The organism is Moraxella sp. K1664, from assembly GCF_039693965.1.
Classification (GTDB): domain Bacteria; phylum Pseudomonadota; class Gammaproteobacteria; order Pseudomonadales; family Moraxellaceae; genus Moraxella.
Map to the genome: position 1 here is coordinate 230206 of NZ_CP155576.1, position 230686 is coordinate 460891.

A 230686-nucleotide genomic window follows, 5' to 3' on the forward strand; every position below is an offset into this window, starting at 1 on the left:
TATGGTAAGATACGATGAGTGCAGTATACATCAACCCCTACACAGACTTTGGCTTTAAAAGATTATTTGGCAGTGAAGCAAGCAAACCTTTTTTGATGGATTTTTTAAACAGCATTTTACCACCCCATCATCAGATTGCTGAGCTGGCATTTAAAAATACCGAACAATTGGGTTTAACACAAAATGACCGCAAAGCAATCTATGATATTTATTGCCACAGCACCACAGGCGAGCAGTTTATTGTGGAATTGCAACGCATCAAACAAGAATTCTTTAAAGATCGTACCTTATACTATGCCACCTTCCCCATTACCGAACAAGCCAAAAAAGGCAAAGACTGGGGATATCAGCTAAGTGCTGTATATTGCATCAGCATTTTGGACTTTTATTTAGACATCATCTCTTCTGATGTGATACACACCATACAACTAAAGAATCAGCACAATCAGGTGTTTTATGATAAATTAACATTCATCTATCTTGAGATGCCAAGTTTTAACAAAACCCAAAATGAACTGACAACCCATCTGGATAAATGGTTATTTTACCTAAAAAACCTCAAGGACTTACAAATGATACCCAATGTTTTTAAAGATGACACTTTATTTCAACAAGCCTTTGAACAAGCCAAAATTGCAAACATGAACCGAGAAGAATGGGCAAGATATGAACACAGCCTAAAAACTTACCGAGACAATACAGCAGCAGATGCTTATTTGGCCAAAGTGTCCTGGCAGGAGGGGCGAGATGTGGGGTTGAAACAAGGCATAGAAAAAGGCATAGAAAAAGGCATAGAAAAAGCCACGCTAAGCACCGCCAAAAACTTAAAAACCCTAGGGCTGTCCACAGATGTCATCATCCAAGCAACAGGGCTAAATGAAGAGATCATCAATCAATTATAAACAAATATTGGTATCCTAGCTGCAATCGCTCTACCTGCTTACCAAGACTACATCTCTAAGTCTCAAACTACTCGTGTAGTAGGCGAGCTAGCTGCTGGTAAAACTGCTGTGGATGCTGCTTTGTTTGAGGGTAAAACTCCCAAACTAGGTAATGTTGCTAACGACACTGAAGAAGACATCGGCCTTACCACTACTGGCGGTACCGCTCGTTCTAACTTGATGTCTGCTGTTAATATCGGTGGTGCCGCATTTGCAACTGGTGCTGGCACTCTAGAAGCTACTTTGGGTAACCGTGCCAATAAAGACATCGCTGGTGCTGTCATTACTCAATCTCGTGATGCACAAGGTGTATGGACCTGCACCATTAACGGTTCTGACGCTCCAGGTTGGAAATCTAAGTTCATCCCAACTGGTTGTACAAGTAACTAATAACAAATCCAACTTTGGGCTACCAAACACCACTCCTTATGGGGTGGTGTTTTTTAACATGAAGATATAATATTTACAATAAATATACAAAAATAAGAAAATACTTGTCTATTTTTTATCTAAAATAATCAATCACAATTATTATCCATTTCTTTTTATTCTTGTTTTAAAAGATACTTAAGTCATGCTAAATAATTTTAATAAATTTGTCGCCTCGTCGGTATCAATGGCGTATTTGGCTGTATTAAGTTGGGCGACAGCTTACGCTTATGGTTGGGGTCAAACAGCATATCATGGCTACCCATGGTGGCATGTGGTGCAAGGCGGTAGCATGATTGCCAGAAGTTTGGCTTATGTCTGTGTGGTATCCATGGTTCTTGTTATCGGCTATTTGATCGGATATCAGGCGTTTAAGTTTATTAAGAGATTTTTTGAGCTACTACATGTCTCTTGGGGTGCATCTCATTTGGGGTTTGTCAAAATTTTTATTTTATTGGCGATCGTATCAACACCCATCATGTTGCTACTGTATTTTTATGTTGGTATTTTGTCGTCATACCGTCTGATGGGAAGTGTACTTTCTATTTTAGCCATTTCTTTAGTTTGCCATAAGTTCGGACGAGCAATCTCTTTTTCTATTCGTCTTAGGGAGTTGATGAGTAACGAAAAATATTATCAGATTTTTATGGCTTTTATTTTTGTGTATGTGGTCGTTTCTGCGTTTTCGATAGGGTATTTGCGTTCAGCCTTTTTTACGGGTTATGATATTATTGAAGTAGAGAATCGCCCTTATTATATCTTGGTGGCAAACGGTGATGAAGGGTTTATCTTGGGTGAGAACATCAAGCATAACAGTCATTTTATCTTTTTTGATCGCAAAACTTTAAATCATTACACCATACACATCACACCATCTCCTTACCTACCCTATAAAAACCAACTATCAGCACAAACATATCACCAAGAATAAGCAATATTTGACAATTTGTATGGTAAATTCTATTCAAAGCACAACAAAGGTTTTCCGTTCGTGGTAAGCTGCCCGCCCATAACGGAGAACCGCTTCACCCGCAGGCAGGCTTAGAGCGAACGGTTTTTGTATGATTTTGATATGAATTGAGTGTGGTTAGACTTGAATATGCAACCTGAGCTGGTACGCCAACGGTTCTTTGAGTGGCGGTTTTTCTTATATTTGATGTTAATCGCTCTTTTAAGAGGTGTTAATAGTGGTTGCTGATGATGTATTTACGTAAAACTAAAACACCACCCCATAAAGGAGTGGTGTTTATTATCTAAACCCAAGCTAGATATTACTTAGTAGTGCAGCCAGCAGGAGTGAACTTAGGTTTGTACTTAGGAGCAGTATTACCGTCTACTTCACAAGTCCATACGCCATCAGTGGTACGCTTTTGAGAGATAACAGTTTTAGCGATGTCTTTGTTAGCATTACCACCCAAAGTTGCAGAAATAGAACCTTCACCATTATTAGCAAAACCTTCTAGGTTAACAGATTCCATTAGGTTAGAACGTGGGGTAGCACTATTTTCAGAAGTCGTTAGACCAATATTTTCTTTTGAAGTGCTAGATGCTTCACTTAGTACAGGAGTTTTACCCTCAAACAAAGCAGCATCCACAGCAGTTTTACCAGCAGCCAGCTCGCCTACCACACGAGTCGTTTGAGACTTAGAGATGTAGTCTTGGTAAGCAGGTAGTGCGATGGCAGCTAGGATACCAATAATGGCGATTACAATCATCAATTCGATAAGGGTGAAACCTTTTTGAGCGTTCATAATGAACTCCTTCGTTCATAGGGGCGATATTGCCCAGTTTATTTAGGTTAACTGATTAGCAACTTTAAACATATTTGCTAACCTTATACTCATACTGTTGCATTGTCTGTGCCAACTTTTTGGCGGATTTGGGCTGTTTTTGGAAAAAATAGGCAAAATTGAGAAAATTTTAGAAATTTTGTCTAAAAAATAGTCAGATTTTTTGCTATTTTTTAAAATTGATTAAAATATGTACAAATTTTTTTCTCTTTTGCCAAAAAAATTTTTAAAAATTTTTAAAAATTTGATGTCTGTCAGGTAATTTTGGGTGACAATTTTTGTCAGTTTTGGATTTTCTGACATTTTTTGGCAGGTTGGACTGACATTTTAGCAGAGATGTCAATTTTTGGCATGGACAAAATTTTTACCTGTCAAAAATTGTTGCCAAAATTTGTCACCTTGGCTGATTTTTGGCACAAATAGACACTGACATGGTATTAATGTGTTGTATGTGACGATTTTTGTCAGTGTTGACAAGGGAGACCGGTGGAGACGATGTGATGTGGTGCGATTATTATCAATCAATAAATTACCATTTTAAGCTCAGATTGGCACATCTATCATGCTTATCAAAAAGCCCCGAACACGTTCGGGGCTTTTGTGGATATAGAGCAGATTAGTACTTTTGGTCTTCGGGGGCTTGCTGTTCGGCAGTGGCAGTGTTGTCTGTTACTGTATCGGTGGCGGTGCTGGCAGCTCCTGTCACAGCATCAGCGGTGGCGGTGGCGGCATCAGAGACCACGCCTGCGGCAGCTTCGGCGGTATTTTTGGCATTTTCTACGCCATTATTTGCCACGTCATGAGCGACATCAGAGACGCCTTCAGCGGTCGCGTTGGCGGCAGCTTCGGCCTCGGCGGCCACAGTGTCAGCAGCGGCTTTGGCGTTATTGGCGGTGTCGGTGGCAGCAGACTGAGCCGTCTCAGCAGCTTTGTCGGTGGTCTCTTTGCTACATGCAGTCAGAGCAAGGGCAGCGACAAGCGTGGTTAGGATTAATTTTTTCATAAAAGCACTCCAAAGGAAGTATGTATTAGTATGGCAGTACATCTTTAAAAGTGATAAAAACACCAAAATTTAAAGATGCCTTAAACTCCAACATAGTTTAGCAGAATGGTGGTATTTGGCAAGGGCAAACATAAAAAATGCAACAAAAATTAACAAAGGTTTTTGTTGCATTTTATCATTTTTATTAACAATCAGACGCCTATCAAGGTGTATCCAGTGCAGTGATGGCGGGCAAAGGCTTGCCTTCGACAAACTCCAAGAACGCCCCACCCCCTGTGGACAGATAATCCACGCCATCTGCCACACCATATTTATCAATGGCGGCTAAGGTATCGCCACCGCCTGCGATACTAAACCCATCGCTGTCTGCCACCGCTTGACAGATGATGGCAGTACCTTGACCGAATGCATCCACTTCAAACACGCCCACAGGCCCATTAAATAGGATGGTCTTGGCGGATTTGATGTGCTCGCCCAGCTTGCTCGCTGACTCTGGAGCGATGTCTAGTATCATGTCATGCTCGCCAATCTCATCCACCGATTTGACGGTGGCAGTCGCATGAGTCAGCGAACCCAAAAAGTCATCAAAATCAATCTCGCCTTTGTCCGCGACCACGACATGAGTGGGTAGTAGGATGTTTGTTTTGGCCATGATGTCACGAGCGGTATCCACAAGGTCGGCTTCATATAGGGAGGCACCGACATTTTTGCCACTCGCCACCAAAAAGGTGTTGGCGATACCACCACCGACTAGGATACTATCGCATAGCTTAGCTAGGCTGTTTAGCACGTCAAGTTTGGTGGACACCTTTGAGCCACCCACGATAGATAAGACGGGCTTGGCAGGGTTGTCTAGGGCTTTGGATAGAGCATCAAGCTCGGCAGAGAGTAAGTTACCTGCACACACAAGCTTACCGTCTGCGATACACGCACGAATCACCCCTTCGGTGGACGCTTGGGCTCGGTGAGCGGTGCCAAAGGCGTCCATGACAAAGATGTCGCATAAGTCGGCGTATTGCTTGGACAGCTCGGGGCTGTTTTTCTTCTCGCCGACATTAAAGCGGACGTTTTCAAGTAATACCACCTCGCCTGCCTGCACCGACACGCCATTATCCAAATAATCGGTGGAGAACGCCACATTCACGCCCAGTTTGTCCGCCAAATAGTCAGCAATCGGAGCCAATGAATATTTGCTCTCGCTCTCGCCTTCAGTGGGTCTGCCTAAGTGTGAACAGACAATCACGCCCGCCCCTTTATCAAGGCAGGCTTTAATGGTGGGTAGGGAGGCTTGCAGGCGGACATCGCTCGTGATGATACCATCTTTGATGGGTACGTTTAAATCTTCACGGATAAGGACGGTCTTGCCCGATACGTCTAAGTCAGAGAGATAAGTAATGCTCATGGGTCTTCCTTTTGGTCATGATATAAATGGTGACATAAAGTAACGCTATTTTAGCATAATTTTTTGGATTTTCTCAATGTTATCATGACAGAAAATGATGGTATTTTTTATAATGATGTCATTTTTTAAAAACCATCAATTCCATGTTTCTAGGTAGCGACGCCATGCTTGGCATTTGGCTGTGACCATCTCGGGGCTGTGGTGCAGGATGTCCGTGGTCACAGCGACATAATCAATGGGTATCTCACCGACCTTTTGACGAAGCTCGTCCATGCTATTTAGACTTATCCCGCCAATCAGACACAGGGGCAGACCCACGCCATTGGCACGCATCAACGTCTCGGCACTGACTGTTTTGGCAAGCGGTCTTGCCATAGAACCAAACATCGCCCCCATCGCCCCGTAGCTCGCCCCTTGTTTTTTGGCTTCTCTAAACAGTGCCACGTCGCCATGACAACTTTGACCAACATACACATCATCGCCAAGCAGTTCACGCACCATGCGAACATTGCCCGAACTGGTCAAGTGTAGCCCTGTATTAAAATGCACCGCCAATTCCAAGTTTTCATTGATGACCGTGGGAATGTCATATTTATCCGCCAAACTAATGAGAATCTCCGTCTCTTGATAGAGTGTAATCAAATCAAAAACATGGGCGGTCTGCTGACGGCGGATTTGTAGTAGGGACACCACGCCTGTATCAAAGATGCGTTCTAACTTATCACTTAGGGTGTGAATGTCATCGTCGTTGGTCAGTAGATAGAGCTTGGGGGCGGTCATGGGTCATCCTTGGGAGTGGGATTGGTTGGTATCGGTACCATATTGGTATCGACACTATATTATAGTCATTTTGTCAAGATAACAAACAAAAAAGACCCAATGGTCGGGTCTTTTTTGTTTACCATCAATAGGGCAATCAATAACGATAAGCCAACTGAGTTAGGATGTCCTCGGCATCGTCCCAACGGCTGTTAGAAGCACTGGCACCGAGTAGCACGACAACAGCAGGACGGTTATTGACATGTGTCTCCATCACATAGCAATAGCCCGCCTCACGGATAAAACCTGTCTTTGACACACCAATCGGATGCCCGCCTGCACGGATGAGACGGCTGGTGTTTTGGGCTTTGTAAGTGCGTGCACCCGAGTTATAGTTATTGACATAAAAGTCATAGTTTGGGGCAGTTGAGAAGTTACGTACGGTCTGATAACGTGGGTCAGAGTTCACCGCACGCATCATCTTCACTAGGTCGTTCGCTGATGAGCGGTTGCGTGGGTCTAGACCTGATGAGTCTGAATAACTGGTGCTGTTCATGCCTAAGCTTTTGGCTTTTTGGTTCATCGCCCAAATAAAGTTGTCATAGCCACCAGGGTAAGTACGGGCGAGAGCTTTGGCGGCGGGGTTTTCTGACTTCATGAGCATCAAAAGCATGAACTCGCTACGACTCATGCGGTCGCCTGAACGTAGGTTGGAACTTGCCTTTTTGGCAGCGATAAAATCTGACGGTTCAATGACAATCTCTTCACGCATGTCAAGCCCTGCATCCATCAGCACCATCGCTGTCATGACCTTGGTTACTGATGCAATAGAACGTACGGCATCGGCATTTTTTTGGTAGATGGGCTGACCAGTCTGTAAATCCACCACGATGGCAGCAGCAGAGCGAGTGCTGACTGGCAACTGCTCAGCATAGCCACTGCCATAAGTTGAAGACTGCCCATACGACTGTATGGGGAATGGCTGAGAGACGGTCGTACCAGCAGGCATGGGCGTTCTGGTGACCTGAGTGTTGGTGTAGCCTTGGTTGTAGGTGTTGGTGGGGGTTGTATTGGTGTTGCCATATGTACGAGTTTGCTGGACAGTGGTCGTTGCAGGTGGGACTGATGGAATCTCTTGGACTTTTACCGCTTGCATATTTTGGGCATCGCCCTTGCCGATATAGATGGTCTTTTGCTGACTGTTATCAACCAAAAAGGCATGGGCAGACACTGTCATCATGGAGATGGCAGACAGGCTTAGCACGCAGGTTAGGTGCTTGGGGCTGACTTTTTTAAAATTAACTTGCTTCATAAGTTCCACTCTCGGCTCATTGATGGGGTTGCAGGATTGATTTTCTTGGGCGACAACCTTGTTTACAAGAAAATGCCTAAGCCACTTGCATTGACATCAACAAACCGTCACATCAATGACATCGGCAACACTGGCTTTTGCGAAACGGACAAATACATTTAGACCGTCTCATCGTTTTTATTCTAACATAACAAGACCACTTTTTTATGTTAAAAATCAAAGTTTTTGGGTAAATTTGTAAGCAAATTTAACACATTTTTGCCCCCGCCTTTGCCCTGCCACACCATCCTTATTGGCGTAATAATCAGGCAAGTATTTTGCAACATTTTTGCAAAAAATCATCTGGCTTGGGCAACATTCATGGCAATTTTTTGTTAAAAAAGTTGCTAAACAAATTGCTAGATGAAGGTTTAATTGTTAAAATTGTTAAACCGTACAGACAATAACCAAACATCAATCTTAACCCAAATCAATGAAACCGTTGCAATTTTTGAGCCATTTTGGATGATTTTTTGGATGATTTTTTGGATTTGAGTGTTTAATTGTACATAAGACAAACAATCCTGATGTGATTTAGACAGATTCCACTCCAATCTCAACTTTATATCAGCGGTTGATTTGTCTGATTTGTCCGATTTATCAAGGGCGAATTGTAATTTACACACAATAAATTTTAACATTACCACAAATATAATGATGTTTGGGTGTAGGGCATGGTAAATATCAAGCTGGTCGGGTGCACCCCATAACCCGAAAAATAATCATTGAAAAATCAATAAGTTGTAACTTTAAGTTAAGATCAAAGTAGTTAAGTTTTATTTAAGATAAGGTGGGCAAAATGACAATAAAAGTACTCATCGTGGATGACCACGAACTTGTCCGCACAGGCATCAGTCGTATGCTTGGGGACGACCCCGAGATTGAAGTTGTGGGCGAAGCAGGCTGTGGCGAGACGGCAGTGGCAATGACTCGTAAGCTCGCTCCTGATGTGGTGCTCCTTGATGTTAATATGCCCAACATCGGTGGCGTGGAAGCAACTCGACGTATCAAACAGCTGGATGAATGCATCAAGGTGGTGGTGGTGTCTAGCTTGGTCGCTGAGCCTTATCCATCCATGCTTTTAAAGGCAGGGGTGGATGGCTACATTACCAAAGGCACGCCCATTGGCGAGATGATAGTCGCCATCAAAAAGGTCAAAGCAGGGGGGAAGTATTTTAGTCATGAGATTGCTGATGTGCTTGCCCAAAATATGCTTGACAAAAAAACCAACCCCTTTGATGGCTTGTCCGAGCGTGAAAAGCAGGTCGCCATGATGGTGGCAAACTGCCAAAGTGCCAGTCAGATTGCCGACAGCTTATTTGTGAGTGTCAAAACCGTAAACACTTACCGTTATCGCATTTTTGAAAAATTGGGCGTGGACTCTGATGTCAAGCTCACTCACCTTGCCATACGTCACGGACTGGTCAATACATGAGTCCATCTCCCATCAGACAAACCAAAACATGGGTACGAAGACTGTGGTTTTTGTCCGCCAACGTCCATGAAGAAGCTCTCATCTCCACGATGCGTGTGCGTCAAGTTGGGCTTACCTACGCCGCTTACCGCTTTGTCATCGCCAATTTTTTACTGATGGCAAATTTTTTGTTAAGCCGTGATGGCGTGGGTCTGCCCACACAACCTGACTTTGTAGAACAGATGCTATTTGGCATTTATGTTATTGTGGCGTTGGTGCTATTATGTGCTTTTTTTGGGGTAAAAAAACGATTAAGGCTACAACTGTTGGCAGGCTTTGTGATAGATGTTGTTTTTTTGACCTTATTTGCACTCTACGGTAAAATCAATGATTTTCAAATAACCCTGCTATACATGGTCGTCGTCGCTGCAAGCTATATGTTGCTGTCTTTATCCCGAGCGACTGTCATCACACTCATGACCATCTCAGCACTCATCTATCAGCAGTTTTTTGTTTTTTTCTTTAAGACAGCAGCGATTGAAAAAAACCTACTGACCATCAATGACAGTCTGCTGTTGTCGGTGAGTTTGGTGGCGGTAGGATTTTTAAGTTGGTCCATCTCTCAGCGACTTGCCAAAGCCGAACAGTCGCTTCTTGACCATGCTGATGAAGTAGAAAAACTTCACACCATCAATCAAGCCGTCGTCAAAAACATGGTCAATGGCGTGCTGGTGTTAGACCCCAAATGCAATATCGTCATGATAAATAATGCCGCTCAACGTCTTTTGCACCTGCCCATTGATGATAACGCCTGCGACAGCCCCGCCAAAATCATCGAGCTGTCTCGCATCATCATCAAACAACACCCCAAAATCATCGGCTGGTATCGCTCACTGGCTCCCAACCAGTCATCTGAACTTATCTACGACCTACCGCCCAAAATCCATAATCATGCTCATATCAATCAAACACACCTTAGCGATAAGTTACGCATCAGTTCCAGACCCCTGCTTGAACATGGTCAAATTCTCATCATCGAAGATCTAAGCCGTGAACAAAGTCACGCCCAACAGCTAAAACTTGCAAGCTTAGGTCAGCTCTCTGCCAGCATCGCCCATGAAATCAGAAACCCCCTCGCCGCCATCAGCCAAGCCAGTCAGCTACTCATGGAAGATGTGCGTGATGATGATGTCAATGCTGAGTTTTATGAGATGATTTACCAACAGACCAAGCGGGTCAATTCTATCATCTCAGATGTGCTAAGCCTGTCTCGCCAAGAGATGCCCAACCAGTCGCCCCTAGACGCCCCAAATTGGGTACGGCAGTTTTTGGCGGAGCAGTATCCACACGAATTCATCATCGTAACAGGCGACACCGCCAAGCCCATCTTGTTCTATTTTGATGCCAATCAGCTAGAACAAGTCATGACAAATCTCGTCAATAATGCCTTGTACCACACCATTCATCAATTCCATGATAATGATGTGGAGATACGCCTAACCAAAACCAAAACAGGGGCATTTATTGACGTGCTAGACCATGGCGAAGGCGTGAGTGAGAAGGATTTGACCAATCTTTTTAATCCCTTTTTTACCACCAGTAAAAAAGGCACAGGACTGGGACTTTATCTGTCACAATCATTTAGCGAGGCCAATAACGCCAAAATCCGCTATTTTAGAGAGAATGATAAAAGCTGTTTTCGTCTGATTGTCTCTAATACGCCTGTTGCTTAGCGTATGGTTTTGGGGCATTGGGTGCATAAATATTCATCCAAACATTCACATTTTTGCTGATAATTTTGCCAAGAATTTGCTAAATATTGGGTTTTGTGTAAAAATCCTATATAATAATCCACATCTAAGTTATTGGAAACATTCATGCAAGATAAGCCGCTCGCCCTAGTTATTGATGATGAAGCTGACCTATGTCGCCTGATGCAAATCACCCTAAACAAGATGGGCATAGATACGCACGTTGCTTATGATGTGGCAAGTGCCAAAGGTTTTTTGGCAGACAATCACTATGATTTTTGTCTCACCGACCTTGCCCTACCCGATGGTTCTGGTATGGAAATTGTGGAGCTTATCACCAAAACCACCACAACACCCGTAGCAGTCATCACCGCCCATGGCGATGTAAATGTTGCCATTGAAGCGATGAAAATTGGTGCATTTGACTTTGTCAATAAACCACTGGACTTACCACGCTTACGCCAACTTGCCAAATCTGCCTTAAAGGCTAATGAATCCATCATTCAAGACACCAAAAGCATCACAGCACAAGAAAACAACAACCCAAAACAAGATACCAACACCATCATACCATCTAACCCATTGACAGGCAATTTGCTTGCACCCACAGAAAATAATACTCAAATCAACCAAGATGGGCGTCAAAGAACCATAAAAAACACCACCAAAAAAACCACCGCTGTCAGCGATGATGATATTTTTGGCGGTCGGCTCATTGGTGAATCTCGCCCCATGAAACAGCTGCGTTCTACCATCAAAAAATTAGCCCGCTCACAGGCACCAGTATTTTTATGGGGAGGTTCGGGTACGGGCAAAGAAGTGGTTTCACGACTCATCCATGACCTAAGCGGTCGCCGTAATGGCAACTTTGTCCCCGTCAACTGTGGTGCGATACCATCTGAATTGATGGAGAGTGAATTTTTTGGTCATAAAAAGGGCAGTTTTACAGGGGCAACGTCGGATAAAATTGGGCTGTTTCAGCAGGCAGATGGTGGCACACTGTTTTTGGATGAAGTGGCAGATTTGCCACTTGTCATGCAGGTCAAGCTACTTCGTGCCATTCAAGAAAAAACCGTGCGTGCCATCGGTGACACCAAAGAGGTGCCTGTGGATATCCGTATTGTCTGTGCCACGCATAAAGATTTGGCGGATTTGGTACAAAAAGGGGCATTCCGTCAAGATTTGTTCTATCGTATTAATGTCATCGAGGTCAAGTTGCCTGCCCTAAATGACCGCCGTGATGACATTCCCATGCTTGCCAAGCATTTTTTGGAGATGATTGCCAAAGATTGGGGGCTTGACAATCTTAGCCTAACCGATGATGCCATAGACATGCTGACATATCATAACTTCAAAGGCAATGTACGTGAGCTTAGAAACATCTTAGAGCGTGCCGTTACCATGAGTGATGGCGATGAGATTGATGCCCATCATCTCATGCTTGATGACATGGCAAATGTATCAGATGATAACACCTCATCATCTGATTTTGACACACAAGATGATGACGCCATCACGCCCTACACGTCTAAACCCTTAGTGAACACAGTCAGCCCTACCATGACCAAAGCATCGCCCTACCATGACCAGAGACCGATCTATACCGCCAATACCATCATCAAAGAAAACAAAGAAACCAAGTCCGTCACCCAAGGTCTAAACATCATCGCCTCTGCCAACTATGGCACACCCTTATCTGTCCCAAAACCCCAAAACTCCAACCCATCTAAAACACATGATGACAGTCAAGCCTCTGATAAGTTGGATTTGTCAGATGAAGATTTGGTAAACAGCAACCTACCCAGTCAAGGGCTAGAAGCTTATTTGCTTGATCAAGAACGCCAAATCATCTGCACCGCCTTACAGCAGGCAGGGGGTAACAAAACCCAAGCTGCCAAACTGCTTGGCATGACCTTTCGTTCTCTACGTTATCGCATGAAAAAACTGGACATTGATGATGGTGATGATGAATGACCTCTGAAAATCCAGCATTAAAAAAGGAGTGTATGCCCCTTTTTTTAAGTGCTATCTTTTTAAGTCATCTCTTAAAATCCACCCACAGGTGCAAAGTCCACTCCTGTTTCTAATTTTGCCCCATCCATCAAAATAAGTGCTTGTGACAGCCACGCATCGCTTGGTATTGCCATCATGGTTGATGCCAATTCATCAGAATCATCAAATGCCACATCAGGCACAACCCCCACCCCATCAATACGCTGACCATCAGCGGTCAGATAGTGGGCGGTGGTCATCTTAACCGCTTGTCCATCGCCTATGGGAATAACCGACTGTACCGAACCTTTGCCATAGCTCGTCTCACCGACTATCAAGGCTCGTTTTTGCGACTGCAAGCTACTGGCTAACACTTCGGCAGCCGATGCCGAGTAGCGGTTTTGTAGTATCATCACTGGCAAATCAATGAGCAGTGGCGAGCCTTCAGTTCTTAGCTCTCGCTCTACCCCCTGTCGCCCTGCCACTTGCACCAATGTCTGGTTACGCATAAACAGCGATGCCACCGCCCCTGCCGACTCTAAGACCCCACCGGGGTTGTTTCGTACGTCCAATATCACCCCTGTGATTGGCACGCCCGCCTGCCCCAAACTCTCCAAAATCTGCTGACGGGTGTTGTTTTGAAACACGGGCAGTTTAATGATAACCACACCCCCAACGATGGCAGTCTCTACATTGCTTTTTAACACTTCATTACGCTGAGCGGTAAGTCGTCTTTTGCTACGCCCCGCATGAGACACCACAATATCCACCTGTGTGCCAGCAATGCCATTTAATAACTGTTTGACATCATTTTCACTGTGACTCTCATCCAGTTTGGTCTCACCCACTTGGTGTAGATAGTCTCCCACTTTTACGCCAGCACGTTTGGCAGATGAGTCTTCATGAACACTGGTAATGACCCAATGACTCTCATCATCCTGCCATACCGCTGACAGCCCGATGTTCGCCACGTTGCCTGCGGTGAATGATTGTAGATTGGCAAAGGCGTCTTTATCCAAGAACTCCGCATGGCTGTCTAGCCCTGTCAGCATGCCACTCATGGCATTTTCAAAGAGCTTCTCATCGCTGACTTCTTCGACATAGTCACGACGCACCAAATCCACCACCGACACAAAGGTTTTTAGGGTGTTTGGCGACACCGCCCCCAGTGGCACACGCCCCTGATGTAGCCCTTCTATGCCATGTAGTGTATTGGGCTTACTCTCTAAGGCATCAAGTGTTGGGCTTGTCGGGTCTTGGGCATCCGTCTGCTCGCCTGTCTCTGCTTCAACATCCAGACCGCTGTCAGCTTGCACATCATCGCCAAAGCCGAGTAGATTTGCCACTTTATTGATGGGCGTGCTGATAAGATGAGACGGCTTGGCATGGCTGATTGACACGCTCAGCGATAATACCATCATACTCACCAGTAAGGTTGTGGTCAGTTTCATACATCCACCAATAGGCTCTCACCCGTCATCTCGGCAGGTTTTTGCATACCCATCAGGTGCAAAATAGTCGGAGCGACATCACACAGTCGTCCGCCTGTCCGCACGCTCACCTGTTTGTCGCCCACATAGATAAACGGCACAAATTCGGTCGTGTGCTGAGTATGCACCTGTCCGCTTTCGTAGTCTTGCATTTGCTCGCAGTTGCCGTGGTCGGCGGTGATGAGCAGATGACCGTTCATCTCACGCACCGCACCGACTATCTCGCCAATACAGGTATCCACCGCTTCTACCGCCTTGACCGCCGCATCAAACACGCCCGTATGCCCCACCATGTCGCCATTGGCGTAGTTGATGATGACCACGTCAAACTCGCCTGATAATATCGCTTCTTTTAGCTTGTCAGTTACTTCAAAAGCACTCATCTCGGGCTTTCCATCATAGGTTTTGACATCAGGGCTATTTACCAAAATGCGTTTTTCGCCGTCATACAGCTCTTCACGCCCGCCACTAAAAAAGAAAGTAACGTGAGCGTATTTTTCGGTTTCGGCAATGCGAAGCTGGGTTTTGCCATGATTTTGTAAATACTCACCCAGTGTATTGCTAAGGCTCGTTGGCTGATAAGCAACCGCTGTTGTAGGATTGTTTGCCAATTGGTCTGAATATTTGGTCATCATGACAAAGGCGGATAATTTAGGTGTCATCTTGCGTTTAAAGCCGTCAAAATCGCCATCAACAAAGACCTGACTCATCTGTCTGGCACGGTCTGCACGAAAATTGACAAAAATCACACCGTCATTATCTGCTATCACACCATTATCATCAATGATTGTCGCCTGTACAAATTCATCCGTCTCATCTGCTGCATAAGCAAGCTCTATGGCATGGCTGGCACTGTCCGCTTCACGCACCGCCTTGGCTTGGGTCATCAGGTCGTACGCCTGCTCCACCCTATCCCACCGCTTATCCCTATCCATGGCAAAAAAGCGTCCGATACAGCTTGCGATTTTGGCTTCGACATCAAACTCTTGGCTAAGATTTGCCAAATACTGCTCCAAATCCGCCACATAGCCGTCTGCCGATTTTGGTGGGGTGTCTCGCCCGTCCAAAAACGCATGAACGAACACTTGGCTTGCCCCCTGCTCTACGGCAAGTTTGGCGGTCGCCTTAATGTGGTCAATATGAGCATGAACCCCGCCATCAGAGAGCAAGCCCAAAACATGCACCGCCCCTTCGTTGTCTATCGTGTCCTTGACCGCTTTGATGAGCACGTCATTATTAAAAAATTCGCCCGAGCTGATGTCGTTCATGATACGGGTAGAATCTTGGTACAAAATCCGTCCTGCCCCCAAATTCATATGCCCAACCTCTGAATTGCCAAATTGACCATCAGGTAATCCAACATCCTGCCCTGAACCTGAGATAAGACCATGTGGACAGCTTGCCATGAGTGCATCCAAATTGGGTTTCTTGGCGGCATAGACAGCATTGTCTCGTGGGTCTTCTCGGTGTCCAACACCATCTAAAATCATCAAAACATAAGGGATTTTTTTCATGATAACGCCTTTTTATAAATCAAAAATAATGAAGTAAAAACAATAAAACATTGCCCATTTTAGCATAAAATCGCCCTTTTCGGCACGGTAAAAACCATTTAAATCTTGAAATTTTTATAAAATCATCGTATAATAAAAGTACTGAAACACTCGCCAGTTGAGAATACACCTGAGCCGATAATCACACTTACAGGGTAATGACTGTTTGCTGTGGTGTGTATGCCCGCATCATCTGATGTATCGGGAAACCTAAAACAGCAAAGATTTACCCGCCTTGAACTACTTGGTTCATGGGCAACACTTGACAGCGGTGTTTCGGTTTTTTATTTTTATACTTTTAAAATATTGATTTTAAACAAAAATATTTTTAATATTAAAATTTTTATCATTTTTTAAAAAATTTCTTGACAAGTTGTCAAAAATCTATATAATACGCAATCACTTGATACGACAAGTTATTCCCCAATAGCTCAGTCGGTAGAGCATCGGACTGTTAATCCGTGTGTCCCTGGTTCGAGCCCAGGTTGGGGAGCCATATTTAAAAACCCTTTTCTGTTTTGGAAAAGGGTTTTTGCTTTTTCGCTTTTGGTTATGTCATTATTTGCTTGATATCATGGGCATGATGATAAAAACCACACCATCATGCCCACACCCCATCCCATCACCAATCATTTGCGATTGCTTGGCACTGCCATCGCCCTTGACGGATATCTTGATACTTAGCCATGTCTGTCTTTGCCGTCTTGCTGGGTTGGTTTGATACCCAATGATACCGATAGATTTTATCATCTTTGGCATAAAATTCAGATGAATGCTCAGGCTTAACCGTATAATAATCACCATCTACATGATAATCAAACACATCCAAATCCCACCCATGCGACTCATCATCACTCATTAGGATGTCTATTTGGTTAAACCCATTTAACAGGATAAAATTAGGGTCGTTTAATTTTTCCACAATGGGATTGCCGTTATCATCAAAATACTCATCAATAAAATCAAGCTCGCTCTCATCACGACTAAGATACGCTCGCCCTACTGTCTCATCCACCCCATCTTGTATGAAATAAATCCGCCCATTATCAGCCATCAACTTATAACTAAAACTTTGGCTAAATCGCTCTCGTTTGGTGCTATACATGACAATGATGTCATTATGACCGCTCGGAACAGCATTTTGCCATGCATACCTCTCTTGGTACTTCCCACCATCTTTACCCACTTCATTCATGTCAGCATAAAACTTCAAGGTATTGACATCATTACCATGACACAAATAAGCATGACCACCAGAGACGTAATTTGGCTCATCATCATTAATTTGCAATAAAAAACCATCTTCATCACTTCGCCCCTTGATATGAAGACGTGTGCCGTCTTGATAACGATTATGCCTACTCATCACGGCAAATACAGAAGGCTTGTCCATCTCAATAGACATCACATCACCCACGAGCCGATAACCGCCAAACGCTACCATGCCCATCGCACTTATCATCACACGCTGATTGGGCAAAAGACACATCATGCTCTGATTGGCTTGTTTGTCGTGTTTTAAACAGCCAATCAGCTCATCAGCATTTGGGTAACTGTTTGCATGAACACAAACACTCATAAACATCATCAAGCAAAGCAACCATCTCATCGAAGCACCCCTACAACCCCAACATCTTAGTTATCACGCTATAATGGTCTTCAAACATCATACGCCCGTCAAGCTCGCCAAGCGGTAGCCAAAACGCCCGACTGGCATCATCGCCCCCTGCCACATCGGGGAGCTTATCGCCTGTCAGTTCAAAATAAAACACCGTTGTTACCGTCCGTCCACGAGCCGAACGGTTCGGAGCGTCAAAGGCATGGCTTGCTTTTAGAGTGCTTGGGCTGATGATAAGCCCAGTCTCTTCTTGTAATTCACGTAACGCACAGTCAAGCAGGCTTTCATCTTTATCCAAAAATCCGCCCGCCAACGCATACAGCCCACGCCCATACTCGCCCCCACGCTCAATGAGTAGCACATGACCTGCCTGCACCGCCAAAGCGTCCGCCGTAACAAACACAGGTGGATACGGAGCGGACTGCCATGCTTTTTGATAATCTAAGACATGGCGGTATTCACGTTGCAGATGAGTAAAATCGTCCGTTTGGGCAAATTTTTGTAAAAAAGCCACGCTCGGGGCAGGCATTTTATCTTGCCAATCATCGCCATTTTTTAGACGTTCATCTAAAAAATACGCCCGTCTTAGCGGTGTGGCAGACAAATTTTCAAAACTGGGCAACTCAACAAAACCCCAATCAGGAAATAACGACAAATAATACGAACTGTCATCCTTGGTATGCCCGATGATACCAATCTTGGCAGGTTCGTTTTGGGTGATAAACGAGACCGCTTGTTGGACGTTTTGGAGCCATTTGTGGTCATTATAGAGCGTGTCATCAATGGGCATACAAATGATACGCTCGCTGTCGGCTGTGTCATTATCAAAGGCTTTTAAAATCATGCTTTCACGTTCATCAAAGCTAAACGGATTTTTGATGGTGCGTGGGCTATTTGCCGAACCGATGAGCATGATGACGGTTTTGGCACGGTTTAGGGCTTCACGCACGACAAATTCATGCCCATGATGAAACGGCTGAAACCGCCCGATAAATACCAAATAATCAAATTGAGCCATGTTAAATCTCATTATTTAAAAAATTAGACTTGATAAAAGCGATTATGTTACCATAAAAGCATAGATTTATCTTTATTATTGAGTTTTTACCATGAGCGATTTACAAAACGAACCTTTAAGCAGTAACATCATCATCACGCCCAACGCCCAAGACTATCTGGCGGAACTGCTTGCCAAACAAGAAGTGGACGGCATTGGCGTGCGTATTTTTGTGGAACACGCAGGCACGCCCCGAGCCGAGTGCTGTATGAGCTACTGCCAGCCCGATGAGATTGATGAAGACGATTTGCAAATTCCTTATGACAAATTTGTCGCTCACATTGACGCACCGAGCATTCCTTATCTGCATGATGCGGTGATTGACTATAACAAAGACCGTTTTGGCGGTCAGCTTACATTTAGAGCCCCCAACTCAAAAGTCCCCCAAGTGGGCGAAAATGCCAGCATTGAAGAACGGATTACTTATGTGCTACAAGCCGAGATTAACCCCCAACTTGCCAGCCATGGCGGTCATGTGGAGCTTTTGGAAGTTATCGAAGATGATGCAGGCAAAACCGCCGTGCTAAAATTCGGCGGTGGCTGTCAAGGGTGCAGTGCGGTGGACGTTACCTTGCGTCAAGGCGTGGAAGTTCAGCTAAAACAACAAATTCCCGAGCTGACCCAAGTCATTGACGAAACCGACCACACTAAGACGGAAAATGCGTATTATAAATGATTGGTTAAAAAAGATAAAAGGGCATGAATTGAACCGACCCCCAAATCTTAGACATAAGATTAAAGGTTAGGTTGTTGCAAGTGGTTGTATTAACCCTAATTGGACTAAGTTTCTGTACTTAACAGGACTTAGTCCTTTTAATTTGCTCTTTATTCTATCATGATTGTAGTAGTGTATGTACTCATCAATCACTTGTTTAAGTTCATCTGTTGATGTAAATGTGGTTGTCTCATAAAATATCTCTTGTTTTAGCGTACCAAAGAAGCTCTCTATCACAGCATTATCCAAACAATTGCCTTTTCTTGACATGCTTTGGGTTAAGCCTTGTTCTTTTAGGGTTTGTTGATACTGGTGCATTTGATAGTGCCAGCCTTGGTCTGAATGAATGATGGGTTTGTCATCCATCTTTTCTTGGCTTAGCTTGGATAGGGCATCATTTAACATCTCTTTGACCAACTCATACGTTGGTCTGTCCTTCATCGTATAACTGACAATCTCACCATTAAACAAGTCGATGATGGGCGATAGGTAGAGTTTTCTTTGAATGACACTGCCATCATTTGCCTTGTCTTGTACTTTAAACTCTGTGATGTCTGTTGCCCACTTTTGATTGGGTTTGTCTGCTTTAAAGTCTCTTTTGAGTATATTGTCCTGAATGGTATCTTTGCCCATTGTGCCTTTGTAAGTATTAAACTTACGTTGACGACGAACCAATGCTTTGAGTCCAAGTTTAGCCATCAGTCGTTGCACTCGTTTATGATTAATGACCATGCCTTTTTGGGCAAGCTGATTGTTAAGCTCTGATGTGATTCTACGATAACCATACCTGCCCTTGTGTTGGTGGTAGATGTGGTTAATGTGTTCTTTTAAGTCAAGGTCTTTGTCAGGCTTTGTACTTTGACGAATGTGGTAATAAAACACACTTCTTGGCAAGTTTGACACTGCCAATAAGTCAGCAAGTTTGTGCTTATGCCTTAATTCTTGGATGATCAGGACTTGTTCTTTGTTTGTACTGATTGTTCCTTTTGACGAATTAAGGCATCTAGCTTTTTTAGATAGTCATTCTCTGCTCTAAGATAGGCAAGTTCATCAAGCAAATCATCCACACTTTTTTCGTGGTCTTGTTTGGTTTTCCAAGTTGATTTGGTTTTATTAGCGTTGTGTTTGTTTGACATTGCTTTTTTGCCTTTGGGTTTGGGTATTAGTCCCATTATACCAAAGGCTTGGTAGGACTTTAACCAAGTTGACAGTAAAGAAGGTTGTGGCAGATTAAGCTCTATGGCAAGTTGTGTAAGCGATTTGCCCTGTTGTATGGCTTGAACGGCATTAAGCTTAAAATCTGTGTCATAGACAGCCTTTGTGTGTCGTCTTTTTATGCCATCAATGCCATGTGCTTGATAGAGTTTAACCCATAGCTCTACGGTTGTGTGGTTTAGATTAAAGTGTTTGGCGGTTTGTTTGTAGCCATGATGATTAAGATAATACCCAATCACAGACAGTTTAAAGTCGGTTGTGTATTTTGCCATAAAAAGCACCCCAAAGGTTAGTGTGTCTAACTTTTGGGGTGCGGTTCAGAATTTGCCCTTTTTATAATCATTTAACTTCAAAATACGCCAATAGACGTAAGGTGCGTAATACGCACCAATAAGATTTCTATTTAAAAAGGTGCGTGGGACGCACCTTACCCCCCTACTACACACCCCCAAATACCCAAATTTTAAAAAATAAAAATAGATTATGTTAAATAAATACACCCAAAAAAACGGCAACTTATCATTGCCGTTTTTTGCTTTAATGGTCGCTTGGCACTTTATCCATGTCAATATCAGGATTTTTGGTTAAGTGAATGATGGATAAAATCAACCCACCCCAAACGATAGACAAAGCCACCACCATGACTGCTAATGCGGTACCGTTCATGCGTTTTCTCCTTCTATGGATTTGTGCTGATGATGTGTGGCGTGGGCAGGTGCTTTGGTCAATAGGAACGAACCCACCGCAAACACTGCCACCACACCCCAACCAAAGATAAGTTGAGTTGCCAAATCATAACTGTCATAGCCCTTGGTAACGAGTGAGAACACACTTAGCACCAACGCCACGATGAGCGAAATGGGCGTAACAATGGTCAGCATAAATGCCCAGCCCTTACCCACTTTCACGCTAGAAATGGCGTTAATGTGGTTGATGAGCTTATCCATGACAGGACGGTTAAACCACGTTACCCAAATGATAGACAAAATCGCCCCTGTTACCACGCCGATATTATTGGCAAAATGGTCAATCACGTCCACAAAGGTAATCGCCGTTTTGGTAGAAAACAGGGCAAGTGAGATGAGAGCTGATACACCACCGACCACGCTAACTGCTTTTTTATGCGACCAGCCGAATTTGTCCTTGACCGCTGAGATTGGCACTTGTAAGATACTTGCCATGGACGTAACGCCCGCCACAAACAGCGAACCAAAAAACAAGATGCCGATGAGCGTACCAGCGTCGCCCATGCTAGAGATGATTTTTGGAAAAGCGATGAATGCCAAACCGATACCGCCCGACACCACTTCTGATACAGGCACGCCTGATTGCACCGCCATAAAGCCCAGTACCGAGAAAATCCCGATACCTGCCATGACTTCAAACGATGAGTTAGCAAAACCCACCACCAATCCTGAGCCTGTCAGGTTGGCATTTTTCTTTAAATAAGATGAGTACGTTACCATAATCCCAAAGCCGATAGACATTGAGAAAAAGACGTGCCCGTAAGCGGCAAGCCAGACCTTAGGGTCAGCCATTTTTTCCCAATTGGGGGTAAAAAAGGCATTTAACCCTTCGGAGGCACCGTTTAGTCGCACTGCTTGCACCACCATTATGGTAAACATGACCACCAATAGCGGAATACAGATTTTGTTGACAAGCTCCACGCCTTTTCGGATACCGCCATACATGATGAACAGCACCAATGCCCATACGATGGCCACCCCGATAAACAGACTAGGCACAATGCCAAAATCTAGTCCCGAGCCATTTTGCAGATAATGCTCAAAGAAAAACGTCTGCGGGTCATCGCCCCACTGTTGCCCAAAGGCATATAGGGTGTATTGCCCTGCCCATGACAACACGGACGCATAATAAATCCCGATGACCGTACACACCAGCACCTGCCACCAGCCCACGATTTCTTTTGATTTAATCATTCGCCGATAAGCCGTGGGTGGGGCTCCGTGGTATTTTTGCCCTGCGACATAATCCAAAAATAGCAAGGGAAACCCTGCGGTTGCCAAGGCAATCAAGTAAGGGATGAAAAACGCCCCACCGCCATTTTCATAAGACACATAAGGGAAACGCCAAATGTTGCCCAAGCCTACTGCCGACCCAATCGCCGCCAAAATAAAGCCTGAGCGTGCCGACCAACTTTCTCGTTGTGTGGACATAATTGCTCCTTTTTTAATGTTTTGGCAACTCCTTTTAATGGGGAATTTACCCATTGTCATCTGTCATGCCAAATCTGTTAAATTTTGTAAAAATATTTTGTCCTGCATAGTTTGATTGAATCAATTAAAAAAGTCAAATAAATAAAAAAATAAAAACCCATAACGAAATATTATGGGTTGATGATAACATTTGTAAACTTAAATCAGCGAATCAGTCCACGCTTGCTGTTTTGTAGCGACTCGATAAACAACGCCACTTTTGGCTCATCCGCCACCCAAGTGGACAGCTCAGCAATCACGTCCGCCTTGATTTTACCAGAACGAAACATCACGTCATAGGCTCTATCTAGCGTCTCAATGGTTTCTTTGCTCCACCCTTTTCGTCTCATGCCTTCTTTGTTTAGCCCATGCACTGTGGATGGGTTGCCCGATACGGTGGTAAAGGCACACACGTCCTTTAAAATCAGGCTCGCCCCGCCAATCATCGCATAGTCATCAATCCGACAGAACTGATGTACACCCGTCTGCCCACCGACAATCACATAATTACCAATATGAGCATGACCTGCCACGCCCACATTATTGGCAAGCACGTTGTGGTCGCCCACCATGCAATCATGAGCGATGTGAGTGTTTACCATAAATAGGTTGTGGTTGCCGATTTTGGTCAAATTACCGCCGTCTGCCGTGCCACGATGAAAGGTACAAGACTCCCGAATGGTATTGTCATCGCCCACTTCTAGGTAAGTGGTTTCGCCTTTAAATTTTAAATCCTGCGGAATCTCACCGATGCTGGCAAATTGAAAAATGGTGTTACGCTTGCCAATGGTTGTATTATCGCCCACGATGACGTGCGATTTTAAAATGGTGTCTTCGCCAATCACGGTATTTTTACCCACGATACAATACGCCCCAATCACAGCGGTTGGGTGTATGACAGCACTGGGGTCAATGATGGCGGTTGGGTGTATGTTCATGACGCTATCCACATTAGTCCAGCTTTTGACGGGCAATCATAATCTCGGCACTACACGCTAATTTGCCATCCACATGAGCGGTGCATTCAAATTTATAAATCTCACGTTTGGCGGTAACGAGCTTAGAGCGAATCACGAGCGTATCGCCTGTGCTGACGAGCTTTTTAAAACGCACTTTATCCACGCCTGCAAACAGATACAGATAGCCGTCTTCGGACGATTGCCCTGCACTGACAAACCCCAAAATGCCCGACAACTGTGCCATGGCTTCCACCATCAGCACCCCTGGCATGACAGGATTATCAGGAAAATGACCGTTGAACAGCTCTTCGTTAATCGTGATGTTTTTGTAGCCCGTAATCCAATTATCCGCCGACACTGCCGTAACACGGTCGATGAGCATAAAAGGATAACGGTGGGGCAGATACCGTTTGATGACGGAATAGCCAAATGGTAAGGTCAAGTTTTGAGCCGTTAAGCGTTCGTGGTCGCCATCGGTCATCAGTTCTAGGTCTAGGGTAGAATTTGTCATGGATATATCCATTTAAATAAAAATTTACTTTTGTCCGCTTTGGCGAAACTTGACCGCCGCACGTCGCCAGTCATTGCTCGGCATGGCGGTAGTGCCTGATGAGTACGAGCCTGCTTCTTTGATAGAGCCTGTGACCATCGTCATGCCAGTTAGCGTGACATTGTCGGTAATGTGCAAATGCCCTGCTATCCCCACCGCACCACCAATGATACAGTTCGCCCCAATGTGCGTACTGCCGGCAATGCCTGTCATGGCAGCAATCGCCGTGCCACGCCCGATATGGACGTTATGAGCAATCTGCACCAAATTATCAATAATCACATCATCGCCAATCACGGTATCACCCACCGCACCCCTATCAATACAAGTGTTGGCACCGATACGCACACGATGACCGATAACGACACGCCCAAGCTGATGAATTTTTTGCCAAGCCAGCCCGTCCGCCCCCACTTTTGGGGCAAAACCAAAACCGTCTGCACCGATACTGGCATGAGCATGAATCTCTACATCATCGCCAATCACACAGTGGTGAGCAACACTAACGTGCGAGCCAATCTCACAGTCATCGCCGATTTGTACAAAATCGCCAATGACGGCATACGCCCCAATTTTGGCATTTTTGCCGATGATGGCACTAGGCGAGATGATGGCGGTGGAGTGAATGCCGTTATCGCTTTGATAGTCAAATAACCCACTCACGGATGCATACGCCAAATAGGCATCTTTGACAAGAATCACGGTGGTATCAGGCAGGGCGGGTAATTTGTCAGCAAATCGCTCTGATACGAGCACCACGCCTGCACGAGTTCCCACCAAATCAGACAAATAGCCTGCCTTTGCCAAAAACGCCAAGCTGTCCTTATCGGCACCTGCCAAATCCGCCACACGACTAACCGACACATGGCGATGTGCCAAGGCGTCTTTATTTAATACCGTTTGGCAACGCTCAATGGCACGGATAAGTTTGTCCAAATCAATCATGATTAGAATACGCTACCGATTTGGAATTGGACGTTTTCTACTTGGTCGCCTTCTTTTTCATTTAACGGTTTGGCATAACTGATGGAAATCGGTCCAATCGGGGTGTACCATGTCACGCCCGCTCCCACACTATAACGCAACTCTTTATCCTGCTCGATGTAGGTTAGGTTGTCATTGGCAACCCCAAGCTGGGTTAAGTTGATTTTTTCGCTGTCAAGATTGGTGGTGTCAAATGCCTGACCAGCATCAAAGAAAATCACAGGACGCACTTGGTCTGCCCAGTCACCTTTAAACGGCACCGGCAAAATCAGCTCTGCCCCAAAGGTCGCCAACGCATTACCACCCACTTCTTCACCGCGGTAATTACGAGCATCTGTCGCCCACGCATAAGAGCGAGACAATGGCCCTAATGATGATGCTTCAAAGCCACGCACCGAGCCATAACCACCTGCATAGAAGTTTTCATAAAATGGCAAATTATTACCATAACCCAAGCGTGCATGACCACGGAGTACCGTGCCTTTCCATAGTGGATAATAGGCGTTTAGGCGGTAGTTTACCTTTTGGAAAGTCTGGTCGCCAAAACCCAAATTGACATCCACATTATGACTTACCCCCTTGGTAGGGAATACGGGCTTGTCAAGGCTAGAATAACTCCATCCAAGCACCCCGCCATAGGTGGTGTAGTCATTGGTAAAACTTGTGCCATCACTATCAATGTCTGCCCGACCACCATCTTCTAACAGCTGTTTGACATTGGCAACACCCATATAACGTCCGCCACGCACTTTGGTTTTATCAACGGTAAAACCACCACTGATACGCTGCTTTTCATCAATCGGATAGCCATAAATCAAACTACCGCCATAGGAGTCAAGCACATAGTTGGAAATGTTTTTACTGTCATATTTGGTCTTGCGGTAGTAGGCATTGACACTTTGAGAGACGCCATTGACGGTAAAATAGGGGTCGGTCATGCCCAGACTATAATTATCACGGGTTTCCGAACGGCTAAATGACATATTAGCACGGTTACCTGTTCCCATAAAGTTGGACTGCGACAAATCCACTTGGAACGTCATACCGCCACTTTGTGAGTACCCTGCGGCGATGGTGGATGAGCCTGATGGCTGTTCTTCGACCGTATAATTAATGTCCACTTGGTCAGGACTGTTTGGTACAGGTCTCACGTCCACTTTGACGTCTTTAAAGAAACCCGTTCTCATCAGTCTGGCACGGGAGAGCTGAATTTTTTGGTTGGATGCGAGCGCCCCTTCGAGCTGACGCATTTCACGGCGTAGCACTTCGTCTTTGGTTTTTAGGTTGCCGGTAAAGTTGATGCGACGAACATAGACAGGACGTACAGGGTCAATATAATAATCCACACCTACTGTCAAGGCTTCATCATCAATCCTTGGCACAGGGCGGATTTGGGCATAATAATAGCCATCATCGCCGAACTTATTGGAAATCTCGGCGGTGGTCTCATCGAGCTCTTTTTGTGAATAGGTATTGCCCTGCTTGAATTTGACCAGCTCATTTAGCTCATCGGTATGATAGGTGGTATTACCCAAAAATTGAATGTCGCCAAACTTATACTGCTGACCTTCATTAATGGTCGTTTCAATAAAGACTTTTTGTTTCTCGTCATCGATGTTTAGGGTGGCATTGTCCACGCTCACTCGCACAAAACCATCGTTGAGATATTTGGCTTTGACATTTTCTAGGCTGGCATTGAGCTTTTCTTGGCTATAACGGTCGGCTTTGGACAGTGGGTTCCATTTTTTGTCCTTGACCACGAACTCATCTTTTAACTCTTCGTCGCTAAAATGGGTATTACCAATGATGTTAATGTCTACCACACGAGCAGGTTTGCCTTCGACAAAATTAATGTCCAGCTTGACACGGTTGCCGTCCAGTTTGGTTTGCTTGACTTCAATGTCAGCATTATAATAACCCTGTGAGATGTACTGATTTTCAAGCTCACTCTCTAAGATGGCAACGGTTGCCTGTTTTAGTACGCTACCCACCGCAAGCCCCGTACTCTCCAAGCCCTGCTTTAAGCCATCATCAGGAATGAGTTTATTACCATCAAAGTTTAGCTCAGCGATAATCGGACGCTCCACGACATGAAACACCACACGCCCACCATCAACATCTGCCTGCACGTTTGAGAACTGCTCGGTGGCATACAAGGCACGAATGCTGTCCGCCAACGCATCTGATGTCAATGCCTGACCCACACCCAAAGGCAGTGCCACTTGCAAACTTTGGGGGGTCACTCGGCTAAGACCACTAAACTCAATGGCACTGACAGCATCATCGGCATGAGCCGTAGTGACCATGACCATCATCACAGACGCGGTTAAGGTTTTTGTCAAAAAAGAAGTACGCATAACAGGTTCACTCAAAGTCGTTCAACTCATCAGCAACAACACCAAAATAATGATAAAATACAAGTGTGCATTGATGATGATTGAATATGGCAAATGTTAATTAATCAAAAATATGGTGTAAGTTAAGCCAAAAAATCAATTTTGGCAAGTAAAATTGTCAAATTTTTAAAAATTTTCTTTAAATATTGCCCAATTATTACCAAAAATCATGCTTAGCGTTTATTGGCATTTCTATTGCCCTACCAAGTGGTTAGATTTTCGCCCTAACCGAACATTCGTGAGATGTCATTACCAATGGCTAGCACCATCATGCCAAACAGTAATAACATACCCATTTGCAAGCCTGCCATTTGTAGTCGTTCACTCATGGGCTTACCCACTATCAATTCATAAGTATAAAACACCAAATGCCCACCGTCCAGCACAGGTATCGGCAACAGATTTAGCACGGCAAGCGACAGACTAATCAGCCCTGCGGTAGATAGCACCTGCTCCCAGCCCATTTGGATACTGTCTTTGGATACTTCGGCAATGGTAATCGGGCCCGATAGGTTGTCAAGCCCTATCAGCCCTGTAATCATCTTGCCCATAGACTTAATAGTCATCACGGACAAATCATAAGTTTTGATAAAGGATTTTTGTAAAGCCTGTATGGGCGTATGGTTTACCGTCATTTTGTAATCATCGGGAACGGTAATTTTGGTCTCTTGCACCCTTGCCCCGATTTGCCCAACCGTGCGATTATCCACCTTGACCGCTTTTGGCATGACCTTGATGTCCATGTTTTGCCCGTCTCGGACAACGCCAAACGTGAGCGATTTTTCGGGATTATTTTGGATAATCTCGGTGGCGGTCAGCCAGTCTTTTATCTCTTTGCCGTCAATGTGGCTAATCCTATCGCCTGCTTTTAGCCCCATTAACGCCCCTGCTCCGTCAGCAGCCAGCGAGCCTATCACAGGCGGTATGACAGGTCGCCAAGGTAATGTGCCAAGGGCGGTAAGCGGGTCTTTACCCTTGTCCGCCCCTTGCATAAAGTCATTGACCTGCACGCTATATTTGCCCTTATCGGTCGCCACAACCACCGCCCCACGCTCGCCCATGCGGTCAGCTAAGGCAAAATTCACACTCTCCCACGTGGGCGTATTTTTGCCGTCAATGGCGTGTATCGTCTCGCCCACCACAAGTCCGCTCGCTTGGGCAGGGCTATCGCTCACAATCCGTCCGATTTTGGTCGATAACTGCTCGCTTGGTTGTAAAAACAGCACAAAAAACAGCCCAATGGCGATGATAAAATTCATCAACGGCCCTGCGATGACAATGGCGATTTTCTTTAAGGGGTGCTGATTGTTAAATGCCAAATGTCGCTCATGCTCGGCAACGTCCCCTTCTCGCTCGTCCAGCATTTTGACATATCCGCCAAGCGGTATCGCACAAATGCGATAATCTATGCCTGTTTTGGGACTTGTCCAGCCAAACAGCCGAGTACCAAAACCGATAGAATAAGTCAAAACCTTAACTCCGCACAGCCGTGCCACGATATAATGCCCCCACTCGTGCAAGGCGACAAGGGGCGTAAGGACAAGCAAGGCGGATAAAAATAAATATAAAGCGGTCATGCTTTTTGGGTTCTCTTAGTTTTTTGTTTTGCCAACAAATTGGTTTGGGCGAATAAATTGCCCCTACAATACCTTCAAAAATTTTTAAATGGTAATTTTAATCAATATAAAGATTTGGTTTTAAAATTTTGGATAATTGGGTAAATTTGGGCGAATAAATTGCCCCTACGCATTTAAATTTAAAAATACATTAGACTTCTTTCCAAACCCCGATTTTTGTGGATTTTTAAAAACTTCAACCCCAATACTTATAAAGGTTTATTTTTAGTTTGGAAAGAGATTTATTTTAATTCAAATGTAAAAAACCATTAAAATCAATCCATTAACTTTCTTAAATAAACGTCCGTCCTATCTCGCACCCGTTTATCTAACGCCAAAATCTCGTCAAGCTCATCAAAATGTCTGCCAAATTGTACCCCCAATTCATCATCATGTAACACACGCTCCACCGTGTCGGCGATGTCGGTTAGGCGAATGCGACCATCCAAAAATGCCGATACCGCCACTTCATTAGACGCATTTAAGGCAACACATGCCCCAGTACCTGTCCGTATGGCATGACGGGCAAGGTCTAGGGATTTGAATTTGTTCTTATCGGGGCGGGTAAATTCTAAGGCGGATATGTCAAATAAGCTCAATGATTTCACGCCGCCATCCATGCGATTAGGGTATCCCAAAGCATGGGCAATGGGTACTCTCATGTCAGGTGAACTAAGTTGTGCCAAAATAGAGCCGTCCACATATTCCACCATAGAGTGAATGATGCTTTGGGGGTGAATGGCAATGTCAATCTGAGCGTCAGATAGGTTAAACAAATGACAAGCCTCAATCAGCTCCAAGCCCTTATTCATCATGGTGTTAGAATCCACCGTGATTTTGCTCCCCATGTTCCAGTTGGGGTGCGACACCGCTTGGGCGACTGTGGCGTTTTTCATGTCATCATAAGATTTGTGCAAAAATCCACCACCGCTTGCCGTCAGCCACAGTTTTTTTATGCCAAATTCACTGCGATGAATGGCGGTGTTGTCGTCCTGCACCGCCTTTGGCAAACATTGAAAAATGGCGTTATGCTCACTGTCAATGGGCAAAATCGTGGCGTTGTGCGTGCGTGCGGTGTTCATGACCAACTCGCCTGCCATGACAAGGCTTTCTTTGTTGGCAAGTAGTACCGTCTGCCCTGCTTTGACTGCCGATAAGGTAGAGCCAAGCCCTGCCGAACCGACAATGCCTGCTACGACCTTGCCCGCCCCTTTGTCGCTTGCCAACTCCGCCAAGCCGTCTTGACCGCCGACCACGTCAATCATAAGATTTGCCGATTTTAAGCGTTTGGCAAATTCGTCCACCTTATCAGACGGCACGCCAACACGGCTTGGGCGAAACTCCACGCATAGCTCAAATAATTTATCCAAGCGACCAAAGCCCGACAAGGCATACACACCCAACCCTGCGTGGCGTGCGATGTCAAGCGTGCTGTCGCCGATTGAGCCTGTTGCTCCAAGCACGGTCAATGGCGTTGTCAATGCCGTCATCACAAAAGCCCCTTTAAATCACCAAGTGCAGGCAATACGCCCAAATACACAAGTACCAACACCCCAAGTGCAAACACAGGTGTGGCAGACAGCAGACTGTCAATACGGTCAAGCACCCCACCATGCCCAGGCAAAATGCTGCCAGAGTCCTTAATCCCCGCTCGTCTCTTTAACATCGATTCAAATAAGTCGCCCAGCACACTTGCCAACACCGTAAGCCCCGACAAGCCCAAAAAGGCAATGAGTGCCACCGTACCAAGCTCTAATCCAAAGCCCACACCCATCGCCACAAAACTTGCGGTAATGATGCCACCGATGAAACCCTCTATGGATTTATTGGGTGAGACGTTGGGTGCAAGTTTACGTTTGCCAAATTTGCGTCCGATAAAATACGCCCCACTGTCGGCACACCACACAAGCAAAAATACATACATAAGCCACCAAGGCGATACTTGCCATAAGCTGTATATGGCGGTAATACTGGCGGTCAAAATGATGATACCCATCAAAAACAGACGTTTACCGTACCATTTTTCCTGGGCAGGATACACACGCACCCATTTGGTCGCCATCAGCCATATCCCAAAGGAGAGTAACCACCACACCGCCCATGTCTGCCAAATAAAGATACTTATCATCGTTATCGCTAGGGATAACATGATAAATAAGACAGGCTGTTTGAGTTTGGGCATGAGTTTTGTCCACTCATGGGAGGCAATGAGTGTGCCTATGGTCAAAAGTGGCAAAAACAAAAAGGGTTGGCGACTGGTGAACATCGCCACACCCACGATAATCACAAGTACGATTGCTGTTTTTATTCGTTGCCACATTTAAGGTTTTCCAGTTTTAATAATCTCAAAAGTAATATAACACTCATAAGGTGCGTATTACACACCGCCATTGGCATTGTGCTTTAAATGGTGCGTGATATGCACCTTATACTTAAAACTCAAACCACCATTTTTATCAAATAACGCATATAAAATAACGAAAACACCAATGCCACAATAGAAAAATACACCGCCCATTTCGCCTTTTGGTTGGCATTTTCTAATTGCTCGTTTGAAAATTGTCCATTGGTACAATAAAATTTTACCACTTTTTTTAAAAATAAATTCACAAGCCAAAACAATCAATAACGCCACAGAAATCCAAATCGCCCCTTCTTTTCTTAATAGCATTACCAGTACTTGTTTATCAATTACCATTAACATAAAAAACAGAATAATTAATGGCACACTAATGGGTAATTTAAATAAATAACGGTAAGTTTTTTGCAATTTATTCATAAAAATTTCCTTTTAAGCTTTATCACTTCACTCAATGGTGCATAATACGCACCTACGCTCTATGAATAATTTATCAATCTTGCCAAATTACCAAATAACCCGCCACCATCAAGCTGATAATATAAATAATCCAACCTATTTTATTAAAAATACTTAATTGATTTTGATTAAAATTTTGTTTTAAAAACCATTTATCAAGAAAGGCATAAATACCAAATAACAAAACCGCCCAAATCACACCCAAGACAATAATAAACAATGTATTATATTTTGGAATGGCAATAAATACACAAAATGACATGCTAAAAAATGCCGATTAAATGCCTTTATTTTTATCCAAAAAGTCGTATTTAAATAGGTTTTTCATTGCTATTTTATTCTTGATTTTTATTAAACTTCCTGCAAAACTAGTTTTCCGTTCGCCCTGAGCTATGCCTGCGGGTGGCGGAAAACCGTTATGGTTTGACAAGCTCACCACGAACGATTTTCTTTAATTTAGGGTTTTGCAGGAAGTCTATTTAATTGTCATTATTCTGAACTTGCTCACTGGTTTTACCAAAACGTCTTTCACGATTGCCAAAGTCTTGTATCATCCTATCTAGCTCATCTGTCCCAAAATCAGGCCATAACGTGCTGGTAAAAAATAGCTCAGCATAAGCCAATTGCCACAACAAAAAGTTAGAAATACGCCATTCGCCCCCCGTACGAATGAGCATGTCCACGCATGGTACATCAGAGAGTGCGACATGCTGTCCGATAAGGTCTGCATTGATGTCATTTGGGGCAAGATTTCCATTTTGTACTTGTATGGCAAGTTTTTGACACGCCAAGGCGATGTCCCATTGTCCGCCGTAGCTGATGGCGATGACAAGCGTCATTTTGTCAAAATGGGCGGTTTGGGTTTCAGCATCTGCCATCAGAGCTTGTAAGTTGGGATTTAATATTGATCTGTTGCCGATAAATCTTAGGCGAATTTGGTATTTGTTCATGCGTGGCAGTTGCTCATGGATGGTGTTTTCAAGCAATTGCATGAGTAAATCCACCTCTGGCTGTGGTCTTGCCCAGTTTTCAGATGAAAAAGCAAACACCGTCAAAACTTTAATGCCCCGTGCCAAACAATGCTCTACAATGGGGTCAAGTGCATCTTTGCCCTTGATATGCCCTGCCCCTGCCTGCAAAGCGTGAGCCTTGCCATAGCGGTTGTTACCGTCCATGATAATGGCGATGTGTTGGGGCAGGTTTAAAATGGGGGGTAATGGGGCATTTGGCATGATAGATAGGCGGATTGGTCAATGGTAAATGATACAAATAGGGCGAATGGCTCGCCCTATATAGGGCGTGCTGAACCTTTGCAACACAATTTAACGTTTAAAATATTTTAGAGATAAAACACTGTTTTTGCATGAAAAATGGTTAAATCTTGTTTTTCATCGTCAAATTCCTTGTTGATATTTTAATATCAACTGCGGACTTTTCCTTGAAAAACGTGCGATTTCCCCTATTTTTCATTGCAAATATAAAGGGTAGGCACGCCCTAAAAAGACATAACTTAGACTTCCATAAGCTCGCTTTCTTTTTTGGCAAGGCGAGTGTCGATTGCTTTGATAAAGTCATCGGTCAGCTTTTGAATGTCGGTCTCGGCACGGCGTTCGTCATCTTCGCTGGCTTCTTTGTCTTTGACGAGTTTTTTGATGTCGCCTAGCATATCACGGCGGATATTACGCACCGACACACGGGCAGACTCGGCATCAGAGCGAGCCAATTTTTGCATATCCTTACGAGTCTCTTCGGTCAAAGCTGGCATTGGCACACGAATCACGTCTGCGGTCATGGGGTTAAGCCCCAAATCCGCTTCACGGATTGCCTTGTCCACCGCTTGCACCATAGAGCGGTCAAAGGGCTGTACAAGTAGGGTACGGCTGTCTTCTACGTTCACGCTTGCCACTTGGTTTAGGGGCATATCCGAGCCATAGTAGCTGACCATAACGCCCGACAAGATACCAGGGTGAGCTCGTCCTGTACGCAGTTTGGCAAACGCACTTTCTAGGGCTTCAAGGGCTTTTTCCATACGGGCTTTGCCGTCTGTTTTGATTTGGTTAATCATAAGGGTTTCCTATTTGCAATATTTACTAAACATTGATTTTGTTACATTAGGGCGAATTGCAATTCGCCCCTACCAATCGGCATAATAAGCAAGATTTAACAGTTTTTAAAGTTAATTTTAAATTCAATAAAAATTGGGCTCTGGTTCAAAAAGTATGCTACAAGGAAAACCGTTCGTGGTGAGCTTGGGAAACCTAACGGTTTTCCTGCCCTTCGACAAGCTCAGGGCGAACGGAAAACCTAGTTCAGCATACTTTTTAGACTACTACCAAAAATTGAATTAATGATACACTCGTGTACCTTCTTTTTCGCCCATAACGACATTTAATAGAGCATTGGGTTTATTCATGTCAAACACTTGCAACGGCACGTTGTGTTCACGGCATAGGGCAATGGCGGTCAAATCCATAACGCCCAATTTGTCTTCTAGGGCTTTGTCAAAGGTTAGGCTGTCGTATTTGACCGCATCGGCATGAACGCTTGGGTCTTTATCATACACGCCGTCCACTTTGGTTGCCTTTAAGATGAGACCTGCTTCAATCTCAATCCCACGCAAACACGCCGCCGTATCGGTGGTAAAAAACGGATTGCCCGTACCTGCCACAAAAATGCACACTTCGCCATTATTTAGGTGGCGAATGGCTTCACGACTAGAATACGGCTCGCCAATGGTGGCGATGTTAAGAGCGGACATAAGACGGCATTTGATATTACGACGGACTAGGGCATCACGCATGGCAAGCCCGTTCATCACGGTGGCAAGCATACCCATTTGGTCGCCTGTAACTCGTCCGACAAGCCCTTCTTTTTGGAGGGTGCTACCACGATACAAGTTACCACCGCCAACGACAATCCCCACTTGCACGCCAAGCCCACGCAAATGGGCGATAGACAAGCTCATCTGGTCAAGAATGGACGCATCAATGCCCATGTCTTTACCCCCTGCTAGGGCTTCGCCTGAGAGTTTGAGTAGGATACGAGAGAATTTTGGATTTTTGTCGTTGGGGTTGTTAATGTCTGACATGGCACACCTATTATAATTTAAATACAAATTAAGTAATTTTATCACATTTTGCCAAATATTGTAAAATTAAAAAAGGCGAAACCCTGTCCGCCTTTTTTAATTTTAAATTTGTCTTTAATTCACTTTTTAATGAACCCACTTTTAATTCACCTTAGTCAATTCCATACTAATGACTTTGCCGTCATTGGTTTGGCTGACTTTGACTGGTAGATAATTTAGGCTGGGGGCAAGCCAAAAGCTCGTGGCACGCCCTTTGTCATCGTGCACACGGTCAATGCGAATGGCGTCATAAGTACCCGCAGGAACGGTGATTTTGCTACTGCCCGAACGTCTAAATCTGGTGGCTTCTATTTCATTTTTCTTAACCAAATGATAATTTCCACTAAACTTACCGTTAATCAGTTCTTGACGGATTTGGGTTTCTAAACTCAAATCATCATAGGCTTGTCCGTTCATTCTAAGCGTGGTGGATTTGCCTTTATACGTGCTAACCACGGATTTGGCGGAGTTATTAAACTTGATATTATGAGTGCGTCCCACGCCCAACACTCGCACCGACATATTGGAGCTAGATGGTACGATTCTGCCGTTGGATAGGCTAAAACTTGCCGACTGGTTTACACTTGCCACGCCTGCGGCACTGGCTTTTACATGATAGTGGTAATCATCTCCATTTTTAATTAAGGTGCGTGTTGCTGTGCCCTTTTTGTCATCTGCTTTTAGTACATAAGTGGCAGAAAATCCTGATAAATCAGACGCATTTGCAGATAAAGTTGCCCCTGCCAAGATAGCGGTTGTAATAGTGGTGGTTTTTAGGAAATTTTTAAAAATCGTCATGATTACTCGCTTTACATTAAAATTAAGAACATGGGGGTATTATTGACATTTTTTGTTACAAATTCAAGGGCGGTGGCGTGATGATTTGTAGCATTTTGTGAGAGCAATCTCAAACCATATTTTATTTGCCATTATCATAAAGCAAACTAGGGCGTGTTGAACCTTTATAACACAATTAAATTTAGAAATATCTTAGGCAAAATCAATCGTTTTTGCATGAAAAATGGCTAAATCTTGTTTTTCATCGTCAAAAACTTGTCTGATAGAATAACTATCAGCCTGCGTCTTTTCCTTGAAAAACGTGCGATTTTCCTCATTTTTCATTGCAAATACAAAAGGCAGGCACGCCCTAATCATTATACATATTTTGTTACATTTTATGTTATCATATAACTTTTAAAATTTTGTTATTTTTGTGGTCTTTTAGGTGCATTCTCATGCTAAAATCAATCATTAAATACACCGCCTTATTTTTCGCCTTTATCTTTGCGGTTGTGCTGTGCTTTTATCTATATCTTATAAGCGGGTCTACCAAACAAGGCGACATCACTTGGCATTCTTGCTATCGCCCTGCTTATCTATCGTGGTTTGTATTGCCACCATCGCCACGCTTACAATGTGCGACCGTCGATGTGCCTGTGGATTATACCAAGCCCAATGGCAAAACCTTTGCCATACCGCTCACACGTTTGCCTGCTAAGGGCAATCCCATTGGCGAGCTGTTGCTCTTAAACGGCGGGCCGGGCGGTCATAGCCTTGACATGAGTATGACGTTGTTTGATGAGTATGGGCAGACAGTTAAGGATAATTTTAACGTATTGGGCTACGCTCCCCGTGGGGTTGCCCCGTCTACCCCTGCCATAGACTGCGGTGGCGTGGACGAGACGGACGAGCAGGGCAACACCAACGCCAAAGCCTATATGGACGCTTGCATACAGCACACAGGGGCGGACATTTTGCCCTTTATCAGCTCAAAAGAAGTCGTCAAAGACCTAGACAGCATTCGCACCCAGCTGGGCGTGGACGTGTGGAGCATGGTGGGCTATTCGTACGGCACAAAACTTGTCGCCAAATATGCCGAGTATTACCCCACACGCTTGCGAGCAGGCGTGGCGGACGGGGTGGTGGATACGAGCGAGACCTTGTTTACCATTTTAAAAAATCAGTACAAAGGCTCCCAAATCGCCTTTGATGCCTTTATCAAAACCTGCCAAGACCACTGTATTTTTGACAAGTCCCAAGACCCAAGCACCGCTTTTATCAACAAATTAGCCGAGATTTCTGCCAAAAACCTAACCGACAAAAATGGCGATAAAATAGACAGCCAAAGTATCCTAGCCATTATCAACGAAAACATCAACGACAGCACCTACTGGGCGGACATGATGACGATGCTTGGCGAGCTTGACAGGGGCGAGACGGGCGAGTTTAACACTCAGTTACTCATCTCCGAGTTTGGCGAAAAAGGGTTTAGTAAAGATGCTCTATCCCTTATCAACTGTGCCGACTCCGCCCCCAAACTTAGCCGAGACGAGTACATCAAACAAGCCAAAATCATCGATGAACAGGCTCGTTATGATGATATTAAAAAGCGTTCTGATGATGATTATCTGGACGCTTGCTACTATTGGCAATGGCAAGCGACCGATGATTTGGATGAAAACCTTATCACAAACGACACGCCAAACCTGCTTTTTGTCGCCCAAAAATATGACCTTGCCACACCACTTGCCAATGCGGTCAATATGGCAAAACGCTTTGATGATACGCTCATCTACACGCCAAATCACGGTCATACTGTGAGCCTATCGGGCATGAATGCGTGCGTGGACGGCTATGTGGTAAAGTACCTGCTTGATCCAAAAATGACGTTTGATAAAAAAGTGATACTGTGTGAGTAGGGGTTTATGGATTTTAAAATTGCGACAAATCTATGATATGTGGACGTAGGGACGTGCTGAACACGTCCTTTAATAACACCAATTCTACAAAACCTGTGGCAAATATCAAGTTCATTGATTGTATCTTGGATAATTTTTCAAAATTTATCTTGAAAAATTTGCCCCCTAACACCATTTTTACAAACAATCTGGTTTTGCCAGTATCCCTAACAAGTTAATGGAGAAATTTTATGCCAATCCGTCCTTTACATGACCGCATTGTCGTTCGCCGTACCGAAGAAGAGCAAAAAACCGCAGGCGGTATCCTACTCCCTGGTTCTGCCCAAGAAAAGCCCCAACAAGGCGAAGTGATTGCCGTGGGCAACGGTCAGCTTACTGATAATGGCGTTCGTCCCTTAGATGTTAAAGTGGGCGATAAAGTGCTATTTGGTCAATATGCAGGTCAAACCGTCAAAGTAGACGGCGAAGAGTTGCTCATCATGAAAGAATCTGATGTGTTGGGTGTGCTTGAATAATCCAACTATTTGCAATGATTATGTAGGGGCGTGTTGAACACGCCCGTGTAAAAAAACACGTCCTATATTCAAAAACCCATTACCATTTTAATTTAAAAATCTAAGAGAGAATAAACATGGCAAAAGATGTAAAATTTGGCGTATCCGCCCGTGAAAAAATGATTGACGGTGTCAATATCCTAGCAGATGCCGTAAAAGTTACCCTAGGTCCAAAAGGTCGTAACGTGGTGATTGACAAATCTTTTGGAGCACCAACCATCACTAAAGACGGTGTGAGCGTGGCAAAAGAGATTGAGCTTGAAGACAAATTTGAAAATATGGGAGCTCAGCTTGTCCGTGAAGTGGCTTCAAAAACCAATGACGTGGCAGGGGACGGCACGACTACCGCCACCGTACTTGCCCAAGCTATCCTAGTAGAGGGCATGAAAACTGTCGCTGCTGGCATGAACCCTATGGATTTAAAACGTGGTATTGACAAGGCGACTCGTGTTGCCGTTGAGCAAATCCACGCCCTGTCTACCCCTGCCGATGACTTTAAAGCGATAGCTCAGGTGGGTTCAATTTCAGCCAACTCCGATACCAAGATTGGCGAGCTTATCTCAGAAGCGATGAAAACTGTCGGCAAGCAAGGCGTGATTACCGTAGAAGAGGGTTCAGGCTTTGAAGACACCCTAGAAGTGGTTGAGGGTATGCAGTTTGACCGTGGCTATATCAGCCCTTACTTTGCCAACAAGCAAGACAGCTTGACCTGCGAATTTGACAATCCCTTTATCCTACTTGTGGACAAAAAGATTGCCAATATCCGTGAGATTGTGCCACTACTAGAACAAGTCATGCAAACCAGCCGTCCGCTACTTATCATCGCCGAAGACGTGGAAAATGAAGCGTTGGCAACTTTGGTGGTAAACAACTTGCGTGGCGGTCTAAAAACCTGTGCCGTTAAAGCCCCCGGGTTTGGCGACAGACGTAAAGCCATGCTCCAAGACATCGCCATTTTGACAGGCGGTATTGTGATTTCAGAAGAAGTGGGTCTAAGCCTAGAAACTGCAACTTTGGAACACTTAGGCACAGCCAAGAAAACCACCGTTGGTAAAGAAAACACCGTGATTGTGGACGGAGCAGGCGACAAGGCTCAAATTGACAGCCGTGTTGAATCTATCAAACGTCAAATCGAAGAATCTACGTCTGACTACGACAAAGAAAAACTGCAAGAACGTGTTGCCAAACTCTCTGGCGGTGTGGCGGTCATTAAAGTCGGTGCTGCCACCGAAACCGAAATGAAAGAGAAAAAAGACCGTGTTGATGACGCTCTACACGCCACCCGTGCGGCGGTAGAAGAAGGCATCGTACCAGGGGGTGGTGTTGCCTTAGTGCGTGCATTGTCTGCATTGGCTGAACTAAAAGGCGAAAATGACGACCAAAACGCAGGCATCAATATCCTACGCCGTGCCATGGAAGCTCCACTTCGCCAAATCGTAACCAACGCTGGCGATGAAGCGTCTGTGATTGTCAATGAAGTCAAAAACGGCTCTGGCAACTACGGCTACAACGCTGCCACAGGTCAGTATGGCGATATGCTAGAAATGGGCATTCTTGACCCTGCCAAGGTAACTCGCTCCGCCCTAGAACACGCCGCCAGCGTGGCAGGTCTTATGCTCACCACCGAGGTGATGATTACCGACAAACCTGCCCCAGAAGCCCCTAATATGGGTGCTAGCATGGGCGGTATGGGTGGCATGGGCGGCATGATGTAATCGCCTAGCCATTATCAGCTACTTAGCTATCCAAAAAATCCTGTCGTTATGGCAGGATTTTTTATGGACAAATCTTTGATAAATGTCAAAACCTACACTTATCCACAGGGCGTTTTATTCTTGATGTCCTGTGAAACATTTTGTGATAACTGTCTAATCTGACAAAATTTAAGCAAATTTATACTTATAACTTATTGATTTTAAATGTATTATTTTTTATAAAATTATGTATAAATTTCAACCAATCAACCATAACCACCCATCATTACAGTGTTTTTACACAAAATTACAAAGTTATCCACAGGATTATCCACAGCTTTTGGGGATAAATTTTTGGCAGATTTAGTCATAAAAAATGACAAGCAAAAACAATCACTTGTCAATTTTTTGATGGTATTTGCTTTATCCTGTCTGTGAAACCTTGACTTTTTGTCTATTTTGCCCTGTCTGATTTCAAACCATCTCGCCTGCCACGTCCGCCATGTCACACGCATGAATGCCAAACATCGCCCCATCAGCGAGCCTATCACCCATCAGAGCGTGCCACACCACCACGTCATGCACATTCATGTCTGCTCCAACAAGCATACCTGCCAGCACATCCCCCATGCCTGCGGTTGCCATAAAGGCATTACCGAATGGGCAAACTTGCACCCTTGTGCCGTCAAAACTTAGCGTATTTGCCCCTTTGATAACCCATTGTCCGCCATACCGCTCATGCAGGCGATATAGCGTGCCTAGCTTGTCATTATCCACGTCCGCCACACTCACGCCAAGCAGACGTGCCGACTCTGCCGAATGGGGCGTGCAGATGACATGATTGGGCAGTTTGCACGGATTTTTTGCCAAAAAGTACAACGCATCAGCGTCCAGCACCATCCTATCAAAGGCATGATGAACCACCCTATCCATAACTTTATCAAAAATCATCTCTGCCCACGCATCACGCCCAAGCCCCATACCAAACGCCACACGGTCAAACCCTGCCAAGCTCTCCACGCTCATCTCATCAATGTCCGCCACCATGACATTAGGCGAGCGGGTCAGCATGGCACTGTGGTGCGTGGCATGACAGATTGCCGTAACTCGCCCTGCCCCCATGCTCATCGCCATCTGGCTTGCCATGATGACCGCCCCACCCATACGCCGATGACCACCCACGACCGCCACCGTACCAAAGTCGCCTTTGTGGGCGGTGCTTTGGCGTGTGGGCGGTTTTGGTTTATCCGACAGATACGCCACCGCCAACAGCTCATCATCAGGCGGTATCAAAGGCAGATTAACAACTTGCCCCACAAAGTCCTTTGCCACCCCAACAAACAATCCCATTTTTAGCCCCATGATACACAAGGTCATGTTCACGTCCGCACACACAGGCAAAGGAATACCCCTATCAGGGTGCAGACCGCTTGGCACGTCAAGGGCGATTTTGGTGCCTGTTTGGGCGTTAAAGGCGTGAATGATGTCTTGATGTGCTTTGTCAAGCTCTCTGTCTAGCCCATTACCAAACAACGCATCCAGATGAATCACTTTTTCAAATTTTCGAATGACACCACCCACATCATCATGCATTGGCACGCCTATACATAGCGACCTAGCACGGACAGCGTCCACGCTTTTTGGTGGATTTGGAGCGATGATTTGTACATTAAAATGCTCATTATCCAGTCTATCTGCCAGATATTTTGCCGTCAGGTAGCCATCTCCGCCATTGTTGCCCACACCACACCATGCGATGATGTCGGCTTGGGAGATGTTGTTTTTATTGATAAAATCAATGACTTGCAAACACAGTGCAAGACTTGCTTGTTTCATCAGACCAAACGAGCTGTTACCATCTGCAAACCAGCGATTCTCCCAGTCTTTGACAGCTTTGGCGGTGTAAATAGACGTGGTCATCAGCTCTTCCTATATTTGTAGTGACACCAATCGGCGAAAATCCTGCTCTGACACCATACGATGATGAATGGTTACTCGGTGCGTTATCTCAAACGGCACGACAACACGAAACGTCATCGTCACCCTTCGCCCCATCGCCGCCACATCCGACAGATACGCCTGCCATACCTGCCTATCCACCCCATCATACATGCCCAGATACCACACATCATCAGGAGCATGGGCGGACAGCTCATGTATCGGGATGGCACGCATTTTATCCATCCATAGGCACACTGCCCACACCACGCCCACCATGGCATACTGCCACCACGGCACATCCATTACCGCCATCAGTAATAGCGTGATGATAAGCACGCCAGCCTTGATGGGCAAGTCATGAGCGACCTGTGTGATGGCGGTATCAATAAACATCAGAGCGACTGGGTGTGTCTAAGTGCTTTTATCTTATCGATGAGCGAGCCTATCTCAACATCATCAGGGCTTGCCTGCCCCAAAAAAAACAACAACAAATCAGGGTCTTCATGTTCTAAGAGTCGCTCAAAAGCAAGCTGTTCTTGCTCATCGGCGGTGAGATAGTGGCTTTTGACATAAGGGTCAATATAAAAATCAAGCTCCTTTAAGCCACGGCGAGCTTGATAGATAATACGGCGTTGGTGCAAGGTCGGTTCTAAATCGGGTGTGGTCATGAGTTGCCTTTTGGTGTCTTTAAATCAAAATCATCACAAATCAGCAAGATTTGCAAATGTGGTTATTTTTGCATAAAATAGGTAAATTTTCAATGAAAAACGCTCATGAACACCACGCCTGCCACCACGCCCACCACCCCCAAAATCGTCTTTTTTGACATCGATGACACGCTCTACATCAAATACGAAAATCGCATTTTAGACAGCACCAAAACCGCCCTGCACGCCCTAAAAGAGCGTGGTATCATGGTCGCCATCGCCACAGGGCGTGGTCTGTGCGTGTTCCCGCCTTGTATTAATGAGCTTATCGACGAGATTGGCATTGACATTTTTGTGACGATTAACGGGCAGTATAACGAGTATCAGGGTAAATGCCTGACCCATTTTCCCTTGACGCACGCTCAACTGACCCACACCACCACCTACCTACATAGCGAGCGTATCGCCCATGGCTACATGACCCGTGATGAGATTGTCACGGTCAGCCCCGATGAATACATGGTGCAAGCCCTGACATCGCTACACATCCCCTATCGTGTGACAGAGTCGTTTGACATGAGCACACCCGTCTATCAAATGCTGGCATTTTATGAAAATAACCACACCGCCCAGCTCTCATCTGTCCTAAGGGGCGACCTAAAAACCGTACGCTGGCACGTCTTTGGCGTGGACATCCTAGACGTCCACGGCTCAAAGGCTCGGGGTATTCGCTCGGTGCTAGACGCACTGGGTCTGTCCATGGCGGACGCTGTCGCCTTTGGTGATGGGCTAAATGACATCGAAATGCTCTCATCAGTCGGCTTTGGCGTGGCAATGGGTAACGCTCACCCCGGCCTAAAAGCTGTGGCGGATTATGTCTGTCCACGCCATGATGACGATGGGATACTTAGGGGGCTTATGGCTTTGGGGATGATTTAGGGCACATCTAATGCATTGGTAGATTTTATCATTGGTAGGGTTTTTAAGCTTGGCAAGCATTGATGATTTTATAAATTTTTTAAAGCATCTCCATTCTCAACTTTTATATAAGTGATTGGTTTATCAAGGGCGAATATGATTCATCCCTACAACTCAAAAACCCAAAAAATAATTATGGAACAATCAATAAGTTACCATTTTAAGTTAAAAATGAAGTAAGCATTGTTTTATTTTATTTTAAAAAATCTCCATAAAGGCAAATTAAGCTAATTCACCACCACCGCACTCGCCCCGATTTTATCGGCAATGGGTTTTAGTTTGCCCACTTTATCCGTGGTAAAAATCGGCAAGCCACCCATAACATAATCCGCTTTTGGTTTATCCATAATCACAATCGCCTTTTGAATGCCGTCTAGGCTTACGATGATACGAGATTGCGAACCATGTTTTATCATTAGGTCATGACTGGGTAGTAGCCTACCAAGTTCACGTTTAAAATCATCAATACTGGCAGTCTTTTTGGCAAAATAGGGCTTAGCTAAGGCGATGATAAATAGCCCGATAAAGAGTGCAATAAGTCCAATAAAAAGCTGTGTTTGCGTTCATTTTTACCTACCTTAGATACACCACATTATCAGGCAATTCATTGCCACTTAAATCATCACAGGGGAAATATTGATTCAAAAGTCGCCCAATCTCATCAATAAGCCACCCCAAGCCGTCCGCCATGTCGCCTTTTTTAAAATAAGTGAGCGTATTTTGGCATAGATTTTGCCAGTCATCGCAGGCATACGTATCAATGCCACGGTCAGCAATGATTTCAAGGTCATGCTCGCACAGATTGACATAAATCAGCACGCCCGTATTGTGAGCGGTGTCCCATACGCCATATTCGCCAAAGAGCTGTAAGGCACGCCCACGACAGTCATTATCATAAGCGATACCAATCGGCAGATGATTTTCAATGATAAGGCGTATCTCGCCACGATGACCTTTTTCGGCTCGGGCGATACGCTCGGCAAGGGCAATTTTGAGTTCGGCAGTGAGCCAGCGATTGTGCAAAAATGGCACAAAAATGAGCTGGCGAAACAGGCGTGCTGAGCTTTTTTGGGGAATGTGTCTCATATTTTTATCCTTCTTTTTCAATCATTTACCAAGAGCCACCTGCTCCGCCACCGCCAAATCCGCCACCACCCCCACCGAAGCCACCAGAGCCAAACCCACCGCCCCCAAAGCCCCCGCCAGAGCCACCAAATCCGCCACCGCCGACATAAGTGCCACCGCCACGCCGTCCGCCATTTGAAAACACGCCAAGAATGAGCAATATCCAAAGCAAAATGCCTGCTCCAATGGCGGTCAGTAGCCCCACGCCAAACAAAGTCGCCAGTAGCACAAAACCGCCTGTGGACACGCTTGCCCCCAAAAACCGCCCCAAAGCACCGCTTAACACCGTACCAAAAAACATGGCAAAAATAAAAAACGGCACCACGCTAATCTCTTCATCGGCACTTATCTGCTGTGCGTCCGCTCGGGCAAGGGTCTCGGGGTCGGCTCGTAGCCGTTCGTCAATGCGTGCAATCCCTGCCGATATGCCTTGGGCGTATGCCCCTGTCTTAAAACTGGGTGTGATGTCTTCACGGATAATGCGGTTCAAACTGGCATCGGGCAACACGCCTTCCACGCCATAGCCCGTAACGATGTGCAATTTGCGGTCGTTAATCGCCACCGCCATTAAAATGCCTTCATCGGTGTCTTTTTGCCCAAGTTGCCAACGGTTCGCCACATTGATAGCATAATCAAAAATATCCATGCCGTCTGTGGTCGGCACGATGACCACCGCCATTTGAGCCAAGCCATCATCATAAATTCGTCTTAGCTGAGTCTCCAAATGAGCCTTTTCGCTGGCGGTCAAAATATGGGCTTCATCAACAACGGGATTGTTTAAAATCAGCTTGTCATGAGCAACCGCAGGGGCGGTGGATTGGCGTGGTGTGGCTGTCGTTTGGCTGTTTGCTTGGGCTTGATTTTGGGATTGTTGGGCTTGATTTTTGGCTTTATTTAATTCATTTAAAACAATCAAATTCTCCACCGCTTGCCCTTCGCTCTGAGCATCAGCGGTTGCTATGGCGGTGTTTTGGGCGTTGGGAGCGGTAGCGGTTGCCGTGTTGTTGGCAAAAGCAGGTACACCGACCCCAAGCACCACACTCATGCCAAGCGTGGCAAATAATGAACGATAACGGGTTGTGATTGGGGTCATGGGTTGCCTTTTTATGATAATCTTAATCTTAATGAATGTTTAGCTCTGGTTTGCAAAGTATGCTAAACAGAAAACCGTTCGTGGTGAGCTTGTCGAACCATAACGGTTTTCCGCCACCCGCAGGCATAGCTCAGATACCATGATACCCCACCTAAGTCAATGGTTTTTTAAGTATCTGGTATCTAGTATCTTACAAACTAACTTAAAGATACTTGTTGCTCAAAGGATGTTTGGGTTTTGATAACACCAAAACAGATATGTACCAATTTACGCATACAAGCACATAAGGCTTGCATTTTGGTTTTACCGTTTTGTTGTAATCGTTCATAAAATGCCTTAATGGTGCTATTATAACGAATGGCACTCATTGCAGACATATACAGCTTAGCACGCAAAGAGACTTGCCCTTGTTTGGACAGTTTGGTTGCTCCCTTAAAGACACCTGACTGTCTTTGTTTGGGTATTAAGCCTAAAAACGAAGCCATCTGTGAGGCTTTTTTAAATTGTTTGGTATGTATTAAGCATACCACTTCTTTGGCAATAACAGAACCAATACCGTCAATGGTTTCAAGTAAGGTTTTGTCTTGCTTTAAACTTGGGTGTTTGTCAACAAAGTCATCAATGTCTTTGGTGAGTTTGGCAATTTCCTCTTGAAGGACACTGATGACTGTTTGCATGGATGCTTTAACCAAATCGGGCAGATTGGGTGATAAGAGCAACTCTTGTCGGTTTTGCTCTCGTTGCAAATCTTCTTTGAGTGCTTCTAAGCGAGCCAATAGAGCTTTTAGCTGTTTGGCTTCAATGCTAGGTGCTACCCAAACCTCAGGCTTGTGGCTATAACCATACCTTGATAAAATAATGCTGTCTTTTTTATCAGTTTTATGGATTACCCCCAAACTGTCTGCAAATTTGCGGACATAGTTAGGATTGACAATGCTTTGCTTGATATTATTATCATCAAGAAACTCACTTAGGTGTTCATGATAAACCCCTGTTGCTTCTAGGATGATGTGTAGCTCATCAAGATGATTGCTGACATTGGTTTTTAACCAAGCAAGCAGTAAATCAAAGCCTGCTTTGTTGTTGTTAAAAACCTTGGTTTTTACTTTATTTGTGCTTGGGTTTATAAATGCAACATCAAACTTTGCTTTGCTGATGTCTATGCCAATATAGTGTATCATCTGTCTCTTGCCTTGTTTATGCAGTGTCTGTTTTAATAAACGCACTTAGATACCATTCAGAGTTAAGATGACAAGCAAAGGACACCATCTGAGCACCAGTGTTAAGACACTAAGGGCGAACCCGTGTTCTCTTTGCTTGTATAACCCAACAACATTCTAGCAGATAATCTAGGTTTGGTGTTGGGTTGATACAAGGGCGAACGGAAAACCTAATTCAGCATACTTTTTGAGCCACCACCGAATATTTTTATAAAGGGAATAAGGGTAAATTGCAATTTACCCCTACAAAACATGCAAGGTTATTGAGCCGTGGCGGTTGCCGAGCCTGTATTTGCCCCTGCTGTTGCCGAACCTGTATTGGCATTATTGCTATTATTGCCAAAATTGACCGTTGGGGCGGTGCTAATGGCTTGCTCATTTTCCACGCTAAAATTGGCTTTGGTTTGCATTCCAAACACTTTGGCGGTTAGGTTGGTTGGGAACTGGCGAACCGTTGTGTTATAGCCCTGCACGCTTTGGATATAGTTGTTACGAGCGACCGTAATGCGGTTTTCGGTGCCTTCTAGCTGGGCTTGTAAGTCTTGGAACATACCGTCCGCTTTGAGCTGTGGGTAATTTTCGGTTACCATCATCAGCCGTGATAAGGCAGATGTCATGCCCGCCTGAGCTTCTTGATATTGCTTCATGGCGTTGGGGTCGTTTAGGGTCTCAGGGGTGAGCTGAACGCTACCGACACGAGAGCGAGCTTGGGCGACTTCGGTCAACACTTCTTTTTCGTGTTCGGCATAACGCTCCACCACCGCCACAAGGTTTGGCACAAGGTCGGCACGGCGTTGGTACTGGTTCACCACTTCCGACCATTTGGCGTTGGTGTCTTCGTCTAGGGCTTGCAAGTTGTTATAACCACAACCTGATAGAGTTAGGGTGCTGGCAAGCAGGGCTGATGTGATGAGTTTTTTCATAAATTGCCTTTTGAATATAAAATAAAAAGTTATGCTTATAATAAAGATTTGTCCGTCAAATGCAAGTAAAAAAATGTAGCTTGTCTTTAAATAATTGGGATTTACAAGATAAATAATTGGAATTTACAAGGTTTTTTGCCATCATTTTATATTAAATCTATCTTAAAAATAACAACAAAAAACTTAATAAAACCAAAAAATTGTAAAAAACATTAAAAAATTGTAGATTTTTTTAAAAAAGTATGGCAAATTGTGAACACTTAAATTTTTATTCAACGCATCCTAGCTTGACTTAAAATGTTTATTGATGGCTTTGGATTTTTAGAAAACTTCCTGCAAAACTAGTTTTCCGTTCGCCCTGAGCCTGTCGAAGGGTAGCGGAAAACCGTTATGGTTCGACAAGCTCACCACGAACGGTTTTCTTTAATTTGGGGTTTTGCAGGAAATCTAGATATGGACAAATTGCTTGCGGTTTGTTTTGCCAAATCAATCGGTTAAGCTTGGAGTTGATTTTACTTTTTATTTGTCATGATTGCAAACGCATAGGGAGCGATGACTATGAATGAGATTGTTAATTGGCTAAACGGGATTATTTGGAGTCCTGCCTTGATTTATCTGTGTCTTGGGGCAGGGCTATTTTATTCCATTATGACCCGTTTTGTACAGTTACGACTGTTTGGCGAGATGATACGCCTTGTATTTAGCAAAACCAAAAGCGATGACGGGATTTCGTCCTTTCAGGCATTTGTGGTGGCACTTGCCAACCGTGTGGGCGTGGGTAACATTGCAGGGGTGGCGGCTGCCATCGGCTTTGGTGGCCCATCGGCGGTATTTTGGATGTGGGTGGTGGCATTTTTGGGAGCGTCCACCGCTTACGCTGAGAGTACGTTATCACAAATCTACAAAGAGCGAGACCCCATCACAGGGCAATACCGTGGTGGCCCTGCCTATTATTTTGAAAAAGGCTTGGGACAAAAATGGTACGCCATACTCTTTGCGGTGGCGATGATTATCTCGTGTGGCGTGTTTTTGCCAGGGGTGCAGGCTAATGGTGTCGCTAGTGCAGTAACTCGCATCACAGGCGAAGGCAATTTGGTCAATTTCTTGGGGCTAGAAGTCGGTACGCTACGCATTGCCGTCATGGCGGTTGTTGTGGTTGCGGTGGGCGTGATTATCCTAGGCGGTATCAAGCGTATTGCAAGCTTTGCTGAGATTGTCGTGCCATTTATGGCGGTCGGCTACATTGTGCTTGCCCTGCTTATCATGGTCATGAACCTTGACAAAATTCCTGCGGTCTTTGGGCTTATCATGGGCGATATCTTCAACCCAATGGCAGGTTTTGGAGCGGCGATTGGCTGGGGTGTCAAGCGTGGCGTTTATTCCAACGAAGCTGGTCAAGGTACAGGTCCACACCACTCAGGGGCTGCCGAAGTAGACCACCCATCTCAGCAAGGTCTTGTACAGGCGTTCTCTGTTTATGTGGATACGCTTATTGTGTGTACGGCAACTGCCTTTATGATTTTGACCATGGGAACGTACAACGTCCAAGGCACGCTTGAAACAGGGCAGTTCATCGTCCAAAATATCGATGCTGGCGTTGAGATTGGCACACCTGCCTTTACTCAGATGGCACTCGAGACGACTTTTGGGGCGTTTGGTAACTACTTTATTGCTGTTGCCATTTTCTTTTTTGCCTTTACCACGATTTTGGCGTACTACCACATCGCCGAGATTAATGTGGTATATCTGTCAAGATTCATCGGTAAGCAAGCTCAAAAAACAGGGCTGATGATTGCCAAAGTCATCATTCTTATCATGGTGGGCTACGGTGCGTTGAACAGTGCTGGGGCTATCTGGGCATGGGGCGATGTGGGCGTGGGTATGACTGCGTGGCTGAACATCATCGGTATCTTGATTATGTTCTTTATGGGGTCTCGGGTTACCATGCGAATGCTTGCCGACTATGAAGCACAGCGTAAATCGGGTCAGCGTATCACCTTTGATCCTGCCAAATTTGGTATCAAAAACGCCACATTTTGGGAAGAGCGTCTGCGTCAAAATGACAGACAAGACAGCTAACATCCATACAAACAAAACCGCTCAACTTGGGCGGTTTTGTCGTTTTATGGCAATCTTACAGACTTAGCCTTAATTATGATAAAATTTGGACTGCATTCTATCTCATTGACAAATATGTTTAAACTGCTTTATGCCATTTTCCGCGTATTATCATTATCGGTCATTGCTTTATTTTTACTGATTTTTAAATCAATACTAGATACCTTGTTAATTATCAAATCTTTTATTTTAAAACACAAGGATAAAAAACCCATGTTGCCACTTGACATCAATCATGCCATGCAAGAAACACCACCTGCTCCACAGGCGGTTATGATACAAAAGAACAATCATGGCGAGCAAAAACCGCCTTTTGAAAGTTATTATCCTGCAACCGATGTGCAAGCAGTACCCCCACACATCATCGCAAGCTATCGCCATAAAGTACCGTCTAGACTGATTGACATTTGGCAAACGACAGGTTTTGGCAAATACGGTGATGGACTGATTGAATTTATCAACCCCCAAGACTACGAAGAAAACTTATGGCGATGGCTAGACAGCGAACAAGAAAACTATACCCCATTTGCAATCAATGCCTTTGGCGACATGTTTTATTATCGCCGTTTAAGCGATGTTGGTGATGAAGATGTGTGCTTGCTAGATATCCAATATCGCAAATGCGAAGTGTTAGACTGGGATTTTGATGATTTTCTTGACGAGACTCTAACCGATGATGACTTTCGCCAAGAGTGGCTAAGGCTGGATTTGTTTTTGTCCGCCCAAAAACGCCACGGCAATTTGCAAAATGGCGAAGTTTATATGTTTACGCCCATTATCGCTCTGGGCAATCCTACCAATAATGTAGAACTTCTTGATAAAGGGCTGGCAGTGGTTTATCAAATGCTGGTGCTTGAAATGGGCAAGGACATGTATCAATAGTAAATTCATCACTTCTTATAAATAATTGATATATAGTAACATTTTTACCGCTATTTATTGCTATAAAGTTACGAGATGTCTTTTTTATGGGTTAAACGGGTAACATACAGGCAAAATTTGGGCTATAATGCCATTTAGCATTTTAATGCACGACTGTTTATTCCCTTAATTCATCTCATAGGACACACCATGTTAAAGCCTACTCTTGCCATCAGCGTACTTGCCTTAGCTCTGTCTGCTTGTACCACCACACTCATGGGCACGCTCATCATGACCACCATCACGGGCACGACCACCATCATCACGACCACGCACATTGGGGCTATGCTGGCAGTAGCGTACCACCAGAGAACTGGGGCGACATCGAAGTAAACCGCCTATGTAAAACAGGTTAAGAACAATCACCCATCAACATCGACACCGTGGTTAAGCCACGCCCTGATGGCGACGGCAACTTTAACTTAGCGCCTAACTACACCGCCAGCGACTTTGAGGTGGTCAATAACGGTCACACCATCTCTTTTAATGCCAAAGACGACAAAAACACCCTAAATGTGAATGACGTGGACTATAAGTTACTACAATTTCACTACCACGTGCCTAGTGAACACACCGTGATGAATGCGTTTTATCCATTAGAGATTCACTTTGTTCATCAAAATGCCAATGGCGGTCTGGCAGTGATTGGTGTATTGGTAGAAAAGGGGGCAACCAACATCAACCTTGGCAAAATCCTAACCGACCTACCCACAGATGGCAAATACACAGGCACATTATCATCCTTTAATGTCGCCACCATCATGCCCACCAACAGCCCCACCTATGCTTACAACGGCTCACTAACCACCCCACCTTGCTCAGAGCAAGTGCAGTGGCTACTAAAAGCCAAGCCAATCACTGCTGACAGCGAACAGCTAAATACCCTTGCCAAGCTCTACAACGGCAACAACCGCCCTGTACAGCCCCAAGGCGACCGCACGGTTCATATCGTAGAATAACAACTGCAGGGCAATCGCACTACAAAATTTTACATGAAATTGATTAAAAATCAAGCAAATTTAGTATTTATAGTTAATTTTATCTAAATATATTTTTAATAAATTATTCAAAATATAATTGGTTTGGTGAGTTTTTAAATAATTTGTGTCTAAAAATTGCCAATTTCTTCAAAAACATAATTTTATTTGCTAAAAATTAAATATAGTGCGATTGCCCTGATAACAATTGGCAAAATGATTGGCAATACTCGCCAAACATGCTACAATACAAACGCCCGAGTTTTTACTTGGGCGTTTTTAATTTATCATTGTTCAAGAACATCGTCATGACTCATCACGCCCCACATCGTCCTTTTGCCCCTACCATCATCTCGGCTGATTTTAAGACTTATCCTGCTGATTTCATTGTCAAGGAGCTGATGGCTGTTGATTTTAGTGGGCAAGGCGAGCATTTGTGGGTGCATGTCTGCAAAGTCGGCATGAATACCGCCTTTGTCGCCAAACTCTTGGCGGACTGGGCAGGCATTCTTATGCGTGATGTTGGCTACTCGGGACTAAAAGACCGCCACGCCCAGACGTATCAATGGTTTAGCCTAAGATTGCCCAAGCGTACTCTGCCTGCGGGAAGGTTTGATGAGTTTATCAAAAACCATTTAAAAGAGAGCGAAGACCTAACGCTCATCGCTCATCGCTGGCATGACAAAAAACTCCACCGTGGCACGCACAAAGCCAATGCCTTTACCATCACGCTAAGACAAGTGGCAGGCGAGACATCCGCCATCAATGCACAGCTTACTCACATCAAACAGGCAGGCGTGCCTAACTATTTTGGTGAGCAACGCTTTGGGCATGATGGCGATAACATCAACCAAGCCAAAGCCTTTTTTGAAAAAATACTCTCATCTGCCAAGCCTTATAAACCCTTTAAAAAAGACATGGACAAGCACAGCCTATATGTGTCATCCGCCAGAAGCATGCTGTTTAATGCCTTACTTAGTGAGCGAGTACGGCTTGGCAGTTGGGATAAGGCGGTGGCAGGCGATGTGTTTAACCTAGACGGGACGGGTTCTATTTTTTGTGCCGACATTGACGATGAGATCATTAGACGAGTATCAGAGCAGGACATTCACCCCACCGCCCCACTGTTTGGGGTGGGCGAGCCAAAAAATACCGATGAGAGCCTACGCATTTATCAGGCAGTATTGGCACAAGATGAATATGAACTCATCAAAAACGGACTGTTAAAAGTCGGGGTCAAACTTGCCCAACGTCCCCTACGCCTAAGGGTTCATGAGTTAAACTGGCGATGGCATGATGGCAGTCTAACGCTAGACTTTGAGTTACCCACTGGCAGTTTTGCCACCAGCGTGCTGTTTGCCTTATGTGAGAATTTGACTAAAAATCATTAAAACCGCTCCCACACTCCCACCTGCTCCGCCTTAGGCGTGGCGACTTGTCCAAGTTTTCGCCATGGCATGTTTGCCCCATGAAAATCCGACCCTACCGACACCATGAGTCCATGCTCTGCCACACATCTATCTATCATCGCTCGGGTGGATATAGGCTCGCTAGGGCTAGGCAACTCAATCGCCTGACCGCCCAGCATAGCAAAATCAGCGATGAGCTTACGCACACGAGTGGCGGACAAATCATAGCGAGCGGGGTGAGCCAGCACCGAAATCCCACCACATTCATGGATTAGCTCTATGGTCTGACCCATGGTTAAGCTATCAATGGCAACATAAGCTGGCTTATCATCTGCTAAATATTTATCAAAAGCATCTTGCACCGTCCGCACCACACCCAGCTCAAATAATACTTGTCCAATATGAGCTCGCCCCACCGCTTTGGCATTGCCTTTTGCCTTATCCAATACCGCTTGCCATAATACCTGCTCATCAATGTGAGCAAAATCCGCCATGTCTGTCAATATCCCTGCCATCTTTACCACAATGGCATGACCACGAGTTTCCCGAGAGTTTTGTAAATGGTTAAGTTTTTGATTTAATCGCTCTTTATCCTTAAAATTAAGGGCGACCACATGAATGGTCTTGGTTGTGGATTTATTTTTGCCATAGCCACCATTCATCTGATGATGGCAACTAATCTCCACCCCATCAATCAAACGCATGCCCAGCTCATCCGCCGTCTGCCGTGCTTCATCAATGCCAGCGGTGGTGTCGTGGTCGGTCAAGGCAAAAACTTCGATACCCGTCTCATGAGCCAACTTGACCACATGAGCAGGGGAGAATGTCCCATCGGAGCAGGTACTGTGGCTGTGTAAGTCCACTTTTATCATAGATTATCCATTTTATTTTGCTGTTTATTTTACCATCAAATAAAACAAAACCCCACCAATGGCAGGGTTTACACAAAGAACATGCTACTTATTGTGTTGTTGTGATTTTAGGTAGCTATTCACATCAATGCGTGTTTTGACCTGCGGGGCGGTCTGTGGCTGAGCCTGTGCTTGAACCGACTGGGGGGCTTGCTGTGGCTGAGCCTGCTGTGCTTGTTGCTGACTCTCTAAGGCACTGACATGACCTGCCGGAGCAGTTTGTAGGTTCTGAATCGGGGCTTGTTGTATGGTCACTTTTGGACGGTCATCCAAGGTCAAACCCGTAGCAATGACCGTGACATGAATCTCATCGCCCATGCTCTCATCTTGGACATAGCCATAGAAGATATTACCTTCTTCTAGGTCAGCAATCGATGACAATGCTTCGGCAATCTCTTCAGGTTCACTCATCATCAGCTCAGCGGCGGTAATGTTCACCAACAACCCCTTGGCATTTTCAAGGCGAATGTCATCAAGCAGTGGCGAGCGAATGGCTTTCTCGGCAGCTTGTCTGGCACGGTCATCACCACTGGCACGACCGATACCCATCATCGCATAGCCTTTGGCAGTCATCGCAGTACGCACGTCTCTAAAATCGGTGTTAATCACCACATTATCCGCCGTATCCACGATTTGTACCAAGCCACTTACCGCGTGCAGAAGCACATCATCGGCTTTTTTAAGGGCATCTGTAAAAGAGATTTGCTTATAAATCTTTAACAGCTTTTGGTTGGGAATGGTGATGATGGCATCAACCAACTCTGTCAGCTGACTAACGCCATCTTTGGCAGACTTCATGCGTTTTTTGCCTTCAAAGTCAAAGGGCGTGGTCACCACAGCAACGGTCAAAATACCCATCTCTTTGGCAATGCGAGCCACCACAGGAGCAGCACCTGTACCTGTGCCACCGCCCATGCCTGCGGTAATAAACACCATGTTGTAGCCATCTAACATTGAGCGGATTTCATCTTCGTCTTCTTCGGCGTAACGGCGACCTTCTTCGGGGTTGCCACCTGCACCCAGACCTTCTGAACCAAGCTGAATCTTATGTGGCACGGTCAAATTATCAAGGGCAGTACGGTCAGTATTGGCAGCAACAAACGTCACGCCATTAATACCTTCTTGCACCATATGTTCCACGGCATTACCGCCACCACCGCCCACACCAAACACGATAAAACGAGCTTTACCGTAATTTACTTGACCATCATCTGTGTCAAGACCATATTTAGACATTTGTTTCTCCGAATTCTTTTATCATAGTGACATAGAAAATATTTTGACATTATAACACCAATTCACCCCATATTAAATAGTAGGGTGAGTGATTGGCTTGAAATAAGCCTTTAATGGACAACGGTTGGAAGTTTTATAACAATTCTTTTAACTTATCAAGCCATGATTGACATCTTTTTCCGATACGCCCAAACAATCCAAGCCCGTCCATCTCACCAAATTGCCCACGCTCATCACGAGCATACTGCTCACTTTGATAATACATGAGTGCCCCCAAAATGCTGTGCAACTTAGGGTCGGACAGGTGTGTTTTTAATAAACCAATATTTTCATCACTCATCATCTGTGTGTGTACTGACACTTTGGTGTTAATGTCCATTTGACGTACGCTCACGCCAAACTGCCTTTCTATCAAGCTGGGCAAATCTCTCATGTCCGCCCCACCGCCAGCCAACACCACGCCCATGTCCATGAACTGGTCTAGCCCCCTGTCGGTCAGCTCATCAAAAATCTCATGTAGCAGTGCCAGATAGCGTGCTTCAATAACACTGGCAAGTTTGTACAAATGCACGGTCAGCTCACTGTCATGATGGCGTTTTTTAAGTGTGATAAAATCGCTTTTGCTTTGCTTGGTGGCGTTCGCTGAGCCGTGATGTTTCTTTAAAGATTCGGCTTCAAGCAAGGTCAGCCCAAGCGTGCTGGCGATGTCCATGTCCACCAGTTGCCCACCCACAGGCAGACAGCGACTATATAACAATACGCCTTCTTGATACAAACACACCTTGGTCAGTGCCGCACCGATGTCAATAAAGCACACGCCACGCTGTTTTTCATCAGCACTTAGGGCATACTCACTGCTGGTTACCCCATCAAAAAACATGGGGTGGACTTCCAAGCTGTTAGATGTCAGCAAATCCTTGATTTGGGCGTAGAACATGCTAGGCACGCTGATGAGATGATAGCTTGCTGTCAATTTGCTGGCGAGCATACCCACCACTTCTTTGGCATCTTGGTCATCATTGAGCCAAAAACGTTGCTGGCACAGCTGAACTTCTTTATGCTCTTTTTGACCCAATCTTGCCTTGGCTTCATTTAAAATATCTCGGACATCATCATGCGTTATCTTACGCCCAAGTTTACCCCCACCTGTGGGCTGTTGTCCTGTGATGATTTTGTCATGAATGCCATTTTCGCCTTTCATGGAAGGACTGGCAAAGGACAGACCCACATAAGAAACTTGCACGCCTGCCATGTCAATGGCTTCACGCACAGATTTATGGATGGCACTGAGCAAATGCTCCCGATTGACGATTTGACCACCAAAAAAAGCGTCCGTTTTGGCAATGCCCAAGCCCATGACCTGAGTTTTTTTGTGATGCACGTCAAAATAGCCCACAATGGTATAAACCGCCGTGGAACTAAGATGAATCACCGCATGAATGTCAGAATCGGGTATCATATATCAAATTGGGGAAATTTCCCGCCCTAAAAAACAAGTAAAATAGATTGCCAAAACACTTGCCTTAAAAATCTATCAAAAAATCAAAATAAATCAAATCTTAAAAACACAAAGTTAAATATACCCCAAATCAGCCTTTACTTTTTATTTCGCCACGCAATGGAAAACCCATTTTTATAACGCAAATCCACCGACTGCATCTCGTCAATGCGGTCGACAAATCGCTCTTTTAACACCACTGACAAATGATACAATTTTTGCTCGGTATTTTCATTATCCACGACCACCCGAAGCCCATTATGAAAACGAATAACCCAAGTGTTACGGGGTGTCAAAATCAAATCATTCACCGTTAGACCAAGGGGGGTAAACCGTTCATTGACATAACGCATTTTGTGCATGATGGTATTGACATCAGCGACCGACCCATACAAAGTCACCAAGTCGGCATTCATCAGCTCGCTTTTGTTGGCAGGCTTAAACACCACACCATTAGCATCCAACAAATCCTGACTGCCAAAATTAGCGATGGGCTTGCGTGGCACAACTTCTACCACAATGCCACGATACCAATCTCGCTTGACCGTGGCGTACTCCACCCATGATAACGCCATCAACTCATCATGGATTTGGTGTAAATTGCCACCAAAAAAAGGGAAATCACCCAAAGGCAAAACCGCCCCAGTCAGCGACTCACGCTCAAAGGCATTTAGGTTTGATGACTCCACATAAATGGGCTTGGCAGGGCTTTTGCCGATGGTTTGCACGGTAAAAAAACCGATGGCAAACAGCAGGACAAGTGTCACTAAGGCAGATTGCCATGATTTTGACAAATGTTTGTCATCATGCTCTGCACGCTCATGATTGATGCGGTCTACTGCCATCTCTGCCACGGTCACACTCACTAAAAAGCTTATTTATCATCAAAATCTGCCAGTCATGTATTTTTGTATTTGACAAATTTTAATCAAATAAGGCTAAAATTTGTGTATTTTACCTTATTTTAATGTGCTTTGAAAGTAAAATTCATCGCTAGGTAGCTGTTTTTATATGAAGTCACTATTTATCTCGTTGTTTGTATTGCCTAACAAGATTATCATTGCAAGGTTTGTGCCAAAATCTTCACACACAAATCCGCAAATTCAATCCCTGCCTGCTTGGCTGCCATTGGCACAAGACTGTGGTCAGTCATACCTGGCACGGTGTTGATTTCTAGGACATATAGCTTGCCGTCATCGGATTTTAAGAAATCCACCCGAGACCAGCCACGACCACCCATGGCAGAAAAGGCACGTTTGGCAAGCTCGCCCATTTCACGCTCTTGCTCAGGCGTCAAGTCAGACGGGCATTGATATACCGTGTCATCACGCAGGTATTTGGCTTCATAGTCATAAAACTTGCCCTTGGGGATAATGCGAATGCTTGGCAACACGTCATCGCCAAGTAGTGAACAAGCGTACTCACCCCCTGTAATCGCCTTTTCCGCCAAAATCTCGCCATGATACTGTTTAAGCTTTGGGTACGCCTTTGCCAAACCACCCGCCTCTTCTATCATCATCACGCCCACGCTAGAACCCTCAGAAGCAGGCTTGACAAATAACGGCAAGCCAAACTCACGCTCCACCGTTTCAAAATCACTATCATCATGCAAAACCACATAAGGCACGTTTGGCAAGCCTAGCGACTGCCATACCAAACGGCAACGAAATTTATCCATGGCAATGGCGGATGCTAGCACGCCACAGCCTGTATAAGGAATCTTAAAGCCGTCAAGCACGCCTTGCAAACTGCCGTCTTCGCCAAAAGTGCCATGTAGCACGTTGAACACACGGTCATACTCACGCAATTTTGAAATGTCGGTCTCTTGTGGGTCAAAATGATGAGCGTCCACGCCTTTTGACAGCAGGGCATTTAGCACCGCCCTGCCACTATTTAAAGACACTTCACGCTCGGCACTAAAACCACCGCAAACCACGGCAACTTTACCAAATTTTGTTACATCGTTCATATATTTAATTCTCTAATTAAAGTGCAAATTGCACAAAGTTATTGCTGGTTAATTATCAAACCAATTTTCAATCATCAAACCGTCAATATATTTAAAATCGTCCACATTGCGAGTTACCAAAATGGCGTTATTGGCTAGGGCAATGGACGCAATTTGACTGTCGGCAAAAGACAAAGTTTTGCCTTTTGCTCGGCATTCGGCACGGATTTTGGCGTGAATGTCGGCACATTCTTGGGTGTAGTGGTACATCGGTAAAGATAAAACATTATTAAAAAGAAAGGCAGAAATTCGCTCTTTCTTTTTAATTTCTTCGGCTTTAATATTATGCAAGCCATATAACAATTCATGCCAAACCGTAATTGCTAAAATCAACTGTTTATTTCTATCTTTGGCACATCGCTCAAATGTTTGCACAACGTTAATTTCAGGTTGTTTTTTGGTTAATTCTGAAAAAATATTATTATCAGGCAAAATTAACTGTTTCATTCAAAACTCACTTCTCGCCCAATATCATTTCTATCCTTGGTATCTGCCCAAGAATTATCATCATCCAAAAACATCTCACTTTTGTCATGCCAATTTTGCCACAATTCAAAAAAGTTTTGATTGGCATTCATTTCGTCTTTTTCAATTTCTGATTGAAATACATTTATCCAATCAATCATTTTTTGTTGGCGATTGATTGGTAATGATTGTATATAACCAATAACTTGATTGATATTTTGAATAGGCTGTGTTTGCATATTCACCCCCTATAAATATAAATTATTATCTCTCAGTTCCAAACAAATCTGCCCCACATTACCCGCCCCTTGCGTGATAAGTAGGTCATTGGCGTGTAGGGTAACTTTTAGCACTTGGGCGATTTGTTCTTTGTCATTGACACTTAGCACAATCGGCTCAACCTGCCCACGCTCACGCAGTGAACGAGCCAAATCGTTGCTACTCGCCCCCTTAATCGGCTCTTCGCCAGCACTGTACACATCAAGTAAAATCAGCTTATCCACCTGCGATAACACATTGACAAACTCACTAAAGCAGTCCCGTGTACGGCTGTAACGGTGTGGCTGAAACATCATCACCAAACGGCGGTCAGGGTAGCTTTGGCGTGCCGCCTTAATGGTCGCTTGCACTTCGGCAGGGTGATGACCGTAGTCATCAACGAGCAGGATATTTCCCCCGTCATGGCTTACGTCCGCTTGCTGTTCAAAGCGTCTGCCCACGCCTGCAAATTTACCCACCGCACGCACAATCGCCTCATCGTCCACGCCTTCATCGGTGGCTAGCGTAATCGCCCCCAAGGCATTTAGCACATTATGCTCACCGGGGATATTTAAGGTCAAGCGAAGCGGTTCACGGTCTTTGCGTAGCACGGTAAAATGCGTGCGAGTACCGTCCACCACCACGTCCACCGCTTGCACGTCATTATGCTCTTTAAAGCCAAAGGTCAGCACAGGGCGAGCAATGTCATCAATCATGCCGTATAGCTCATCGTCATCGCCACACACCACCGCCAATCCATAAAACGGCATATTATGCAAAAACTGAATGTAGGCTTGTTTTAGCTTGTCAAAACTACCGCCATAAGTATCCATGTGGTCTTCGTCAATGTTGGTAACAATGCTCGCCATAGGACGCAAACTCAAAAATGACGCATCAGACTCGTCCGCTTCCGCCACAAGGTATCGGCTACTGCCCAAAGACGCATTTTTGCCAGACGCATTCAATTTACCGCCAATCACATAAGTCGGGTCAAGCCCCGCTTCGGTCAGCATCATGGTAAGCAGACTTGTGGTCGTGGTTTTGCCGTGAGCCCCTGCCACCGCAATGCTATGGCGGTATCGCATAAGTTCGCCCAACATATCGGCACGGCGAACCACGGGCAGTCGGGCTTGCAGAGCGGTTTGAATCTCGGGGTTGGTTTTATCAATGGCGGACGACACCACCAGCACGTCAGCATTTTTGATATTGGATGAATCATGCCCGATAAACACCGTAATGCCTAGGCTCTCTAAACGCTTGGTAACCACGCTTTCTTTAATGTCCGAGCCTGTAACCGTATAGCCTTGGTTGGCAAGCACTTCGGCAATACCGCACATACCTGCCCCACCGATACCAACAAAATGCACGGTGTTAATCCGTCTCATTTCTGGGATTTCAATGAGTTGTTTGGGCAGGGTTTTGACGTTGGTTGAATTTGGCATAACTTTTTCTCTTTTTAGGTGTTAAATGGGTTGAATAAATGATTTTTTTAAATATCATCAACAATACGCCAAGTAATTTGAACTGGTTTCATGTCCTGATAAGATATTGCTTTAACTTTACCAAAATAAGTAAAATCATCTCTGTTGGCTTCACGATAAAATAGATTGATTGATGTTTTTGGGTTTAACAATTCTTGTATTTGAGATTGTCCCATTTTGGCATTGCTTTTTGCAAACCAGTATATTTCATCATCAGATAAAAACTTATTATCATAGTCATGACCCGTTCTGCCTTCTATGCCAATATTTACAAATAGATAATAGGCATTTTCAAACTTAAAATATCCAGTTGTATAAACCCCGCCCCGATGACCATTTTCATCTTTTGGCACGCCAATCAAATCCAAAACATCACTTCTTTTGTATTTTTTATTTAATTGAAAATTAGCAGTCATTTTTTAATCCATTTATACAAATAACGTAGATACCAATCAAAACCGATACATATAAACCGCATGGTTAATAATCTCACCATTGACGTTTTCATTATTGGCAATGATACCACAAAACTCAAATCCTAATCGCTCGGCAACTTGTCGGCTTGGGGTATTATGCTCGCCTGCCTTAATGTCCACCACGTCCATGCCATAGGTATGTTTGGCAATGTCCATAATCGCACGCACGGCAAGGGTCATAATACCACGCCCTTGATACTCTTGGTGTAGCCAATAGCCAATTTCCGCCTTTTTTAGATGATGATAAATGTTATTTAAACTCACCGCCCCGATGATTTTATCATCATAAATAATATGAGTATGAATGGCTTTATCATCGGCATATTGGTGTAAGGCAAATTTGACAAATTCACGATAGCTATTTTCGCTAAAATTATTCGCCCACGGGAGCCATTTACCCAAATAATCTTTTTGAGCATTGACAATATCATTCATTTGATTGGCAAATGATGAATGCACCAAGGTTAGGCTTAATGTGTCGTTGATTTTATGGTAAAACATTTTAATGTCCAATTAACCAAACTGAACACTTTTTTGATTGGTCATTACTTTGGCAATGGCACTGGCGATTAAATCGTTCAAACTTATCTCATTATTTTCTTTATCCAATTTGGCACGGGCTTTTTCAGCCACCAAAAAGGCTTGTTTGATATGCTCTACGCCACCGCCATTTGTCATTGCCATTTCAAGAAATAATTCAATATCTTCATGGCTTTGCATATAATCAACTGGGTCAAATTTTTTTAATTCACTCACTTTCATTGTCAATCTCCGATGATAACAATTTGGCTTTTTTAATATCATCTTGCTGGCTATCTTTATCGCCACCACACAGCAAAATAACTACCACGTTGCCACGAATAACATAATACACACGATAACCTGCCCCGTCATGAAATCTTAATTCATGAACACCACCACCGACTGAATTAATGTCGCCAAAAAATCCTTCATTTTCAATACGAAAAAGACGTTCAGCAATTTGCATTTTTACACGTCTGTTGCGTAATTTGCTTAACCAACGGTCAAATACAGGCGTACTAACAACCTGATAAGGAGTTAATGGGGTATCACTCATGCCTTAACCGCACGCTCCACAATATCCGCCACTTGTATGGTCGTATCTGTTTTAGCAAAGGCTCGGGCGTTATTTGCCATATCTAGGCATTTTTGGCGGTCAAGATTGCCTAGAATCTCGGCAAGTTTTTCGCCCGACAGCTCGTTTTGGGGCAACAAAATCCCTGCCCCATGCTCGGTTAGGCTCTTGGCATTGGCGGTTTGGTGGTCGTCCACAGCGTGCGGTAGCGGAATAAAAATCGGAGCAACACCCACACTGGCAATCTCCGTTACCGTCAAAGCCCCTGCCCGACAAATAATCACGTCCGCCCAACTGTACGCCTGTGCCATGTCATCAATAAACGGCATGACTTCAAACACATGACGGCTCGTGTCAATCCCTGCTTGCGAATAAGCAACCAACATGGCGTTGTGGTTGTCCTTACCGCATTGGTGTCGTACGGTTAGGGGCTTGTCCGACAGTTTTAAGAGTTCCACCACCGCTTCGTTAATGGCTTTCGCCCCAAGCGAACCGCCCACCACCAGCACCTTTAAAGGCGATGTGTCCGCCACGTCATAACGCTCGCTTGGCGGTGTGGTATTGATAATCGCATTGCGTACAGGGTTGCCCACCGTGATGAGCCTGTCGCCCATGCCACTAAATGCCCCGTCAAAGGCTTGTAGCACTTTTGCCGAATGGGGAGCTAGGGTCTTGTTACTCATGCCTGCAATGGCGTTTTGCTCGTGAATGATGAGCGGTTTGCCTGATAATTTGCTCGCCAATCCCCCCGGTACAGTAACATACCCGCCAAAGCCGATAACCACATCTATGTTGTTGTTTTTGATGATGTTTTTGCTTGCCATGACCGCTTTAAATAGCATAAAAGGGAGCTTAATCGCCCGAGCCAATCCCTTACCCCGAAGCCCCTGCATATCAATATGGTGCATGGTGTAGCCGTGTTTGGCGACAAGCTCGTTTTCCATGCCATTTGGCGTGCCAAGCCAATGCACCACCGCCCCACGAGTTGTCAGCTCGTCCGCCACCGCCAACGCAGGAAAAACGTGTCCGCCTGTACCTGCCGCCATAATCAATACATTCATCGTTATTCTCTAATTTAAAATTCAACCCCCTATTTTGTAACAAAATGGGGGAAATTACAAGGGGAAAATGAGTGGGTGGGGGAATTTTTCTACTATCTAATAGGGCATGTTGAACCTTTATAACACAACTTAAAATTTAGACATATTATGGAAATAAAATGATGTTTTTTGCATGAAAAACAGGAGATTTTTCTCATTTTCCATTACAAACACCAAAGGCAGGCACGCCCTAACTAATGCATTAATTTTACAGATTGTTATTTAAAATACAAATCATAAATGCATTATCATAACAAAACACTTATCACACCACCAAAATCACACGCTCTATTTTTATCCATCACAAACCATCATAAAAAATTTTGATAAACCCTGCCATTATCCGATATAATAGACGGCTTAAAATCCAAGCCATCCTAGCTCTAAACCCAATCATGAAAAAAATACTACAAAATCAAAAAATCGCCGAGTTCATCAGCCAAATGCCCATCATCAAACGTCTGTTTTTTAGCGTGTTTGGCACGATGGTACTTGGGTTTTTGTTTTTGTCTTTGTTATCGTACAACACCCTAGACCCCGCATGGTCGCATGTCGGCACACGAGAGCAAATCACCAACGTCGGTGGTCGTCTTGGGGCTTGGGTCGCGGATATTTTACATGTGTTTTTTGGTCATGGAGCATGGTGGCTGGTGCCGGTCATGGTCTACGAACTGGCACTTTTGTGGTGGCGACAGTCGCAGGTCATGTGGCAACTTCGGGTGCTTGCGTATGGCTTTTTGCTTGTTTGTATCAGTGGATTGCTGGCAAGCTACGGGGTGGTAGGTGAGCATAACGCTGGGCTGACGACGGGGGGTGTGGTCGGTTTTGAGTTGTATCAAGGCTTGGTGTTTCAATTTGGCAACATCGTCAGCGTCCTATTTTTACTTATCATCACCGCCATCGTAATGACGTTGGTCTTTGAAGTGCGTCCTGCGTTGCTATTTGGTTATTTCATGAATTGGCTGGACAACAATAAGTCCCCCACTCACACCAAGCCCACCGAGCCATCTGGGGACAATGATGCACTCTTTGAAGTCATAGAAAATGACACGCCTGCACACACGTCCACTCACCTACCCAATGATAACTTATCAGAGTTTTTACAGACATCAGGATTGCGTGATGAGATATTGGCAAACATCCAACAGGACAAACAAGACCAAGAACCGCAAGCAAGTCGTGTGGAGATTCATGCTGATGAAGTGGTGCTAAAAGTGGACAATCTTACGCTAGATGTTAATCAGCCAAGCAGTCAGCCATCGGATGATTTTTACAAAAATCATACAAAGCCGTTAGAATCCATGAATGACGATGAACTCATTGACATCTTAAATCATGATTCTGATGATATTACTAAGACCCCACCCAAAAGTAAACTCACCATCATCAACACGGCTGACAACACCAGCACGTTTGATACACTTCCATCACAACCACCATCAGTCAAACCAACTGAAAGTGGTAACACCAACAAGACCCATCACGGCGATGTGACAGATTTTGATGTGGCACTTGACGATGAAGATGAGATTGATTTTGTTTATCAAAATAGCCAAACCAATCAAACCAAACACATCAGCCGTGATGACGTGTTCGCTGATGATTGGGCGGATTTGTCCGAGAGCCTACTGGGCTTGGGGGGCACCAATGACAAGTCCCTTGATGATAACGAAAACAACAAGGATGATAAAGCAAATGCCAAAAGCGAAGACGGCTTGAATGACAAGACAGAGCATGTAACATCAAGGCATACAACAGACGACACAACTCCCCCGCTACACCCTGATAACTTTACCCCCAAAAGACCCTTGCCTGTGGCACAGACCCCAAAACAGGCACATTTTAAAGGCACTAAGGACACGGACATAAGCACGGACAAAGACGTGGACACGTCAGCTCCGCCACGCTCACGAGCGATGGACACGCTCACCCATCGCATGAGCCTATCGCCCATCCCTGAGCTGTCCATTCTAGACAAACCCGATGCAAATAAGCAGCCCAGCTATACCGAGCGAGAGCTACAACAGTTATCTGAGCTTTTGGAGATTAAATTAAGAGAGTTTAACATCAAAGCAAGTGTGGTCAGTGCCATGGTCGGACCCGTGGTAACTCGCTTTGAAGTGGAACTGGCGGCAGGGATTAAAGCAAGCCGAGTCACAGGAGCGGCACAGGATTTGGCACGGTCGCTTTCTATGGCGAGCCTGCGTGTGGTCGAAGTCATACCAGGCAAGCCTTATATCGGCATTGAAGTGCCCAACAAAAAGCGGGAGATGGTGCGACTCATCGAACTGCTAGATACGCCTGATTATAAAAACCCTGACAAGCAAATCGGTGTCGCCATCGGCAAAGATATCGGCGGTAAGGTGGTCATTGCCGACCTTGCCAAAGCCCCACACATGCTCGTGGCGGGTACGACAGGCTCGGGCAAGTCAGTTTTTGTAAACTCCATCTTACTCTCCATGCTCTTTAAATACACCCCTGATGAGCTAAAACTGGTCATGATTGACCCCAAACAGCTAGAACTTGCCAACTATGGTGACATACCACACCTGCTTACCCCTGTGATTACCGACATGACTGAGGCGACCGCTGCTCTGACGTGGTGTGTGAGCGAGATGGAACGGCGTTATCAGCTCATGAGCTTACTGCGTGTGCGTAAAATCTCGGAGTTTAACAAAAAAGTGGTACAAGCTGAGATGTCAGGCGAGCCGATATTTGACCCGCTATGGCGAGCGGACGAAAATGTCAGCATCAAGACCGCCCCCAAGCTCAAGTCTTTGCCACTCATCGTCATCGTGGCGGATGAATTTGCCGATATGATTATGCAACTGGGCAAAACTGCCGAAGAGCCGATTGTTCGCCTTGCCCAAAAGGCTCGCGCCGCTGGCATTCATCTGGTGCTTGCCACTCAGCGTCCGACGGTGAATGTCGTCACAGGTCTGATTAAGGCGAATATCCCGTCCCGTGTCGCCCTACGAGTGAACTCAAAAGTGGACAGTCGTACCATCATCGAAGAAGGTGGGGCTGAGAACATGCTGGGCAATGGCGACATGATGTTCATCGGGCCAGGCGAGAACACTCCACGCCGTGTACATGGGGCATATGTTGATGATGATGAGGTTAACCGTGTCTGCGATGCGTGGCGTGAGCGTGGCAGTCCTGACTATATTGACCTGTCAAACAGCTACACCTTTGAAGGCGAAGGGTCGGGTGATGGACTGGGTAAGGGCGGTGATGATGAATATTATCATCAAGCGGTGACTTTTGTTATGGAAAGCCGTAAAGTCTCCATATCCAGTATTCAGCGTAAGCTGGGCATTGGCTACAACCGTGCTGCTCGTATCGTGGACATGATGGAAGAGGCAGGATTGGTCAGCCCAATGGATAATGGTGGTAAACGGCAGATTTTGATGTGATAAGATGACAATCTGCCTTGATTGTCATACAAAAAAGAGCCTAGACATAGGCTCTTTTAATAGCACTTACGGTAGCTTTCACCAATTACGTAGCACTAGGTAGCTGACACCAGCCCCATTCCAAAAATGATGAGAGATAACCCAACAAGAGCTATCGCAGCATCGGCACAATGGGGCTTTTGATATTATACCCTTATTTTAAGTGATAACAAATAATCATTTAGGGTGCGTCCCTGCTCTCATTGCTAATCCAGACACTTAAAAAGAGAGTAAACCTAAATTTACTCTCTTAATGGATTAATCTGCCTAATTAGCCCTTAACAGCTTTACCTTTTAATTGCATAAAGGCTTGCTCTACACGTTCGCTGTGGTCACGGATTTTTTGTTCTACTTGGGCGAACTGTTCTTTTAGGTATTCATCAACTTCATGCAAGCGGTTGGCAAATTCGGTGCGTTTTAGCTCCATGGATTTGGCTTTTAGGGCGTGCCATTCTTCCACGGTATTGGTAAAGGCGTCGTATTCGGCAGTGATTTTATCTTTAAACATCATGAGCTTATCATCTAATGACAAATCCCCACCTGCAATGCGAGCTTCGGCACGTTTAAACTGCATGGTGACTTCGGCGTGCTTGATGGTTAGGTCATCGACCGTTTTTAGCTCTTTGGCAAGACCGATTTTGGATAAGCCTGCGATGAGCCATTTGGTTGGGTCGTATTGCCACCATTTGACCCCGTTACGATAGTCGTATTGGAAATAATGATGGTAGTTGTGATAGCCTTCGCCCCAAGTAAAAATCGCCAAAATCGGGTTGTCACGGGCGGTGTTTTCATCGGTATAAGGGCGTGTGCCGAACATGTGGCACAACGAGTTGATAAAAAAGGTAAAATGATGAGTCAGCACCATACGCAGTAGTCCCACGATGATAAACGCCCCGAGCATATCGCCAATGATAAGCCCGACAGCACTTAGGATGATAACATTGGTCAGTAGCACCCACAGTCCATAATGCTCATGTTGGTGTACCAGTACCTTATCTTTTTTTAGGTCGGGGATGTTTTTATAGTCGTATTGACCGCTCGGGTATTTTTTTAACATCCACTGCATGTGACTAAACCAAAAACCACGACGTGCCGAGTAGGGGTCGTCATATTCATCATCGACATGGCGGTGATGGACACGGTGTCCTGAACACCAGTCAAAGGCAGAGCTTTGTACCGCCAAGGTCGCCCCGATGAGCAAAAAATACTTGACAACAGGGTGAGCTTCATAGGATTTATGGGCAAATAAGCGATGATAGCCTGCGGTGATGGACAGTCCCGTCCACGCCATAAACAACGAAAAGGCAATCCACAGAGCAGGACTGGTGTCGTGCGTCCACAGATACCACGGCACCAAAATCAAGGCGAGCAAGGGCGTGCTGATGAGAAAAACAGCAGGCACCCAGTTAATGGGGGGATTTTCAAAATCTTGAGGGTTGTGTTTGGCAGTCATGGTGTTTTCCTGTGTTGCCTGTTTTGGTGTACTATTATACATGAATTTGTTAAGAATGTGAACGCCCATGCACAAAAATTTATTAAAAATGAACATTTGTTAATCAATAAGAAGTGATTGTTTTTTAATAATTTTTTATCAAAATTTTGGGAATGAATGGTGTGTGGCAGGATGGATGGTTTTAAAATATTTCACAATGTTTAAAATTTTGTTATAATTGAGAAGATTTTACATTTTTTGCCCACTCAGGGAATAAAGACATGAGCAGTCGTAAAGAACAGTTTGAGCACCGAGAACGGCAGATTTTGGCGACTGCTGAACAGTTGTTATTAGAATCAGGCGATTATGATTTGACCTTGGACAGTTTGGCACGCCATTTGGATTTGGCAAAGGGGACGTTGTACAAGCATTTTGTGAGTAAGGATGAGCTACTGTTACGACTGCTCATAGAGTACGAAAAACGCCTGTATGAGATGAACGCCATTGATGATGGGGCGGGGGCGGGCGTGGCTCGTATGGTGTTACAACTGCTTTTGCGTCCACAGCGAGCGATGATGTTTCACCACCTAGAAGACAAATTGTCATCGACCGCGTCAGGGCTAAACCGCCTGTTCGGTGAGTTGTATAAGATTCGCCGTGAACGCATGAAACGCATTTATGAGATTGCCGAGCGGTATCTGTCCGAACAGAACAGCACCATGGCGACCCGAGATTTTTTGGCAAGTATTTGGGCATTGGGGCAAGGTGGGGCAGGGCTGTTAAATTCCAGCTTTTATCAGCGTTATCTGGGCGACAGAGACACCTTAAAATATGCCTTTGTTGTGCAAATGCTGGACTTACCAAAACTTTACGCCCAAGACATTACCAAAGATGCTGTCAAAAATACCGACAAAGACACCAACCAAGACATTGCGGTCAAGTCATTGCCACAGACAGATGACGAGACGGACATCGCTCCCGCTAGCGATGAGCAAACCCCTGCCATTACCCCCAAGCTGATTAAGCCATTGACACCGCCTTTGGTGTGATGTCATTGGATTTATTACCTTATTATTGCATTGCATTTACCCCTAATTTTCGGTACAATCATTCATCACCAATAACCACACGACAATTAAGGATTAATGCATGCTCACCATTCTCACCGCCAACCAAAAAGGGGGCTGTGGCAAGACATCAATCAGTCTGACCCTTGCTGTCGCCTTGGCTCATGAAGGCTATCGGGTCGCCATTGCAGACGCTGACCCCCAAAAATCTGCCTTGCGTTTTTTAAAATATCGCCCCGATGATGTCACGCCCATTATGGGCATTGACTGGCGAGACAGTGACGACATTGGCGATTTGCCCAAAAAGATAAACAAAGCTAAGCCCGATGTTCTCATCATCGACGCCCCAGGGGCAGTGGCAGGCGAGCGTGCCGAACGGCTTATTGGCGAGTGTGATTTAATGTTTGTGCCAGTGTTGCCGTCCTTTTTTGACATAGACAGTACCAAGCGATTTTTAAAAAATATCGCCGACATCAAGCGAATCAGAAAAGGCAAAGTGGATGTTCATCTCATCGCCAACCGCATACGTCCACAGCTCATGGATGGGGGCATACCAAGCGACAAACTGTTGGCGATATTTGATGAGATAGGGCAACGCCCTTTGGCTTATATCAGTGAGAAAAGTGCCTACACTCAGCTTGCTGATGACGCCCTGACCATCTTTGACAAAACACAAAAGCCCTACCAAGACGCCAAAGGACAATGGCAACCGATATTAGCACTCATCAAAAATAAGCTCTCAGACAACGGCAAATGTGCAGACATGAGTACGGACGGCAGTTGGTTTTAGGTTTATTTGCCCTTTTTAATATTGGTTATTTGAATTTATCCCACAAAAAAATCCCGCCATAAGACGGGATTTTTATAATTAACCAAAGAATTATACATCTTCTTCTTTGTACTGTGGTACAGGTTTTTTGAAGCCACCTGTCTTGATACCAAGCCAGATAAAGCCCAAGAACGCCCAGAACAGACCCACACCAAAGGTTGTGCTGTCCACTTCTAGCCACATCAAGAAAATACTGATAAAGCCAATCACAGGCACCACGACATAGCTGATGATTTGTTTGGGTGTATTAACCATCTTATCACGCACCGCATAGCGGAAAATGACCGATAGGTTTACAAAGCTAAATGCCGTCAATGCACCAAAGCTGATTAGGTTTACCACCGTCTCCAAACTAATAAAGCCTGCGGTCAAAGCCACACCGCCAGCAATCAGAATGTTATTGACAGGGGTCAAGAATTTGGGGCTTAGCTGACCGAAGATTTTGTTGCTAATCACGCCATCACGACCCATCACATACATAAGACGAGACACACCAGCGTGAGCCGAGATACCAGACGCCATCACCGTTACAATAGCAAAGCCTAACACAATCGCTTGGAACGCTGAACCGCCCACCAATAGCAGGATTTCGGCTTGGGTTTCGTCCACCGCCTCAAAGTACAGCTCAGGGTTACTTGGCAAATAAGTTTGCATGAAGTAAGCACTAACAACAAACACCGCACCTGCGATTAGGGTAGTCAAAATCATCGCTTTTGGCAGGGTATTTTTGACGTCTTTGGTCTCTTCGGCAAGGCTAGAAATCGAGTCAAAACCTGTAAACGAGAAACACAAAATGGTCGCACCTGTAATCAAAGCTCCCACCGAAGTCATCTCACTCCAAAACGGCTTTAAGCTCCACAGCTCATAGATGTCTTCTGGGTTGGTGTTGGCGGCGTATTGTGCCATTTGCAATTTGCTATAAATCAGATAGGTAAAGACGGCAATCACAAGCAGTTGCACCGCCACAATCCAACTGTTAAAGTAGGCAACGGTTTTTGAACCAAAGATATTAACCAGAGTCATCAGCCCCGTCAGACCAATCACCCACACCCAGTGGTTCACCGCAGGGAATAGGGCTTCAAGATACAGCACGGCAAGGATAATGTTTACCATCGGCGAGAGCAGATAATCCAGCCAGCTTGACCAGCCGACCATAAAGCCCATAGACGGGTTAATCGCTCTTTGTGTATAAGTGTAAGCTGAACCTGATGACGGATAGGCACGAATCATATGCCCATAGCTGATTGACGTGAGCAAAATGGCGAATAGTGCAAAAAGATAAGACATCGGCACGTGTCCACCACTATCACGGGAGACCATACCAAAAGTATCAAGCAAAGTCATCGGCTGAATATAAGCCAAACCAATGATGATGACGTGCCATAGACCAAGATTTCGCCGCAATTTTGCAGCTTGGGTAGTAACAGGTGTACTCAACGTAGAGTCCTCCAAAAAGCGTGCGTAAAACCGTAAACGCAAAACAGAGAAAAGGCGTTGGGGGTGCTAATACTGTTATCAAACGTACTTTTGGCAGATAAAATCTGTTAGCGGGCGTGTTTGAGATTTGATTAAGCTATCAACTCCGAGTTAAAAAACTGATTGACCGAAATGGCAATCTCTTTACAAATTTTTACAGACGTAAAAAAACGGCTAATTTTACCCCAAAAATTGACCCATGCCAATCAATTTTTTAAAAATCCAGCCATATTTAACAAGATTTTTGTAACATTGATGAGTTTTTAATCAAAAAAATCCCAATAAAAAATAAGGCTTTATTCTTCATCAAGATTATTCAAAAACATATGAAAGGTTAAAGCAGCCTGACTTGGACATTTTATAATACATTTGAAAAATTGGGCGGATTGGGCGGATTGGAAAATTGGAAAATTGGAAAATTGGAAAAATTACCCATTGCCAAAAAGGGAATGCAAAAACACCCCCTTTTTTGTTTATGTTAAACACCCTACCCGTCCAACGACTCCGCCAAAATCACGCCACCGTCTTTTTTGGTAATCACCACCGTGCCAGAACGTGGGGTTTTGCCCCCTGCCACCGCCCCAAACGTGCCTTCGGGGTGCTGAATGTTGATAAACAACGCCTTGCAATCAGGAGTCATGGTAATGCCTGTTACTTCGCACCCTTTTGGCCCGACAAAAAAGCGTTTTAGCGTGTCGGGCGTGGCTTTTGCCCCCATGTGGGTGGTTTTACCTGTGGTTGTGGAAAGAGTTGCCCCGTCTCCAATGTGGTTGGGCAGACTTGCCAGTAGCATACAGTTGGTCGTTTTGGTGTACGCTCCGTCATCGGTCTGAATCCACAGCACGCCACGGGGGTCAAAAAACAGCCCGTCAGGGGATGATAGGTCATTCTCGGCGGTCAAGCCTGATAGGTTTTGCTCGTGTTTGTCATGCGGGGACGCAAACAGATAAATGTCCCAGACAAACTTATCGCCCACGCCCCCTGCCGTCTCGGCAAAGCGAATGATATGCCCGTGCTGATTGCCCTTGCCGTCATAGCTTCTGGGGTTGGCTCCGTTCACGTCTTCTTCTTTACGCTTAGAATTGTTGGTCAAAGTTACATAAATCTCACGAGTTATGGGACTTACCGACACCCATTCAGGTCTGTCCATTTTGGTCGCCCCCACCCTATCGCCTGCCATACGAGCAAACACAGCAATCTCGGCATCGCTCTCAAAGTCGGCAAGCATGGGATTTTTCTTAGACAGCTCACGCCACTGCCCCGTGCCGTCATCGTGAAACACCGCCACAAACAGCGTGCCTTTATCCAGATATTTATCGCCCACCGCAAGCCCACCGCCCACATCGGCATTTGTCCATTTGGCATCGGAGACAAATTTATAAATGTACTCGCCCCGAGCGTCATCGCCCATATAAAACACAAGCGGTTCGCCTTCGTTTGGTGGGGCAAAGGCACAGTTTTCATGAGCAAACCGCCCCAAACTTGTGCGTTTGACTGCTTTGGCTTTTGGATTAAAGGGGTCAATCTCGGTAATATAGCCAAAAGTGTTAAAGGTGTGGCGATAATCGTCCGTGGCGGTTTTGCCTGCCTTGGCGGTGATATCCCAATGGTCAAACTCGCCTGCCTGCCCGTCTTTTGGCGTGTGCCAACTGTACGCAGGGTCGCCTATCGTGTCTTCTTTTAAGCCATATCGGGCAAGGCGTTTGTCGTTTTTGTCGCCGATGATACCCTTATCCGCCCCACGAGCGAACACGTTCAAAAAATTCTCTTCGGTCGTCAAATACGTCCCCCAAGGCGAAAGCCCCGCCCCACATTGGTTGTTGATACCCACGCTTGATAAGCCTTGTGGGTCAAGGCGTGTTTTGACAAATTCACTGCCCTTTGCCACGCCCGACAGTCGGGTTGGCGTGCCACTGGTGTAGCGTTTGTTAAAGGGTGAATCCTTGATGAGCTCATAGCCTGTGGGCGTGCGTTTGATTTCCACCACCGACACGCCATGAGCGTGAATCTCACGGCGAACGTCATTGGCAAGTCGTCTTTTTTGAAAAATCTTGGGGGCGGTGTCGTCTTGGTTGGAGTAATTTTCAATGGGATTTAGGTTTGAATTGGTGTATTCGTGGTTCATGGCAAGCAGTCCACGCTCGGACACATCGGGGGCGTAACTGCCATTTTTTAAGCCAAAAAACCACATTCCGTCATGGTTGTCGCCCATGCGGTATTTAAAAGATTTGCCCACCACCATGCGGTCGTCCGTCCACTCGCCAAGCCCGCTCACAATGGGCGTTCCCATGGGCAAAATCAGCTCGGCATGATAGCCGTCCGCCACAATCATGTTGCCCCCTGTGTAGTGGGGTACGGCGGTGAATTTTAAGGCGGTTGGACGTGTTAGGGATTTGCCCGTCCCACTAGTTGCCAATTTTGTCCCTGCCCCTGTAGCACAGCCCATAAGGGGCAATGAGCCAAAGAAACTTGCGGTCATCAGCCCCGCCCCACCCTTTAAAATAGAGCGTCTTTTGATGAGCATATTGGCAAATTCAGGATTGTCGGTGGGATTTGAGTCTTCAATGATTTCGTCATCGTGGTCTAGGTCGGTATTGCTGTGCAATGGCATGGCGTACTCCAAAGGTTATCAAAGTACGCATAGGATAAGGGGTTTTTATGACGGTTTTGTGAAAATTTACCAAAAAATAAGGCGGACAAACCGCCTTACTCCGCTTATTTTACCAAATTTTCAATAAATTCAATAAAATCCACCGCAATGGTCGTGCCACATTGCTCATCAATCTCACGCACGCACGTTGGCGATGTTACGTTAATCTCGGTAATTTTTGCTCCTATTAGGTCAAGCCCCACAAAATACAAGCCTTTTTCCACCAACACGGGGGCGACTTTTTCGGCAACGGCTCGTTCGGCGTCTGTCAGTGGCATGGCAACACCACGACCGCCCGCCGCCAGATTGCCCCGAGTCTCGCCCCCTTGTGGAATACGAGCCAAGCAGAACGGCACAACCTTACCACCGACTATCAGCACTCGCTTATCGCCGTCTTTAATCTCAGGCAGGTATTTTTGAGCCATGATTGGCAAGGTTCCCAGTTGGGTGAGCATCTCCAACGTTGAACCGATATTTGGGCTGTCTGCCGTCAAACGAAAAATCCCCATACCGCCCATGCCGTCAAGCGGTTTGACAATCACGTCTTTATGCTCGTCAATAAATGAGCGAATATGCAACTGCCTAGCAGTAACAATGGTCGGACTCATCAGCTCGCTAAACTGCGTGGCAAAGAGCTTTTCGTTGCACGCACGCACCGAACTTGGGTCATTTGCCACCAACACGCCTGCACGCTTGGCGTATTCCAACAGGTGCAGAGCGTATAAAAAATTCATGTCAAAAGGCGGGTCTTTACGCATCAAAATCACGTCAAATTCTGTGGCTTTGACGGTTGTTTTTTGGCTAAGTTGATAAAAATCATCAGGATTTTTAAAGACTTCCACGTCCTGCTTATCCACACACAGCTCGCCCTTGTCAAGCCACAAATCATGAATGCCACAATACGCCAAGCCATGCCCACGCTCGGCTATCGCCCACATCATCGCAAGGGAGGTGTCTTTTTTGTAGTTAATGGTGGCAATATCGTCCATGACGATAAGAAAGTTGAGTTTTTTCATTAGATTTTCCAGTTTAAAAAATGGTTAAAAATGTTTAAAAATACCACGCCACTCCGTCAACGCACAGACATTGCCATGCTTGTTGGCTTTGGCGATGTGGCGAGTGTCGGCACTCACAAACGTGATGTTGCGATTGATTGCCATTGCTTGATAAATGCTGTCATACATGGACGGATAGCCACTTTTGGTATTGCCGTCTTGGCAAATTTTGGTCGCCAGTTGCCAGTCGTCAAAGTCAGGCACTTGTAACACCAAATTGGTCGCCCGATAATCCGCCAGCAACGCCAATATCTCATTTAACTCAATGTGCAATCGCACACAAACCGAGATAACTTCATAATCAAAAAGTGTCGGAGCAACGATTAAAATATCGTGAGCAATGCAATAATCCAAAAGGTCAAAAGCCAGCGGACTGTCGTGTTCAGCGTGTAGCAGTTTGACAAAAACATTGGCATCAATCACCACACTATCAGCAAAATGAGATTTCACACCTGTCCACCTTGTCGCAACTGATAAATCATATCTGTGGTAGAAATGCCGTCAGGTGCGTTAGCGGATTGGCGTAGCGTTTGCATTTTTTTAAGCAGTTTTTCCTTGTTGATTTGATAAATTTGTTTGGCAAGCACTTCGCTAACAAACTCTGATTGCTCATCAAAAAGCACAAGTTCGTCCAACTGCTTGGCAATGCTTTCATCAATCACAAACGTTCTCTCAACCACTGCCATAACACCCCCTATACGCCATATTGCTCACGGTAGGCTTGCATTTTTGCCAAATGCTCAGTCTCGCCTTTATCTTGCAAAAAGCCAATAATATCATCAATATCCACCAAGGCAAACACAGGCACGCCAAAATCATCTTTAATCTGCTGAACCGCCGAACGCTCGTCCTGCCCACGCTCTTTGCGGTCAAGGGCGATGACAATCCCTGCAAGGCTCGCTCCTGCACCCTTTAAAATCTCAACCACTTCACGCACAGCCGTCCCTGCGGTCATGACATCGTCAATCACCCACACCGATTTGCCCGACAAGTCCGCTCCGACAAGGTTGCCCCCTTCGCCATGCGTTTTGGCTTCTTTGCGGTTATAGCCCCAAGCGGTATCAATGCCATGCGAACGCCACAAGGTCTGAGCCGTGGTCGCCACAAACGGAATGCCCTTATATGCCGCCCCAAAAATCGTGGGATTATCGCCCAACTGTTTTGCCAAAATATCGGCATAGCCATTTGAGAGCATATCCAACGCCTTACCGCTTGACAGTAGCCCTGCATTAAAAAAATAGGGACTAACACGCCCTGATTTTAGGGTAAATTCGCCAAATTTTAAAACGCCATAATCAAGCAGTAGCTGAATAAATTCGTTTTTGTTAAACATAAAAATCTCCGATAAATAATCTCTATTGTACTCTGTTTTTGACAAATTTCCCAAATTTTTTACAATAAAAAACGCACCGAATAGTGCGTTTTTTATCATCAAAGAGTGATTAACCTTGGGCGGCAGCTTGAGCGGCAGCAACTTCAGCAGCGAAGTCTTCTTGCTTTTTCTCAATGCCTTCGCCAACTTCTAGGCGTTTGAAGCTGATGACAGTGGCGTTTTCGGCTTTTAGGACATCGCCAACTTTTTTGTCGTTGTCAATGACATATGGCTGATTTACCAAAGTCACTTCATTTAGATACTTTTGAACACCGCCAGTAATCATTTTCTCGATAACCGCTTCTGGCTTGCCCGACTCTTTGGCTTTGGCTTCGATGATGTCTTTTTCACGAGCTAGGATGTCAGCAGGCACGCTCTCTTCGTTTACCGCCAGTGGGTTAAAGGCAGCAACTTGCATGGCAACAGCTTTGCCAAGCTCTTCAGAACCGCCTTCATAAGACACCACAACACCGATACGCAGACCGTGACGGTAAGCGGCTAGGTTGGCACCTTCGATGACTTCGGCACGGCGAACTTGTACGTTCTCACCGATTTTTTGTACTAGGGCAACACGAGCTTCTTCTACGCTCACGCCATCTTCATAAGACAGTGCAGAGATAGCAGTCACGTCAGTGGTGTTGTTTGCTAGGGCAAGTTCAGCGACTTTGTTGGCAAATGCGGTAAAGTTTTCGTCTTTGGCAACGAAGTCAGTTTGGCAGTTTACTTCTAGCAGTAGTGCCTTGCCAGCGGTTTGGGCGATGATGATGGCACCGTCAGCGGCGATGTTGCCTGCTTTTTTGGCAGCTTTGGCTTGACCTGATTTGCGTAGGTTATCAATGGCAAGTTCGATGTCACCGCCAGCTTCTTCTAGGGCTTTTTTACATTCCATCATGCCAAGACCAGTACGGTCACGGAGTTCTTTTACGGTTTTTGCAGATACTTGAGACATGGTTTTTACCTTTTATTTGCTGATGATTGAATTTAAAATACAATGACCCATACATACAGTAAGTCATTAATTGGAGCGTATCGAGTATTTGACAATCCATGTCGCTTTATCATTGACATGTGCAAATAACACAACACACCCCAATATCAAATCAGTAGTTATTTACTACTTGACCTGCTTGGTCGATTTTATCTTCAACATCGGCAGTAGCGTTATTGCGACTGGCTTGTTTTTCAGGATCTAACTCATCGCCCTTACCTTGGGTTTTGGCATATTCTTTACCAGCGATGATGGCATCAGCCATGGCAGTGGCATATAGAGTAACGGCACGGATGGCATCGTCATTGGCTGCGATGACATAATCTACGTTATCAGGGTTTGAGTTGGTATCAACCACGCCAATCACAGGAATGCCTAGGTTTTTGGCTTCTTTGATGGCAATGGCTTCATGATCAACGTCAATCACAAAAATCGCATCAGGCAGACCATTCATGTCTTTGATACCACCCAAAGCACGCTCTAATTTTTCCATGTCACGAGTACGCTCTAGGGCTTCACGCTTAGTTAGCTTAGCAAAGGTGCCATCTTCGGCTTGCTTTTCTAACTCTTTTAGACGAGTGATGGATTGGCGAATGGTTTTCCAGTTGGTCAATGTACCACCCAACCAGCGATGGTCGATATATGGCATGCCCGCACGTTGTGCTTGCTCACGGATGGCTTGACCTGCGGCACGCTTGGTGCCAACAAATAGAATTTTGTTACGGTTAGCAGCTTGTTGGTTAGCAAAAGTTAGGGCTTCGTTGAATTGCTTAACAGTGTGTTCAAGATTGATGATATGAATGCCGTTACGTGCACCAAAGATGTATTGGTTCATCTTAGGGTTCCAGTAGCGGGTTTGGTGACCGAAGTGAGCACCAGCTTCTAACAAGTCACGCATGGCGATTTGAGTAGGATTTGACATGATGTGTCCTTAAAGTTTGGGTTATGCCTCCACGAATGAGCCTTGCCGAATTTGTCTTATAAAGCCTATAAAGATTTTGAATAAAACAAACACCCCGACAAGCCAAAAGCAAGTCCTGCAAAAAGTATATTTAGGACTTTAATTCGTGTGTGTCATTAAAGTTAAAGTAAAATGCTTAAAAAAGCCACTCATTATAGCATAGATTGGTATCCCTGACAATAAAATCCGCCCACCTGCAACACACTTTTTAAAAAGTTATTTGCTTGATGGGCGGATTCATGATAAAGACAATGAATTAGTTGCTATAACCAACACAGATGCCAATCACGCCATCATGCTCGTGCCAATGAAAAGGAATGACATAAGTACGCTTATCTTTGGGCAAAAAGTTTGCACTTGGCGCCCCATCAACAATCTTAGGTGGCGAGATGATAAAATCAGAGCCAAATTCTGTACGTGCATTACCTGATACGGTATTTGCCACCTCACCGATGAGGTCTTTTAATAGTGCCAATGAGTTCTCAGGTTCACCCAACGTGATAAGTAGGTCACGAAGCAGTGGGGTCTCTGCACTCACGTACACACAGCCAGTTAAAGGACCTGTGATGGTGATAATACCACTGTAATCATAGGCAAGCGGTGTGGCGTTGCTGTTTAGATATGGAGTGTCTACATCGGTTAGTTTTTCACCAACTTGGTCAAAAAATGCCATAACCGAGCTGATAAAAATATTTAATTTTTCTGCTTTCATAAATACTTCTCAAAGTGTCATGCCATACCTTGTTTAAGGTTATATCTATCAACTCATCAATGAAATGATGCTTAAAATCTGTTTGATTTTAATGGCACTAATACAAATAAAATATTTTATTTATATCAAAGCAATAGAAAAACGCTTAAACATTCAAGTAAAGCAAACAAAAAGTCTTATCAACTTTTTAAAATTATAAATCACCGACGGATATTATCCGCCGAATACCAATCAATCGTGCATGAGTTCATCAAGTGCTGCAACCAGTTCTTCATCAGAAAATGGCTTACACAAAAAGCCACTGGCACCCAGTGATAATGCTTGAATGCCTGTGGCTTTATCAGAGAGTGCTGAAACCACCAAAATACGCACCCCATCATCCAAAGCAACCAACTTCTCAATACATTCCAAACCATCCATCTGTGGCATGGTCAAGTCCATGGTTACAACATCGGGTTTATGTAGTTGAAATTTTTCAACGGCATCTGCACCATTAGATGCTGTGGCAACCAACATGAATGTTTCGTTATTGTAAGCACGCTGAATACGATTTCTGATGATATTTGAATCATCAACAACCATTAATTTATACATATAAACTCCATTAGAATGCCCATAAGCCTGCTCATGATACAGCACTTATGGGTTTTCGACTACTAAAATTAATTACATGGGCAGTTTAATCACAAAGCGACAGAATTGACCTTCTTCACTTTGAACATTAATCTTGCCACCAAACTCTTTGACACGGTCTTTGACAATGTCTAACCCCACACCTCGCCCTGCATCTTCATCAGCTTGGTCTTTGGTGCTAAACCCTGAGGAAAACAGTATGTTTAATAAGCGACTCTTCTCAAAGGCGTGCACTTCATCTTTGGTATAAGCACCTTTGGCTATGATACGCTGACGAATGGCCTCATAATCAATGCCTTTACCATCATCCTCTATGCTAAAAATAAAGTCGCTATTGTCATCGCCTGCATGAGTTTTTATCATCACTTTGACAGTGCCTATCTCATCTTTTCCATTTTGAACACGAGCAGCGGGTGAGTCAATACCATGCACGATGGCGTTACGAAGTAGTTGAACAGACAATTCTTTGGTTACGGTTTTTAGGCGTGCAGGAATATTTTGACCTTCCAGTCCTTGGGTATCTAGCTGTACAAGTTTGCCCTGACGCTCAGCGATGTCTTGGGCAAACTGCTCTAAATACACACCCAACTCTTCTTTGGCATTCACAGTTTCTTGCTGCTCTGTTGTCTGAGTTGTCTCACTTCTTAGATAATCCTCTTGGGTCTTAGCACCAACCTCTTGATGTCCGTGATTCATCATGTTACGTGCTGCTGTGTTAATACGCTCACCCAGACCAGTAATGGTATTAGATAAGCTCAACAACTCATCCAAATGTACGGTCAATGGCAAGAAGTCATTACCTGAGAGTGTTGCTTGGTTTTGCAATGCGTGCAGTTTATTTTCTGCCTCTGATGCAATCTTAGTAAAACTGTGCAACTTTAATGCTGACGCCTCACCTTTTAAGCTGTGCATTTCACGATATAGCGATTTGGTTTTATTTTGTAGTTCAAATTGCGAGCTGCCTGGGTTTTTTAGCGTGTTATTCATCTTTTCAATATGCTTGTGCGTATTGTCAATGAATTCGCCAATAACCGTAGGATTTACGTTCAAAATGGTGGTCAGCATCTCAATCTGCATGTCATTTTGGGCACGTTCTTGTTCTAGACGTTGTTCCAGACGCACCGCATCAGAGATGTCATTGACGTTCACCAAAATACGGGCGATGCTTTTGCCTTCGTATACCCGAGAGAATTTAAAGTCAAGATAGCGGTTCTCATTTGTGCCATTTTCACCCTCGCGCTGAATCATGACCTTATTCAAAGGGTTCAAGCTGTCCACAAGTTTCTCTTTAACACGTGGGTTATATAGCTGGTCAATGAATTTTTGTGTGGTATCAAGGTCTTTATCAGAGATGCGATTGCGAAGAACGGTGGTTAAGTTCTCACCGCCTAAGCGTTTAGTACCGATAATGTCGGTCAGAGCTTTTGAGTGCTGCTGACCGATGTTTAGGTCTCTGTCAAGCAGGAACAGACCTGTGTTTACCGTCTGCATAATCTCTGTGGTCTCTTGACGTGCCGCTTCGGTTTCGGCATCCGATTGACGTAGACGTCTTAATACAATCAGAATAAACACAGCAAAGTACACCAAAATCGCACCCACCCCAATGATCTGAATGATACGAATATTACCAGCTTGGGTCTCAGTAGCACGTGTTACATCATAAGTTAATTCATGCAAAGCATCATTCATCGTCAAAGATGAAATTTTGGCTTGCTCACCTGCCAAACGCAATGGTGTACTAGAATCTGCGGTGATGTCGCCTGCCACCGCCAAATATGCCTCTACCCTAGGTTTTAGAGCATTCCACTGTTCACGTACTATCGCCAACTGGGCGACGGCCTCTGAATCCGTTAGCTTTGGCAATTGGTGAGTTCCACCACGAGAGTCATGATAGATGCCAGCATGCTCAATGGCACTTAGGATTGATTCAATGGATTTTGACGTTTCATCCAGACGAGACAATACCGTTTTCATGTGAGGAGATGTGATGTCCTCGCCATAGCTTAACTGCATGTCAAAAATGTCTTTAATGAGCGACTGCGTGTCGTTGGCAGCCCAGTGTGTGGCGTCCTCCAAAATAGCGTTACGTTCTAGTACGTTTGAGGCATAAAATGTAAACGCAAGCAGAATAAAAATCAATGCCATAAAAAGCGACATCGAGATGATCAGACCCCGATAACGCCCTGTGGCTGGCGTGGTATTTTGAGACATGAATACTCCCAACTAGAAGTGACTGACGCTTTTATTACAATTCTAACTGTATTTTGGATATTTTTAGTATGAGACAAAATACCAAAACATAAAAGCATCTATAAAGTTTGCCCAAGTTTTATCATCACACAAAAACCATCTCATTCACCGCCGAATGACCCCCATCAGCCATGATGATTGGTTACAAGTGTTACGTATTTACTACAAAATTTGGAATAATATCCAACATTATAACACAATTATCATCAAAAAATCGTTAGTTTGCATAAAATTATCATCAAGAATATCAATTAAGCTTAGCAAATTTGCCAACAATTACTTTGTAAGGTACACAAACATCACTGAACACGCTTCACCCATGCACCACTGCCATCCACACGACTGTCATTTTTGATTTTATCACGCAAGGCGGCGGCGGCATCTTGATTTTTTTCTGATCCAACCAACACTCGCACGCCACGACTGGTCTGACTGGTACTGACCGTATAGCCAGCATCTCGGTATTTTTTGGCAAGCTCATCGGCTTTGGTTTGGTTGTTTGCCAGTGACACTTGCACGCCATAGCGAGCATTGCTGTCGCCATCACTGCCCCTTTGGCGGGCTTCTTTTAGGCGTTTGTCAGCATTGGCGGCAGCCCGCTCTTTGGCTTCACGCTCTTTGGCTTCACGCTCTAGGCGTGCCACTTGTGCTTTTGATGGGATTTTGATGGTTTTGCCGAGTGGCAAAGGGTCATCTCTTTCCATGTTGTTGGCTTGGGCAAGGGCAGAAACAGGCACGCCGTACTGACGAGACAGTTTAATCAAGCCATCACCACGCACCACTTTATGCTGTCCATTGTTGGTTTTTTGTGGGGTTTCATCATAGGCTTTTTTGGCTTGTTCTTTTTTCTCTTTCTCGGCTTTTTCGTCCTGTGCTTTTTGGGCTTTTAGCTTATCAGCCTTGGCTTTTTCGTCTTTTTCACGCTGTTCTTGCTCTTTTTTGGCTTTTAGCTCTTTTTCTTTGGCAAGTTTTTCCAAACGTTCACGCTCCGCCTGTGCCTTGGCAGCGGCAATGGCTTCGGGGCGTGTCTCCACCGTCAAAGTATCGGCAGGCGTGGCTGTGGCTAAGGCTTTTTGTTCAGCGGTCGCTTTGTCAAGAGCCAGTTGTTGGGCTTTTTCTTGGGCTTCGATGAGTGCCATGGCTTGCCTTTCTTGGGCAAGCGTGCGAGCTTCTCGGGCTTGCTGTTTGGCGGTCAAAAGCTTGCTCTCGGTCGCCATGTCCACGGTCAAAGGCTCAACGGTTGGGCGAGCCACACCGTCATCAAGAGTGGTCGCCACGTTGTCTGTTTGGGGGGTGGTCTCGGCAGTTTGTACGTTTTGGGCGGTGTCACTTTGCCCTTGATTGACGGCATATAAAATCACACCACCGCCCAAAACCAAACTTAATCCTAATAATAACTGTTTTGAAATCATCGTCTTATCACGTCTGTTAGCAATGTTTTTATTTTACCATAAAAGACAATAAAGCCAATCGGATTTATCCTGATTTTACAATTTTCTTATAAAGTGCGTGGGTCGTTCGCCAGCCCTAGTGCAATGAGGCTCTCGCCTATCGTGTGAAACGAGCCAAAGCACAAAATCACATCATCATGACCTGCCTGTGTCTCTACACTTGCCACCGCTTGGGCAATGCTGTCATGGGCATAAACGGTGCTGTTTGGCAAATGCGTGGCGATTTTGGTGTATAGCTCGTCCACTGCCACGGCTCGCACATTGTCAATCTTGCCAATATGCCATGCACAAATGGGCAAATCAAACGTGCTAATAAACGCCAGCACGTCATCAATGTCTTTATCGGCAAGCATAGAAAAGACAAAATGTAATTTGGCAGTCGGGCGATTGGTTTTAATAGTTTGCCAAAATGGGATAAATAAATCCATTAAAAACTGTATGCCGTGCGTATTATGCCCAACGTCAAAAATCCATTGTTTGTTATTTATCATTCTTTTGTCAAATCGCCCTGATAATTTGACATTTTTTAAGCCGTTTTCAATATCATTTATCCCAATAGTTAATTTGCTTGCCAATATCGCACTGATGGCATTACTGGCATTTATCAGAGCGATATTTGGCTTTGGCAAATCTAATGTCATCGCCCCATTGACATAAGTCCAATGTTTATCATGTGCTTGATAAATAAAGCCTTTGTCATAATGATAGCATTTGGCGTTTTTGTCATGGATAATTTGAGATACACTATTTGGCATATCATGCTCGCCATAGATGACGGGCATATCATCACGGATAATCCCTGCTTTTTCAAAACCGATTTTTTCTCTATCATCGCCCAGCCACTCAATATGGTCAATGCCGATATTAGTAATCACGCCAATATCAGGGTTAATGATATTAACCACATCAAGTCGTCCACCCAAGCCAATCTCCAATACCCAAACATCGCACTTTAATTCTTTAAAAATCCAAAATGCCGATAATGTCGTCATTTCAAAAAATGATAAAGAGACATGGCAGTCCGTGCGTGCTTTTTCACATTTGCCAAAGGCTTTTATCAACAATTCATCATCAATCTGCACCCCATCCACTTTGATACGTTCATTAAAATTTATCAAATGGGGTGATTGATATAAGGCGGTTTTATAGCCTGCTTGGGTACAAATATCACCAATCAAAGCCGTCGTTGAGCCTTTGCCATTAGTGCCTGCAACCGTGAACACATAAGGACGCTGTGGCAAGTTATCTTTTAAAACACCCAACGCTTGGGCAACAGGTAACACACGGTCAAGCCCCATGTCAATGGCGGAGACGTGAATGTTGCCCATATAATTGAGCCACTCGGAGATGGTTTGGGGAAGTGCTGTATGATTCATGGTGATTTAAAAAAAGTTGGTGAAAGTTATTTTCTGATGATGCGTTCTATGGCTTTTTGGGTGGCATCATGATGATCTTGTGCTTTTGGTGTAAATAGATAGCTTTGATAATAAGAAAGAAGTATTTGGCTCATGTCATCATTATTGATTTTATCATAAAAAGTATATTGCTTACTGACAATACTTTGACCCACAGGGGTTTCATAAAATGCTATCATGGCATTGATTTCATCTTGGGTATAATGCTCTTTAAAAATCGCCATTAAATTTTGTGATAATAACTCTTTAAATTGCTCATGATGCTTTAAATCATGGGCAATATTTTTGCCATGATTTTTAATGACTAATGTCAGCTCATCATATTGTGAGAGTGTTATATCAGGATATGTTTCTTCAATATTTATCATCAGATTTGTGTGGCTTAAAGACATCAGATGATCAACAAAAATCTCTGTGGTTTTTTCTTGTATTTGTGTTAATGACATAAGCCTTCTGATAGATTCATCACTTGGTATATTGGCATAAGCCATTGATGATAAAAATAACATCATGATGATAAAAATACGCATAAAATTTTCCTTGTATTATTCAATAAAAATACCAAAACCCCTTTATAGAGTTTTGGTATTATAGCATGATTTATCAACCCACATTCGGCAATTTCATCATCTTGGTAAGCAGTCGATACACGGTAGCCACAAGCTCATGGCGGTGTACCACCATATCCACCGTGCCTTTATCTAGCAAAAATTCGGCACGTTGGAACGGCTCATCAAGCACTTCACGCACGGTTTGCTCAATCACACGTTTACCTGCAAAACCAATCATCGCACGAGGCTCGGCAATATGCACATCGCCCAACATGGCAAGGCTTGCGGTTACCCCACCATAGACAGGGTTGGTTAGCACCACGATATACGGCACGCCAGCCAAACGCAAACGTTCGATGACCGCAGACGTGCGAGCCATTTGCATGAGTGATAATAAGCCTTCTTGCATTCTCGCCCCACCGCTAGACGCAAAGCAGACCAAGGGTTTACGCTCGGCAAGGGCTTTTTCGCCCGCCATGACAAACCTATCGCCCACCACCGAGCCCATAGAACCGCCCATGAATTTAAAATCAAACGCACAAGCAATCAGCTCCAAATTCTTGATTTTGCCATTCATGACAATCAAGGCCTCACTCTCGCCTGTGGTCTTTTGGGCTTCGCTCATACGCAAAGGGTAAGGCTTGGAGTCTGTAAATTTTAACGGGTCGCCTGCTTGGTAGTTTTGCCCAAGCTCACCTGTGATACTGTCAAAAAACCACTCCAACCGCTTGCGAGCCGACATCGTCAAATGGTGGTCGCAGTCGGGGCAGACGTATTGATTAAAAATCAAGCTGGTGTTGGTCGTTAGCGTGTGGCAATTTGGGCATTCGGTAGACGGCTCGGTCTCCACCGCAGACGGCTGAACGACACGGTCTTGCTTAATGGATGGTACAGGGCGATTTAGCCACGTGGTTGGCATGGAGATTTGGGTGTTAGTCATATTTTTTCTACATTCACATTCATATAGGTATAGTTTACAGTTGTTTTAATCATTTGGCAAATCATTTTTTAAAGCTCATCAATGGCTTGGCGTAATTCGCCCATTTTTGCCAAAATTTGACGAATGGCAAGCTCCAATTTATCTTTATCATCACCCACATCAGCAAAATGACGCACAAGCTCACTGCCAACAATTACCCCATCTGCACATGTCGCCACTGCTTTGGCACTCTTGCCATCTCGTATGCCAAAACCTACGCACACAGGCAGGTCAGTGTCCGCCTTAATCGCCCTAACCTGCTTGCCCACATCGTCAATATCTGGTGCGTTTGAGCCTGTTACACCTTTGACTGACACATAATAGATAAATCCTGAACCATGTTCTAGCACCGCTTTTCGGCGTGTCAGCTCGGTGGTCGGAGCCAGCAAAAAGATTTGGTTCATGCCATGCTCGGTTAGAGCTTTGGTAAAATCACCTGTTTCATTATTTACCACTTCATTGGGCGGTAAATCCACCATCAATAGACCGTCCACGCCATTGGCTTGGCACAGTTTTAAAAATTCGCCATAGCCGATAATTTCAATGGGATTTAAGTAGCCCATAAGTAGCACAGGCGTTGTGGTGTTGGTTTTACGAAACTGTCCCACCATTTCAATCGCCCCGCGTGTACTTGTACCGCCCACCAACGCTCGCTCGCCAGCTAGGGCAATGGTTTGACCGTCCGCCATGGGGTCGGAAAACGGCAAGCCAATCTCAATCACGTCCGCCCCATGAGCGACAAGGCGGTGCATCAAGTCCACCGTAACGCTTGGGGTCGGGTCGCCTGCCATGATATAGGGGATTAGGGCTTTTTTGTTTTGCTGTTTTAGGGTAGCAAAGGTTTTGGAAATTCGGGTCATAAGTTTGTTTCCATTTAAAGTTACTTTGGTAAATTGTGGGTTATTGATTATAACCCATTTTGAGCCAATTCAATATTCATCACCACTTCGGCTTTGTCTTTAAAAGTGATACGAATTGGATTAGTCTCTGGCTCTAAATCTTTTAATTGCTTATAGGTTGTTTTATTGATGTCCAATGTTTTGGAAATTACACAAACATCATCATACTCTTCAAAACATTTATCAGGATTTTGTACATCAAAAAACTTAATACTATAATGTTCTCCTTTATAATTACTAAATCTGAGTTTATAGTCATTGGTTACCATTGTTTGACTGTTCTCAAACACGCCGTGATAAGCTCTTTTATAAAAACCAACACCATATGAAATGACTGTATAACCAATAAAGAAAAAAGCAAAAATAACCCTTAATCCATTTATTGACTCTCTTTTATTTTTGAAATTTTCATTATTTTCCATATCTATTTTCACATATTTATACATAATAAACACTATAAAATTAAAAGAAAAGGGTAAAATAATATTGTTTAATATTGCAATATATCCTTCAGAAATATTTAAAGTATTTACAATAAAAAAATATCCAAACATTAAAATAAAACACACACCTAGCAAAATATCAAATTTTGATAGTTTTTTAAAAAATTCTCTGTCTGTGTTATTTTCGCTCATTTTATTTCTCTAACAATAATCTATCACGCACCACCATTAACGCAAATCCCAATAAATTTAAGCCTTGCCAATTTAAGGGGTTATGGCTTTTTTGTTTTGCTGTTTTAGGGTAGCAAAGGTTTTGGAAATTCGGGTCATAGGTTTACTCACAAATAATAAATAAGTTGTTAAATTTAGTTTAACACAGTAAAGTAAAATTTGGTTGATAATGATTAAAATGGCTATTTTACAATCTCAATGCCCACCAATAAAGCACTTTCTATACTGACAAAAAATCCCACATAAAAAGCAATTGGCAAATACAGAAATATTATCAATAAACTCATAAAAATCGCAGATGATTTATTCATCATCTTAGCAAATGATTGATATAGATAAATCAGCATAATGCCAAGAGCTATCAATAATCCTGCCGTCATCAATAACGCTAAGACATCAAGCCATATCGTCTCTTTGCCATAATATATCGCCACCAATCCCATGATATAGCTTAGGGTAAATACCCACCATAAAGGGGCAGATATGGCAATCATCATCAATGGCAAACGCATTGGCTTGATTGTCATGATTGAACCTGCAATTTCATCAATATCCTTGCCTTTGGTTTAAAGGTTAATTGCAATGGATTGTCTTTATTTGATGAATTTAAATGTTGTAAATCATCATAAGTCTTGCCGTTAATTCTTAATTTATAAGCATAACGGCATTTTTGGTATTTAGGATTACAAGAATCAGGGTTGTTTTTATCATCAAAAACCAAATAATAAATCTTTTCGCCACGATAAAGTTCATAATAAAAACGATAACTATCGCTTATCACGGTTTGATGATTTTCAAAAAGTGGATAATAAATATCATCCGTCAAATCAGCAAACAACATCAAAAATATTACAGGACACGCCAATACCGCCAATAAATCTTTAAAATCTTCCCATAATGTCTCATTGCCTTTTTTAAGCTGTGTCAATGAAAAATAAGCCCCAGCTGGCAATAGAATAAGCATTATCAGACTGGTTGACATTCTGGATAAAACACCCCAATAGCCTTCTTGCACGCCCACATATGACCCGCCAAGCATGGCATACATTCCAAGTCCAAAGAATGCAAAAAATAAAATGGTCAAAATCTTTGGGACGGGTTTATTTTCTTCGGTCATGGTTGTGGTGTTTGGGTTTATTTTTAAAGTTTAAAGCAAGGTATCCCTTACCACCATTAACGCAAATCCCAATAAATTTAAGCCTTGCCAGTTATTGGGATTATGAATTTTTTCATTATCTTTGGCAAGTCCCACACCCCATATCTTATCCACGGGACTGGCTTCTACCAAGATACGATTACCTGTATTTAATAAAAAATCTTTTAATGCAGGATTTTGACTAAATTTAGCAATATTGCCTTGCACCACAATATCAAAGCGGTGTTCATTCCAAATTTTTTCATCAAAATGACTGACTTGCCTACCCAAATCTTTGGCTTGTTTGGGGTGTTTGGACGTTATGATTTTATGAAAGGTGTCTATATCGCCAAACAATTTTGCCTTTTGAGCCATCATATAATGCTCTGCCGTTAGATAGGTGATATTATCCAGTGAAAAAGGAGCGTCATACCACTGACTAAAACAGGCATTGTCAATTTGTCCATTTGCCTTTGGGGCATGCCCCCAAAAGTAAAGATATTTTAATTTAGCGTTGGCTTGGTATTGATTGATAAGCCAGTTTAAATCATAATGTTTCATATTGCTTAATCCAATTCTATCTCAAACCCAATTTTCTTTGCCAATTTTTTACCATTTTTATCAAAGGTTAGCCATTTGGCATCATCAAAATTTTGGGTTTGATAAGCAATGACACCGTCCGCAAAATCGCCACCGTTTTTTAAAAAGTATAGCCCAATTTCAAATAAAGATTTATCAAAAATTACATTTGGTTTTTGGGTTAATCTTTCAAGAAATTCCACAATCTCTGTGCGTGGGATTTTAATCTTTTTTCGCAAAACCCAATCAATTTCACAAAAAGTCATGATAGGCAAAACACAGGTAATTTGATTATTATCCAAATATTGATTGGCAATGGCGTTTTGGCGTGCGTCATCATTTAATAGATAACGCACCAAGACATTCGTATCCACTATAACAGTTTTAATCATTTAAGCCCCGCATGGCTCGCCCATATGCCCCTTCTACAATTCCTTCTTCAATTTCTTCATCAGAAAGGCGGTGTGTTACATAATGGGCAAACATTCCGCTTAGACTGTCGTTTTCTACTACTTTATTAACAGGCTCTTTTGGCATACTTTCAATAATTTTGACATCATTTTTTGAAAAATTATTTAATACTCTCAAAAAATTTTCCAAAACATTGTCATTAACTTCTATGGTATAAGTTCTCATCATATCTCCTAAATCTCAATCCCGTCAATACTCATCACTGTATGCAAATCCTTATCGCCACGCCCTGACAGGTTGATGATGATAGATTTGTCCTTGCCGAGTGTTTTGGCAAGTTTTAGTCCATAGGCGACTGCGTGCGAGCTTTCTAGGGCAGGGATAATGCCTTCGGTTTTGGTCAAAATACGAAAGGCTTCTAAGGCTTCATCGTCATTGATGACAGGGTAATTGACACGCCCAGCATCCTTTAAAAAGCTATGCTCGGGCCCCACACCAGGGTAGTCAAGCCCTGCCGATATGCTGTGCGTGTGCAAAATCTGACCGTCATCGTCCGCCATAAGGTAGGTGCGATTGCCGTGTAGCACGCCCACACGCCCTGCATTTAGGGGAGCGGAATGCTCGCCTGTGTCTATGCCGTGTCCGCCTGCTTCCACGCCATAAATCGCCACGTCATTGTCATTTAAAAACTCATAAAACAACCCCATGGCATTAGATCCACCGCCCACGCAAGCGACCAGTGCGTCAGGATTTTTGCCTTCTTTTTCAAGGTGTTGCATTTTGGCTTCACGCCCAATAATCGCCTGAAAATCACGCACCAGTACAGGATAAGGGTGCGGGCCTGCCACCGTGCCGATGACATAATAGGTGCTGTCCACGTTCGTTACCCAGTCTCGCATGGCTTCGTTCATCGCATCTTTTAGCGTGCGTGAGCCTGACGTTACCGCCACGACTTTCGCCCCCAAAAGTCGCATTCTATACACATTCATTTTTTGGCGTTCTACATCGTCCGCCCCCATATAGACCACGCATTCTAAGCTTAAGCGGGCAGCGATTGTTGCCGTTGCCACGCCATGCTGACCTGCCCCTGTCTCGGCGATGATACGTTTTTTGCCGACCATTTTGGCAAGTAGGGCTTGTCCGATTGTGTTATTGACTTTGTGAGCCCCTGTGTGGTTTAGGTCTTCTCGTTTTAGGTAGATTTTGGCTCCGCCTGTCTCGTCTGTTAAGCGTTTGGCAAAATAAAGCGGTGTGGGGCGACCGACATAATTGACCAAATCATCATGAAACTCCGCCCAAAATTCAGGGTTATTTTTGACGGATAAATAAATGCGTTCTAGCTCTTCTAACGCACTCATCAAGGTTTCGGACACAAAACGTCCGCCATGAATGCCAAAATGACCTGTGGCGTTGGGGTATTGGGTAAAGTCTGTCATAAGTTTTTGCCTTTTAAATTAAATTTTTACCAAATCACATCAATAGGAAATGCGTTTATTTCATCATCACAGCTAATTAAAATCAACTGTTCAATTTAAGCTTGAGCAACCAACATTCTATCAAATGGGTCTGCATGATTTAATGCGTATTCGCCTGATAATTTGGCGTGTCGCCAATTTACCGATAAAGGTTTAAAATCAGCGTTAATCATTAAAGTTTCAAAATTTTCTAATAAACTTCCTGCAAAACTAGGTTTTCCGTTCGCCCTTGTATCAACCCAACACCAAACCTAGATTATCTGCTAGAATGTTGTTGGGTTATACAAGCAAAGAGAACACGGGTTCGCCCTTAGTGTCTTAACACTGGTGCTCAGATGGTGTCCTTTGCTTGTCATCTTAACTCTGAATGGTATCTAAGTGCGTTTATTAAAACAGACACTGCATAAACAAGGCAAGAGACAGATGATACACTATATTGGCATAGACATCAGCAAAGCAAAGTTTGATGTTGCATTTATAAACCCAAGCACAAATAAAGTAAAAACCAAGGTTTTTAACAACAACAAAGCAGGCTTTGATTTACTGCTTGCTTGGTTAAAAACCAATGTCAGCAATCATCTTGATGAGCTACACATCATCCTAGAAGCAACAGGGGTTTATCATGAACACCTAAGTGAGTTTCTTGATGATAATAATATCAAGCAAAGCATTGTCAATCCTAACTATGTCCGCAAATTTGCAGACAGTTTGGGGGTAATCCATAAAACTGATAAAAAAGACAGCATTATTTTATCAAGGTATGGTTATAGCCACAAGCCTGAGGTTTGGGTAGCACCTAGCATTGAAGCCAAACAGCTAAAAGCTCTATTGGCTCGCTTAGAAGCACTCAAAGAAGATTTGCAACGAGAGCAAAACCGACAAGAGTTGCTCTTATCACCCAATCTGCCCGATTTGGTTAAAGCATCCATGCAAACAGTCATCAGTGTCCTTCAAGAGGAAATTGCCAAACTCACCAAAGACATTGATGACTTTGTTGACAAACAACCAAGTTTAAAGCAAGACAAAACCTTACTTGAAACCATTGACGGTATTGGTTCTGTTATTGCCAAAGAAGTGGTATGCTTAATACATACCAAACAATTTAAAAAAGCCTCACAGATGGCTTCGTTTTTAGGCTTAATACCCAAACAAAGACAGTCAGGTGTCTTTAAGGGAGCAACCAAACTGTCCAAACAAGGGCAAGTCTCTTTGCGTGCTAAGCTGTATATGTCTGCAATGAGTGCCATTCGTTATAATAGCACCATTAAGGCATTTTATGAACGATTACAACAAAACGGTAAAACCAAAATGCAAGCCTTATGTGCTTGTATGCGTAAATTGGTACATATCTGTTTTGGTGTTATCAAAACCCAAACATCCTTTGAGCAACAAGTATCTTTAAGTTAGTTTGTAAGATACTAGATACCAGATACTTAAAAAACCATTGACTTAGGTGGGGTATCATGGTATCTGAGCTATGCCTGCGGGTGGCGGAAAACCGTTATGGTTCGACAAGCTCACCACGAACGGTTTTCCTTAATTCAGGGTTTTGCAGGAAGTCTAATATTTTTTGAGCTTTGCCTAATTTGCCTTTTCGGTGTTTGGTCGCCATTTCCCAAACACTTGCCGAACTGACATAAATTTGATTATCATCATTGGTTAAAATATCAATGGCTGTTTTGGATAATTTTTCAGGTTCGGTATAATACCACAGTAAAATATGGGTATCTAACAAATATCGCTTTACCATTTTTCCAATTCGTCCTTATCCAAAGGCTCATAAAAAGCAGGGTCAGCTTTATAATCAGATAATCTACCTAATTGTTGTTGGCGTTTGCTGATTTTTGCTTTTGGCTGTTCATGGATTGAAAATGGCTCGTCCAAAAATACCACCATAACTTGACTGGGTTTATCAAATGGCGGTAATTCATTTAATGAAATTTTACCGCCTTGATAAGTGCCACTAATTGTATAATGCATAATTTTTCCTATAAATCCTTCACCACCGTCAATCCTGCAAAGGTCTGGGCGGTTGGCATGACTTCCAAGCGGTTGATGTTAATATGTTTGGGCTGATTGATAAGCCATAATACCATATTACTGATGTCTTCGGGGCGGATAAATTCCACATTTTCATAAACCTTGCCCGCTTTCTCATCATCGCCATGAAAACGCACGTTACTAAACTCTGTACCACCGCACAAACCCGGTTCAATGTTGGTAACTCGCACTTTTTTGCCAATCAAATCGGCTCGCAAATTTAGGCTAAACTGCGTAACAAATGCCTTAGTCGCCCCATAGACATTCGCCCCAAAATAGGGATAATTACCTGCCGTTGATGAGATATTGATGACATAGCCGTCATTTTTGGCAACCATAAATGGCAAAATCTCGTGCGTGATATTAACAAGCCCAAGCGTGTTGGTATTTATCATCGTTTGCCAATCGTTAATAGCCGTTTTATCAGCACTTTCTAACCCCAATGCCAATCCTGCATTATTGATAAGCACATCAATATTTGTCAAAATATCATTCGGCAGGGTTTGCAAAGCCGTTTTTGTGGCGGATATGTCGCCAATATCAAAGCATAGCGGAATAAAATTATCGCCAAGCTCGTTTTTTAACTCATCAAGTTTGTTTTGACGGCGACCTGTGCCAATGACGGTAAAGCCGTTTTTAATGCAATCAATGGCAATTTGTTTGCCAAAACCTGATGTTACGCCTGTGATTAAAATGTTCATGGGTTTTTCCTTGTGGATTAAATAAATGGATTGATAACTGTTATGGGAAAATTCGCAAAATCTTTTTCATTGCGAGTTACCAATATCATATCATGATGTTTGGCAATACTGGCAATCCAAGTGTCATTTTCCGCTCTGGGATTTGGGACATGAAAATTGGCACAAATCAAGCTAACATCATGGTCAATACTCAAAATCCTATCATGAAAATAAGGCATGACAAAATTATCAAACCAATCTTTTAAATGCTTACCTTGTATTGGGTCTTTCCTTGCTTTTAAAAGTACACCACGATATAATTCCATGATAACAATATCGCAAGTAAATAATTGATGTTTTGGCTTGTCTTTTATCCAATTCATCACACCAATATTGATTTTACCTGATTGTATTTTTTTAAGTTCTGAAATGACATTATTGTCCAATAAATACATCAGTCAAGCTCCACCCAACGGTTCTTACTGGCAATTGGCTCAACATCATCTATTTCAATATCCGCAACATCGACACCGTCATACATCATCGCCCATTCATATAGTGTCATGTTATCATCTGGTTCTTTTTTACCTTGAATGGCGTGGGCAATGATTTTACCATTATCAGCAAAATCAATTTGTCTGCCTTGAATCATGGCTTGTTGGACGATTGTGGGTAATGTGCTAATTTCTATAATCATAGCTTTCCTTTTGGTAAAACTTGCAAATCATATAAAATCCGAGCCTTATCTTTATAAGTAATGACCAATGTGTCATTGGATTTTATCTTTAACTTATCATAAGTGCTTTTATTGATTCTTACAATTTTAACATCATCTACGCCTTTTTTGTCGTCAAAACGCAGATAGTATTCATATCTCCCACGATTCTCTCTTTTTGTTAGGTCATATATGTCCGTTGTGGCAGTTTGTTTATGTTCAAATAATATATAATACCCGTTATCCGAAGCATAATACAATGTCATTAAAAACATAACAGGCAAAGATAATGCCATGAAAAGATTTGAGAAAAATCCCCACCAATCATCATAATGTTTTGGTTTTATCTTTTTAATGGCAACAAAGCCAAAAATGCCAAATATCAAAAGACTCACAAACAGCATATTAAGCGTTGTGATTACCGCCCAAGTCCCTTCGTGTAAATCAAACCCACCGTCAAAAAAATAGAAAAAATAGCGACGCCATTACACAATAGACAATAAGAATGGCAAGTGCCAAGGGACAGCTTATTTTCATGGAGCTTTATCATGTATGGTTAGTTGATATAAAATCTCTGCCTTTTCTTGATAAGTTAGGGTTAATGTGGCGTTGTCTTTTATTTTTAACGTATGATATGTTTTTGGGTTGATTTTAACACATTTTTTATCATCAAAATACAGATAATAATCATAAACACCTGCTCGTTTTTGTTGTTCAAAACGTTTTAGGTAATATTCATTGGTTGTTGTGGTTGCCTTTTTCTCAAAAATGGCATAATACAAAGGCTTAACGACAAATTGACCCATAAATAACGTGCCAAAAAATACCGCCAAAGCAATAATCACAAACCTGATATCAAGACTTACGCCTTTGTTTTTTGCTTGTATATAAGTATAAATAACGCTTGCATTGCCTGCAACACACATCGCAATGATAAATGTACAACCAATCATCGTCTCGGCAACGGCAAAATACCCTTCATTCCAATCAAAAAATGGGCGAATAACAAAATAAGCACCGCCCAATAACAGACCAAAAAATCCCAAATACAGCCCCGATGATATTTGACCTGTTTGGTTGTCCGTGTCTTTTGTCATTGATGTTTCACGCTTTGTAAAAATTGCCCCATTTTCTCCCCACATTTTACGCCCTTTTGTTTTTCAATACCACCGCTGACATCAAGCCCATATAGGCGATGAGCAAGCTCATTTTGGACGATACTGGCGACATTATCGGGGGTCAGTCCGCCTGCTAGGATAATGGGCAGGGGTGAGTTTGTGGGGATTTTTGCCCAGTCAAAGGCTTGCCCTGTACCGCCAAATTTGTCAGGGTGATAAGCGTCCAGTAGCACGCCACTTGCCCCATATGCCTTTAACTCATTGATTTGGCTTAATAAACTCTCTGCCGTATCGCTCTCTTGCACACGGATTGCCTTGTACCAGCGTTTTTTGGCAATATTAGCAAGCCTTTGGCAATCCTGCACCGTCTCATCGCCATGAAACTGCACGACATCAAACGGCACGGTATCTGTTAGGCGAATAAATTCATCGTCCGTCATATTAACCACCAGTGCCACCACGCTCACAAAGGGCGGTAAGCTCGCCACCAACGTGCGTGCCGTGTCAAAATCCACAAATCTCGGGCTTGGCGGATAAAACACCAGTCCCACCGCATTCACGCCAAGAGCGGTAGCGGTCTGCAAATCGTCCGTGCGAGTAAATCCGCAGAATTTGACGGCTAATTGTTTGGGGGTTTGTTGTGTCATGTCATCACAGGGTCATCAAAGGCATTTATCATGCTTTAAGGTATCATTAATCGGTAGAGATGTCCATAATTTACTAACAAAATCTCCATTATTTTTATAAAAAATTTAAAAAATCATGAATAATATCAATGATTTATTTTTATTTATAAAAAATACTGATAAAATATTAACCTTAGATGATAATTATCCATGAATACAGGGGGCAAAATGCCTTGTTTTTTTTATAAAACCTGTTATTATTGTTATCACTTATGAGTTAATGAGTTTTTTTGATAAAACAACTGATAAGCACCAACCCTTTATTTCATCAGTTTTTACCATAGGAATATGCCATGACTATCCAATCCGCCATTGCCAAAGTCGAGCAAAACTACGCTCATCAGCCAGAATTTATCCAAGCTGTCAAAGAAGTCGCCATGACCATTGAAAAAGTCTATGCCGACAACCCAAAATACGAAGCCCTACAAGTATTTGAACGCCTGTGCGAGCCTGACCGCATCATCAGCTTTCGTGTCAACTGGGAAAACGACAAAGGCGAAGTACAGGTAAACCGTGGCTGGCGTGTTCAATTTAGCAACGCCATTGGCCCATACAAAGGCGGTATCCGCTTTCACCCAACCGTAACCGAAGGCACATTAAAATTCTTAGGCTTTGAGCAGATTTTCAAAAACGCCTTGACAGGCTTGCCTATGGGCGGTGCTAAGGGTGGTTCTGACTTTGACCCCAAAGGTAAATCAGAAGCCGAAATCCGCCGTTTTTGCTATGCGTTCATGCGTGAATTGCACAAAAACATCGGCAAAGACATGGACGTACCTGCTGGCGACATCGGCGTGGGCGGTCGTGAAGTGAACTATATGTTTGCCATGTACAAAAACCTAACTCGTGAATTTGAGGGCGTATTAACTGGCAAAGGCGTGGGGCATGGCGGTTCGCTAATCCGTACCGAAGCGACAGGCTATGGCTTGGTGTATTTCCTTGACAATATGCTAAAAGCCAAAAACGACAGCCTAGAAGGCAAAACTGTCCTAGTATCAGGTGCAGGTAACGTGGCTCAATACGCCGCCGAAAAATGTCTACATTTGGGCGGAAAAGTCATCACCTTCTCCGACTCAAAAGGCACGTTGGTGGACAAAGACGGCTTTACCCAAGAGAAAATTGACTGGGTCAAAAACCACAAAGCAAATGGTAAAGCGTTGGCGGATTATGTGAGTGAATTTGGCGGTGAGTGGCTCGCAGGACAACGTCCTTGGCAGTTTGATGCAGACATTGCCCTACCATGTGCCACTCAAAACGAGGTCAGCGAAGATGATGCAAAAGCTTTGGTTGAACATGGTGTAAAATATGTTGCCGAAGGAGCGAACATGCCACTGACCGCCCTAGCCATTGATGTGGTGCGTGAACATGGCATTGCCTACGCCCCTGGTAAAGCTGCCAATGCTGGTGGGGTTGCGGTATCTGGCTTAGAGATGAGTCAAAACTCGGTGCGTAAATACAAATCTTTTGAGGATTTGGACTTAGAATTACAAAAAATCATGAAAAACATTCATGAAAATGCCAAAACCGCTGGCGAAAAATACGGCACAACCGAAGGTGCTATTGACTATATGACAGGAGCAAATGTAGCAGGATTCATGCAGGTTGCCAATGCTCTTGTGGCGTATGGTTATCTATAATCATGTGTTAATCACAGCTTTATCAAGCAGCGCCAACAGACGCCCTAAGAATCATCTCGGGGCGTTTTCATCGTTTAAGACCCAAATCATCTTTATCCATCAGTACCAATAAGGCGTTGCACCGCTGTTTGTAAAAGCCAACACCGATTTGGATGGTTTTATCGCACCGAGAGATTTTAAGGGATGTGTCATAAATTTTACCCCCAATGGGATAAATTTTTGATATGATATGAATTTTTAGCAAAGACAGCAGAGAAATACATGAACTTAACCCAATTTTTAGCCGATTTACACTTTGACGACAACCAAATCAAAACCGACCCCGATAGCCTAGACAACTGGGGCAAGGACTGGACCAAATATTTTAGCCCTGCCCCATCTGCCATCATTTTTCCCAAAACAACCGAACAGGTTGCCCACATCGTCCGCCTTGCCAATACACACAATGTCTGCCTTGTGCCTAGTGGTGGACGCACAGGTTTATCAGCAGGGGCGGTGGCAAGTGCAGGCGAGGTGGTGGTAAGTTTTGATAAAATGAATGCCATTGGCACGTTTTATGAAGCTGACCAAATGGTGGAGGTGGAGGCTGGTGTTATTACCAAAGCCTTGCAAGAATTTGCCAACGCCAAAAACCTATACTATGCGGTGGATTTTGCCTCATCGGGGTCAAGCCAAATTGGGGGCAATATTGGCACGAACGCTGGCGGTATCAAGGTAATCCGCTATGGCATGACCCGTAACCAAATCCTAGGCTTGACGGTAGTAACGGGCAAGGGCGATATTTTGGAGCTCAATGGCGGTATGCTAAAAAATGCCACAGGCTATGATTTTCGTCATCTGTTCATCGGAGCAGAAGGTACGCTTGGCTTTGTAACCAAAGCCTTGATTAAACTTGAAAAACAACCTGTAAACTTAACCGCTATGGTACTTGGCGTGCCTGATTTTGGCTCGGTGGTAAAACTGCTTGATAAGTTTGGTAAGGCGTTAAATTTGACTGCGTTTGAATTTTTTGACAGCGTGGCAATTGACAAGGTATTGACCGCAGGACACGCCAAAGCCCCCTTTGAGATCCGTACGCCTTTTTATGTGCTTTTGGAATTTGAAGCGGTATCCGATGACGTGCTAGACACCGCCATGAATGTGTTTGAAAGTTGCACCGAAGACGGCTTGATAGAAGACGGCGTGATGAGCCAAAGCGTGGGGCAACTGCACGAGCTTTGGAAATTGCGTGAGAGCATTTCTGAGACGATTTCGGTGTTTACCCCTTATAAAAATGACGTATCGGTGCTGATTACGCACTTGGGCGATTTTATCAATGATATTGAGCAAATTGTCAAGGACAACTACCCTGATTTTGAGATTTGCTGGTTTGGGCATATTGGCGATGGCAATTTGCACCTAAATATCCTAAAACCTGACAACTTGACCAAAGACGACTTTTTTGCAAAATGCCAAACGGTCAATAAATACGTCTTTGAAACCGTCAAAAAATACAAAGGCTCAATATCTGCCGAACATGGCGTAGGCATGACCAAAAAACCCTATTTGGATTACACCCGCTCGCCCATTGAGATTGAATACATGAAAGCGGTAAAAGCGGTGTTTGACCCCAATGGGATTATGAACCGTGGTAAGGTGTTTGATATTTAGAACTTTTTAAATTTAAAAACCTATTTTAGAATTATCAAGATAAGTTTTATTTATAAATTATGAAAAAACTTCGCAAAACTTTATTTTCCGCCTTGACTTACCTTGTGATGTTTATCATCATCTACACGGCGGTCAATCTGTGGCGGTCGCCTGTCATGCCAGACGGCCCCAAACTTATCTATCAAAACAGCTCAAAACAAGTGGTGGATGTCGTGGCACAAAGCCATGATACCCCTGTACTCATCTACTTTTGGGGGTCATGGTGTGGGGTGTGTCGCACAACCGGCCCCAACGTCCAAACCCTGCACGCCAATGGTCATGACGTGCTAAGTGTGGCGGTATCATCAGGTAATGATGATGAACTGCTTGCGTATATGAACAAACATGGCTATGATTTTTATACCCTAAATGACCAACAAGGAGCGATATTTCATGAATGGGGCGGACAAGTAACGCCATCTTTTGTGATACTAGATGATGGTAAAGTTGCCCAAAGTTTTACAGGCATCGCACCGCTTTGGTTGTTAAGATTGCGGATGTGGTGGGCAGGATTATAAGGTGTACTTAGCTTTCTTAGCTTTGATGACATTTTACAAATCTTGATAAAAAATTGAGGATTTAGCCATTTTCATGGCAAATCCCAAAAACTCGCCATTACGCCCCGTCCATATTGATTAACTCTGCATGGTGTTGCCTTTGTTCTTGCCTGCCCCAAGCACCCAATTTAGTAGCATTGCCATAAAAGTCGCCGTACCGATACCCCCCAAATCAAATGAGCCAATCACCAAACCAAAATTACCCGTTCCCAAAATTACACTGACCGCACCCACCATCAGGTTTTTGTTATCGCTAAAATCCACTTTATTATCAATCCAAATCTTTGCCCCTGCAATGGTAATCAAACCAAATACAACAATGGACGCACCTGTCAAAACAGGCGTGGGAATGGTCTGGATTAATGCTCCAAATTTTGGTGACAACCCCAAACAAATGGCAAATACCCCTGCTACCACAAACACGAGCGTAGAGTATACCCGAGTAATCGCCATAACCCCAATGTTTTCACCATAAGTTGTCATACCAGTACCGCCCACGCCTGCCGAGAGTGCTGTTGCCACGCCATCGGCGACGAATGCCCTGCCAAGCTCGGGGGTCAAATTCTCGCCTGTCATCGCCCCCACCGCCTTGATGTGCCCCAAATTTTCTGCCACAAGGATAAACGCCACAGGCGCAATGATGAGCATGGCATTCATCTCAAAGATGGGGGCATAAAAATTTGGCACACCAAACCAACTTGCCTGCCCAATCACCCCAAAGTCAATCGGCTTACCAAATCCCATACCATTGGCGACAATGGCATAAATAACATAAGCCAACATCAACCCCAAAAGAAGCAATAAACGTTTGACAAACCCCCTAGCAAAGACCGCAATGCCACTCATACAAAGCACAGTGATAAGCGTCATGGCAAGTTCAAAAGGTTTGCCTGCCACAGATGACACCGTAACAGGGGCAAGGTTTAGCCCGATAATCATAACCACCGCTCCTGTAACCACAGGAGGCATGAGTTTTTCAATCCAGCGTGTCCCTGTTGCCATGACGATAAAACCAATCAAAGCATAAACCACACCGCAAGCGATGATGCCACCTAATGCCACGCCCAAATTAGGGTTTGTTCCACTGCCTGTGGCGTGGGCAGTTGCTGCTGCCACAACCCCAATAAAAGCAAAGGACGAGCCCAAATAGCTTGGCACTCGCCCACCTGTCATGATAAAAAATAAAATGGTACAAATCCCGCTCATCATAATGGCAAGATTGGCATCAAAGCCCATTAAAATAGGGGCAAGCACCGTCGCCCCAAACATGGCAAGGACATGCTGAATGCCAAGCATGGCGGTCTGAACAGGGGGTAGGTATTCATTTGTTGCAACAGCACTTGTGGCGATGTCGCCTTTGTAGGGGGTAAATTTGGGAAATAATGACATGGCTGACCTTATTGTTTTAAATCATTTTAAATTGTTTTAAATTGTCTTAATTTAAATAACCCCTTTCAATATGACGATTGAAGATGGGGTTTGGATTTTATGAGACGCAACCAGCTAAGAGCAGGTACACTCTATTCATGCAAAAACACGTGTTTTTTTAAAATATTTAACATGTAAATTGCGTCATAACAGGCAGTTACGTTTTGGTGTTATCATGATTTTGTTATTTTTTTTGGATGAGTAAATCCGTCTCAGACAGACGCCATCGTCCCTTTTTTTTGCTTACCGAACGACCTTTTAGAGCAGCATTCCCCAAAAGTTTGTGCATAGAATGACTAGAATGGGCATGACAAATGGCACATGCCAACCCATCGGCTGCATCTGCCTGCGGTACAACATCAAGGGCAAGCAAGCGACACACCATGGCCGTTACTTGTTCTTTGTCCGCCGCCCCATAACCACAGACCGCCTGTTTGATTTGGCGAGCGGTATATTCTGAGACGGTCAAACCCTGTGCACTCAAAGAGGCAATCGCCGCCCCACGAGCCTGCCCAAGCTTTAAAGCACTGTCAGGATTTGTCGCCATAAACACCTGTTCAATGGCGGAATGTATCGGTTCATCGTAATATTTTTGATAATGCTGGACAATCCTTGTGATGCCATCAAAAATCTGACCAATACGCACAGGCATGTCCATACTGTCAGTACGTATTGTTCCTGCATCCATGAATGTCAAGCCATCACCCACTGAACGCACGATGCCGTAACCTGTCATGCGAGAGCCGGGGTCTATGCCAATGATAAGTGTCATATTAATGTGGTTTGCCCAGATAAATGTTAAAAATTGTTACCTTTGCCATCAAAAAGTTGGCGTTGGTGTAAATATTTGGTATTATAAACCATTTTTTGCCAAATTTCTAAATTTATGAACTGATAAGGAAAATATATGGGCGTTATTGTGGGCATTGCTTTGGTGTGGTTCATCATTGAGATGTTGATTTGGTATCTGCTGGCTCAGTTTATGAGTGGTTGGCTTATTTTTTTGTGGTTTGTTGTGGCGTTTTTTATCGGTCTGACGCTCATCAAAAAAGCCGCCAGTACTCTAAACCCCATGGCCAAGCAGATGAAAAGTGGCGTTATCCCCAACCCTGCCAATCAACCGCCAGAGTCTGCCATCACCAAATCGGTTGCGATGGGCATTGCAGGAATTTTATTTGTTCTGCCGGGCATCTTAACCGACATTGGGGCGTTTTTGCTCTTATTACCTGCCATTCAAAAAATGCTGACAGCCAAAGCCAAAAACTACGCCATGAACAACCAAGACAAAATGATGGCAATGATGGCAAAACAGATGGGGGGTCAAAATCCCTTTGGTGGCATGGGGGGTGTGAACCCCAATAACCCATTTGGGCAGAAAAACCCCTTTGGTACTGGCGGTTTTGGGGGTAATTATGGCAACTCTGGCACTACCATTGACGGACAAGCCAAAACAGTTAAAAAATCAGCCAATGATGACTAAGCTAAAATCACAAACAATCGCTCAATAACATTGGGCGATTGTTTATTTTTATGATTTTAAGTTGGGGGTCGCTTATAAATATCAATCGGTACTTTATAGGGCTTGCCTGCCATCTCTTGCACCAGTTTCGGCACAAGATAGCCCGATAATTTTTCCAAAAGTTGCCAATAAATCTGTATCGCTCTGTCTATCGGCAAATCAAAATGAGCCGACCCTGCCACTTTGTCCAAAACATGCAAATAATACGGCATCACACCAATACCAAATAAAGCATGACTTAATTGGCACAATGTCTCTACATTATCATTAACCCCTTTTAATAATACGCTTTGATTAAGCAGTACCACACCATGATTTTTTAGAATTTGGCATTTTTGGGCAAGGGCATCGTCTATCTCATTGGGATGATTGATGTGTAGCACCATGATGATGTTTTTTGGGCAGTTTGCCAATATCTCAATCAGCTCATCATCAATACGGTTTGGCAATATCGCAGGCAGTCGGGTATGAATGCGAATGGTTTTAATATTATCAATATCAGACAATGCCCCAATCCATTCACTAAAACGGCGATTGTTAATATTTAATGGGTCGCCTCCGCTTAATAGCACTTCATTGATGTTTTTGTCATTGGCGATATAGTGGCAGATTTGGCGAATGTCTTGGCTGTTTGGCAAGTTCGCCCCATAATCAAAATGCTGACGAAAACAATAACGACAATGCACCGCACACGCCCCTGTTACCGTGATTAAGGCACGGCTTTGGTATTTGTGTAATAAGCCTTTCATTGGGTTGTGGGCATTCTCACCAAGTGGGTCAGCGGTATAGCCTGCCACAGGCAGACTCTCGGCAATGTCAGGCAGGATTTGGCGTAATAATGGGTCGTTTGGGTCGCCCTTTTTCATCTTATTGATAAAGGCGTGTGGCACTCTTAGGGGGAATTTATTTGGGGTGTGTACCTGCTCTGGCAGGGGCAACTCTAACAGCTGATAAAGGCTTGCCACGTCGCTTACGGCACCTGACAGCTCTTTTTGCCAATTTGGCTCATTAAAAAAAATGTCGTTCATTTTTGACAAAACTTAGTGATATTGAGTATAATAGTGGGTTAGGTGCGTCATTATAACGCATTTTACTTTTTATTTTTATTTTTTAAGGTAATTTTCATGGCAAGTTTTTCTACCAACGATTTTAAAGCAGGCTTAAAAGTCATGCTTGACGGCAACCCCTGCTCTATCCTAGAAAACGAATACGTCAAACCTGGTAAAGGTCAAGCCTTTAACCGTGTCAAACTGCGTAACCTAAAAACTGGTAAAGTCCTAGAACAAACCTTCAAATCAGGCGACAGCCTAGAAGGGGCGGACGTGGTGGATACTGAGATGGAATATCTGTACAATGACGGCGAGTTTTGGCATTTCATGCACCCTGAGACCTTTGAGCAAATGCAAGCCGACAAAAACGCCATGGGCGACTCAGCACAATGGCTAAAAGAAAACTCAAACGCCCGTTGCACCATTACCTTGTTTAACGGCTCACCGCTGTCAGTAACTCCGCCAAACTTCGTGGAGCTTGAAATCGTGGAAACCGACCCTGGTGTGCGTGGCGACACATCAGGCGGTGGCGGTAAGCCTGCCAAACTAGAAACAGGGGCGGTCGTGCGTGTGCCACTGTTTGTTCAACAAAATGAAGTGGTTAAAGTAGATACCCGTACTGGCGAATATCTGTCTCGTGTGTGATGGTGTGATGAATGCCAAAAAACAGTCCATATATATGAACCGCACCCCAAAAGTTAGACACACTAACCTTTGGGGTGCTTTTTATGGCAAAATACACAACCGACTTTAAACTGTCTGTGATTGGGTATTATCTTAATCATCATGGCTACAAACAAACCGCCAAACACTTTAATCTAAACCACACAACCGTAGAGCTATGGGTTAAACTCTATCAAGCACATGGCATTGATGGCATAAAAAGACGACACACAAAGGCTGTCTATGACACAGATTTTAAGCTTAATGCCGTTCAAGCCATACAACAGGGCAAATCGCTTACACAACTTGCCATAGAGCTTAATCTGCCACAACCTTCTTTACTGTCAACTTGGTTAAAGTCCTACCAAGCCTTTGGTATAATGGGACTAATACCCAAACCCAAAGGCAAAAAAGCAATGTCAAACAAACACAACGCTAATAAAACCAAATCAACTTGGAAAACCAAACAAGACCACGAAAAAAGTGTGGATGATTTGCTTGATGAACTTGCCTATCTTAGAGCAGAGAATGACTATCTAAAAAAGCTAGATGCCTTAATTCGTCAAAAGGAACAATCAGTACAAACAAAGAACAAGTCCTGATCATCCAAGAATTAAGGCATAAGCACAAACTTGCTGACTTATTGGCAGTGTCAAACTTGCCAAGAAGTGTGTTTTATTACCACATTCGTCAAAGTACAAAGCCTGACAAAGACCTTGACTTAAAAGAACACATTAACCACATCTACCACCAACACAAGGGCAGGTATGGTTATCGTAGAATCACATCAGAGCTTAACAATCAGCTTGCCCAAAAAGGCATGGTCATTAATCATAAACGAGTGCAACGACTGATGGCTAAACTTGGACTCAAAGCATTGGTTCGTCGTCAACGTAAGTTTAATACTTACAAAGGCACAATGGGCAAAGATACCATTCAGGACAATATACTCAAAAGAGACTTTAAAGCAGACAAACCCAATCAAAAGTGGGCAACAGACATCACAGAGTTTAAAGTACAAGACAAGGCAAATGATGGCAGTGTCATTCAAAGAAAACTCTACCTATCGCCCATCATCGACTTGTTTAATGGTGAGATTGTCAGTTATACGATGAAGGACAGACCAACGTATGAGTTGGTCAAAGAGATGTTAAATGATGCCCTATCCAAGCTAAGCCAAGAAAAGATGGATGACAAACCCATCATTCATTCAGACCAAGGCTGGCACTATCAAATGCACCAGTATCAACAAACCCTAAAAGAACAAGGCTTAACCCAAAGCATGTCAAGAAAAGGCAATTGTTTGGATAATGCTGTGATAGAGAGCTTCTTTGGTACGCTAAAACAAGAGATATTTTATGAGACAACCACATTTACATCAACAGATGAACTTAAACAAGTGATTGATGAGTACATACACTACTACAATCATGATAGAATAAAGAGCAAATTAAAAGGACTAAGTCCTGTTAAGTACAGAAACTTAGTCCAATTAGGGTTAATACAACCACTTGCAACAACCTAACCTTTAATCTTATGTCTAAGATTTGGGGGTCGGTTCAATATGGGCTGTTTTTTTGTGCTGATTTAGGTATGAAAAAACCCAACCTTCAAGCGTGAAAGTTGGGTGTGGAGAAAAGCACGATATTTTAAAAGTCAGTTGGCTCATCAGCCAAATCAGTAAGTAAAGTTCACGCCAACACGGAAATCACGACCTGCCCCAGGTAAGGTATCTATGGAAGCACGCTGAGTGTGTGGGCGATAGTTTTTATTAAAGACATTATTCACCGCAAAGTTTACATTCACCTTATCATTACCATAAGGCTTCCAGTTGGCATAGATGTCACTGACATTATAGCCTTCACGGTTAAGTTTGCTAACTTCACCACTTATGATGGATGTGTCTTTGGCATCTACCCCTTCAACCAATGTGTGTCTCACACCAAGCTCTACACTGGGGTTTGGCAGGCGATAGGCGACATCTGCTGTCCATGTACGACCTGTACGCACGGCATATTCAGGATTGCCACTAAATTTGACATTGTGCATGGTTGGTTTGCTGTGAGCAACGCCAGCACGCGCACGCCACGCACCATCGGCATAACCTACGCCCAGCTCATAGCCGTGGTTGGTCTGATGACCTTGGTTGCCAAGCGTTGGTACTTTAATAGGCTTACCATTAGCATCTGTTGTACCATGACGAGTTATATCAGCGGTCGCTCTGGCATTATCCACACGCTGCCAAAAATAACTGCCAAAGGCGGTATATGGTCCATTATTATAGTTAAAACCGATCTCGGTATTGCGTGCTTTTTCTGCTTTTGCATTGTCATCAATACTAATCACACCACCACGATAACCACGGCTTAGGATAGCATCAGCAAAGCGTGGGCTACGAGTGGCATAGATTAGGTTACCGCTGACGCTAAGATTAGGATTGACATCATAAATCACCCCAAAGCTTGGGTTGATGTCGGTTTTTCCAACCTTTTTACCGTCCATGGCTTTAAAGTCAAAACGGTCAACACGCACGCCTGTATTGATGGTAAAGTCATTGATTTGGTTAACCGCTTCTAGATAAATGCCAGCATCGGTTTTTTCTTGATGCACCACACCAGGTTTGAGACTTCTGGGCGGTACGGCTTCTTGATGGCGATAGTTGATGCCATATTTTAATAAAGTATGGTCAACACCAAAGCCTTTTAATAGACTGTGATTAAATTCTTTATCAAAATTAATATTAGCCCCTGTGGCTACCACATGCATGTTTGATGGTGTATCAACATTATCTATTATCTCTTTGGGCACATCTTTGGTGATATAGGTATTACCTTGATCGCTAGAAGAGTTGCGTCCATGTTCTAACTTATAGACATTGGCAGTAACTTCATTTGCAAAACCAAGGTTTTTACCTGTCCATTCAAGGTTAGTTAACTTCTGGTAGGTTTCACGCTGAGTTGGGTTGTTCCTATCTAAATCAGCCACCAATTTACCATTGGCATCAACCACATTATACTTTTTACCATCTGGTGTTTTACTGCCAAGTGTGTAACCCTTGCCTGCATATTTGTTATCTAACTCTGCCTGAAGCTCAGTTTCGGTACGGGTTTTATCATCTTTTTTTATATCTAGCGTCAAGGCACGATTGGCGAAGTCAAACTCTTCACGCACACCACGAATGCCTTTATGAACTTCATTTAGATGGCTGACCACAAATCGATGATCGCCAGCAGTTAGCCCTGCCTTGACAAGGTAACTGGATTTATCCAAGGCACTTCTTGTAACCACATCATTGCCCAACAGATTGGTGTACCCTTTACCGCCTTTATAGTCGCTGTCATCTACTTTGTTATAAGAGACAAGGGCATCTACCTGACCAAATCCTGTCTGTGCTTTACCAAAGGCACTGCCATGATAAGAATGACCTTTGTTGGTTGATAAGCCTGCACCAACTTTAAAGCCATAATCTTTGTCGCTGTTTCTTAAAAGCTCATCAGCATCTAAGGTTTTGGTAACAATCGCACCGTTGGTTGCCCCAATGCCTGCACTGGCAAAGCCTGCCCCTTTTTGTACCGAAACAACTTTGACCATCTGGGGGTCTAGCATAAAGCGACCTTGGTGGTAGTGTAATTGACCATCCTGGTAAGCGTTGTCAATTTTTAGGTCAATGGCATTATGACCCATGCCACGAATGCTGACAAATTGAGAAGTACCATTACCACCACCAAAACCGATGGCAGGTTCATCTTGCAACAGGCTACGCAAATCTGTGGCGGTGCTTTCGTCTTTTTCTCGTAAGGTAACAACATTGGTTTTAATTTTCGCACCTTGGCGGTCAGTGCTAATCACCTCGTGTTCTAGGCGAACCGTCGGCCCCACGTTCGTGGTATTTGCCATGGCAACGGTCGCTGTCATCGTGCCAATGACGGCAAAGGTCAAATGGCGTAGTGCAAAGGTCTTTTGTGTCATAAAATCACCATAAGTATCAAAAAGGAGTGAGACTCACATCGTACATCAGTGTGTGAGCATCAGCGTTGGTAAGAGACTGGTAATAATATTAACACGATTATTTTAAAAAGTAAATAATATTTCTTATTATTTGTATAATTAATATTATTTAATAACAGGACTTTTTTAAGACATGATGACAAATAGAAAAGCTCGCATCTTGCAAGCCTTATGGATTGGTTGGAGAATGCTTATCTGATGATTGGCATCTTATCATCAACCATTCATACAGTCGTCAAAAAATGTCTGAACAACTTTCCCCGTCAACGTCTGCCCCAAAAATGGCGTGTTCTTGCCTGCTGATAGCATGCTGTCTTTGGTTACCGTCCATGCTTGATTTGGGTCAATGAGTACCGCCCCACCAATGCGCTCATAATCTGTAATGCCTGCGATTTTGGCAGGATTTAGGCAGATTTTTTCTACCAACTGCTCAGTACTTAACACGCCATCTGCCACCAGTTTCACCCCCAATGACACAAAAGTATCAAAGTTACTAATCCCTGCTTGGCATTGGGCAAAGGGGGCTTGTTTGGCACTGCTTGACAGTGGTTCATGATGAGAACAGATGGCATCAATCGTACCGTCTTGAAGACCCTTGATAAGAGCTTGTTGGTCAGTATTGCTACGCAAAGGAGGCAGCACATAAGCATGGGCGTTATAACCCTCAATGTCATCATCGGTCAGGTGTAACTGGTGCATCGCCACATCACAGGTAATGGGCAAGCCCTTTTGTTTGGCATGACGGATTAGCTCTACCGATGTGCGACAAGTGATTTGGCTAAAATGTGCATGAATGCCTGTCTCTTCGGTCATCAAAATTTGCTTAGACAGTGCAATGGTCTCAGCCAGCCACGGAATGCCTTGCAATCCATGAAAAGAAGCAATGTAGCCATCATGTGCCACACCCCCTGCCGATAAACTGGGTTCATCAGGGTAGAAAAAGACTTTGATGTCAAAGGTCGCTGCATATTCTAAACAGCGTAACAATACCAAATCACTCTCAAAACCTGCCGCTGTATTGCTCACGCCGATAGCACCGCCTTGTTTTAGTCCCGCCAGATTGGCAGGTTGTTTGCCCTCTAAGCCTGCACTCAATGCCCCCAAAACATGCAAGTAAATGCCACCGTCTGCCCATGCTTTTTGTTTGAGACCCTTTAACAAAGAACCGTTTTCTAGCACAGGGCTGGTATCAGGTGGCATGACCACATGCAAAAAGCCATTTTGGCGTGCCGCTCGCCCCTCGCTTGCCAATGTGCCGTGCGACTGATGCCCCGGTTCTCGCAATCTGGCACACAGATCAACAAGGGGCGGTAATAGCCATTTGCCATCTGTGCTTATGCCTTTGAGTTGGGCGGTGTCAAATCGCCAGTTGGGGGGAAGTAGATTTTTCATCGCATTCTCTTGATTTGCTTGATTTGCTTGATTTGGGATATGGGGCATCATCAGCACCTAGTAGCCTTGTTCGTTTAGTATTCGGTAGTGATCACAGCCTGACTGATATCCATTATCACAGGCTTGACCAAAGTAGCGTTTGGCGGTGCTTTTATTTTGGCTCACACCTTGACCATTGTAATACATCGCGCCCAGATTATATTGAGCCTCTGCAAACCCTTGATGGGCGGCTTTGGTGTACCATTCCACCGCCTTTTGATAATCTTGACGCACGCCTTGACCTTGTCTATACATTCCGCCCAGATTATTTTGGGCTGCTGCATACCCTTGACCTGCGGCTTTGGTATTCCATTCAAATGCTTTGGCATGGTTACCTTGCTCATAATACTCATCAGCCAAATCAGATTGAGCCGCTGCATCGCCATTTTGGGCTTGGCGTGTCAAAGTTGCCATATCCGCCGCCGACACCGACACCGACACCAACACACCCATGGCTAACGCTGTGAATTTTGTTAACATGACTTTATCCTTATAAAAAGTAAAAAATAAAAATCCATCTTAGTTGTAAGGTTTAAAATAGCCTGCTTGTCGTTGCCCTGCCATCGCCAATGCCATCACTGCCATACGCACCGCAATGCCGTTATTGACCTGTTTTAAAATCACCGATTGCCCACCGTCTGCCACGCTTGATGCAATCTCCACACCACGGTTCATAGGGCCTGGGTGCATGATGATAGCATTGGGCTTGGCAAGTTTTAGCCGTTGTTCGGTGATGCCATACATTTTAAAATATTCAGAAGTTGATGGCAAAAGTGGTGAGCCGATGCGTTCATTTTGAATGCGTAAGCCAATAATCACATCAGCATCCGCCACGCCTTTATCAATGTCATCAAATACTAAGACGCCATAGCGTTCAATGCCTTTTGGTAACAAAGTCTTGGGGGCGATGACACGAATATCACGCACCCCCAAAGTCGTCAAAGCCGAAATGTCCGAACGAGCCACACGGCTGTGCTTGATGTCGCCAACAATCGCCACAGAAAGTTCATCAAAGGGCTTATCTGCTTCACGGTAAATGGTGAGCATGTCAAGCATCGCCTGCGTGGGGTGGGCGTGCCAGCCGTCGCCTGCGTTGATGATGGCAACATTGGGGGTAACCTCGGTCGCCATATAATGGGCCGCCCCACTGGCAGAATGACGCACCACAAACATATCGGCGCTCATCGCCTCCAAATTCCAAAGGGTATCACGCAAAGTCTCGCCCTTGTTGGTGCTTGAACGCGCGATGTCAAGGTTTAGCACATTAGCACCCAAGCGTTTTTGGGCAGCCTCAAAAGTGGTGCGGGTGCGGGTGGAATTTTCAAAAAACAGATTCATCACCGTCTTGCCTGACAGCTCATCGGTGTTAATGAGCCTGCCATCTTCATCAAAATAGCCCATCGCCTTATCAATGATACTTTCAAGCTGGCTTTTATTTAACCCCTCCACACCGATAAAATGGCGGATGCCAGTATCATCATTGGGGATAAGCTGTGGACGGACAAGGGTTTGATTTAGGCGGGCGGTGGTGGCGGTCATGGGTTTTCCTTGGGTGCATGCTTGTGATGCGTGCTTGTGCCGTGGCAAAATAAAAACAAATTAAGACATTTTAACAAATTTTGGTAGATTTGGGAATGGTTCTTGATGATATTTTTGGGTGCAAATCAAGCAACAAAAAGGCGGGAGCGGCTAAACACACAGAGATGGGGTGTTGGTTTGGATGGTTTTTTAGTCATTTAAATGGCAAACTTCATTTCACAATTTAACGTTGCCGATGAATGTTGCCAAATTTGTTGTTCGCCATTAAAAATACGAAAGGTTTCTAGGTGTTGCATGGGGTTTTTCCAAATCAACCATTTAATTACTTATATTTAATCAACTACTTAATAATTTTCTAAATGTCAAACTCATTCTGGGTGTTGTGGTATTATCCATAGGAATGGCGTGCAACCAATCTTCTTGCACTTTATCGTCCATATACAGCAAACTGCCTTTTGTTAATAAATAACGGTATTCATTGTTTTTATTTGTTTTTTGACGATAAACAATTTCTCGTTCCGCCCCAAGACTGATGATAACCACGCCTGTATTTTCATACATTTGGCTTATATCATCAGAATGAAACCCCATTTCATTCTGCCCATTTTTATAATAATTGATTAAACAATTATTGGGTAAAAAGCCAAATTTATCCGCTATTTGTTCAATAATGGGTAATGACCAATCAGGCATGGTTGTTTTTGGATAGGATAAATTGGAATATTCATAAGCCACGCCAAAACTTGCCGTTTTTCGCACCGACAGACGATTATCCCAATTGGTTGTATTTTCAATCAATTCAAATAAATCTTGGGGATTGACAATAAAATTTGGCATAAATGTAATATTGGGTTCATTAAGGGCATTCATATTAACACCTAAAATAATTTATAAATAAATTTATTATACCACACCCCAAAAAAATCACACTCTTCTTAATGCCTTATTTTCCCACCAATTATCATTCACAAAACCGTCCGTATATTTCTCGCCCATTTTTGGCACGTCAATGGCAAGGTTATGTTCTTTGGCACTTTTGACCGCATTATCAATGGATTCATACCACGGATTTCGCCCCAAACTGAACACGCCCCAGTGCATTGGCACCATTTTTTTGGCATTTAAATCAAGGCTTGCCCGCACCGATTGATGAGCAAACATATGCGTTTTTGGCCAGCCTGCGTTGGCAGCGTCAATCTCCATAAAGGCGATGTCAAATTCGCCATATTTTTTGCCAATGTCGGAAAAATGCTCGGCATAACCCGTGTCGCCACTCCAATACAGCCGTTTGCTCCCTTCAAAGACAAAAGACGCCCACAATGTTTTGTTGTGGTCATTCGTCCAGCGTGATGAGTAGTGCTGAGTCGGCTCGGCGGTGAGTTTGATTTTGCCAATTTGCGTGCTGTCGCCCCAACCCAGTTCGGTGATTTTTTCAGACGGCACTCCCCAAGATTCTAGCCTTGCCCCCACGCCAAGCGGTACGACAAACCGCTCTGCCTTATCCGCCAAATGGCGAATGGTTGTGGCTTCCAAATGGTCATAATGGTCGTGGGTAATCAGCACAACGTCAATGGCAGGCAGGTTTTGGCGTGTGATTGGGGCTTCTTGAAAGCGTGGGGCGATGAGCGGTAGATTTAAGGGGTTGGCGTTGTCAAACACAGGGTCGGTCAAAAAGCGTACGCCGTCCAGCTCCAAAATGGCGGACGCATGACCGAGCCAATAATAGGCAAAGTTTTCAGGCTGGCCAAAAGTCGCCTGATTTAAATCCACCATAGGCAAACGAGCCTTTGGCGTGTAACCGTCAAACCGCACAAAACCGCCTTGCCCTGTGGCTTTGTCGGGATAATAGGGCAAATCGGTGGTATAAAGGTTCACAAATTGCCCGTTTTTGTAATAGGGCAAATGAGCAAAACGGCTCTCATCGGGCAATCCGCCCAAATTGCGATAGAGCATCACGCCCAAAATGGCGATGATAAGCGTGAGTACACCCAAAGTGATTAGGGTGAATTTAAGCAGGCGTTTTAAAATGGGGTGTTTAACAGTCGGTTTCATCGGTTTGGCAAATAAAACAAACCATTAGGGAATGGGTTGTCCTAATGGTTTGGTTGGAAAATGGATATTATACAAGGTTTTAGATATTAAGGGAAATTGAGAATGGTTATGGGTGGGTATAAGGTGGGGTTATGGTTGAAGCTAATACCAAAATTTATACACTTGAAAAATAATAATGTCAACACCATCTTAACAAAATTACCAAACACATTTTTGGAGATTAAATCTCTTGCGAAACCAAAAAAGATTGGGCTAGACCCCCTGTTTTTTGAGTATTTTTCTAAATTTAAAAACCTGGACTTGATTTTTATCAGGGCGAATTGCAATTTGCCCTTACGAGACTATAATCATAAATTATAATTATCAATAATTTATGATTTTAAGTTGATGATAAGCGGGGTTTTAATTACTATTTACTAGGATTTGTAATGGTAAAAATTAATCATTCTGCAAAAGAAACTAATTTATCCTTTTATTACCAAACCCTTGTTGGTTTGGATAAATGTTTTGAATTAAAAGAAGATGAAGTCATCTATTTTGAAAAAGATGGTGATGTGAGTTTTGTTGATAAAAATGGACTAAACTCTGCAAATATAGAAGTGAAGCATTATTCTGATAATTTAACAGATAATCATGAAAACTTTTGGAAAACACTCAAAAACTGGCTATCTCCTAATTTTCAGCATCATCAATATCGTTTTCTGATTTTACACACCTCTCAATCTTATGGAGAAAAAAAATGCTTTTAAAAGATTGGAATAGTCAAAGCAATGACAATCGTTTTGTTATTTTGCAAAATATTGTATCAAAAAGAAAAAATGATAAACGCACTAAAGAAACCAGTTCGGTATCACAATATCAACAACAAGTAATGAATGATGAGGATAATTTAAAAGCAATTATCCCTAAAATTATTATTAATGCAGAAATGGAAAATAGGGAGGATTTGATTACTAAAATATGCAGAGAAAGACTAAATCTTATTCGAGAAGAATACCAGTTACCATATTTAAGTGACCTTGTGGGTTTTGTATATAAAAAATCAAATAATAGCAATGATTGGTCTATCTGTTATAATGATTTTCAAACGGAAATTTTTCAATTAACAGAAAGATACTCAAAAATACTTAGCTTCCCAGAGTTTTTAAACAATGAAGCAGATAATGATCAAATAGCTAAACATCAACAACATTTATTTGTAAGAAAAATCAAAGATATTGACTATGATGAAGTATTACCAGAAGCTATTGGGAATTATATTGAGTTTTTAAATGCTTTAAATATAAAGATGAAAGACAGCCCTACTTATCTAGATTATACAACGAGCTACCGCACCTCTCTTGTTTCAAGTTTATATACTCATTGTCGTATGGCTAAAAGAGAAAAAATTCACCCACAAACATTTTATGACAAAACAATGGTAGATAAACCTTTTTCTCATCAAGGTACAGTGCCTGATTTGGTTTATAAAAATGGTTTGATTCACGAAATTATGAATGATGCAGAATTGAAAAAAGACAATACTCAAATAGACTTAAAATGGGATACCAAATAATGAATATGATTGATGCTATTTACCATATTCAATATAATCCATTTAAATATGGAGAGTATATTTATCGTTTTTATAGTAATTTACCAGAATATCAGAACAACATACTCTTATTACCTTTAATCATTCCATTATGCATCCATTCAAAATATACGAATAAAATCACTGGTTCAAATAAAAGAAGTTCATTATTAACCATTTTTGAAAACAAAAAAGAACTTTATGATTTGCAAGAAAGGATAGATGCTTTGCAGATGTTGTCAAGACAGAGCTTGCAATATTGTTTAGGAAAAGAATTGCTATATTTAAATATTGATGAATTAAATATTTATGCCAATAATTTGGATAAAAAAACTGTAAAAAAATTCAATCCAGATTCCAAAATAGCAGAAAGACTTGCTTTATTATTTGGAAAATATTCAGTAGATGAAATTTATTCATATTTGGGAGTGAAATTATGAGAATGATGATATGTGAAATTGGTGTTTTGGATAAAGATGGTAATATTCATCGTGTTCCATTACAAGAAGGTTTAAATATTATTACAGGCAAATCTTCAACGGGCAAAAGTGCGTTGATTGAAATTGTGGACTATTGTTTTGGTAGTAGTGAATACACAATTCCTGTAGGCGTAATTACAGATAATGCAAAAATTTATTATATTTATATTAAAACCAACCAATGTTATTATGTTTTAGCAAGGAATTCTGAAAATATTAGAGAGTGTTATTTTGTGAAAGAGCAGGAATATCATCAAAATATCAATAATGATTATTTTTATGAAAAACAATCAATGACATTAACACACTATCTCAATACATTAAATGATGAATTTATTGGTATTAAAGACGTTGAGGAATCTGAAATTGCAAAAGAAATACGGGGTAAGGCTTTGCCAAGACCTACTATTCGCAGTTTTACTTCTTTTATGTTTCAACATCAAAATTTAATTGCCAATAAACACGCTTTATTTTATCGCTTTGATGAAAAAGAAAAGCGAGAGCAAGTAATGGAGCACATTAAAATATTTTTGGGATTTGCTGACCAGCAATATTTTTTAATTGCTCAAAATTTTGAGCGTGTCAAAAATGAATTAAAATTACTAAATAGAGAAAAAGAACAATTGGATAAATTTATCAAAGATAATTTACCAAATTTGGAAAATAAAATACAATTATTAAAAGGTATTTTGTTTTTGGATAACTTACCTAATTCTTTCCCAGAGTTTAAATTTGGTATCACACCTACCGATGATTTTAAATCAGAGGTAAATCTAATCATCAAATATGATAATATCAATCATCATACCGAAATATTGTCTCAACGCTACGGTGAGTTAAGGGTAAGGCTTGGTGAGCTGGATATAAAACATCAAAGTTTATGTATTAAAAGAGATAAAATAAATCGCTCCTTAACATTGGAAAATAAACTTACTAATGATTTAATATATAATCAGCATATTGATGATATTCAAAAATCGGAATGCCCATTTTGTCATACAACCAATATTAGCTTGACAGAGCAAGCAAAACAACTACAGCAAGCAATTGATGTGGTATCAAGAAATATTGTTAAAAATAAGGCACTTCAAAATGAATTGCAAACACATCTTGACAAAACAGAAAAAGAGATTAAAGAATGCAGAAAAGAAATAGAAGTTATAAAAGCAGAAATGTCAAAAATAGGACAAAATAATCAATCGGTGCAAAAATTTAAAGAATTATTTGATATTGCAGTAAGTCTTAAAAACGATATATTTTATCTTTTGGATAAAACATCATCTAATAATGATGTGGAATTAACAAATAAAATTGATGGTTTGAATAAAGAATTAAAAAATTATCAAGAACAAAAGAAAGCGTATAATATTGAAGCTGAAATTAAGCAGGCGGACATTCAAGTCAGTCAAATTATGCGTGAAATTGGACAACATTTTAATTTTGAGGACTCTTATACGCCGATAAATTTAAAGTTTTCTTTTGAAAATTTTGATTTGTATCACCAAAAATCAAAGAATGAAAAAGTTTACCTGCGTTCAATGGGTAGTGGTGCAAATTGGCTATACAGTCATTTAACCTTATTTTTAGCATTACACCAATATTTTGTGGAATTAGATAATTCAAAATCATTAGATTTATTTTCAAACAACTCTAAATGTTTGATTCCTTCAATTTTAATGATTGACCAGCCAACCCAAGTATATTTTCCAAATTTTAAATATGATACATCTGATAATTTTAATGCAGATGACATTAAAATTTTGGAACAACAACTTAATACCAATTTTAACGCAGAAAAGTTTGATGATGATATTAAACAAGTTGAAAATATTTTTAAACAACTGGCAATTTATTGCGATAAATTACAGAAAAAATATGGCTATTCACCACAAATCATTGTTACCGACCACGCAGATGATTTGAATTTAGGTAAGTTTGATTTTGAGGGGTTTGTAAAAGAACGGTGGCGAAATCGTGGGTTTATTTACCCAACTGAATAATCAGCACCCATAATTTTTGATAAAAAACACCGTTTATTTTGCAATAAACGGTGTTTCCCTTATCCTAAAATTACCCCTTCAAACTCGCCATATCAATCACAAAACGATATTTCACATCGCTTTTTTGCATACGTTCATAAGCGGTGTTAATGTCCTGCATATTTATCATTTCCACATCTGGCACGATATTATGCTCGGCACAACCCAAAACTGCGTAACCCACACCGCCTTATCACCCCTTGCCAAGGGCTATAAAATCCGTGTCTTATCAAGCCTTTGCACCGCACCGACAGAGCTTATCCATGGTATCGCCCTAGAAGCATTAAAAGACCGTGATTGGATTGATGTGGTTTAAATTTATAATAAAAAACACCGCCTAACAATATCGCTGGGCGGTGTTTTTTATTATCAAACCAATTACAAATCAAAAGTTTGAATCAAATTCACGTGCAAACGTACGTCCACATTGCCACGCACAGCATTTGAATAAGGGCAAACGGCATGAGCCTTTTCAATCAAGGTTTTCGCCTGCTCTTCGCTTAGACCTTTTACGGTGATGGTGATGTCCAAATCCAAACCAAATGCACCGTCCGCCTTTTGACCGATACCGACCGCCACAGTGGTGCTAGATTGCTCGGGCTTGATGCCTAGCGTTGGGGCGACATGATTCATCGCACTGTCAAAGCAGGCGGCATAGCCCATGGCAAAAAGCTGTTCTGGGTTGGTGCCGACTTTACCGCTTTCGTTTTGAAAGCCGACCAAATCAAAGCCGATTGAGCCGTCATCTACTTGGGTGCGACCGTCTCGTCCGCCTGTGGCTGTGGCTGTGGCTGTGGCTGATGTGTGATAAAAAATTTTCATAAGATTGCTCCTTAAAAGCATGGTTATTAACTTGATGAAATTATTATAGTACAAAATTAAATTGTGTACAATATATTTTTATAAAATTTATCAAAAATCCCTAAAATAAATGCTAACTGTTTAATTTTGAAACGATTTTTTTTAGCGTATCAACTTCATCATCGGATAAATTCAGCTGTTCTGCCATCTTATAAGGAATCGCTACCGCTTGATTTTCCATGGCTTGCCCCTGTTCGGTTAGAGTGATTTTGACACTGCGTTCGTCATTGACACAGCGAACTCGGTCAATCAACCCTTTGCTTTGTAAACGTTTTAGAAGTGGGGTAAGCGTACCGCTATCTAGGTGCAACTGCTCGCCAATCTCGCCCACGCTCATCGCATCAGACTCCCATAACACGAGCATGACCAAATACTGCGGATAAGTCAGATCAAGCTCTTGCAAAAATGGCGTATAACGGCGTGTGATTTCTTTGGAGATGGTATAGAGTGGAAAGCAGAGCTGATTACAAAGTCTTAGTTGGTCGTGCATGATTAATTTTCCAAATAAATTTGGGCGGATAATAGCATAAAATCAAATTGTACACAACTATATTTATCCAACTGTTACATTAGACTTTTGCTTGTCCTTCATTATTTTTTAAGTATTTTCAACTTGGCAAAATCCTTACGATAAATGGCAATCTTGCCCATTTTCACGCCTGCCAATCTACCCTAAAATACGCTTGTTTTTACCAATCCACAGTGAGACATTTTATGTTTAAAAAATTAACCCTATCCGCCCTAGCTCTAAGTGTAAGCATTTCTGCCTTTGCCCTAGACAGCTATCAGCATATCCGCAACGCCACCGCCAAGATTGAGTACGCAGGGCAGACCTTTTTGGTAGACCCATTTTTTGCCAAAAAAGGCTCAATGGCAGGCTTTGACGGCACTTATAATAGTCATTTGCAGTCGCCGATGATTGAGTTGCCCATGCCCATCAAGGACATTATAAAGGGCGTGGATGCGGTCATCGTAACGCACACGCACGAAGACCATTGGGACGAAACCGCCCAACAGGCGATTCCTAAGCATTTGCCGATTTTTGTACAACACGAAGACGATGCCAAACTTATCCGCTCACAAGGCTTTAAAAATGTAACGGTTTTGCACGACAAGGCGACCTTTGGCGGTGTGGAACTGCACAAAACAGGCGGAAGTCATGGCACAGAAGCGATTTATGCCAATCCCCAGCTTGCCAGCTTGCTCGGCGAAGCAATGGGCGTGGTCATCAAAAAAGACGGACACCTCACCACCTACATCATGGGCGACACCGTCTGGACTGCCGAAGTCAATAAAGCCCTGCACAAACACACGCCAAAATATCTGGTCATGAACACAGGTTACGCTCGTATTAACGGCATATCCGACAGTATCATCATGGGCGTGGATGACGTGCTAAAAGCCACGCAAGTCGCCCCCAATGCCCACATCATCACCGTGCATATGGACACCACCAACCATAATTCGGTCAGTCGTGAAGATATGCGTAAATTTGTGATTGGCGAAAAAATCGCCGATAAAGTCAGCATCCCAAAAGATGGGGAAGTGATTAGGCTAAAATAACTCAAAAAAACACCGTTTTTTAAACGGTGTTTTCTTTTATGGCTCATTTCCCTTCAAAATACGCCATTTTATCTCTATAAAACGAGCCTAGATAATAGGTATTATCCACCGCAAGCACGGTCGAAACCCCACTAAAATCGGCAGTATATTTGCCTTGATAAAGTGGCTTTACCGCCAAATTATCAGGACTGATGGTCGTAACATGAAAATCTTTTAGGCAATCGTAAGTCGTCGTTTGACCGCAGTTTTGGGTTCTTGACCCTGCGGTAATAAGCTTGTCGCCATGCCAATGCAAATTGTCAAACACGCCATAATCAAGCTGTGCGGTCGCCACGATTTTAGCAGGGTTGGTGTTCGTTAATTTACTCATGTTTTTCATGTGGGCGACATAGATGTGCTTTTCGTCCTTGGATAGCTCAATGCCGTTATTACCGCTAAACTCTGAGCCTTGTAATTTTTCAAATTTTTGCGTGGAGGGTGTCCAGCGATAAACCGCCCCTGTAATCTTGCCTGCAATCATCTCAGTTAAATCATGCTCAGGGTGCATCATCACGGTAACATAAATCGAGCCGTCCGAACCTGATACCACCGCATTGCCCGCCAAATATCTGCCCTGAGAGTCGGTCGGCATTGGCACGTTACCTAGCCATGTGATTGTTGGTGTGGCGGTATTGGCGTTCACTTCAAACACTTCAATGGTCTCGTGCGTGATATTTTTGTCAAAGCCGTTGTGATTGACCGCATACAGAAGCGATTTGCCACCGCCAATATCTCGAATGCTCACCCCATGAATTTGCATTTCATCGGCATGGGGCTGTGGCTTGCTGTTTTTAAACTCATGAGACACCGCGGACGCTTTGGGAGCAATCAATCGCTGGGCGGTCTTGGTTTGGCTGTCCACCAAATACAATCCACTATGGTGCGTCATGCCACTGGCAATCAGCCATTTGGTATTGGGGATTTGCACCAAATCTTCGGGGCTTTTTAGGTCGTTGATAAAGTGCAGATTTTCCACCGTTTTAGCATGGGAAAGATGAACACTTTGCCCTGCCTGTTTGACCGCTTGGCTCGTTTGGTGTGCCAGTTTGTCAATCGGCGTACACGCCACGCCAAATGTGGCAAGGGATAGGGCGATGAGTGTGATTTTAAATGTTGTCATGATTGTTCTCGTTGATGAATTGGTATCATTATATCTTTTTTAAAATAAAAAGGAATGGCGATAAATGGGAATTTAATTTTTAAAAATGGAAAATAAACTTCCTGCAAAACCAGTTTTCCGTTCGCCCCAAGCTTGCCTGCGGGTAGGAAAACCATTAGAACGGTTTTCTTTAATTTGGGGTTTTGCAGGAAGTCTAATAAATCACTTTAACCAAAGAATTATAAATCCCATGCTCTACCGCTTTCTTGTCCGAATATTCACCAACCCAAACACAGGTTTGGTAACTAAGGCGTGATACGCTTTTTCGTCAATCCGTCCGTTTTTGCACAAAACATCAAGATAATCATCATTATCCTGCAAACGAAAATCCATTCGCTCAAAGCCATTTTTCACATAAAACGCTTGGCGTTTGACCCGTTGGGCGTGGTTGTCCGCTTCTGTGTTATCAGCCGTTTCAATGTCTAGCACAATGGTTTTGCCTGCTTTTTTGCGTTCAATGAGTGCCAAAATTTGCGAGCCGTAGCCTTTGGAATGCTGGCGTTCGTCCACCGCCAAATACAGCACAAAGGTTGCTTTTTTGTCGTTAATCAAATACACAAATCCGACAAATTCGCCCTTATCCAGCACCGCCCAAAAATCCACATCAGACCGCACCGACATCAGCACAAGTAGCGGTATGGGAAAACGTGCTTTATCAGGAAATACCGCATGATACAGCCGTTTAAAATCAGCAAAATATGGCGTAAATGGACGGATGTTTTTAACAGTTAAAGTCATATTTGTACCCTAGCTCCAATGTCTCTTAATTCTGAAAATTTCTCTACAAATCTTGGCATATCATCAATGCTCATCGCAAACGCCCACAGATAGGTAATGACCGCATAAACGTGTCCTGCCTGCACCGATTTGTTTGCCAAAATCGCCAAAGTTATCCCAAACAGCACCGCAAGCGACACACCAATCACAAAAAAACTTATCGCTTCACGGTTGGAAATACCAATGCGGATTTTTGACAATAAATCATAATGGCGAACCAGCTCGCCTGCTTGTCCACGCTCAATCAGATTGCCTTCGTTTTCTATGTGGTTGTTCAATTTAAAATAAAGTCGGTCATTCATCTTGGTGTATTTTGGCAAAATCATCATAAATATCAACAAAATAGCCAACGAAATCACCCCAGACCAAAACTCAATGATGATAAGCATGACCACCGAACCGACAATATTAAATCCTGCGGTAATCAGCACAGGCAAATGCGTCTCAAAAAAGTCCACAAATTGCCGTGCCAAATTGGCGTGGGCGATAGCACTGGACGTTGTGCCTTTTTGTTTTTGGTTCAAAATGGCAGGCACGGCAAGACTGGCATAAATCCGCACAAACGCCCGTGTGTCCACCGCTCGCCGTGCCGACCCCACCGCCCACATCACAAAGACGATGAATGCATACGCCAACGCCTTAACAGTATCGCCAGAAAGCACCGCATTGACCGCAAAACTGCCCACCAATGGATACAGCACAAACAAAAGATTCTCGGTTGCCACAAGGGCAAATGTTAGCAAATGTTAGCGTTAATTTTTTGTGGTTGGTGCGTGCAATGTGTTTTAAGGTCTAAACCGCAGTTGTCATTGGTTACTCCAAATACTTGGCAAGTACGCCTTGTAAGTCTTTTAATTCATTTAATAAAAATGCCACTCTCCGAACGCCAAATTCAGCGATTGCCTTGTTTTCTTGGGCGAGTAAATCGGCAATAATCGGCTCGGCAAAGGCTCGCCCTTTATCGGTAAAATGCAACACCTTTTGGCGTTTGTCTGTATCGCAAGGCTGGCTTATCAACAGACCGTCTTTGATAAATTTTTGGCATAGCGTATTGACCGTTTGTTTGGCGATAAGCTGTTTTTGGGCAATGTGCGACTGACTGCACGCACCGTCCACCCACAGTGTGTAGAGTATGCCAAGCTCGTTGTCGTTTACATTGTGCTTTTTGGCAAATTGAGCATAATCATTCATCATTTGCACAGCGACATCGGCGATTTGGTCTATTTGATTGGGGGTTAATGTATTCATAAAAATAGTCCGAATATTGACTAAGTGGCGTATTTTAGTCAATTTTCGGACGATTTGCAAGGGAATTTTGATTTTAATAAAATAAAAACACCGCTCACATTTTGCAAACGGTGTTTTCATCATCAACGCTTTATCATCACATCTTGCCAATTTGGATTGCGTTTGATTTCATCTAACATTTTGCCTGCATTGACATCATTTTTTAAATGATACATAAACCAAGCGGTCATATAGCCGTCTGCTTTAAACAGCATATCGCCGTGGTCGGTGTTTTTTCTGCGAGCGAAAACCGCCCATTGACCGTTTGGGATTTTGTGATGATTTTCTTGTAGCGATGATAAAGGGGCGATACCGCTATCGGGCTTGCCATTGCCTGCATCAAACAAGCCTGTGCCTGAAACGGCAAAATACGGCACACGGATTTTGCTGATGTCATAATCCCATTTTAAGCCGTTTGCCAACGCCAATTTGGTCGCACTGGAAGTATAAACCGCTTTAAATTGGTGTGAATTGGCAAAACGGGTTGCCCCATTGATTGCCCCCACACCGCCTTGCGAATGACCGCTAATGCCTGCGTTTTTGGTATCCAATTTATTGAAAAATATTGAATTTTTATCGCTGTTTAAGTTATCTAGCACCGCAAGCGATTGACTTGATGACAATCCGCTCCAACTTTCTTTATCATCATTGCCAATCACAACAAAACCAAAGCTTGCCAAATGCTCAAACACCGCTTCGTATTTGTAATACGGCACGCCTGTACCATTGGCGAACACCACAACGGGCAATTTACCATTGATTTGATTGATGTTTTGTGGATACCAGATTTTGTGTTCTTTAAAATAATTTTCGCCACTTGGCACGGTTTGCGAGACAACAGCAAATTGCCCCATTTGCGTGTATTTGGCTTCAATCGGCATTAAGCCTTGTATTTCTTGGGTGTAGCTGACATTAACCACAGGCATACGCTCCCATTTTTCTTTTACGGCGGAGCAGGCGATTAAAGAGACTGCCGTCAAGCTGACAAGCAAAGCGGTTTTTAAAAATTTCATCAAATTTTATCCTAAAAATCAAAACATAACAGGGACTTATTTGAATGCTATTTTAGCCGATTTGTTGCCAAAAGACGAGAAAGTCGCCCAAACTGCGACAAAACGGCAAATTTGTGGCAGTTTTAAAAATCATCTTGATTTTGTTAAAATATCCCTAAATTTGTCCAATCATTTGTTTTGCAATGAAAAATACACTCAACACCCACATCAAAGATTATATCGCCCAATCCTTGATTTTGTTATTAAAACAAAAACCATTTGATGAAATTAAAATCAATGAAATTTGCCAAAAAGCAGGGGTAAACCGCTCATCGTTTTATCGCAATTTTGCCAATAAAGAACAGGCGATTGTGTTTTATTTACAGCTTAATATGTTGCCTGCGTTTTTGGCTCGTCAGCCTTTTACTCGCAACAAGGATATTTTTGTGGCGATATTCCACAGCATTAACGATATGGGCGAAGTTGTGGATTTGTTGTATGTCAATGATTTATCGCACATATTTTTGCAATACATTAAGGATTGTTGCGGGGCAAAACCTGTTTTTGATGATGAGGAAGCCTATCGCACCAGTTTGATTATGGGACTGGTGTTTGGCTCACTTGATGAATGGATACGGCGTGGGCGTGTGCAAACGCCTGATGATATGGCAGATAAAATTGGCGAGCATTTAAAACGGATTGGGGAAAATTGGGACGCATTGTCCGATGAACACCAGCCTGCCAGTACCGAATGAATTGACTTAATGGCTTGTATTTTTAACAAAACATGGGATAATATCGTTTTATTTTAATAAAGGTTTTTTATGAAAACAATCACCCTATTAGGTATCGCCATGACCACCCTAACCTTAACCGCTTGCACCACAACCAATCAAGCCCAAAGCCCTGCTGTCGGTATGGCAAATCCTGCGTCCGAATTTTGTACCAAACAAGGTGGAAAAACCGAAATCCGCAAAAATGCAGACGGCTCAGAATATGGCGTATGCCATTTGCCAAATGGTCAAGTGGTAGAAGAGTGGGAATTTTTCCGCCAACATCAAAAGTAATTTTTGTAATAAAAACACCGTCCAAATGGACGGTGTTTTCTCGTTTAATCTTTCTTTTTGGTAGAAAAATTAAATATCCGATAAATGGGGCAAAAGTTGATAAATGCGGTCAAAACAAACACCGCCCCAATATAGCCCCACACCCCAATCACGCCCATGAACGCCAAAGCCACAAGCAACGCCCCAACCACCAAGCGTAAGATACGGTCAATGCTGTGTAGATTACTTTTCATGATTTTCTCCTAAATGATTTTGGACAAAACAATTGATAAATTAAGACGACACACGATTATAAGGCAACAAGGCAAGCACTCTTGCCATACCACAAAAGCCCGTAACCCCTGCAAATAGTAGCCCTGCCCCGACAAATCCACTCACGCCATAAAACACAGGCGACACAAGCGAGCCTAGCACCACACCAAACAGTATCAGCACCCCTGCCACGATTTGCACTTGCCTTAATAAGACTAATGGGCTGTGTGCGGTCAATGACAGTTGGTAGCCCTGCCTTTTGCCACGCCTGCAAACCGCCGTCCATGATATAAGCGGTGCAATTTGACGTATAAGCGGTGATTTTGTCGGCATTTTGGGCGGTTCTCATGCCTGATAGACAGTGAAAAATCACGATATTTTCGATATTTTCGCCATTTTGACCGCCTTGTGGATTGGCATTGTTGGCGACTTGGTTGGCGATACTGTCTTTATCAAGGCTGTCAATCGGCACGCACACCGCCCCACCAATGTGCATTCGGGCAAATTCATCAGGCGAGCGAATGTCAATGAGTGTCGCCCCCTTGGCGAGTTTTTGGGCGACTTCGTTTGGGCTGATTGTTTGGGGTTTGGGCATGGTTTTTGCTCCTTAGGGACAAAAAATTTCCTTTAAAACCATGATGATACGAGCAACCCTGTCATCACAAATCCGATAATACAAGGTCTGAGACTGCCTGCGATAACTTACCAGTCCTTCATCTCGCATTTTTGCCAAATGCTGGGAGAGTGCCGACTGACTAAGCGTGGTCATCGCATTGATTTGTCCGACACTCATCTCGCCATGCTCTATCAGCAGGCACAGGATTTGCAGGCGGTTTTCGTTTGCCAAAATGCGTAAAAAGTCGCTCGCTTGTTTGGCTTGCTCGGGGAATGTTGCATTGGATACAGTATCATTCATAGTTTAGATTTCTCTAATTTAGTTAATTCTAATATAAAATTTTGCCAAGGTCAAGCGTGTATTTTAAAATAAGCCGTTATTTTTGCCAATAAAAAACACCGCCCATTTTGAACCGACCCCCAAATCTTAGACATAAGATTAAAGGTTAGGTTGTTGCAAGTGGTTGTATTAACCCTAATTGGACTAAGTTTCTGTACTTAACAGGACTTAGTCCTTTTAATTTGCTCTTTATTCTATCATGATTGTAGTAGTGTATGTACTCATCAATCACTTGTTTAAGTTCATCTGTTGATGTAAATGTGGTTGTCTCATAAAATATCTCTTGTTTTAGCGTACCAAAGAAGCTCTCTATCACAGCATTATCCAAACAATTGCCTTTTCTTGACATGCTTTGGGTTAAGCCTTGTTCTTTTAGGGTTTGTTGATACTGGTGCATTTGATAGTGCCAGCCTTGGTCTGAATGAATGATGGGTTTGTCATCCATCTTTTCTTGGCTTAGCTTGGATAGGGCATCATTTAACATCTCTTTGACCAACTCATACGTTGGTCTGTCCTTCATCGTATAACTGACAATCTCACCATTAAACAAGTCGATGATGGGCGATAGGTAGAGTTTTCTTTGAATGACACTGCCATCATTTGCCTTGTCTTGTACTTTAAACTCTGTGATGTCTGTTGCCCACTTTTGATTGGGTTTGTCTGCTTTAAAGTCTCTTTTGAGTATATTGTCCTGAATGGTATCTTTGCCCATTGTGCCTTTGTAAGTATTAAACTTACGTTGACGACGAACCAATGCTTTGAGTCCAAGTTTAGCCATCAGTCGTTGCACTCGTTTATGATTAATGACCATGCCTTTTTGGGCAAGCTGATTGTTAAGCTCTGATGTGATTCTACGATAACCATACCTGCCCTTGTGTTGGTGGTAGATGTGGTTAATGTGTTCTTTTAAGTCAAGGTCTTTGTCAGGCTTTGTACTTTGACGAATGTGGTAATAAAACACACTTCTTGGCAAGTTTGACACTGCCAATAAGTCAGCAAGTTTGTGCTTATGCCTTAATTCTTGGATGATCAGGACTTGTTCTTTGTTTGTACTGATTGTTCCTTTTGACGAATTAAGGCATCTAGCTTTTTTAGATAGTCATTCTCTGCTCTAAGATAGGCAAGTTCATCAAGCAAATCATCCACACTTTTTTCGTGGTCTTGTTTGGTTTTCCAAGTTGATTTGGTTTTATTAGCGTTGTGTTTGTTTGACATTGCTTTTTTGCCTTTGGGTTTGGGTATTAGTCCCATTATACCAAAGGCTTGGTAGGACTTTAACCAAGTTGACAGTAAAGAAGGTTGTGGCAGATTAAGCTCTATGGCAAGTTGTGTAAGCGATTTGCCCTGTTGTATGGCTTGAACGGCATTAAGCTTAAAATCTGTGTCATAGACAGCCTTTGTGTGTCGTCTTTTTATGCCATCAATGCCATGTGCTTGATAGAGTTTAACCCATAGCTCTACGGTTGTGTGGTTTAGATTAAAGTGTTTGGCGGTTTGTTTGTAGCCATGATGATTAAGATAATACCCAATCACAGACAGTTTAAAGTCGGTTGTGTATTTTGCCATAAAAAGCACCCCAAAGGTTAGTGTGTCTAACTTTTGGGGTGCGGTTCAATTTGAGCGATGTTTTCTTTACGCTAATTTTTACAAAGGCTTATGAATCTTAAAGCCGCCGTCCACCAAAATCTCAGCCCCTGTGATGAATTTGACTTCATCGCTTGCCAAAAACAGCGTGGTATGTGCCACATCAAGCGGGTTGCCCATGCGTCCAAGCTGATTAAAGCTGGCGATTTCTGCCAATTTTTCATCGCTGGAATACTGCTTTGCCATAGGGGTCAAAATCGGACCGGGCGATACGGAATTGACACGGATATTGTATTTGCCAAGACGTGAAGCCATGGCACGGGTCAAGGCGTCGACCGCCCCTTTGGACGCCGAATACGAAATGCCCGCAATGCCTTTGCCTGCCACGTGTACGCCTAGGGTATTGATATTGACAATCGAGCTGATGTCGTTTTTCTTCATATAAGGCACAACGGCACAAATCCCCAAAATGCCCCTTCGGCATTGACTTTCATCACTTTTTGCCATTCTTCCAAAGACGCATCTTCGTATTTCCAGTCTTTACCGCCAATGGCAGCGTTATTGACCAAAATATCAATTTTGCCGAATTTCGCCACAACTTCTTGGGTAACTTTTGTCCAAGACTGCTCGTCTGCGATGTCGTGGACAATGCCCAACGCCACATCGCCATACTCGCCTTGAATGTCGGCAACCAAATCTTTAATCGCCTGCTCTTGCACATCGGTAATAATCACGGTCGCACCTTCACGGGCAAACACCCGAGCGGTCGTCTCGCCCATGCCACTGGCGGCACCTGTGATAATGGCGACTTTATTGGTTAATCGTTTCATATTCAATCTCCTTAACTAATTGATTATTTATAAATTATTTTCTTAACCCATACTGATACGGCACGCCCAAATGCTCACGCAAAGTTGAACCTTCATAATCAGCATGATAAATCCCACGCTCCTGCAAAATCGGTACGACTTTTTCCACAAAATCTTGCACGCCTTTTTGGCTGTCGGGGGCGAGCGAAAAGCCGTCTGTTGCCCCTGCTTTGAACCAGTTTTCCATAAAGTCCGCCACATCGGTTGCCGTGCCGACCACCACAGGGTGGTAGTTAATCACGCCATTGGCAAGGGCTTCTTTGGGCGACATACCTTGTTTGATGAGTTCTACCGCTCGTGGCGAGCGTGGGTCGTGTGGGTGCGGTGTCGCCTGATTTTGCAAATGTTTTGGCAAAGGCTCATTCAAATTAAGCCCATGCAAATTCACGCCAATCATCGCCGACAAATAGCGAATTTGCCCATAAAATTCATCATCGCTCATGAAATCAATGAGCTTCATTCTGCGAGCCAACGCTTCTTCATACGTGTCGCCAATCGTGAACATAAATCCGCTAAACATATTGATGTCGTCAGCGTTTCTGCCGTGCTGTATCGCACTTTGTTTGAGTACATTGCGGTAGGCTCGTGCTTCGTCAATCGTAAACGGATTGGCATACACGCCACTGGCAAAACGCCCAGCCAGCTCCACCCCCTCTGGACTTGGGCCTGCCTGAAAAATCGGCGGTTGCCCCTGTGGTGTGGCAGGAATGGGCAATGCCCCTTTGACTTGGTAATGCTTGCCTTGGTAATGGGCAGGCTTGATTTGGCTCATGTCGGCAAACACGCCTGTGGCTTTGTCGGTGATGTAGGCATTTTCGCCAAACCCGCCCCACAAGGTTTGCACCGCTTCCACCATTTCGTGTGCCATTTCGTAGCGTGTGGTCGTATCAGGCAGGGGCTTGTCGCCAAAATTGTAGGCGGTCTCTCGTGTGCCTATGGTAACCGCATTCCAGCCGACACGCCCTTGGCTTAATGTGTCCAGCGTTTTTAATTGACGAGCCAAATTGTAGGGCAGGTTGTAAGTGGTGGAAAAAGTCGCCACCATGCCGATTTTTTGTGTGGCGTAGGCAACGGCAGAGAGCATAACCATGGGTTCAAGCGGAAAGGCAGGCGAACGGGTGGAAATGTCCGTGCCACCGCCCCCCCCACCAAAAGACGGGGTATCAGCGATAAAGAGCGTGTGGATTTTGCCTTTTTCGGCCGTTTTTGCCATTTGGGCATAAAAATCAATGTCGGTATAGGCACGCTCGTTGCTGTCGGCAAGTCGCCACGACTGGAACTCACCGCCATAACCTGAAACCAGTTGTAGGGCAAGTTTCATTTGTTTATTGGCATTGTCAAGATAATCAGCCATGTTATTTCTCTCTTATGGTTAGGGTATGGGGATATTATAGGTTTTTATTTTTAAAATTTGAATGGCGAAAAATGGGAAGTTGGTTTTCGTTTTTGGAAAGATAAATTTTTCAGGCTGCCTGAACACACAAACATCATTTCAATACCTATTGAAATGAAAAGCACGCCCTGCTATACTAACCGCCTATGAATATGAACACCGAACACGCCAGCAAACTGTTTGAAAGTCTTGCTTCGCCCACACGCCTTGCCATTTTCCAAGCCCTGACCGCCGAAGGGGGGCGTGGTATGGTGGCGGGCGATTTGGCAAAACAGCTCAATCTTGCCCCCAATAATCTGTCGTTTCACTTAAAAACTTTGGCAAACGCCAACCTTGTTTACAGTGAACAGCAGGGAAAATTTGTCCGTTATTTCGCCAATTTAGCGATGATGAACGGCTTGATTGAATTTTTATTGCATCGCTGTTGTGAAAACGCAAGCGGTGGCGATTGCGAAAAATTTTGCCAATCGTGTTAGCAAATTTTTTTGCCCATTCATTTCAATAACTCTTGAAATAAGGAACATACTATGCACCCAATCAGCATTTATCACAATCCCAAATGCGGTACTTCTCGCAACACGCTGGCTTTGATTCGCCATTTGGGCATTGAGCCGACCATTATTCATTATCTGGACACCCCGCCCGATGAACGCACATTACGCCAACTGATTGAACAAATGAACATCACGCCCAGAGAGCTTTTACGAAGCAATGTGCCTGAATATCAACAATTTCATTTGGACAACGAGGTGAGCGATAACGACATCATTAAGGCAATGCTGACCGCCCCCATTTTAATCAACCGCCCGATTGTCATCACCGAAAAAGGCGTGCGTTTGTGCCGTCCAAGCGAAGTGTTTTTGAGCATTTCACCTGTGGCATTGCACAGTGATTTTGTCAAAGAAGATGGCGAAATCATCCGCGTACAAGGGGCATAAAATGGGCATTTTTGAACGGTTTTTGAGTGTGTGGGTGGGTTTGGCGATTTTGCTTGGCGTGGGGCTGGGTATTTGGTTTACGCCTTATTTTCAATGGATTGCCACAATGCAGGTGGCTCAAATCAATTTGCCGATTGCGGTGCTGATTTGGCTGATGATTTATCCGATGATGATACAAATTGACTGGCTTGCCATTAAAAATATCCGCCACAATCCCAAAGGGCTGTGGCTGACTTTAACGGTGAATTGGTTGATTAAGCCTTTTACGATGGCACTTGTGGGCTGGTTGTTTTTTAAGGTGTTTTTTGCTGGCTGGGTAGATGAACAATCGGCAAGCGAGTACATTGCAGGTATGATTTTGCTTGGGGTTGCACCTTGTACGGCAATGGTTTTTGTTTGGTCTCAACTGGTCAAAGGCGACCCCAATTACACGCTGGTGCAAGTGTCTTTAAATGATGTGATTATGATTTTTGCCTTTGCCCCGATTGCAGGGCTACTTTTGGGTATGAACGACATCACAATCCCGTGGGACACGCTGTTTTTTAGCGTGTTGCTGTATTTGGTGTTGCCTTTGCTGGTTGGGCTTGCCACTCGCAAATCTTTGCAAGATGAACACAAAATTCGCCAATTCAGCCAGCGTTTTAAGCCTTTGTCTATCTTGGGATTGTTATTGACGGTGGTGCTGTTGTTTGCGTTTCAGGCACAAACCATTGTGGATAAGCCGATGATTATCCTGCTGATTGCCATTCCTTTATTGGTGCAGACTTACGGCATTTTTGCCTTGAGTGCGATTTGGGCAAAATGGCTTAAATTACCCCACGCCATTTCCGCCCCTGCTTGCTTAATCGGCACAAGCAATTTTTTTGAATTGGCGGTGGCGGTGGCGATTGCTTTATTTGGTTTAAATTCAGGGGCGGCATTGGCAACGGTGGTGGGCGTGTTGGTTGAAGTGCCTGTGATGTTGTCGCTGGTGTGGTGGATAAACCGAAAATCGCTGGAAAATAAAGGGGTGTAGGGTTTCAGGTTGCCTGAAAGTTATTTTGTAAAATTTAAAAATAAAAACACCGCTTGAACATCAATCCAAACGGTGTTTTAAATTAACTGACTTTTAATTCCGCCCAAGCCCTTTTGATGATTTCTTGACTGGCTTGTAATGCCAAAAATGCCAAAACAAACGCCACAATTAAATCAGGATATTTTGATTGAAAAAAATAAACTGCCATACCCGCTAAAATTACCGCCACATTACCAATCGCATCGTTTCGGGAACACACCCACACACTGCGGACATTGCTGTCGCCATCACGAAATTTTAATAATATCAACAATGCCGACACATTGACCAATAACGCCAAAAATCCCACAATGCTCATTTCAGAATAACTGGGCATTTCCCCATAAAACACACGATAAATGGTTGTCATTAAAATAAATAAACCAAAACCGCCCATCGTTAGCCCCTTAACCATAGATGCTTTGGCTCGGTAACTTAACGCCATTGGCAAAACAATCAAACTTATCAAATAATTGGCACTGTCGCCCAAGAAATCCAAACTGTCCGACAACAGCGAAGTTGAACCTGATTTAACCCCCATCACAATTTCCACAAAAAACATTGATAAATTTAATATCAAGACAATCCACAAGGCTTTTTTGTACTTGGGCGATTGATGAATGGGCTGATTTGAACCACAACAATTTTGGCACGCCATTTTTTTTGCTCCTGTTTTAAGATGAAATTTGCTATACTATAAACTCCGTAGTCATTACAGGGTCAAGCCAAAATGTCAAAATTTTTTAAAATAAAACAAGCCAGTGAACAAACAGGCGTACATTTGGAAACCATTCGTTATTATGAAAAACAAGGCTTAATCGCCCCTACACATCAACAAAACGGCTATCGTGTGTTTGATGAAAATCAGTTAGAACAATTACGCTTTATTAAAACTTGCCGTAATATCGGTCTTTCTTTAAGTAACATCAAAACGCTGTTGCAATTACAACAAACGCCTAACAAACAATGCAATGAAATCAATGCACTTGCCGAGCAACATTTGGCATATTTGGACGAACAAATCACAGAACTACAACAAGTTAAAACTTTTCTAATGCAATTTGTGGGTTGTGAAAATAAAACGGTTGATAAGTGTCAGATTATTCAAGGTATTAAAGAAAAAGAATAGCGGAATATTTTTTCAGGCAGCCTGAAACCTTTTTCCATTATGGGTTTGATTTTGACGGTGATGTTGCTGTTTGCCTTTCAAACCCAAACCATTATTGCCAATCCCTTGATTATTTTGCTGATTGCCATTCCCTTGCTGGCACAGACTTACGGCATTTTTGCCTTGGCTCACGTTTTGGCAAAATGGCTCAAATTACCACACGAAATTTCCGCCCCTGCGTGCTTGATTGGCACGAGTAATTTTTTTGAATTGGCGGTGGCGGTGGCGATTGCTTTATTTGGTTTAAATTCAGGGGCGGCATTGGCAACGGTGGTGGGCGTGTTGGTTGAAGTGCCTGTGATGTTGTCGCTGGTGTGGTGGATAAACCGAAAATCGCTGGAAAATAAAGGGGTGTAGGTTTTTAGGCTGCCTGAAAAATCCAATGCCGTCTTAAAATCACAAACCTTTAAGACGGCATAAAAAACACCGCTTTATCAAAAGCGGTGCTTTTGCCTTATTGCCCCTACTGTTTTAGCCAATCTTCCATCAGCTTAATTTCAGGCTCTTGGGCATTGATGATTTGCTTTGCCAAATCTTGCATTGCTTTATCTTTGCCGTATTCTAATTGCACTTTTGCCATATTGACCGCTCCCTTGTGGTGGGGAATCATCGCTTTGGCAAAGGCGACATCAGGGTCGGTCTCATAAATTGCCGTCATCATTTCGCCGTGTGAATTGTCCAAGGCATAGGCTTTGGCGTGTGGGGCGTTGGCGTTTTGGGTGGTCGTGTCTTTGCCATTCAGCCAGCCATTCATCAAGTCAATTTCGGCTTGTTGTCCATCAATAATCGCTTGGGCAAGCTTTCGCATTGTTTCGTCTTTGCCAAATTCAAGCTGTACTTTTGCCATCTCAACTGCTCCGATATGGTGCGGAATCATACCTTTGGCAAAAGCGGTATCAGCATCGGCAAGATTGCCCGCTTTGCTCATCTCATCGCCCATCTTGTTCATCATTGCAAGATAGGCTTGGGTATGGGGCGGAGCATTTTGAGTGTCCATCGCCATAGCAGAGTGGTTCATATTGGCGTGGTTCATCTCTGCGTGCCCGTTTTGGTTATTTGGGCTGTCGTGGGTGGTTTGGGTGTGGTTATTGTCGCCTACCATCGAGTGCGTCGGCACTTCGTTTTTGCCGTCGGCACAAGCGGTTAAAGTCGCCAAAACAACAGCGGCAACGACAAGATGTACGGCACGGTTTTTGATGAATGTCATTGGATTCTCCTTGTCAAAATGGGCATTGATAACATTGGGCAAATGACAGATTCGCCCAATGTCCATTTCACTATTTGGTTTTACGATTCACACGCACAGCCGTTGCAAGTGCAGTCATCACAAATGCACGGCTCGCCATTTTGGCAGTTGCATTTTGGATTGCAATTTTGCCCTGTGCAAGATTGGCAACCGCAGTGGGCGTTTGGGTTTTTGATGATGTCGTTCATAACAATTCTCCAAATTAAAGGTTGATTATCAAAACAAAAACCGTTTTTAAACCACTAAAAACATTGCTTTTTTGTTTTAATGAGCGTATTATAAAGTCTAACCTTATGTTAGGGTCAAGGGTTATTTTTACTTGATAACATTTTTTTACACACCACTCAATAAGGAACAACAATGAACATCGGACAAGCGTCTAAATCTACCCAACTTTCCGTCAAACAAATCCGTGATTATGAAAAAGCAGACTTATTAATTAACCCATCACGCAGTGAAGCAGGTTATCGGATTTATAACTCCAATGACATCGCTCGGCTAAAATTCATCGCCAAAGCCCGCAGCGTCGGTTTTTCGCTTGCACAGATTGGCGAGCTTTTGGCACTGCAAGACAATCCACACCGCACAAGTGCTCAGGTCAAAACGCTCACCGCCAGTCATATTGATTTTTTATCCAATAAAATCAAAGAATTAAAATCAATGCAACACACCCTGCAAGCGTGGAGCGATGCCTGCGGGGGCGATGACAATCCCGACTGCCCCATCTTAAAAGGCTTGAGCGATTTTTAACCACTATCAAAGCAGATGAATGCCATAGCTTGATAACAGCCGTGCATAACCATAAAAAACTTATTTCAAATTCGCCTGATAAAACTCGGTTAATTTATCAACCACTTGGCTGACACAATTATCTTGGTCGTATAAATCCATATGCCCAGCCCCTTTATCCAACAGCACATCGCCTTTGGCGTGGGTGCGTGTCAGGGCGATGACGGTTGCCCCTTGCATTTTGGCGATTTGGATTGCCGCCAAGCCGACCGAACTGGTTGCACCGCCCAGCACCACGACATCGCCTTTTTGCAGTTTGCCAAATTCCAACAGTCCGCCATAAGCGGTAACAAACGCCATCCAACTGGCGGACGCTTGCTCCATTGTCAGCGTGTCGGGGTGCTTGGCCACGGCGTGTTTGGGCATATTGACCAGCTCGCCATAAGTGCCGTATTCGGTAAACATAAAGGACGGAATGACGCTGACCTTATCGCCAATGGCAAATTCGCTCACGCCATTGCCAATCGCTGTTACCACGCCTGCCCCTTCGTAGCCCAAAATCGCAGGGAACACAGGGTCAATCACATACGCCCCTTCACGGTACATCATCTCGGCACGGTTTAAACCAATGGCGTGGATTTGGATTTGTACTTCATCGGCTTTGGGGGCGGGGATTTGTACGTCATTTGTACGTCAACGATTTGCAGGACATCAGGCGAACCTGTTTTGGTAAATTGAATTTGTTTGCTCATTTTTTTCTCTTTAAGTAAATATTGATTTAATCGTGGAAAAACACGGTTTCGCCTTGTGGGGCTCTGGGCTGACGAATGTCATTGGCTGGCGATTGGCTATCAGGTTTACCAAAAGACACGCCCACCATCAACTGATAATCATCAGATACGCCAAACTCTTCTCGTACCACATCAGGATACATCGCCAACAATAGCTGTGGCACGCTACCAAAACCACGAGCAGTCAAAGACAACATAAAGGTTTGTACAATCATACCCACATCCATTGCCGAAAACACATTGTCGCCAATTTTGGGCATAAAGAAAAAAGCACAATGCGGTGCACCATAAAAACGCACATTCTCTTCGGCAAAATTTTTACGACCTTCTTTATCGGCACGAGAGATATTAAAAGCATCGTACAGGCGTTTGTAGGCATCACGCATACGCTCTTCATATACGCCGACAAAATTGGCTTGGTCATAACCAAAATCAGGGTTTGGCGTGCCATTTCTAAACCGCTCAACCAATTTATCGGACAAACGAGCCAATGCATCACCCGACACAATATGAATTTGCCAAGGCTGGGCATTGACCGCAGACGGGGAACGCAAGGTATCATCAAGTACCGCACCAATGTCGGCTTTGGATAAAGTTTCGGGCAAAAACTCACGAATGGATTGGCGAGTTTGAACGGCGGTTGAAAAATCAAGCATAAATTACTCCAAATAAATGATTTTGTTTAGGACGTGTTAAATTTACATCTTATTTTATAAAATGTTATCAATGTTCAATACGTCCAAAGATAATGCCTATTTTAAAACAATATTAAATTTGTTAAAATAACATAAACAACAAAACTCTTTTGCTAAATTAGCATAAATAGTTTTGATAAGACAAAAAAACCGCTTTTATTTAAAAAACGGTGTTTTTTATTATGTAAAATTAGTATTCAAGTGGTGTGTATTCAACAGGTACCCAAGAATGAACCGACCCCCAAATCTTAGACATAAGATTAAAGGTTAGGTTGTTGCAAGTGGTTGTATTAACCCTAATTGGACTAAGTTTCTGTACTTAACAGGACTTAGTCCTTTTAATTTGCTCTTTATTCTATCATGATTGTAGTAGTGTATGTACTCATCAATCACTTGTTTAAGTTCATCTGTTGATGTAAATGTGGTTGTCTCATAAAATATCTCTTGTTTTAGCGTACCAAAGAAGCTCTCTATCACAGCATTATCCAAACAATTGCCTTTTCTTGACATGCTTTGGGTTAAGCCTTGTTCTTTTAGGGTTTGTTGATACTGGTGCATTTGATAGTGCCAGCCTTGGTCTGAATGAATGATGGGTTTGTCATCCATCTTTTCTTGGCTTAGCTTGGATAGGGCATCATTTAACATCTCTTTGACCAACTCATACGTTGGTCTGTCCTTCATCGTATAACTGACAATCTCACCATTAAACAAGTCGATGATGGGCGATAGGTAGAGTTTTCTTTGAATGACACTGCCATCATTTGCCTTGTCTTGTACTTTAAACTCTGTGATGTCTGTTGCCCACTTTTGATTGGGTTTGTCTGCTTTAAAGTCTCTTTTGAGTATATTGTCCTGAATGGTATCTTTGCCCATTGTGCCTTTGTAAGTATTAAACTTACGTTGACGACGAACCAATGCTTTGAGTCCAAGTTTAGCCATCAGTCGTTGCACTCGTTTATGATTAATGACCATGCCTTTTTGGGCAAGCTGATTGTTAAGCTCTGATGTGATTCTACGATAACCATACCTGCCCTTGTGTTGGTGGTAGATGTGGTTAATGTGTTCTTTTAAGTCAAGGTCTTTGTCAGGCTTTGTACTTTGACGAATGTGGTAATAAAACACACTTCTTGGCAAGTTTGACACTGCCAATAAGTCAGCAAGTTTGTGCTTATGCCTTAATTCTTGGATGATCAGGACTTGTTCTTTGTTTGTACTGATTGTTCCTTTTGACGAATTAAGGCATCTAGCTTTTTTAGATAGTCATTCTCTGCTCTAAGATAGGCAAGTTCATCAAGCAAATCATCCACACTTTTTTCGTGGTCTTGTTTGGTTTTCCAAGTTGATTTGGTTTTATTAGCGTTGTGTTTGTTTGACATTGCTTTTTTGCCTTTGGGTTTGGGTATTAGTCCCATTATACCAAAGGCTTGGTAGGACTTTAACCAAGTTGACAGTAAAGAAGGTTGTGGCAGATTAAGCTCTATGGCAAGTTGTGTAAGCGATTTGCCCTGTTGTATGGCTTGAACGGCATTAAGCTTAAAATCTGTGTCATAGACAGCCTTTGTGTGTCGTCTTTTTATGCCATCAATGCCATGTGCTTGATAGAGTTTAACCCATAGCTCTACGGTTGTGTGGTTTAGATTAAAGTGTTTGGCGGTTTGTTTGTAGCCATGATGATTAAGATAATACCCAATCACAGACAGTTTAAAGTCGGTTGTGTATTTTGCCATAAAAAGCACCCCAAAGGTTAGTGTGTCTAACTTTTGGGGTGCGGTTCAGAATAGCCCTTTTTCTCTTGGCGAATATGCCCAAGTCCTGGGAATGGCAAGTGAGCCCCTGCAATCCAAGTTTTGTTTTTGGCAAGTTTTGGAAACATCGCCAATCGGCTGGCACGAGCTGATTTTGCATTCACATCAAACTCGGCTGCCACACTTGGTTCAGGCAGTTGCAAGGCGTGGTTGTGCAACAAATCGCCCCACACAAACAATTTTTCGCCTTTTGATGAGACTTCCACACTGCTATGACCTGGGGTATGCCCTGTGGTTGGCACGGATTTGAAATTTGGGATAATTTCATCGCCCAAATTATAATATTTCACACGCCCTGCCGCCGCATAAGGAGCAACCGCATCTCGTGTCTATTGGGCATATTTTTGGGTATGCTCTGGCATTTGGCTGATAGGCGTGTCTAACCAAAAGGCTTTTTCTTGATTGGCAATATAAACGGTTGCATTTGGAAATTCCATTTTGCCATTGCGAGTTACGCCACTAAAATGGTCAAAATGCAAATGCGTTGGAATAATGGTATCCACCTGTTCAGGGCGATAGCCTGATTTAATCAAACTTTCGGCTAATTTACCCACTTTATCATCAAACACATCACCAGAACCTGCGTCAAGTAGCACCAAATTTTTGCCTGTGTTAATCAAATACCCCGTAACAGCCGTTTGTACGCCACCATCTGGAAGCATTGGACGAAATTGCCCTGAAATCAACTCATCTAATTGTTTTTTGGTTAATTTGGTAAACTGTTGATAAACAGGTGTACCAATGGACAAATAACCGTCATACAAAGCGGTAACTTCATAATCGCCAAGCATCATACGATAGTAGCCGTCCACTTGGGTGCGTTTTTGTGCTACGGCATTTTCTGTGGGTTGATAAACTGCGTGTGAATGCGAATGCGTACCGTGAGCCATTGCCACCGAGCTAAAAAGCGAGCCTGCAAGCAATAACGCCGTGCTGATTTTGGATAATGTTTTCATAAAAAACCTTATTAAAATAATGAATAATAGATAAAGCAAAATGCCCTATCCTGTGAAGTGAGCATATTGTAATGGCTTTTTAAATTTGTTAAAATAGCAACAATAACAAAACACCTATGCCAAAACCGCACAAATGAACCCCAAAAACACCACACTCCACGCCCTAGAAATTTTTTTAGCCGTAGCCCGTGAAAAAAACTTTTCCGAAGTCGCCCGCCAGTACGATGTGGCAAATTCGGTCATTTCTCGGCAAATCAAGCAGTTAGAAGACGATTTTGGGCAAACCTTATTTTACCGTAGCACAAGGGCGATGAGTTTGACGCAGGCGGGGGAAGTTTTTGCCACGCACGCCAAAGCGATTTTGGGCGAATTTTCCCATTTGACTGACAAATTAAACGATAAAAATCAAGAACCTAATGGCATTATCCACATCAACGCCCCTGTATTTTTTGGGCAAAAACACATCGTCCCACATTTGGGCGAACTTGCCAAACGCTATCCCAAATTGCAAATTCATTTAAGCCAAACCGATGATTTTATTGACCCTTATAGCCAAATCGCCGATATGATTGTGCGGGTTGCCGTGCCGACCGACAGCAATTTAAAGCAAAAAATCATCGCCCGCCAACGCCATTTTTTGCTGGCGTCCCCTGCGTATTTGGCGAAATTTGGCACGCCCAAAACGGTTGCTGATTTGGCAAATCATCAGGGGCTTTTTTATCGTGGGCAGTTGGGGTTATTGCGTTGGCGAGAAAAGGCAAGCCAACAAGTGATTAAGGTGCAAGAAAGTTTTGTAAGCAATAACGGCAACAGCCTGATTGAAATGGCAGTTGCTGGAAACGGCATTGTGGCGATGCCTGATTGGGCGGTGGTGGACGAAATCCGCTCGGGCAAACTTATTCCCATTTTGGCGGACACGCCCATTTCCAGCGACAATCAAGAGATTTGTGTTGCCATACTCACGCCACAAAGTGCTTATCGCCCTGTCAATGTACAGGCGGTTATGGATTTTTTAGTAGAAAAATGGAATCAGGGGGAAGATTGGCGGGTTTAATTTTTATAGCAAAAAACACCGCCTATCCCACGATAAACGGTGCATTCATTTAACTTAATGTTTGCCTAATTGCCCTTGCAATTTCATAGGCTAAATTCACAGGCACGGCATTGCCAATCATTTTATAAGCATCATTTAAATTTTGATAAATAAACACAAAATCATCAGGAAATCCCTGCACCCTTGCCACTTCTCTCACCGTCGTTCGCCGATATAAATGCTCTTTGCCTGCCACAAATTCAAATTTATCGGCTTCTACTTTTTGCATTTTGGGAGCATTAGGGTGTAATTGGCATTGTCGCCCAGACGCTTGCACCGTAAAACCTTGCTCATGCCACGCTTTGACACGATTTCTGCTCATAAACATAGGAGAAAAACCGCCAACAAAATATTCATTGTGATTGATTGCTTGGGGGTTTTTCTTATTATTATCCAAAGCAGGAATGGCGGTATCTTGCAAATCCCAAATAATGTCTTTTAATGTGATTTTATCTTTATCATTAATGGTTGAGCCAACTGGAAATTCAAAATCAATGTTTAAATCTTTACGAAAACCAATATAAAAAACCCGTTTTCGCTCTTGTGCCACGCCATAATCTTTGGCATTAACCATAGTTAAAGTAACATCATAACCACAATCATCAAACATTTTTAAAATATTTTGCACCGCTTGATTGTGGCGATTGGCAAGCATTCCACTCACATTTTCTGCCAAAAAGAATTTGGGCTGTTTGTTTTTTAAAATACGAATATAATCAAAAATAATTGACCACGAGCATCATCAATCCCACGCAACGCCCCAGCTTCCGACCACGATTGGCAAGGAGGCCCGCCAATAATTCCGTCAATATCATCAGGAAAATCGCTTTCTTTGATTTGACGAATATCGCCTTCTATTAGGTGTGTGTCGGGGTGATTGGCTTTAAAGGTCGCCCAAATGGCTTTGTCATACTCATTGGCAACAGGTATCTTAAACCCTGCTTTCTTAAAGCCCAAATCAAGCCCACCACAGCCACTAAATAAACTGATGATTTTCATAAGATATAGATAAATTATTTTTTAAAACGGATGAGTTTTGCTGGTTTTAACTGAGCCGGATTATTGGGGTTTTTGATAAGCACATCCACAATCTCAAATCCGTCAATCTGACCGATAAGCGACTCAATCATCGCCACATTGTCAAAACTTTGGTATTTTTGTTGATTGATGAGACACATAAAAATTAAACTCGCTATTATCGTCCCTTTGATAGACATAGTCAAACACTTTAAAGGGGCTGGCGATAGACCACATGCCACGCACTCGCAAATCAGTAATGCCAAGCGGGTCTATCCTTTTGACTTTGGCAAGCTCATTTGTGGGTGTAAATTCTATATTAGGAATACTCTTAACGCCAAGCGATATGGCATCTCGCACCCGTTCATAAACGGATTGGTCAGCACAATAATCATCGCCATAGACCATACACAGACTTTGCAAGCGGTTGTTTGGGGCAACACCAATCACATAAATAATGTCCTTTTCCTGCCAATCTGGCTCGCACGTTTTGCACGCTTGGGTAATTAGGGGAGAGCTGGCGTGCAGTTTATTTTTGGGGTATGAACTGTTTAGTGCCAATGTGGCGTTTTTGCCGATGACTTTCTTGACTTCTATGGCATCGCCGTGCTTTAAAATCATGTCGGGCGGATTATTTTGATTGCCAAGATAGCTAAATGTTTGGCTAAGTTTGATTAAGCGGTCGTTTTCATCGGTACTGTCTAGCGTATCGGCAAAAACGTCTTTTATCCACTCTTCTAATGCCCCGCCCATTTAGTTGGCACGATTTAGTCCGTGGCTTTGGCGGTGTAATTCACCCCCAAATGACGTAACAATGCGATAAATGGCGTTAATGATATTCACAGGCTCTCCCCTAATGCTTGTACCCACCCCACAACACGCCCCACCTGCTCATCATAATCACTCATTCTATGGTCGCCCCCGTCTTGGGCGATGACGTCCGCCCCACAGCTTTCAAAAAATGCTTGGGTGGCATAAGCGTCTAACAGCTCATCACCCATTTTTAATAGCACTTTGATTTTGTGGGGATTTTTGGCGGTCAAACGGTGCTTTTCAAACCATGCCAAATCCCCATAGCGAATCTGCCAGCCCCCTGTCGTGGTGTAGATGACGGTATCGTCTGTGAGCGTTTGCCCGTCAAAATTATCCTTTAAAAATCGCTGAAAACTGACATCAGGGCGTATACTCGGATTTAACAGCACCGCAGGCGTGCCTGTCATGTCGGACAAGAGTGTGGCAAAATATCCACCTAAGGACGAGCTGACAAGCACGGCATTAGGATTTTCTTTGATTAAATTCAATAGCTTAGCCACTACGTCATCAGGTGGACAATTCAAATCAGGGCGTAGGGTATCTATGCCAAACCCTTTGGCGTGGTTGGCAGTGATGACGGCTTTGGTGGCGTTGGGGTCGGAGTCTAGTCCATGCAGGTAAATGATGGTCATGGTCGTTTTATGGGTTGTCAAATAGGTGTTATAATGGGTATCGCAAAATGGTACGATGGGCAAATATATGATAAATAAATCAAACGCCATTGTATCAATTTTTATCAATTTTCGCTATAATTAACGCTTTTTACGCCTGACATTTGCCCTTTTTTATTAGCCACACTCGCCTGCCATGCAAAACGAACTTTTTATGATAGACAACCCCTGCATTGGCGTGTGTGCCATGAATAAAAAGGGCTACTGCTGAACCGACCCCCAAATCTTAGACATAAGATTAAAGGTTAGGTTGTTGCAAGTGGTTGTATTAACCCTAATTGGACTAAGTTTCTGTACTTAACAGGACTTAGTCCTTTTAATTTGCTCTTTATTCTATCATGATTGTAGTAGTGTATGTACTCATCAATCACTTGTTTAAGTTCATCTGTTGATGTAAATGTGGTTGTCTCATAAAATATCTCTTGTTTTAGCGTACCAAAGAAGCTCTCTATCACAGCATTATCCAAACAATTGCCTTTTCTTGACATGCTTTGGGTTAAGCCTTGTTCTTTTAGGGTTTGTTGATACTGGTGCATTTGATAGTGCCAGCCTTGGTCTGAATGAATGATGGGTTTGTCATCCATCTTTTCTTGGCTTAGCTTGGATAGGGCATCATTTAACATCTCTTTGACCAACTCATACGTTGGTCTGTCCTTCATCGTATAACTGACAATCTCACCATTAAACAAGTCGATGATGGGCGATAGGTAGAGTTTTCTTTGAATGACACTGCCATCATTTGCCTTGTCTTGTACTTTAAACTCGGTGATGTCTGTTGCCCACTTTTGATTGGGTTTGTCTGCTTTAAAGTCTCTTTTGAGTATATTGTCCTGAATGGTATCTTTGCCCATTGTGCCTTTGTAAGTATTAAACTTACGTTGACGACGAACCAATGCTTTGAGTCCAAGTTTAGCCATCAGTCGTTGCACTCGTTTATGATTAATGACCATGCCTTTTTGGGCAAGCTGATTGTTAAGCTCTGATGTGATTCTACGATAACCATACCTGCCCTTGTGTTGGTGGTAGATGTGGTTAATGTGTTCTTTTAAGTCAAGGTCTTTGTCAGGCTTTGTACTTTGACGAATGTGGTAATAAAACACACTTCTTGGCAAGTTTGACACTGCCAATAAGTCAGCAAGTTTGTGCTTATGCCTTAATTCTTGGATGATCAGGACTTGTTCTTTGTTTGTACTGATTGTTCCTTTTGACGAATTAAGGCATCTAGCTTTTTTAGATAGTCATTCTCTGCTCTAAGATAGGCAAGTTCATCAAGCAAATCATCCACACTTTTTTCGTGGTCTTGTTTGGTTTTCCAAGTTGATTTGGTTTTATTAGCGTTGTGTTTGTTTGACATTGCTTTTTTGCCTTTGGGTTTGGGTATTAGTCCCATTATACCAAAGGCTTGGTAGGACTTTAACCAAGTTGACAGTAAAGAAGGTTGTGGCAGATTAAGCCTATGGCAAGTTGTGTAAGCGATTTGCCCTGTTGTATGGCTTGAACGGCATTAAGCTTAAAATCTGTGTCATAGACAGCCTTTGTGTGTCGTCTTTTTATGCCATCAATGCCATGTGCTTGATAGAGTTTAACCCATAGCTCTACGGTTGTGTGGTTTAGATTAAAGTGTTTGGCGGTTTGTTTGTAGCCATGATGATTAAGATAATACCCAATCACAGACAGTTTAAAGTCGGTTGTGTATTTTGCCATAAAAAGCACCCCAAAGGTTAGTGTGTCTAACTTTTGGGGTGCGGTTCACTGCATGGGCTGTTTTAGAAATCGCACCGAACGCCAAACATGGCACATCATCAGCGATGGCGAGCGAGCCAAGATTTTAAAAAACCTTGGCAGGCGACGTCGCAACATCCACGCCCTACTTCGTCACAAACACCGCCAAACCCCAGTCAATTATGAGTTTGATTTTTATGGGCAGTTTGAGCAGTTAAGTTTTGATTTTTAAATCAGTATCGCCCTGTGGTTTTTATTTACCTTTTTTATTTATCTTTCTTAAATTTACCTTTTGCCTTTCTCATTTATCATGACAAATAAAGAGTAGCACGCCCTATTTATCCATTTATTTACCCAGCTTATTTGCCAACGTCATACACGCCTCATAGCGTCTATTAACATTGGTGGCGTACCAGTTGGTGTTTTTGTCCTGTTTCATCTTTGTACTGCTAATCACGACCTGTGGCATGATGGCATAGGTGGGGTCTTTTTTGTATTTGGCTTTAAACAGCTCGCTAACCCCTTGATACGTGGCGGTTTGCTCAAAACTTGCTTTTTTCTCTTTTTTCAAATCACTTCTGATTTGGGCGGGAGTGAGCGGTGTTTTGGCGGTGGCGAGCAGTTTGATGAGTGCCGTCTCGGTCTGTGATTTGGCACTGCTCACCGTGCCATTAGCATACAACAGCAAATCGCCATCAATGTCAAGGCTGATTCCTGTTAGGCTTGCCACACGTTTTTGAAAAGCGGAATTTCGACTCGAATACACGCCCGAATTATAATCAGCAAAGCGATACAACGGCTTATCATAGTCCGCCTGATACATCATCAAACGATGAATGCCGTAATACAGACCGCCATACTGTCCGTACATGTCAGCACGCAGGGTGCGGTCGTTCATGTTGGCTCGGCGGTGGCGTTTGGCGTAGTTGACATGCACCTGCATGGAACCTAAGGTGGTGATGGGATTTAGGCGTTCATCAAGGCTCTCGCCTGTGAGCTTAGTGAGATTATTCACGCCACTGACTTTATAGGTGCTGGTAAAGTAGTCAAACATCTGTTGGTACAGCTCATCTAGCTCTTTTTCGGTTTTTACCTTTTTGATTTGGCTCTCAAAGCTGTCATCCTTGGTCGGGCGAGTGGCGAGCATGGTGCGAAACACGCCAGCGAGCTGCTTGCCCAGTTTGTCTTCTAGCTTATCATCGATGGCACGCAAGGACGCTTGCCCGAGATTGGCAACGGCAGGATTAGCATGGAAGTTGGACTCTTGGTCGATGACCGCAACCACGGTGCAGATGTTCTCTTTGTCCTTGTGCAATTTTAGCTCGTCAAATATCGCCCCGATGTCGCCTGCCCAACTTGCCTTATCCTGTGAACGGTTGGGTAGCACTTTGGCAATCTCATCATTTGACAGGGTAGGCGTGTCGGGCGTCTCTTGGGTGCAGGCAGTCAGCAGGATGGCACCGCCAAACAGAGCGATGTATAAGGACAGATTTTTTAATAGTGGATTTTTCATAAAGTGATAAAAAACAATGACAAGCCAAAAAAACGGCTTATTGTAGCAAAATAATGCCCCAATAAACCTTGTTCAATATTAATGCCATGTGTGATTTTTGTATCACGAACTGCTGGTTACATATTCACCACCCACCAGTCGCATGAGCCCTTCTTGTTGGGTGGTGGCGACAAGCCTGCCATCTTGCCAAAACTGCCCGTGGTTTAGCCCCTTGGCGTGACTGGTCGTGTCGCTCCACATGTCATACAGCAGCCAGTCGCTGACATCAAAGGGGCGATGAAAATGCATGCTGTGGTCAATGCTCGCCACTTGCAAACCCTTGGTCATAAAGCTAAGTCCGTGCGACATCAGCCCCGTGCCAACCAAATAAAAGTCGGACGCAAAGGCAAGCAGGGCCTGATGAATGGCGACAGGCTGGTCTTGCAATCCATTGATACGAAGCCAATTGGCTTGGCGGGGTCGCATGGGCTGTGGATGAATGGGGTCTCGGGGCGTGACAGGGCGTATCTCGACATGGCGTTTACGCAGGTAGCGGGCTTTTAGGGCGTCGGGGATTTTGCCGACATGGGCGTCTTTTAGCTCCTGCTCACTTTGCAATGTGTCAGGATGCGGATATTCGGGCATGCTCTCTTGGTAATCCAGTCCACCTTCCATGGGCGAGAATGACGCGATCATGCTAAAAATAACCTGTTCGGTCGTGCCAAGCGTGGGGTCGTCAGGGTCGTTTGGCACGTTTTGTACCGCCACGACTTGCCGAGCCGATAGGCTTTTGCCATCACGCAGACGGCGGACTTGGTAGATGACTGGCAGGCGAATGTCGCCCCCACGCAAAAAATAACCATGAAAACTGTGACAAGGCTTGTCTATCTGGAGCGTCTTTGCCCCTGCCATCATCGCTTGGGCAAGCACCTGTCCACCAAACACCCTTGCCCCCACATAGTCAAAGCTTGGTGCTGAGAACACATCGGGCGTTATCTCGGTTAGGGTCAAAGTCGTCATCAAATCACGAATCAAACTATCATCAGGCGTATTTGGCATAATCATTCCACACATCTAAAATGGCTAAGGGAAAATGGTGCTGTTTTGTATTGATAAACATCAACAAACCACACCACTTATGTCAGGCGTACAAGTATAACAAAATTTTTGTCCATTTCTAGTTAAAAATGTTAAAATACCAAGGAATATTGTCAAATCATGGCACACATTATGCTAAAACTTCCTAATATCTCTCAGATTTTTTCTAAAAAACCAAATAACAGCCCAAAATCCACCAACGAAAACCAACAAGAACCCCCCAAAAGAGCAGAGAATAAGCCATCGGCGTATCGGCACTTGTCAGGCAAAGGCTTATCCTTGGCGGTCAAGGCACAGGTTTTGGGCGAAGTGCCAGAGCTTGATGATGACATTCCCACCTTTTATGTTCTAAGAGAATATTCACGCTCTAACAGTCTGCTCGTGGACATCAAGACCCGAGAGCTGGATTTGCCATCTGCCCTTGCCAGTACGACAGTGGGCAAAGACAGCGAAAGTGCGTCAGTCATCTTTTTAAAACACCGTCACGGCTCGGACAACGTACCATCGCCACGTTTAGAGCGTTTGGTCAAAGCCTGCCTAGACGACCCCACGTTGCGTGTGCGACTCATCCCTGTGACCATCCTATGGGGGCGAGCCCCAAGTAAAGAAGACAGTCTGTTTCGCCTACTGATGGCGGACGAGTGGAACACACCAAGCATTCCCAAACAGCTCTTTAACATCAGTGTGATGGGGCGTGATACGGTCGTACAGTTCGCCAGCCCCAAAGAACTACACACGCTCATCGAAGAGACCAAGCAGGCAGGCGAGAGCGACATTAACTCTGCCATCCTAACCCAAACCATCGCCACCCGTCTCAAAGGCTTTTTGGACAAACAAAGAACGAGCATCATCGGGCCTGACTTATCCGACAAACGCAACATCACCGGCAAAATCCTAGCATCGCCCGTGGTACAGACCGCCATCGAACAAGAATCCACCACCACTGGCAAATCCATCAACGAAGTCAAAAAAGAAGCGGCAGGCTACATCGGCGAGATAACAAGCGACTACTCACACTCAGTCGTGCGGTTTTTTGACCACTTTTTGACGTGGCTTTGGGAGCGACTCTATGACGGCGTGGAAGTGCGTCATTTTGAGCGGGTGCGTAAGCTTGCCCCCGACCACCAAATCATCTATGTGCCATGCCACCGTAGCCACATGGACTACCTACTCTTGTCTTATGTCATCTACAAACGGGGCTTGCGTATCCCTTACATCGCTGCAGGGGACAACCTAAATCTACCTATCGTGGGTGAGATTCTGCGAAATGGCGGGGCATTTTTTATGCGTCGTAGCTTCAAAGGCAATGCCTTATACAGCACGGTATTTAAAGAATACCTACACACACTCATGCAACGGGCTGTCCCCATTGAGTATTTCATCGAAGGTGGTCGCTCTCGCTCAGGTCGCCTACTACCACCCAAGCTCGGCATGCTTGCCATGACCGTAGGTAGTTATCTGCGTGACCCTGCTAAGCCCGTGGTCTTTGTCCCGACCTACATCAGCTACGAGCGGATTATGGAAGGGGCGACTTATGTGGGCGAGCTCAAAGGCAAACCCAAAGAGAGCGAGAACCTACTTAGTCTCATCAAGACCGCCCAAAAGATTGAACGGGTGTTTGGCACGGTACATCTGTCCTTTGGCGAACCGCTACACCTGACCCACTTTTTGGATAAATTTAACGTCAAAACTGGCAAAGACACCCTAGCGTTAGGCCCTGACGAGCAAGCGGACAACGACAAACAAACCCACGCCATGGTTACCAACATTGGCGTCAAAATCATGCAAAACATCAACAAATCAGCGGTCGTCAATCCCGTCTCCCTACTGGCACTCGTACTACTGTCCACCCCCAAATCCGCCCTTGATGAAGCCCAAGCGATGGAACAAATCGCCCTGTATCAGCGTATCGCCCAAGCCCTGCCCTATGACAGCGACACCTTTGTCACTGACATGAACCCCAAAGACATCTTGGCGTATGGCTTACAGTTAGAACTCATCGAACGCACGCCCCATGTGCTAGGCGACATGATAAAAGTGGCGGACAAACAAGCCCCCTTGCTTAGCTACTTTAAAAACAACATTCTGCACGTCTTTATCCTAGCCAGTTTTATCGCATCACTGGTGCAACGTAACGGACGCATGTACCGTGATAAGCTAGAAAACATCAGCGAGCTTTTGTACCCCTTTTTACAAACCGAGCTGTTTTTAAAACACCCACAGCGTAGCATTAAGGATACCATTGGCGAAATTTTGGACGTGCTTATCAAAGAAAATCTGGTTGTTGAATGGGATGGCGTACTCATCAGTGCCCCCGAGACCAACTCGCCTGCCTACCAACAGCTCATCGTGCTTGCCGACCCTGCCCAACAGAGCCTAGAACGCTACTTTATGGCGTTAACCCTATTATCCGAACAAGGCACGCACCGCCTAAACACCGAGCAAGTCGTCAATCTGTGCTACTTCCTAGGGCAAAGGGTGTCTGTGCTGTATGCCGATGATTTACCTGACATGTTTGACAAGGCGTTATTTACAAGCTTCTTAGACACGCTCGTCCGCATGGATTATGTGCAGATTGAGCCTGAGACGGGCATGATTGATTTTGATGAACGCATTGACAAAATCGCCGAACATGCCAAATACGTCCTAAACCCTGACATGATTGAGCTACTGCGTCACACCGCCCGCCTAAATGACGATGAGATTGACAGCGTCATGGATGAGATGAATAAAAAGCGTAAATTTGGACGTAAATAGCCAATTTATTGATTTACAAAATATTAAAATACACACTTCAATCTCAACCTAAAATGACAACTTATTGATTATTATGAAATTATTTTTTGGATTGTAGGGGCGAATCATATTCGCCCTTGATAAATCAATCACTTGCATAAAGTTGAGAATGGGGTAATATGTTAAAATATTTTTGCTGGATAAATACATGGGGTAAATGGTAATTTGCCCCATAAAAGACACACCGATTTAAAGCGTGCTGCCTAGACATACCCCAAACCCCATTTTAAGGAAAATCCCCATGGACATGAACGCCCTACCCACCATTGACCCCACCACCCTAGGCGACAACGTCCCACGCAGGCGTGGCAAAATTGCCCCACGCCTTGCCCGTGCCTTTTTGGACAAGGCAGGCTGGCGTATCACAGGCGAGATTCCCAATGTCTCACAGGTGGTACTGCTTGCCGTTCCCCATACGTCCAACATGGACGGTGTGTACGCCATTCCCACCCTGCTGGCTCTTGATGTGGACATCAAATTACTTGGCAAAAAACAGCTTTTTAAACTCCCCATTCTGTCGCACTTTTTAAGATGGGCGGGGGTCATCGCCATTGATAGGGATAAAAAAGGCTCGGTATTACAAGCCAACATCAACCGCTTTAAAACTGGCAAACCGCTCTTTTTGGGGCTGTCGCCTGAGGGCACTCGGGGCTACACTGATGAGTGGAAAACGGGCTTTTATTATCTGGCGGTGGGGGCAGGCGTGCCCATCTTGCCTGTGGCGATGGACTATAAAACCAAAGAGGTTCGCTTTATGTCCCTGTTTTATCCCACAGGCGATATTGAGGCGGATTTGCCAAAGATTTATGCTTATTATGATGGTGTGATGGGCAGACATGCAGACAACATGTCCGGGCCATTGCAAAGGCGGTCAAAACCCTGAGTATCTGCCCCTTAGCATGCCGTCAATATGTTGGCAATACCATCAAAAAATCTCAATACCCATTCTCCCATCTGCTTTTATACCATCTGCCCTCTTTGTGATATACCATCTGCCCTCTTTGTGATACCAAAAGTGATGCCAAAACAAAACGCCCCCAACTTGGGAGCGTTTTGGTGGATATGGGGTAATACGGTTTAGATGACGTTGATGCCTTGTTGGATAAAAATAAGGGTATTTTCATTACTGCCATCCCAATAAGCATTATAACCCTCAGGAGCTTTGCTGTTATCTTGGACAAACTTGCCCAACGATCTCTTTCCGTTATCACCCAAGTCAACTGTGTCTTGGCTGGTGCCTTTGATAAACAGACCTTTATAGGACTGACCATTGATGATGGTAGCAGTATCAGCATTATTTATCACATCAGATATCTTGACATTTAATTTATGCTTGCGTCCGCCCAAGTCAATCATTTCCATGCCAGCAATGCTACTTAGATTCTGTGTAATACCCTCACCGGTCATTTCCCAAAGATCATGACCTTTGCCGCCATCAAGAGAACTTCTAAGACCATCAACAGCCCCTCCTCGGACGATGTCATCACCCTCACCCAACTTAATGGTCGTGCCTGTAAAGGATGATTTACCAACCAAGCCCACCTCTAAGATGTCATTACCACTACCCATGTCCACACTACCTACACCTGCTTGTCTGATGTAGTTAAACTTGGCATAGTCATCGCCACCACCCATGTTGATATAGCTATTATTTTGCAGATACCTCTCATTTTGTACCAACACATCATCAGCAGATCCAAAATTAAATGTCCCGGCGGAAATAACTTTATTCACGTAGACGGTATGTGGGATGTCTTGTAGATTTGTTGTTGAAGCGACGGTCGTTCCCGTCTTAGATGTGGCAGTGCTAAAATAGTCTCGACCATCCAAAGAGTCAAAATAAAAGAAATGAGACATATCCTCTTTGCCCAGTGCATTGCCAGCTTCATCAATCACACCAAGACGTGCAAGTGGCACATCTTTCCCCTGATTACCAAATATTAATGCATCTTTTCCTGTTTCTGCTAACTTTTCTCCAAAGGGTAGAGTAAACTTACCTTTATCATCAGCATAAGTACCAACATCACCTTTTGAGTAACTGCCACTGTCATCTTTATCAATATAGACAAAGCTGTTTGCTTCTGCAATGCCTGTGATTTGATTGCCCGATTCAACACTGGTGATAATAGGAGCACGCACACTTTGGTCAAGAGTCATATCAAGACTTCCTAGGGTGCTGTTACTATCATAATCCTGATTAGGCTTAACACGAGCTTCAATCTTATATGACACACCTTGCCATACATCAGGTGCTGGTTTCAGATCAAAGGTTGCTTTACCTTCATTTGGATTATTACCATCTTTCCATTTACCATTGTTTAGCCTATACTCCCACTTCGCTCCATTTGGGATGTTGGAGACAATAACTTTTGGGTTATTGGTGTACTGATCACTATTACTACCCACCTGAGGGTTCTCTGAATAACTGTCTTTGTCTAGCCCTACAACTAGCTTGTCGTTATTCTTAATCACCGAAGATGTACTGTCTGTGGTAACGGTCGCACCTTTCGCATCTGACAGGGTTACTGTAAAGCCCTCTGTTTTTTCTACCATTTTGTCATCTTTGATCTTGACCTCGATGGTCTTCTCGGTTTCACCTGGGGCAAAGGTTAGCGTGCCAGAGGTTGGCTGATCATCAGCAAAATCACTATTATCGCCTGACACAGTGACAGGATTGTCGGTAGACCCTGTTAATGTCCATTTGACGGACGACTCTTTGTCGATGCCTTCTGTACGGGTAACCTTAAAGGTTACTGTGCCACCTTCGGTAACTTCGGTTTGTTCGGTAGTGATTGCCAACTTTGAAGGTATGGTAATCTTTCTTTCGGCTATCTCTGAGACGGTCTCGCTTTGGTTACCTGCTTTATCTTTGATGAGCACATTTGCGATTAAGTTAGTACCATCTTTTGGAGCTTTGACTTTTACCTCAACTTTACCTGCTTTGATGTGTTCGTCGGTTAATTCTGTTCCTTCGTCATCATTATTGTTGATCACCACAGTATCACCTGCTTTGGCATCGCCTGGCAGTCCAACGGTAATGGTGACGTTACCACTTGCATCAACCTCATCATCTGTGATCTTGCCATCATCGTTTTTGCCTATGGTTACCTCGGGCTTGGTAGGAGCTTGAGTGTCAATGACAATGGACAGTGCTTCACTGGGTTCGCTTGTGTTGCCTGCCGAGTCTGTCACTGCTACGCTGACTGTATGGTTACCATCTGGGATGGGCTGCTTTGGTGTTAGCGTGGTGGTGCCATTGTTTTTCGTCACTTCCGCTTCGACAGGTTTGCCATCAACCATTAGCACAGGCTCACCATCAGTAGGGGTTTTTACTGTGAATGATGGTTTGTTGTTTTTGGTGTTGTTGTCTGTATCAGACACACCTGTATCTGTCTGTGCTGTCATGTCAGGGGTCGCTGGCTTGGCAGGTGCAACGGTATCTGTACCCACATTACCTGCTTTGTCTTTGGCACCGATGGTGTTGTCAGCTGGGACTTTGCCTGCTGGGATGGTGAAGACACCCTTAGCATCAGAGACGATGGGCTTATCATTAGCATCAGTGATGGGTTTGCCAGCTTTATCGGTGATGGCAGTGTTAGGATCTGTTGTGCCTGTGACTGAGCCGTCATCTTGGCGAGTGCCTTTGACAGTTGGAGCAACAGTATCCACTGTGTAAGTTTCTGTGTCTGTGGCTGTGCCTGTTTTGCCATCTTTGCTTAGGTTAACTTTGGCAGTGGCGGTTTTGTTAGCATCTGCTTTGATGTCAGCAGATGGTACTTGGGCAGTATAGTTACCGTTAGTGCCTGGGGTTGCTTTGTATGGTTTGCCATTGACTGTGACTGTAACGTCTGTGACAGTTTCGCCATTTTGTGGGGTAACTTTGACAACAACAGGAACAGTCGCTTTGTCTGCTTCGGCTTTATTGACAATGTCATCGCCTGCCACGGTGATGGTGATGTCTTTGTCAGTAGTTGTTGGGGTGAAGGTGTTGCTGGGTGCATCTACATTACCTGTACCCACATTACCTGCTTTGTCTTTGGCACCGATGGTGTTGTCAGCTGGGACTTTGCCTGCTGGGATGGTGAAGACACCCTTAGCATCAGAGACGATGGGCTTATCATTAGCATCAGTGATGGGTTTGCCAGCTTTATCGGTGATGGCAGTGTTAGGATCTGTTGTGCCTGTGACTGAGCCGTCATCTTGGCGAGTGCCTTTGACAGTTGGAGCAACAGTATCCACTGTGTAAGTTTCTGTGTCTGTGGCTGTGCCTGTTTTGCCATCTTTGCTTAGGTTAACTTTGGCAGTGGCGGTTTTGTTAGCATCTGCTTTGATGTCAGCAGATGGTACTTGGGCAGTATAGTTACCGTTAGTGCCTGGGGTTGCTTTGTATGGTTTGCCATTGACTGTGACTGTAACGTCTGTGACAGTTTCGCCATTTTGTGGGGTAACTTTGACAACAACAGGAACAGTCGCTTTGTCTGCTTCGGCTTTATTGACAATGTCATCGCCTGCCACGGTGATGGTGATGTCTTTGTCAGTAGTTGTTGGGGTGAAGGTGTTGCTGGGTGCATCTACATTACCTGTACCCACATTACCTGCTTTGTCTTTGGCACCGATGGTGTTGTCAGCTGGGACTTTGCCTGCTGGGATGGTGAAGACACCCTTAGCATCAGAGACGATGGGCTTATCATTAGCATCAGTGATGGGTTTGCCAGCTTTATCGGTGATGGCAGTGTTAGGATCTGTTGTGCCTGTGACTGAGCCGTCATCTTGGCGAGTGCCTTTGACAGTTGGAGCAACAGTATCCACTGTGTAAGTTTCTGTGTCTGTGGCTGTGCCTGTTTTGCCATCTTTGCTTAGGTTAACTTTGGCAGTGGCGGTTTTGTTAGCATCTGCTTTGATGTCAGCAGATGGTACTTGGGCAGTATAGTTACCGTTAGTGCCTGGGGTTGCTTTGTATGGTTTGCCATTGACTGTGACTGTAACGTCTGTGACAGTTTCGCCATTTTGTGGGGTAACTTTGACAACAACAGGAACAGTCGCTTTGTCTGCTTCGGCTTTATTGACAATGTCATCGCCTGCCACGGTGATGGTGATGTCTTTGTCAGTAGTTGTTGGGGTGAAGGTGTTGCTGGGTGCATCTACATTACCTGTACCCACATTACCTGCTTTGTCTTTGGCACCGATGGTGTTGTCAGCTGGGACTTTGCCTGCTGGGATGGTGAAGACACCCTTAGCATCAGAGACGATGGGCTTATCATTAGCATCAGTGATGGGTTTGCCAGCTTTATCGGTGATGGCAGTGTTAGGATCTGTTGTGCCTGTGACTGAGCCGTCATCTTGGCGAGTGCCTTTGACAGTTGGAGCAACAGTATCCACTGTGTAAGTTTCTGTGTCTGTGGCTGTGCCTGTTTTGCCATCTTTGCTTAGGTTAACTTTGGCAGTGGCGGTTTTGTTAGCATCTGCTTTGATGTCAGCAGATGGTACTTGGGCAGTATAGTTACCGTTAGTGCCTGGGGTTGCTTTGTATGGTTTGCCATTGACTGTGACTGTAACGTCTGTGACAGTTTCGCCATTTTGTGGGGTAACTTTGACAACAACAGGAACAGTCGCTTTGTCTGCTTCGGCTTTATTGACAATGTCATCGCCTGCCACGGTGATGGTGATGTCTTTGTCAGTAGTTGTTGGGGTGAAGGTGTTGCTGGGTGCATCTACATTACCTGTACCCACATTACCTGCTTTGTCTTTGGCACCGATGGTGTTGTCAGCTGGGACTTTGCCTGCTGGGATGGTGAAGACACCCTTAGCATCAGAGACGATGGGCTTATCATTAGCATCAGTGATGGGTTTGCCAGCTTTATCGGTGATGGCAGTGTTAGGATCTGTTGTGCCTGTGACTGAGCCGTCATCTTGGCGAGTGCCTTTGACAGTTGGAGCAACAGTATCCACTGTGTAAGTTTCTGTGTCTGTGGCTGTGCCTGTTTTGCCATCTTTGCTTAGGTTAACTTTGGCAGTGGCGGTTTTGTTAGCATCTGCTTTGATGTCAGCAGATGGTACTTGGGCAGTATAGTTACCGTTAGTGCCTGGGGTTGCTTTGTATGGTTTGCCATTGACTGTGACTGTAACGTCTGTGACAGTTTCGCCATTTTGTGGGGTAACTTTGACAACAACAGGAACAGTCGCTTTGTCTGCTTCGGCTTTATTGACAATGTCATCGCCTGCCACGGTGATGGTGATGTCTTTGTCAGTAGTTGTTGGGGTGAAGGTGTTGCTGGGTGCATCTGCTACTGTAGCACTAGAATCACCACTCTTACCATTATTAGTGGTTTGATTGGCAGTCACATCAGAACCATCTTTAACTTTGTCAGCAGGTAGAGTGATGGTGCCATCGTCGTTAATGACAACGTTATCATCATCTGCCGTCCAGTTGCCATCTTTATCTTTGGTCACAGTAACGGTTTGCTCTTTGTCATCTTCATCCACATAGCTGATCTCAACTTTTGTGGCATCTTTTGTTGGCTTGACTGTTACAGAGCCATCAGGATTGGCAGTCACATCAGGTTCGGCGATGCCATCTTTGGCGGTGGCATCTGCTGGGTCGCTGATGCCCACTGGCGTGGTTTGTTGTGCGGTGACTTTTGAGCCATCTTTAACTTTATCAGCTGGAATGGTGATGCTGCCATCATTACCGATGACAACTTTATCATCATTTGATGTCCATTTGCCATTGTTATCTTTGGCGATGGTGGCAGTGTTTTGCTTGCCATCTTCGTCAGTGTAATTGATGGTGACTTTATTTGCTTTATCTGATGGCGTAACTGTCACAGAGCCATCATCGTTGGCATTAATTTCTGGTGATGCAGGTTTGGCAGGTGTGGTGCCATTTTGGTTGTTAACAACCACTGGTACTTTACCACTGTCTTTGGTGCCCACAGTTTGCTCAGCAGTGGCGGTTGAGCCATCTTTAACTTTATCAGCTGGAATGGTAATGCTGCCATCATTACCGATGACAACTTTATCATCATTTGATGTCCATTTGCCATTGTTATCTTTGGCGATGGTGGCAGTGTTTTGCTTGCCATCTTCGTCAGTGTAATTGATGGTGACTTTATTTGCTTTATCTGATGGCGTAACTGTCACAGAGCCATCATCGTTGGCATTAATTTTTGGTGTGGGTGTGGCATTATTTTGAGCGGTTGCTGTACCTTTATCGCTGTCTTTGGTGCCCACAGTTTGGTTGGCAGAGACTTCTGAGCCATCTTTTACGTTATTGTCAGGCAGAATGATGCTGCCATCATTACCGATGACAACTTTATCATCATTTGATGTCCATTTGCCATTGTTATCTTTGGCGATGGTGGCAGTGTTTTGCTTGCCATCTTCGTCAGTGTAATTGATGGTGACTTTATTTGCTTTATCTGATGGCGTAACTGTCACAGAGCCATCATCGTTGGCATTAATTTTGGGTTGTGGTACGCTTGTTTTTGCTCTGTCAGATGCAGGGACACTCTCTTCACGACCTGGATCGGTTTGTGTTGCACTAACATCAGAGCCGTCTGTCACATTGTCAGATGAAATGGTTACAGTGCCTTTGTCTTTGTCTAGGCTAACACCCTTTGGCAGACTTGCATCAGCCGTCCAAGCACCTTTGTCTTTGGCGATGGTAGCAGTGTTTTGCTTGCCGTCTGCATCGGTGTAGCTTACGACAACTTTTGAGCCATTGGTAGCGTCATCGCTTGGTTTGATGACAACATTACCAGCATCATCGCCTGTCTTGATGGCCTCTACAACAGGTTTGGCAGATAAAATATCACTCACACCTTTGCTGTTATTGGTTGTACCGACATCAGTGGTCTGTTTGGCGGTTACGTTGGTCTTAGAACCTATCGTATTTACAGGAATAACAACCTTACCAGTAGCAGGGTCAATAGTAACACTGTCATCTTTATTGTTATCTATCCAGGCACCAGCTTTGCCATCGCCATTGGTGTTTTTTGTAAATTTGGCAGTAGATACCGTCTGATCTGGTTTGGTATAGGTTACTTCAAGCTCTGTTGCACTCTCATGAGGGGTAACAACAACACCACCATCCATCGTTACAACCTCTGGATTGTGTAGCGTGGCTGTGGCTTCTGTATAATGTTCTTTTTTTGCACTGATGGTAAAATCAAGAAGCTCGCCCAATTTGATGCCATTTGCCTCCAAAAGCTGGGCGGTAATATTTACCTTACCATCTTTATCTGTAAGAACTGTCTTATTATTTGCATCTTTTAGTTCGGTGCCATTGACAGAGATGATGGCTTGCGATACATTCTGACCGTTGCTGGTTACGGTAAAGTTTAGTGCTTGTGTTGCACCTTGTGCAACTGTATCACTTTGTATGTTTTCAATGTTTAGTGGTTTTTCTTGGGCAGAGGCATTAGCATTATTGTTATTGTCGTTACCTTTATCATCTCTGCCAGAGACAACAGCAGCGATACCAGCCAATCCTGCGATACCCACAAGCCATGGCATGATGCCAAAGCGACTGCCTTCTTCTGCACCAATCCACCATGGGGCAGGATAGCCTTGACCGCCTAGAGCCTGACCTTCGATGTCACCGATGACAAGCTCGGTAACATAGTCCTGAGTTAGACCGGTATCTGGCACGTAGTAGTGGTATTGACCGCTTTCGGCTTGTCCGATGAGTGCTGATTTGTCATAGTCATAGAAGTTTTCGATGATTAGGTCGGACTCTTCGGCACTCTCTTCAAAAGAGACATGCAAATCTTTACCAACACGCTTGGTGACGATGTGGTCAGGACCACGACCTGTGGCATCGTTGATAAGCTCGTAGTTGGCATTACGATTGGCTTTGATGATGGTGGGTTGACCGTCTTTGGTGATGACCTTTGCTTCGGCAATGGTCTGAACGCTGTCATTAACTTTTACACTGATAGATTTCATAAATTATCCTTATACTAAACTACATGATGATTATTGTGACACAACAACAACACGGCGATTTTTATAACGCCCCGCTTGGGTATTGTTGGTTGCAATAGGTTGAGATTCGCCATGACCGATGGTAGATAGGCGAGATTTTTCAATGCCATGATTTTTTATCAACAAATGTTTGACTGTTTTGGCACGACGTTCAGAGAGTTTTTGATTATAACTGGCAGCACCTGTTGAGTCGGTATGCCCTTCAATGGTGGCATTGGTGCTAGGATGCTGTTTTAGAAAATTGGCAACTTCGCTAAGGTCTTTTTGAAAAGATGATTTGACATGACTTTTGTCATGGTCAAATTGGATGGTTAGATTTAAAGTATCAGATTCTGTCTCATAAGACTTATCCATCTGCACCGCATAAGACGACTGATTAGGCTGCACATTAGATGACCAAACAGATGATACATAGGAAGACTGGCTAGGCTGTACGTGTGTCTCTGCCCTTACAGGAATAATTACCAAAGAAGAGGCTTGGGGGGGGGGTTACTTGTTGCTGGCTGTATTGCACCGAAGCACAGTCATCAGGCTGTGGCAGACGACTAACCTGATGAGCCTGACGGCGTACCCCTTGGATGAGTTCATGAGCCCGATTGGCATTTATCTGCACCAGATTGGCTTTATGATTATTGCCAGCTTGTACCACAAATATTGTATCTGTTTTGGGCTCAGATGGGTGTGGATGGATTGGGCGGATAAATCGTTGGTTTTTTTTGCTTGTGGGAACAGCACTGATTTGGACATTGCCTGCACATGCCACACCAGATGTATAATGTCCATCTTGCAGGCTAGTTAGATAGCGGTCATTGATGGCAATGTTGGTGCTAGACTGCTCAGAAGATTCTGCATTGGCAAGCGGTCTGATGAAAACCACACCACCAGCATTATCATGCGTGGCTAGATTGGTAAACTCATCTACCGCGCCTTGACTTGACATCTTCCATGTAACTTGATTGCCTAAACGTACATCGGCATGCGCATGAATTGCCATCATCAGTGCCGAACCGATGAAGGCTAATTTTTTTAGTTGCATGGCAACTCCTCATAAACATAAATTATGGTAACTACTTGCATAATACATTTAAAACTCATTTGGTAGTAGTCTAAAAAGTATGCTGAACTAGTTTTTTCCATTCTCCCTGAGCCTGCCTACGGGTAGGAAAACCGTTAGGTTTCCCAAGCTCGCCGCGAACGGTTTTCTTTGTAGCATACTTTTTGAACCAAGCCAACTCATTTTTGTGTGGCATGCCTGTCATGATGCTTTTTAAATTAAACGGCAATACATCAACATCACGGCAGACTTTAGGCTCACAAAATGCCTTTTAAATCATGCTCATCATCTCATTTTGTGTCAATCAAACCTATCTTAGTTGTAAAATTATGCAAAAATACTGTCAAAAATTGTCATACCGCTGACAAAAAATGTCACAGATGTACATTTTAATACAGTTAAGCGTATCATGACACTTTAATCTCATGTCAGTTATGATAAGCTTTTCCAAAATTCACACAAAAGATAAGATTGACATTCATCATGTTGCAAAAATCATGCCAAGCAAAACAGTCGGATATAAACTGCTTGGACATCAGAATTTACTTGACTTATTACAGCTGTTTGATTTTATCAACTTATATCATTATAAAAATCAATAACATACCATTTCTTCAGTTATAAATAAAAGTTAACTACCAGCAAAATGTTTATTTATTGTTCATGATTTGGCAGTATGTTTTTACATAAGTTTACTTAAAAACATACATTTCGTCACAGTTTGAGTTGTTTATTGATTTTGACTTCCTCCCCTCCCTAAAGGGAGGGGATTCCTGCTCCCAGACGGCCAAGCCCGACCGCAAGAATGTTCCGACTGGCATTGATATCTCTATCATGCCGTGTGCCACACTTTGCACAAGTCCATTCTCTTATTCGCAAACCTGCTCTACCTTTCGGACTACTGGACATATCGCCACAGCACGAGCAAGTTTGGGTAGTGTATCGTTCATTCACGATTTCAAAACGACAACCTGCGTTCTCGCACTTATAGGTCAGTTGTCGTTTCAGTTCAAACCAACCTGCATCGTAAACCGACTTGGCTAGTTTGCCTTTTTTACTGTTAAATTGGGTGGTTTTTACATCACCAACCACGATTAGGGCGTTATTCTTAACTAGCCCTGTGGTGAATTTGTGTATGAGGTCTTGGCGTGTATTTTTAATTTTGGCATGGATTGCCTTGACACGCTGTTTGTTTTTGGCACGTTGAGCGGTAGCTAATGCTTTGGCATATTTGAGCGTTTGCTTGATTTGTAGCTTGTCGCCATTTGAGGCGGTGGCACTGTCTTTTAAGCCCAAATCAATGCCAACGCTACCTTTGCCACAAGGCTGTTTTGGGTATTCTTTGACGGTAATACACGCATACCAACGATTACGGCTGTCTTGCACCAGTTCGCAGGTGTTAATTTGGTATAGGCTAAGGTTGTAGCTGTCCCATAGGTCAATGATGAGCTTTTGCCCTTTAGCTAAACTAAGCTGTAGGGTTGATTTTAATCCTTTTTTGCCTGTTTGGCGGGTAGCGATGTGTTTAATGGCGGATTGTTTAAACGGTAGCCAGCCAAGCGATTTACGCTTGGCATTGGGGTTGTTGGTTCGCCATGATAGTTTGGCTTTTTTAAATTGCTTACGGCTTTTGGCGTGGGTTTCGTTAATGGCTTGGATAGTTTGCGAGTGTAAGCCAAGTAACTCACCGCTACCTTTGGTATATTCGTTTAGGTCATAGGCGGAAAAGAATTTGCCCGTCTTTTGTAGCTGCTTGTAACTCAAGTCATTCACGTAGTTCCATACGAAATTGACCGAACCACTTAGGCGGTTAAGTTGGTCTGTGTGTTTGTCTCGTATGCGTAGCTTGAGTGTTTTCATGGGTTTGTGTATAATGAGATAGGTATATTATATATTTGGTTTAATTTTAATGTCAAATGATTTAAGACGTGGTAGGCACGTTGTTTACAATATTCATGTGCATTTGGTCTTTGTGGCTAAATACCGCAGAAAAGTATTCACTAAAGAGATTTTAGACGATATGCAAGTTATCTTTGAGAAAGTTTGTTCAAAGTTTGAGGCACAATTAGTTGAGTTTGACGGTGAGAGCGACCATGTGCATTTATTGGTGGTTTATCCGCCTAAAGTGGCTATTTCTAGTCTAGTTAATAGTCTGAAAGGTGTTTCTAGTCGGTTATTGCGTAAAAAAGAATATCCGTCTATTAAAGAGCAGTTATGGGGTGATGCGTTGTGGTCGCCTAGCTATTTTGCAGGTAGTTGTGGCGGTGCCCCAATTGAGATTATCCGCCAGTACATTGAACAGCAGAATACACCGCACTAAATACCATCTGTATGTAAGCATAGCTACGGAGTTGCCTTATATCCACCGCCTGAAGTCGGTGGTTTTACGGCAACGAAGGATAAATAATAGGGCGTACCTACCATTTGATAACATTTTTATGAAATAAGATGAAAATTTAAAACTTTTATCTATTTTTGCATGAAAAATGGCTATCCGACCACTTAATTTAAAAAGTTAAGTTAAAATCTTAAAATTTACCCAGTTAAGTGGTCGGATTGTGGCTCGAAGTCAAAATCCTTGTTGATATTTCAATATCAACGGCGAACTTTTCCTTGAAAAACGTGCGATTCCCCTGCTTTTTTAAACAGGTGTTTTCCATTGCAAATACCAAAGGTAGGCACGTCCTAAAAACAGAGAAATCATCTGCTTTAAAAAACTTAATTCATGAATGTCATCAAGCATGTTTTGACAGCAGGCAAATCAACCCCAAAAAGCAAATGAATCAGTCATAAGTCATGGAGTAAACTAAGAAAACAAATGGTATGCAGACAGATACCGCAGAAGGGATGAAATGATGGGATATAGATAGAGTTACATCAAAAAACCCTTTGAAATAAGCATTTCAAAGGGTCAGATATGGAGCTCTTGGCGAGAATTGAACTCGCGACCTCTTCCTTACCAAGGAAGTGCTCTACCCCTGAGCTACAAGAGCAAATAGTTTTGCTAATAAATGGAGCGGGTGGCGGGAATCGAACCCGCACCATCAGCTTGGAAGGCTGAGGTTCTACCACTAAACCACACCCGCATGGGTATTTGGTAGGAAAATATGGTGGTGGGGGAAGGATTCGAACCTTCGAAGCTTTCGCGACAGAGTTACAGTCTGTTGGGTTTGACCGCTCCCCAACCCCACCAAGTGGTACAGGCATGTCTTTTAATGGTCTGTTAAAAGATTAAGCCCAATAAACGGGCTTGACCTGAAAGGTTTCTTAGGAGTGGTGCCGGCTGCCGGAATCGAACTGGCGACCTACTGATTACAAGTCAGTTGCTCTACCAACTGAGCTAAGCCGGCGGTGTTTCCTAAGTGGTGCGTATGATATCATAGTTTTTGATTTGTGCAAGTATTTTTTTAAAAATTTTTAAAATTATTTTATAAGTTGTTGTTTTTTATATTAATTGATTCTTGGTGGTGGGCTTGGCATTTTTATTGTTTGACATACAAATCATTCGCACGCCTGCCGATATTTTTGTATAATGGCACAGTCCTATTTTAAAAAGAGCATAAAATGACAACAGAGATGATTTTGAGCATTTGTCTTGGCATTGGCTTGGCGGCAAGCTCGGGCTTTCGGGTGTTTGTGCCGTTGTTTGGCATGTCGCTGGCAAGCTATTTTGGCATATTACCCTTAGGCGAGAGCTGGCTGTGGCTAGGCAGTACGACTGCCTTGGTGATTTTGGTGGTGGCGAGCATCGCTGAGTCCATGTCTTATTTAGTGCCATTTGTGGATAATTTGCTTGACACTATTGCCGTACCACTGGCAGGCATGGCAGGCAGTCTGACCGACATGAGTCCTGCGATGACATGGGCGCTCGCCATCGTGGCAGGGGGCGGAGCGGCAGCGACCAAAGACCACAACCGCCGGTGCCAGAGCCGTTTCAACCGCCACGACCGCTGGTGTCGCCAACCCCGTCATCGGACTGGCAGAGACTGGCACCGCCATTGGACTGTCGGCACTTGCCATATTCGCCCCTGTATTGGCAGGGGTGGTTGCGGTCGTGGGTATTGTAGTATTTATTTGGCTTGTCGTTAAACTCAAAAACCGCCATAAGGCAAGCGAATCGGTGTGATTTGGCAAAAACCATTTGCAATTTATCCTAAATTTTTGTAAATTATCCCAAACCCACTTTTTAAGGACAAAACCATGCCTGCCTTACGAGACGACATTGACCCACAAGGACTTTTGGAATATTCGGTGGTCTATACCGACCGAGCGTTGAACCATATGTCTACCGAATTTCAAAACGTGATGAGAGACTTATCCGCCACTTTAAAAGAGCTTTATCATGCCGATGGCGTGGCGATCATCCCCGGTTCTGGCACATCAGGCATGGAAGCGGTCGCCCGTCAGCTTGCCACGGACAAAGACGTGGCGATTGTGCGAAATGGTTGGTTTAGCTATCGCTGGACGCAGATTTTGGAAAAAGGACGTATCGCCAAATCCACGCACGTTTTTACCGCCCAAATCCACGGCAATCCTGCTATATTCGCTCCTGCCGACATTAACGAAGTTACCGCCCATATCCGCCAAAACCGCCCAAGCGTGGTGTTTGCTCCCCACGTTGAGACCGCTTCTGGCATGATGTTGTCAGACGACTATATCAAGGCACTGGGGCAAGCGGTGCATGACGTGGGCGGGATTTTGGTGATTGACTGTATCGCTTCGGGCTGTGTGTGGCTTGACATGAAAGCATTGGGCATTGATGTACTGCTCTGCGCCCCACAAAAAGGCTTGTCTAGCACGCCTTGCTGTGGGCTTGTCATGATGTCCGAGCGTGCCAAAGAGCTTGTTCAGAGTACTGAATCCACAAGTTTTGCCTTAGATTTAAAGGTGTGGGCGAACATCATGACCGCCTATGAAAATGGCGGACACGCCTATCACGCCACCATGCCCACAGACGGACTAAGACAGTTAAGAGACACACTAAAAGAATGCCAAGCGATAGGATTTGACAAACTCAAATCTGCCCAAATAGAGCTTGGGCAAGCCATTTTGCAAGTCTTAAATGACAAAGGGGTCATAAGCGTGGCGGACAAAGACAGTCAAGCGGTGGGGGTAATCGTCTGCCATGCCCCAAATGATGACGTACACAAAGGCGTGGCATTTGCCAAAGTCGGTGTACAAATCGCAGGGGGCGTACCGCTACAAGTGGGCGAGCCGTCTGATTATAAGAGTTTTAGAATTGGGCTGTTTGGGCTTGATAAATTGACCGATGTATCAGGCACGGTGGCACGATTTAAACAGGCGTGTGATGACGTTTTTTGATTTTCTTTGTTAATATGAAAAGCCCAATGTGATGTTGGGCTTTTTGTTTGTCTTATGCAATTATTCGGATTTCCCCACATCATTCGCCTTAACGAGCTTATCCGCCCAATCAAACAACTCATTCAAATCATAATCCCCACCATGACCCACACCCCAAGGTAGAGCAAAATCCACGTTCTTGCCCTGATTTTGTAAGGTGGTGGCGAGTATCACAGGCACGGCAAGGGACGTGTCGTTATCCTTTGCCCCATGACGGATACGCCAATACTAGGTGGGACTTTGGGCGATATAATTCATCGCATTCATCATTTTGACGGTTTGGGTATCCGCCATGCTCCCTTGTCCGTATTTTTTGCCAAAGGCGGTAAAATGCTGATTGTTTACGGTCTTATTGCCAAACAAATTATTCTCGCCACTGCTCAAATCTATCACATCAAAAGCAGGTACGCCCTAGCCACGCCCTAGGTAAGCCAGATAACCGTCAAAATCCGCCACATAAAAAGGATTGGCAGATTTTCTTTGTGCCAAAAAGTCAAATTCGGTCAAATCCGTGTCATTTTTAAAGGCGGTATTGGCAGAGTTATTTAAATGATAAATCACTTCATCTTTAAAGGTGCCGTTGCCATGGTTATCCAATGTTAATGCTTGTCCGTTATGCCCTGTTAGTTTTAACCCATTGATATAAATGGGAAAATTGGATTTTAATTCATTTGACCAAATTTTTTGCTCGTCCGTTAGGCTTGCCTTTATGCGTTCACGTTTGACGTTATAGTCCAGCATACCCACGCTCATTTTTTGATAATCAAACATACCATTAAATTGCCATTCATACGCCATGTCGGCATTTTCAAGATTGGTAATCGGAGCATAGGCGGACACGGCAAACACGCTGTCATCAGCATTTGTAATCGCCCCTGCCTTTTGTAGCTCGGCTTGATAGTCCGTGCTACCGCCACTTGCCCCCAAAAGTAGCGACATCGCCCCGCCTGCGGACGTGCCATTGGCGATAATGCGGTCAGCTCGCCCTGCCATGAGTGCGTCATTGGCTTTTAGGTAGGCAATGGCGGATTTTAAATCCACGATGACGGACGGGGCTTTGCCCGTGTAGTTGCCGTCCGTGCCAAGCGTCCGCCCCCTAGCCCCTGCACTTGCCACGACATAGCCACGCATGAGAGCGGTGGCAACACTACTGGTTCTTACTCTACCGTCTCGCCCTGCCCTACTCTCGGCAGTCATCGGCTTGGCGGGCATATATCCGCCCACGCCATTGGGGAAAAATATCGGGGCGGTGTCTGCCGTGTAGCCGTTGATAGTATCGCCTGTAAAATACACCTCAGGGATATAGATATTCATCACTTGATAATCAGGCTCGGTGGGGTTTGCCACATAGGGAATATTTTCAAAGGCACGCACGACAAGGCTTTGCCCGTCTTGGGTAATGGTCATGGTTTCATAATTATTAGGATTAAACGTTAAAGAGCTTGGCATGGTGGTTGTGGCGGGCTTATCTATATTTGCATTTTGGGAAATGGGTGTGGTGCAAGCGGACAGACCAAATAATACAGCAAATGATAAGGCGGATAATGGGATAAATTTTGGCATGAATCGTCTCAGTAAATAATAGATAATAAGAATTGTCATTATCATATAACTTCTTCAAAACAAATAAAAGCCCATGTACAAAAATAAAAATATTAGCAAAATTTGGCAAATTATTTATTTTTATAAATTTTAGGAATGAGTGTAGTATTATTGACCAACATCAAGGCTGGCTTTGTCATTTGTGTTTATTATGTTTCAAATCCACAAAACTTTTGCTGAATTCTTACTATAACGCTCGGTTATAAATTAATTTTATTTAAATAATCAATTTTTTGCAATATACAAATTTAGCAAAGCGTTTTAATATTAAATCCATAAAAAAAATGTGTATTTAGGCGTGTTGAACTTTTATATTTGCAATGAAAAATACCTGTTTAAAAAAGCAGGGGAATCGCACGTTTTTCAAGAAAAAAACGCAGATTGATAGTCATTCTATCAAGCAAGTTTTTGACGATGAAAAACAATCCGACCACTTAATTTTAAAAAATTGAGTTAAAATCTTGAAAATTTACCCGATTAAGTGGTCGGATAGCCATTTTTCATGCAAAAGCGATTGATTTATTTTTAAAATATTTTTAATTGTAAATTTGTTATAAAGGTTCGGCACGCCCCAGCCAATCCTTAGGGGATAGCCATGAAAAAATTAGGTTTGTCAATGATTACCGTCTCGTGCCTACTGGTCGTGTTGGCGGTTGTGTTTATCGGTCTGTTTATGCTGACCGAATACGCCCGAATCCCAAGCCAAAGCGAGCTTGTCGCCACAGATAAGGCAGAGCCTAGCACCGCCAGCACGCCTGCCACCGCACAGGAACTGCACGGAGCAACCACAGTGGAACACCTTGCCAGCATGACAAGTCTGGTCAGCGCTCGCCCTGATGAACCCATCAAACCCATCGCCATTCCTAAGATTGAGAGTCCTGAGATAGTCGCCTTAGGGCAAAAGCTGTGGTTTGACCCACGTCTATCCAAATCAGGCGGACTGTCGTGCAACTCTTGTCATAACCTTGCCATGGGTGGCACGGACAACATGCCAACGTCCATCGGACATAAATGGGCAGAAGGCCCGATTAACTCGCCAACCGTGCTAAATAGTGGCTTGGCGATTGCCCAATTTTGGGACGGACGAGCCAAAACTCTGCAAGAACAAGCCGGTGGCCCGATTGAAAACCCCCTTGAAATGGCGTCTACCCATGACCATGTGGTCAAGGTGCTAAACAGCATTCCTGCTTATCAAGATGAGTTTAAAGGGGCGTTTAGCGACTACACAGACGCCATCACCATTGAGCAGGTAACTCGTGCTTTGGCAAACTTTGAAGACACACTTGTTACGCCCAACAGTCGCTTTGATAAATGGCTCGCTGGCGATGACAATGCCATCAATGAGCAAGAATTGCGTGGTTATCAAACCTTTAAACAGTCAGGCTGTGTGGCGTGCCATAATGGCGAACTGCTTGGCGGTGGCTCATTCCAAAAATTTGGCGTATTTGAGCAGTACACCACCAAAAACCTAGCCGAAGGTCGCTTTGCGGTAACAGGCAAGCCCGAAGATAAAATGCTCTTTAAGGTGCCAACGCTTAGAAACATTGAGCTAACCTACCCCTACTTCCATGACGGTCAAGTCAATTCGCTCGAAGAAGCGGTGCAAATCATGGGTAAAATCCAGCTTAATAAAGAGTTTACGGACGCAGAGACAGCGGACATCGTGGCGTTCTTAAAAACACTCACAGGCGACCAGCCCAAGTTCCAATACCCACACCTACCACCGTCCAACCCCAACACCCCATTACCCAACCCATTTGGGAAATGATAAACAAAAAATAAGGCAGTCTGATGATTGCCTTATTTTTTATTACTTTAATGGCTTTTAAATTGCCCTTTTAAACAAATACACACAAAAACTTGCCCTAACATCAAACCTATCCTGTGCCTTTAACGCCATTTTGCGGTCAAGTTTGGCTTTATAGGTATAAGGGGTCATATCTATCAAATTATTTAGGCTTTGGTTATCAAGGCATAAATCAGCGTCTATTTGCCATTCATTGATTAGCCCAAATTCAGGGGCAAGTTCATCGATAAATTTGGCAGGATTATGCGGATTGACAGTGTCAAAGAGCTTCTCACGCATGGCGTGCAGGTGCATGGGAGCAGGGGTTGCCACAAGCAGATGACCGTTTGGTTTTAACACCCTTAACATCTCAGCCTTTGGCAAGGGGCTAAATAGACTCGTGCAAATATCCATGCTCCCGTCCGCCACAGGTAACACCGCCCCTGTACCGACCACCCAAGTGATGTGTTTGCCGATGTCGGTGTTTTTATAAGTTTTGGAGGCAGTGATAATGGCGGTTTTGGCGATGTCAAGCCCGATGACTTGGGCAGAGCGTGCCATGCGAGCGGTGTAATAGCCTTCGCCACAGCCGATGTCCAGCACCGATATTGGGGTAAGCTCATCGATGATTTGCCCGACTTTGTCCCTTAGCGGTTCATAAAATCCACCCGCCAAAAACCGTCTGCGAGCCTGCACCGATGTGGCGGTGTCGCCTGCGGTGTGGCTGTTTTTGTGTTGAACCACGTGCAAATTGACATAGCCGTCCTTGCTAATGTCATAGCTGTGGCGGTTTTGGCAGGCATAGGTTTTGCCGTGTAAGGTTAGGGGCGTGTGGCAGATTGGGCAAATTAAATTCATAACTATCACTTCGTTGCATTGTGTTAATTTTTATATAAAATTAACACAATGCAATCCAAACAAGATCTCCTTGGATAATGCAAGCATTCATTGTTTCAAACAAGCATTAAATATTTCATCAATTTCTTGTTTGCTCTTTGGATTATTCTTTGCACCCCTCTCTAAAGCTTCATTCCAAAAATCCAATAGGCTCATTCTTTCATCAACAAATTCTATCAACTCATTGTATTTTTGTTCAACACTTTCCCTTGTTATATTAACATTGTTTTTTTGCAAATCTTGGAACGTGGATTCTACCAAGAAATCATAATTATGCTTCTTACTAATACATAATTCATCTTTTTCCCAAAATAGGAAGTAAGGTAGAATTAAAAATGACTCTGAAAGATTTTTATTTTCTTTTCCTGCAATATTTAAATGAGCCTCACTGCGACATGCCAGAAGTTTAAAATGACCCATATCAAATTCATCCAGCATATCTTGATTAATAATAATTCTATTATCATATCCACTAATAGCATATTGAACTGTTCTAACAATTAAATTATTATTACTGTTTTCCTTGGTAAAATGATAAACACCAAAACTTGATTGATTCGGATAATTTATTATGCCTCCATTTTTACACCACTCTTTTTTAAAAATTTCAAAAAATAAATTATAACATCCATAACTTTCTGTTATAATTAAATCATTCCTATCAATATTTTTTGAAATATCATCAACATTGCCATGATTGATCAGATAAAAATTTTTCACCTCTAGGAGTTTCTTAAAACTATTCTTATCTTTTAAGGAATCACCAAAGAAAGTCTTTGACTCATTGAAAAATTTAAAATTATCCCAATTGTCACGGGGTTTCAACATTTCTGGCTCATCAAGCATTTGCAAAATAATGTCAAATGCTTGATGAGGAATGTGCTTCTTGATTGCTTCGGAGTTTGAAGATAATGCGGAGTATAAAGCTTTTTCTAAAAAATTATCACTGTATATGATATTTTCTAAAAAATCTTTTTTCCATTTATTTCTATCCAAGCCTAAGGCCTCTTTTGCATCAAAGCCATAAAAATCGAATGAGAAATCAAAATAATTTGTAAATATATCATCAACTTTTTGACCTTTAAAAAATGTTAATCCTCTTGAAGTTCCAAAATCTTCTAATGATTCAAAATTAGTTTTCAATAAATGTATGTAAAAATTAAATTCTTTACTCCAATAAAGATTTCCATCATTATAAACTTGATAATCATATTTTTTCTTATTAAATTTAAAATATGCAGAAGATGAAATTATGATTTGTTCTATTTTTGCAAAAATATCCAATACGCACAAATAATCAAAAGCAGGACTCTTGATAACATCATAATTTTTTTGAATATCCGAAATTATAGAATTAAAACCTTTATGTCGATTAAAAGACAATCCTGATTCATTAAATTTTTTCCCACGCCTATCAAGGTTAAGTCGCAACATTAACTTGGTGCCATACTCTCTTTTTACATGTTCGACTTCAGAAATACGCTCTACGAAACAATAACCTTGATTGCTTGATAGCGGCGAGTTCATCTCTATCTTATAAGAAGAATTATCCACGATACTGGTAGTTTCTATTAGAATCTTGTTATTTTCAGGCTTTCCGTCTTTTAATAACAAAAAGGCACTGTGCAATCCTATGCCGAACGCCCCAGAAGGTCTCATCCAAACTGGCATATCTTGAATTAGTCTTTTCTTTTCAATATTGCGACTAGAACCTGCAATTTTTTGCATATATTCCAAATCTTTTAAACTAATCCCTGTACCTCTATCGGTGATAGATAACTGCCATAGACTGCTATCAGAATTATTATCATCTGCAATTTTTATAAAATCAATATCTATAGGGTACTGCTCTAGTATCTTTTGAAAATCATCGTGAAAAGGATGTAAATTATCTGTTATCTTTAAATTATTTTTACGAACACCATGCTCTATCCATATTCTCAAATAGGTTGCATCTATTGCATTTTGGATAAGCTCTCGATAAATATTGGATTCACCACTATATAAGTTACTACCCTGCAATAACTCTGTTACATTCTTTTCATCCAGTTGAAATTTCATTGGTTTACCACTAAGTAATACCTTAGATGATTGCATCCGAACATCTAATTTTTGAATGGTTGGCAATAAACCAAATTTGCGATGTGGAACGATATTTTTCCATTGCGACATCTGGTTTTGCATTTCTTCTTTAATCCAACCAAACCAATTTTGAGTTTCAATAAAAGAATATTCATCAGGACATTCAGCCGTAATACTCACAGTTTGATTATCCAGTTGAAACTCTCGAATAGCAAGATGTTTATGGTAATGCGTTTCGCTTAACGTTGGTATGGCAACAGGCTGTTTTCTCATGACAGGACAAAAACGATTGTCATCTATATCAAATAAATCACCTAATCGTAACAAACATGCAACAAATCTCGGATGACAATTTTCGGTTCCCATGCCCGTTTGTCGATAAGGTAACTCGCTCATGACTTGCTCAAAGCTCGTACCATGAGCCAAACAAATTTGACCCAAATAACGATAGAGACGTTGGGGTAATAATTCGGTTCGTGGCGAATTAATATTTAGGTCTTTAAAAGGGTCTAAAGCAAACTGCTGTGAACGTTCAGGATGTTTTCGACGGTACCATTCAGCCATGAGTTGGCGATATTTTTCTGTACCTAGCATAGGATTGTCATACATAGCAAGTGCTTGTTGCCAGCCTTTTGTTTGCCATGTTTTGGCAAATTGATGCAAATCTTGAGCATTGTCATTGGCTAGCATATCCAGATATTCTATGAAATCCCTATTATGAATAGCCTCTTGGGCTTGTTGACCACTAAATAGCATACCAACATCATGCCAATAAGCCGACTCCAATAGTAACCAAGTATCTGTTGCGGATAATAAATGAATATTATCACCAAGCAGTCTCTCAATGTTTACCAAAATTTGATGTGAGTTCGATTCATTATGATTGCTAAAATGCGGATAGTAGCTGGCAATATTCTCTAGTGCCTTGCCTACCAATTTTTGATCAAACTCCCACTGAGCCAACAAGATACTTGTATTGCTATCTTTGTTGGTTTTGTTTTTTAGATGCTCAATAAAACCTGCACTCATATCATTACTCCTTAATCAATGCTCCCTTGTCGCCCGAAATTCCACTTCTGGATACCGCTCTTGCATAAGTTGCAGATTGACACGGCTTGGGGCAAGGTAGGTGAGATATCCGCCACCATCCACCGACAACTGGTCGTGGGCTTTTTTCTTGAATTTTTCAAAGGCGACTTTATCATCCGAGTGTACCCAACGCACGGTTGCGATACTAATCGGCTCAAAGGTGCATTGCACCTTATATTCTTCTAGCAAACGGTGTGCCACCACTTCAAATTGTAGCACGCCCACCGCCCCCAAAATCAGGTCGTTATTGATTTGGGGCATAAACACTTGGGTCGCTCCTTCCTCGCTAAGCTGTTGTAAGCCCTTTTGTAATTGCTTGGATTTCATCGGGTCTTTTAGCACCACACGGCGAAACAGCTCGGGGGCAAAGTGTGGAATGCCTGTAAAATTCAAGGTCTCGCCACTTGTGAAGCTATCGCCAATCTGTATCGTACCGTGATTGTGCAAGCCAATGATGTCGCCAGCATACGCTTCTTCTAAGGCTTCACGGTCGCCCGCTAGGAACATGAGTGCGTCCGACACTCGCACTTCTTTACCAATACGCACATGGTTCATTTTCATGCCACGCTCGTATTTGCCCGAACACACTCGCATAAAGGCGACACGGTCTCGGTGCTTGGGGTCCATGTTGGCTTGGATTTTAAAGACAAAGCCCGTAAAGGCAGGCTCGTCCGCTTTGACGGTACGTTCTACCGCCACATGGTCTTTTGGGGGAGGAGCGTATTGGGTCAGCACGTCCAAAATCATGTTTACGCCAAAGTTACCCAACGCCGTACCAAACAAGACAGGCGTTTGTCGTCCTGCCAAAAACTCGTCCACGTCCCAGTCTTCGTATGCCATTTGGGCAAGTTCAATGTTGTCCATAAACTCATCCCACAAAATCTGCCCAAGTCGTTCCTTGATGTCGGCATGGTCGTAACCGTCTCGGCTCTCGATATCCGTGATTTGTGAGCCAAAGCCTTTTTTATAAAAATAAGTCTTGTTATCCACAAAACTATATACGCCCACAAAATCCTGCCCCATGCCAATGGGATAGGCAAATGGCACGCATTTGATTTTTAGGACGCTTTCAATCTCATCAAGCAGGGCAAGCGGATTTTGGATTTCACGGTCAAGTTTATTGACAAATGAAATAATGGGCGTATCACGCATACGGCACACTTCCATGAGCTTAATCGTTCGCTCTTCCACGCCTTTGGCTCCGTCAATGACCATAAGAGCAGAATCCACAGCAGTCAGCGTGCGGTAAGTATCTTCTGAAAAGTCGGCGTGTCCGGGGGTGTCTAGTAGATTAACCACATGATTTTTATAGGGAAATTGCATGACCGATGTCGTGATAGAGATACCACGCTCCTGCTCCATGCTCATCCAGTCGCTCGTGGCGTGGCGGTCGGCTTTACGTCCACGCACCTCGCCTGCTACCTGAATTGCCTTGCCCCACAGTAGGAGCTTTTCGGTCATGGTGGTTTTACCTGCGTCGGGGTGCGATATGATAGCAAAAGTTCTGCGTTGGTTGATTTCTTGGGATAATTGGCTCATGGGAATTTCTTAATAAAATAAAACGGTTATTATACTTGAAAAGGGGGAAATGGGCAAAAACTAAACATTAAAAAACCGCCACAAGCGGTCAATCATAAGTCAATTTATCCACACTTGGCAATACAAAAGGTGGGTGGGTGCTAATATCCACCAGCACAATCACATCATTGTAGTGGCAATAATGCAGGATATATTCGCTCGTAAAATCGCCATTGGTTTGCTTTACATAGCACGGCACGCCCAAATGATAATGCCAAAGACAATATTTTTGGGCAAATTTGGCGTGCTGATGTTCTTTTTTGGTGTGGGGGTTGGGTGGGGCGGACGATTTATTGCGACCTTTTAAGTCTTTTAGACCGTTGGTTTGCACATGAATAGCAAAATCCAAAACCGCATTACGTAAGTCATCATCAAAACTTAAATAGTTATTTTCCAACCAATTGACAAAAACCACTTTCATACTACCGTCCTTTGCTCCGAGTGTTTGGATAGATTTTCTCTTAACCAAGCTGACAAGCCTTCTCTATCAAGCCCTTGCGGTAGTACCAAGCCATTTTTCAATGCCTCCTCTTTGCTTTCAAAACCTTTTAAGCGTTCTTTCATAACTTCCATATCAAAAACGAGTACATCATCTATGTGTTTTGGTATATCATTATCCAAAGTGGTTTTGATGGCATTTAAGATATAATCATTGACACTTACGCCTTGTTTTTCGGCGGTGGCGATGATGACTTCTTGTAGTTGTGGGGGTAGGTCTAGGGTAATCATCGTATCGTTTCTCTTGAAATTTTAATCATTATCCCAAATTCTGAGATTTTGTCAATATTGAAAAAGTGCTATAATCAATCGCCAATCCACAGGAAAAAAACCATGTCCGAATTTAACAAAACCAAAGGGCTAAAACGCATCATCAATACGCTGTCGTACTCCAAAGACGGCTTTAAGGTGGCTGTCAAAGAGCCTGCGATTTTTCAGCTCATTATTTTGCATTTGCCTTTAATGGGATTGGCATTATGGTTGGATTTTGCCTTGGCGGTTAAGATGATGCTCGTGGCAGGGTCGTTTTTGTCGCTCATTGTGGAATTTTTTAATACCGCCTTAGAAGCTGCCGTTGACCACACGTCCATGGAGCATCACCCCCTTGCTAAAATCGCCAAAGATGTCGGCTCGTCCGCTCAATCTCTGGCACTCATTTTGGTGGCAGTGCTGTGGGGCATGGCGGTGTTTGGATAAAACAAAAAGAGCAAAAACCATTTGCCCTTTTATCATTATTAATCATTAATCAACCCATCAGCCATCCGACTTTTTAACAAAAACCAACATCAGCCAGCCGATGATAAGTAGCGTTCCGCCCATTGGGGTTATCGCCCCAAGCCATCTAGGCATTCCCAGTGCCATCAAGTAGAGCGTGCCACTAAATATGACAATGCCTATTTGTAGGGTTATGGCAACCTTATGAATGCGATAGGTAGATACCGCCCCTAGCACGCCCAACGCCAATATCCCCAAGCCATGCACGAACAGATAAAGCGTGGCAGTCTGCCAAATATCAAGCTCGTAAGGCGTGGCGGTTTTCTTTAAGCCGTGAGCCCCAAACGCTCCAAGTGCTACCGCTGTCGCAAGGTTCACGCCTGCTACTTTTATCCAGTTTATCATTTGTTCGTCTGTTCGTTCTAATCAAAGAGCATGTTATCAATGGTCATCGCTTCACGGATTTTATCCATGGCGTTTTTCTCAATCTGACGCACCCGCTCGGCTGAGATGTTATAGACCGCCGCTAAGTCATGCAAAGTGGATTTTTGGTCGGCAAGCCAACGCTGAGTGATGATGTCCCGGGAACGCTCATCCAAGCCGTCCATCGCTTCTTTTAGGGCGGTGGTCGTATTCTCTTCCCAGTCGGCATCTTCGACCATCTCGGCAGGATTGACCCCATCTTCTAAAAAAAGCTGGGGAGCATAACGCCCATCTTCATCATCAGAGTCTTGTAGCTCAAAGGACGCATCATAACTGGTCAAGCGTGATTCCATTTCTAGGACTTGCTTGACCGTGACGTTTAGGTCTTTGGCGATGGCTTCGGCTTCTTCTAAGGTGAGCTGATTGCTTGATTTTTTAAGGCTACGCAAATTAAAAAACAGCTTGCGGTGGGCTTTGGTGGTGGCAACTTTGACAATCCGCCAATTTTTGATGACAAATTCATGAATCTCCGCCTTAATCCAATGCACCGCAAAGCTCACAAGGCGTACGCCCTTGGTAGGGTCAAAGCGTTTGACCGCTTTCATAAGCCCCAAATTACCTTCTTGAATCAAATCCGCCTGCGACAGACCATAACCTGAATAACTGCGTGCAATGTGTATCACAAACCGCAAATGACTCATGACCAGTAGCCGTGCCGCTTCCACGTCGCCATCTTGATAGTACCGCTCGGCAAGCTCTCGCTCTTCGTCGGGGGTTAGGATAGGAATCTGATGTACGGTATTGATGTACGCCCCCAAATTCACCCCTGGGGCGGTCAAATTGGTGGGCATGGCAGGCACCAAATCCTTGGTGGCGACATCATAGCGTGGTACGGCACTGGGGGCATGACTGGCAAGCACAGGGGCAAGGCTTGCCCTATCATGGGACTGCCCATCTGTTTCTAATTCATGCTCTGACTCATCCAATGCCAGCTCATCAGCGTCATCATCAATCTCATGAAAACCATCTAGTTCGTCTAATTCATCAGATAACAACTCATCAGACAGTATCTCATCAGAAAAACCGTCAAGCTCATCTAATCCATTATCCAGCTCATCTTCATCTAACGTATTAGATGACTTAAAATCACGCTCATCGGCATAATCACCGCCATAATCGTCAAAGTCATCAAAACCATCATAATCATAATTTTTGGGCATGTTTTCTTTCTACCAACAAATCATCAGTTTAAATATCGCCCCATTTTAAGCCGAAATCCGCCCAAATGCTAGCGGTTTTTACAGCTTTTTGTTAGGACGTGTGAACATTGATAACATTTATTAACATTTGGTGAAATTTTATGAATTTAAATTATTTTTGCATGAAAAATGGGCGATTCCCTTGCTTTTTAAATGAGTATTTTTCATGGCAAATACCAACACTCAACACATTCTAATCAAAAAGTGAAAGATGGTATCTGTTTGCCCATACGCCCACGTCTTGACCGTCAGCCCGTTTTTATGGCAATACGCCACAAGGTCGGTTTGTGAATTTTTATCGGTGGCAAGCAGATACAAGCCCCGCCCTGCCCCCACATCTCGCAAGGTTACTTTTGCCTTTAACAAAGGCATGGGGCAAGGCAGACGGCGTGCATCAAAAAAATGACTGACACACGCCACGTCATCGGCAGTTATCACATGCTCGGTCAAGGCAAAGTGCAAAGCATCCGTCATATTAACATCATCTGCCACATCAGCAGGCACAATGTCATCAATAAGGTCAAAAACAGCAGATAAATCGGTCATGGCAATCGCTCAAAAATGGGCTTAAAAAATGGCTCAAAAACAGCTTAGAATAACCCATCATGGGGACAAATCCATGCCTTTGCAAGATAACCATAGAGCAAATCCTAGTTTGGATAATGTCCGCATTATTTTTTATAAGCCAAATCGTTATGTTTCTTATGTCAATTTTTGGCATGGTGTAAAATAAAACAGACACCACTATAAACAAACCCACGTCGCTTAATAATTCATCTATTTACAAAAACCTTTAATAAAAATAACGCAGGTTCACTAAAATTCTGATAAGATAATGCATGATTTGGCAATTTCGCCAATATTTACTTTATTTGATAGGATACTCCATGAGTTTATTACAAAACATCATCACCCAAGTCGCCCAAAACGCCCTAACAGGTGGTCAAACCCAACAGCAAAACAGCGGGCTTGGTGGCATGCTAGGTAGCGTACTTGGCGGTCAATCCCAACAAAACAGCGGTTTGGGCGGTATGCTTGGGCAAGTGGTGGCAAGTCAGCTTGGCGGTGGTCAAGCCCAAGGCGGGCTAGGCGGTATGCTAGGCTCGCTCCTAGGCGGTGGACAGACTCGCCAAAACGTCCCTGCCAGTGACCTAGGCAGTGTGTTGGGTCAAGTGCTTGGCAGTCAGTCCGCCCAACAAAAAGGCGGGTTTAACAAAAATACTCTACTCCTTGCTCTTATCCCCATCGTACTGGGCTATATCCAAAAAAATGGCGGTCTGTCAGGCGTGCTTGCCAAATTCCAAGGCAACGGACTGGGCAATAAAGCCCGATCATGGGTAAACATCGACACCGATAATGACGGACTTGACGCCCAAGACGTGATGAGTCTGTTCGGTAAAGATGAGATTAACCGTGCCTGTCAGCAAACAGGAGCCAGCGAGACAGAAGTCTGCCAAGGCATTGCCGAGCTACTACCACAAGTAATGAACGACCTAACCCCCAATGGCGACCTAGCCACCGAAAACGAAGCCAATGCCGAGATTAGCCAGATTCTAAAACAACTGCAAGGTTAATCAGCACAATCCGCCATCAGCAGACTGCAAAAAGAGTGTTACTAAACACTCTTTTTTAACACCCTTAGCCTTAAACCTTAAATAACCACATCCGCCATCTTGATAATCTCATCATACCCAACAAACTTATCATTAATGTAGATACGCTCTATGTTGGGAACATGGGGTTTTTGGCTTGCTATGATACTGTTTGATTTGAAATAATCTTCAATAATAATGCCATCATCATTTTGCCTGACATCGATAAGCAGATGATTACCTTGTTTAATAAAGCCCAAATCAGACAACATCAGCCCCGAAATCTTTAAGATATCGAGCCCACCAACATCACGAATCGTGTCTAGACCATCGCCTTTGTGATACAGATAAGTATCATTGCCATAGCCACCGATAAGCAAGTCGTTATCGAGTCCGCCAATTAAGGTATCATGACCAAATCCACCGATTAGCGTGTCATTGCCACGACCGCCACTTAGGACATCATCCCCTGTCAGACCGTTGATGGTATTGGCTTTATCATCACCTGTGATGTCATCAGCACCGAGCTTGCCCACATATCGCTTACCACGAATGGTAGGATCGAGCGTAGGAGTGATGGGCAGGACAGGCTCTGGCATCACGATGGGTTCACTGCCTTTGATGGTAAAGCTGGCATTGGTGCTGACACTCTGACCGAAGCTGTCTGTCGCTGTCACGGTAATATCATGCATGCCAATCTCTGTGGTCGCAGGGTCTATGATAAGATGGTTGTTGTCAATGTAGACACCGCTCAAAGAATTTGTCGATAGCGAATAACTTAACGCATCACCATCGTTATCAACAAACAGCTTATCTAGACCTATCCGAATCATGGCATCATCTTGGCTTAGCACAAGCGGTAGAGTCAAGGCAGAGACGAGCGTTGGTCGCTCATTCACTCTTAGTGTGAAGCTGGTATTGGCATGCTCGCCCTTGGGGTCGGTAGCGGTCAATGTGATGTTAAACACCCCTTTATCAGGTGCTTTACCTGTCAGCATCTTCGTAGCAGGGTCAAAATGCAGCCCATCCGCCCCTTGGATGCTATACGTCAGCTCATCACCATCAGCATCGAAGAATACCTCGCCAAGACCGAGTGCGATGTCTCGCTCTGCCAACACCATCTGGTCAGAGACGGGATTATGAACGATGGGAGCGGTGTTCTTAACTTCTTTGGCGAGTATCATGCCCAGCAGAATGTCATCCGCATCGCCTTTCGCTACTGGCGTATCCTTGATGGTGATGGTTGCCCCAGCGTCTTTGACCGTGATGATGTACTCACTGCCTTTCTTATCCAGTCTATTGCCCTCATCATCAAAATAAATGTCTTTGAAGTTGGTATCAACCACCCATGTCTTGCCCGCCCAGTTTTTGCCATCTACAATCAACTGACCATTATTGTCCGCATCAATGATGGTTTTGCCATCTGCCTCTGTTTTGATGTCTTCTAGGTCAAACACATAAGTATCATTCCCTTTGCCACCAATTAGCCTATCTCGTCCTGTACCGCCTTTTAGCGTGTCATTCCCTTCGATGCTTGCATCTCTGTTGTCATCACCCCATAGGATGTCATCACCCTTACCACCATCTAGATAATCATTACCATACTGACCGATGACAAGGTCATCCCCTGCACCGCCATATAGAGTGTCATTGGCATGTTTTGATTCAAAAGCATGCTTATCATAACTTAGCTTCACTTCTTCATGTGGCGTGATGGTATAATCACCTTTGTCTGCATCTATCGTAAGTGTCCATTCAAAGGTTATGGGGTCTCTATAATAGGCACTTGGCTGTTTGTCCTGTATGTGCTTACCCTTGTCATATCTATGCTCGATGGACAAGGTATTGCCCTGTCTGAATACAGGTCTGCTATAAACACCACCCGGCACGAGCGGATGAATACCGCCACCGATGGTCATCTCATAGTCAATGCTTGACGAGTTAAATATGGTCTTGGACTTCGTGCCATACCTAATATGCCCATCACCCAATATCACATCATCACCGCCACCACCATAGATGATGTCACTGTCCGCCCCACCTTGTAGGAAGTCTTGGTTTGCACCACCATGAATCACATCATCACCTCGTCCGCCCAATGCCCAATCACCTTTTTTGTTGTTATGGGTGTTGTTGGGATTATTTGAGTCGGTATGTATCGGTGTTTTACCATTTGATTTATACTCATGATCCACCCAAATAATGTCATCGCCAATACCGCCTGCAATCAGGTCGTTACCCTCTCCACCGATGATTAAATCTTTATCGACACCGATAAGGTTACCTTCGCTGTCCTTTTCTGGTTTTGGTAGTCTTGTGCTATCTTCGGGTTCAAAGTCATAAAAGTTAGGCGAACCTGATATAACATCATTACCTGCCCCACCTCTGATAACATCCGCCATATCGCCACCGAATATCAGGTCATGCCCATCACCTGCATCGATGTTTAGGTATTTTCTGCCTGTGCCAAAGATGGTGTCAGTCTTGTTTGAACCATAGATATCAAGATAATCGGTGGGGAATCCGCCTGTGTAGATGTTAGAGAAGTATTTGTCATCTGCCTTGATGGTGTAGGTGCGATTTTTATCAATGTCTGCTTGACTGTCGCCTAAGATGATAGAAAGGGCTGAATATGTGGTGTCTCGCTTGGTGGAGGTAAGGAAGAAGTCTTTGATGGTAACTCGGTCAGCAGGAGAATCAGTAGAAGTAATTAATAAATCATTTACCCCTTTGATGGCAGTATATAGCACATTCCCTGCACTGTCTTTGGCTTCCCATATGCCTGATGAGCCTTGTTTTAGGACAAAGTCTGTGGGTAGGGGTTTGTTGTCAAAGAGAATACGTCCTTTGCCGTCGGCATCAAAGATGGTGTCGTGGGATTGGATGTGATAGGTGTCAAATCCGTCTCCGCCAAGCAAATTATCAGCACCTTCGCCACCGAGAGGGTGTCGTTGCCTGTGTCTCCGTCTAATACATCACTCTTTGAGCCACCATATAGCGTGTCATTGCCTGCACCACCATAAATTCGATAAGCATCATCAAAGAATTTTCTAGGGTCAATCACATCATTGGCTGGTTTGCCATCTGCATCACCCATAAACTCGGTAGGGTCAGGTGTTACCCAGTTTTGCAAATACTCAGGCACAAAGTTATCAAAGACATCTAACAATGGCTTAATTAACACAGGCCAGTTTTCCAAAGTTAATAACGCACCGTCTAATAAAAAGTTATCAATCTCACTGGTGTGAATGACCTGCTTGTCATTCCAATCAGGGTGGCTATTCATGGAGTTACTGGTGGTGGTTGCATAAAAAGATACCACATTAAACACGATATTGGCAGGATTAAATTTAATGGCTGGCACTTTACCCACAAAATCCAACATCGTATCAACCAGGGCGGTCATATCGGCGAAGATGTCAATAACGAGAGATTTACTAACATAGCCGTTATTGTTTTTGCTTTCATCGCCAAGTTTAACAAAACTCCCTCCAAGCCTATCAAATATTTGATACATTTTATTAACATCCACCACCTTAGCAATTTTTTGAAAAGCAGAAGACTCGGTATGAGCTTTTAAAATACCGATAAAATCTGAAAGAAAAAGCTGAGCCGAGCGAGCAGTCTCCTCTGTATTGCTTTGGCTAAAGCTATTAAAGCCAGACCAAATATTATTAACAGCACTGACAGTGCCTAAAAAACCATCGGTTTGGTGTTGGGTTGGAACTTGAATTTTAGACATAGTAGTCTCCTAGGGTTGGTTAAGATAATCGTATAAATAAAACTTTTTAAAGCCAAATATGTTATAGACTTCAATATATTGGACTTTTTTGCACACATCAGGCTCCACAGTTAAAAGCCCTTTGAAATCTTGAGAGAGTGGAAATCTTGACCACTCTTCGCTTTTGATTGTGGCTATGCCTTGTAATGGCAATATGTGCCTATCTATATGTGAGTTATTATTTATTTGAATAATGGTAGCATCAGAATTTCTTTCTTTTTTGTACCCACCACATAAGCACAAGCCTCTTTAAACTCGCCTTTTTCTGCTTTTGTTACTGCAATATAAGGAAAGATGACATAATCACCAAGCGTTCTTGAGCCTATTAGCAAGAGTGCAACAGCAAAGCAAATTCTACCAAATGTTTCGTTTGTCATTATAAAAAACTCTAAGTTATGTTTTTGGTGCTTGTTGGTTAAGATAATCGTATAAATAAAATTTTTTAAAGCCAAATATGTTATAGACTTCGACATATTGGACTTTTTTGCAGGTATTGGGTTCTACGGTTAAAAGACCTTTGTAGTTTTGACCAAGTGGAAATTTGAGCCATTCATCTCTTTTGATTGTAGCCAAAAACTGAATTGGCATTATATCTCTACTTTTGTATTCTTTGCCATCTATGCTAACGATAGTGGTATCAGAATGTTTTTCTTTTTTTGTACCTATCACATAAGCACAAGCCTCTTTAAACTCGCCTTTTTCTGCTTTTGTTACTGCAATATAAGGAAAGATGACATAATCACCAAGCATTCTTGAGCCTATTAGCAAGAGTGCAACAGCAAAGCAAATTCTACCAAATGTTTCGTTTGTCATTATAAAAAACTCTAAGTTATGTTTTTGGTGCTTGTTGGTTAAGATAATCGTATAAATAAAACTTTTTAAAGCCAAAGATGTTATAGACTTCAACATACTGGACTTTTTTGCAGGTGTTGGGCTCTATAACAACAAAAGATCTATGCTTGGCACGAATTGGAAAATTATTCCATTTGTCTCTATAAAAAAAAGATGCACCTGTGGTTGGAAATATATCGTATTCATCATAAAGTCGATTACTTAATTTAATAACAAACTGCTCAGCACTCCGTGTTGTTTTTTTCTTGTCAACCACATAAGCACAAGCCTCTTTAAACTCGCCTTTTTCTGCTTTTGTTACTGCAATATAAGGAAAGATGACATAATCACCAAGCGTTCTTGAGCCTATTAGCAAGAGTGCAACAGCAAAGCAAATTCTACCAAATGTTTCGTTTGTCATTATAAAAAACTCTAAGTTATGTTTTTGGTGCTTGTTGGTTAAGATAATCGTATAAATAAAATTTTTTAAAGCCAAAGATGTTATAGACTTCAACATATTGGACTTTTTTGCAGGTGTTGGGTTCCACAATCATGAAAGAATGATATTTTGTTCGAATTGGCAAATCACCTTTTTTATCTTCATTAAAAAAAACAGCACCTATTTTTGGCAGTATATCAAATTCTTTAAAATTATTATTTTCCAATTTAATAACAAACTGCTCAGCACTCCGTGTTGTTTTTTTCTTGTCAACCACATAAGCACAAGCCTCTTTAAACTCGCCTTTTTCTGCTTTTGTTACTGCAATATAAGGAAAGATGACATAATCACCAAGCGTTCTTGAGCCTATTAGCAAGAGTGCAACAGCAAAGCAAATTCTACCAAATGTTTCGTTTGTCATTATAAAAAACTCTAAGTTATGTTTTTGGTGCTTGTTGGTTAAGATAATCGTATAAATAAAACTTTTTAAAGCCAAAGATGTTATAGACTTCAACATATTGGACTTTTTTGCAGGTGGCTCGTAGGTTAGGTTTCGTTGTCTCAACAAACGATTGACGACAGATATCATAACACAACCACCATACAACTTATAATAATTATTAGTATCATTCAAATAAACAAAATGTATGGGTGATTTTTATTTAACTTCTGAGAGTAGATTGGAAAACGATATTTTTTCTATACATTTGTGGCAACGCCTTCCCACCAAACATCATCACACCCTTACCATCAGCATCAAAGATGGTGTCGTGGTCGGAGATGTGGTAGGTGTCGTAGCCTTGACCGCCTTCTAGGTAATCGTTACCTTTGCCACCGATTATAATGTCATGACCTGCACCACCGAATAGGAAGTTGTTGTTATCGCCTGTATCTTTGGCTTTGATGGTGTCATGACCAGTGCCACCGAAGATCACTTGGGTGTTGTCATTATAAGTATCAATATTGCCATGATGTCCATCTAGGCTGGTTTCATTAACACTGATGTTTTCAGCCAAATCTTGATAGTTGTATTTATTTTGGATAAACTTCCCTGTCATTTTATCCATCATGACCGACATCATCTCGGCTCGTTTTTCTAGGTAGATTGGTGTTAGACCATTAGGATTGGTTTTGGCATGATACAGGTCAAGCTCGCCATTTGGGTTGTGTTTGGTGTGGTCAATATCCATTAGGATAAATGGATTGAGATTGACAAGGGCGTAGCGGTAGGCAAGAGCGGTTTCATCATCACCTTGGCTTAGGGTAAATAGTTCTTCTGTATCTTCCAAGCCTTGTAAGATGTTCAATAACTTACCGCGATATTCCTTAAATAACGGATAACTACCCTCCATGTGTCTAATGAGCTCTTCTGCACCTGTGATGTTCTCGGCATCATCCTTGCCTGATACTGCCTTATAGAGCTTTTTATAAGATTTTAAAGCTTTGTCAAAATCCATGCTCTTATAGTCATCAGAGCCAAATAAGATGGCGGTATCTTCTGTGATGACAGATTGACCCTGTTCATTGACAAAGTTACCCAATATCATGGTGTTAAAAGCAATGACGGCGTTAAGCTCGGTGCCTGTTAGGTGTTGGAAGATGGTGGAGTAGGCAGTATCTGTAAAGTTGATGAAACTCTCCATTTCGTAGAGTTCTTTGCCAAAAACTTTCTCAAATCCTGTTGTAAATATTAGCTCACCAAAAGCATAACCAACTTTATAACTAACATCTGTCAAGACACCCGTAATAAATCCACGAGATAAAACACCCAATACACCTTTGGCTGATAAAGCAGGAACTTTTTGAGCCAAATCCTCAAGATATTTTAACCCATCAGATTTTATAATATTACTTAAGCTAATTAACCCTGCTTCTGCACCATAGACCGCCCCCGCCGTACCCTTAACAAAAGAATCTCCTGCAAATTTTGGTATTAAATTCATCACATCTTTTAGATAGTCTTGTTGACTACTTTCATCTTTGGGTAACTTCTCATCAATGGTACTATAAATAAGTTTGATATAATCATTGTATTTAAACAAGTTATCCATGCTATCATTAAAAAGTTTGCCATAACCTTGACCAACAAGTTTATCAAGTGTAGTCGTTAGGTCGTCTTGTTTGACATTGATATTAATGCCTTTGCTGTCAGCAAGTAGTTGCACTTCTGTTTTAAAATTAGCAACAACCTCTTTGAAATGTGCATTCATTTCTTTAAAATTAGAGTGTTTAGACAGATTGGAATTCTGAAAAGCATTCAGATGGGCTTGCAGTTGATCTGCTTTAATCGCCAGCATTTCAATTTGAATAATATCAGGATACCGATATTTAGTGTTTTCCACCATATTGGTATCACTCAAATACTTTAAAGAAGTTTCAAATGCAACTTGAGAAATTATCTTTGAAAAATTGCTAGAAGCAACCTCCCAAAGTGTTTCATAATAATTGTTATCATCATCGGTGATAGAGCCAAAGGAATGTTTTTCAAGAATTTTTCTTACTTCTTCAATATAGAAAGAATCAGCTAGACCAGTTAAATTACTCATAAAAATACCTCGTTAGGTTGGTTGAAAGAACTGTTTGATAAAATTAATAATATTTAAAATAAGTTTTTTACTCATTTTAAGCCATGAAATAAGTATAAGAACACTAATGACAGCAAACACAAAACAAAAATTCAAATAAAAGCTATCAATCCATATCACTATATTCATGGACATTCTAGCAGAAATTTCCAAGCTTTGAATTAGCAAAATAGTGCCAACAATCATTAGAACACAAAAAAACGCCAAAAACGAAACCCATAAATAAGATTTTAACAAATCGCATAAATTTCGGTATTCTTCTTTTACCTTAAACCGATTTATTCCACTCCAACCAATTGATCTATATAATAACATGTGTATCGATATAAAAATTAATGGAGCATTAATAAATCTAAAAAAATGAAATAAAAGGGCTGATTTGCCAAATTCAGAATCCAAAAATTCGGTTTCCGATTCATACATTGTATGCAAAATCTTGTCGCTTGACAACCCAATATCTAAGTCAAACAACTTCCTATCCACATTCAATGGTGGTAAATTGGTATTCCCTCTCACCCACTCCACAATCCCCATCACCCAATCAGGTTGCCACACCAGTGTCAAATCCTTAACCCATGCTGAGATAAAAAACACTTCAAATAAAAAGTATGACCCCAAAAACACCAATGCCCACCGTTGGATGGGTCGCATTGCAAGCTGTCCTGTTTCATTGAGATAAGCAACGACTTCTTGACGGTCGTCATCGTCTAGTTCATTTAGATGGGCATTGAGTTCTTGCTCTCGTTTGGCGGTGTGGGTTTTTGAAAAGAAAAGCTTAAACCAAAAGGGACAAAGTGCCATCATGGTACAGATAAATAGATAAAAGACAAAATTAAAGAACAGATTTTGTTGTAAGCTAAATCCTTGTAATTCAAAGCCTAAAAAGATAAACCCAACAAAGAACCAAAAACAGATGATAAGAGCATAATAAAACAGATTGTCTTCATACAGACGATTAGAGACAAGCCAGTCAGCAATGGTGTCGGTGTGGTGGGGCATGGGGTGTCATCCATGATAAGTTTGATAAAATATAGGGATTGTTTAGAGTGATTATGATAGCATTATGTAAATGAGATTGGTACTTATTTTTACGTTGGTTTACAAAATATCATGGTTAGGCAATATTTTGGTAGACTAAGTCATTGACTTCTCTGATGGCAGTATATAGCACATTGCCTGCACTGTCTTTGGCTTCCCATATGCCTGATGAGCCTTGTTTTAGGATAAAGTCTGTGGGTAGGGGTTTGCCATCAAAGAGAATACGTCCTTTGCCATCAGCATCAAAGATGGTGTCGTGGTCGGAGATGTGGTAGGTGTCGTAGCCTTGACCGCCTTCTAGGTAATCGTTACCTTTGCCACCGATTATAATGTCATGACCTGCACCACCGAATAGGAAGTTGTTGTTATCGCCTGTATCTTTGGCTTTGATGGTGTCATGACCAGTGCCACCGAAGATCACTTGGGTGTTGTCATTATAAGTATCAATATTGCCATGATGTCCATCTAGGCTGGTTTCATTAACACTGATGTTTTCAGCCAAATCTTGATAGTTGTATTTATTTTGGATAAACTTCCCTGTCATTTTATCCATCATGACCGACATCATCTCGGCTCGTTTTTCTAGGTAGATTGGTGTTAGACCATTAGGATTGGTTTTGGCATGATACAGGTCAAGCTCGCCATTTGGGTTGTGTTTGGTGTGGTCAATATCCATTAGGATAAATGGATTGAGATTGACAAGGGCGTAGCGGTAGGCAAGAGCGGTTTCATCATCACCTTGGCTTAGGGTAAATAGTTCTTCTGTATCTTCCAAGCCTTGTAAGATGTTCAATAACTTACCGCGATATTCCTTAAATAACGGATAACTACCCTCCATGTGTCTAATGAGCTCTTCTGCACCTGTGATGTTCTCGGCATCATCCTTGCCTGATACTGCCTTATAGAGCTTTTTATAAGATTTTAAAGCTTTGTCAAAATCCATGCTCTTATAGTCATCAGAGCCAAATAAGATGGCGGTATCTTCTGTGATGACAGATTGACCCTGTTCATTGACAAAGTTACCCAATATCATGGTGTTAAAAGCAATGACGGCGTTAAGCTCGGTGCCTGTTAGGTGTTGGAAGATGGTGGAGTACAGAGCCTCAAATTCGTCGGCGTAGATTTCGTAGGCGGTTTGACCATCGTAGAGATATTCAAACACATCATTCCAAATCCACTCACCAACTGCATAACCAGCCTTATAGGACATATCTGTCAAGATGCCCGTAAGCACGCCACGAGCGGCAATACTAACCAAATTTTTGGCACTTAGTACAGGTATTTTTGATAAAAGCCCAGAATCCAACCCATTGTTGATAAATCTGTCAGCAGGTCCAGCCAGTTGAGAACTATAGGTTATCCAATTCATAATGTAGTTGCTGACATTTTCGCTATCAGCAGTATTTACATCTTGAACTGACATTCTGACAAATTCTGTATAATTAAAAATTTTTCCCAATAAATCAAAAACATTTGCACTAACTTCTGTATGACCAAGTACTTTGTCAAAAATTGCCTTTGGGTCATCCGTTGGATTAATCCCTAAGTCTGGATAAGTTTTAGCTATATTCTTAATGCCATCATTAATGACTGACAGAGATTTTATGACTTCATTTTTTTGAGCCATTAACAGTTTCTTGCTTTCACCAAAATTTTTTTCTAATTGGCTGTTTATTTCTTGCAACATATGAATCTTACTCCATTTGTCGGTTGCAAGTTGTATGGCTCTATCGTAGCCATTTGGTAAATTTCTGGCAAATTTCTCCAAATCAAGATTTGCTTTTGCAGCATAGAATAATATACCCTCTCCAATGGCAGCAAAAGTAATTTTGGGTAACTGACTGGCAAGTATTGCAGCTTGCTCATCAGCTGTGGATTTTCCATCATTAAGCTCTGAACCAACCGTTCTATTGGCAACAGAGCTACGAAAAGCATCCAATAAATAGGAAGCAAAACCACCTTTTTGTTCAATAGCATTACTCATGAATTAACTCCTAAATAGATTAATAAAAGGACGAAATATTAAACACAACCACCTGTACGAAATATGCAAACCAAACACATAACACAGATAAAAAAGATTCCAACCAAAAACATCAAGCCAACCTAGTTTTCCTGAGATAATGGGCAAGATTCTCATATCAAAATTCATACCTACTATGATAGCCAATATGCCAAGTAACATTACAAAATTCATAAATAACACCAATGAAGAAACCCAAATAAATCCCCAGACTTCAGAACTGGCACGACGCATTAAGTGATCGCCACTTATCCAACCAAACATTTTCCAAAATACCAGACACAAGGAATATATGACAGGCACAAAAGAAATCAGCTTGATAAAGCTCATAAACATTGCTGACTTACCAAGTTCGGAATTTAAAAAAAGCTTACCATCTTGGTAATAATCATATAACAAGTTACTTTTTGTAATGAATGCATTAAAAGAAAAGAAACTACCTCCATTTGCGGATACAGACACCACTGTTGAATTAGACTTTACCCACTCTATGATAGCAAGCACCCAATCAGGTTGCCATATCAGTGTCATATCCTTTATCCAAGCAGACACAACAAACAGCTCAAACAAGGCATAACAGCCAACAAATAGCAATGCATAGCGTTGTTTGTTGGTGGGTAGGGTATGACCTTGCTCTTGTATCAAATCGCAGACAATTTCTTTTTCTTCATCGGTTAGCTTTTCTTCTATTTCTCGCTCTAAGGTATCTAGGTATCTTTTATATTTGTTGGCTTCATAGGTGTTACAAAATATGATGAGACTGGTTATCATCAGTAGGCACACAGTCAAATACCAAACAAAATTAAGCAATAGATTTTGGGTAGAGCTAAAACTGCCTATCTCAAAACCCAGACTAACGAAACCTACTATTACCCAAAAAATAATAATCAAGGTATAATAAAAAATATGAACTTCATATAAACGATTGGACATAATCCAATCTTTGATGGTGTCGTGAGAGTGGGGCATGGGGTGTCATCCATGATAAGTTTGATAAAATATAGGGATTGTTTAGAGTGATTATGATAGCATTATGTAAATGAGATTGGTACTTATTTTTACGTTGGTTTACAAAATATCATGGTTAGGCAATGTTTACAAGCCATCGATGTCTACGGTGTCGCTTTTATCAAAACACCTTTAAATACATGCATATTTTTAAATTGATGTCGGTGATTCTGTGTTATAATAAAACGAGAACTTCATCCAAGCCGTGCTTACAAGTCAGCTTTTGTGTCCAGCCATTAAATACATCAATTCCGATAATTATTGTCACACTCATAACACCGCTTTAATGTTTAGCATCTACTCATCATTTACCAACCCAACCACACCCATCCTGCCAAAGGCACGACCCCATGACAACCATTTTAGCCGATGAAAACATCGCCCATTTGGACGATTATTTTTGCCATGATAATACCACGCTTATCAAATTAAAAGGGCGTGAGATTGACCAATCCGCCATTGACAGGCATAATCCAACCGCCCTACTCATTCGCTCGGTAACGCCCATCAATGCCGACGCCATTGCCAATCCTAATAATATTAAATTTATCGGCTCGGCAACGATTGGTACAGACCATGTGGATAATGATTTTATCCAAAAACACCATATCCATTTTGCCAATGCCAAAGGGTCAAGCAAACATTCGGTTGCCCAATACGTCATTACCGCCCTTTTAAGAAAATTTCCCAATTTAATCCATAAAAAAATCACGCTGGGCATTATTGGCTTGGGTAATATCGGAGCAACGCTTGCCAAATACGCCAAAGACTTAAATTGGGAGATTTTGGGATATGACCCTTATTTGCCAACATCGGACATTAATAATGCAAGTTTTAATGAATTATTGGCAAATAGCGATATTATCTCTATTCATACGCCATTAACAAAAACGGGTGATTATCCCACTTATCAATTATTTAATCATTCTGTTTTTAAACAATTAAAAAACAACGCCATTTTAATCAATACCGCTCGGGGCGAGATTATCAATCAAGATGATTTATTATGGGCAATGACTAATAAAAATCTGAATGTAATACTAGACGTATTTCCTTTTGAGCCAACCATTGATAAGGCACTGCTTGATAACCTTGCCCTTGCCACGCCCCACATCGCAGGCTATACCTTAGACGGTAAGTTGCGTGGGACAGAAATGATTTATCAGGCGTTTTGTGAGTATTTTAATTTGCCTATTTTACAAAATATGGATAAGTTATTACCGCCCAATCATTACCATTGGCAAACATTAAAAAATGAATTATTAAAAGGCAATACCGATATCTTAAAAAGCTATTATGACATTTTAAAAGATGACAATGAGTTACGCCACATTTGCACCGATAACGTACATGGGGCGGATTTTGATAAATTAAGAAAAAACTATGACTTAAAAAGAGAATGGCTTTATGACTAATACCGATTACCGCCCAAGCATGACCTTAGATTTGGCAATGAGTAAAGCTGAGATGATTGGCGATATTCGTCAGTTTTTTAAAAATCGGGACGTATTAGAGATTACCACACCCATACTATCCAATCATGGCAATACCGATATTTTTATAGAAAGCGTGAGCGTTAATTTTAAACAAGCTGGCAAATTAAAAACAGGCTATCTACACACATCGCCAGAATTTGCCATGAAAAGAGTATTGGCGGATTATCAAATACCGATTTATCAAATTTGTCAGGTGTTTCGTGATAATGAAAAAGGGCATAAGCATAATATAGAATTTACCATGTTAGAATGGTATCGTCCGCATTTTAGTTTGGACGATTTGGCAAATGAATTAAATGCTCTCATCGGCGTGGCACTGCATAAAAATCTGCCCTTTAAAACCTATCGCTACACCCAAGCCTTTATGGATATGCTCGGCATTCACCCCTTTTCTGCCGACATTGAGACATTACAACAAACGGCATTAAAGCAGGGCATTAACCTAGATATGGGCGATGATAAGCAAGGTTGGCTGGATTTGTTATTTAGTCATGTGATAGAGCCGACTTTGGGATTTGATTTGCCGACACTCATCACCGATTATCCTGTGGCGACTGCGTCTTTGGCAAAAGTGGCGACAGACGTGGACGGACATGCCGTTGCCAAACGCTTTGAGCTATATATCAACGGCATAGAGATTGCCAATGCTTATGATGAGCTTGCCAGTGGCGATGAGCTGTATCGGCGATTTACGCAGGATAATATTGAGCGGGCAAAACTAGGCTTGCCAACCATGCCGATTGATACAAACCTAATCCGTGCGTGCGATGACTTACCGCCATGCAGTGGCATTGCGTTGGGGCTTGACCGTCTGTTTATGGTGCGTGAGAGACTGACTGACATCAGCGGGGCGGTGATAATGATGACGGATAGGGCATGACTATTCATCCAAATCCCCCAACTCATCTATCTCCCCCAGCCACTTCGCCTGCTCTTTGGTGGGTTCAAACTGCTCCCACAAGTCAGGGCGACGCTCTTTGGTGCGTTTGACTTGCTCTAAAAACCGCCATTTGGCAATGTTGGCATGATGACCTGAAAGCAGGACATCAGGGACTTTTTTATCCTTAAAAATCAAAGGCTTGGTATAGTGGGGGCAGTCTAGTAGCCCATCGACAAAGCTGTCTTCTAGGGCGGACTTGTCATCATTCATCACGCTTGGCAGACGGCGAATGATGCTATCCATCAGCACCATCGCTGGTAGCTCGCCCCCTGTCAGCACATAGTCGCCAATGGAAATCTCGCCATCGACATAGGCACTAAGTAGCCTTTCATCAATGCCTTCATAACGCCCACAGAGCAGTATCATGCCATCAAGCTGGCTACATTCTACCACCGTCTTTTCATCTAGGGTCTTGCCCTGTGGCGACAGATAGATGACAGGGCAGGTAGGATTATCCTTACCCACGCTCCCAAAATGCTCATCGGCTAAGGCTTTGGCGTGTAATATCGCCTGCTCCAACGGCTCGGCAAGCATGACCATGCCCGGCCCCCCGCCAAAGGGACGCTCGTCAATCCGCCGATAGTTGTCCGTGGTAAAATCTCTGGGGTTAATGGTGTGTATCACCACCTGCCCCCGCCCCACCGCACGTCCTGTAATGCCGTACTCTGTGGTCGCCCCGAACATCTCAGGCAAGATACTAATGACCGCAAAAAACATAACGCCTTACCCACCGAACTTTTTGGCAAAGCCGTCAAGCACACAAGACGGCACGAACTTTGAGACATCGCCACCGAGTTTTGCCACTTCTCGCACGAGCGTGGACGAGACGAACGAATACTCTTGGGCAGGGGTCAAAAACACCGCTTCAAAGCTCTCATCTAGGCTACGGTTCATGTTGGCAAGCCCAAATTCATACTCAAAATCACTCACCGCACGCAGTCCCCGAATTACCGCCACCGCATTTTGTTCTTTGACAAAATCCACCAGTAGCCCTTCAAAACCGACCACTGATACCCGTTCATTGTCCTTAAAAATTTCCTGTACCAGTGCCACTCGTTCATCAAAGCTAAATAACGGCTTTTTGTGATGAGCGAACGCCACCGAGATGATGACTTCATCAAAGATTTTTAAGGCACGATTGACAAGGTCAATGTGTCCGTTGGTAATGGGGTCAAAGGTGCCGGGGTATAGGGCTTTTTTTGGAGTCATGGCGTTTGATGATTTGGTAAATAAGTAAAAAGTGCTTATGGTAGCAAATTTTTGGCGGTTTTGGGGATTTTATTTTAAATTTTTATAAAAAAGAAAAAGCCGAACTGTTGTCCGACTTTTTGGTTTGCTTAACGTTTAGCAAAACCTTGCGATTGCAAATAATCTAACATAAACGGACGCACGTCCCCGCCAAAGGTCTCGGCGATTTGGGCCCTCCAGTCCAGCTCCAAACCACGACCGCCATAGTAGGCTTTAACTTCATCATTATAAGCGGATAACACGTCATCGCTAGGGGTTTGATAGGTATCAGTTGAGACGATGACATCTAGCGGTAGGCGTGGGCGTTGTGATTGGTTGATTTTAGAGTCCCAGTCAGGGTGTCCTAGACATAGCCCAAACAGTGGTACGACGTGTTTTGGCAGAGCCAACAACTCGCCTGCTCGCTGAATGTCGTTACGCAGTGAACCGATATAGACCCCGCCCAATCCTAGACTCTCTGCCGTTGCCAGCATATTTTGAGCCATGAGAGCCGAGTCAATCGCCCCGATAAGCATGACTTCTGTCCAGTCGGTATTGACATCGGCAAGGGCATGATGACGATAAGCGTCCATACAAAACACCAAATACTCGGCACAGTCTTCGACATAGCCATGCCCCAATCGCTTACCTTGGGCTAACAATTCGTTATATTTGTCTTCGCTTAGGTTGTTGGAGATTTGGCGAAATGCCGTCCGCTTTGCCTTATCACGCACACGCACCACGCTCACCGCTTGTAGGTAGCTTGATGTTGAGACGGCACGCCCTGCTTCTAAGATAGCAGTTAGCATTTCATCAGAGATTGGTTCACCGGTGTATTTACGTACCGAGCGGTGATTTAGCAAGGTTTCTAGGGTTGGTTTTGAGTCTAACATGGCAAATCCTATGATGATAAATTTGCCTTATCTTATCAAGTATTACCCCCAAAGGCAAATGCTGTTTTATTGGACAAATGTAACAGGGGCGTGGGTTTGTTTGTAATTATCCACCAAATCTCTTATAATGGGTAGGGCATGCCTACCCTTGATAACATTCTTATAAAATAAGGTAAAAATTTAACGCTTTAATCCATTTTTGCATGAAAAATGGCTAAATCTTGTTTTTCTACGTCAAAATCCTTGTTGATATTCTAATATCAACGGCGGACTTTTCCTTGAAAAACGTGCGATTTTTCCTATTTTTCATTGCAAATACCAAAGGCAGGCACGCCCTAGACAATATTGAGATATAAATATGGCAAAAAAACCGTCAAACCAAATCTGTGCCAACAAAAAAGCCCGCCACGAATACTTTATCGAAGAGACCTTTGAAGCAGGTCTATCACTTGAAGGCTGGGAAGTCAAATCAATACGAGCAGGCAAAATGGCAATCACGGACGCTTATGTGATTTTTAAAAATGGCGAAGCGTTCTTGTTCGGGGCTCACATTCAGCCCCTACTGACCAGCTCCACGCACATCAACCCTGACAATATCCGCACCCGCAAACTGCTTTTGCACCGCAAGCAGATTGATAAACTCTTTGGCATGGTCAATCAAAAAGGCTATGCGGTCGTCCCTTTGTCCTGCTACTGGAAAGGCAGTCGGGTCAAATGCGAAATCGCCCTAGCCAAAGGTAAAAAACTCCACGACAAACGAGCCACACTCAAAGAACGTGATTGGCAAATGGATAAAAAACGTGGCTTTAAGGCGGACATGAGATAAATAAAGGGCGTGTTGCCCTTTATTTGTGTTGGGCTGGTTGCTTTTTGACAATTTATGACAAGGTCTTTATAAGCACTAAAGTTGGCATGATGTTAGTAATGACTTGGTGGGTGTGACACATTATTTGCATTTGAACCTGCGAGCGTACACGCTCGCCTTAAATGCTCCACCTCTTGACTGCGAGCATAGGCATCAAGGATAAACTGCTGATTCACATAAGTTTCTGGTACCACAAGATGGGTGGCACTATGAACACCTGAACCGCCAGACAGATTTAACCCCATAATATTCTTGATATTCTCTAATGTTTTATCGGTATTTGCATCTCCAAAACCTCCCTTGCACCTAAAATTCCCACTTTGACATTCACACTCAGGCTTGTTATTGACATTACTAAAGAACTCATGTCCAATCAGTACATCCTCCATCTTAAAGATTGGGGGGCTACCAACCGATGATACAGTACTGGTATCGCCAGTGTACACAATCGCTCTTGGTATCGTCTGCCCATAGACCTGCCAATGAACCGTTCTATCACTATGCAAGTACAGCACCATAGGCTCGCCAGCAGTGTCAAGATGAACGTTAAAAGTCCCGTCTTTATTGGTTGTTTTGTGAGTCGAAGCACTATAAAGGCTTACATGGGCAGGCAGATTTAGCTCACTTAGTGCTTTACCAATATTCGATGAGTTATACGTTCTCACAACTGGCATTAAGGCCAAGATAAAATTAGTAGAATGCCACTCATTGGCAAACTCCACCTCAAGCACATACTCACCCTTTTTTAAAAATATGGGGGCTTCTTTGAGTGAATCTTTACTTTCTGTTAATATCCTACCGTCAATCATCACCCTTGCATTCGCCCATGAAATTCTTTTGTATAATTCATACATGCCATCCTCGGGCACTTTAATCCTGCCTATCCAATACGCACCAAACGATTCTGAGGGAATGTTGTGAAAATCACTATAAGAATAGTCTATTTCTATATTAGGCACATTTTCTTTATGGACAACCACTGCAGGATTATTGGTATTCACATAATACGCATCAAATCCTGTGCTGGGGATTTGTTTGGCGGGGTTTAGCGTGCTACGCCAAGTATTTTTAGCAAGGGGTAGGTCATTTATTGAGGGTGGCTGATCTGCCTTGGGCAATGGCGTGACTGGCGTGCTGTTCAAAGAAGCTGAAGTTGCCCCACCAGAGTTTAGGGGCAGTGATACCTGAGCCGAGCTTGTTTGGCTGGCGTTCATGGCTCGCTGATTCTTTATGACGATAAAAAAGCCAATAGCAATCAATACACCCAAACAAGCTGTCACATATACCAAGACTCTAAATGCCTTTGAGTGCGACCACAAAGAATCTTCTATATAACCATCAGAATGACGAACTCTCATAATTAGTAATGTCGCTCTATAAAGGTCTCAGCCTTGATTTCGCCATCTTCTATGTATAGCTGAACGGTATCATATCTACCTTCTTTGGCGGAAATCAGAGCATCGGCAATCGACTCCTCCAAGAGCCTTACAACATCACGACTGCTTGCAACATGACCCATCTTTTTATAACGCCCCATCATGTCAATGATAATCTGAGGGTCAATACCTTGACCTGCTACTTTTAGCCCGTATCCATTTATCATACGCTCAATCTCTAAGGCAATCACACGTGCCACATCCAACCCACTAAATGGCGAGAACACAAAAATTCTATCAATGCGATTTAAGACCTCTGGGGCAAAGCCCTGCTCTCTTAGTGTTGCCACCGAGGCACTTCTTAAGGCATCAGGGTCGTGATGTAGGCTTTTATGCAAGTGAGCCAGGGCATCTGTTGCGGCATTAGATGTCAAAATAAAAATAGCTTCGCTTGTGCTAATCTGCTTTCCATCTGAGGCCTCAGTAATAAAACCATCATTCCATGCGGTTAAGAAATTCTTTAAAACATCAGGATGTGCTTTTTCAATCTCATCAAGCAATACCACCGCCTTGGGAAAATCTCTAAGCCCTGCAGTCAATGCCCCATAAGTAGTAGAACCCACATAACCCCTTGTCATCCCAAACAACTGAGACGCACTAAATGCTCCTGCAGCATATTGGGTCATGTCAAAATGAAGTAATTTTCTCTCTAAGAGTTTTGCCAACACCTTTGCTAAATAAGTTTTTCCCGTGCCGGGCGGCCCTGCAAACAAAAATACACCAATAGGCTTATCTCTCTGCGAAAGTGCCATTCTACGTCTTAGCTGGGCGGCAAGATCCGAGCAGACATGATTCTGCCCAATAACCTTGGCTTGCAAATCTTTATTTAACTGCTCAGCATTAATAATGACCGCTTCTTTATCAAGAGCAATGGCAGCCTCTTCAATGGTTTGCAGATTACTTAACCTATCTAATACATCCACAGGAACTATCCTATATACAAAATCTGGCACATCATCATGCCAATGTTTATAAGTTGCCCAAATTAAAAAAAGCAACACAACAAACAACATCAGCAAATACCATCGCCCAAATATCAAAATAATCAATGCCACGTTTAACACTTTGGGGGCGAATTGCAAAATCATGATAAGAATCATGACCGCAAACATTAGTGGCATATATCGGTAAAGGGTATTCATGATGATGTATTAAAATAAGTCAATCTCTATGATATCCCCTGGACTTAACACAGGAGAAGAGACAGGTTGCCCTGACGACATAAATGCCAAGGTAATGCCACCACCACCATCATTAATACCAGCCAGTTTGGCAGGTTGTCCTACCTTGATAGGCACATATATCGTTTGGGGGGCATTGGTTAGATTTACTGTTTGTATGGTACCCAACGATGCAAACTGAACCACATCTCCATCTTGATCCAAATCATCCCACATGGTTATCTCAGCCACTCTAATGTTGCCATATTCAGATGCCTGAGCCATCATGTCAGATAACAACGCACCGTTCATGCTAGGGATATTTGGCAGTATTTGCATGCTTTGCTCAGCGTCATAAACCTGCACGTCTAGCCTATTAATTTTATCCATGTTATCTGCACGTGCCTGTATTTCTCGATCAGATAAACTGTCACCACCACCTGCAAAAGGAAAGCCAACCCCATCAACCCATTTGGTCAGACCAAATCCACCAAAACCAATCACAGCCATTGCTAGCATGACTGATGAAAGATAGGATTTTTTGCTGGTTTTGGCGTGCTTGCCACTTCTAGACTGGGGTGATATGATGGGTTTATCAGGCTTGGGTATGGGAGTCATTAATAATCCTTGACTGGTACTAAATTAGCCTGTCAAAAGACAGGCTAAAAATCTCACTTCTTCTTAGCAGGTCCTAGGAGCATACCCATTTGACGACCTTCCACTTTGGGGGCTTGCTCTACGCTGGCTATCTCTTCGGTATCTTTGATGATACGTTCAAGTTGGGCTCGTCCAATCTCTTGGTGGCTCATCTCACGTCCACGAAAACGAATAGAGACCTTGACTTTGTCTTTGTCTTCTAGGAATTCAACGATTTTACGCAATTTGACCTGATAATCCGCTTCTTCGGTACCAGGGCGTAGCTTGATTTCTTTGACTTGGGTCTGTTTTTGGTTCTTTTTGGCTTCTTTGGCTTTTTGCTTTTGTTCGTACAAATAGCGTTTGTAATCCATGATTTTGCAGACGGGTGGTTTTGCGTCTGGCACAATCTCAACCAAGTCCAGATTGTTTTCACGAGCGGTCTCTAATGCCTGTTTTAGGCTGACCACGCCAAGCTGTTCGCCGTCTGCCTGTACTAGGCGGACTTCTTTGGCACGAATGTCTTCATTGACATTTAGACGATTTGACGGTTTAATGGGTCATACTCCAAATAAAAAGATAGACCCTTATTTTACTTAAAAATTGTGGGGATTTCAAGGGGGATTTTTGTAAGCAGGGTGATTTAAAAATACTGGTCGCTCCTTGGCTCACTCTGATTTGTTATGCTTTTTTATGAAAAAAGTTAAACTGTCAATAACCCACTCCTTATTTTCTTTAATCGTTACTCCTATCCCGATATCATAATTTTCGGTAGTTTTTTGATAAAAAATATTCATTAAAGGGTAGGGATTACCGAGTAATTCATAGTCTTGACCCCTTAGAACATCATCAAAATTTTTTACTTCAAATCTTGGGTCTATATCTAATATTAAAGATTGTGAAAAATCAGAATTTCTAAGTTCAATTTTATTAACAAAAGAATATTTAGAGTTATTGGTAATTATGGGGGTGTAGTAACAGATATGATACACGCCACTTTCACAACTTTCTTCAAGTTGGCTATTAAAATACTGCTCTAATTGCGGTTTTGAATAACTTGACATGGTAGAAAAATCATCGATGATTGTTAAGACGGTGTCAAGATTTTGATTATCGCCAGTATTGGCAAAACCTTGTCCGCTCATTGTCATCAGTGTACACAAAACAGCGATTTTAATACTTTTCATAAAACACCTTGATTTTTTAAAATAAATTCTCATCAGCACACACCCTAACATCAATTTTAGCACTGCTTTTGTTTTTGGTGGTAAAAGAAATGCTATGCAAGCCCGTTATGGTTGGCTCATATAGATAAATTGTGGGATAAAAATCAATCAGCTCTCCCACGCTCGTTAGGGGCTTTTGGTTTGGGTCTGTGATATGAATGTTGATTTTGGTGTTGCTTTGAATTTGAAAGCTTAATTGTTGACTGTCGGTAAGTGCTAATACAAAAGTTTGATTTGGTTTTTTGCCAACTTTTGTATTAAAATCATGGCAAGTTTCGCCTTTGGGAAATATGATTTGTATGGGTTTGGCGGTATTGGCAAAACTTTGACTGCTTATGGCAAGCAAGGCACAAACAGCAACCGCTTTTAATACTTTCATAAAATGTCCTTAAAAATGAATTGGCTTTATGGTAGCATAGAATTAAAAGCAAAGATAGGGGGATTTATTGGCATTTTTAATTAACTATGCCTTTGGGTGGATTTGTAGGGGCAAATTACATTTGCCCTGTGATAAAATGTTGATTTTTGGGCGAATGTGATTCCCCCCTACATATTTATCCATAATATTGTAAAATAACAACATCACAATTGCCTATCTTTTAAAATAAGTTAAATTATCGGTTGTCGCTTTTTCATTCAATGACTGATAAAATTTATCATCATCAATATAGCCGATACCACCACTTAAATTTGCTATTTCTTTATCATAATCAATCAGATAATGAATATTGACACCGCCCCAAATTGCTACACTGGTTTTTAAATCCAAAATATCAAACCATTGATTATGAATAAAAATACGTTCAATGCCTGCAAGGTCATAATCAGCAATTGGTATGCCGTGTAAGCATAGTTTGTTGTTTACGGTAGAATTATTAATTAGCATACAATGATCAAATTTAATAGCTTCTTTCATGGTACACTCTACAAAATGAAAAAGTGCTACGGTTTCCGTTCGTGGTGAGCCTGTCGAACCATGACGGAAACCGACCCTTCGACAAGCTCAGATACCATGATACCCCACCTAAGTCAATGGTTTTTTAAGTATCTGGTATCTAGTATCTTACAAACTAACTTAAAGATACTTGTTGCTCAAAGGATGTTTGGGTTTTGATAACACCAAAACAGATATGTACCAATTTACGCATACAAGCACATAAGGCTTGCATTTTGGTTTTACCGTTTTGTTGTAATCGTTCATAAAATGCCTTAATGGTGCTATTATAACGAATGGCACTCATTGCAGACATATACAGCTTAGCACGCAAAGAGACTTGCCCTTGTTTGGACAGTTTGGTTGCTCCCTTAAAGACACCTGACTGTCTTTGTTTGGGTATTAAGCCTAAAAACGAAGCCATCTGTGAGGCTTTTTTAAATTGTTTGGTATGTATTAAGCATACCACTTCTTTGGCAATAACAGAACCAATACCGTCAATGGTTTCAAGTAAGGTTTTGTCTTGCTTTAAACTTGGTTGTTTGTCAACAAAGTCATCAATGTCTTTGGTGAGTTTGGCAATTTCCTCTTGAAGGACACTGATGACTGTTTGCATGGATGCTTTAACCAAATCGGGCAGATTGGGTGATAAGAGCAACTCTTGTCGGTTTTGCTCTCGTTGCAAATCTTCTTTGAGTGCTTCTAAGCGAGCCAATAGAGCTTTTAGCTGTTTGGCTTCAATGCTAGGTGCTACCCAAACCTCAGGCTTGTGGCTATAACCATACCTTGATAAAATAATGCTGTCTTTTTTATCAGTTTTATGGATTACCCCCAAACTGTCTGCAAATTTGCGGACATAGTTAGGATTGACAATGCTTTGCTTGATATTATTATCATCAAGAAACTCACTTAGGTGTTCATGATAAACCCCTGTTGCTTCTAGGATGATGTGTAGCTCATCAAGATGATTGCTGACATTGGTTTTTAACCAAGCAAGCAGTAAATCAAAGCCTGCTTTGTTGTTGTTAAAAACCTTGGTTTTTACTTTATTTGTGCTTGGGTTTATAAATGCAACATCAAACTTTGCTTTGCTGATGTCTATGCCAATATAGTGTATCATCTGTCTCTTGCCTTGTTTATGCAGTGTCTGTTTTAATAAACGCACTTAGATACCATTCAGAGTTAAGATGACAAGCAAAGGACACCATCTGAGCACCAGTGTTAAGACACTAAGGGCGAACCCGTGTTCTCTTTGCTTGTATAACCCAACAACATTCTAGCAGATAATCTAGGTTTGGTGTTGGGTTGATACAAGGGCGAACGGTTTCCGTAGTAAAATTCAATTTTGTTAGCTGTAATATGAATTTTATAAAGAAATTGGAAATTTTATTCAAACTTAGTAAAAAACCCACTCAATTTCTTGAATGGGTTTTTATTTAAAATAACTTACTCCGCCTTCACTTCAACCCTTCCCTTCTTCTCAATCGCCCCATTTAACACTTTGACAAAGTCATCAAGCGACATACTTCCCAAATTCTTGCCTTCACGGGTGCGGACATTGACCGTGCCACTCTCCACTTCTTTATCACCCAAAATCAGCATGAACGGAATGCGTTCTAAGGTGCGTTCACGAATTTTAAAGCCAATTTTTTCGTTACGCAAATCGCTCACGGCACGATAACCCTTGGCATTTAGCTTGGCGACCACGTCATTCACGCTGTCCGCTTGCTTATCGGTGATGTTCATCACAACCGCTTGGGTTGGGGCAAGCCATGCTGGGAAAAAGCCTGCATAATGTTCAATCAAAATGCCGATAAAACGCTCAAATGACCCCAAAATCGCACGGTGGAGCATGACAGGGCGTTCGCGTTCGCCCGATTCGCCCACAAATTCAGCATCCAAGCGCTCTGGCAAGTTAAAATCAAGCTGTAATGTGCCACACTGCCACACACGCCCTAGGCAGTCTTTTAGGCTAAATTCAATCTTAGGGCCATAAAACGCCCCTTCGCCTGCTTGTAGCTCCCAGTCAAGCCCTGCTTCGTCCAATGCGTCCGCTAGGTCTTTTTCTGCCAAGTCCCACAGCTCATCAGAGCCGACACGCTTTTCGGGGCGGGTGGAGAGTTTCATGGCGATGTTATCAAAGCCAAAATCCTTGTACACGTCAAGCGTTAATTTAATAAAATCAAGGGCTTCGGAGCGGATTTGAGCATTGGTACAAAAGATGTGAGCGTCATCTTGGGTAAAGCCACGCACACGCATAATCCCATGCAACGCCCCAGACGGCTCGTTGCGGTGGCATGAACCGAATTCGGCAAGGCGTAAGGGCAAATCACGGTAGGATTTTAGCCCTTGATTAAATACCTGCACATGGCAAGGGCAGTTCATGGGCTTAATGGCATAATCACGGTTTTCAGACGATGTGGTGAACATATTCTCGGCATAGTTTTCCCAATGCCCAGAACGCTCCCACAGGCTTCTGTCCACGACTTGTGGCGTTTTGATTTCAAGATAGCCGTTATCCTTTTGGATTTTACGCATATACTGTTCTAGCACTTGCCAAATCGTCCAGCCGTTGGGGTGCCAAAACACCATACCGGGGGCTTGCTCTTGTAAGTGGAATAGCCCTAGCTGTTTGCCGATTTTGCGGTGGTCTCGCTTTTCGGCTTCTTCTATGCGTTTGATGTAGGCTTGCAAGTCTTTTTTGTCCGCCCACGCTGTGCCGTAGATACGTTGTAATTGCTCGTTTTTGGCATCGCCTCGCCAGTACGCACCGCTCATCTTGGTTAGGGCAAATGCCTTTAAAAAGCGAGTGTTGGGGACGTGCGGGCCTCGGCACATATCAATGTATTCTTGATGATAATATAGTCCCATGTGCGTTTCATCAGGCATATCTTCGACTAGGCGAAGTTTGTAAGTTTCGCCACGCTCCGAGAAGGTTTTGATGACCTCATCTCGTGGGGTCATTTTTTTAATCACATCATAATCTTGGTCAATGAGCTTTTTCATACGCTCCTCAATTGCCTTCATGTCCTCAGGCGTAAAGGGGCGTTCGCTATAGATGTCATAATAAAAGCCGTCCTCGATGACGGGTCCTATGACCATTTTGACCTCAGGGTAGAGCTGTTTGACGGCATGACCGAGCAAGTGGGCACAGGAGTGGCGGATAATCTCCACGCCCTCGGGATTTTTTGGGGTGATAATCTCTACGGTAGCGTCTGTTGTGATAGGGTCGCAGGCATCTACAAGCTGACCGTTTACACGCCCTGCCACGGTGGCTTTGGCAAGTCCTGCACCGATGTTTTGGGCGATTTGCATGACGGTGGTATGTCCGTCAAATTGTCTGATACTGCCGTCTGGCAAAGTAATGGCTACCATAGGATTCTCCTAGATGTGGCGTTGGTAGTGATATTTGTTACAATCAAATATATAACCGCTACCATGGATTGGTTTAAAAAGAAAAGTGCATACAAGGCACTTTTTGGGTAAAGGGGCTATTATAACAAAAAATTGGCGGTATGGCTATGTAAACCGTTAATACCCACCAAAATCAATATACCCCACCGCCACAGACTCCGTTAGCCATACGCCATTTTCGGCTTGATAAAAGACATGACCCTCTGCGTGCATTTTGGCGGTGTCAATCGTCAAAACCACCGCCTTGCCGTGCCTTGCCCCCACCTTTGTGGCGGTGTCGCTGTCGGCAGATAAGTGAACATAATGGCGAGACCCTGCGGTCAAGCCGTGCTGTTTTATGCTGTCAAGTGACTTAACTGCCGTGCCGTGATACAGTACGCTTGGCGGAGTTTGTGGTTCATAGTGGCGTTTGACGCTGGGGTGTGAATGCCCTTGCACCGCCCGTATTTGCGTGCCGTCATCGGATATTTGGTATCGCTGTTTGTCATTACTTGCCACGACCGATAATAATTGAGCGTGGTCAAAATGCTTGCCAAACTCACAAGCATTTTTAATCAGTGTCTCAATGTCGGTATAACCCTGCTCATCAAGCACAATGCCAATCAGTTCAGGTTTGTGTCGCAATACCCGACTTAAAAATCGGCTGACTTCTTTATCATTCATACCGGCTTTCTCGTGCATATCAGGCAATCTCACCCCAAAACATCATTGTCGCCACGCATCCAAAAACTCGGCATGACGTACCACCTCGCCATCTTTGATTTGGCTTAATTTATCATAAGTGAGTGCTTCATAATGAGCGACCACATCAGGGCTAAACCTGCCTGTTAAAAGTTGCCATCTTAGATAGATAAGCCATGTGTTTAGCACGTCCGATTCACAGTAGGTGGTCAGTTTGCCCCATTGCCCTGCCTTGACCATCGGCACAACCTGCGAGCCGTCAATTTCGCCCTTGCCAGCAAATCCGCACAGACTGGCAATGGTGTCTAGCTTTTGTTTGTTGCCATAATTACCCAGTGATAATTTATCCATCAAATCAATGTGAGCATCGCCATATTTATACAGATAATTGGGCGATTGGCTATTAAAGAGCGTGGGGGCGGTCAGCTTATGGTGCAAGGCACGATAGAGCATGACGGGCAAATCAAACCCTGCCCCATTCCATGACACGAGCGTGGGAGCGGGTTTTTGATTAAATGCCCTAAAAAAGGTCGTCAAAATCTCCGCCTCACTCATCTGGTGCAGACTTAGGGATTTTAAGCTAAATTTATCCTCACTCACCCATAAAAAGGACAAACAAGCGATTTTATGCAAAGGCAGTCGCATAAAGGCATTGCCTGCTTCTGCTTCCCTAATGGCGGTCAGAGCCGTCTGGGCATCATCATCGGACAGCGTGGCAATCTCGGGGTAGAGCAGTCGCCCTGTGTCAAGGTCGGGAATGGTTTCGATATCAAAAATGAGAATTGGTGCAGTTGCCATAAATACTCCTTTTTATTGGGTATTTTGTTGCTTAACGGTTCAATCGAGCAAGCTCTTTTAAATAATCGCAAGCGGTTTGTTCGTCATTATCACAGGCTTTTTGATACCAATGCTTTGCCCATTTATCGCTTTGTTTTACGCCTTGCCCATTTAGATAGCGATTGCCCAGATATAGTTGGGCGGCTGGGTTGTTTTGATTGGCAGATTTTCGATACCAATAGACCGCCTTTTCATAGTCCACAGGCACGCCATTTCCTTGAAAATACAGCACGCCCAAGTTTAGCTCGGCATGGGCAAAACCCTGATTGGCGGACAACTCCAACCAATAACGTGCTTTGTCAAAATCTTGGGCTACGCCTGTGCCTTTATAATAAAACTCGCCCATGCGGTATTGGGATTTTGCCACGCCTTGCTCGGCAGATTTTTGACACCAATATATCATGCGGTCGGCATTGGGATTGTGAAGGTGCGTTTGGGCAGTAACTTCACACAAAAAAGCCTGTGCGTCTTTGTCGCCTTGCTCGGCTTTTATTTGGATTTCGTGGTCATCGCCATTGCCGTATGCCATGACTTTGTAATTGGCGTGAGCAAAGACACAACTACCCAACCCAACTAGGCACAGTGCAATTTTGGCATAAGATTTAACGACATCAAATGGATAAAGCATAAATCACTCCGTGTTTAACAAATGATTGGGCGTAAACACACCCAAAACCATAAAACCAGCCCTGCTTTTACACCCCAAACAGCCCCGTAGACAGGTATCTATCCCCCCTATCACAGACGATAAAGACAATCACGGCTTTGGGGTCGTTTGCCTTGATTTGTTTGGCGATTTGGTAACTTGCAAAGCCTGCCCCACCGCTTGATACCCCACAAAATATCCCCTCCGTGCGTGCCAAGGCTCGCATATAGTGTTCGGCATCTGTTTGGTCAATATCCATAATCGTATCCACCCACGATTTATCAAAAATCTTGGGCAAATATTCAGGCTCCCAACGGCGTATCCCTGCGATGTTTGAGCCGTCTGACGGTTGTAAACCAATCACTTGAATATCAGGGTTTTTTTCTTTTAAAAAGCGAGACACGCCCATAATCGTGCCTGTCGTCCCCATACTGCTGACAAAATGCGTAATCCGTCCGCCTGTCTGCTCCCAAATCTCAGGGGCGGTGGTTTTGTAGTGGGCTTGCCAGTTGTCGTCATTGTTAAATTGGTCAAGGACAATCCCTTTGCCGTCCGCTTGCATGGCAAGTGCCATATCACGAGCCATTTCCATATTGTCCGCTTCTATCAAGGTCGCTCCATAGGCACGCATGGCGTCTTTACGCTCTTGGGTGGAGTTGGACGGCATGATAAGGGTCATCTTGTAGCCGAGCATGGCGGACACCATGGCAAGGGCAATACCTGTATTACCGCTTGTGGCTTCGATGAGCGTGTCGCCTTGTTTGATTTGCCCCCGTTTTTGGGCCTCACTTATCATATTAAAGGCGGGACGGTCTTTGACGGAGCCTGCGGGGTTATTACCTTCTAATTTGGCAAAAATATCAGCGTTTACGTCTGTGGCAAGGCGTGTCAAACGGACAAGGGGCGTGTTACCAACGGTGTGGGACAGGGTACGGTTTAGGGCGTTTGGGGCAATCAAATCAGTCATGGCTAGGTAGTCATCTGTATAATAAAATGGCGACATTATAGCACAAACGGATTTTTACCGTTAAATTTAGCGGTAAATTTGCCTTAAAAATCATCTTAAAACCCCCTAAATTAGCCCTAAAATTACCCCTAAAATTCACCTTGAAATTATGCTACACTATACCATCTGCCTGATAACATAGCCCACTCATGAAAAAAACCCCTTTTAACCTACGCAGTGCTTATGGGCAATTAGTCGCCCTTGTGTTTTTGCCGATAGTCATCTTGGCGATGGTCGGTGGAGTGCTTGTTTTTCGTGAAGTCAGACAGGCGGTACTCTCCGAACAGGACGCTTTGGCACGCACCGCCCTGCTCCGCTATGAGATGCGCTTGACCCGTCATTTTGCCGACTTAAAAAGTCAGACGACAAGCACAGGCGTGCCGACAAACATTCCTGTCTTTGACGAATGGTTTCATAAAATATCGCCCCAGCAGGTCAGACGTATGGCGATTTTTGATGAAAACTACCGCCTGCTTTTTGGCTATGGCGGTTATGATGATGATATCCCATTTGCCAGTGATGAACTGCTTGGGGTCATGAATAGATATCAAGGCAATTTTGAGCGTTATCGCAGCACTTATGGCACAAGCTATGGCAGGCAGATGATGTTTGATGGCACGCCTTATTATGTCGTTGTTGAGATGGATGACGAGTCTTTGACCATCACCAGTTATCGGGTGGTGCTTGCCCTTGCCATCACGGGCTTGACCACGCTACTGCTCCTTTTGCTCATTTTAAATATCTATTCTAAACGCTGGATTGCCCCGATTTATGAAATGCGTCTGTTTTTGCAAAAGCTAAATAGCGACAACATCGACAAACCCATCAAGACCAATGCCGATGGCGAGTTCTCCCTACTACAACGGGACTTTGTCCAAGCCATGAGACGACTGTCAGCAAGTTTTAATGAGCTAAAAACCCACGCCAATGAGACCGAACAGGATTTACAGCACGCCCTAGATGAGATGGAAATGCAGACCATCTCCATTCGCAAGGCTCGGGATTTGGCGGTGTCATCTAGCCATGCCAAGTCGGCATTTTTGGCAAACATCAGTCATGAACTGCGCACGCCATTAAACAGCATTGACGGCTTTATCAACCTACTGGCTCGGCACGATGGTCGGCACGATGGTCGGCACGATGGTCGCCACGGTCTAAGTGCCGAGCAAAGCCTGTACGTCCAAACCATCAAAAAATCATCCGCCCATCTGCTCGCTTTGGTCAATGACGTGCTTGATTTTTCAAAATTAGAAGCAGACAAGCTCGTGCTAGACAGTCATGGATTTGACCTATACTCTGCCATCTATGACGTGGTGGACATGCTCTCGCCCATGGCACTAGAAAAGCACCTTAGGCTGTCGGTGCTGTTTTATAATGACGTGCCAAACCGTGTGACAGGCGACAGTCTGCGAGTCAAACAAATCCTAACCAATCTCGTTGGCAATGCCATCAAGTTCACCGATACAGGGGGCGTGGTGGTGCGTGTGGGACTGTCCGATGACAATGATGGCTACCTGCACATCAGCGTTGAAGACACGGGCAAGGGCGTGTCCGATGATGACAAAGCGTCGCTGTTTAAGAGTTTTAGCCAAGGCGATTTGTCAGTAACCCGTCGTTATGGCGGAACGGGGCTGGGGCTTGTGATTAGCAAACAACTGACCGAGCTGATGGGCGGAACGATAGGTTTTTATGACAATAACAGCGAAAACATCGCCAAGACAGGGGCGACGTTTTGGTTTGAGATGCCCATTCATCTGGGTGGTGCAAGCGTGCAAGCTCCTGATGACACGGGCACCGATGATGATTTATACAGCCTAACAAAACTTGCCCCAACCAAGCTGTTGGTATGGATAAACCATGCCCCCGCCATTCAAGTACTAAAAGCAACCTTGGCAGGGTCGGATGTGGACGTGCATTTTGCCATCGGCTTTGCTGATTTGTTAGAACAGCTGGACAAGGCGGGGCATGGCTTTGACTGGGTGATTGTGGACTATTTTGGGCAGGATGCGTCCTTGGATGATGTCGGTGCCATCCTTCGCCAAATCCGCTCTCGCTATCAGGGCAAACTGTCCGCCTATGGCTATCAAGTGGGCATGGACAACGCCCTACTGGACAAATACCAAACGCACGCACTCTACGAACCCATGGACAAACGCCAACTCATCGCCATGCTCGCCGATGGCAAGCCCATGCAGGATACCCCCATCAGTAAATTCTCGGGTCATCGGGTGCTGGCAGTGGACGACCATCCACCCAACCTGCTCGTGTTAGAAGCCCTGCTTGGCGAGCTTGACGTGACAGTCATCACCGCCCATAATGGTTTTGATGCCATCGAGACCATGACCCGTGCCATCAGCATGGGCGAGCGGATTGATTTGATTTTTATGGACATTCAAATGCCCAGAATGTCAGGATTAGAAGCGAGTATCCAAATCCGCAAAATCGAAGAGAGCCACAACCATCCCCCTGTCCCCATCATCGCCCTAACTGCCCACGGTCAGTCTGATGAAAAAGAGCGACTGGTGTCGGCAGGTATGAGCGACTATGTTGGCAAACCCATCGGGCATGAACAGCTGGTGCAGACACTCTCACGCTGGCTTGGCGAGTCGGGCAGACCTGTCATTACCCCCACAGACGGCACGCCCGACTTTGCAGGTACGCCCTATGGCAAGATGGGCGAGATGGGCGAGCTGACGGGCGATGACATGGGTGACGGCACAGATAAAGACACAAATAAAAGCATGGATAAAGGTGTGGGTGACAATGGGTTGACCCCCCAACAGGGCAAGCACGCCCATAAAACTGACAAGCCTGACAAAACCAAATCCACCCTACCTGACATCGACTGGGCGGACGCATTGGCACGCTCTGCCAACAAAGATGACCTTGCCAAAACCTTACTCTCACTACTTATTGAGAGTAGCGAGAGCGAAAAGCTCGCCCTAGAACGAGCGTGGGCAGACAGAGACAGAGTCGCCCTTGCTGACATCACACATCGGCTGGTCGGGGGCAGTCGCTACACGGGTGTGCCACGCCTTAGAGCCACAGCAGAAGACTTTGAACAAAAGTGCCGTGCCAATTTGGGCGACACATCAGCAGGGCAATTCATCAGCATTCGCCCCAGTTACCGCTCACTCATCGACGCCCTAGAAAGCCTTGAAAATATTGACATCGAAGACTTTTTGGCAAATGGGGCGATGGACTCATCCACCCTTGAATCAATACCTAAGTCGGGCGGTCATGATGATGAAGATACCCTACCTTGGAAAATGGTATAAAGCATAACAAAGGAGACCTCATGCAAACACTCACGCTAAGCCATGACAACCACATCGCCATCATCACCTTATCTCGCCCCCACAAAAAGAACGCCATGAACTTTGTGATGATGCAAGAGTTAATCAAGACCGCTCGCCACATCAAGGCGGACAAATCGGTGCGTGCCGTCATCATCACGGGCGGGGCGGATTTTTGTAGTGGGCTGGATTTGGCGGTGTTTGGCTCGCCTAAGAACATGATTTTTGCCACCAAAGAGCTGATAAAGCCAGCCCCTAGCTTGTTTCAAAAGGTGTGCTTGATTTGGCAGAGCCTGCCTGTACCAGTGATTGCCGTGGTCGATGGCGTATGCCTTGGGGCGGGGTTACAGCTTGCCATGGGGGCGGATGTACGTATCAGCCACCCATCAGCGACATGGTCAGTACTTGAAGCCAAATGGGGATTGGTCGCTGACATGGGATTGACCCGTCTTGCCAAAGACATCGGCAAGGATAAGCTAAAAGAGCTTGCCATGTCCGCTCGCCTACTTGATGCCCAGACCGCTTACGACTACGGACTCATCACCCATCTCGATGATGAACCGATGACACGTGCCAAAGCCCTAGCCGATGAGATTGCCACTCGCTCACCTGATGCGGTACTGGCGAGCAAACGCCTTATCAATCGCATGCACCCAAGCGACCATCTGACCTTATACCAAGAAAAACTGTGGCAGTTAAAGCTCTTCGCCAGTCATAACCGCAAACTTGCCATCAAAAAAGCCAAAGACACGGCAGTAGCGTTTCGGGACAGGCAGTGGGGTTAATCATCTTAAACGCCAATACAAACAGTAGAAATTTAAAAGGTCGTTAGACGTATTGATTTTATGGGAAATTTAGTTGTATCTACAAACAGTAGAAATTTAAAAGGTCGTTAGACTTCAAAAACCACGACTATAATGATAGTATCTACAAACAGTAGAAATTTAAAAGGTCGTTAGACCAAACCTTTTGGGGCTTGTCAATACCTAATTATCTACAAACAGTAGAAATTTAAAAGGTCGTTAGACCAATCACTTCACACGCATAAACATTATTGCATCTACAAACAGTAGAAATTTAAAAGGTCGTTAGACTTGACTCATATCTTTCTCCTGTCATATCTATCTACAAACAGTAGAAATTTAAAAGGTCGTTAGACTAAAAGCTAGGGTTATTGATTTTGCCATATCTACAAACAGTAGAAATTTAAAAGGTCGTTAGACAAAATCATCATACACTTTACAACGCCACTATCTACAAACAGTAGAAATTTAAAAGGTCGTTAGACATCTTTGGTGATGCGACCTGTGCTAAGAATCTACAAACAGTAGAAATTTAAAAGGTCGTTAGACATGGGTTTTCTCCATTGATTTTACAGGTATCTACAAACAGTAGAAATTTAAAAGGTCGTTAGACAGTCGCCTAAGACCTTAAAAGTACTTATCTACAAACAGTAGAAATTTAAAAGGTCGTTAGACACCTAAAAGAGCATTATAAAGATTTGGTATCTACAAACAGTAGAAATTTAAAAGGTCGTTAGACACACATCGCACACGGCACGCAGTCTCGCCATCTACAAACAGTAGAAATTTAAAAGGTCGTTAGACTTTGCAACCATTCTTTGAACGTTTAACATCTACAAACAGTAGAAATTTAAAAGGTCGTTAGACCCGTTTTGGGGTATTTTTAATGATTTTTTGAGAAATTAGCAAGTTTTTTGTACAAAAAATCATCATTTTTACCGCCAAAACATGATAAATCACACATTAAGACTTAGGTTTGTAAAGTAAACATTTGGGTGTGATTTAGATCTCTTATTATAACAAACCTCATCATTTTTGCCAAGGATTTTTATAAAATTAACAAATCCTCATTACGATGTTTGGCATGACCAAATCTTAATACTTCACGTTCTGTAAACCGAAAGATAATGACGCTATCCGCTCCTGTAAATAAAGACTCAAATTCTGCTTTTATTTTTTCGGTGATGATGTTTAAAATGCGTTCGCTGTTTTGAATTTCATAGACCGAATATTGCAACCTGTCGCCATATTGCATTAAAAATTTGGCAAATCGTCCACGCACTTTATTATCACTGATGTCATAACTGACGATTATCATACATCTTCTCCATTTGCTTGTATGTCAAAATTTGGCAACATCAAAACCAATTCGTCAAATACCATATCTTTATCAGCATATTTCATATATGCACGATAAAAATCCCTGATATAAACAAATATTGGTACTTTATGGGCGATGATTGCCTGCATTAAAATGGCGTTATAAGTTCTTTGATGTTCAGGTTTTAGTTGGTATTGCATTTTTATTTGATTAAAATGCTCTGTTTTAAATTGCCCAAGATTAAATGATGTCAATACCTGCTTATCCACGATACAGCGAAATGGTTCAACCAAATCACATACCAGAGATTTTCTTCTATACCAAAGCTGATGAAGCATGCCTTTATAAACATCAAAACCAAATAATCGTAAATTTACCTCTATATAATTAAACAACAGCGTATAACCCATATCCAGCACCACATTGACAGGGTCTATTTTTAGGCGTGGTTTTCTGCCTTTCCAAGAGATGTGTTTTAATTGCCCAAAATGATGTTTAAAATAACTTTTGGCAATATTACCCTCTATGCCCATTAATTCATCCAAATGTTTGGTTTGACCAATCTGCCTTTGATAATCAGCCAATATTTCTATCATTTGGCGTAATTCATCGTCTTTTTTACGAATGCCTTTTAATAAAGTGATAGAATTATTGGCTTTTTGTTCTATAAAATGTTTGGCAAAATTCAAGGTTTGATTATCGCCAATAGCATATTGCTTCTGCCTTAATAGATAATTTGCCTCACCAAAAGAGCTGACAAATAAAATCGGTCTTAATCTTGAATTTAACAAAATCAAGGCAATGCCATATTTTTGACAAAATTCAATCAACACATTAGTCAGCGTACAATACCCAATAATCATCAAAGCCATGGCTTTATGACGGGTGATTTTGGTTAATGTCTCATCGCTGTCTTTATTTTTGATGATGATATTGCCTTGTGAAATGCAAAGATGATAACCACCCTCCAAGTTATTTAACAATATCATCTGTTTTTCTTTGATGTCCGAAATACTAAGCATGGATTATCCTTATTTAGTCCGTCTTATCACACAAAGGTTGATAAATACAATGGGTGCATTTATTGATATTGATATGAATGTCATCAGTCATGGGATTGTAATGACGTATCTTGTATAAATGACTTTCAAACCAATCAATAATCTCATCATCAGGCAACGCCAAAGCGTGGCTTTTATTATCCGTCATCGAATAAAAACCCAAATAATCCACTTCAAATCCCATGTCTATCAAACAAAAATACTGGGCATAAAGCTGTAATTTATAGCCGTCATAAATGGTTTTAATCGTGCGTTTGCGTTCGATGAGTTTTTTGCTATCGGCAAAATATTGGTCGATTTTACCTGTCAAGCCATATTTATCCGAATGCACCGCCATGGCAGTGATAACGGACTTTTTGGTGCTGTATGTGCCATTATCCACGCCCTCATGAGCGATTTTGCCTTTGACTTGTGGCGTATCGTGATATGTATCATCGTCCAATGCCTGATAGACGTTATGTAGATAAATCGAATAGGGGCAAAAAATAAAATCATTTAATTGGCTGATATTTAACGTATGATGTTCCATACTATCTCCCAAATAAAAAGCCCAGCCGAAACTGAGCTTTTAGCGATTAGCGGTTTTGAGCGAAGTTTAGCCATGTTTGATTGTCAATGGCAAGTTTGATTTTATCCAAATCATTGCTGTTTTTTAGTTCATTTAATAACCATAAGCCCTTTAATGCGATATGATATGCCCCATTGGCGTCCGCATTTTGTGGCTGTGTATCATCTGCCAATGCCGAATTAAAAAACACACCCTTATCATCTGCCACAGGCGATAAAATAAAATCTTCATCACTACTGGCGTTACTATATCGCAATGCAAGCAATGCCTTTAACAGGTACATCAGCGATTTATGAAATTCTTTGTCGTTATTTTGGCAAATATCCATAACCAAATTTGGTTGTTTGTCATTGATGTGATAACGAGCAAATAGCGATTTTAATTCATCATTGACATTAATGCCAATGGTCGCCCCTTTATTTTGATTGGCGGTTTTGTCATAAACATAGCGTTTATCGCCATGCGAGCAAATGACCCATGTTTGGCGAGAGTTTTTGGCTTTGTCAGTGAATTTGGCATAATCCACATAAAATTCAAAATAACCCTTGTCTGCGTTATAAAAAATCTTATCAAACTTACCAAAAAACGCTTGCGATTGAGCGATATTTTCATAACGTGGTTTTAACAAATCCACAAAGCCCGTTGCAGGGTCTATTTTACTGGTATTCCATGCAGGCACATAGAATAAAAAGCCTGTTTGCTTGCCAATGCTTTTTAGGTCGGTAAAATTATTGGTCAGTTGTAAGGCGTTTTTGTATGAGCCAATCTCATCATCTGCCTTGTCTTTTAATGCCAAATGATTTAGTTTTTTGATTAAGGCGTTTTCAAAGTTTTGGTAAATTTGCTTTTCCACCTTAAAGCGACCACGCTTAAATCCAAAATTTAAATCCTCTAACACCACAATAGCATTATATTTAAGCATAAGCTGGCTGATTTGATGTACCACATGGCTTAGATAGCCCGATTTTAGCTCTTTAATGGTCTCAATCTCGCCCCAACCGACACGAGCATTTAGGCGTTCTATTTCTCTTTTGTCCAGTATCTTATGATAAGGCGTGGTCATTTGTGTGCCATTTGCCGATGTGGTGATGATGTCATTGAGACTACGCTGTTCTAAGATTTCGCCTTTGCTGTTAATCACGGTCAGATATAGCAGATGTCGCTCACCACGGTCTATACCTATTACATTGACATCATTATATTGTTGTATGCTTTGATTAACTTTTTTATTAAACTCTTTAATCGTCATGCCCTGCACGCCAAAATTCATGGTAATAGGCACATGTAGCATAAACTTATCTTGGGTATAACGTTTGTCTTTGATGATGTCATAGACAAATTGACGCTTTTTGGGATTGTCAGGATTTTTATTTTCTAATACCTCGCCTGCACGATGAATGGTGGTTTCATTCATATCCAAAGACGCCTTGCGATAAAATATCTCCGCCTCGCCATTTAATTTATAAATTGGATTGGCAAGATTATTTTCACTAAATAACGCCTTAAAATACAAAGTATGTAAATTAGGCTTGCCGTGAGCCTTGGGCGAGAAATCTTTATTATAAATCTGGAATAAATACAACTGACCCTGCTCAACCAACTCATCAATATACTCGGCGTTGATATCCACAAATTTTACTTGATAACCTTGTGGCTCAACTTCTCTATAAAAATCGCTTAAATCCTGATAGCTACTGGTTGGCGAAAATTCAAAACCAAAATGTTGCCATTCTGGGTGCTTATTAATACTCGCCTTAAAAAAATCAATCAACGCATGGCAGTCTTTTAGATTAAAATTATTGCCTTTTTTGTGCGTGCCTTGTGCATATTTATCCAGCAGTTCGGCAGAAGGATTATAATAATCCAAATTACTCTTGGCAAAAAATACTTTTGGTAGCATTTTATTAGGACCGGGCAATAATTTATAAACCATTTTTTGATAAACGCTTTTACCTGCATTTGGAGCATTATCAAATACTTTTTTATGAGCTTTATCCAATAAAGCCAAATAATAACAGCCGTCTTTTTGTAAGATAACCCCAAAATTATCTTTTTCTTTATTCAAATCCCAACCGTTTAATAATGTCGGGTTGCCAAAGTTTAATTTGTATTTTTCGGTACTAAATGGCTTTTGGGACAGATAATCACGCACTTTGTTATAAAGCGTGGCAATCTTGGCAAGCTCATCATACAACGCCCCAAACTCACCATAAAAATTGCCGTCTTGGTTATCTAGCGTGGTTTTGGTCGTTAATAACTTAGCAAAATGCACCACGTTTAGGGCGTTGTCTAGTAGCTCTTTTAGTTGTCTTAATTGTGTCATTTCAGGACTTTTGTCTGATTTGATTTTGGGCAATGCTCGCTCGCCTGCTGGGCGTTCACGCTCCAAAAAACCCTTAATGGTGCTGTGGCTGTTGTGTATTTTTTGGATTGGATTATCTACGCCTGCCAGACCGTGTTTAAAATACTGCCCAAGCTTGCCCGCCTGCACAGACTCATCATCATGCCCAGCAATATAATGCTCTATCGCCTGTTCAAGGCTTGCCAAGGAATGCACGCCTTTGATGAATTTGTCTTTTTCTTTTGTCAGTTTTTCTTTGGCATTGTCGGTTTTGGCTTTGGCAAATCTCTCATTAAACTCTGGGTTCACCACATCCACATAATAGCCGTCCAACACCCGACCCAACAAAGCAAAATCACCAAATGCCTGCTTGGATAGCTCATTTAGGTTTTTATGTTCAACATAAATGCCGTCCTTTCGATAGTCATCAAACCTATCAAACAAGCTTTGCACCTTGGCAAAAACATGGGCATAATGGCGGTAAAATTCATTGACCGCTTGACACACCTCGCTATCATCGGCAAATTTGCTTGGCAAAAATGACACGCCCATGCCGTCGCTTAGGATTTGTTTGTGTAGGGGGCGTAATTTGGCGATACGTTCGGATTTTTGGCAATGTTGGTTGTGATGAATATTGATAAGCTCATTAATACCTTGTATCTTGCGAGAACCTGCCTCGCCACTGATACCGCCAAGCAGGGTATTATAAGCCGTGATACCCTCTTGGGTTAAAAGCTTGTGATAGCCGTCCAGATGACTTGCCAGCGACACATCCAAACCGTTGGCATTTAGCTCATTTACAATCTGGTCATACAATACCGAGTGCTTTTGTTTGATGGTTACCAGTATTTGTAGATTATCGATAAAACGTGGCAAGTTTTCATGAATCAGACGATAGGCAATGGCGGTATGCTTATCATCACTACTGTACATGTTTTTGCGGTTATCATGAAAGCCCGTAAAGTAAGTACTAAACTTCTCAAAATGGGCAATTTGGGGAAGCTTGGGCGATGACTCGCCCTCTTGGGCGATGACAAATTTTGCCAAATCACCAAGCTCTTTGCCGTCTTTAAAGAGCTTTGCCCCAAATAAGCGTTCATAACCAGCCTTGTATTTGCCACCACTGTCTATCGGCTTGACTACCTCTTCTCGTAAAGCGGTTTGTATCTCGGTTAGCTGTTTTTGCAATGTGTCATCTTTGGGATTTTTTCGTAATGCCAAATAAACCTCATAAAACTCTGGCAGTTTAGTTAATGTCACCTCGCTCATCATCTTGGTGATAAAATCACGATGATAATCGTCCAGTATCGCCTTTACCTTTTGGTACATGTCCGCCATGGTCTCATCTTGGCTCAAAAAGTTTTTGGCGTGGATATGTTCTAATGTCTTACCAATGGGCTTTAATTCAAAACGCACGGTTTTTGATAGGGGGTATAAATGAGTAAAGTCTTGAAATAACATAAAAAATCTCCGTTTGGTGGTGGCTGGGTACTATTTTGGTACAGCTGTATTTTATAAAAGGCGATTTGTCTTGTCAATATTTTTTATAAGAATATGTAATATGACAAAGATATCATTTTATGATGTATTATGTTATAATTTTAGCCGTCTAACGACACCACCAATTTCTACTATGTGTAGATTAAGAATATGTAAAAATCATGAAACATCAATATCTTATCTCATTATTCATCCTCGCTTTATCCGCTTGCACCCCCACCCCACCGTCCACCACTTACCAAAAAATAGACGGGCAAACGATGGGAACAAGCTACCACATCGCCTTTAAACTACCAAAAGAGGCGACCACAGACGAGATACAGGCAAGCATAGACGCTCGCCTTGATGAGATAAACGACAGTATGTCTACTTATCAAGCCGACAGCACCATCAGCAAATTTAATGCCCTAAGTGCAGGGCAGACAATACAAATCGACCCCGATTTTATCAAAGTCTTATCCGACAGCAGACTCATCTATAAAAAGTCGCACCACGGCTTTGACCCAACCGTCTATCCACTTGTGGAGCTTTGGGGCTTTGGGGCAAAGATGAGCGTAGAACGCCTACAAAATCCACCCACCGAATCTGAAATCCTAGCCGTGCGTGATACCATCGGACTTGATAAAATCACGCTAAATGGCAATGAATTATCCAAAACAAAAGACGGTGTGGGACTTGATTTTTCGGCGATTGCCAAAGGCTATGGCGTGGATACAATCGCAGACGTTCTAAAATCTAAGTACAACATCACCAATTATATGGTGGAGATTGGCGGAGAAATCGCCACAAGCGGAGTCAATGACAAAGGACTGCCGTGGACGCTCGCCATTGACAAGCCCATCATGGGTAGCACCACCGCCAACCGTGAAATCATGACCACCCTTGCCCTATCAGGGCAAAGCATGGCGACCAGTGGCAACTACCGCAACTCGCTTGACTATGATGGCAAAACATACAGCCACACCATCAACCCACACACCGCAAGCCCTGTGGAAAATGGCGTACCAAGCGTAACTGTCATCGCTGACACCACCGCACTGGCGGACGGCTGGGCAACCGCCTTGACCGCCATACCCCAAGATGACGCCATTAAACTTGCCGATGAAAATAACATCATCGCTTTATTTATTATCAAAGATGGCGACAACTGGCAAACCCACAAAAGCCAAGCTTTTATCGCCTTTGAACAGCAGGGTAAAAATTAACCATCAACTCTTTGGTAGTATTGCCTTTAAAAATCCGTCAATTTACATTACAATAGGGCGTGTTGAACATTGATAACATTATTAAAAATATGATGGAATTTAACGCTTTAACTCAATTTTTGCGTGAAAAATGGCTATCCGACCACTTAATCGTGTAAATTTTTAAGACTTTAACTTAATTTTTTAAATTAAGTGGTCGGATTGTTTTTCATAATAAAAGCTTGTTTGATAGAATAACTATCAAACTTCGCTTTTTCCTTGAAAAAACGGGCGATTTCCCCTATTTTTCATGGCAAATACCAACGTTCAGCACGCCCTAGCATAAAAACCCACAAGGATAATCATGACCGCATTCTCGCCTAGCCCCCAGTTTACCAAGCGTTGGCATGCCACCCCCACCGCCATCAAAAACGCCTTTCATCAAGAGCTTGATGACATCATTGACATGCTCCATGGTAGTACGCCTGCCCATGAATTTGAATTTAACCATGCCGATTTTGGGCAGACCGTTGAAGATTTGTTTTTTATCCACCGAGATGACACGCCCATCCCTGCCCGTATCATTCACAACTTAGAGACACCCCAAGCCTTATTTAGCGAGACATCCGCCTCCGCCCAACGGCTACACCCCAAAGATTTGGACGCCTTAGAAGCACGCATTACGGACAAACTTAGCAAGCAAATTGACGACTTTTTGGGCGAACACATGGCACAGGTCTCTGACGACCTAAAAGGCTGGCTAAAAACCGCCCTAAAAAACGAACTTGCCAATCACCAATAATCCACCAATAATCTGCCCACACCATATAAGGCTTATCATGAACACAGCACACAGCGACATCATCATTATCGGGGCAGGGCCGGCAGGTCTTGCGTTTGCACGGCATTTTAAGGGCGTGGATTTGACCGTGACCATCATCGAAAAATCCCCCCTAGATACCATCGCAAACCCTGCTTATGACGGGCGTGAGATTGCCTTGACTCACCGCTCACGGGAGATTATGCTAAACCTAGGGGCATGGCAACGCATACCCGATGATGAGATTTATAAGCTCGCTGATGCTAAGGTTTATAATGGTGATTTTAACTACGCCTTGCATTTTAAAGTGCCAAAAGATTTGAGCCTGCTCACCAGCATTGACCGCTTGGGCAATCTCATCTCCAACCATAACATCAGGCAAGCTTTTTATGATGAAGTCAAGGATTTGCCCAATGTACAAATCCTAACCGAACAATCCGTCCAAGACATTAAAACCGACAGCCAAGGGGCAAAGGTCATCTTAGCAGATGGTCGCACCTTGACTGCCAACCTGCTTATCGGGGCGGACAGTCGCTTATCCTTTGTACGTAAAAAGCTTGGTATTGGGGCTGAAATGAACGACTTTGGGCGGACGGTCATCGTCTTTCGGGTGTCGCACCCTTTATCTAATGGAGCGACCGCCCAAGAGTGCTTTTTGCATGGCAGAACGCTTGCCCTACTGCCCCTGCACGACCATCTGACCAACTGCGTCATCACGCTAGACAACACCCAAGCCGACAGCCTGCTTGCCATGACTGCCGATGAGCTTGCCTTAGAAGTTCAGCGTATGATGAGCGACCGCTTGGGCAAACTGACCCTAGCAGGGACGGTACATCACTACCCACTCATGGGCGTACACGCCAAAACCTTTGTATCTACTCGCTCGGCTTTGGTGGGCGACAGTGCGGTGGGTATGCACCCTGTGACCGCTCATGGCTTCAATCTAGGTATCATGGGGGCAAATACCCTAGCCACGCTTATGCTAGATGCTCACGCCAAAGGGCAAGACATCGCAAGCCCTGCCCTACTACAAAAATACAACGTCCGCCACCAAGCCCACACCCGCCCCCTGTATCACGGCACGAACTTTATGGTAAAAATGTTTACTGATGACAGCACACCCATGCAAGCGGTGCGGGACTTAACCTTGCGAGTGAGCAACCACTTACCGCCTGTCAAACGCTGGATAGCAGGACAGCTGACGGGTAAATAAGCCATACCGCCATCTTATCAAGTTATGTTATAATAAACTATTCTTACCCACTCATCCACAGGTGTTCTTATGATTGTTGCCATTTCCGAAGGACTGATTGTCAAGATTGGACTGTATGGGCTACTGCCTGCGTTCATTGCTTTTTTGTTTTTTATCATGTGGGACATGGCAAAAAGCACCAATGCTGGCAAGGCAGGGACATTTTGGATTTTTGTGGCATTGGGAGCGGGGTTTGTTGGCTTTTTATTAAAAATCGTGATTGAATTTGTGTTAAAGACGTGGTTTATTTAGGGCAATACCTAAACTATCGTCATTAAAGGACGTGCTCAGCACATCCCTACGCTATATATCAATTTATGGAATTACATTAAGGCTTTTTGGCAATCATGACCGCCCGTTTGGGAGCAGGATAACCTTCGGCGGTCTTGGTTTTATCGTCTTTGTCCAAAAAGTCCGCCAATGACTGATAATTCATCCACTCGGTTGCACGCTGTTCATCAGTGCTGGTTACATCAATATCTACACAACGCACATCAACAAAACCCACCTTGCCAAGCCATTTTGTCAATGCAGGCACGCTCGGCAAAAAGTACACGTTATTCATCATCGCATAACGCTCAAACGGCACCAAAGCGGTGTGTTCATCGCCATCAACGACGAGCGTTTCCAGAACAAGCGTGCCACCGTGCCGTAGCTGAGCCTTTAACTGCTCTAAATGCTCAAAGGGTGATGAGCGATGATACAACACCCCCATGCTAAACACGACATCAAACCACCCCCCAGACGGCAACGCTTCTAGCCCCACAGGCACATAATGCACGTCGCACGCCCCCACAAAGTGCTTGATTGCCATAAACTGATGATAAAACAAACACGACGGGTCAATGACCACCACCGATGTCGCCCCCGCCCCGAGCATGCGAAAGCCATGATAGCCCGAACCACCGCCGACATCCAGTACTCGCTTGCCCACCAAATCCAAATGCGGAGCAACTCTCTGCCACTTCCAATCTGACCGCCATTCGGTGTCTATGTGAATGAGCTTATCATCCGAGCCGATAAAAAAAGGGCCTTTTCGCCACGGCATGAGTGTTTTTAGCAGTGCCGTGGTTTTTTTATACTCGCCCATTTGCCAGTCATCGCCCAACGTGATGGCGACTTTATCGGTCAGATTCACCGCCACAGGATGAACGTCTGGCAATTTATTGATGGCGGATGCATAATAAGGGGCGTGAGCGTAGCGAGATTTGTCCTTGACATCACCAAGCCATGTCGGTAGATGAGCAAGCCACTCATGGGCGATTGAGTTATTTTTGGCAATGTTTAATAAAAACAGATACAAATCTTTTTCAAAATCAGCAATGGTAGTCATCGGTTATCAATGTAAAAGTTAAAAATTGGGCAGATTGCTTAAATTAACAAGTCATCATGAATTTATACTTAAAAGCAAATTACAATTTATCTTACAAATGGGTTTTAAAACCATCAATGATTTGCAAGATAAAATAAAATACAGACTTTATTTAAAAGCAATGATGGAGATAAAATTTAAAAAGCGAAACCACGTCATCTGTCTGGCAAAACCCACCGCCGTCAGTCGCTCACTGTGCTGATACTCGCTGTCAGTGATGAGTACATTTTCTAGGGCGTTTCTCTTCCCACTGATTTCAAGCTCGCTGTACCCATTGGCACGCTTAAAGTCATAGTACCGCTCAACTTGCCATGCGTCATTTTGCTCATCAAGCAAATGCACTTTTTCGGTCAATATCAAAATTCCCCCATCCGCCAATGCGTCATGGCATTTTTGCAAAAGTTCTGCTCGTTTGGCAGGCGGTAAAAATTGCAAAGTCAAATTCAGCACAATCATGTCGCATTCTTGAAGTGTCATCTCATTGATGTCATCGCAGATGATACTGATGTCATGATTGGGGTAATGCTCGCCCAACAAGGCAGTGGCACGCTCGGTCATGGGGTGCGAGTTGTCAATGCCGATAAGCTCCACTTCATCCGCCCCAAACTCACCCGCTAATGCAAACAGCACCGCCCCAAGCGATGTGCCTAGGTCATAGACACGGCTGATTTTTTTACCGTTTTTTTGCTGGCGATGTCCCAGATGACGACGGGCAAAAATCGGCAACATGGCAAGCACCTGCCCATAACCGGGGACACTTCGGCGTATCATGTCAGGAAAGCACGCCACCACCTGCTCATCAAAGCTAAAACGGGCGTGTTTGTCAAGGGGTGTGGTAAACAGTGTGTCCGCACCAGCATGAATGATTGGGTTAATGGTCGGACTGGGTGTGTGGTCGCTATGTGACATGGGTCGTTGGATTTTTATAAAATATGTGCTATTCTACCACTATTAATATGTTTTTTCATAAATTAAAGGCGTGATTATGCAAGAGATTATCCTAGAGGGCGGTTGTTTTTGGTGTACCGAGTCGGTATTTTTGGCGGTCAAAGGCGTTATCTCTGTGACCAGTGGTTATGCAGGCGGACAGGCAGAGACGGCAGACTATGAATCAGTGTGCAGTGGACAGACGGAACATGTAGAAGTTATCAAGGTTGTTTATGATGAGCAGGTCATTGATTTATCAAGTATTTTAGATATTTTCTTTGCCACGCACGACCCCACCACCCTAAACCGTCAAGGCAATGACATTGGCACGCAGTATGCATCTGTGATTTTTTATGACAATGAAGCGAATTTACCCATCATCAATGACAAAATCGCCACACTAAAAGCGGACGGCATTAATGTGGTCACACGCGTAGAAAAAGCCCCAACTTTTTATCAGGCAGAAGATTATCATCAGAACTTTTTTGCCAAAAATCCCACTCAAGGTTATTGTAACTTTGCCATCCCACCAAAGTTGCACAAGCTCAAAGCAGGGTTTGGCACTCTTCTTAAATAAAATTTTCTTTCATCCAAAAGACAGTCCTGCTGTCTTTTTAACCCACCCCAACTCAACCAAAACCCCCCACATCTTCCAATGTAGGGGGGCTTTAAATAAGGTGCTGACGATGACCTACTCTCACATGGGCGAACCACACTACCATCGGCGCTAAGACGTTTCACTTCTGAGTTCGGGAAGGGATCAGGTGGTTCCATCTTGCTATTGTCGTCAGCGTAAAAGGATTAACAACGCTGTTTATGAGTCTGTTGTTTTGTTTTTACTTTAAATTTTAATTTTTTAAAGTTTTAACTTTTTAAGTTAAGTTATTCAAGATTGATTCAAGCTTGTTAGGTAAAATCTTTAAACTTACTTATACAGCACATGAAGTAGTTTTAAACCACTTGGGTGTTGTATGGTCAAGCCAAACGAGCAATTAGTATTGGTTAGCTACACACATCGCTGTGCTTCCACACCCAACCTATCAACGTCGTAGTCTACAACGGCTCTTTAGGGAAATCTTATCTTGAGGTGGGCTTCCCGCTTAGATGCTTTCAGCGGTTATCCCATCCGAACGTAGCTACCCGGCGATGCTTCTGGCGAAACAACCGGAACACCAGAGGTTCGTCCACTCTGGTCCTCTCGTACTAGGAGCAGATCCTCTCAAATTTCCAACGCCCACGGTAGATAGGGACCGAACTGTCTCACGACGTTCTAAACCCAGCTCGCGTACCTCTTTAAATGGCGAACAGCCATACCCTTGGGACCTGCTTCAGCCCCAGGATGAGATGAGCCGACATCGAGGTGCCAAACACCGCCGTCGATATGAACTCTTGGGCGGTATCAGCCTGTTATCCCCAGAGTACCTTTTATCCGTTGAGCGATGGCCCTTCCATACAGAACCACCGGATCACTAAGACCTACTTTCGTACCTGCTCGACTTGTGGGTCTCGCAGTTAAGCGCGCTTTTGCCTTTATACTCTTTGAACGATTTCCGACCGTTCTGAGCGCACCTTCGTACTCCTCCGTTACTCTTTAGGAGGAGACCGCCCCAGTCAAACTACCCACCATACATTGTCCTTGATACTGTTATATCTAAGTTAGAACCCCAACATAACCAGGGTGGTATTTCAAGGTTGGCTCCATGGCAACTGGCGTCGCCACTTCAAAGCCTCCCACCTATCCTACACAAGTTAGGTCAAAGTTCAATGTAAAGCTGTAGTAAAGGTTCACGGGGTCTTTCCGTCTAGCCGCGGGTACACAGCATCTTCACTGCGATTTCGATTTCACTGAGTCTCTGCTGGAGACAGCGCTGCCATCATTATGCCATTCGTGCAGGTCGGAACTTACCCGACAAGGAATTTCGCTACCTTAGGACCGTTATAGTTACGGCCGCCGTTTACTGGGGCTTCGATCAAGAGCTTCGCTTACGCTAACCCCATCAATTAACCTTCCAGCACCGGGCAGGCATCACACCCTATACGTCCACTTTCGTGTTTGCAGAGTGCTGTGTTTTTAATAAACAGTTGCAGCAGCCTGGTATCTGCGACTGCCAACAGCTCAGGAAGCAAGTTCCATCACCATCGGCAGCGTACCTTCTCCCGAAGTTACGGTACCATTTTGCCTAGTTCCTTCAGCAGAGTTCTCTCAAGCGCCTTGGTATTCTCTACCTGACCACCTGTGTCGGTTTCGGGTACGATTTCTTTATGACTATCGCTTAGAAGCTTTTCCTGGAAGCAGGGTATTTGCCACTTCGCCAGTAAACTGGCTTGCTATCAGATCTCATTAATAGTCTGGCGGATTTGCCTACCAAACCTAACTACATCCTTCCACCTGGACAACCAACGCCAGGCTGACATAACCTTCTCCGTCCCTCCATCGCATCATAAACAAGTATCGGAATATTAACCGATTTCCCATCGACTACGCCTTTCGGCCTCGCCTTAGGGGTCGACTCACCCAGCCCCGATTAACGTTGGACTGGAACCCTTGGTCTTCCGGCGAACGGGCTTTTCACCCGTTTTGTCGTTACTCACGTCAGCATTCGCTCTTGTGATACCTCCAGCATACCTTACGATACACCTTCACAGGCTTACACAACGCTCCCCTACCACTTAATTGAAACAATTAAATCCGCAGCTTCGGCTCCTAGTTTGAGCCCCGTTACATCTTCCGCGCAGGCCGACTCGACTAGTGAGCTATTACGCTTTCTTTAAAGGGTGGCTGCTTCTAAGCCAACCTCCTAGCTGTCTGTGCCTTCCCACATCGTTTCCCACTTAACTAGGAATTTGGGGCCTTAGCTGGCGGTCTGGGTTGTTTCCCTCTTGACGACGGACGTTAGCACCCGCCGTCTGTCTCCCGGATATTACTCATCGGTATTCGGAGTTTGCATCGGTTTGGTAAGTCGGGATGACCCCCTAGCCGAAACAGTGCTCTACCCCCAATGGTATTCGTCCGAGGCGCTACCTAAATAGCTTTCGGGGAGAACCAGCTATCACCGAGTTTGATTAGCCTTTCACCCCTATCCACAAGTCATCCCCTGGCTTTTCAACGACAGTGGGTTCGGTCCTCCGGTGCCTGTTACGGCACTTTCAACCTGCTCATGGATAGATCACTCGGTTTCGGGTCTATACCCTGCAACTAATTCGCCCTATTAAGACTCGGTTTCCCTACGGCTCCCCTAAACGGTTAACCTTGCTACAGAATATAAGTCGCTGACCCATTATACAAAAGGTACGCCGTCACCCGACCACTTAATCGTTCTGATTGTCAAATTGTGATTTGACACGATTCATCAAGAAAGTTCTCATACGACCATTATTTTTTATGGTTCGTTCTCGCTTTCTTGCTACTTGTTCGTTAATGTAGGCTTCACAATAAACAATACGCCATGTTCTTGCTCTGGTTGAGTAAGTTGTGCCATTGTTATGGTCATCAATTCTTTGTTTTAAATTGGTGGTAAAACCAACATAAAACTCATCATGATTATCCACGTTTTGTATGACATAGACGTAGTAAAAATTCATTGTTATCCTCAAAACGATTAAGTGGTCGGGCTCCGACTGCTTGTATGCACACGGTTTCAGGTTCTATTTCACTCCCCTAACAGGGGTTCTTTTCGCCTTTCCCTCACGGTACTGGTTCACTATCGGTCAGTCAGGAGTATTTAGCCTTGGAGGATGGTCCCCCCATCTTCAGACAAGATTTCACGTGTCTCGCCCTACTTAATATGTCTCATAAACAGTTTCGCATACAGGACTATCACCTACTATGGTTGGCTTTCCCACGCCATTTTGCTACTGTAAATTCGATCGGCTCCTCCCCGTTCGCTCGCCGCTACTTGGGGAATCTCAATTGATGTCTTTTCCTCGGGATACTGAGATGTTTCACTTCTCCCGGTTTGCCTTACACAGTAAACTGTGTAATAGCCAACTTATGTTGGCTGGGTTTCCCCATTCA

Annotated in this window: 229 protein-coding genes, 5 tRNA genes, 2 rRNA genes, 1 other RNA gene, 5 pseudogenes and 1 CRISPR repeat array (1 of these 243 cut by a window edge); of the genes and pseudogenes, 65 read left to right on the plus strand and 177 right to left on the minus strand. The window is 43.5% G+C overall.

Features of this window, described 5'->3' with window-relative positions; genetic code table 11:
- The first annotated feature begins 14 nt into the window (after nt 1–14).
- The 3 genes from AAHK14_RS01260 to AAHK14_RS01270 all read left to right on the plus strand — a co-directional run bounded on the left by AAHK14_RS01260 (nt 15) and on the right by AAHK14_RS01270 (nt 2301).
- Nucleotides 15–902, plus strand: coding sequence for an Rpn family recombination-promoting nuclease/putative transposase (locus AAHK14_RS01260; RefSeq protein ID WP_346818214.1), 888 nt, complete (start codon nt 15–17; stop codon nt 900–902).
- 6 nt (nt 903–908) lie between these two features.
- Entirely contained in the window at nt 909–1331 is a 423-nt protein-coding gene (locus AAHK14_RS01265; protein WP_065274024.1) for a pilin, read from the plus strand.
- Between the two features lie 184 nt (nt 1332–1515).
- Nucleotides 1516–2301: a hypothetical protein gene (locus tag AAHK14_RS01270; protein WP_065256723.1), complete on the plus strand. Its 786-nt coding sequence runs from the start codon at nt 1516–1518 to the stop codon at nt 2299–2301.
- A 340-nt stretch (nt 2302–2641) separates the two neighbouring features.
- On the opposite strand, the gene AAHK14_RS01275 is transcribed toward AAHK14_RS01270, so the two are convergent.
- From AAHK14_RS01275 to AAHK14_RS01295, 5 genes are all read right to left on the minus strand, one after another.
- Entirely contained in the window at nt 2642–3121 is a 480-nt protein-coding gene (locus tag AAHK14_RS01275) for a pilin (RefSeq protein ID WP_065256722.1), read from the minus strand.
- A gap of 655 nt (nt 3122–3776) precedes the next feature.
- Nucleotides 3777–4163, minus strand: coding sequence for a membrane lipoprotein lipid attachment site-containing protein (locus AAHK14_RS01280; RefSeq protein WP_194092722.1), 387 nt, complete (start codon nt 4161–4163; stop codon nt 3777–3779).
- A 202-nt stretch (nt 4164–4365) separates the two neighbouring features.
- Nucleotides 4366–5565 (minus strand): phosphoglycerate kinase, encoded by a 1200-nt coding sequence (locus tag AAHK14_RS01285; RefSeq protein WP_194092721.1) that lies wholly within the window; start codon nt 5563–5565, stop codon nt 4366–4368.
- 135 nt (nt 5566–5700) lie between these two features.
- Nucleotides 5701–6345, minus strand: a complete 645-nt coding sequence (locus AAHK14_RS01290) for a thiamine phosphate synthase (protein ID WP_194092720.1) — start codon at nt 6343–6345, stop codon at nt 5701–5703.
- Nucleotides 6346–6481: 136 nt separating this feature from the next.
- A complete protein-coding gene (locus tag AAHK14_RS01295) occupies nt 6482–7564 on the minus strand; it encodes a serine hydrolase (RefSeq protein ID WP_194092726.1) in 1083 nt (360 codons plus the stop codon).
- Between the two features lie 910 nt (nt 7565–8474).
- On the opposite strand from AAHK14_RS01295, the gene AAHK14_RS01300 reads away from it, so the two are divergent.
- From AAHK14_RS01300 to AAHK14_RS01310, 3 genes are all read left to right on the plus strand, one after another.
- A complete protein-coding gene (locus AAHK14_RS01300; protein WP_062499239.1) occupies nt 8475–9110 on the plus strand; it encodes a response regulator in 636 nt (211 codons plus the stop codon).
- A complete protein-coding gene (locus AAHK14_RS01305; protein WP_194092719.1) occupies nt 9107–10822 on the plus strand; it encodes an ATP-binding protein in 1716 nt (571 codons plus the stop codon). Before AAHK14_RS01300 ends, AAHK14_RS01305 begins: the two co-directional genes overlap by 4 nt.
- Nucleotides 10823–10966: 144 nt before the next feature.
- A complete protein-coding gene (locus tag AAHK14_RS01310; protein WP_194092718.1) occupies nt 10967–12814 on the plus strand; it encodes a sigma-54 dependent transcriptional regulator in 1848 nt (615 codons plus the stop codon).
- Nucleotides 12815–12885: 71 nt separating this feature from the next.
- Here the strand turns inward: AAHK14_RS01310 and AAHK14_RS01315 are convergent, their stop codons facing one another.
- Both AAHK14_RS01315 and gpmI read right to left on the minus strand, forming a co-directional pair.
- Nucleotides 12886–14283, minus strand: a complete 1398-nt coding sequence (locus tag AAHK14_RS01315; RefSeq protein ID WP_227713196.1) for a S41 family peptidase — start codon at nt 14281–14283, stop codon at nt 12886–12888.
- Complete coding sequence (gene gpmI / locus AAHK14_RS01320) at nt 14280–15836, minus strand: 2,3-bisphosphoglycerate-independent phosphoglycerate mutase (RefSeq protein ID WP_194092717.1); 1557 nt, start codon at nt 15834–15836, stop codon at nt 14280–14282. The genes AAHK14_RS01315 and gpmI overlap by 4 nt, the downstream gene beginning before the upstream one ends.
- A 135-nt stretch (nt 15837–15971) precedes the next feature.
- Here gpmI and ssrS point away from each other — a divergent pair.
- Together ssrS and AAHK14_RS01330 are read left to right on the plus strand one after the other, a co-directional pair.
- Nucleotides 15972–16162: non-coding RNA, 6S RNA (gene ssrS, locus AAHK14_RS01325), on the plus strand.
- A gap of 133 nt (nt 16163–16295) precedes the next feature.
- Nucleotides 16296–16371 (plus strand) — tRNA-Asn (locus tag AAHK14_RS01330).
- 126 nt (nt 16372–16497) lie between these two features.
- Here the strand turns inward: AAHK14_RS01330 and AAHK14_RS01335 are convergent.
- Together AAHK14_RS01335 and AAHK14_RS01340 are read right to left on the minus strand one after the other, a co-directional pair.
- A complete protein-coding gene (locus tag AAHK14_RS01335) occupies nt 16498–17454 on the minus strand; it encodes a hypothetical protein (RefSeq protein WP_147285322.1) in 957 nt (318 codons plus the stop codon).
- A gap of 40 nt (nt 17455–17494) precedes the next feature.
- Nucleotides 17495–18511, minus strand: a complete 1017-nt coding sequence (locus tag AAHK14_RS01340; protein ID WP_065254896.1) for a bifunctional nicotinamide-nucleotide adenylyltransferase/Nudix hydroxylase — start codon at nt 18509–18511, stop codon at nt 17495–17497.
- Between the two features lie 91 nt (nt 18512–18602).
- Between AAHK14_RS01340 and nfuA the strand changes: the two genes are divergently transcribed.
- Nucleotides 18603–19226, plus strand: coding sequence for a Fe-S biogenesis protein NfuA (gene nfuA / locus AAHK14_RS01345; protein WP_065254897.1), 624 nt, complete (start codon nt 18603–18605; stop codon nt 19224–19226).
- Nucleotides 19227–19292: 66 nt separating this feature from the next.
- Here nfuA and AAHK14_RS01350 read toward each other — a convergent pair whose 3' ends face one another.
- The 18 genes from AAHK14_RS01350 to AAHK14_RS01435 form a co-directional block, all read right to left on the minus strand.
- The gene (locus tag AAHK14_RS01350) at nt 19293–20243 is read right to left on the minus strand and encodes an IS3 family transposase (protein WP_115246899.1); all 951 of its coding nucleotides are present in this window, start codon (nt 20241–20243) and stop codon (nt 19293–19295) included.
- The gene (locus tag AAHK14_RS01355; RefSeq protein ID WP_065256690.1) at nt 20216–20752 is read right to left on the minus strand and encodes a helix-turn-helix domain-containing protein; all 537 of its coding nucleotides are present in this window, start codon (nt 20750–20752) and stop codon (nt 20216–20218) included. The genes AAHK14_RS01350 and AAHK14_RS01355 overlap by 28 nt, the downstream gene beginning before the upstream one ends.
- Nucleotides 20753–21017: 265 nt before the next feature.
- Complete coding sequence (locus AAHK14_RS01360; RefSeq protein ID WP_078274910.1) at nt 21018–21146, minus strand: methionine/alanine import family NSS transporter small subunit; 129 nt, start codon at nt 21144–21146, stop codon at nt 21018–21020.
- Nucleotides 21143–22657 carry a sodium-dependent transporter gene (locus AAHK14_RS01365; RefSeq protein WP_062499358.1) on the minus strand — a complete coding sequence of 505 codons (1515 nt, stop codon included), beginning with the start codon at nt 22655–22657 and terminating at the stop codon, nt 21143–21145. The genes AAHK14_RS01360 and AAHK14_RS01365 overlap by 4 nt, the downstream gene beginning before the upstream one ends.
- Nucleotides 22658–22860: 203 nt before the next feature.
- On the minus strand, nt 22861–23634 hold the full coding sequence (gene lpxA, locus AAHK14_RS01370) for an acyl-ACP--UDP-N-acetylglucosamine O-acyltransferase (protein ID WP_065255965.1): 774 nt from the start codon (nt 23632–23634) through the stop codon (nt 22861–22863).
- A gap of 13 nt (nt 23635–23647) precedes the next feature.
- A complete protein-coding gene (gene fabZ, locus AAHK14_RS01375; protein ID WP_065255944.1) occupies nt 23648–24166 on the minus strand; it encodes a 3-hydroxyacyl-ACP dehydratase FabZ in 519 nt (172 codons plus the stop codon).
- 24 nt (nt 24167–24190) lie between these two features.
- Entirely contained in the window at nt 24191–25150 is a 960-nt protein-coding gene (gene lpxD, locus AAHK14_RS01380; protein ID WP_065255945.1) for a UDP-3-O-(3-hydroxymyristoyl)glucosamine N-acyltransferase, read from the minus strand.
- A gap of 2 nt (nt 25151–25152) precedes the next feature.
- A complete protein-coding gene (gene bamA, locus AAHK14_RS01385) occupies nt 25153–27546 on the minus strand; it encodes an outer membrane protein assembly factor BamA (protein WP_065255946.1) in 2394 nt (797 codons plus the stop codon).
- Nucleotides 27547–27809: 263 nt separating this feature from the next.
- Nucleotides 27810–29162 (minus strand): RIP metalloprotease RseP, encoded by a 1353-nt coding sequence (gene rseP, locus AAHK14_RS01390; protein WP_065255947.1) that lies wholly within the window; start codon nt 29160–29162, stop codon nt 27810–27812.
- A gap of 314 nt (nt 29163–29476) precedes the next feature.
- Nucleotides 29477–30691 carry a 1-deoxy-D-xylulose-5-phosphate reductoisomerase gene (dxr, locus tag AAHK14_RS01395; protein WP_065255948.1) on the minus strand — a complete coding sequence of 405 codons (1215 nt, stop codon included), beginning with the start codon at nt 30689–30691 and terminating at the stop codon, nt 29477–29479.
- A complete protein-coding gene (locus AAHK14_RS01400) occupies nt 30691–31521 on the minus strand; it encodes a phosphatidate cytidylyltransferase (protein ID WP_065255949.1) in 831 nt (276 codons plus the stop codon). The genes dxr and AAHK14_RS01400 overlap by 1 nt, the downstream gene beginning before the upstream one ends.
- A gap of 57 nt (nt 31522–31578) precedes the next feature.
- Nucleotides 31579–31980: a hypothetical protein gene (locus AAHK14_RS01405; protein ID WP_194092697.1), complete on the minus strand. Its 402-nt coding sequence runs from the start codon at nt 31978–31980 to the stop codon at nt 31579–31581.
- 73 nt (nt 31981–32053) lie between these two features.
- Entirely contained in the window at nt 32054–32281 is a 228-nt protein-coding gene (locus AAHK14_RS01410; RefSeq protein ID WP_065255951.1) for a hypothetical protein, read from the minus strand.
- Between the two features lie 217 nt (nt 32282–32498).
- A complete protein-coding gene (gene uppS, locus AAHK14_RS01415; RefSeq protein ID WP_065255952.1) occupies nt 32499–33251 on the minus strand; it encodes a polyprenyl diphosphate synthase in 753 nt (250 codons plus the stop codon).
- A gap of 278 nt (nt 33252–33529) precedes the next feature.
- Nucleotides 33530–34084, minus strand: a complete 555-nt coding sequence (gene frr, locus AAHK14_RS01420; RefSeq protein ID WP_065255953.1) for a ribosome recycling factor — start codon at nt 34082–34084, stop codon at nt 33530–33532.
- 279 nt (nt 34085–34363) lie between these two features.
- On the minus strand, nt 34364–35107 hold the full coding sequence (pyrH, locus tag AAHK14_RS01425; RefSeq protein WP_029102573.1) for a UMP kinase: 744 nt from the start codon (nt 35105–35107) through the stop codon (nt 34364–34366).
- 141 nt (nt 35108–35248) lie between these two features.
- A complete protein-coding gene (locus AAHK14_RS01430; protein WP_065255954.1) occupies nt 35249–35944 on the minus strand; it encodes a DUF3108 domain-containing protein in 696 nt (231 codons plus the stop codon).
- A gap of 192 nt (nt 35945–36136) precedes the next feature.
- A complete protein-coding gene (locus tag AAHK14_RS01435) occupies nt 36137–36268 on the minus strand; it encodes a hypothetical protein (RefSeq protein ID WP_255518675.1) in 132 nt (43 codons plus the stop codon).
- A 113-nt stretch (nt 36269–36381) separates the two neighbouring features.
- Here AAHK14_RS01435 and AAHK14_RS01440 point away from each other — a divergent pair, with 113 nt between their 5' ends.
- From AAHK14_RS01440 to groL, 3 genes are all read left to right on the plus strand, one after another.
- Nucleotides 36382–37845: an alpha/beta fold hydrolase gene (locus AAHK14_RS01440; RefSeq protein WP_065255955.1), complete on the plus strand. Its 1464-nt coding sequence runs from the start codon at nt 36382–36384 to the stop codon at nt 37843–37845.
- A 230-nt stretch (nt 37846–38075) separates the two neighbouring features.
- Nucleotides 38076–38360 (plus strand): co-chaperone GroES, encoded by a 285-nt coding sequence (locus AAHK14_RS01445; RefSeq protein ID WP_065255956.1) that lies wholly within the window; start codon nt 38076–38078, stop codon nt 38358–38360.
- 116 nt (nt 38361–38476) lie between these two features.
- On the plus strand, nt 38477–40114 hold the full coding sequence (gene groL / locus AAHK14_RS01450) for a chaperonin GroEL (protein WP_065255957.1): 1638 nt from the start codon (nt 38477–38479) through the stop codon (nt 40112–40114).
- A gap of 453 nt (nt 40115–40567) precedes the next feature.
- On the opposite strand, the gene AAHK14_RS01455 is transcribed toward groL, so the two are convergent.
- Genes AAHK14_RS01455 through AAHK14_RS01465 form a run of 3 tightly spaced genes read right to left on the minus strand, consistent with a single transcriptional unit; the run spans nt 40568 to nt 42702 of the window.
- Nucleotides 40568–42013, minus strand: a complete 1446-nt coding sequence (locus tag AAHK14_RS01455; protein ID WP_065255958.1) for an NAD(P)H-hydrate dehydratase — start codon at nt 42011–42013, stop codon at nt 40568–40570.
- 9 nt (nt 42014–42022) lie between these two features.
- Entirely contained in the window at nt 42023–42427 is a 405-nt protein-coding gene (locus tag AAHK14_RS01460) for a hypothetical protein (protein ID WP_065255959.1), read from the minus strand.
- On the minus strand, nt 42427–42702 hold the full coding sequence (locus tag AAHK14_RS01465) for a succinate dehydrogenase assembly factor 2 (RefSeq protein ID WP_065255960.1): 276 nt from the start codon (nt 42700–42702) through the stop codon (nt 42427–42429). The genes AAHK14_RS01460 and AAHK14_RS01465 overlap by 1 nt, the downstream gene beginning before the upstream one ends.
- 105 nt (nt 42703–42807) lie before the next feature.
- On the opposite strand from AAHK14_RS01465, the gene AAHK14_RS01470 reads away from it, so the two are divergent.
- Nucleotides 42808–43620 carry a Cof-type HAD-IIB family hydrolase gene (locus tag AAHK14_RS01470; RefSeq protein WP_065255961.1) on the plus strand — a complete coding sequence of 271 codons (813 nt, stop codon included), beginning with the start codon at nt 42808–42810 and terminating at the stop codon, nt 43618–43620.
- A 266-nt stretch (nt 43621–43886) separates the two neighbouring features.
- Here the strand turns inward: AAHK14_RS01470 and AAHK14_RS01475 are convergent, their stop codons facing one another.
- The 5 genes from AAHK14_RS01475 to AAHK14_RS01495 all read right to left on the minus strand — a co-directional run bounded on the left by AAHK14_RS01475 (nt 43887) and on the right by AAHK14_RS01495 (nt 48020).
- The gene (locus AAHK14_RS01475; protein ID WP_065255962.1) at nt 43887–44075 is read right to left on the minus strand and encodes a hypothetical protein; all 189 of its coding nucleotides are present in this window, start codon (nt 44073–44075) and stop codon (nt 43887–43889) included.
- Between the two features lie 157 nt (nt 44076–44232).
- A complete protein-coding gene (locus tag AAHK14_RS01480; protein WP_065255963.1) occupies nt 44233–44745 on the minus strand; it encodes a TPM domain-containing protein in 513 nt (170 codons plus the stop codon).
- 25 nt (nt 44746–44770) lie between these two features.
- Nucleotides 44771–45877: a TPM domain-containing protein gene (locus tag AAHK14_RS01485; protein ID WP_065255964.1), complete on the minus strand. Its 1107-nt coding sequence runs from the start codon at nt 45875–45877 to the stop codon at nt 44771–44773.
- Between the two features lie 197 nt (nt 45878–46074).
- Nucleotides 46075–47103, minus strand: coding sequence for an IS110 family transposase (locus AAHK14_RS01490; protein WP_346818215.1), 1029 nt, complete (start codon nt 47101–47103; stop codon nt 46075–46077).
- A 254-nt stretch (nt 47104–47357) separates the two neighbouring features.
- Complete coding sequence (locus AAHK14_RS01495) at nt 47358–48020, minus strand: LemA family protein (RefSeq protein WP_065256808.1); 663 nt, start codon at nt 48018–48020, stop codon at nt 47358–47360.
- A gap of 558 nt (nt 48021–48578) precedes the next feature.
- Between AAHK14_RS01495 and AAHK14_RS01500 the strand changes: the two genes are divergently transcribed.
- The 5 genes from AAHK14_RS01500 to AAHK14_RS01520 all read left to right on the plus strand — a co-directional run bounded on the left by AAHK14_RS01500 (nt 48579) and on the right by AAHK14_RS01520 (nt 53427).
- Entirely contained in the window at nt 48579–50099 is a 1521-nt protein-coding gene (locus tag AAHK14_RS01500) for an alanine/glycine:cation symporter family protein (protein ID WP_065256807.1), read from the plus strand.
- A 252-nt stretch (nt 50100–50351) separates the two neighbouring features.
- Nucleotides 50352–51020, plus strand: coding sequence for a GAD-like domain-containing protein (locus AAHK14_RS01505; protein WP_172823655.1), 669 nt, complete (start codon nt 50352–50354; stop codon nt 51018–51020).
- A 189-nt stretch (nt 51021–51209) separates the two neighbouring features.
- Nucleotides 51210–51392, plus strand: a complete 183-nt coding sequence (locus AAHK14_RS01510; RefSeq protein WP_065256805.1) for a hypothetical protein — start codon at nt 51210–51212, stop codon at nt 51390–51392.
- A 35-nt stretch (nt 51393–51427) separates the two neighbouring features.
- Complete coding sequence (locus AAHK14_RS01515; RefSeq protein ID WP_083108324.1) at nt 51428–52018, plus strand: carbonic anhydrase family protein; 591 nt, start codon at nt 51428–51430, stop codon at nt 52016–52018.
- Between the two features lie 257 nt (nt 52019–52275).
- Entirely contained in the window at nt 52276–53427 is a 1152-nt protein-coding gene (locus AAHK14_RS01520) for a tRNA pseudouridine(13) synthase TruD (RefSeq protein ID WP_227713214.1), read from the plus strand.
- Here the strand turns inward: AAHK14_RS01520 and AAHK14_RS01525 are convergent.
- The 13 genes from AAHK14_RS01525 to murG all read right to left on the minus strand — a co-directional run bounded on the left by AAHK14_RS01525 (nt 53424) and on the right by murG (nt 63935).
- Nucleotides 53424–54317: a PHP domain-containing protein gene (locus tag AAHK14_RS01525; RefSeq protein ID WP_065256803.1), complete on the minus strand. Its 894-nt coding sequence runs from the start codon at nt 54315–54317 to the stop codon at nt 53424–53426. The two genes, AAHK14_RS01520 and AAHK14_RS01525, sit on opposite strands and share 4 nt — an antisense overlap.
- Before the next feature lie 84 nt (nt 54318–54401).
- Complete coding sequence (gene ftsZ, locus AAHK14_RS01530; RefSeq protein ID WP_065255643.1) at nt 54402–55592, minus strand: cell division protein FtsZ; 1191 nt, start codon at nt 55590–55592, stop codon at nt 54402–54404.
- A gap of 133 nt (nt 55593–55725) precedes the next feature.
- On the minus strand, nt 55726–57051 hold the full coding sequence (gene ftsA, locus AAHK14_RS01535; protein ID WP_065255644.1) for a cell division protein FtsA: 1326 nt from the start codon (nt 57049–57051) through the stop codon (nt 55726–55728).
- 137 nt (nt 57052–57188) lie between these two features.
- Nucleotides 57189–57956 (minus strand): cell division protein FtsQ/DivIB, encoded by a 768-nt coding sequence (locus AAHK14_RS01540; RefSeq protein WP_083108126.1) that lies wholly within the window; start codon nt 57954–57956, stop codon nt 57189–57191.
- Between the two features lie 191 nt (nt 57957–58147).
- Nucleotides 58148–59059 carry a D-alanine--D-alanine ligase gene (locus AAHK14_RS01545; protein ID WP_065255645.1) on the minus strand — a complete coding sequence of 304 codons (912 nt, stop codon included), beginning with the start codon at nt 59057–59059 and terminating at the stop codon, nt 58148–58150.
- Nucleotides 59060–59107: 48 nt separating this feature from the next.
- Nucleotides 59108–59545, minus strand: a complete 438-nt coding sequence (locus tag AAHK14_RS01550; protein ID WP_065255646.1) for a type II toxin-antitoxin system VapC family toxin — start codon at nt 59543–59545, stop codon at nt 59108–59110.
- Nucleotides 59542–59802 (minus strand): hypothetical protein, encoded by a 261-nt coding sequence (locus tag AAHK14_RS01555; RefSeq protein ID WP_065255647.1) that lies wholly within the window; start codon nt 59800–59802, stop codon nt 59542–59544. The genes AAHK14_RS01550 and AAHK14_RS01555 overlap by 4 nt, the downstream gene beginning before the upstream one ends.
- 9 nt (nt 59803–59811) lie before the next feature.
- The gene (murC, locus tag AAHK14_RS01560) at nt 59812–61263 is read right to left on the minus strand and encodes a UDP-N-acetylmuramate--L-alanine ligase (protein WP_065255648.1); all 1452 of its coding nucleotides are present in this window, start codon (nt 61261–61263) and stop codon (nt 59812–59814) included.
- A 47-nt stretch (nt 61264–61310) separates the two neighbouring features.
- Complete coding sequence (locus AAHK14_RS01565; RefSeq protein ID WP_065255649.1) at nt 61311–61718, minus strand: DUF3427 domain-containing protein; 408 nt, start codon at nt 61716–61718, stop codon at nt 61311–61313.
- A 36-nt stretch (nt 61719–61754) separates the two neighbouring features.
- Nucleotides 61755–62279 (minus strand): GNAT family protein, encoded by a 525-nt coding sequence (locus tag AAHK14_RS01570; protein WP_065255650.1) that lies wholly within the window; start codon nt 62277–62279, stop codon nt 61755–61757.
- Between the two features lie 12 nt (nt 62280–62291).
- Entirely contained in the window at nt 62292–62534 is a 243-nt protein-coding gene (locus AAHK14_RS01575; RefSeq protein WP_172823621.1) for a hypothetical protein, read from the minus strand.
- The gene (locus AAHK14_RS01580) at nt 62527–62856 is read right to left on the minus strand and encodes a type II toxin-antitoxin system RelE/ParE family toxin (RefSeq protein ID WP_065255652.1); all 330 of its coding nucleotides are present in this window, start codon (nt 62854–62856) and stop codon (nt 62527–62529) included. The genes AAHK14_RS01575 and AAHK14_RS01580 overlap by 8 nt, the downstream gene beginning before the upstream one ends.
- A complete protein-coding gene (gene murG, locus AAHK14_RS01585) occupies nt 62853–63935 on the minus strand; it encodes an undecaprenyldiphospho-muramoylpentapeptide beta-N-acetylglucosaminyltransferase (protein WP_065255653.1) in 1083 nt (360 codons plus the stop codon). The genes AAHK14_RS01580 and murG overlap by 4 nt, the downstream gene beginning before the upstream one ends.
- 434 nt (nt 63936–64369) lie before the next feature.
- On the opposite strand from murG, the gene AAHK14_RS01590 reads away from it, so the two are divergent.
- Nucleotides 64370–67390: a DNA translocase FtsK gene (locus tag AAHK14_RS01590; RefSeq protein WP_227514672.1), complete on the plus strand. Its 3021-nt coding sequence runs from the start codon at nt 64370–64372 to the stop codon at nt 67388–67390.
- Nucleotides 67391–67700: 310 nt separating this feature from the next.
- Here the strand turns inward: AAHK14_RS01590 and AAHK14_RS01595 are convergent, their stop codons facing one another.
- Entirely contained in the window at nt 67701–68882 is a 1182-nt protein-coding gene (locus AAHK14_RS01595; protein ID WP_065255654.1) for a fatty acid desaturase, read from the minus strand.
- Nucleotides 68883–69142: 260 nt separating this feature from the next.
- On the opposite strand from AAHK14_RS01595, the gene AAHK14_RS01600 reads away from it, so the two are divergent.
- Together AAHK14_RS01600 and AAHK14_RS01605 are read left to right on the plus strand one after the other, a co-directional pair.
- On the plus strand, nt 69143–69910 hold the full coding sequence (locus tag AAHK14_RS01600) for a TetR/AcrR family transcriptional regulator (protein ID WP_065255655.1): 768 nt from the start codon (nt 69143–69145) through the stop codon (nt 69908–69910).
- A gap of 100 nt (nt 69911–70010) precedes the next feature.
- On the plus strand, nt 70011–70718 hold the full coding sequence (locus tag AAHK14_RS01605; protein ID WP_065255656.1) for a ParA family protein: 708 nt from the start codon (nt 70011–70013) through the stop codon (nt 70716–70718).
- A 90-nt stretch (nt 70719–70808) separates the two neighbouring features.
- On the opposite strand, the gene AAHK14_RS01610 is transcribed toward AAHK14_RS01605, so the two are convergent.
- The 23 genes from AAHK14_RS01610 to trpB form a co-directional block, all read right to left on the minus strand.
- Entirely contained in the window at nt 70809–72194 is a 1386-nt protein-coding gene (locus AAHK14_RS01610; RefSeq protein ID WP_065255657.1) for an APC family permease, read from the minus strand.
- Nucleotides 72195–72720: 526 nt separating this feature from the next.
- Complete coding sequence (locus AAHK14_RS01615) at nt 72721–74844, minus strand: PhoX family phosphatase (protein WP_065255658.1); 2124 nt, start codon at nt 74842–74844, stop codon at nt 72721–72723.
- 104 nt (nt 74845–74948) lie between these two features.
- Nucleotides 74949–75899, minus strand: coding sequence for a glutathione synthase (gene gshB / locus AAHK14_RS01620; RefSeq protein ID WP_065255659.1), 951 nt, complete (start codon nt 75897–75899; stop codon nt 74949–74951).
- Nucleotides 75900–75923: 24 nt separating this feature from the next.
- On the minus strand, nt 75924–76388 hold the full coding sequence (locus AAHK14_RS01625; protein WP_065255660.1) for a type II toxin-antitoxin system VapC family toxin: 465 nt from the start codon (nt 76386–76388) through the stop codon (nt 75924–75926).
- Nucleotides 76385–76624: a hypothetical protein gene (locus AAHK14_RS01630; RefSeq protein ID WP_065255661.1), complete on the minus strand. Its 240-nt coding sequence runs from the start codon at nt 76622–76624 to the stop codon at nt 76385–76387. The genes AAHK14_RS01625 and AAHK14_RS01630 overlap by 4 nt, the downstream gene beginning before the upstream one ends.
- An 8-nt stretch (nt 76625–76632) precedes the next feature.
- Nucleotides 76633–77271 (minus strand): orotate phosphoribosyltransferase, encoded by a 639-nt coding sequence (gene pyrE / locus AAHK14_RS01635; protein WP_065255679.1) that lies wholly within the window; start codon nt 77269–77271, stop codon nt 76633–76635.
- A 109-nt stretch (nt 77272–77380) separates the two neighbouring features.
- Entirely contained in the window at nt 77381–78259 is an 879-nt protein-coding gene (gene tsf, locus AAHK14_RS01640) for a translation elongation factor Ts (RefSeq protein WP_065255662.1), read from the minus strand.
- Nucleotides 78260–78410: 151 nt separating this feature from the next.
- Entirely contained in the window at nt 78411–79220 is an 810-nt protein-coding gene (gene rpsB / locus AAHK14_RS01645) for a 30S ribosomal protein S2 (protein WP_065255663.1), read from the minus strand.
- Nucleotides 79221–79515: 295 nt separating this feature from the next.
- The gene (locus tag AAHK14_RS01650; protein WP_062498266.1) at nt 79516–79971 is read right to left on the minus strand and encodes a chemotaxis protein CheX; all 456 of its coding nucleotides are present in this window, start codon (nt 79969–79971) and stop codon (nt 79516–79518) included.
- Between the two features lie 231 nt (nt 79972–80202).
- Entirely contained in the window at nt 80203–80565 is a 363-nt protein-coding gene (locus tag AAHK14_RS01655) for a response regulator (protein WP_062498267.1), read from the minus strand.
- A 72-nt stretch (nt 80566–80637) separates the two neighbouring features.
- Nucleotides 80638–82815, minus strand: a complete 2178-nt coding sequence (locus AAHK14_RS01660; RefSeq protein ID WP_065255664.1) for an ATP-binding protein — start codon at nt 82813–82815, stop codon at nt 80638–80640.
- A gap of 338 nt (nt 82816–83153) precedes the next feature.
- Entirely contained in the window at nt 83154–84266 is a 1113-nt protein-coding gene (locus tag AAHK14_RS01665) for a LysM peptidoglycan-binding domain-containing protein (RefSeq protein WP_065255665.1), read from the minus strand.
- Nucleotides 84267–84352: 86 nt separating this feature from the next.
- Nucleotides 84353–85681: a bifunctional tetrahydrofolate synthase/dihydrofolate synthase gene (gene folC / locus AAHK14_RS01670; protein WP_065255666.1), complete on the minus strand. Its 1329-nt coding sequence runs from the start codon at nt 85679–85681 to the stop codon at nt 84353–84355.
- A 26-nt stretch (nt 85682–85707) separates the two neighbouring features.
- Entirely contained in the window at nt 85708–86232 is a 525-nt protein-coding gene (locus tag AAHK14_RS01675; RefSeq protein ID WP_282840482.1) for a DUF2059 domain-containing protein, read from the minus strand.
- A gap of 91 nt (nt 86233–86323) precedes the next feature.
- Nucleotides 86324–87211: an acetyl-CoA carboxylase, carboxyltransferase subunit beta gene (accD, locus tag AAHK14_RS01680; RefSeq protein ID WP_065255668.1), complete on the minus strand. Its 888-nt coding sequence runs from the start codon at nt 87209–87211 to the stop codon at nt 86324–86326.
- A gap of 68 nt (nt 87212–87279) precedes the next feature.
- Complete coding sequence (gene trpA, locus AAHK14_RS01685; RefSeq protein ID WP_065255669.1) at nt 87280–88110, minus strand: tryptophan synthase subunit alpha; 831 nt, start codon at nt 88108–88110, stop codon at nt 87280–87282.
- A gap of 47 nt (nt 88111–88157) precedes the next feature.
- Entirely contained in the window at nt 88158–88784 is a 627-nt protein-coding gene (locus AAHK14_RS01690) for a hypothetical protein (protein WP_065255670.1), read from the minus strand.
- A 221-nt stretch (nt 88785–89005) separates the two neighbouring features.
- Nucleotides 89006–89350, minus strand: a complete 345-nt coding sequence (locus tag AAHK14_RS01695) for a hypothetical protein (protein ID WP_065255671.1) — start codon at nt 89348–89350, stop codon at nt 89006–89008.
- Nucleotides 89347–89940 carry a hypothetical protein gene (locus AAHK14_RS01700; protein WP_065255672.1) on the minus strand — a complete coding sequence of 198 codons (594 nt, stop codon included), beginning with the start codon at nt 89938–89940 and terminating at the stop codon, nt 89347–89349. The genes AAHK14_RS01695 and AAHK14_RS01700 overlap by 4 nt, the downstream gene beginning before the upstream one ends.
- Before the next feature lie 30 nt (nt 89941–89970).
- Nucleotides 89971–90519 carry an NADAR family protein gene (locus AAHK14_RS01705; protein ID WP_065255673.1) on the minus strand — a complete coding sequence of 183 codons (549 nt, stop codon included), beginning with the start codon at nt 90517–90519 and terminating at the stop codon, nt 89971–89973.
- A 5-nt stretch (nt 90520–90524) separates the two neighbouring features.
- On the minus strand, nt 90525–90929 hold the full coding sequence (locus tag AAHK14_RS01710) for a type II toxin-antitoxin system VapC family toxin (protein WP_065255674.1): 405 nt from the start codon (nt 90927–90929) through the stop codon (nt 90525–90527).
- Nucleotides 90922–91173, minus strand: a complete 252-nt coding sequence (locus AAHK14_RS01715; protein ID WP_065255675.1) for a hypothetical protein — start codon at nt 91171–91173, stop codon at nt 90922–90924. Before AAHK14_RS01715 ends, AAHK14_RS01710 begins: the two co-directional genes overlap by 8 nt.
- Before the next feature lie 8 nt (nt 91174–91181).
- Nucleotides 91182–92384, minus strand: coding sequence for a tryptophan synthase subunit beta (trpB, locus tag AAHK14_RS01720; protein ID WP_065255676.1), 1203 nt, complete (start codon nt 92382–92384; stop codon nt 91182–91184).
- A 417-nt stretch (nt 92385–92801) separates the two neighbouring features.
- Between trpB and AAHK14_RS01725 the strand changes: the two genes are divergently transcribed.
- A complete protein-coding gene (locus AAHK14_RS01725; protein WP_083108321.1) occupies nt 92802–93830 on the plus strand; it encodes an IS110 family transposase in 1029 nt (342 codons plus the stop codon).
- A 94-nt stretch (nt 93831–93924) separates the two neighbouring features.
- Here AAHK14_RS01725 and AAHK14_RS01730 read toward each other — a convergent pair whose 3' ends face one another.
- The 8 genes from AAHK14_RS01730 to AAHK14_RS01765 all read right to left on the minus strand — a co-directional run bounded on the left by AAHK14_RS01730 (nt 93925) and on the right by AAHK14_RS01765 (nt 97623).
- Nucleotides 93925–94158: a type II toxin-antitoxin system VapC family toxin gene (locus AAHK14_RS01730; RefSeq protein ID WP_281133733.1), complete on the minus strand. Its 234-nt coding sequence runs from the start codon at nt 94156–94158 to the stop codon at nt 93925–93927.
- A gap of 8 nt (nt 94159–94166) precedes the next feature.
- Complete coding sequence (locus AAHK14_RS01735; protein ID WP_065256924.1) at nt 94167–94403, minus strand: hypothetical protein; 237 nt, start codon at nt 94401–94403, stop codon at nt 94167–94169.
- 8 nt (nt 94404–94411) lie between these two features.
- The gene (locus AAHK14_RS01740) at nt 94412–95164 is read right to left on the minus strand and encodes an SDR family NAD(P)-dependent oxidoreductase (RefSeq protein ID WP_065256925.1); all 753 of its coding nucleotides are present in this window, start codon (nt 95162–95164) and stop codon (nt 94412–94414) included.
- A 17-nt stretch (nt 95165–95181) separates the two neighbouring features.
- On the minus strand, nt 95182–95598 hold the full coding sequence (locus AAHK14_RS01745; RefSeq protein ID WP_065256926.1) for a type II toxin-antitoxin system VapC family toxin: 417 nt from the start codon (nt 95596–95598) through the stop codon (nt 95182–95184).
- Nucleotides 95598–95840 (minus strand): hypothetical protein, encoded by a 243-nt coding sequence (locus AAHK14_RS01750; protein WP_065256927.1) that lies wholly within the window; start codon nt 95838–95840, stop codon nt 95598–95600. Before AAHK14_RS01750 ends, AAHK14_RS01745 begins: the two co-directional genes overlap by 1 nt.
- Nucleotides 95837–96262 carry a hypothetical protein gene (locus tag AAHK14_RS01755; protein ID WP_065256928.1) on the minus strand — a complete coding sequence of 142 codons (426 nt, stop codon included), beginning with the start codon at nt 96260–96262 and terminating at the stop codon, nt 95837–95839. Before AAHK14_RS01755 ends, AAHK14_RS01750 begins: the two co-directional genes overlap by 4 nt.
- A gap of 129 nt (nt 96263–96391) precedes the next feature.
- Nucleotides 96392–96955 carry a hypothetical protein gene (locus AAHK14_RS01760; protein ID WP_065256929.1) on the minus strand — a complete coding sequence of 188 codons (564 nt, stop codon included), beginning with the start codon at nt 96953–96955 and terminating at the stop codon, nt 96392–96394.
- Entirely contained in the window at nt 96952–97623 is a 672-nt protein-coding gene (locus tag AAHK14_RS01765) for a phosphoribosylanthranilate isomerase (protein WP_065256930.1), read from the minus strand. The genes AAHK14_RS01760 and AAHK14_RS01765 overlap by 4 nt, the downstream gene beginning before the upstream one ends.
- A 332-nt stretch (nt 97624–97955) precedes the next feature.
- Here AAHK14_RS01765 and gdhA point away from each other — a divergent pair, with 332 nt between their 5' ends.
- The 3 genes from gdhA (at nt 97956) to AAHK14_RS01780 (ending at nt 101503) form a co-directional block, all read left to right on the plus strand.
- Nucleotides 97956–99296 (plus strand): NADP-specific glutamate dehydrogenase, encoded by a 1341-nt coding sequence (gene gdhA / locus AAHK14_RS01770; RefSeq protein ID WP_065256931.1) that lies wholly within the window; start codon nt 97956–97958, stop codon nt 99294–99296.
- 261 nt (nt 99297–99557) lie between these two features.
- A complete protein-coding gene (locus tag AAHK14_RS01775) occupies nt 99558–100946 on the plus strand; it encodes an FAD-binding oxidoreductase (protein ID WP_194092741.1) in 1389 nt (462 codons plus the stop codon).
- 59 nt (nt 100947–101005) lie between these two features.
- A complete protein-coding gene (locus AAHK14_RS01780; protein WP_065256933.1) occupies nt 101006–101503 on the plus strand; it encodes a protein disulfide oxidoreductase in 498 nt (165 codons plus the stop codon).
- A gap of 117 nt (nt 101504–101620) precedes the next feature.
- On the opposite strand, the gene AAHK14_RS01785 is transcribed toward AAHK14_RS01780, so the two are convergent.
- Entirely contained in the window at nt 101621–102931 is a 1311-nt protein-coding gene (locus AAHK14_RS01785; RefSeq protein ID WP_065256934.1) for a solute carrier family 23 protein, read from the minus strand.
- Nucleotides 102932–103154: 223 nt separating this feature from the next.
- Nucleotides 103155–103742 (minus strand): crossover junction endodeoxyribonuclease RuvC, encoded by a 588-nt coding sequence (ruvC, locus tag AAHK14_RS01790; protein ID WP_062498284.1) that lies wholly within the window; start codon nt 103740–103742, stop codon nt 103155–103157.
- A gap of 135 nt (nt 103743–103877) precedes the next feature.
- Between ruvC and AAHK14_RS01795 the strand changes: the two genes are divergently transcribed.
- Nucleotides 103878–104450 (plus strand): FxsA family protein, encoded by a 573-nt coding sequence (locus AAHK14_RS01795; protein WP_065256935.1) that lies wholly within the window; start codon nt 103878–103880, stop codon nt 104448–104450.
- A 56-nt stretch (nt 104451–104506) separates the two neighbouring features.
- Here AAHK14_RS01795 and epmB read toward each other — a convergent pair whose 3' ends face one another.
- Nucleotides 104507–105517, minus strand: a complete 1011-nt coding sequence (epmB, locus tag AAHK14_RS01800; RefSeq protein WP_065256936.1) for an EF-P beta-lysylation protein EpmB — start codon at nt 105515–105517, stop codon at nt 104507–104509.
- Nucleotides 105518–105613: 96 nt separating this feature from the next.
- Here epmB and efp point away from each other — a divergent pair, with 96 nt between their 5' ends.
- The 3 genes from efp to AAHK14_RS01815 all read left to right on the plus strand — a co-directional run bounded on the left by efp (nt 105614) and on the right by AAHK14_RS01815 (nt 107726).
- Nucleotides 105614–106183 carry an elongation factor P gene (efp, locus tag AAHK14_RS01805; RefSeq protein ID WP_029103061.1) on the plus strand — a complete coding sequence of 190 codons (570 nt, stop codon included), beginning with the start codon at nt 105614–105616 and terminating at the stop codon, nt 106181–106183.
- 83 nt (nt 106184–106266) lie between these two features.
- Nucleotides 106267–106803 carry a helix-turn-helix domain-containing protein gene (locus AAHK14_RS01810; protein WP_065256690.1) on the plus strand — a complete coding sequence of 179 codons (537 nt, stop codon included), beginning with the start codon at nt 106267–106269 and terminating at the stop codon, nt 106801–106803.
- A gap of 2 nt (nt 106804–106805) precedes the next feature.
- Nucleotides 106806–107726, plus strand: a complete 921-nt coding sequence (locus AAHK14_RS01815; RefSeq protein WP_264753555.1) for an IS3 family transposase — start codon at nt 106806–106808, stop codon at nt 107724–107726.
- 152 nt (nt 107727–107878) lie between these two features.
- On the opposite strand, the gene AAHK14_RS01820 is transcribed toward AAHK14_RS01815, so the two are convergent.
- From AAHK14_RS01820 to AAHK14_RS01845, 6 genes are all read right to left on the minus strand, one after another.
- On the minus strand, nt 107879–110098 hold the full coding sequence (locus AAHK14_RS01820) for a TonB-dependent receptor (RefSeq protein WP_345894508.1): 2220 nt from the start codon (nt 110096–110098) through the stop codon (nt 107879–107881).
- Nucleotides 110099–110425: 327 nt separating this feature from the next.
- The gene (locus AAHK14_RS01825) at nt 110426–111601 is read right to left on the minus strand and encodes a dihydroorotase (RefSeq protein WP_065255725.1); all 1176 of its coding nucleotides are present in this window, start codon (nt 111599–111601) and stop codon (nt 110426–110428) included.
- A 57-nt stretch (nt 111602–111658) separates the two neighbouring features.
- Nucleotides 111659–112120, minus strand: a complete 462-nt coding sequence (locus AAHK14_RS01830; protein ID WP_065255724.1) for a tetratricopeptide repeat protein — start codon at nt 112118–112120, stop codon at nt 111659–111661.
- Between the two features lie 39 nt (nt 112121–112159).
- The gene (locus AAHK14_RS01835; protein ID WP_065255723.1) at nt 112160–113179 is read right to left on the minus strand and encodes an aspartate carbamoyltransferase catalytic subunit; all 1020 of its coding nucleotides are present in this window, start codon (nt 113177–113179) and stop codon (nt 112160–112162) included.
- A gap of 336 nt (nt 113180–113515) precedes the next feature.
- Complete coding sequence (locus tag AAHK14_RS01840) at nt 113516–114049, minus strand: alpha-ketoglutarate-dependent dioxygenase AlkB (protein WP_065255722.1); 534 nt, start codon at nt 114047–114049, stop codon at nt 113516–113518.
- A gap of 54 nt (nt 114050–114103) precedes the next feature.
- Nucleotides 114104–115231: an MBL fold metallo-hydrolase gene (locus tag AAHK14_RS01845; RefSeq protein ID WP_227713190.1), complete on the minus strand. Its 1128-nt coding sequence runs from the start codon at nt 115229–115231 to the stop codon at nt 114104–114106.
- Between the two features lie 428 nt (nt 115232–115659).
- Between AAHK14_RS01845 and AAHK14_RS01850 the strand changes: the two genes are divergently transcribed.
- The 4 genes from AAHK14_RS01850 to AAHK14_RS01865 are packed head-to-tail and all read left to right on the plus strand — an operon-like array spanning nt 115660 to nt 119283.
- Nucleotides 115660–115980: a hypothetical protein gene (locus tag AAHK14_RS01850; protein ID WP_083108070.1), complete on the plus strand. Its 321-nt coding sequence runs from the start codon at nt 115660–115662 to the stop codon at nt 115978–115980.
- Nucleotides 115971–116786: a hypothetical protein gene (locus AAHK14_RS01855; RefSeq protein WP_194092712.1), complete on the plus strand. Its 816-nt coding sequence runs from the start codon at nt 115971–115973 to the stop codon at nt 116784–116786. The genes AAHK14_RS01850 and AAHK14_RS01855 overlap by 10 nt, the downstream gene beginning before the upstream one ends.
- Nucleotides 116786–117244, plus strand: a complete 459-nt coding sequence (locus AAHK14_RS01860) for a three component ABC system middle component (RefSeq protein WP_083108075.1) — start codon at nt 116786–116788, stop codon at nt 117242–117244. The genes AAHK14_RS01855 and AAHK14_RS01860 overlap by 1 nt, the downstream gene beginning before the upstream one ends.
- Complete coding sequence (locus AAHK14_RS01865) at nt 117241–119283, plus strand: DUF3732 domain-containing protein (RefSeq protein ID WP_065255718.1); 2043 nt, start codon at nt 117241–117243, stop codon at nt 119281–119283. Before AAHK14_RS01860 ends, AAHK14_RS01865 begins: the two co-directional genes overlap by 4 nt.
- A gap of 70 nt (nt 119284–119353) precedes the next feature.
- On the opposite strand, the pseudogene AAHK14_RS01870 reads toward AAHK14_RS01865, so the two are convergent.
- A pseudogene (locus AAHK14_RS01870) lies at nt 119354–119485 on the minus strand (alcohol dehydrogenase); the annotation flags it as partial.
- Here AAHK14_RS01870 and AAHK14_RS01875 point away from each other — a divergent pair.
- Nucleotides 119474–119638, plus strand: coding sequence for an isochorismatase family protein (locus tag AAHK14_RS01875; protein ID WP_156065065.1), 165 nt, complete (start codon nt 119474–119476; stop codon nt 119636–119638). The pseudogene AAHK14_RS01870 and the gene AAHK14_RS01875 overlap by 12 nt on opposite strands.
- A gap of 62 nt (nt 119639–119700) precedes the next feature.
- Here AAHK14_RS01875 and AAHK14_RS01880 read toward each other — a convergent pair whose 3' ends face one another.
- Together AAHK14_RS01880 and AAHK14_RS01885 are read right to left on the minus strand one after the other, a co-directional pair.
- A complete protein-coding gene (locus AAHK14_RS01880; protein ID WP_065255717.1) occupies nt 119701–120144 on the minus strand; it encodes an organic hydroperoxide resistance protein in 444 nt (147 codons plus the stop codon).
- Nucleotides 120145–120256: 112 nt separating this feature from the next.
- Entirely contained in the window at nt 120257–120673 is a 417-nt protein-coding gene (locus AAHK14_RS01885) for a MarR family transcriptional regulator (protein WP_065255716.1), read from the minus strand.
- Between the two features lie 224 nt (nt 120674–120897).
- Between AAHK14_RS01885 and AAHK14_RS01890 the strand changes: the two genes are divergently transcribed.
- Nucleotides 120898–121746 carry an MBL fold metallo-hydrolase gene (locus tag AAHK14_RS01890; protein WP_065255715.1) on the plus strand — a complete coding sequence of 283 codons (849 nt, stop codon included), beginning with the start codon at nt 120898–120900 and terminating at the stop codon, nt 121744–121746.
- A gap of 43 nt (nt 121747–121789) precedes the next feature.
- Here the strand turns inward: AAHK14_RS01890 and AAHK14_RS01895 are convergent, their stop codons facing one another.
- From AAHK14_RS01895 to AAHK14_RS01915, 5 genes are all read right to left on the minus strand, one after another.
- Nucleotides 121790–122905, minus strand: a complete 1116-nt coding sequence (locus AAHK14_RS01895; protein WP_065255714.1) for an SMP-30/gluconolactonase/LRE family protein — start codon at nt 122903–122905, stop codon at nt 121790–121792.
- A 234-nt stretch (nt 122906–123139) separates the two neighbouring features.
- On the minus strand, nt 123140–123682 hold the full coding sequence (locus AAHK14_RS01900) for a GNAT family N-acetyltransferase (RefSeq protein WP_065255713.1): 543 nt from the start codon (nt 123680–123682) through the stop codon (nt 123140–123142).
- Nucleotides 123679–124464, minus strand: coding sequence for an ABC transporter six-transmembrane domain-containing protein (locus tag AAHK14_RS01905; RefSeq protein ID WP_197035881.1), 786 nt, complete (start codon nt 124462–124464; stop codon nt 123679–123681). The genes AAHK14_RS01900 and AAHK14_RS01905 overlap by 4 nt, the downstream gene beginning before the upstream one ends.
- 70 nt (nt 124465–124534) lie before the next feature.
- A complete protein-coding gene (locus AAHK14_RS01910) occupies nt 124535–124969 on the minus strand; it encodes a MarR family transcriptional regulator (RefSeq protein WP_065255712.1) in 435 nt (144 codons plus the stop codon).
- 122 nt (nt 124970–125091) lie between these two features.
- Nucleotides 125092–126021: an alpha/beta hydrolase gene (locus tag AAHK14_RS01915; RefSeq protein WP_065255711.1), complete on the minus strand. Its 930-nt coding sequence runs from the start codon at nt 126019–126021 to the stop codon at nt 125092–125094.
- A gap of 182 nt (nt 126022–126203) precedes the next feature.
- Here AAHK14_RS01915 and AAHK14_RS01920 point away from each other — a divergent pair, with 182 nt between their 5' ends.
- Both AAHK14_RS01920 and AAHK14_RS01925 read left to right on the plus strand, forming a co-directional pair.
- Entirely contained in the window at nt 126204–126755 is a 552-nt protein-coding gene (locus tag AAHK14_RS01920; protein ID WP_065255710.1) for a TetR/AcrR family transcriptional regulator, read from the plus strand.
- A gap of 69 nt (nt 126756–126824) precedes the next feature.
- Nucleotides 126825–127067, plus strand: coding sequence for a DUF333 domain-containing protein (locus tag AAHK14_RS01925; RefSeq protein ID WP_065255709.1), 243 nt, complete (start codon nt 126825–126827; stop codon nt 127065–127067).
- A 44-nt stretch (nt 127068–127111) separates the two neighbouring features.
- On the opposite strand, the gene AAHK14_RS01930 is transcribed toward AAHK14_RS01925, so the two are convergent.
- From AAHK14_RS01930 to AAHK14_RS01965, 8 genes and pseudogenes are all read right to left on the minus strand, one after another.
- On the minus strand, nt 127112–127300 hold the full coding sequence (locus AAHK14_RS01930) for a DUF2892 domain-containing protein (RefSeq protein WP_065255708.1): 189 nt from the start codon (nt 127298–127300) through the stop codon (nt 127112–127114).
- A gap of 40 nt (nt 127301–127340) precedes the next feature.
- The gene (locus tag AAHK14_RS01935; RefSeq protein WP_228707376.1) at nt 127341–127652 is read right to left on the minus strand and encodes a DUF2892 domain-containing protein; all 312 of its coding nucleotides are present in this window, start codon (nt 127650–127652) and stop codon (nt 127341–127343) included.
- Nucleotides 127633–127914: pseudogene (locus AAHK14_RS01940) on the minus strand (rhodanese-like domain-containing protein); the annotation flags it as partial. The pseudogene AAHK14_RS01940 and the gene AAHK14_RS01935, both read right to left, overlap by 20 nt.
- A gap of 12 nt (nt 127915–127926) precedes the next feature.
- The gene (locus tag AAHK14_RS01945; RefSeq protein ID WP_062499845.1) at nt 127927–128235 is read right to left on the minus strand and encodes a metalloregulator ArsR/SmtB family transcription factor; all 309 of its coding nucleotides are present in this window, start codon (nt 128233–128235) and stop codon (nt 127927–127929) included.
- Between the two features lie 145 nt (nt 128236–128380).
- Nucleotides 128381–129331, minus strand: a complete 951-nt coding sequence (locus tag AAHK14_RS01950; RefSeq protein ID WP_115246899.1) for an IS3 family transposase — start codon at nt 129329–129331, stop codon at nt 128381–128383.
- Nucleotides 129304–129840 (minus strand): helix-turn-helix domain-containing protein, encoded by a 537-nt coding sequence (locus tag AAHK14_RS01955; protein ID WP_065256690.1) that lies wholly within the window; start codon nt 129838–129840, stop codon nt 129304–129306. Before AAHK14_RS01955 ends, AAHK14_RS01950 begins: the two co-directional genes overlap by 28 nt.
- Nucleotides 129841–129999: 159 nt before the next feature.
- Nucleotides 130000–130688, minus strand: a pseudogene (locus AAHK14_RS01960) (SDR family oxidoreductase); the annotation flags it as partial.
- A 34-nt stretch (nt 130689–130722) separates the two neighbouring features.
- Entirely contained in the window at nt 130723–132081 is a 1359-nt protein-coding gene (locus tag AAHK14_RS01965) for an NtaA/DmoA family FMN-dependent monooxygenase (RefSeq protein ID WP_194092745.1), read from the minus strand.
- 191 nt (nt 132082–132272) lie between these two features.
- Between AAHK14_RS01965 and AAHK14_RS01970 the strand changes: the two genes are divergently transcribed.
- The 3 genes from AAHK14_RS01970 to arsB are packed head-to-tail and all read left to right on the plus strand — an operon-like array spanning nt 132273 to nt 134073.
- Complete coding sequence (locus AAHK14_RS01970) at nt 132273–132596, plus strand: metalloregulator ArsR/SmtB family transcription factor (protein ID WP_034293588.1); 324 nt, start codon at nt 132273–132275, stop codon at nt 132594–132596.
- A 51-nt stretch (nt 132597–132647) separates the two neighbouring features.
- Nucleotides 132648–133058: an arsenate reductase (glutaredoxin) gene (arsC, locus tag AAHK14_RS01975; RefSeq protein WP_062499838.1), complete on the plus strand. Its 411-nt coding sequence runs from the start codon at nt 132648–132650 to the stop codon at nt 133056–133058.
- On the plus strand, nt 133027–134073 hold the full coding sequence (gene arsB / locus AAHK14_RS01980) for an ACR3 family arsenite efflux transporter (protein WP_196761081.1): 1047 nt from the start codon (nt 133027–133029) through the stop codon (nt 134071–134073). The genes arsC and arsB overlap by 32 nt, the downstream gene beginning before the upstream one ends.
- An 82-nt stretch (nt 134074–134155) precedes the next feature.
- Here the strand turns inward: arsB and AAHK14_RS01985 are convergent, their stop codons facing one another.
- Nucleotides 134156–134770: a cation diffusion facilitator family transporter gene (locus AAHK14_RS01985; protein ID WP_039195096.1), complete on the minus strand. Its 615-nt coding sequence runs from the start codon at nt 134768–134770 to the stop codon at nt 134156–134158.
- Between the two features lie 72 nt (nt 134771–134842).
- Here AAHK14_RS01985 and AAHK14_RS01990 point away from each other — a divergent pair, with 72 nt between their 5' ends.
- Nucleotides 134843–135241, plus strand: a complete 399-nt coding sequence (locus AAHK14_RS01990) for a Cd(II)/Pb(II)-responsive transcriptional regulator (RefSeq protein ID WP_010907411.1) — start codon at nt 134843–134845, stop codon at nt 135239–135241.
- 39 nt (nt 135242–135280) lie between these two features.
- Nucleotides 135281–135637: an arsenic resistance protein gene (locus tag AAHK14_RS01995; RefSeq protein WP_083108085.1), complete on the plus strand. Its 357-nt coding sequence runs from the start codon at nt 135281–135283 to the stop codon at nt 135635–135637.
- A 106-nt stretch (nt 135638–135743) separates the two neighbouring features.
- Here AAHK14_RS01995 and AAHK14_RS02000 read toward each other — a convergent pair whose 3' ends face one another.
- Together AAHK14_RS02000 and AAHK14_RS02005 are read right to left on the minus strand one after the other, a co-directional pair.
- Entirely contained in the window at nt 135744–136487 is a 744-nt protein-coding gene (locus AAHK14_RS02000; RefSeq protein WP_065255967.1) for a DUF305 domain-containing protein, read from the minus strand.
- 80 nt (nt 136488–136567) lie between these two features.
- The gene (locus AAHK14_RS02005) at nt 136568–136714 is read right to left on the minus strand and encodes a hypothetical protein (protein WP_167346553.1); all 147 of its coding nucleotides are present in this window, start codon (nt 136712–136714) and stop codon (nt 136568–136570) included.
- A 172-nt stretch (nt 136715–136886) separates the two neighbouring features.
- Between AAHK14_RS02005 and cueR the strand changes: the two genes are divergently transcribed.
- The gene (gene cueR / locus AAHK14_RS02010; RefSeq protein ID WP_062499830.1) at nt 136887–137276 is read left to right on the plus strand and encodes a Cu(I)-responsive transcriptional regulator; all 390 of its coding nucleotides are present in this window, start codon (nt 136887–136889) and stop codon (nt 137274–137276) included.
- Between the two features lie 60 nt (nt 137277–137336).
- Here cueR and AAHK14_RS02015 read toward each other — a convergent pair whose 3' ends face one another.
- The 7 genes from AAHK14_RS02015 to AAHK14_RS02045 form a co-directional block, all read right to left on the minus strand.
- Entirely contained in the window at nt 137337–137864 is a 528-nt protein-coding gene (locus tag AAHK14_RS02015; RefSeq protein ID WP_253842401.1) for an alcohol dehydrogenase catalytic domain-containing protein, read from the minus strand.
- Between the two features lie 11 nt (nt 137865–137875).
- Entirely contained in the window at nt 137876–138007 is a 132-nt protein-coding gene (locus AAHK14_RS02020; protein WP_255518666.1) for a hypothetical protein, read from the minus strand.
- Nucleotides 138008–138033: 26 nt separating this feature from the next.
- Nucleotides 138034–138702, minus strand: coding sequence for a nitroreductase (locus tag AAHK14_RS02025; protein WP_065255968.1), 669 nt, complete (start codon nt 138700–138702; stop codon nt 138034–138036).
- Nucleotides 138703–139008: 306 nt separating this feature from the next.
- Nucleotides 139009–139959: an IS3 family transposase gene (locus tag AAHK14_RS02030; protein WP_115246899.1), complete on the minus strand. Its 951-nt coding sequence runs from the start codon at nt 139957–139959 to the stop codon at nt 139009–139011.
- The gene (locus AAHK14_RS02035; RefSeq protein ID WP_065256690.1) at nt 139932–140468 is read right to left on the minus strand and encodes a helix-turn-helix domain-containing protein; all 537 of its coding nucleotides are present in this window, start codon (nt 140466–140468) and stop codon (nt 139932–139934) included. The genes AAHK14_RS02030 and AAHK14_RS02035 overlap by 28 nt, the downstream gene beginning before the upstream one ends.
- 26 nt (nt 140469–140494) lie before the next feature.
- Complete coding sequence (locus AAHK14_RS02040) at nt 140495–140836, minus strand: hypothetical protein (protein ID WP_216635284.1); 342 nt, start codon at nt 140834–140836, stop codon at nt 140495–140497.
- A gap of 39 nt (nt 140837–140875) precedes the next feature.
- Nucleotides 140876–141502: an MBL fold metallo-hydrolase gene (locus AAHK14_RS02045; RefSeq protein ID WP_197035883.1), complete on the minus strand. Its 627-nt coding sequence runs from the start codon at nt 141500–141502 to the stop codon at nt 140876–140878.
- Between the two features lie 133 nt (nt 141503–141635).
- On the opposite strand from AAHK14_RS02045, the gene AAHK14_RS02050 reads away from it, so the two are divergent.
- The gene (locus tag AAHK14_RS02050) at nt 141636–142556 is read left to right on the plus strand and encodes a LysR family transcriptional regulator (protein WP_065255737.1); all 921 of its coding nucleotides are present in this window, start codon (nt 141636–141638) and stop codon (nt 142554–142556) included.
- A 49-nt stretch (nt 142557–142605) separates the two neighbouring features.
- Here the strand turns inward: AAHK14_RS02050 and AAHK14_RS02055 are convergent, their stop codons facing one another.
- The 8 genes from AAHK14_RS02055 to AAHK14_RS02090 form a co-directional block, all read right to left on the minus strand.
- On the minus strand, nt 142606–143271 hold the full coding sequence (locus AAHK14_RS02055) for a DNA cytosine methyltransferase (RefSeq protein WP_264753548.1): 666 nt from the start codon (nt 143269–143271) through the stop codon (nt 142606–142608).
- 23 nt (nt 143272–143294) lie between these two features.
- The gene (gene dcm / locus AAHK14_RS02060) at nt 143295–143594 is read right to left on the minus strand and encodes a DNA (cytosine-5-)-methyltransferase (protein WP_264753549.1); all 300 of its coding nucleotides are present in this window, start codon (nt 143592–143594) and stop codon (nt 143295–143297) included.
- A gap of 14 nt (nt 143595–143608) precedes the next feature.
- Nucleotides 143609–143773 carry a hypothetical protein gene (locus AAHK14_RS02065; RefSeq protein WP_227514675.1) on the minus strand — a complete coding sequence of 55 codons (165 nt, stop codon included), beginning with the start codon at nt 143771–143773 and terminating at the stop codon, nt 143609–143611.
- On the minus strand, nt 143736–144365 hold the full coding sequence (locus tag AAHK14_RS02070) for an NgoPII family restriction endonuclease (protein WP_227514677.1): 630 nt from the start codon (nt 144363–144365) through the stop codon (nt 143736–143738). The genes AAHK14_RS02065 and AAHK14_RS02070 overlap by 38 nt, the downstream gene beginning before the upstream one ends.
- Nucleotides 144366–144451: 86 nt before the next feature.
- The gene (locus AAHK14_RS02075) at nt 144452–145057 is read right to left on the minus strand and encodes a YqiA/YcfP family alpha/beta fold hydrolase (protein WP_065255738.1); all 606 of its coding nucleotides are present in this window, start codon (nt 145055–145057) and stop codon (nt 144452–144454) included.
- Nucleotides 145058–145341: 284 nt separating this feature from the next.
- A complete protein-coding gene (locus AAHK14_RS02080; protein WP_115246899.1) occupies nt 145342–146292 on the minus strand; it encodes an IS3 family transposase in 951 nt (316 codons plus the stop codon).
- Complete coding sequence (locus AAHK14_RS02085; RefSeq protein ID WP_346818216.1) at nt 146265–146450, minus strand: hypothetical protein; 186 nt, start codon at nt 146448–146450, stop codon at nt 146265–146267. Before AAHK14_RS02085 ends, AAHK14_RS02080 begins: the two co-directional genes overlap by 28 nt.
- Nucleotides 146451–146509: 59 nt before the next feature.
- The gene (locus tag AAHK14_RS02090; RefSeq protein WP_346818217.1) at nt 146510–146800 is read right to left on the minus strand and encodes a helix-turn-helix domain-containing protein; all 291 of its coding nucleotides are present in this window, start codon (nt 146798–146800) and stop codon (nt 146510–146512) included.
- 22 nt (nt 146801–146822) lie between these two features.
- Here AAHK14_RS02090 and AAHK14_RS02095 point away from each other — a divergent pair, with 22 nt between their 5' ends.
- On the plus strand, nt 146823–147050 hold the full coding sequence (locus AAHK14_RS02095; protein WP_281133745.1) for a DUF1289 domain-containing protein: 228 nt from the start codon (nt 146823–146825) through the stop codon (nt 147048–147050).
- A gap of 114 nt (nt 147051–147164) precedes the next feature.
- Here AAHK14_RS02095 and AAHK14_RS02100 read toward each other — a convergent pair whose 3' ends face one another.
- Both AAHK14_RS02100 and AAHK14_RS02105 read right to left on the minus strand, forming a co-directional pair.
- The gene (locus tag AAHK14_RS02100; RefSeq protein ID WP_065256763.1) at nt 147165–148331 is read right to left on the minus strand and encodes a DUF1615 family protein; all 1167 of its coding nucleotides are present in this window, start codon (nt 148329–148331) and stop codon (nt 147165–147167) included.
- A 102-nt stretch (nt 148332–148433) separates the two neighbouring features.
- Complete coding sequence (locus tag AAHK14_RS02105; RefSeq protein ID WP_062500673.1) at nt 148434–149369, minus strand: acyl-CoA thioesterase II; 936 nt, start codon at nt 149367–149369, stop codon at nt 148434–148436.
- A gap of 159 nt (nt 149370–149528) precedes the next feature.
- Here AAHK14_RS02105 and plsB point away from each other — a divergent pair, with 159 nt between their 5' ends.
- Both plsB and AAHK14_RS02115 read left to right on the plus strand, forming a co-directional pair.
- Complete coding sequence (gene plsB / locus AAHK14_RS02110) at nt 149529–152165, plus strand: glycerol-3-phosphate 1-O-acyltransferase PlsB (protein WP_227713009.1); 2637 nt, start codon at nt 149529–149531, stop codon at nt 152163–152165.
- A 280-nt stretch (nt 152166–152445) separates the two neighbouring features.
- A complete protein-coding gene (locus AAHK14_RS02115) occupies nt 152446–153087 on the plus strand; it encodes a lysophospholipid acyltransferase family protein (protein ID WP_194092747.1) in 642 nt (213 codons plus the stop codon).
- A 194-nt stretch (nt 153088–153281) separates the two neighbouring features.
- Here the strand turns inward: AAHK14_RS02115 and AAHK14_RS02120 are convergent, their stop codons facing one another.
- From AAHK14_RS02120 to AAHK14_RS02135, 4 genes are all read right to left on the minus strand, one after another.
- A complete protein-coding gene (locus tag AAHK14_RS02120) occupies nt 153282–161150 on the minus strand; it encodes an Ig-like domain-containing protein (RefSeq protein WP_346818218.1) in 7869 nt (2622 codons plus the stop codon).
- A gap of 30 nt (nt 161151–161180) precedes the next feature.
- Entirely contained in the window at nt 161181–161576 is a 396-nt protein-coding gene (locus tag AAHK14_RS02125; protein ID WP_194092765.1) for an OmpA family protein, read from the minus strand.
- A gap of 37 nt (nt 161577–161613) precedes the next feature.
- Nucleotides 161614–162225, minus strand: coding sequence for a hypothetical protein (locus AAHK14_RS02130; protein ID WP_194092764.1), 612 nt, complete (start codon nt 162223–162225; stop codon nt 161614–161616).
- 774 nt (nt 162226–162999) lie between these two features.
- Entirely contained in the window at nt 163000–164103 is a 1104-nt protein-coding gene (locus tag AAHK14_RS02135; protein ID WP_065256194.1) for an RNA-guided endonuclease TnpB family protein, read from the minus strand.
- Nucleotides 164104–164152: 49 nt separating this feature from the next.
- On the opposite strand from AAHK14_RS02135, the gene tnpA reads away from it, so the two are divergent.
- Nucleotides 164153–164563, plus strand: coding sequence for an IS200/IS605 family transposase (gene tnpA, locus AAHK14_RS02140; protein WP_065256193.1), 411 nt, complete (start codon nt 164153–164155; stop codon nt 164561–164563).
- A 598-nt stretch (nt 164564–165161) separates the two neighbouring features.
- Here the strand turns inward: tnpA and AAHK14_RS02145 are convergent.
- The 4 genes from AAHK14_RS02145 to AAHK14_RS02160 all read right to left on the minus strand — a co-directional run bounded on the left by AAHK14_RS02145 (nt 165162) and on the right by AAHK14_RS02160 (nt 165593).
- Nucleotides 165162–165236, minus strand: a tRNA-Thr gene (locus AAHK14_RS02145).
- 19 nt (nt 165237–165255) lie between these two features.
- A tRNA-Gly gene (locus tag AAHK14_RS02150) sits at nt 165256–165329 on the minus strand.
- 22 nt (nt 165330–165351) lie between these two features.
- A tRNA-Tyr gene (locus AAHK14_RS02155) sits at nt 165352–165435 on the minus strand.
- Nucleotides 165436–165517: 82 nt separating this feature from the next.
- Nucleotides 165518–165593 (minus strand) — tRNA-Thr (locus tag AAHK14_RS02160).
- Nucleotides 165594–165819: 226 nt separating this feature from the next.
- On the opposite strand from AAHK14_RS02160, the pseudogene AAHK14_RS02165 reads away from it, so the two are divergent.
- The 3 genes and pseudogenes from AAHK14_RS02165 to AAHK14_RS02175 form a co-directional block, all read left to right on the plus strand.
- A pseudogene (locus AAHK14_RS02165) lies at nt 165820–166086 on the plus strand (DUF4126 domain-containing protein); the annotation flags it as partial.
- A 124-nt stretch (nt 166087–166210) separates the two neighbouring features.
- Nucleotides 166211–166369: pseudogene (locus tag AAHK14_RS02170) on the plus strand (hypothetical protein); the annotation flags it as partial.
- Between the two features lie 74 nt (nt 166370–166443).
- Nucleotides 166444–167565: an aminotransferase class V-fold PLP-dependent enzyme gene (locus tag AAHK14_RS02175; protein ID WP_065255979.1), complete on the plus strand. Its 1122-nt coding sequence runs from the start codon at nt 166444–166446 to the stop codon at nt 167563–167565.
- Nucleotides 167566–167625: 60 nt separating this feature from the next.
- Here AAHK14_RS02175 and AAHK14_RS02180 read toward each other — a convergent pair whose 3' ends face one another.
- Nucleotides 167626–167778 carry a hypothetical protein gene (locus AAHK14_RS02180; RefSeq protein ID WP_227713194.1) on the minus strand — a complete coding sequence of 51 codons (153 nt, stop codon included), beginning with the start codon at nt 167776–167778 and terminating at the stop codon, nt 167626–167628.
- Between the two features lie 36 nt (nt 167779–167814).
- On the opposite strand from AAHK14_RS02180, the gene AAHK14_RS02185 reads away from it, so the two are divergent.
- Nucleotides 167815–168030 (plus strand): hypothetical protein, encoded by a 216-nt coding sequence (locus AAHK14_RS02185; protein ID WP_227713193.1) that lies wholly within the window; start codon nt 167815–167817, stop codon nt 168028–168030.
- On the opposite strand, the gene AAHK14_RS02190 is transcribed toward AAHK14_RS02185, so the two are convergent.
- Nucleotides 168016–169167, minus strand: coding sequence for a subtype B tannase (locus AAHK14_RS02190; protein ID WP_227713192.1), 1152 nt, complete (start codon nt 169165–169167; stop codon nt 168016–168018). The genes AAHK14_RS02185 and AAHK14_RS02190 overlap by 15 nt on opposite strands.
- 634 nt (nt 169168–169801) lie before the next feature.
- On the opposite strand from AAHK14_RS02190, the gene AAHK14_RS02195 reads away from it, so the two are divergent.
- A complete protein-coding gene (locus AAHK14_RS02195; RefSeq protein WP_253842422.1) occupies nt 169802–170974 on the plus strand; it encodes a cytochrome-c peroxidase in 1173 nt (390 codons plus the stop codon).
- A gap of 57 nt (nt 170975–171031) precedes the next feature.
- Here the strand turns inward: AAHK14_RS02195 and AAHK14_RS02200 are convergent, their stop codons facing one another.
- The 5 genes from AAHK14_RS02200 to AAHK14_RS02220 form a co-directional block, all read right to left on the minus strand.
- Entirely contained in the window at nt 171032–171850 is an 819-nt protein-coding gene (locus AAHK14_RS02200) for a putative RNA methyltransferase (RefSeq protein WP_065255978.1), read from the minus strand.
- Between the two features lie 87 nt (nt 171851–171937).
- Complete coding sequence (locus tag AAHK14_RS02205; RefSeq protein WP_065255977.1) at nt 171938–175000, minus strand: hypothetical protein; 3063 nt, start codon at nt 174998–175000, stop codon at nt 171938–171940.
- A gap of 15 nt (nt 175001–175015) precedes the next feature.
- Nucleotides 175016–176599, minus strand: coding sequence for a peptide chain release factor 3 (locus AAHK14_RS02210; RefSeq protein WP_065255976.1), 1584 nt, complete (start codon nt 176597–176599; stop codon nt 175016–175018).
- Between the two features lie 88 nt (nt 176600–176687).
- Nucleotides 176688–177059 carry a hypothetical protein gene (locus tag AAHK14_RS02215; RefSeq protein WP_062498929.1) on the minus strand — a complete coding sequence of 124 codons (372 nt, stop codon included), beginning with the start codon at nt 177057–177059 and terminating at the stop codon, nt 176688–176690.
- On the minus strand, nt 177056–177367 hold the full coding sequence (locus AAHK14_RS02220; protein ID WP_062498930.1) for a hypothetical protein: 312 nt from the start codon (nt 177365–177367) through the stop codon (nt 177056–177058). The genes AAHK14_RS02215 and AAHK14_RS02220 overlap by 4 nt, the downstream gene beginning before the upstream one ends.
- A gap of 102 nt (nt 177368–177469) precedes the next feature.
- Between AAHK14_RS02220 and AAHK14_RS02225 the strand changes: the two genes are divergently transcribed.
- The gene (locus AAHK14_RS02225; RefSeq protein WP_065255975.1) at nt 177470–177832 is read left to right on the plus strand and encodes a diacylglycerol kinase; all 363 of its coding nucleotides are present in this window, start codon (nt 177470–177472) and stop codon (nt 177830–177832) included.
- Nucleotides 177833–177889: 57 nt separating this feature from the next.
- Here AAHK14_RS02225 and AAHK14_RS02230 read toward each other — a convergent pair whose 3' ends face one another.
- From AAHK14_RS02230 to AAHK14_RS02240, 3 genes are all read right to left on the minus strand, one after another.
- Nucleotides 177890–178255, minus strand: coding sequence for a DUF423 domain-containing protein (locus AAHK14_RS02230; protein ID WP_065255974.1), 366 nt, complete (start codon nt 178253–178255; stop codon nt 177890–177892).
- Nucleotides 178256–178272: 17 nt separating this feature from the next.
- Entirely contained in the window at nt 178273–179124 is an 852-nt protein-coding gene (rpoH, locus tag AAHK14_RS02235) for an RNA polymerase sigma factor RpoH (protein WP_208854347.1), read from the minus strand.
- A 591-nt stretch (nt 179125–179715) separates the two neighbouring features.
- Nucleotides 179716–180078, minus strand: a complete 363-nt coding sequence (locus tag AAHK14_RS02240; RefSeq protein ID WP_065255973.1) for a sulfurtransferase TusA family protein — start codon at nt 180076–180078, stop codon at nt 179716–179718.
- Between the two features lie 341 nt (nt 180079–180419).
- Here AAHK14_RS02240 and AAHK14_RS02245 point away from each other — a divergent pair, with 341 nt between their 5' ends.
- A complete protein-coding gene (locus AAHK14_RS02245) occupies nt 180420–181106 on the plus strand; it encodes a YidB family protein (protein WP_062498934.1) in 687 nt (228 codons plus the stop codon).
- A 77-nt stretch (nt 181107–181183) separates the two neighbouring features.
- On the opposite strand, the gene AAHK14_RS02250 is transcribed toward AAHK14_RS02245, so the two are convergent.
- From AAHK14_RS02250 to AAHK14_RS02295, 10 genes are all read right to left on the minus strand, one after another.
- Nucleotides 181184–183874: a putative Ig domain-containing protein gene (locus AAHK14_RS02250; protein WP_227514700.1), complete on the minus strand. Its 2691-nt coding sequence runs from the start codon at nt 183872–183874 to the stop codon at nt 181184–181186.
- A gap of 47 nt (nt 183875–183921) precedes the next feature.
- Nucleotides 183922–184866, minus strand: a complete 945-nt coding sequence (locus AAHK14_RS02255; protein WP_304609738.1) for a hypothetical protein — start codon at nt 184864–184866, stop codon at nt 183922–183924.
- 221 nt (nt 184867–185087) lie between these two features.
- The gene (locus AAHK14_RS02260) at nt 185088–185282 is read right to left on the minus strand and encodes a hypothetical protein (RefSeq protein WP_346818219.1); all 195 of its coding nucleotides are present in this window, start codon (nt 185280–185282) and stop codon (nt 185088–185090) included.
- Between the two features lie 16 nt (nt 185283–185298).
- Entirely contained in the window at nt 185299–185718 is a 420-nt protein-coding gene (locus AAHK14_RS02265; protein WP_282667191.1) for a hypothetical protein, read from the minus strand.
- Nucleotides 185719–185734: 16 nt separating this feature from the next.
- Nucleotides 185735–186157 (minus strand): hypothetical protein, encoded by a 423-nt coding sequence (locus AAHK14_RS02270; RefSeq protein WP_067006584.1) that lies wholly within the window; start codon nt 186155–186157, stop codon nt 185735–185737.
- A 16-nt stretch (nt 186158–186173) separates the two neighbouring features.
- A complete protein-coding gene (locus tag AAHK14_RS02275; RefSeq protein ID WP_282667190.1) occupies nt 186174–186764 on the minus strand; it encodes a hypothetical protein in 591 nt (196 codons plus the stop codon).
- 73 nt (nt 186765–186837) lie between these two features.
- Entirely contained in the window at nt 186838–188721 is a 1884-nt protein-coding gene (locus tag AAHK14_RS02280; protein WP_346818220.1) for a hypothetical protein, read from the minus strand.
- A 12-nt stretch (nt 188722–188733) separates the two neighbouring features.
- The gene (locus tag AAHK14_RS02285; RefSeq protein ID WP_194092772.1) at nt 188734–189759 is read right to left on the minus strand and encodes a hypothetical protein; all 1026 of its coding nucleotides are present in this window, start codon (nt 189757–189759) and stop codon (nt 188734–188736) included.
- Between the two features lie 115 nt (nt 189760–189874).
- Nucleotides 189875–191782, minus strand: coding sequence for a hypothetical protein (locus AAHK14_RS02290; RefSeq protein ID WP_346818221.1), 1908 nt, complete (start codon nt 191780–191782; stop codon nt 189875–189877).
- 3 nt (nt 191783–191785) lie between these two features.
- Nucleotides 191786–192790: a hypothetical protein gene (locus AAHK14_RS02295; protein WP_065256725.1), complete on the minus strand. Its 1005-nt coding sequence runs from the start codon at nt 192788–192790 to the stop codon at nt 191786–191788.
- Between the two features lie 389 nt (nt 192791–193179).
- Between AAHK14_RS02295 and AAHK14_RS02300 the strand changes: the two genes are divergently transcribed.
- On the plus strand, nt 193180–194244 hold the full coding sequence (locus AAHK14_RS02300; RefSeq protein ID WP_065256726.1) for a 4-phosphoerythronate dehydrogenase: 1065 nt from the start codon (nt 193180–193182) through the stop codon (nt 194242–194244).
- On the plus strand, nt 194237–195205 hold the full coding sequence (epmA, locus tag AAHK14_RS02305) for an EF-P lysine aminoacylase EpmA (protein ID WP_062498939.1): 969 nt from the start codon (nt 194237–194239) through the stop codon (nt 195203–195205). The genes AAHK14_RS02300 and epmA overlap by 8 nt, the downstream gene beginning before the upstream one ends.
- Here the strand turns inward: epmA and trmD are convergent, their stop codons facing one another.
- The 3 genes from trmD to nfsA all read right to left on the minus strand — a co-directional run bounded on the left by trmD (nt 195206) and on the right by nfsA (nt 197385).
- Entirely contained in the window at nt 195206–195982 is a 777-nt protein-coding gene (trmD, locus tag AAHK14_RS02310) for a tRNA (guanosine(37)-N1)-methyltransferase TrmD (protein WP_062498940.1), read from the minus strand.
- Between the two features lie 6 nt (nt 195983–195988).
- Nucleotides 195989–196474: a pantetheine-phosphate adenylyltransferase gene (gene coaD / locus AAHK14_RS02315; RefSeq protein ID WP_062498941.1), complete on the minus strand. Its 486-nt coding sequence runs from the start codon at nt 196472–196474 to the stop codon at nt 195989–195991.
- Nucleotides 196475–196602: 128 nt separating this feature from the next.
- Nucleotides 196603–197385, minus strand: coding sequence for an oxygen-insensitive NADPH nitroreductase (nfsA, locus tag AAHK14_RS02320; RefSeq protein ID WP_065256727.1), 783 nt, complete (start codon nt 197383–197385; stop codon nt 196603–196605).
- Between the two features lie 358 nt (nt 197386–197743).
- Here nfsA and smpB point away from each other — a divergent pair, with 358 nt between their 5' ends.
- The gene (smpB, locus tag AAHK14_RS02325; RefSeq protein ID WP_062499996.1) at nt 197744–198211 is read left to right on the plus strand and encodes an SsrA-binding protein SmpB; all 468 of its coding nucleotides are present in this window, start codon (nt 197744–197746) and stop codon (nt 198209–198211) included.
- Nucleotides 198212–198303: 92 nt separating this feature from the next.
- Here smpB and AAHK14_RS02330 read toward each other — a convergent pair whose 3' ends face one another.
- The 13 genes from AAHK14_RS02330 to cysM all read right to left on the minus strand — a co-directional run bounded on the left by AAHK14_RS02330 (nt 198304) and on the right by cysM (nt 210187).
- Complete coding sequence (locus AAHK14_RS02330) at nt 198304–199608, minus strand: hypothetical protein (protein WP_065256728.1); 1305 nt, start codon at nt 199606–199608, stop codon at nt 198304–198306.
- Nucleotides 199609–199610: 2 nt separating this feature from the next.
- Nucleotides 199611–200828 (minus strand): AAA family ATPase, encoded by a 1218-nt coding sequence (locus AAHK14_RS02335; RefSeq protein ID WP_065256729.1) that lies wholly within the window; start codon nt 200826–200828, stop codon nt 199611–199613.
- Nucleotides 200829–200837: 9 nt separating this feature from the next.
- Nucleotides 200838–201464, minus strand: coding sequence for a hypothetical protein (locus AAHK14_RS02340; RefSeq protein ID WP_065256730.1), 627 nt, complete (start codon nt 201462–201464; stop codon nt 200838–200840).
- Between the two features lie 53 nt (nt 201465–201517).
- Nucleotides 201518–202039: a translation initiation factor IF-3 gene (infC, locus tag AAHK14_RS02345; protein WP_065256731.1), complete on the minus strand. Its 522-nt coding sequence runs from the start codon at nt 202037–202039 to the stop codon at nt 201518–201520.
- Nucleotides 202040–202150: 111 nt separating this feature from the next.
- Nucleotides 202151–202669 carry a hypothetical protein gene (locus AAHK14_RS02350; protein WP_065256732.1) on the minus strand — a complete coding sequence of 173 codons (519 nt, stop codon included), beginning with the start codon at nt 202667–202669 and terminating at the stop codon, nt 202151–202153.
- 16 nt (nt 202670–202685) lie between these two features.
- On the minus strand, nt 202686–203087 hold the full coding sequence (locus AAHK14_RS02355; RefSeq protein WP_065256733.1) for a hypothetical protein: 402 nt from the start codon (nt 203085–203087) through the stop codon (nt 202686–202688).
- Nucleotides 203088–203300: 213 nt separating this feature from the next.
- Entirely contained in the window at nt 203301–203624 is a 324-nt protein-coding gene (locus tag AAHK14_RS02360) for a hypothetical protein (RefSeq protein WP_065274053.1), read from the minus strand.
- A 154-nt stretch (nt 203625–203778) separates the two neighbouring features.
- Nucleotides 203779–204807: an IS110 family transposase gene (locus AAHK14_RS02365; RefSeq protein ID WP_083108321.1), complete on the minus strand. Its 1029-nt coding sequence runs from the start codon at nt 204805–204807 to the stop codon at nt 203779–203781.
- A 281-nt stretch (nt 204808–205088) separates the two neighbouring features.
- Nucleotides 205089–207017 (minus strand): threonine--tRNA ligase, encoded by a 1929-nt coding sequence (gene thrS, locus AAHK14_RS02370; RefSeq protein ID WP_065256579.1) that lies wholly within the window; start codon nt 207015–207017, stop codon nt 205089–205091.
- Nucleotides 207018–207173: 156 nt separating this feature from the next.
- Nucleotides 207174–207737 carry an RNA 2'-phosphotransferase gene (locus tag AAHK14_RS02375; protein ID WP_227514752.1) on the minus strand — a complete coding sequence of 188 codons (564 nt, stop codon included), beginning with the start codon at nt 207735–207737 and terminating at the stop codon, nt 207174–207176.
- 24 nt (nt 207738–207761) lie between these two features.
- Complete coding sequence (locus tag AAHK14_RS02380) at nt 207762–208535, minus strand: 3'-5' exonuclease (protein WP_065256577.1); 774 nt, start codon at nt 208533–208535, stop codon at nt 207762–207764.
- 31 nt (nt 208536–208566) lie between these two features.
- Complete coding sequence (locus AAHK14_RS02385; RefSeq protein ID WP_065256576.1) at nt 208567–209202, minus strand: tetratricopeptide repeat protein; 636 nt, start codon at nt 209200–209202, stop codon at nt 208567–208569.
- 67 nt (nt 209203–209269) lie between these two features.
- Nucleotides 209270–210187: a cysteine synthase CysM gene (gene cysM, locus AAHK14_RS02390; RefSeq protein ID WP_065256581.1), complete on the minus strand. Its 918-nt coding sequence runs from the start codon at nt 210185–210187 to the stop codon at nt 209270–209272.
- Between the two features lie 188 nt (nt 210188–210375).
- On the opposite strand from cysM, the gene AAHK14_RS02395 reads away from it, so the two are divergent.
- Together AAHK14_RS02395 and AAHK14_RS02400 are read left to right on the plus strand one after the other, a co-directional pair.
- Nucleotides 210376–213504 (plus strand): ATP-binding protein, encoded by a 3129-nt coding sequence (locus AAHK14_RS02395; protein WP_065256575.1) that lies wholly within the window; start codon nt 210376–210378, stop codon nt 213502–213504.
- Between the two features lie 20 nt (nt 213505–213524).
- On the plus strand, nt 213525–214307 hold the full coding sequence (locus tag AAHK14_RS02400; protein WP_065256574.1) for a crotonase/enoyl-CoA hydratase family protein: 783 nt from the start codon (nt 213525–213527) through the stop codon (nt 214305–214307).
- A gap of 13 nt (nt 214308–214320) precedes the next feature.
- A CRISPR array of direct repeats spans nt 214321–215192; the repeat unit is 36 nt; unit sequence ATCTACAAACAGTAGAAATTTAAAAGGTCGTTAGAC.
- Between the two features lie 181 nt (nt 215193–215373).
- Here the strand turns inward: AAHK14_RS02400 and cas2 are convergent.
- From cas2 to cas12a, 4 genes are read right to left on the minus strand one after another with little or no spacing between them, the layout of a single operon-like run.
- Nucleotides 215374–215643 (minus strand): CRISPR-associated endonuclease Cas2, encoded by a 270-nt coding sequence (gene cas2, locus AAHK14_RS02405; protein ID WP_062499110.1) that lies wholly within the window; start codon nt 215641–215643, stop codon nt 215374–215376.
- Nucleotides 215640–216668, minus strand: coding sequence for a type V CRISPR-associated endonuclease Cas1 (gene cas1, locus AAHK14_RS02410; protein ID WP_065256573.1), 1029 nt, complete (start codon nt 216666–216668; stop codon nt 215640–215642). The genes cas2 and cas1 overlap by 4 nt, the downstream gene beginning before the upstream one ends.
- A 13-nt stretch (nt 216669–216681) precedes the next feature.
- A complete protein-coding gene (cas4, locus tag AAHK14_RS02415) occupies nt 216682–217236 on the minus strand; it encodes a type V CRISPR-associated protein Cas4 (protein ID WP_083108366.1) in 555 nt (184 codons plus the stop codon).
- Between the two features lie 46 nt (nt 217237–217282).
- On the minus strand, nt 217283–221077 hold the full coding sequence (cas12a, locus tag AAHK14_RS02420; RefSeq protein ID WP_194092703.1) for a type V CRISPR-associated protein Cas12a/Cpf1: 3795 nt from the start codon (nt 221075–221077) through the stop codon (nt 217283–217285).
- 200 nt (nt 221078–221277) lie between these two features.
- Here cas12a and AAHK14_RS02425 point away from each other — a divergent pair, with 200 nt between their 5' ends.
- The 4 genes from AAHK14_RS02425 (at nt 221278) to AAHK14_RS02440 (ending at nt 224624) form a co-directional block, all read left to right on the plus strand.
- Nucleotides 221278–222321, plus strand: coding sequence for an FAD:protein FMN transferase (locus AAHK14_RS02425; RefSeq protein WP_115247862.1), 1044 nt, complete (start codon nt 221278–221280; stop codon nt 222319–222321).
- A gap of 343 nt (nt 222322–222664) precedes the next feature.
- On the plus strand, nt 222665–223102 hold the full coding sequence (locus tag AAHK14_RS02430) for a hypothetical protein (protein WP_194092704.1): 438 nt from the start codon (nt 222665–222667) through the stop codon (nt 223100–223102).
- Between the two features lie 37 nt (nt 223103–223139).
- On the plus strand, nt 223140–224333 hold the full coding sequence (ubiM, locus tag AAHK14_RS02435; RefSeq protein WP_115247863.1) for a 5-demethoxyubiquinol-8 5-hydroxylase UbiM: 1194 nt from the start codon (nt 223140–223142) through the stop codon (nt 224331–224333).
- Between the two features lie 69 nt (nt 224334–224402).
- Entirely contained in the window at nt 224403–224624 is a 222-nt protein-coding gene (locus AAHK14_RS02440) for a DUF2788 domain-containing protein (protein WP_062501070.1), read from the plus strand.
- Between the two features lie 76 nt (nt 224625–224700).
- Here the strand turns inward: AAHK14_RS02440 and cmoB are convergent, their stop codons facing one another.
- A complete protein-coding gene (gene cmoB, locus AAHK14_RS02445; protein ID WP_194092705.1) occupies nt 224701–225705 on the minus strand; it encodes a tRNA 5-methoxyuridine(34)/uridine 5-oxyacetic acid(34) synthase CmoB in 1005 nt (334 codons plus the stop codon).
- 147 nt (nt 225706–225852) lie between these two features.
- Nucleotides 225853–226653 carry a carboxy-S-adenosyl-L-methionine synthase CmoA gene (gene cmoA / locus AAHK14_RS02450; RefSeq protein ID WP_065256567.1) on the minus strand — a complete coding sequence of 267 codons (801 nt, stop codon included), beginning with the start codon at nt 226651–226653 and terminating at the stop codon, nt 225853–225855.
- 76 nt (nt 226654–226729) lie between these two features.
- On the opposite strand from cmoA, the gene msrA reads away from it, so the two are divergent.
- Nucleotides 226730–227248 carry a peptide-methionine (S)-S-oxide reductase MsrA gene (gene msrA, locus AAHK14_RS02455; RefSeq protein ID WP_065256566.1) on the plus strand — a complete coding sequence of 173 codons (519 nt, stop codon included), beginning with the start codon at nt 226730–226732 and terminating at the stop codon, nt 227246–227248.
- A gap of 101 nt (nt 227249–227349) precedes the next feature.
- Here msrA and rrf read toward each other — a convergent pair.
- Nucleotides 227350–227463: ribosomal RNA gene (rrf, locus tag AAHK14_RS02460) — 5S ribosomal RNA — on the minus strand.
- Between the two features lie 179 nt (nt 227464–227642).
- A 23S ribosomal RNA gene (locus tag AAHK14_RS02465) occupies nt 227643–230686 on the minus strand; it runs 114 nt beyond the window's last position.

Coding starts and splice junctions, on each gene's coding strand:
- AAHK14_RS01260 (WP_346818214.1), top strand. CDS start 15: ATGAGTGCAGTATACATCAACCCCTACACAGACTTTGGCTTTAAAAGA.
- AAHK14_RS01270 (WP_065256723.1), top strand. CDS start 1,516: ATGCTAAATAATTTTAATAAATTTGTCGCCTCGTCGGTATCAATGGCG.
- AAHK14_RS01275 (WP_065256722.1), bottom strand. CDS start 3,121: ATGAACGCTCAAAAAGGTTTCACCCTTATCGAATTGATGATTGTAATC.
- AAHK14_RS01280 (WP_194092722.1), bottom strand. CDS start 4,163: ATGAAAAAATTAATCCTAACCACGCTTGTCGCTGCCCTTGCTCTGACT.
- AAHK14_RS01285 (WP_194092721.1), bottom strand. CDS start 5,565: ATGAGCATTACTTATCTCTCTGACTTAGACGTATCGGGCAAGACCGTC.
- AAHK14_RS01290 (WP_194092720.1), bottom strand. CDS start 6,345: ATGACCGCCCCCAAGCTCTATCTACTGACCAACGACGATGACATTCAC.
- AAHK14_RS01295 (WP_194092726.1), bottom strand. CDS start 7,564: ATGATGACAGTGTCTGCCCATGCCTTTTTGGTTGATAACAGTCAGCAA.
- AAHK14_RS01300 (WP_062499239.1), top strand. CDS start 8,475: ATGACAATAAAAGTACTCATCGTGGATGACCACGAACTTGTCCGCACA.
- AAHK14_RS01305 (WP_194092719.1), top strand. CDS start 9,107: ATGAGTCCATCTCCCATCAGACAAACCAAAACATGGGTACGAAGACTG.
- AAHK14_RS01310 (WP_194092718.1), top strand. CDS start 10,967: ATGCAAGATAAGCCGCTCGCCCTAGTTATTGATGATGAAGCTGACCTA.
- AAHK14_RS01315 (WP_227713196.1), bottom strand. CDS start 14,283: ATGAAACTGACCACAACCTTACTGGTGAGTATGATGGTATTATCGCTG.
- gpmI (WP_194092717.1), bottom strand. CDS start 15,836: ATGAAAAAAATCCCTTATGTTTTGATGATTTTAGATGGTGTTGGACAC.
- AAHK14_RS01335 (WP_147285322.1), bottom strand. CDS start 17,454: ATGAGTGTTTGTGTTCATGCAAACAGTTACCCAAATGCTGATGAGCTG.
- AAHK14_RS01340 (WP_065254896.1), bottom strand. CDS start 18,511: ATGGCTCAATTTGATTATTTGGTATTTATCGGGCGGTTTCAGCCGTTT.
- nfuA (WP_065254897.1), top strand. CDS start 18,603: ATGAGCGATTTACAAAACGAACCTTTAAGCAGTAACATCATCATCACG.
- AAHK14_RS01355 (WP_065256690.1), bottom strand. CDS start 20,752: ATGGCAAAATACACAACCGACTTTAAACTGTCTGTGATTGGGTATTAT.
- AAHK14_RS01360 (WP_078274910.1), bottom strand. CDS start 21,146: ATGAACGGTACCGCATTAGCAGTCATGGTGGTGGCTTTGTCTATCGTT.
- AAHK14_RS01365 (WP_062499358.1), bottom strand. CDS start 22,657: ATGTCCACACAACGAGAAAGTTGGTCGGCACGCTCAGGCTTTATTTTG.
- lpxA (WP_065255965.1), bottom strand. CDS start 23,634: ATGAACATACACCCAACCGCCATCATTGACCCCAGTGCTGTCATACAC.
- fabZ (WP_065255944.1), bottom strand. CDS start 24,166: ATGACAAATTCTACCCTAGACCTAGAACTGATGACCGATGGCGACCAC.
- lpxD (WP_065255945.1), bottom strand. CDS start 25,150: ATGATTGATTTGGACAAACTTATCCGTGCCATTGAGCGTTGCCAAACG.
- bamA (WP_065255946.1), bottom strand. CDS start 27,546: ATGCGTACTTCTTTTTTGACAAAAACCTTAACCGCGTCTGTGATGATG.
- rseP (WP_065255947.1), bottom strand. CDS start 29,162: ATGACCGCTTTATATTTATTTTTATCCGCCTTGCTTGTCCTTACGCCC.
- dxr (WP_065255948.1), bottom strand. CDS start 30,691: ATGACGGCATTGACAACGCCATTGACCGTGCTTGGAGCAACAGGCTCA.
- AAHK14_RS01400 (WP_065255949.1), bottom strand. CDS start 31,521: ATGTGGCAACGAATAAAAACAGCAATCGTACTTGTGATTATCGTGGGT.
- AAHK14_RS01405 (WP_194092697.1), bottom strand. CDS start 31,980: ATGAATAAATTGCAAAAAACTTACCGTTATTTATTTAAATTACCCATT.
- AAHK14_RS01410 (WP_065255951.1), bottom strand. CDS start 32,281: ATGTCATTTTGTGTATTTATTGCCATTCCAAAATATAATACATTGTTT.
- uppS (WP_065255952.1), bottom strand. CDS start 33,251: ATGCCAAATGCCCCATTACCCCCCATTTTAAACCTGCCCCAACACATC.
- frr (WP_065255953.1), bottom strand. CDS start 34,084: ATGATTAACCAAATCAAAACAGACGGCAAAGCCCGTATGGAAAAAGCC.
- pyrH (WP_029102573.1), bottom strand. CDS start 35,107: ATGTCAGACATTAACAACCCCAACGACAAAAATCCAAAATTCTCTCGT.
- AAHK14_RS01430 (WP_065255954.1), bottom strand. CDS start 35,944: ATGACGATTTTTAAAAATTTCCTAAAAACCACCACTATTACAACCGCT.
- AAHK14_RS01435 (WP_255518675.1), bottom strand. CDS start 36,268: ATGAAAAATGAGGAAAATCGCACGTTTTTCAAGGAAAAGACGCAGGCT.
- AAHK14_RS01440 (WP_065255955.1), top strand. CDS start 36,382: ATGCTAAAATCAATCATTAAATACACCGCCTTATTTTTCGCCTTTATC.
- AAHK14_RS01445 (WP_065255956.1), top strand. CDS start 38,076: ATGCCAATCCGTCCTTTACATGACCGCATTGTCGTTCGCCGTACCGAA.
- groL (WP_065255957.1), top strand. CDS start 38,477: ATGGCAAAAGATGTAAAATTTGGCGTATCCGCCCGTGAAAAAATGATT.
- AAHK14_RS01455 (WP_065255958.1), bottom strand. CDS start 42,013: ATGACCACGTCTATTTACACCGCCAAAGCTGTCAAAGACTGGGAGAAT.
- AAHK14_RS01460 (WP_065255959.1), bottom strand. CDS start 42,427: ATGTTTATTGATACCGCCATCACACAGGTCGCTCATGACTTGCCCATC.
- AAHK14_RS01465 (WP_065255960.1), bottom strand. CDS start 42,702: ATGACCACACCCGATTTAGAACCGACCTTGCACCAACGCCGTATTATC.
- AAHK14_RS01470 (WP_065255961.1), top strand. CDS start 42,808: ATGAACACCACGCCTGCCACCACGCCCACCACCCCCAAAATCGTCTTT.
- AAHK14_RS01475 (WP_065255962.1), bottom strand. CDS start 44,075: ATGATAAAACATGGTTCGCAATCTCGTATCATCGTAAGCCTAGACGGC.
- AAHK14_RS01480 (WP_065255963.1), bottom strand. CDS start 44,745: ATGAGACACATTCCCCAAAAAAGCTCAGCACGCCTGTTTCGCCAGCTC.
- AAHK14_RS01485 (WP_065255964.1), bottom strand. CDS start 45,877: ATGACCCCAATCACAACCCGTTATCGTTCATTATTTGCCACGCTTGGC.
- AAHK14_RS01495 (WP_065256808.1), bottom strand. CDS start 48,020: ATGAAAAAACTCATCACATCAGCCCTGCTTGCCAGCACCCTAACTCTA.
- AAHK14_RS01500 (WP_065256807.1), top strand. CDS start 48,579: ATGAATGAGATTGTTAATTGGCTAAACGGGATTATTTGGAGTCCTGCC.
- AAHK14_RS01505 (WP_172823655.1), top strand. CDS start 50,352: ATGTTGCCACTTGACATCAATCATGCCATGCAAGAAACACCACCTGCT.
- AAHK14_RS01510 (WP_065256805.1), top strand. CDS start 51,210: ATGTTAAAGCCTACTCTTGCCATCAGCGTACTTGCCTTAGCTCTGTCT.
- AAHK14_RS01520 (WP_227713214.1), top strand. CDS start 52,276: ATGCTACAATACAAACGCCCGAGTTTTTACTTGGGCGTTTTTAATTTA.
- AAHK14_RS01525 (WP_065256803.1), bottom strand. CDS start 54,317: ATGATAAAAGTGGACTTACACAGCCACAGTACCTGCTCCGATGGGACA.
- ftsZ (WP_065255643.1), bottom strand. CDS start 55,592: ATGTCTAAATATGGTCTTGACACAGATGATGGTCAAGTAAATTACGGT.
- ftsA (WP_065255644.1), bottom strand. CDS start 57,051: ATGATACCCGATTCTGACATTCATGCGGTGATTCATCTTAGTTCCACG.
- AAHK14_RS01545 (WP_065255645.1), bottom strand. CDS start 59,059: ATGAACGATGTAACAAAATTTGGTAAAGTTGCCGTGGTTTGCGGTGGT.
- AAHK14_RS01550 (WP_065255646.1), bottom strand. CDS start 59,545: ATGAAACAGTTAATTTTGCCTGATAATAATATTTTTTCAGAATTAACC.
- AAHK14_RS01555 (WP_065255647.1), bottom strand. CDS start 59,802: ATGCAAACACAGCCTATTCAAAATATCAATCAAGTTATTGGTTATATA.
- murC (WP_065255648.1), bottom strand. CDS start 61,263: ATGCCAAATTCAACCAACGTCAAAACCCTGCCCAAACAACTCATTGAA.
- AAHK14_RS01565 (WP_065255649.1), bottom strand. CDS start 61,718: ATGACTGCTAATTTTCAATTAAATAAAAAATACAAAAGAAGTGATGTT.
- AAHK14_RS01570 (WP_065255650.1), bottom strand. CDS start 62,279: ATGTTTTACCATAAAATCAACGACACATTAAGCCTAACCTTGGTGCAT.
- AAHK14_RS01580 (WP_065255652.1), bottom strand. CDS start 62,856: ATGAGTGATACCCCATTAACTCCTTATCAGGTTGTTAGTACGCCTGTA.
- murG (WP_065255653.1), bottom strand. CDS start 63,935: ATGAATGTATTGATTATGGCGGCAGGTACAGGCGGACACGTTTTTCCT.
- AAHK14_RS01590 (WP_227514672.1), top strand. CDS start 64,370: ATGAAAAAAATACTACAAAATCAAAAAATCGCCGAGTTCATCAGCCAA.
- AAHK14_RS01595 (WP_065255654.1), bottom strand. CDS start 68,882: ATGACTGCCAAACACAACCCTCAAGATTTTGAAAATCCCCCCATTAAC.
- AAHK14_RS01600 (WP_065255655.1), top strand. CDS start 69,143: ATGAGCAGTCGTAAAGAACAGTTTGAGCACCGAGAACGGCAGATTTTG.
- AAHK14_RS01605 (WP_065255656.1), top strand. CDS start 70,011: ATGCTCACCATTCTCACCGCCAACCAAAAAGGGGGCTGTGGCAAGACA.
- AAHK14_RS01615 (WP_065255658.1), bottom strand. CDS start 74,844: ATGCCATTGCACAGCAATACCGACCTAGACCACGATGACGAAATCATT.
- gshB (WP_065255659.1), bottom strand. CDS start 75,899: ATGAAAAAACTCAACTTTCTTATCGTCATGGACGATATTGCCACCATT.
- AAHK14_RS01630 (WP_065255661.1), bottom strand. CDS start 76,624: ATGGCAGTGGTTGAGAGAACGTTTGTGATTGATGAAAGCATTGCCAAG.
- pyrE (WP_065255679.1), bottom strand. CDS start 77,271: ATGTTTAACAAAAACGAATTTATTCAGCTACTGCTTGATTATGGCGTT.
- tsf (WP_065255662.1), bottom strand. CDS start 78,259: ATGTCTCAAGTATCTGCAAAAACCGTAAAAGAACTCCGTGACCGTACT.
- rpsB (WP_065255663.1), bottom strand. CDS start 79,220: ATGTCAAATCCTACTCAAATCGCCATGCGTGACTTGTTAGAAGCTGGT.
- AAHK14_RS01650 (WP_062498266.1), bottom strand. CDS start 79,971: ATGAAAGCAGAAAAATTAAATATTTTTATCAGCTCGGTTATGGCATTT.
- AAHK14_RS01655 (WP_062498267.1), bottom strand. CDS start 80,565: ATGTATAAATTAATGGTTGTTGATGATTCAAATATCATCAGAAATCGT.
- AAHK14_RS01660 (WP_065255664.1), bottom strand. CDS start 82,815: ATGTCTCAAAATACCACGCCAGCCACAGGGCGTTATCGGGGTCTGATC.
- AAHK14_RS01665 (WP_065255665.1), bottom strand. CDS start 84,266: ATGATTTCAAAACAGTTATTATTAGGATTAAGTTTGGTTTTGGGCGGT.
- folC (WP_065255666.1), bottom strand. CDS start 85,681: ATGAATCATACAGCACTTCCCCAAACCATCTCCGAGTGGCTCAATTAT.
- AAHK14_RS01675 (WP_282840482.1), bottom strand. CDS start 86,232: ATGATGTTATTTTTATCATCAATGGCTTATGCCAATATACCAAGTGAT.
- accD (WP_065255668.1), bottom strand. CDS start 87,211: ATGACTAACACCCAAATCTCCATGCCAACCACGTGGCTAAATCGCCCT.
- trpA (WP_065255669.1), bottom strand. CDS start 88,110: ATGACCCGAATTTCCAAAACCTTTGCTACCCTAAAACAGCAAAACAAA.
- AAHK14_RS01690 (WP_065255670.1), bottom strand. CDS start 88,784: ATGAGCGAAAATAACACAGACAGAGAATTTTTTAAAAAACTATCAAAA.
- AAHK14_RS01695 (WP_065255671.1), bottom strand. CDS start 89,350: ATGACAATCAAGCCAATGCGTTTGCCATTGATGATGATTGCCATATCT.
- AAHK14_RS01700 (WP_065255672.1), bottom strand. CDS start 89,940: ATGACCGAAGAAAATAAACCCGTCCCAAAGATTTTGACCATTTTATTT.
- AAHK14_RS01705 (WP_065255673.1), bottom strand. CDS start 90,519: ATGAAACATTATGATTTAAACTGGCTTATCAATCAATACCAAGCCAAC.
- AAHK14_RS01710 (WP_065255674.1), bottom strand. CDS start 90,929: ATGATTAAAACTGTTATAGTGGATACGAATGTCTTGGTGCGTTATCTA.
- AAHK14_RS01715 (WP_065255675.1), bottom strand. CDS start 91,173: ATGAGAACTTATACCATAGAAGTTAATGACAATGTTTTGGAAAATTTT.
- trpB (WP_065255676.1), bottom strand. CDS start 92,384: ATGACAGACTTTACCCAATACCCCAACGCCACAGGTCATTTTGGCATT.
- AAHK14_RS01735 (WP_065256924.1), bottom strand. CDS start 94,403: ATGCATTATACAATTAGTGGCACTTATCAAGGCGGTAAAATTTCATTA.
- AAHK14_RS01740 (WP_065256925.1), bottom strand. CDS start 95,164: ATGAACATTTTAATCACAGGCGTAACATCAGGTTTTGGCAAACAAATT.
- AAHK14_RS01745 (WP_065256926.1), bottom strand. CDS start 95,598: ATGTATTTATTGGACAATAATGTCATTTCAGAACTTAAAAAAATACAA.
- AAHK14_RS01750 (WP_065256927.1), bottom strand. CDS start 95,840: ATGATTATAGAAATTAGCACATTACCCACAATCGTCCAACAAGCCATG.
- AAHK14_RS01755 (WP_065256928.1), bottom strand. CDS start 96,262: ATGCTGTTTGTGAGTCTTTTGATATTTGGCATTTTTGGCTTTGTTGCC.
- AAHK14_RS01760 (WP_065256929.1), bottom strand. CDS start 96,955: ATGACAAAAGACACGGACAACCAAACAGGTCAAATATCATCGGGGCTG.
- AAHK14_RS01765 (WP_065256930.1), bottom strand. CDS start 97,623: ATGACACAACAAACCCCCAAACAATTAGCCGTCAAATTCTGCGGATTT.
- gdhA (WP_065256931.1), top strand. CDS start 97,956: ATGACTATCCAATCCGCCATTGCCAAAGTCGAGCAAAACTACGCTCAT.
- AAHK14_RS01775 (WP_194092741.1), top strand. CDS start 99,558: ATGAACTTAACCCAATTTTTAGCCGATTTACACTTTGACGACAACCAA.
- AAHK14_RS01780 (WP_065256933.1), top strand. CDS start 101,006: ATGAAAAAACTTCGCAAAACTTTATTTTCCGCCTTGACTTACCTTGTG.
- AAHK14_RS01785 (WP_065256934.1), bottom strand. CDS start 102,931: ATGTCATTATTTCCCAAATTTACCCCCTACAAAGGCGACATCGCCACA.
- ruvC (WP_062498284.1), bottom strand. CDS start 103,742: ATGACACTTATCATTGGCATAGACCCCGGCTCTCGCATGACAGGTTAC.
- AAHK14_RS01795 (WP_065256935.1), top strand. CDS start 103,878: ATGGGCGTTATTGTGGGCATTGCTTTGGTGTGGTTCATCATTGAGATG.
- epmB (WP_065256936.1), bottom strand. CDS start 105,517: ATGAACGACATTTTTTTTAATGAGCCAAATTGGCAAAAAGAGCTGTCA.
- efp (WP_029103061.1), top strand. CDS start 105,614: ATGGCAAGTTTTTCTACCAACGATTTTAAAGCAGGCTTAAAAGTCATG.
- AAHK14_RS01810 (WP_065256690.1), top strand. CDS start 106,267: ATGGCAAAATACACAACCGACTTTAAACTGTCTGTGATTGGGTATTAT.
- AAHK14_RS01820 (WP_345894508.1), bottom strand. CDS start 110,098: ATGGCAAATACCACGAACGTGGGGCCGACGGTTCGCCTAGAACACGAG.
- AAHK14_RS01825 (WP_065255725.1), bottom strand. CDS start 111,601: ATGAAAAATCTACTTCCCCCCAACTGGCGATTTGACACCGCCCAACTC.
- AAHK14_RS01830 (WP_065255724.1), bottom strand. CDS start 112,120: ATGTTAACAAAATTCACAGCGTTAGCCATGGGTGTGTTGGTGTCGGTG.
- AAHK14_RS01835 (WP_065255723.1), bottom strand. CDS start 113,179: ATGACCGCCACCACCGCCCGCCTAAATCAAACCCTTGTCCGTCCACAG.
- AAHK14_RS01840 (WP_065255722.1), bottom strand. CDS start 114,049: ATGAATGCCCTTAATGAACCCAATATTACATTTATGCCAAATTTTATT.
- AAHK14_RS01845 (WP_227713190.1), bottom strand. CDS start 115,231: ATGAAACCGACTGTTAAACACCCCATTTTAAAACGCCTGCTTAAATTC.
- AAHK14_RS01850 (WP_083108070.1), top strand. CDS start 115,660: ATGGTAAAAATTAATCATTCTGCAAAAGAAACTAATTTATCCTTTTAT.
- AAHK14_RS01855 (WP_194092712.1), top strand. CDS start 115,971: ATGCTTTTAAAAGATTGGAATAGTCAAAGCAATGACAATCGTTTTGTT.
- AAHK14_RS01860 (WP_083108075.1), top strand. CDS start 116,786: ATGAATATGATTGATGCTATTTACCATATTCAATATAATCCATTTAAA.
- AAHK14_RS01865 (WP_065255718.1), top strand. CDS start 117,241: ATGAGAATGATGATATGTGAAATTGGTGTTTTGGATAAAGATGGTAAT.
- AAHK14_RS01875 (WP_156065065.1), top strand. CDS start 119,474: ATGCTCGGCACAACCCAAAACTGCGTAACCCACACCGCCTTATCACCC.
- AAHK14_RS01880 (WP_065255717.1), bottom strand. CDS start 120,144: ATGAAAATTTTTTATCACACATCAGCCACAGCCACAGCCACAGCCACA.
- AAHK14_RS01885 (WP_065255716.1), bottom strand. CDS start 120,673: ATGCACGACCAACTAAGACTTTGTAATCAGCTCTGCTTTCCACTCTAT.
- AAHK14_RS01890 (WP_065255715.1), top strand. CDS start 120,898: ATGTTTAAAAAATTAACCCTATCCGCCCTAGCTCTAAGTGTAAGCATT.
- AAHK14_RS01895 (WP_065255714.1), bottom strand. CDS start 122,905: ATGACAACATTTAAAATCACACTCATCGCCCTATCCCTTGCCACATTT.
- AAHK14_RS01900 (WP_065255713.1), bottom strand. CDS start 123,682: ATGACTTTAACTGTTAAAAACATCCGTCCATTTACGCCATATTTTGCT.
- AAHK14_RS01910 (WP_065255712.1), bottom strand. CDS start 124,969: ATGAATACATTAACCCCCAATCAAATAGACCAAATCGCCGATGTCGCT.
- AAHK14_RS01915 (WP_065255711.1), bottom strand. CDS start 126,021: ATGAAATTTTTAAAAACCGCTTTGCTTGTCAGCTTGACGGCAGTCTCT.
- AAHK14_RS01920 (WP_065255710.1), top strand. CDS start 126,204: ATGAAAAATACACTCAACACCCACATCAAAGATTATATCGCCCAATCC.
- AAHK14_RS01925 (WP_065255709.1), top strand. CDS start 126,825: ATGAAAACAATCACCCTATTAGGTATCGCCATGACCACCCTAACCTTA.
- AAHK14_RS01930 (WP_065255708.1), bottom strand. CDS start 127,300: ATGAAAAGTAATCTACACAGCATTGACCGTATCTTACGCTTGGTGGTT.
- AAHK14_RS01935 (WP_228707376.1), bottom strand. CDS start 127,652: ATGCCGACAAAATCACCGCTTATACGTCAAATTGCACCGCTTATATCA.
- AAHK14_RS01945 (WP_062499845.1), bottom strand. CDS start 128,235: ATGAATGATACTGTATCCAATGCAACATTCCCCGAGCAAGCCAAACAA.
- AAHK14_RS01955 (WP_065256690.1), bottom strand. CDS start 129,840: ATGGCAAAATACACAACCGACTTTAAACTGTCTGTGATTGGGTATTAT.
- AAHK14_RS01965 (WP_194092745.1), bottom strand. CDS start 132,081: ATGGCTGATTATCTTGACAATGCCAATAAACAAATGAAACTTGCCCTA.
- AAHK14_RS01970 (WP_034293588.1), top strand. CDS start 132,273: ATGAACACCGAACACGCCAGCAAACTGTTTGAAAGTCTTGCTTCGCCC.
- arsC (WP_062499838.1), top strand. CDS start 132,648: ATGCACCCAATCAGCATTTATCACAATCCCAAATGCGGTACTTCTCGC.
- arsB (WP_196761081.1), top strand. CDS start 133,027: ATGGCGAAATCATCCGCGTACAAGGGGCATAAAATGGGCATTTTTGAA.
- AAHK14_RS01985 (WP_039195096.1), bottom strand. CDS start 134,770: ATGGCGTGCCAAAATTGTTGTGGTTCAAATCAGCCCATTCATCAATCG.
- AAHK14_RS01990 (WP_010907411.1), top strand. CDS start 134,843: ATGTCAAAATTTTTTAAAATAAAACAAGCCAGTGAACAAACAGGCGTA.
- AAHK14_RS01995 (WP_083108085.1), top strand. CDS start 135,281: ATGGGTTTGATTTTGACGGTGATGTTGCTGTTTGCCTTTCAAACCCAA.
- AAHK14_RS02000 (WP_065255967.1), bottom strand. CDS start 136,487: ATGACATTCATCAAAAACCGTGCCGTACATCTTGTCGTTGCCGCTGTT.
- AAHK14_RS02005 (WP_167346553.1), bottom strand. CDS start 136,714: ATGAACGACATCATCAAAAACCCAAACGCCCACTGCGGTTGCCAATCT.
- cueR (WP_062499830.1), top strand. CDS start 136,887: ATGAACATCGGACAAGCGTCTAAATCTACCCAACTTTCCGTCAAACAA.
- AAHK14_RS02015 (WP_253842401.1), bottom strand. CDS start 137,864: ATGATGTACCGTGAAGGGGCGTATGTGATTGACCCTGTGTTCCCTGCG.
- AAHK14_RS02020 (WP_255518666.1), bottom strand. CDS start 138,007: ATGAGCAAACAAATTCAATTTACCAAAACAGGTTCGCCTGATGTCCTG.
- AAHK14_RS02025 (WP_065255968.1), bottom strand. CDS start 138,702: ATGCTTGATTTTTCAACCGCCGTTCAAACTCGCCAATCCATTCGTGAG.
- AAHK14_RS02035 (WP_065256690.1), bottom strand. CDS start 140,468: ATGGCAAAATACACAACCGACTTTAAACTGTCTGTGATTGGGTATTAT.
- AAHK14_RS02045 (WP_197035883.1), bottom strand. CDS start 141,502: ATGAAAACATTATCCAAAATCAGCACGGCGTTATTGCTTGCAGGCTCG.
- AAHK14_RS02050 (WP_065255737.1), top strand. CDS start 141,636: ATGAACCCCAAAAACACCACACTCCACGCCCTAGAAATTTTTTTAGCC.
- dcm (WP_264753549.1), bottom strand. CDS start 143,594: ATGAAAATCATCAGTTTATTTAGTGGCTGTGGTGGGCTTGATTTGGGC.
- AAHK14_RS02065 (WP_227514675.1), bottom strand. CDS start 143,773: ATGTGTCTCATCAATCAACAAAAATACCAAAGTTTTGACAATGTGGCG.
- AAHK14_RS02070 (WP_227514677.1), bottom strand. CDS start 144,365: ATGGGCGGGGCATTAGAAGAGTGGATAAAAGACGTTTTTGCCGATACG.
- AAHK14_RS02075 (WP_065255738.1), bottom strand. CDS start 145,057: ATGACCATCATTTACCTGCATGGACTAGACTCCGACCCCAACGCCACC.
- AAHK14_RS02085 (WP_346818216.1), bottom strand. CDS start 146,450: ATGTCAAACAAACACAACGCTAATAAAACCAAATCAACTTGGAAAACC.
- AAHK14_RS02090 (WP_346818217.1), bottom strand. CDS start 146,800: ATGGCAAAATACACAACCGACTTTAAACTGTCTGTGATTGGGTATTAT.
- AAHK14_RS02100 (WP_065256763.1), bottom strand. CDS start 148,331: ATGAAAAATCCACTATTAAAAAATCTGTCCTTATACATCGCTCTGTTT.
- AAHK14_RS02105 (WP_062500673.1), bottom strand. CDS start 149,369: ATGCCAAATACGCCTGATGATAGTTTGATTCGTGATTTGATGACGACT.
- plsB (WP_227713009.1), top strand. CDS start 149,529: ATGGCACACATTATGCTAAAACTTCCTAATATCTCTCAGATTTTTTCT.
- AAHK14_RS02115 (WP_194092747.1), top strand. CDS start 152,446: ATGGACATGAACGCCCTACCCACCATTGACCCCACCACCCTAGGCGAC.
- AAHK14_RS02120 (WP_346818218.1), bottom strand. CDS start 161,150: ATGAAATCTATCAGTGTAAAAGTTAATGACAGCGTTCAGACCATTGCC.
- AAHK14_RS02130 (WP_194092764.1), bottom strand. CDS start 162,225: ATGCAACTAAAAAAATTAGCCTTCATCGGTTCGGCACTGATGATGGCA.
- AAHK14_RS02135 (WP_065256194.1), bottom strand. CDS start 164,103: ATGAAAACACTCAAGCTACGCATACGAGACAAACACACAGACCAACTT.
- tnpA (WP_065256193.1), top strand. CDS start 164,153: ATGTCAAATGATTTAAGACGTGGTAGGCACGTTGTTTACAATATTCAT.
- AAHK14_RS02175 (WP_065255979.1), top strand. CDS start 166,444: ATGCCTGCCTTACGAGACGACATTGACCCACAAGGACTTTTGGAATAT.
- AAHK14_RS02185 (WP_227713193.1), top strand. CDS start 167,815: ATGACGGATACGCCAATACTAGGTGGGACTTTGGGCGATATAATTCAT.
- AAHK14_RS02190 (WP_227713192.1), bottom strand. CDS start 169,167: ATGCCAAAATTTATCCCATTATCCGCCTTATCATTTGCTGTATTATTT.
- AAHK14_RS02195 (WP_253842422.1), top strand. CDS start 169,802: ATGAAAAAATTAGGTTTGTCAATGATTACCGTCTCGTGCCTACTGGTC.
- AAHK14_RS02200 (WP_065255978.1), bottom strand. CDS start 171,850: ATGAATTTAATTTGCCCAATCTGCCACACGCCCCTAACCTTACACGGC.
- AAHK14_RS02205 (WP_065255977.1), bottom strand. CDS start 175,000: ATGAGTGCAGGTTTTATTGAGCATCTAAAAAACAAAACCAACAAAGAT.
- AAHK14_RS02210 (WP_065255976.1), bottom strand. CDS start 176,599: ATGAGCCAATTATCCCAAGAAATCAACCAACGCAGAACTTTTGCTATC.
- AAHK14_RS02215 (WP_062498929.1), bottom strand. CDS start 177,059: ATGAAAGTGGTTTTTGTCAATTGGTTGGAAAATAACTATTTAAGTTTT.
- AAHK14_RS02220 (WP_062498930.1), bottom strand. CDS start 177,367: ATGATTACCCTAGACCTACCCCCACAACTACAAGAAGTCATCATCGCC.
- AAHK14_RS02225 (WP_065255975.1), top strand. CDS start 177,470: ATGTCCGAATTTAACAAAACCAAAGGGCTAAAACGCATCATCAATACG.
- AAHK14_RS02230 (WP_065255974.1), bottom strand. CDS start 178,255: ATGATAAACTGGATAAAAGTAGCAGGCGTGAACCTTGCGACAGCGGTA.
- rpoH (WP_208854347.1), bottom strand. CDS start 179,124: ATGCCCACCAATTTGACCGCCCCAGGGGTGAATTTGGGGGCGTACATC.
- AAHK14_RS02240 (WP_065255973.1), bottom strand. CDS start 180,078: ATGACCGATTTATCTGCTGTTTTTGACCTTATTGATGACATTGTGCCT.
- AAHK14_RS02245 (WP_062498934.1), top strand. CDS start 180,420: ATGAGTTTATTACAAAACATCATCACCCAAGTCGCCCAAAACGCCCTA.
- AAHK14_RS02255 (WP_304609738.1), bottom strand. CDS start 184,866: ATGTCTAAAATTCAAGTTCCAACCCAACACCAAACCGATGGTTTTTTA.
- AAHK14_RS02260 (WP_346818219.1), bottom strand. CDS start 185,282: ATGACAAACGAAACATTTGGTAGAATTTGCTTTGCTGTTGCACTCTTG.
- AAHK14_RS02265 (WP_282667191.1), bottom strand. CDS start 185,718: ATGACAAACGAAACATTTGGTAGAATTTGCTTTGCTGTTGCACTCTTG.
- AAHK14_RS02270 (WP_067006584.1), bottom strand. CDS start 186,157: ATGACAAACGAAACATTTGGTAGAATTTGCTTTGCTGTTGCACTCTTG.
- AAHK14_RS02275 (WP_282667190.1), bottom strand. CDS start 186,764: ATGATATCTGTCGTCAATCGTTTGTTGAGACAACGAAACCTAACCTAC.
- AAHK14_RS02280 (WP_346818220.1), bottom strand. CDS start 188,721: ATGAGTAATTTAACTGGTCTAGCTGATTCTTTCTATATTGAAGAAGTA.
- AAHK14_RS02285 (WP_194092772.1), bottom strand. CDS start 189,759: ATGCCCCACCACACCGACACCATTGCTGACTGGCTTGTCTCTAATCGT.
- AAHK14_RS02290 (WP_346818221.1), bottom strand. CDS start 191,782: ATGAGTAATGCTATTGAACAAAAAGGTGGTTTTGCTTCCTATTTATTG.
- AAHK14_RS02295 (WP_065256725.1), bottom strand. CDS start 192,790: ATGCCCCACTCTCACGACACCATCAAAGATTGGATTATGTCCAATCGT.
- AAHK14_RS02300 (WP_065256726.1), top strand. CDS start 193,180: ATGACAACCATTTTAGCCGATGAAAACATCGCCCATTTGGACGATTAT.
- epmA (WP_062498939.1), top strand. CDS start 194,237: ATGACTAATACCGATTACCGCCCAAGCATGACCTTAGATTTGGCAATG.
- trmD (WP_062498940.1), bottom strand. CDS start 195,982: ATGTTTTTTGCGGTCATTAGTATCTTGCCTGAGATGTTCGGGGCGACC.
- coaD (WP_062498941.1), bottom strand. CDS start 196,474: ATGACTCCAAAAAAAGCCCTATACCCCGGCACCTTTGACCCCATTACC.
- nfsA (WP_065256727.1), bottom strand. CDS start 197,385: ATGTTAGACTCAAAACCAACCCTAGAAACCTTGCTAAATCACCGCTCG.
- smpB (WP_062499996.1), top strand. CDS start 197,744: ATGGCAAAAAAACCGTCAAACCAAATCTGTGCCAACAAAAAAGCCCGC.
- AAHK14_RS02330 (WP_065256728.1), bottom strand. CDS start 199,608: ATGAGAGTTCGTCATTCTGATGGTTATATAGAAGATTCTTTGTGGTCG.
- AAHK14_RS02335 (WP_065256729.1), bottom strand. CDS start 200,828: ATGAATACCCTTTACCGATATATGCCACTAATGTTTGCGGTCATGATT.
- AAHK14_RS02340 (WP_065256730.1), bottom strand. CDS start 201,464: ATGACTCCCATACCCAAGCCTGATAAACCCATCATATCACCCCAGTCT.
- AAHK14_RS02350 (WP_065256732.1), bottom strand. CDS start 202,669: ATGAAAAGTATTAAAATCGCTGTTTTGTGTACACTGATGACAATGAGC.
- AAHK14_RS02355 (WP_065256733.1), bottom strand. CDS start 203,087: ATGAAAGTATTAAAAGCGGTTGCTGTTTGTGCCTTGCTTGCCATAAGC.
- AAHK14_RS02360 (WP_065274053.1), bottom strand. CDS start 203,624: ATGAAAGAAGCTATTAAATTTGATCATTGTATGCTAATTAATAATTCT.
- thrS (WP_065256579.1), bottom strand. CDS start 207,017: ATGGTAGCCATTACTTTGCCAGACGGCAGTATCAGACAATTTGACGGA.
- AAHK14_RS02375 (WP_227514752.1), bottom strand. CDS start 207,737: ATGCACGAGAAAGCCGGTATGAATGATAAAGAAGTCAGCCGATTTTTA.
- AAHK14_RS02380 (WP_065256577.1), bottom strand. CDS start 208,535: ATGGCAACTGCACCAATTCTCATTTTTGATATCGAAACCATTCCCGAC.
- AAHK14_RS02385 (WP_065256576.1), bottom strand. CDS start 209,202: ATGCTTTATCCATTTGATGTCGTTAAATCTTATGCCAAAATTGCACTG.
- cysM (WP_065256581.1), bottom strand. CDS start 210,187: ATGACTGATTTGATTGCCCCAAACGCCCTAAACCGTACCCTGTCCCAC.
- AAHK14_RS02395 (WP_065256575.1), top strand. CDS start 210,376: ATGAAAAAAACCCCTTTTAACCTACGCAGTGCTTATGGGCAATTAGTC.
- AAHK14_RS02400 (WP_065256574.1), top strand. CDS start 213,525: ATGCAAACACTCACGCTAAGCCATGACAACCACATCGCCATCATCACC.
- cas2 (WP_062499110.1), bottom strand. CDS start 215,643: ATGATAATCGTCAGTTATGACATCAGTGATAATAAAGTGCGTGGACGA.
- cas1 (WP_065256573.1), bottom strand. CDS start 216,668: ATGCTTAGTATTTCGGACATCAAAGAAAAACAGATGATATTGTTAAAT.
- cas4 (WP_083108366.1), bottom strand. CDS start 217,236: ATGGAACATCATACGTTAAATATCAGCCAATTAAATGATTTTATTTTT.
- cas12a (WP_194092703.1), bottom strand. CDS start 221,077: ATGTTATTTCAAGACTTTACTCATTTATACCCCCTATCAAAAACCGTG.
- AAHK14_RS02425 (WP_115247862.1), top strand. CDS start 221,278: ATGAAACATCAATATCTTATCTCATTATTCATCCTCGCTTTATCCGCT.
- AAHK14_RS02430 (WP_194092704.1), top strand. CDS start 222,665: ATGACCGCATTCTCGCCTAGCCCCCAGTTTACCAAGCGTTGGCATGCC.
- ubiM (WP_115247863.1), top strand. CDS start 223,140: ATGAACACAGCACACAGCGACATCATCATTATCGGGGCAGGGCCGGCA.
- AAHK14_RS02440 (WP_062501070.1), top strand. CDS start 224,403: ATGATTGTTGCCATTTCCGAAGGACTGATTGTCAAGATTGGACTGTAT.
- cmoB (WP_194092705.1), bottom strand. CDS start 225,705: ATGACTACCATTGCTGATTTTGAAAAAGATTTGTATCTGTTTTTATTA.
- cmoA (WP_065256567.1), bottom strand. CDS start 226,653: ATGTCACATAGCGACCACACACCCAGTCCGACCATTAACCCAATCATT.
- msrA (WP_065256566.1), top strand. CDS start 226,730: ATGCAAGAGATTATCCTAGAGGGCGGTTGTTTTTGGTGTACCGAGTCG.